This window comes from Serratia sp. LACPHL-BACT-2024-00286 (genome assembly GCF_043109535.1).
GTDB lineage: Bacteria > Pseudomonadota > Gammaproteobacteria > Enterobacterales > Enterobacteriaceae > Serratia > Serratia sarumanii.
This window is the reverse complement of the sequence record NZ_JBICNA010000002.1, coordinates 221,991-449,744: the sequence shown is the minus strand read 5'-3', so window position 1 is coordinate 449,744 and position 227,754 is coordinate 221,991. Positions and strand designations below refer to the sequence as shown.

General features: G+C 60.5%; 210 protein-coding genes, 7 tRNA genes, 1 other RNA gene, 1 pseudogene, 1 riboswitch and 1 other annotated feature (2 of these 221 running past the window's edge). Of the genes and pseudogenes, 115 read left to right on the top strand and 104 right to left on the bottom strand.

Annotated elements, in window-relative coordinates; all coding sequences use genetic code 11:
- Positions 1-63 carry the start of a lipoprotein gene (locus ACF8MC_RS08740; protein ID WP_033634001.1) on the bottom strand. The gene continues 516 nt to the left of window position 1, outside the view, so 63 of the gene's 579 nt are visible here — the first part of the coding sequence; its start codon is at positions 61-63; the stop codon falls past the left edge of the window.
- 314 nt (positions 64-377) lie between these two features.
- On the opposite strand from ACF8MC_RS08740, the gene bolA reads away from it, so the two are divergent.
- The 9 genes from bolA to ACF8MC_RS08695 all read left to right on the top strand — a co-directional run bounded on the left by bolA (position 378) and on the right by ACF8MC_RS08695 (position 11,028).
- On the top strand, positions 378-692 hold the full coding sequence (bolA, locus tag ACF8MC_RS08735; protein ID WP_004940361.1) for a transcriptional regulator BolA: 315 nt from the start codon (positions 378-380) through the stop codon (positions 690-692).
- 367 nt (positions 693-1,059) lie between these two features.
- Positions 1,060-2,364 (top strand): trigger factor, encoded by a 1,305-nt coding sequence (gene tig / locus ACF8MC_RS08730; RefSeq protein ID WP_004940358.1) that lies wholly within the window; start codon positions 1,060-1,062, stop codon positions 2,362-2,364.
- Positions 2,365-2,802: 438 nt separating this feature from the next.
- Complete coding sequence (clpP, locus tag ACF8MC_RS08725; RefSeq protein ID WP_016928858.1) at positions 2,803-3,426, top strand: ATP-dependent Clp endopeptidase proteolytic subunit ClpP; 624 nt, start codon at positions 2,803-2,805, stop codon at positions 3,424-3,426.
- 143 nt (positions 3,427-3,569) lie between these two features.
- The gene (clpX, locus tag ACF8MC_RS08720; RefSeq protein WP_004940354.1) at positions 3,570-4,841 is read left to right on the top strand and encodes an ATP-dependent protease ATP-binding subunit ClpX; all 1,272 of its coding nucleotides are present in this window, start codon (positions 3,570-3,572) and stop codon (positions 4,839-4,841) included.
- Positions 4,842-5,035: 194 nt separating this feature from the next.
- A complete protein-coding gene (gene lon / locus ACF8MC_RS08715) occupies positions 5,036-7,390 on the top strand; it encodes an endopeptidase La (RefSeq protein ID WP_033653263.1) in 2,355 nt (784 codons plus the stop codon).
- A 216-nt stretch (positions 7,391-7,606) separates the two neighbouring features.
- On the top strand, positions 7,607-7,879 hold the full coding sequence (gene hupB / locus ACF8MC_RS08710) for a nucleoid-associated protein HU-beta (RefSeq protein ID WP_004940351.1): 273 nt from the start codon (positions 7,607-7,609) through the stop codon (positions 7,877-7,879).
- Positions 7,880-8,057: 178 nt separating this feature from the next.
- The gene (gene ppiD / locus ACF8MC_RS08705; protein ID WP_049213807.1) at positions 8,058-9,941 is read left to right on the top strand and encodes a peptidylprolyl isomerase; all 1,884 of its coding nucleotides are present in this window, start codon (positions 8,058-8,060) and stop codon (positions 9,939-9,941) included.
- A gap of 138 nt (positions 9,942-10,079) precedes the next feature.
- Entirely contained in the window at positions 10,080-10,460 is a 381-nt protein-coding gene (locus ACF8MC_RS08700; protein ID WP_049196371.1) for a helix-hairpin-helix domain-containing protein, read from the top strand.
- A gap of 154 nt (positions 10,461-10,614) precedes the next feature.
- Positions 10,615-11,028, top strand: coding sequence for a thioesterase family protein (locus ACF8MC_RS08695; RefSeq protein ID WP_033637318.1), 414 nt, complete (start codon positions 10,615-10,617; stop codon positions 11,026-11,028).
- A 42-nt stretch (positions 11,029-11,070) separates the two neighbouring features.
- Here the strand turns inward: ACF8MC_RS08695 and queC are convergent, their stop codons facing one another.
- Positions 11,071-11,769 (bottom strand): 7-cyano-7-deazaguanine synthase QueC, encoded by a 699-nt coding sequence (queC, locus tag ACF8MC_RS08690; protein WP_004940343.1) that lies wholly within the window; start codon positions 11,767-11,769, stop codon positions 11,071-11,073.
- 114 nt (positions 11,770-11,883) lie between these two features.
- A complete protein-coding gene (locus ACF8MC_RS08685; RefSeq protein ID WP_033653261.1) occupies positions 11,884-13,599 on the bottom strand; it encodes an SgrR family transcriptional regulator in 1,716 nt (571 codons plus the stop codon).
- A gap of 104 nt (positions 13,600-13,703) precedes the next feature.
- Between ACF8MC_RS08685 and cof the strand changes: the two genes are divergently transcribed.
- On the top strand, positions 13,704-14,528 hold the full coding sequence (gene cof / locus ACF8MC_RS08680) for an HMP-PP phosphatase (protein WP_033647299.1): 825 nt from the start codon (positions 13,704-13,706) through the stop codon (positions 14,526-14,528).
- 60 nt (positions 14,529-14,588) lie between these two features.
- Here cof and ACF8MC_RS08675 read toward each other — a convergent pair whose 3' ends face one another.
- Positions 14,589-15,629 carry a PLP-dependent cysteine synthase family protein gene (locus ACF8MC_RS08675; protein ID WP_041033654.1) on the bottom strand — a complete coding sequence of 347 codons (1,041 nt, stop codon included), beginning with the start codon at positions 15,627-15,629 and terminating at the stop codon, positions 14,589-14,591.
- Positions 15,630-15,751: 122 nt separating this feature from the next.
- Here ACF8MC_RS08675 and ACF8MC_RS08670 point away from each other — a divergent pair, with 122 nt between their 5' ends.
- The 5 genes from ACF8MC_RS08670 (at position 15,752) to amtB (ending at position 21,791) form a co-directional block, all read left to right on the top strand.
- A complete protein-coding gene (locus ACF8MC_RS08670; protein ID WP_004940330.1) occupies positions 15,752-16,213 on the top strand; it encodes an Lrp/AsnC family transcriptional regulator in 462 nt (153 codons plus the stop codon).
- Between the two features lie 92 nt (positions 16,214-16,305).
- Positions 16,306-18,081 (top strand): multidrug efflux ABC transporter permease/ATP-binding subunit SmdA, encoded by a 1,776-nt coding sequence (gene smdA, locus ACF8MC_RS08665; RefSeq protein WP_033637321.1) that lies wholly within the window; start codon positions 16,306-16,308, stop codon positions 18,079-18,081.
- Complete coding sequence (gene smdB, locus ACF8MC_RS08660; protein ID WP_060451914.1) at positions 18,074-19,852, top strand: multidrug efflux ABC transporter permease/ATP-binding subunit SmdB; 1,779 nt, start codon at positions 18,074-18,076, stop codon at positions 19,850-19,852. Before smdA ends, smdB begins: the two co-directional genes overlap by 8 nt.
- Positions 19,853-20,130: 278 nt before the next feature.
- Entirely contained in the window at positions 20,131-20,469 is a 339-nt protein-coding gene (gene glnK / locus ACF8MC_RS08655) for a P-II family nitrogen regulator (RefSeq protein ID WP_004940327.1), read from the top strand.
- Positions 20,470-20,504: 35 nt separating this feature from the next.
- Positions 20,505-21,791: an ammonium transporter AmtB gene (gene amtB, locus ACF8MC_RS08650; RefSeq protein WP_004940322.1), complete on the top strand. Its 1,287-nt coding sequence runs from the start codon at positions 20,505-20,507 to the stop codon at positions 21,789-21,791.
- 90 nt (positions 21,792-21,881) lie between these two features.
- Here amtB and tesB read toward each other — a convergent pair whose 3' ends face one another.
- The gene (gene tesB, locus ACF8MC_RS08645) at positions 21,882-22,745 is read right to left on the bottom strand and encodes an acyl-CoA thioesterase II (RefSeq protein WP_004940320.1); all 864 of its coding nucleotides are present in this window, start codon (positions 22,743-22,745) and stop codon (positions 21,882-21,884) included.
- A 231-nt stretch (positions 22,746-22,976) separates the two neighbouring features.
- Between tesB and ACF8MC_RS08640 the strand changes: the two genes are divergently transcribed.
- Complete coding sequence (locus ACF8MC_RS08640; RefSeq protein ID WP_016928846.1) at positions 22,977-23,468, top strand: YbaY family lipoprotein; 492 nt, start codon at positions 22,977-22,979, stop codon at positions 23,466-23,468.
- A 64-nt stretch (positions 23,469-23,532) separates the two neighbouring features.
- On the opposite strand, the gene ACF8MC_RS08635 is transcribed toward ACF8MC_RS08640, so the two are convergent.
- Entirely contained in the window at positions 23,533-23,847 is a 315-nt protein-coding gene (locus ACF8MC_RS08635; RefSeq protein WP_033647296.1) for an MGMT family protein, read from the bottom strand.
- Between the two features lie 156 nt (positions 23,848-24,003).
- On the opposite strand from ACF8MC_RS08635, the gene ffs reads away from it, so the two are divergent.
- The 16 genes from ffs (at position 24,004) to ACF8MC_RS08555 (ending at position 37,113) form a co-directional block, all read left to right on the top strand.
- Positions 24,004-24,100: signal recognition particle sRNA small type (ffs, locus tag ACF8MC_RS08630), an RNA gene on the top strand.
- Between the two features lie 368 nt (positions 24,101-24,468).
- Complete coding sequence (locus ACF8MC_RS08625; protein ID WP_033637326.1) at positions 24,469-25,266, top strand: winged helix-turn-helix domain-containing protein; 798 nt, start codon at positions 24,469-24,471, stop codon at positions 25,264-25,266.
- Positions 25,251-25,745, top strand: a complete 495-nt coding sequence (locus tag ACF8MC_RS08620; protein ID WP_033637327.1) for a FidL-like protein — start codon at positions 25,251-25,253, stop codon at positions 25,743-25,745. The genes ACF8MC_RS08625 and ACF8MC_RS08620 overlap by 16 nt, the downstream gene beginning before the upstream one ends.
- A gap of 398 nt (positions 25,746-26,143) precedes the next feature.
- Positions 26,144-26,629, top strand: a complete 486-nt coding sequence (locus ACF8MC_RS08615) for a CadC family transcriptional regulator (protein ID WP_033637328.1) — start codon at positions 26,144-26,146, stop codon at positions 26,627-26,629.
- A gap of 30 nt (positions 26,630-26,659) precedes the next feature.
- Positions 26,660-27,163, top strand: a complete 504-nt coding sequence (locus ACF8MC_RS08610; RefSeq protein ID WP_164105045.1) for a type II secretion system protein N — start codon at positions 26,660-26,662, stop codon at positions 27,161-27,163.
- Between the two features lie 126 nt (positions 27,164-27,289).
- A complete protein-coding gene (gene gspD, locus ACF8MC_RS08605) occupies positions 27,290-29,179 on the top strand; it encodes a type II secretion system secretin GspD (protein WP_164105074.1) in 1,890 nt (629 codons plus the stop codon).
- Complete coding sequence (gspE, locus tag ACF8MC_RS08600; RefSeq protein WP_204350883.1) at positions 29,176-30,672, top strand: type II secretion system ATPase GspE; 1,497 nt, start codon at positions 29,176-29,178, stop codon at positions 30,670-30,672. Before gspD ends, gspE begins: the two co-directional genes overlap by 4 nt.
- The gene (gene gspF / locus ACF8MC_RS08595; RefSeq protein WP_164105044.1) at positions 30,662-31,873 is read left to right on the top strand and encodes a type II secretion system inner membrane protein GspF; all 1,212 of its coding nucleotides are present in this window, start codon (positions 30,662-30,664) and stop codon (positions 31,871-31,873) included. The genes gspE and gspF overlap by 11 nt, the downstream gene beginning before the upstream one ends.
- A gap of 11 nt (positions 31,874-31,884) precedes the next feature.
- A complete protein-coding gene (gene gspG / locus ACF8MC_RS08590; protein ID WP_164105073.1) occupies positions 31,885-32,349 on the top strand; it encodes a type II secretion system major pseudopilin GspG in 465 nt (154 codons plus the stop codon).
- Positions 32,346-32,816 carry a prepilin-type N-terminal cleavage/methylation domain-containing protein gene (locus ACF8MC_RS08585; RefSeq protein ID WP_164105043.1) on the top strand — a complete coding sequence of 157 codons (471 nt, stop codon included), beginning with the start codon at positions 32,346-32,348 and terminating at the stop codon, positions 32,814-32,816. Before gspG ends, ACF8MC_RS08585 begins: the two co-directional genes overlap by 4 nt.
- Entirely contained in the window at positions 32,800-33,177 is a 378-nt protein-coding gene (gene gspI, locus ACF8MC_RS08580; protein WP_223182041.1) for a type II secretion system minor pseudopilin GspI, read from the top strand. The genes ACF8MC_RS08585 and gspI overlap by 17 nt, the downstream gene beginning before the upstream one ends.
- A complete protein-coding gene (gene gspJ / locus ACF8MC_RS08575; RefSeq protein WP_033653252.1) occupies positions 33,174-33,785 on the top strand; it encodes a type II secretion system minor pseudopilin GspJ in 612 nt (203 codons plus the stop codon). Before gspI ends, gspJ begins: the two co-directional genes overlap by 4 nt.
- Positions 33,782-34,684: a type II secretion system minor pseudopilin GspK gene (gspK, locus tag ACF8MC_RS08570; RefSeq protein ID WP_060439016.1), complete on the top strand. Its 903-nt coding sequence runs from the start codon at positions 33,782-33,784 to the stop codon at positions 34,682-34,684. Before gspJ ends, gspK begins: the two co-directional genes overlap by 4 nt.
- 3 nt (positions 34,685-34,687) lie before the next feature.
- Positions 34,688-35,818 carry a type II secretion system protein GspL gene (gspL, locus tag ACF8MC_RS08565; RefSeq protein ID WP_164105042.1) on the top strand — a complete coding sequence of 377 codons (1,131 nt, stop codon included), beginning with the start codon at positions 34,688-34,690 and terminating at the stop codon, positions 35,816-35,818.
- Positions 35,815-36,261 (top strand): type II secretion system protein GspM, encoded by a 447-nt coding sequence (gene gspM, locus ACF8MC_RS08560; protein WP_033637337.1) that lies wholly within the window; start codon positions 35,815-35,817, stop codon positions 36,259-36,261. Before gspL ends, gspM begins: the two co-directional genes overlap by 4 nt.
- A gap of 36 nt (positions 36,262-36,297) precedes the next feature.
- Positions 36,298-37,113 carry an A24 family peptidase gene (locus ACF8MC_RS08555; RefSeq protein ID WP_103772604.1) on the top strand — a complete coding sequence of 272 codons (816 nt, stop codon included), beginning with the start codon at positions 36,298-36,300 and terminating at the stop codon, positions 37,111-37,113.
- On the opposite strand, the gene gspS is transcribed toward ACF8MC_RS08555, so the two are convergent.
- The gene (gene gspS, locus ACF8MC_RS08550; protein WP_033653248.1) at positions 37,110-37,472 is read right to left on the bottom strand and encodes a type II secretion system pilot lipoprotein GspS; all 363 of its coding nucleotides are present in this window, start codon (positions 37,470-37,472) and stop codon (positions 37,110-37,112) included. The genes ACF8MC_RS08555 and gspS overlap by 4 nt on opposite strands.
- A 253-nt stretch (positions 37,473-37,725) precedes the next feature.
- On the opposite strand from gspS, the gene gbpA reads away from it, so the two are divergent.
- Complete coding sequence (gene gbpA, locus ACF8MC_RS08545) at positions 37,726-39,153, top strand: N-acetylglucosamine-binding protein GbpA (RefSeq protein WP_103829786.1); 1,428 nt, start codon at positions 37,726-37,728, stop codon at positions 39,151-39,153.
- A gap of 52 nt (positions 39,154-39,205) precedes the next feature.
- Positions 39,206-39,724: a cytochrome b gene (locus ACF8MC_RS08540; RefSeq protein ID WP_043146740.1), complete on the top strand. Its 519-nt coding sequence runs from the start codon at positions 39,206-39,208 to the stop codon at positions 39,722-39,724.
- Between the two features lie 296 nt (positions 39,725-40,020).
- Here ACF8MC_RS08540 and ACF8MC_RS08535 read toward each other — a convergent pair whose 3' ends face one another.
- From ACF8MC_RS08535 to ACF8MC_RS08525, 3 genes are all read right to left on the bottom strand, one after another.
- Positions 40,021-40,224, bottom strand: a complete 204-nt coding sequence (locus ACF8MC_RS08535) for an HHA domain-containing protein (RefSeq protein ID WP_004940313.1) — start codon at positions 40,222-40,224, stop codon at positions 40,021-40,023.
- A 49-nt stretch (positions 40,225-40,273) separates the two neighbouring features.
- Positions 40,274-40,642, bottom strand: a complete 369-nt coding sequence (tomB, locus tag ACF8MC_RS08530) for an Hha toxicity modulator TomB (RefSeq protein ID WP_004940312.1) — start codon at positions 40,640-40,642, stop codon at positions 40,274-40,276.
- A gap of 158 nt (positions 40,643-40,800) precedes the next feature.
- Positions 40,801-41,154 carry a hypothetical protein gene (locus ACF8MC_RS08525; protein WP_164105041.1) on the bottom strand — a complete coding sequence of 118 codons (354 nt, stop codon included), beginning with the start codon at positions 41,152-41,154 and terminating at the stop codon, positions 40,801-40,803.
- Positions 41,155-41,560: 406 nt separating this feature from the next.
- On the opposite strand from ACF8MC_RS08525, the gene ACF8MC_RS08520 reads away from it, so the two are divergent.
- From ACF8MC_RS08520 to ACF8MC_RS08510, 3 genes are read left to right on the top strand one after another with little or no spacing between them, the layout of a single operon-like run.
- Complete coding sequence (locus ACF8MC_RS08520) at positions 41,561-42,274, top strand: metal ABC transporter ATP-binding protein (RefSeq protein WP_033647273.1); 714 nt, start codon at positions 41,561-41,563, stop codon at positions 42,272-42,274.
- Positions 42,271-43,128, top strand: coding sequence for a metal ABC transporter permease (locus ACF8MC_RS08515; RefSeq protein ID WP_033637343.1), 858 nt, complete (start codon positions 42,271-42,273; stop codon positions 43,126-43,128). The genes ACF8MC_RS08520 and ACF8MC_RS08515 overlap by 4 nt, the downstream gene beginning before the upstream one ends.
- 25 nt (positions 43,129-43,153) lie before the next feature.
- Positions 43,154-44,032, top strand: a complete 879-nt coding sequence (locus ACF8MC_RS08510) for a metal ABC transporter substrate-binding protein (protein ID WP_033653244.1) — start codon at positions 43,154-43,156, stop codon at positions 44,030-44,032.
- Between the two features lie 106 nt (positions 44,033-44,138).
- Here ACF8MC_RS08510 and ykgO read toward each other — a convergent pair whose 3' ends face one another.
- The 4 genes from ykgO to sdeX all read right to left on the bottom strand — a co-directional run bounded on the left by ykgO (position 44,139) and on the right by sdeX (position 49,084).
- Positions 44,139-44,279, bottom strand: coding sequence for a type B 50S ribosomal protein L36 (gene ykgO / locus ACF8MC_RS08505; protein ID WP_004940304.1), 141 nt, complete (start codon positions 44,277-44,279; stop codon positions 44,139-44,141).
- 12 nt (positions 44,280-44,291) lie between these two features.
- Positions 44,292-44,546 (bottom strand): type B 50S ribosomal protein L31, encoded by a 255-nt coding sequence (locus ACF8MC_RS08500; protein ID WP_004940303.1) that lies wholly within the window; start codon positions 44,544-44,546, stop codon positions 44,292-44,294.
- Between the two features lie 186 nt (positions 44,547-44,732).
- On the bottom strand, positions 44,733-47,879 hold the full coding sequence (sdeY, locus tag ACF8MC_RS08495; RefSeq protein WP_033637346.1) for a multidrug efflux RND transporter permease subunit SdeY: 3,147 nt from the start codon (positions 47,877-47,879) through the stop codon (positions 44,733-44,735).
- A 17-nt stretch (positions 47,880-47,896) separates the two neighbouring features.
- Positions 47,897-49,084 carry a multidrug efflux RND transporter periplasmic adaptor subunit SdeX gene (gene sdeX, locus ACF8MC_RS08490; protein WP_033637347.1) on the bottom strand — a complete coding sequence of 396 codons (1,188 nt, stop codon included), beginning with the start codon at positions 49,082-49,084 and terminating at the stop codon, positions 47,897-47,899.
- A gap of 142 nt (positions 49,085-49,226) precedes the next feature.
- Here sdeX and acrR point away from each other — a divergent pair, with 142 nt between their 5' ends.
- Together acrR and ACF8MC_RS08480 are read left to right on the top strand one after the other, a co-directional pair.
- Complete coding sequence (acrR, locus tag ACF8MC_RS08485) at positions 49,227-49,901, top strand: multidrug efflux transporter transcriptional repressor AcrR (RefSeq protein ID WP_033653243.1); 675 nt, start codon at positions 49,227-49,229, stop codon at positions 49,899-49,901.
- Positions 49,902-49,912: 11 nt separating this feature from the next.
- Complete coding sequence (locus tag ACF8MC_RS08480) at positions 49,913-50,266, top strand: DsrE/DsrF/TusD sulfur relay family protein (RefSeq protein ID WP_033647269.1); 354 nt, start codon at positions 49,913-49,915, stop codon at positions 50,264-50,266.
- A 282-nt stretch (positions 50,267-50,548) separates the two neighbouring features.
- Here the strand turns inward: ACF8MC_RS08480 and rsmS are convergent, their stop codons facing one another.
- Together rsmS and priC are read right to left on the bottom strand one after the other, a co-directional pair.
- The gene (gene rsmS / locus ACF8MC_RS08475) at positions 50,549-50,728 is read right to left on the bottom strand and encodes a pleiotropic regulatory protein RsmS (RefSeq protein ID WP_016928837.1); all 180 of its coding nucleotides are present in this window, start codon (positions 50,726-50,728) and stop codon (positions 50,549-50,551) included.
- Between the two features lie 103 nt (positions 50,729-50,831).
- On the bottom strand, positions 50,832-51,368 hold the full coding sequence (priC, locus tag ACF8MC_RS08470; RefSeq protein ID WP_033637350.1) for a primosomal replication protein PriC: 537 nt from the start codon (positions 51,366-51,368) through the stop codon (positions 50,832-50,834).
- 134 nt (positions 51,369-51,502) lie between these two features.
- On the opposite strand from priC, the gene ACF8MC_RS08465 reads away from it, so the two are divergent.
- The 12 genes from ACF8MC_RS08465 to ACF8MC_RS08410 all read left to right on the top strand — a co-directional run bounded on the left by ACF8MC_RS08465 (position 51,503) and on the right by ACF8MC_RS08410 (position 64,931).
- A complete protein-coding gene (locus tag ACF8MC_RS08465) occupies positions 51,503-51,883 on the top strand; it encodes a DUF454 family protein (RefSeq protein WP_004940275.1) in 381 nt (126 codons plus the stop codon).
- A 278-nt stretch (positions 51,884-52,161) separates the two neighbouring features.
- Positions 52,162-52,713, top strand: a complete 552-nt coding sequence (apt, locus tag ACF8MC_RS08460) for an adenine phosphoribosyltransferase (RefSeq protein WP_015376864.1) — start codon at positions 52,162-52,164, stop codon at positions 52,711-52,713.
- A gap of 92 nt (positions 52,714-52,805) precedes the next feature.
- Complete coding sequence (gene dnaX / locus ACF8MC_RS08455) at positions 52,806-54,764, top strand: DNA polymerase III subunit gamma/tau (protein WP_164105040.1); 1,959 nt, start codon at positions 52,806-52,808, stop codon at positions 54,762-54,764.
- Positions 54,097-54,161, top strand: a sequence feature (DnaX frameshifting element). Its footprint overlaps the gene before it by 65 nt.
- Before the next feature lie 41 nt (positions 54,765-54,805).
- Entirely contained in the window at positions 54,806-55,135 is a 330-nt protein-coding gene (locus ACF8MC_RS08450; protein WP_004940264.1) for a YbaB/EbfC family nucleoid-associated protein, read from the top strand.
- Complete coding sequence (gene recR, locus ACF8MC_RS08445; RefSeq protein WP_004940263.1) at positions 55,135-55,740, top strand: recombination mediator RecR; 606 nt, start codon at positions 55,135-55,137, stop codon at positions 55,738-55,740. Before ACF8MC_RS08450 ends, recR begins: the two co-directional genes overlap by 1 nt.
- 144 nt (positions 55,741-55,884) lie before the next feature.
- On the top strand, positions 55,885-57,750 hold the full coding sequence (gene htpG, locus ACF8MC_RS08440) for a molecular chaperone HtpG (RefSeq protein WP_033637352.1): 1,866 nt from the start codon (positions 55,885-55,887) through the stop codon (positions 57,748-57,750).
- Between the two features lie 202 nt (positions 57,751-57,952).
- On the top strand, positions 57,953-58,597 hold the full coding sequence (adk, locus tag ACF8MC_RS08435) for an adenylate kinase (protein WP_004940261.1): 645 nt from the start codon (positions 57,953-57,955) through the stop codon (positions 58,595-58,597).
- 165 nt (positions 58,598-58,762) lie between these two features.
- A complete protein-coding gene (locus ACF8MC_RS08430; RefSeq protein ID WP_047568979.1) occupies positions 58,763-59,896 on the top strand; it encodes a sugar diacid recognition domain-containing protein in 1,134 nt (377 codons plus the stop codon).
- 119 nt (positions 59,897-60,015) lie between these two features.
- Positions 60,016-61,281, top strand: a complete 1,266-nt coding sequence (locus ACF8MC_RS08425; RefSeq protein ID WP_164105039.1) for a GntP family permease — start codon at positions 60,016-60,018, stop codon at positions 61,279-61,281.
- A 9-nt stretch (positions 61,282-61,290) separates the two neighbouring features.
- Positions 61,291-62,454 carry a glycerate kinase gene (locus tag ACF8MC_RS08420; protein ID WP_060445686.1) on the top strand — a complete coding sequence of 388 codons (1,164 nt, stop codon included), beginning with the start codon at positions 61,291-61,293 and terminating at the stop codon, positions 62,452-62,454.
- Positions 62,455-62,573: 119 nt separating this feature from the next.
- Positions 62,574-63,536 (top strand): ferrochelatase, encoded by a 963-nt coding sequence (gene hemH, locus ACF8MC_RS08415; RefSeq protein ID WP_033637355.1) that lies wholly within the window; start codon positions 62,574-62,576, stop codon positions 63,534-63,536.
- 90 nt (positions 63,537-63,626) lie between these two features.
- Positions 63,627-64,931: an inosine/guanosine kinase gene (locus tag ACF8MC_RS08410; protein ID WP_033647265.1), complete on the top strand. Its 1,305-nt coding sequence runs from the start codon at positions 63,627-63,629 to the stop codon at positions 64,929-64,931.
- A gap of 56 nt (positions 64,932-64,987) precedes the next feature.
- Here the strand turns inward: ACF8MC_RS08410 and ybaL are convergent, their stop codons facing one another.
- Together ybaL and ACF8MC_RS08400 are read right to left on the bottom strand one after the other, a co-directional pair.
- Positions 64,988-66,679: a YbaL family putative K(+) efflux transporter gene (ybaL, locus tag ACF8MC_RS08405; RefSeq protein WP_033637356.1), complete on the bottom strand. Its 1,692-nt coding sequence runs from the start codon at positions 66,677-66,679 to the stop codon at positions 64,988-64,990.
- Between the two features lie 245 nt (positions 66,680-66,924).
- A complete protein-coding gene (locus ACF8MC_RS08400; RefSeq protein ID WP_060421979.1) occupies positions 66,925-68,145 on the bottom strand; it encodes an MFS transporter in 1,221 nt (406 codons plus the stop codon).
- 178 nt (positions 68,146-68,323) lie between these two features.
- On the opposite strand from ACF8MC_RS08400, the gene ushA reads away from it, so the two are divergent.
- Positions 68,324-69,976 (top strand): bifunctional UDP-sugar hydrolase/5'-nucleotidase UshA, encoded by a 1,653-nt coding sequence (gene ushA / locus ACF8MC_RS08395; RefSeq protein ID WP_060451904.1) that lies wholly within the window; start codon positions 68,324-68,326, stop codon positions 69,974-69,976.
- A gap of 109 nt (positions 69,977-70,085) precedes the next feature.
- On the opposite strand, the gene ACF8MC_RS08390 is transcribed toward ushA, so the two are convergent.
- Complete coding sequence (locus tag ACF8MC_RS08390; RefSeq protein ID WP_048321321.1) at positions 70,086-70,853, bottom strand: helix-turn-helix domain-containing protein; 768 nt, start codon at positions 70,851-70,853, stop codon at positions 70,086-70,088.
- Between the two features lie 99 nt (positions 70,854-70,952).
- Between ACF8MC_RS08390 and ACF8MC_RS08385 the strand changes: the two genes are divergently transcribed.
- Positions 70,953-72,116 (top strand): multidrug effflux MFS transporter, encoded by a 1,164-nt coding sequence (locus ACF8MC_RS08385; protein ID WP_049213822.1) that lies wholly within the window; start codon positions 70,953-70,955, stop codon positions 72,114-72,116.
- Between the two features lie 3 nt (positions 72,117-72,119).
- Here the strand turns inward: ACF8MC_RS08385 and ACF8MC_RS08380 are convergent, their stop codons facing one another.
- The 6 genes from ACF8MC_RS08380 to ACF8MC_RS08355 all read right to left on the bottom strand — a co-directional run bounded on the left by ACF8MC_RS08380 (position 72,120) and on the right by ACF8MC_RS08355 (position 81,498).
- Complete coding sequence (locus tag ACF8MC_RS08380; protein ID WP_392423250.1) at positions 72,120-72,953, bottom strand: thioesterase II family protein; 834 nt, start codon at positions 72,951-72,953, stop codon at positions 72,120-72,122.
- Complete coding sequence (locus tag ACF8MC_RS08375) at positions 72,954-73,691, bottom strand: tryptophan 2,3-dioxygenase family protein (RefSeq protein WP_033647260.1); 738 nt, start codon at positions 73,689-73,691, stop codon at positions 72,954-72,956.
- Positions 73,688-74,500 carry a cyclase family protein gene (locus ACF8MC_RS08370; RefSeq protein WP_164105038.1) on the bottom strand — a complete coding sequence of 271 codons (813 nt, stop codon included), beginning with the start codon at positions 74,498-74,500 and terminating at the stop codon, positions 73,688-73,690. Before ACF8MC_RS08370 ends, ACF8MC_RS08375 begins: the two co-directional genes overlap by 4 nt.
- On the bottom strand, positions 74,487-80,195 hold the full coding sequence (locus ACF8MC_RS08365; RefSeq protein ID WP_164105037.1) for a non-ribosomal peptide synthetase: 5,709 nt from the start codon (positions 80,193-80,195) through the stop codon (positions 74,487-74,489). Before ACF8MC_RS08365 ends, ACF8MC_RS08370 begins: the two co-directional genes overlap by 14 nt.
- Positions 80,196-80,264: 69 nt before the next feature.
- Positions 80,265-81,200, bottom strand: a complete 936-nt coding sequence (locus tag ACF8MC_RS08360) for a diiron oxygenase (RefSeq protein ID WP_033647255.1) — start codon at positions 81,198-81,200, stop codon at positions 80,265-80,267.
- A gap of 13 nt (positions 81,201-81,213) precedes the next feature.
- Complete coding sequence (locus tag ACF8MC_RS08355) at positions 81,214-81,498, bottom strand: 2Fe-2S iron-sulfur cluster binding domain-containing protein (RefSeq protein WP_071883774.1); 285 nt, start codon at positions 81,496-81,498, stop codon at positions 81,214-81,216.
- A 354-nt stretch (positions 81,499-81,852) separates the two neighbouring features.
- Here ACF8MC_RS08355 and dacB point away from each other — a divergent pair, with 354 nt between their 5' ends.
- Positions 81,853-83,319: a D-alanyl-D-alanine carboxypeptidase/D-alanyl-D-alanine-endopeptidase gene (gene dacB / locus ACF8MC_RS08350; protein ID WP_314235253.1), complete on the top strand. Its 1,467-nt coding sequence runs from the start codon at positions 81,853-81,855 to the stop codon at positions 83,317-83,319.
- Positions 83,320-83,329: 10 nt separating this feature from the next.
- Here the strand turns inward: dacB and ybaK are convergent, their stop codons facing one another.
- From ybaK to copA, 3 genes and pseudogenes are all read right to left on the bottom strand, one after another.
- Positions 83,330-83,809, bottom strand: a complete 480-nt coding sequence (ybaK, locus tag ACF8MC_RS08345) for a Cys-tRNA(Pro)/Cys-tRNA(Cys) deacylase YbaK (RefSeq protein ID WP_164105035.1) — start codon at positions 83,807-83,809, stop codon at positions 83,330-83,332.
- Positions 83,810-84,036: 227 nt separating this feature from the next.
- Positions 84,037-84,843, bottom strand: a complete 807-nt coding sequence (locus ACF8MC_RS08340; RefSeq protein ID WP_060418281.1) for a TraB/GumN family protein — start codon at positions 84,841-84,843, stop codon at positions 84,037-84,039.
- Positions 84,844-84,976: 133 nt separating this feature from the next.
- Positions 84,977-87,688: pseudogene (gene copA / locus ACF8MC_RS08335) on the bottom strand (copper-exporting P-type ATPase CopA).
- 108 nt (positions 87,689-87,796) lie between these two features.
- Here copA and cueR point away from each other — a divergent pair.
- Entirely contained in the window at positions 87,797-88,198 is a 402-nt protein-coding gene (gene cueR, locus ACF8MC_RS08330; RefSeq protein WP_033637368.1) for a Cu(I)-responsive transcriptional regulator, read from the top strand.
- On the opposite strand, the gene ACF8MC_RS08325 is transcribed toward cueR, so the two are convergent.
- From ACF8MC_RS08325 to allS, 3 genes are all read right to left on the bottom strand, one after another.
- Entirely contained in the window at positions 88,195-88,656 is a 462-nt protein-coding gene (locus ACF8MC_RS08325) for an NfeD family protein (protein ID WP_033637369.1), read from the bottom strand. The genes cueR and ACF8MC_RS08325 overlap by 4 nt on opposite strands.
- Before the next feature lie 2 nt (positions 88,657-88,658).
- Complete coding sequence (locus ACF8MC_RS08320) at positions 88,659-89,564, bottom strand: SPFH domain-containing protein (RefSeq protein WP_004940203.1); 906 nt, start codon at positions 89,562-89,564, stop codon at positions 88,659-88,661.
- Between the two features lie 72 nt (positions 89,565-89,636).
- Positions 89,637-90,551, bottom strand: a complete 915-nt coding sequence (allS, locus tag ACF8MC_RS08315; protein WP_033653232.1) for an HTH-type transcriptional activator AllS — start codon at positions 90,549-90,551, stop codon at positions 89,637-89,639.
- 353 nt (positions 90,552-90,904) lie between these two features.
- On the opposite strand from allS, the gene ACF8MC_RS08310 reads away from it, so the two are divergent.
- The 7 genes from ACF8MC_RS08310 to ACF8MC_RS08280 all read left to right on the top strand — a co-directional run bounded on the left by ACF8MC_RS08310 (position 90,905) and on the right by ACF8MC_RS08280 (position 98,640).
- Positions 90,905-91,390 (top strand): ureidoglycolate lyase, encoded by a 486-nt coding sequence (locus ACF8MC_RS08310; protein ID WP_033653231.1) that lies wholly within the window; start codon positions 90,905-90,907, stop codon positions 91,388-91,390.
- A gap of 70 nt (positions 91,391-91,460) precedes the next feature.
- Complete coding sequence (gene allR, locus ACF8MC_RS08305; RefSeq protein ID WP_164105034.1) at positions 91,461-92,276, top strand: HTH-type transcriptional repressor AllR; 816 nt, start codon at positions 91,461-91,463, stop codon at positions 92,274-92,276.
- 119 nt (positions 92,277-92,395) lie between these two features.
- The gene (gene gcl / locus ACF8MC_RS08300; protein ID WP_033637372.1) at positions 92,396-94,177 is read left to right on the top strand and encodes a glyoxylate carboligase; all 1,782 of its coding nucleotides are present in this window, start codon (positions 92,396-92,398) and stop codon (positions 94,175-94,177) included.
- Positions 94,178-94,188: 11 nt separating this feature from the next.
- Complete coding sequence (gene hyi, locus ACF8MC_RS08295; RefSeq protein WP_049196311.1) at positions 94,189-94,968, top strand: hydroxypyruvate isomerase; 780 nt, start codon at positions 94,189-94,191, stop codon at positions 94,966-94,968.
- 10 nt (positions 94,969-94,978) lie between these two features.
- Complete coding sequence (gene glxR, locus ACF8MC_RS08290) at positions 94,979-95,860, top strand: 2-hydroxy-3-oxopropionate reductase (protein WP_126191809.1); 882 nt, start codon at positions 94,979-94,981, stop codon at positions 95,858-95,860.
- A gap of 254 nt (positions 95,861-96,114) precedes the next feature.
- Positions 96,115-97,368 (top strand): MFS transporter, encoded by a 1,254-nt coding sequence (locus ACF8MC_RS08285; protein WP_223307168.1) that lies wholly within the window; start codon positions 96,115-96,117, stop codon positions 97,366-97,368.
- A gap of 129 nt (positions 97,369-97,497) precedes the next feature.
- A complete protein-coding gene (locus ACF8MC_RS08280; protein WP_164105033.1) occupies positions 97,498-98,640 on the top strand; it encodes a glycerate kinase in 1,143 nt (380 codons plus the stop codon).
- 53 nt (positions 98,641-98,693) lie between these two features.
- On the opposite strand, the gene allE is transcribed toward ACF8MC_RS08280, so the two are convergent.
- From allE to allD, 4 genes are all read right to left on the bottom strand, one after another.
- A complete protein-coding gene (gene allE / locus ACF8MC_RS08275) occupies positions 98,694-99,479 on the bottom strand; it encodes a (S)-ureidoglycine aminohydrolase (RefSeq protein ID WP_033637377.1) in 786 nt (261 codons plus the stop codon).
- 57 nt (positions 99,480-99,536) lie between these two features.
- Entirely contained in the window at positions 99,537-100,796 is a 1,260-nt protein-coding gene (locus ACF8MC_RS08270; RefSeq protein WP_047568949.1) for an MFS transporter, read from the bottom strand.
- Positions 100,793-102,040, bottom strand: a complete 1,248-nt coding sequence (gene allC, locus ACF8MC_RS08265) for an allantoate deiminase (protein WP_033653226.1) — start codon at positions 102,038-102,040, stop codon at positions 100,793-100,795. The genes ACF8MC_RS08270 and allC overlap by 4 nt, the downstream gene beginning before the upstream one ends.
- A 172-nt stretch (positions 102,041-102,212) precedes the next feature.
- The gene (allD, locus tag ACF8MC_RS08260; RefSeq protein WP_015376901.1) at positions 102,213-103,262 is read right to left on the bottom strand and encodes an ureidoglycolate dehydrogenase; all 1,050 of its coding nucleotides are present in this window, start codon (positions 103,260-103,262) and stop codon (positions 102,213-102,215) included.
- A 358-nt stretch (positions 103,263-103,620) separates the two neighbouring features.
- On the opposite strand from allD, the gene ACF8MC_RS08255 reads away from it, so the two are divergent.
- The 5 genes from ACF8MC_RS08255 to cfa all read left to right on the top strand — a co-directional run bounded on the left by ACF8MC_RS08255 (position 103,621) and on the right by cfa (position 109,719).
- Complete coding sequence (locus ACF8MC_RS08255; protein ID WP_074026634.1) at positions 103,621-105,288, top strand: acyl-CoA synthetase FdrA; 1,668 nt, start codon at positions 103,621-103,623, stop codon at positions 105,286-105,288.
- A 9-nt stretch (positions 105,289-105,297) separates the two neighbouring features.
- On the top strand, positions 105,298-106,563 hold the full coding sequence (locus ACF8MC_RS08250; RefSeq protein ID WP_041033722.1) for a DUF1116 domain-containing protein: 1,266 nt from the start codon (positions 105,298-105,300) through the stop codon (positions 106,561-106,563).
- A gap of 16 nt (positions 106,564-106,579) precedes the next feature.
- Complete coding sequence (locus tag ACF8MC_RS08245; RefSeq protein ID WP_164105032.1) at positions 106,580-107,449, top strand: DUF2877 domain-containing protein; 870 nt, start codon at positions 106,580-106,582, stop codon at positions 107,447-107,449.
- 21 nt (positions 107,450-107,470) lie between these two features.
- Entirely contained in the window at positions 107,471-108,373 is a 903-nt protein-coding gene (locus ACF8MC_RS08240) for a carbamate kinase (protein WP_033653223.1), read from the top strand.
- 194 nt (positions 108,374-108,567) lie between these two features.
- Positions 108,568-109,719, top strand: coding sequence for a cyclopropane fatty acyl phospholipid synthase (gene cfa, locus ACF8MC_RS08235; protein ID WP_033637384.1), 1,152 nt, complete (start codon positions 108,568-108,570; stop codon positions 109,717-109,719).
- Positions 109,720-109,844: 125 nt separating this feature from the next.
- Here cfa and ACF8MC_RS08230 read toward each other — a convergent pair whose 3' ends face one another.
- The 3 genes from ACF8MC_RS08230 to tesA form a co-directional block, all read right to left on the bottom strand.
- Positions 109,845-110,699 carry a co-chaperone YbbN gene (locus ACF8MC_RS08230; protein WP_033647233.1) on the bottom strand — a complete coding sequence of 285 codons (855 nt, stop codon included), beginning with the start codon at positions 110,697-110,699 and terminating at the stop codon, positions 109,845-109,847.
- Positions 110,700-110,776: 77 nt separating this feature from the next.
- Positions 110,777-111,553 (bottom strand): SDR family oxidoreductase, encoded by a 777-nt coding sequence (locus tag ACF8MC_RS08225; RefSeq protein WP_033637386.1) that lies wholly within the window; start codon positions 111,551-111,553, stop codon positions 110,777-110,779.
- Positions 111,554-111,579: 26 nt separating this feature from the next.
- Entirely contained in the window at positions 111,580-112,218 is a 639-nt protein-coding gene (tesA, locus tag ACF8MC_RS08220; RefSeq protein WP_160866764.1) for a multifunctional acyl-CoA thioesterase I/protease I/lysophospholipase L1, read from the bottom strand.
- On the opposite strand from tesA, the gene ybbA reads away from it, so the two are divergent.
- The 3 genes from ybbA (at position 112,189) to ACF8MC_RS08205 (ending at position 117,082) form a co-directional block, all read left to right on the top strand.
- Positions 112,189-112,875: a putative ABC transporter ATP-binding protein YbbA gene (ybbA, locus tag ACF8MC_RS08215; RefSeq protein ID WP_004940192.1), complete on the top strand. Its 687-nt coding sequence runs from the start codon at positions 112,189-112,191 to the stop codon at positions 112,873-112,875. The two genes, tesA and ybbA, sit on opposite strands and share 30 nt — an antisense overlap.
- The gene (ybbP, locus tag ACF8MC_RS08210; RefSeq protein ID WP_164105031.1) at positions 112,872-115,304 is read left to right on the top strand and encodes a putative ABC transporter permease subunit YbbP; all 2,433 of its coding nucleotides are present in this window, start codon (positions 112,872-112,874) and stop codon (positions 115,302-115,304) included. The genes ybbA and ybbP overlap by 4 nt, the downstream gene beginning before the upstream one ends.
- Positions 115,305-115,675: 371 nt before the next feature.
- Positions 115,676-117,082 carry a sugar porter family MFS transporter gene (locus ACF8MC_RS08205; protein WP_033647230.1) on the top strand — a complete coding sequence of 469 codons (1,407 nt, stop codon included), beginning with the start codon at positions 115,676-115,678 and terminating at the stop codon, positions 117,080-117,082.
- Between the two features lie 64 nt (positions 117,083-117,146).
- Here the strand turns inward: ACF8MC_RS08205 and purK are convergent, their stop codons facing one another.
- From purK to ppiB, 4 genes are all read right to left on the bottom strand, one after another.
- Positions 117,147-118,214, bottom strand: a complete 1,068-nt coding sequence (gene purK / locus ACF8MC_RS08200) for a 5-(carboxyamino)imidazole ribonucleotide synthase (RefSeq protein ID WP_043146773.1) — start codon at positions 118,212-118,214, stop codon at positions 117,147-117,149.
- Positions 118,211-118,735 (bottom strand): 5-(carboxyamino)imidazole ribonucleotide mutase, encoded by a 525-nt coding sequence (gene purE / locus ACF8MC_RS08195; protein WP_164105030.1) that lies wholly within the window; start codon positions 118,733-118,735, stop codon positions 118,211-118,213. The genes purK and purE overlap by 4 nt, the downstream gene beginning before the upstream one ends.
- Before the next feature lie 149 nt (positions 118,736-118,884).
- The gene (locus ACF8MC_RS08190) at positions 118,885-119,607 is read right to left on the bottom strand and encodes a UDP-2,3-diacylglucosamine diphosphatase (protein ID WP_164105029.1); all 723 of its coding nucleotides are present in this window, start codon (positions 119,605-119,607) and stop codon (positions 118,885-118,887) included.
- Between the two features lie 10 nt (positions 119,608-119,617).
- Positions 119,618-120,112 (bottom strand): peptidylprolyl isomerase B, encoded by a 495-nt coding sequence (ppiB, locus tag ACF8MC_RS08185; RefSeq protein ID WP_004940183.1) that lies wholly within the window; start codon positions 120,110-120,112, stop codon positions 119,618-119,620.
- A 308-nt stretch (positions 120,113-120,420) separates the two neighbouring features.
- Between ppiB and cysS the strand changes: the two genes are divergently transcribed.
- Positions 120,421-121,806, top strand: coding sequence for a cysteine--tRNA ligase (gene cysS / locus ACF8MC_RS08180; protein ID WP_041033731.1), 1,386 nt, complete (start codon positions 120,421-120,423; stop codon positions 121,804-121,806).
- A 61-nt stretch (positions 121,807-121,867) separates the two neighbouring features.
- Here the strand turns inward: cysS and ybcJ are convergent, their stop codons facing one another.
- Together ybcJ and folD are read right to left on the bottom strand one after the other, a co-directional pair.
- Positions 121,868-122,080 carry a ribosome-associated protein YbcJ gene (gene ybcJ / locus ACF8MC_RS08175; protein WP_033637394.1) on the bottom strand — a complete coding sequence of 71 codons (213 nt, stop codon included), beginning with the start codon at positions 122,078-122,080 and terminating at the stop codon, positions 121,868-121,870.
- Between the two features lie 10 nt (positions 122,081-122,090).
- Positions 122,091-122,957 carry a bifunctional methylenetetrahydrofolate dehydrogenase/methenyltetrahydrofolate cyclohydrolase FolD gene (gene folD, locus ACF8MC_RS08170; RefSeq protein ID WP_033637396.1) on the bottom strand — a complete coding sequence of 289 codons (867 nt, stop codon included), beginning with the start codon at positions 122,955-122,957 and terminating at the stop codon, positions 122,091-122,093.
- 205 nt (positions 122,958-123,162) lie between these two features.
- Between folD and ACF8MC_RS08165 the strand changes: the two genes are divergently transcribed.
- The 6 genes from ACF8MC_RS08165 to ACF8MC_RS08140 all read left to right on the top strand — a co-directional run bounded on the left by ACF8MC_RS08165 (position 123,163) and on the right by ACF8MC_RS08140 (position 127,650).
- Complete coding sequence (locus tag ACF8MC_RS08165) at positions 123,163-123,372, top strand: hypothetical protein (protein WP_033637398.1); 210 nt, start codon at positions 123,163-123,165, stop codon at positions 123,370-123,372.
- A 413-nt stretch (positions 123,373-123,785) separates the two neighbouring features.
- Positions 123,786-123,862 (top strand) — tRNA-Arg (locus ACF8MC_RS08160).
- A gap of 132 nt (positions 123,863-123,994) precedes the next feature.
- A complete protein-coding gene (locus tag ACF8MC_RS08155; protein WP_164105028.1) occupies positions 123,995-124,321 on the top strand; it encodes a gamma-glutamylcyclotransferase family protein in 327 nt (108 codons plus the stop codon).
- A 109-nt stretch (positions 124,322-124,430) separates the two neighbouring features.
- The gene (locus ACF8MC_RS08150; RefSeq protein WP_162882640.1) at positions 124,431-124,574 is read left to right on the top strand and encodes a hypothetical protein; all 144 of its coding nucleotides are present in this window, start codon (positions 124,431-124,433) and stop codon (positions 124,572-124,574) included.
- A gap of 445 nt (positions 124,575-125,019) precedes the next feature.
- A complete protein-coding gene (locus ACF8MC_RS08145) occupies positions 125,020-125,571 on the top strand; it encodes a flavodoxin family protein (RefSeq protein WP_033637414.1) in 552 nt (183 codons plus the stop codon).
- A gap of 630 nt (positions 125,572-126,201) precedes the next feature.
- Complete coding sequence (locus tag ACF8MC_RS08140; protein WP_130042475.1) at positions 126,202-127,650, top strand: GGDEF domain-containing protein; 1,449 nt, start codon at positions 126,202-126,204, stop codon at positions 127,648-127,650.
- A 24-nt stretch (positions 127,651-127,674) separates the two neighbouring features.
- On the opposite strand, the gene ACF8MC_RS08135 is transcribed toward ACF8MC_RS08140, so the two are convergent.
- The gene (locus ACF8MC_RS08135; protein WP_033647218.1) at positions 127,675-128,154 is read right to left on the bottom strand and encodes a cold-shock protein; all 480 of its coding nucleotides are present in this window, start codon (positions 128,152-128,154) and stop codon (positions 127,675-127,677) included.
- A gap of 165 nt (positions 128,155-128,319) precedes the next feature.
- Between ACF8MC_RS08135 and ACF8MC_RS08130 the strand changes: the two genes are divergently transcribed.
- Positions 128,320-128,829: a VOC family protein gene (locus ACF8MC_RS08130; RefSeq protein WP_033637415.1), complete on the top strand. Its 510-nt coding sequence runs from the start codon at positions 128,320-128,322 to the stop codon at positions 128,827-128,829.
- 36 nt (positions 128,830-128,865) lie between these two features.
- Here the strand turns inward: ACF8MC_RS08130 and ACF8MC_RS08125 are convergent, their stop codons facing one another.
- The 5 genes from ACF8MC_RS08125 to ACF8MC_RS08105 form a co-directional block, all read right to left on the bottom strand.
- The gene (locus ACF8MC_RS08125) at positions 128,866-129,693 is read right to left on the bottom strand and encodes an amino acid ABC transporter ATP-binding protein (RefSeq protein ID WP_041033838.1); all 828 of its coding nucleotides are present in this window, start codon (positions 129,691-129,693) and stop codon (positions 128,866-128,868) included.
- Between the two features lie 9 nt (positions 129,694-129,702).
- Complete coding sequence (locus ACF8MC_RS08120; RefSeq protein ID WP_041033840.1) at positions 129,703-130,590, bottom strand: amino acid ABC transporter permease; 888 nt, start codon at positions 130,588-130,590, stop codon at positions 129,703-129,705.
- A 30-nt stretch (positions 130,591-130,620) separates the two neighbouring features.
- On the bottom strand, positions 130,621-131,148 hold the full coding sequence (locus tag ACF8MC_RS08115) for a GNAT family N-acetyltransferase (protein ID WP_164105027.1): 528 nt from the start codon (positions 131,146-131,148) through the stop codon (positions 130,621-130,623).
- Positions 131,149-131,392: 244 nt separating this feature from the next.
- The gene (locus ACF8MC_RS08110) at positions 131,393-132,718 is read right to left on the bottom strand and encodes an LLM class flavin-dependent oxidoreductase (protein WP_164105026.1); all 1,326 of its coding nucleotides are present in this window, start codon (positions 132,716-132,718) and stop codon (positions 131,393-131,395) included.
- 188 nt (positions 132,719-132,906) lie between these two features.
- Positions 132,907-134,070 (bottom strand): M20 peptidase aminoacylase family protein, encoded by a 1,164-nt coding sequence (locus ACF8MC_RS08105; protein WP_033637419.1) that lies wholly within the window; start codon positions 134,068-134,070, stop codon positions 132,907-132,909.
- A gap of 346 nt (positions 134,071-134,416) precedes the next feature.
- Between ACF8MC_RS08105 and cspE the strand changes: the two genes are divergently transcribed.
- Positions 134,417-134,626 (top strand): transcription antiterminator/RNA stability regulator CspE, encoded by a 210-nt coding sequence (gene cspE, locus ACF8MC_RS08100; protein WP_004940030.1) that lies wholly within the window; start codon positions 134,417-134,419, stop codon positions 134,624-134,626.
- A 57-nt stretch (positions 134,627-134,683) separates the two neighbouring features.
- On the opposite strand, the gene ACF8MC_RS08095 is transcribed toward cspE, so the two are convergent.
- The 4 genes from ACF8MC_RS08095 to ACF8MC_RS08080 all read right to left on the bottom strand — a co-directional run bounded on the left by ACF8MC_RS08095 (position 134,684) and on the right by ACF8MC_RS08080 (position 138,614).
- Positions 134,684-135,874, bottom strand: coding sequence for a multidrug effflux MFS transporter (locus ACF8MC_RS08095; protein ID WP_039566951.1), 1,191 nt, complete (start codon positions 135,872-135,874; stop codon positions 134,684-134,686).
- 6 nt (positions 135,875-135,880) lie between these two features.
- Positions 135,881-136,477 carry a TetR/AcrR family transcriptional regulator gene (locus ACF8MC_RS08090; protein WP_033637421.1) on the bottom strand — a complete coding sequence of 199 codons (597 nt, stop codon included), beginning with the start codon at positions 136,475-136,477 and terminating at the stop codon, positions 135,881-135,883.
- Between the two features lie 288 nt (positions 136,478-136,765).
- A complete protein-coding gene (crcB, locus tag ACF8MC_RS08085) occupies positions 136,766-137,149 on the bottom strand; it encodes a fluoride efflux transporter CrcB (RefSeq protein ID WP_004940022.1) in 384 nt (127 codons plus the stop codon).
- Between the two features lie 79 nt (positions 137,150-137,228).
- Positions 137,229-137,291: riboswitch (Fluoride riboswitch) on the bottom strand.
- Between the two features lie 255 nt (positions 137,292-137,546).
- A complete protein-coding gene (locus tag ACF8MC_RS08080; RefSeq protein ID WP_060438993.1) occupies positions 137,547-138,614 on the bottom strand; it encodes a diguanylate cyclase in 1,068 nt (355 codons plus the stop codon).
- 218 nt (positions 138,615-138,832) lie between these two features.
- Here ACF8MC_RS08080 and tatA point away from each other — a divergent pair, with 218 nt between their 5' ends.
- Positions 138,833-139,048, top strand: coding sequence for a Sec-independent protein translocase subunit TatA (tatA, locus tag ACF8MC_RS08075; RefSeq protein WP_004940019.1), 216 nt, complete (start codon positions 138,833-138,835; stop codon positions 139,046-139,048).
- 94 nt (positions 139,049-139,142) lie between these two features.
- Here the strand turns inward: tatA and lipA are convergent, their stop codons facing one another.
- The 13 genes from lipA to leuS all read right to left on the bottom strand — a co-directional run bounded on the left by lipA (position 139,143) and on the right by leuS (position 152,605).
- Positions 139,143-140,108: a lipoyl synthase gene (lipA, locus tag ACF8MC_RS08070; RefSeq protein ID WP_025301835.1), complete on the bottom strand. Its 966-nt coding sequence runs from the start codon at positions 140,106-140,108 to the stop codon at positions 139,143-139,145.
- Positions 140,101-140,769 carry a lipoyl(octanoyl) transferase LipB gene (gene lipB / locus ACF8MC_RS08065; RefSeq protein ID WP_049199992.1) on the bottom strand — a complete coding sequence of 223 codons (669 nt, stop codon included), beginning with the start codon at positions 140,767-140,769 and terminating at the stop codon, positions 140,101-140,103. Before lipB ends, lipA begins: the two co-directional genes overlap by 8 nt.
- A gap of 134 nt (positions 140,770-140,903) precedes the next feature.
- Positions 140,904-141,170 (bottom strand): DUF493 family protein YbeD, encoded by a 267-nt coding sequence (gene ybeD, locus ACF8MC_RS08060; protein WP_033637425.1) that lies wholly within the window; start codon positions 141,168-141,170, stop codon positions 140,904-140,906.
- A 104-nt stretch (positions 141,171-141,274) separates the two neighbouring features.
- Complete coding sequence (gene dacA, locus ACF8MC_RS08055) at positions 141,275-142,486, bottom strand: D-alanyl-D-alanine carboxypeptidase DacA (protein ID WP_392423237.1); 1,212 nt, start codon at positions 142,484-142,486, stop codon at positions 141,275-141,277.
- Positions 142,487-142,666: 180 nt separating this feature from the next.
- Positions 142,667-143,713 (bottom strand): endolytic peptidoglycan transglycosylase RlpA, encoded by a 1,047-nt coding sequence (rlpA, locus tag ACF8MC_RS08050; protein WP_060456806.1) that lies wholly within the window; start codon positions 143,711-143,713, stop codon positions 142,667-142,669.
- 10 nt (positions 143,714-143,723) lie between these two features.
- A complete protein-coding gene (gene mrdB / locus ACF8MC_RS08045) occupies positions 143,724-144,836 on the bottom strand; it encodes a peptidoglycan glycosyltransferase MrdB (RefSeq protein ID WP_004940006.1) in 1,113 nt (370 codons plus the stop codon).
- Positions 144,837-144,844: 8 nt separating this feature from the next.
- The gene (gene mrdA, locus ACF8MC_RS08040; RefSeq protein ID WP_033637428.1) at positions 144,845-146,740 is read right to left on the bottom strand and encodes a peptidoglycan DD-transpeptidase MrdA; all 1,896 of its coding nucleotides are present in this window, start codon (positions 146,738-146,740) and stop codon (positions 144,845-144,847) included.
- Positions 146,741-146,778: 38 nt separating this feature from the next.
- On the bottom strand, positions 146,779-147,249 hold the full coding sequence (rlmH, locus tag ACF8MC_RS08035) for a 23S rRNA (pseudouridine(1915)-N(3))-methyltransferase RlmH (RefSeq protein WP_004940002.1): 471 nt from the start codon (positions 147,247-147,249) through the stop codon (positions 146,779-146,781).
- Between the two features lie 3 nt (positions 147,250-147,252).
- Positions 147,253-147,570 carry a ribosome silencing factor gene (gene rsfS, locus ACF8MC_RS08030; protein ID WP_016928774.1) on the bottom strand — a complete coding sequence of 106 codons (318 nt, stop codon included), beginning with the start codon at positions 147,568-147,570 and terminating at the stop codon, positions 147,253-147,255.
- A 194-nt stretch (positions 147,571-147,764) separates the two neighbouring features.
- Positions 147,765-148,427: a nicotinate-nucleotide adenylyltransferase gene (nadD, locus tag ACF8MC_RS08025; RefSeq protein ID WP_103772579.1), complete on the bottom strand. Its 663-nt coding sequence runs from the start codon at positions 148,425-148,427 to the stop codon at positions 147,765-147,767.
- Positions 148,417-149,451 carry a DNA polymerase III subunit delta gene (holA, locus tag ACF8MC_RS08020; RefSeq protein WP_164105025.1) on the bottom strand — a complete coding sequence of 345 codons (1,035 nt, stop codon included), beginning with the start codon at positions 149,449-149,451 and terminating at the stop codon, positions 148,417-148,419. Before holA ends, nadD begins: the two co-directional genes overlap by 11 nt.
- A complete protein-coding gene (lptE, locus tag ACF8MC_RS08015; protein ID WP_033637431.1) occupies positions 149,448-150,008 on the bottom strand; it encodes an LPS assembly lipoprotein LptE in 561 nt (186 codons plus the stop codon). The genes holA and lptE overlap by 4 nt, the downstream gene beginning before the upstream one ends.
- 14 nt (positions 150,009-150,022) lie before the next feature.
- Positions 150,023-152,605: a leucine--tRNA ligase gene (leuS, locus tag ACF8MC_RS08010; protein ID WP_164105024.1), complete on the bottom strand. Its 2,583-nt coding sequence runs from the start codon at positions 152,603-152,605 to the stop codon at positions 150,023-150,025.
- Between the two features lie 285 nt (positions 152,606-152,890).
- Between leuS and ACF8MC_RS08005 the strand changes: the two genes are divergently transcribed.
- The gene (locus tag ACF8MC_RS08005; RefSeq protein ID WP_025301844.1) at positions 152,891-153,373 is read left to right on the top strand and encodes a zinc ribbon-containing protein; all 483 of its coding nucleotides are present in this window, start codon (positions 152,891-152,893) and stop codon (positions 153,371-153,373) included.
- A gap of 40 nt (positions 153,374-153,413) precedes the next feature.
- Here the strand turns inward: ACF8MC_RS08005 and ACF8MC_RS08000 are convergent, their stop codons facing one another.
- The 13 genes from ACF8MC_RS08000 to miaB all read right to left on the bottom strand — a co-directional run bounded on the left by ACF8MC_RS08000 (position 153,414) and on the right by miaB (position 165,736).
- Positions 153,414-154,118, bottom strand: a complete 705-nt coding sequence (locus ACF8MC_RS08000; RefSeq protein ID WP_033647198.1) for an FMN-dependent NADH-azoreductase — start codon at positions 154,116-154,118, stop codon at positions 153,414-153,416.
- A 148-nt stretch (positions 154,119-154,266) separates the two neighbouring features.
- Positions 154,267-155,199 (bottom strand): pyrimidine-specific ribonucleoside hydrolase RihA, encoded by a 933-nt coding sequence (gene rihA / locus ACF8MC_RS07995; RefSeq protein WP_103798854.1) that lies wholly within the window; start codon positions 155,197-155,199, stop codon positions 154,267-154,269.
- A 99-nt stretch (positions 155,200-155,298) separates the two neighbouring features.
- Positions 155,299-155,760: a hypothetical protein gene (locus ACF8MC_RS07990; protein WP_033647196.1), complete on the bottom strand. Its 462-nt coding sequence runs from the start codon at positions 155,758-155,760 to the stop codon at positions 155,299-155,301.
- A gap of 194 nt (positions 155,761-155,954) precedes the next feature.
- On the bottom strand, positions 155,955-156,680 hold the full coding sequence (locus ACF8MC_RS07985; RefSeq protein WP_033637437.1) for an amino acid ABC transporter ATP-binding protein: 726 nt from the start codon (positions 156,678-156,680) through the stop codon (positions 155,955-155,957).
- Complete coding sequence (gltK, locus tag ACF8MC_RS07980) at positions 156,680-157,354, bottom strand: glutamate/aspartate ABC transporter permease GltK (RefSeq protein ID WP_033637438.1); 675 nt, start codon at positions 157,352-157,354, stop codon at positions 156,680-156,682. The genes ACF8MC_RS07985 and gltK overlap by 1 nt, the downstream gene beginning before the upstream one ends.
- On the bottom strand, positions 157,354-158,094 hold the full coding sequence (locus ACF8MC_RS07975) for an amino acid ABC transporter permease (protein ID WP_033647195.1): 741 nt from the start codon (positions 158,092-158,094) through the stop codon (positions 157,354-157,356). The genes gltK and ACF8MC_RS07975 overlap by 1 nt, the downstream gene beginning before the upstream one ends.
- A gap of 213 nt (positions 158,095-158,307) precedes the next feature.
- Positions 158,308-159,204: an amino acid ABC transporter substrate-binding protein gene (locus ACF8MC_RS07970; RefSeq protein WP_033637439.1), complete on the bottom strand. Its 897-nt coding sequence runs from the start codon at positions 159,202-159,204 to the stop codon at positions 158,308-158,310.
- 393 nt (positions 159,205-159,597) lie between these two features.
- Positions 159,598-161,127: an apolipoprotein N-acyltransferase gene (lnt, locus tag ACF8MC_RS07965; protein WP_033647194.1), complete on the bottom strand. Its 1,530-nt coding sequence runs from the start codon at positions 161,125-161,127 to the stop codon at positions 159,598-159,600.
- A gap of 7 nt (positions 161,128-161,134) precedes the next feature.
- Complete coding sequence (gene corC / locus ACF8MC_RS07960) at positions 161,135-162,013, bottom strand: CNNM family magnesium/cobalt transport protein CorC (RefSeq protein WP_004939973.1); 879 nt, start codon at positions 162,011-162,013, stop codon at positions 161,135-161,137.
- An 84-nt stretch (positions 162,014-162,097) separates the two neighbouring features.
- Positions 162,098-162,571: an rRNA maturation RNase YbeY gene (gene ybeY / locus ACF8MC_RS07955; protein WP_033637441.1), complete on the bottom strand. Its 474-nt coding sequence runs from the start codon at positions 162,569-162,571 to the stop codon at positions 162,098-162,100.
- Positions 162,568-163,623, bottom strand: coding sequence for a PhoH family protein (locus tag ACF8MC_RS07950; RefSeq protein ID WP_033637443.1), 1,056 nt, complete (start codon positions 163,621-163,623; stop codon positions 162,568-162,570). Before ACF8MC_RS07950 ends, ybeY begins: the two co-directional genes overlap by 4 nt.
- A 234-nt stretch (positions 163,624-163,857) precedes the next feature.
- Entirely contained in the window at positions 163,858-164,193 is a 336-nt protein-coding gene (locus ACF8MC_RS07945; protein WP_049195580.1) for a zinc ribbon domain-containing protein YjdM, read from the bottom strand.
- Between the two features lie 118 nt (positions 164,194-164,311).
- Positions 164,312-165,736, bottom strand: coding sequence for a tRNA (N6-isopentenyl adenosine(37)-C2)-methylthiotransferase MiaB (gene miaB, locus ACF8MC_RS07940; RefSeq protein ID WP_049195581.1), 1,425 nt, complete (start codon positions 165,734-165,736; stop codon positions 164,312-164,314).
- Positions 165,737-165,933: 197 nt separating this feature from the next.
- On the opposite strand from miaB, the gene ubiF reads away from it, so the two are divergent.
- On the top strand, positions 165,934-167,115 hold the full coding sequence (gene ubiF, locus ACF8MC_RS07935) for a 3-demethoxyubiquinol 3-hydroxylase (protein ID WP_164105023.1): 1,182 nt from the start codon (positions 165,934-165,936) through the stop codon (positions 167,113-167,115).
- 87 nt (positions 167,116-167,202) lie between these two features.
- Here ubiF and ACF8MC_RS07930 read toward each other — a convergent pair.
- The 12 genes from ACF8MC_RS07930 to nagB form a co-directional block, all read right to left on the bottom strand.
- A tRNA-Gln gene (locus tag ACF8MC_RS07930) sits at positions 167,203-167,277 on the bottom strand.
- A gap of 4 nt (positions 167,278-167,281) precedes the next feature.
- A tRNA-Met gene (locus tag ACF8MC_RS07925) sits at positions 167,282-167,358 on the bottom strand.
- 41 nt (positions 167,359-167,399) lie between these two features.
- Positions 167,400-167,474: transfer RNA gene (locus ACF8MC_RS07920), tRNA-Gln, on the bottom strand.
- 44 nt (positions 167,475-167,518) lie between these two features.
- Positions 167,519-167,593: transfer RNA gene (locus ACF8MC_RS07915), tRNA-Gln, on the bottom strand.
- Between the two features lie 30 nt (positions 167,594-167,623).
- Positions 167,624-167,708, bottom strand: a tRNA-Leu gene (locus ACF8MC_RS07910).
- A 16-nt stretch (positions 167,709-167,724) separates the two neighbouring features.
- Positions 167,725-167,801 (bottom strand) — tRNA-Met (locus tag ACF8MC_RS07905).
- A gap of 219 nt (positions 167,802-168,020) precedes the next feature.
- On the bottom strand, positions 168,021-169,685 hold the full coding sequence (asnB, locus tag ACF8MC_RS07900; protein WP_033637446.1) for an asparagine synthase B: 1,665 nt from the start codon (positions 169,683-169,685) through the stop codon (positions 168,021-168,023).
- A gap of 284 nt (positions 169,686-169,969) precedes the next feature.
- On the bottom strand, positions 169,970-171,412 hold the full coding sequence (locus tag ACF8MC_RS07895; RefSeq protein WP_164105022.1) for a carbohydrate-binding protein: 1,443 nt from the start codon (positions 171,410-171,412) through the stop codon (positions 169,970-169,972).
- Positions 171,413-171,602: 190 nt separating this feature from the next.
- On the bottom strand, positions 171,603-172,355 hold the full coding sequence (locus ACF8MC_RS07890; protein WP_004939957.1) for an HAD-IIA family hydrolase: 753 nt from the start codon (positions 172,353-172,355) through the stop codon (positions 171,603-171,605).
- A 67-nt stretch (positions 172,356-172,422) separates the two neighbouring features.
- Entirely contained in the window at positions 172,423-173,643 is a 1,221-nt protein-coding gene (locus tag ACF8MC_RS07885) for an N-acetylglucosamine repressor (protein ID WP_033637448.1), read from the bottom strand.
- Positions 173,644-173,670: 27 nt separating this feature from the next.
- The gene (nagA, locus tag ACF8MC_RS07880; protein WP_033647188.1) at positions 173,671-174,810 is read right to left on the bottom strand and encodes an N-acetylglucosamine-6-phosphate deacetylase; all 1,140 of its coding nucleotides are present in this window, start codon (positions 174,808-174,810) and stop codon (positions 173,671-173,673) included.
- 18 nt (positions 174,811-174,828) lie between these two features.
- On the bottom strand, positions 174,829-175,629 hold the full coding sequence (nagB, locus tag ACF8MC_RS07875; protein ID WP_004939952.1) for a glucosamine-6-phosphate deaminase: 801 nt from the start codon (positions 175,627-175,629) through the stop codon (positions 174,829-174,831).
- Between the two features lie 334 nt (positions 175,630-175,963).
- On the opposite strand from nagB, the gene nagE reads away from it, so the two are divergent.
- The 5 genes from nagE to ACF8MC_RS07850 all read left to right on the top strand — a co-directional run bounded on the left by nagE (position 175,964) and on the right by ACF8MC_RS07850 (position 184,932).
- Positions 175,964-178,000, top strand: a complete 2,037-nt coding sequence (gene nagE / locus ACF8MC_RS07870) for an N-acetylglucosamine-specific PTS transporter subunit IIBC (protein WP_033647186.1) — start codon at positions 175,964-175,966, stop codon at positions 177,998-178,000.
- A gap of 240 nt (positions 178,001-178,240) precedes the next feature.
- Positions 178,241-179,905: a glutamine--tRNA ligase gene (glnS, locus tag ACF8MC_RS07865; protein WP_033655303.1), complete on the top strand. Its 1,665-nt coding sequence runs from the start codon at positions 178,241-178,243 to the stop codon at positions 179,903-179,905.
- A gap of 579 nt (positions 179,906-180,484) precedes the next feature.
- On the top strand, positions 180,485-181,888 hold the full coding sequence (locus ACF8MC_RS07860; protein ID WP_033655304.1) for an OprD family outer membrane porin: 1,404 nt from the start codon (positions 180,485-180,487) through the stop codon (positions 181,886-181,888).
- Between the two features lie 46 nt (positions 181,889-181,934).
- Entirely contained in the window at positions 181,935-182,261 is a 327-nt protein-coding gene (gene chiQ, locus ACF8MC_RS07855; protein ID WP_004939944.1) for a ChiQ/YbfN family lipoprotein, read from the top strand.
- A 13-nt stretch (positions 182,262-182,274) separates the two neighbouring features.
- Positions 182,275-184,932 (top strand): beta-N-acetylhexosaminidase, encoded by a 2,658-nt coding sequence (locus ACF8MC_RS07850; RefSeq protein ID WP_041033874.1) that lies wholly within the window; start codon positions 182,275-182,277, stop codon positions 184,930-184,932.
- A 247-nt stretch (positions 184,933-185,179) separates the two neighbouring features.
- Here the strand turns inward: ACF8MC_RS07850 and fur are convergent, their stop codons facing one another.
- From fur to ybfF, 4 genes are all read right to left on the bottom strand, one after another.
- Complete coding sequence (fur, locus tag ACF8MC_RS07845) at positions 185,180-185,626, bottom strand: ferric iron uptake transcriptional regulator (RefSeq protein WP_019454058.1); 447 nt, start codon at positions 185,624-185,626, stop codon at positions 185,180-185,182.
- Positions 185,627-185,954: 328 nt separating this feature from the next.
- Positions 185,955-186,494, bottom strand: a complete 540-nt coding sequence (gene fldA, locus ACF8MC_RS07840; protein WP_004939938.1) for a flavodoxin FldA — start codon at positions 186,492-186,494, stop codon at positions 185,955-185,957.
- A gap of 264 nt (positions 186,495-186,758) precedes the next feature.
- The gene (ybfE, locus tag ACF8MC_RS07835) at positions 186,759-187,046 is read right to left on the bottom strand and encodes a LexA regulated protein (RefSeq protein ID WP_004939936.1); all 288 of its coding nucleotides are present in this window, start codon (positions 187,044-187,046) and stop codon (positions 186,759-186,761) included.
- Positions 187,047-187,302: 256 nt separating this feature from the next.
- Complete coding sequence (gene ybfF, locus ACF8MC_RS07830; protein ID WP_079656284.1) at positions 187,303-188,076, bottom strand: esterase; 774 nt, start codon at positions 188,074-188,076, stop codon at positions 187,303-187,305.
- Between the two features lie 224 nt (positions 188,077-188,300).
- On the opposite strand from ybfF, the gene seqA reads away from it, so the two are divergent.
- The 4 genes from seqA (at position 188,301) to ACF8MC_RS07810 (ending at position 191,707) form a co-directional block, all read left to right on the top strand.
- Entirely contained in the window at positions 188,301-188,843 is a 543-nt protein-coding gene (gene seqA / locus ACF8MC_RS07825) for a replication initiation negative regulator SeqA (RefSeq protein ID WP_033637454.1), read from the top strand.
- A 76-nt stretch (positions 188,844-188,919) separates the two neighbouring features.
- Positions 188,920-190,563, top strand: a complete 1,644-nt coding sequence (pgm, locus tag ACF8MC_RS07820) for a phosphoglucomutase (alpha-D-glucose-1,6-bisphosphate-dependent) (protein ID WP_164105021.1) — start codon at positions 188,920-188,922, stop codon at positions 190,561-190,563.
- A gap of 191 nt (positions 190,564-190,754) precedes the next feature.
- Complete coding sequence (locus tag ACF8MC_RS07815; RefSeq protein WP_164105020.1) at positions 190,755-191,408, top strand: PadR family transcriptional regulator; 654 nt, start codon at positions 190,755-190,757, stop codon at positions 191,406-191,408.
- Positions 191,408-191,707, top strand: coding sequence for a DUF3861 domain-containing protein (locus ACF8MC_RS07810; RefSeq protein ID WP_033637457.1), 300 nt, complete (start codon positions 191,408-191,410; stop codon positions 191,705-191,707). Before ACF8MC_RS07815 ends, ACF8MC_RS07810 begins: the two co-directional genes overlap by 1 nt.
- A 27-nt stretch (positions 191,708-191,734) precedes the next feature.
- Here ACF8MC_RS07810 and kdpE read toward each other — a convergent pair whose 3' ends face one another.
- From kdpE to ACF8MC_RS07780, 6 genes are all read right to left on the bottom strand, one after another.
- Positions 191,735-192,424 carry a two-component system response regulator KdpE gene (gene kdpE / locus ACF8MC_RS07805; RefSeq protein WP_033637458.1) on the bottom strand — a complete coding sequence of 230 codons (690 nt, stop codon included), beginning with the start codon at positions 192,422-192,424 and terminating at the stop codon, positions 191,735-191,737.
- A 16-nt stretch (positions 192,425-192,440) separates the two neighbouring features.
- Positions 192,441-195,137 carry a two-component system sensor histidine kinase KdpD gene (kdpD, locus tag ACF8MC_RS07800; protein WP_033637459.1) on the bottom strand — a complete coding sequence of 899 codons (2,697 nt, stop codon included), beginning with the start codon at positions 195,135-195,137 and terminating at the stop codon, positions 192,441-192,443.
- A 73-nt stretch (positions 195,138-195,210) separates the two neighbouring features.
- Positions 195,211-195,780, bottom strand: a complete 570-nt coding sequence (gene kdpC, locus ACF8MC_RS07795) for a potassium-transporting ATPase subunit KdpC (protein WP_047571678.1) — start codon at positions 195,778-195,780, stop codon at positions 195,211-195,213.
- A gap of 18 nt (positions 195,781-195,798) precedes the next feature.
- A complete protein-coding gene (gene kdpB / locus ACF8MC_RS07790; protein ID WP_033637460.1) occupies positions 195,799-197,868 on the bottom strand; it encodes a potassium-transporting ATPase subunit KdpB in 2,070 nt (689 codons plus the stop codon).
- Between the two features lie 26 nt (positions 197,869-197,894).
- A complete protein-coding gene (gene kdpA / locus ACF8MC_RS07785) occupies positions 197,895-199,583 on the bottom strand; it encodes a potassium-transporting ATPase subunit KdpA (protein WP_033655172.1) in 1,689 nt (562 codons plus the stop codon).
- On the bottom strand, positions 199,583-199,672 hold the full coding sequence (locus ACF8MC_RS07780; RefSeq protein ID WP_016928742.1) for a K(+)-transporting ATPase subunit F: 90 nt from the start codon (positions 199,670-199,672) through the stop codon (positions 199,583-199,585). Before ACF8MC_RS07780 ends, kdpA begins: the two co-directional genes overlap by 1 nt.
- A gap of 441 nt (positions 199,673-200,113) precedes the next feature.
- On the opposite strand from ACF8MC_RS07780, the gene ACF8MC_RS07775 reads away from it, so the two are divergent.
- The 12 genes from ACF8MC_RS07775 to nei all read left to right on the top strand — a co-directional run bounded on the left by ACF8MC_RS07775 (position 200,114) and on the right by nei (position 210,391).
- The gene (locus ACF8MC_RS07775) at positions 200,114-200,323 is read left to right on the top strand and encodes a YbfA family protein (protein ID WP_004939916.1); all 210 of its coding nucleotides are present in this window, start codon (positions 200,114-200,116) and stop codon (positions 200,321-200,323) included.
- 140 nt (positions 200,324-200,463) lie between these two features.
- Positions 200,464-201,420: a DUF523 and DUF1722 domain-containing protein gene (locus tag ACF8MC_RS07770; RefSeq protein WP_049213575.1), complete on the top strand. Its 957-nt coding sequence runs from the start codon at positions 200,464-200,466 to the stop codon at positions 201,418-201,420.
- Positions 201,421-201,435: 15 nt separating this feature from the next.
- On the top strand, positions 201,436-202,866 hold the full coding sequence (phrB, locus tag ACF8MC_RS07765; protein ID WP_164105019.1) for a deoxyribodipyrimidine photo-lyase: 1,431 nt from the start codon (positions 201,436-201,438) through the stop codon (positions 202,864-202,866).
- A gap of 22 nt (positions 202,867-202,888) precedes the next feature.
- Positions 202,889-203,869, top strand: coding sequence for an MBL fold metallo-hydrolase (locus tag ACF8MC_RS07760; RefSeq protein ID WP_049213579.1), 981 nt, complete (start codon positions 202,889-202,891; stop codon positions 203,867-203,869).
- Between the two features lie 18 nt (positions 203,870-203,887).
- On the top strand, positions 203,888-204,631 hold the full coding sequence (locus tag ACF8MC_RS07755; RefSeq protein WP_025301873.1) for a type 2 GTP cyclohydrolase I: 744 nt from the start codon (positions 203,888-203,890) through the stop codon (positions 204,629-204,631).
- A 159-nt stretch (positions 204,632-204,790) separates the two neighbouring features.
- Complete coding sequence (pxpB, locus tag ACF8MC_RS07750; RefSeq protein WP_101427886.1) at positions 204,791-205,447, top strand: 5-oxoprolinase subunit PxpB; 657 nt, start codon at positions 204,791-204,793, stop codon at positions 205,445-205,447.
- Positions 205,441-206,373 carry a 5-oxoprolinase subunit PxpC gene (pxpC, locus tag ACF8MC_RS07745; protein WP_060426417.1) on the top strand — a complete coding sequence of 311 codons (933 nt, stop codon included), beginning with the start codon at positions 205,441-205,443 and terminating at the stop codon, positions 206,371-206,373. The genes pxpB and pxpC overlap by 7 nt, the downstream gene beginning before the upstream one ends.
- Complete coding sequence (pxpA, locus tag ACF8MC_RS07740; protein ID WP_033647161.1) at positions 206,363-207,103, top strand: 5-oxoprolinase subunit PxpA; 741 nt, start codon at positions 206,363-206,365, stop codon at positions 207,101-207,103. The genes pxpC and pxpA overlap by 11 nt, the downstream gene beginning before the upstream one ends.
- A gap of 54 nt (positions 207,104-207,157) precedes the next feature.
- Entirely contained in the window at positions 207,158-207,889 is a 732-nt protein-coding gene (locus ACF8MC_RS07735; protein ID WP_015376970.1) for a DUF969 domain-containing protein, read from the top strand.
- Positions 207,886-208,893 carry a DUF979 domain-containing protein gene (locus tag ACF8MC_RS07730; protein ID WP_164105018.1) on the top strand — a complete coding sequence of 336 codons (1,008 nt, stop codon included), beginning with the start codon at positions 207,886-207,888 and terminating at the stop codon, positions 208,891-208,893. The genes ACF8MC_RS07735 and ACF8MC_RS07730 overlap by 4 nt, the downstream gene beginning before the upstream one ends.
- A gap of 8 nt (positions 208,894-208,901) precedes the next feature.
- Complete coding sequence (gene pcp / locus ACF8MC_RS07725) at positions 208,902-209,546, top strand: pyroglutamyl-peptidase I (protein ID WP_016928732.1); 645 nt, start codon at positions 208,902-208,904, stop codon at positions 209,544-209,546.
- A gap of 53 nt (positions 209,547-209,599) precedes the next feature.
- On the top strand, positions 209,600-210,391 hold the full coding sequence (gene nei / locus ACF8MC_RS07720) for an endonuclease VIII (protein WP_162091430.1): 792 nt from the start codon (positions 209,600-209,602) through the stop codon (positions 210,389-210,391).
- Positions 210,392-210,450: 59 nt separating this feature from the next.
- Here nei and ACF8MC_RS07715 read toward each other — a convergent pair whose 3' ends face one another.
- Positions 210,451-211,743, bottom strand: a complete 1,293-nt coding sequence (locus ACF8MC_RS07715; RefSeq protein ID WP_016928730.1) for a citrate synthase — start codon at positions 211,741-211,743, stop codon at positions 210,451-210,453.
- Positions 211,744-212,473: 730 nt separating this feature from the next.
- Here ACF8MC_RS07715 and sdhC point away from each other — a divergent pair.
- The 8 genes from sdhC (at position 212,474) to sucD (ending at position 222,230) form a co-directional block, all read left to right on the top strand.
- The gene (sdhC, locus tag ACF8MC_RS07710; RefSeq protein ID WP_004939893.1) at positions 212,474-212,863 is read left to right on the top strand and encodes a succinate dehydrogenase cytochrome b556 subunit; all 390 of its coding nucleotides are present in this window, start codon (positions 212,474-212,476) and stop codon (positions 212,861-212,863) included.
- Positions 212,857-213,204, top strand: a complete 348-nt coding sequence (gene sdhD, locus ACF8MC_RS07705; protein WP_004939891.1) for a succinate dehydrogenase membrane anchor subunit — start codon at positions 212,857-212,859, stop codon at positions 213,202-213,204. The genes sdhC and sdhD overlap by 7 nt, the downstream gene beginning before the upstream one ends.
- Positions 213,205-214,971, top strand: a complete 1,767-nt coding sequence (gene sdhA, locus ACF8MC_RS07700) for a succinate dehydrogenase flavoprotein subunit (protein ID WP_015376974.1) — start codon at positions 213,205-213,207, stop codon at positions 214,969-214,971.
- A 16-nt stretch (positions 214,972-214,987) separates the two neighbouring features.
- Entirely contained in the window at positions 214,988-215,704 is a 717-nt protein-coding gene (locus tag ACF8MC_RS07695; protein ID WP_004939885.1) for a succinate dehydrogenase iron-sulfur subunit, read from the top strand.
- Positions 215,705-215,979: 275 nt separating this feature from the next.
- Positions 215,980-218,787 (top strand): 2-oxoglutarate dehydrogenase E1 component, encoded by a 2,808-nt coding sequence (gene sucA, locus ACF8MC_RS07690; protein ID WP_033647497.1) that lies wholly within the window; start codon positions 215,980-215,982, stop codon positions 218,785-218,787.
- 64 nt (positions 218,788-218,851) lie between these two features.
- Positions 218,852-220,069: a 2-oxoglutarate dehydrogenase complex dihydrolipoyllysine-residue succinyltransferase gene (gene odhB, locus ACF8MC_RS07685; protein WP_164105017.1), complete on the top strand. Its 1,218-nt coding sequence runs from the start codon at positions 218,852-218,854 to the stop codon at positions 220,067-220,069.
- Positions 220,070-220,191: 122 nt separating this feature from the next.
- Positions 220,192-221,358 (top strand): ADP-forming succinate--CoA ligase subunit beta, encoded by a 1,167-nt coding sequence (gene sucC / locus ACF8MC_RS07680; protein ID WP_015376978.1) that lies wholly within the window; start codon positions 220,192-220,194, stop codon positions 221,356-221,358.
- Complete coding sequence (gene sucD / locus ACF8MC_RS07675) at positions 221,358-222,230, top strand: succinate--CoA ligase subunit alpha (protein ID WP_004939878.1); 873 nt, start codon at positions 221,358-221,360, stop codon at positions 222,228-222,230. Before sucC ends, sucD begins: the two co-directional genes overlap by 1 nt.
- 72 nt (positions 222,231-222,302) lie before the next feature.
- Here sucD and ACF8MC_RS07670 read toward each other — a convergent pair whose 3' ends face one another.
- Complete coding sequence (locus tag ACF8MC_RS07670) at positions 222,303-224,201, bottom strand: bifunctional UDP-sugar hydrolase/5'-nucleotidase (RefSeq protein ID WP_164105016.1); 1,899 nt, start codon at positions 224,199-224,201, stop codon at positions 222,303-222,305.
- Between the two features lie 683 nt (positions 224,202-224,884).
- Between ACF8MC_RS07670 and cydA the strand changes: the two genes are divergently transcribed.
- The 4 genes in view from cydA to ybgE are tightly spaced (at most 17 nt apart) and all read left to right on the top strand, a layout consistent with a single transcriptional unit that may run on beyond the window.
- Entirely contained in the window at positions 224,885-226,453 is a 1,569-nt protein-coding gene (cydA, locus tag ACF8MC_RS07665; protein ID WP_019454034.1) for a cytochrome ubiquinol oxidase subunit I, read from the top strand.
- Between the two features lie 14 nt (positions 226,454-226,467).
- On the top strand, positions 226,468-227,607 hold the full coding sequence (cydB, locus tag ACF8MC_RS07660) for a cytochrome d ubiquinol oxidase subunit II (protein ID WP_019454033.1): 1,140 nt from the start codon (positions 226,468-226,470) through the stop codon (positions 227,605-227,607).
- A gap of 17 nt (positions 227,608-227,624) precedes the next feature.
- Positions 227,625-227,738, top strand: coding sequence for a cytochrome bd-I oxidase subunit CydX (gene cydX, locus ACF8MC_RS07655; RefSeq protein ID WP_004939868.1), 114 nt, complete (start codon positions 227,625-227,627; stop codon positions 227,736-227,738).
- On the top strand, positions 227,738-227,754 hold the start of the coding sequence (ybgE, locus tag ACF8MC_RS07650; protein WP_033647158.1) for a cyd operon protein YbgE. The gene runs 280 nt beyond the window's last position; only the first 17 of its 297 coding nucleotides appear in the window; its start codon is at positions 227,738-227,740; its stop codon lies off the right edge, out of view. The genes cydX and ybgE overlap by 1 nt, the downstream gene beginning before the upstream one ends.

The window sequence follows — 227,754 nt, the reverse complement described above, 5'->3', positions numbered from 1 at the left end:
GCTGGTCGCGCAGCCGGCCAGCAGCAGGGCGGCCAGCAAAGGAAGACAAAGTTTCTTTAACATGTTTTCTGTCTCATTCTCGATGGATTTAGCAATAATCAGAGCGGGATAGCCGACAACAAATTGCCGACATCATAGCATCGCCGCCGTGCGGTGGAAGCGCGGAAGGCGCCTGAGTGACAAATTTTTACCTGCCGTTGATAAAAACACGCTTTTTTGGCCCGCTCAATCGGATAATCCCCCAAGCGGCGGGGATGACGCTCATCATTTGACCGCAGAAAAGAGAAATTTGTCCCGGCGATGGTCTAAACGGGGGGAAACCGGCTAATATTGAACTAGATGGGCACGGTCCTCTGCCGGTGTTGTAAGGAGATCCTATGATTCGCGAGCAAATAGAAGCAAAGTTAAGGGCGGCGTTTGAGCCCGCGTATCTGGAAGTCGTTGATGAAAGCTATCGTCATAACGTTCCGGCGGGTTCAGAAAGCCATTTCAAAGTGGTATTGGTCAGCGATCGCTTCGTCGGCGAACGTTTTTTGACGCGCCACCGCTCCATCTACGGCGTGCTGTCGGAGGAGCTGGCGGACGGCGTACACGCGCTGGCGCTGCACACCTACACGCTCAAAGAGTGGGAAGGGTTGCAGGATACCGTACCGGCCTCGCCGCCGTGTCGCGGCGCCGGGACGCTGGCCTGAGGGGGAAATTTTCAGGTATCAGTGGAACTTTGCCCTTGAATTAGGGTATTACTACTGACGAATTTTGAAACGGCCTGCGGGCCGTTTCTGTTTTTGACGACGACACGGCCGATGCGCAATGTGGCCAACGTTCGGGCTGTTTTGGCGGCCTTTTGGCGATCGAATCGGCAAAAGTGTGAGTTTTAGCGCGCCTGCGCCGCCTAGCTTTCCTCGACTCGCCATGCATGCGCCGCTATAATGTCGCGTCTTATTTTTCCGGAATGGTTTCGGGACGCTTCTGTCATCAGGGAACTCGGTTCTTATTTGTAGCCGTCCTGGTTCTTGGAACGGAGTTGACCGAGCACTGTGATTTTTTTGAGGTAACAAGATGCAAGTTTCAGTAGAAACCACTCAAGGCCTTGGGCGCCGTCTCTCTATTACTGTACCGGCTGATACTATCAAGCAGGCGGTGAAGAAAGAGCTGATCAACGCAGCGAAAAGCGTGCGTATCGACGGCTTCCGCAAAGGCAAAGTGCCGATGAACATCGTGGAACAGCGTTACGGCGCCTCTGTTCGTCAGGACGTGCTGGGCGAAGCGATGCAGCGCAGCTTCGTTGACGCGATCATCAAAGAAAAGATTAATCCGGCCGGCGCACCAAACTACGTGCCGGGCGAGTACAAAGAAGGTGAAGACTTCACTTTCGCCGTTGAATTCGAAGTGTATCCAGAAGTTGAGCTGAAAGGCCTGGAAAACATCGAAGTTGAAAAACCTGTGGTTGAAGTGAACGACGAAGACGTCGACGCGATGCTGGATACCCTGCGCAAGCAGCAGGCGACTTGGAAAGAAACCGATCGCGCAGCGGAAGCTGAAGATCGCGTGACCGTTGACTTCACCGGTTCTATCGACGGTGAAGAGTTCGAAGGCGGCAAAGCGTCCGACTTCGTACTGGCAATGGGCCAGGGCCGCATGATCCCAGGCTTCGAAGAAGGCCTGGTCGGTCACAAAGCGGGCGAAGAGTTCTCCATCGACGTGAACTTCCCGGAAGATTACCACGCGGAAAATCTGAAGGGCAAAGCGGCCAAATTCGCTATCGTGCTGAAGAAAGTTGAAGAGCGCGAACTGCCGGAGCTGACCGAAGAGTTCATCAAGCGTTTCGGCGTGGCGGACGGTTCCGTTGCCGGCCTGCGCACCGAAGTTCGCAAGAACATGGAGCGCGAGCTGAAAGGCGCCGTGCGTAACCGCATCAAGTCTCAGGCGATCGACGGCCTGGTGAGCGCGAACGAAATCGACGTGCCAGCTGCCCTGATCGACGGCGAAATCGACGTACTGCGTCGTCAGGCTGCACAGCGTTTCGGCGGCAACGAGAAGCAAGCGCTGGAACTGCCACGCGAGCTGTTCGAAGAGCAAGCGAAACGCCGCGTAGTGGTTGGCCTGCTGCTGGGCGAAGTGATCAGCACCAACGACCTGAAAGCTGACGAAGACCGCGTGAAGACGCTGATCGAAGAAATGGCTTCTGCCTACGAAGATCCGAGCGAAGTCATCGAGTTCTACAGCAAAAACAAAGAGCTGATGAACAACATGCGCAACGTGGCTCTGGAAGAGCAAGCGGTTGAAGCCCTGCTGGCAAAAGCGAAAGTGACTGAAAAAGCCACTACCTTCAGCGAGCTGATGAACCAGACTCAACAGGCGTAATGCCGGCGTGCCGGGCGCCATGAACGGCGCCCCCGGTTTCGCCTGGCGAACCGGCGCACGATGAAAAAGCCCGCAACCTCAGGTTGCGGGCTTTTCTTTTTGCCACGTTGCTGATTAATCTCAGGTTAAGCGGGGCAATATGCACTATATTTACCCTGTTGCCTGGGGAACTGGCTGGCATGATAACGGTCAGATTAACGGCATCGTTTTCGGCGCGCGGAGAAAATCGGTCTCTGGGCTTGAAATCGCGCCGGGATCCCCCAATCTGTAAAGAATAATTCTGGGGCTGTTTGCCAAAGTGCGCGGGATGAAATAACCGTCGGGTACGTGCGGCGCGGGTCGAATGCTTGAGCATAGTCATCATGGCCGTTCTCAAGTAGAATCGGCGTATTAGGGTGACACCCTGGCCGCCAAGGCAATTTCTATTAGGAGACGGTAATGTCATACAGTGGCGAACGAGATCAATTTGCACCGAACATGGCGCTGGTGCCGATGGTGGTAGAGCAGACTTCACGCGGGGAGCGTTCTTACGACATCTATTCCCGCCTGCTGAAAGAGCGCATCATTTTCCTGACCGGCCAGGTGGAAGATCACATGGCCAACCTGATCGTGGCGCAAATGCTGTTCCTCGAAGCGGAAAGCCCGGAAAAAGACATTTTCCTCTACATCAACTCGCCGGGCGGGGTGATCACCGCGGGCATGTCGATTTACGACACCATGAAGTTCATCAAGCCGGACGTCAGCACCATCTGTATGGGGCAGGCGTGCTCGATGGGCTCCTTCCTGCTGACCGCGGGCGCCAAAGGCAAACGTTTCTGCCTGCCGAACTCGCGCGTGATGATTCACCAGCCGCTGGGCGGCTACCAGGGCCAGGCGACGGACATCGAAATCCATGCGCGCGAAATCCTCAAGGTGAAAGCGCGCATGAACGAACTGATGGCCGAGCATACCGGCCAGCCGCTGGAGCAGATCGAGCGCGACACCGAGCGCGATCGCTTTATGACCGCGGAAGAAGCCGTGGAATACGGCCTGGTTGACGGCATTCTGACACACCGCAGCTAGAACCACGCGGCGCCGATGGACTATAGTAATCAGAGTGGGCAGGGGCTCGCTCTGCTGTGGCCACTCGGCGTTCCCGATATGAGTTTGGGCGCACTGCCGCCGTGATTTTCCTGCGGGACAAGACTAAAGAAGAGGTTTGACTGATGACAGATAAGCGCAAAGACGGTTCAGGAAAGCTGCTGTACTGCTCTTTTTGCGGCAAAAGCCAGCATGAAGTGCGTAAGCTGATTGCCGGGCCGTCAGTGTATATCTGCGATGAATGTGTCGATCTGTGTAACGACATTATTCGCGAAGAGATTAAAGAAGTTGCCCCGCATCGTGAGCGCAGTGCGCTGCCGACGCCGCACGAGATCCGCCACCACCTGGATGACTACGTCATCGGCCAGGAGCAGGCGAAGAAAGTGCTGGCGGTTGCGGTGTACAACCACTACAAACGCCTGCGCAACGGCGATACCAGCAACGGTATCGAGTTGGGCAAGAGCAACATCTTGCTGATCGGCCCGACCGGCAGCGGCAAAACCCTGCTGGCGGAAACGCTGGCGCGCTTCCTGGACGTGCCGTTCACCATGGCCGACGCCACCACGCTGACCGAAGCCGGTTACGTGGGCGAGGACGTGGAAAATATTATCCAGAAGCTGTTGCAAAAATGTGACTATGACGTGCAGAAAGCGCAGCGCGGCATCGTTTATATCGATGAAATCGATAAGATTTCCCGCAAGTCCGACAACCCGTCGATCACGCGTGACGTCTCGGGTGAGGGCGTGCAGCAGGCGCTGCTGAAGCTGATTGAAGGCACCATCGCCGCGGTTCCGCCGCAGGGTGGGCGCAAGCATCCGCAACAGGAGTTCCTGCAGGTCGATACCTCCAAGATCCTGTTTATCTGCGGCGGCGCATTCGCCGGCCTGGATAAGGTGATCGGCCAGCGCGTCAACACCGGCTCCGGCATCGGCTTCGGCGCGACCGTCAAGGGCGAGTCCGAGAAGGCGACCGAAGGCGAACTGCTGCTGCAGGCCGAACCGGAAGACTTGATCAAGTTCGGCCTGATCCCTGAGTTCATCGGCCGTCTGCCGGTGGTGGCGACCCTGAGCGAGCTGAGCGAAGACGCGCTGATTCAGATCCTGAAAGAGCCGAAGAACGCCCTGACCAAGCAGTATCAGGCGCTGTTCAACCTGGAAGGCGTCGAGCTGGAGTTCCGCGACGAAGCGTTGAACGCCATCGCCAAGAAAGCCATGGCGCGCAAAACCGGCGCCCGCGGCCTGCGTTCCATCGTGGAAGGCGCGCTGCTCGACACCATGTACGATCTGCCGTCGATGGACAGCGTAGACAAAGTGGTGATCGACGAGTCGGTCATCGCCGGCCAATCCAAACCGCTGCTGATTTACGGCAAGCCGGAAGCTCAGGCGTCTGGCGAATAATTAGCCAGTCAAACCAGGGCGTTATCAGCAAAATGGGGGATTTTATCCCCCATTTCTTTTTCCTGCATTCTTGCCGTTGAATGTAAGAGATTCATCCCCATATACTCGTTAACCAGATTTTATGAAACGTTAGATGCTTGCGTCTCATGAGATTCCCCCTCAACCTGGCGGAAATTAAACTAAGAGAGAGCTCTATGAACCCTGAGCGTTCCGAACGCATTGAAATCCCCGTTCTGCCATTGCGCGACGTGGTGGTTTATCCGCACATGGTGATCCCGTTATTTGTTGGCCGGGAAAAATCGATTCGGTGCCTCGAAGCCGCAATGGATCACGATAAGAAGATCATGCTGGTGGCACAGAAAGAGGCCTCAACGGATGAACCTGGCATTAACGACTTGTTCTCGGTTGGCACCGTAGCGTCGATCCTGCAGATGCTGAAGCTGCCGGACGGCACGGTAAAAGTGCTGGTCGAGGGGCTGCAGCGCGCGCGCATCACCACGCTGTCCGACAGCGGTGAGCATTTCGCCGCGCAGGCGGAATACCTTGAGTCGCCGTCGATCGACGAGCGCGAGCAGGAAGTGCTGGTGCGCACCGCGATCAATCAGTTTGAAGGCTATATCAAGCTGAACAAAAAAATCCCGCCGGAGGTGCTGACTTCACTGAACAGCATCGACGACGCCGCGCGCCTGGCGGACACCATCGCCGCCCACATGCCGCTGAAACTCAGCGACAAGCAGTCGGTGCTCGAGATGTCCGACATCACCGAGCGCCTGGAATACCTGATGGCGATGATGGAATCGGAGATCGACCTGCTGCAGGTCGAGAAACGCATCCGCAACCGCGTCAAGAAGCAGATGGAGAAGAGCCAGCGCGAGTACTATCTGAATGAGCAGATGAAGGCGATTCAGAAAGAACTGGGCGAGATGGACGACGCGCCGGACGAGCACGAAGCGCTGAAGCGCAAGATCGATGCGGCGAAAATGCCGAAAGAGGCGCGCGAGAAAACCGAAGCGGAACTGCAAAAGCTGAAGATGATGTCGCCGATGTCGGCGGAAGCGACCGTGGTGCGCGGCTACATCGACTGGATGCTGCAGGTGCCGTGGAATGCGCGCAGCAAGGTGAAAAAAGACCTGAACAAGGCGCAGGAAGTGCTCGATACCGATCACTACGGCCTGGAGCGCGTCAAGGATCGCATTCTCGAGTACCTCGCGGTGCAGAGCCGCGTCAGCAAAATCAAGGGGCCGATCCTGTGTCTGGTGGGGCCGCCGGGCGTGGGTAAAACCTCGCTGGGGCAGTCGATCGCCAAAGCGACCGGCCGCCAGTACGTGCGCATGGCGCTGGGCGGCGTGCGTGACGAAGCGGAAATCCGCGGCCACCGTCGTACCTACATCGGTTCGATGCCGGGCAAACTGATCCAGAAGATGGCCAAGGTCGGGGTGAAGAACCCGCTGTTCCTATTGGATGAGATCGACAAGATGTCTTCCGACATGCGCGGCGATCCGGCCTCCGCTCTGCTGGAGGTGCTGGATCCGGAACAGAACGTGGCGTTCAACGACCACTACCTGGAAGTGGATTACGATCTGTCCGACGTGATGTTCGTCGCCACCTCGAACTCGATGAACATTCCTGCGCCGCTGCTGGACCGTATGGAAGTGATCCGCCTGTCGGGTTACACCGAGGACGAGAAGCTCAACATCGCCAAGCAGCACCTGCTGCCGAAGCAGCTTGAGCGCAACGCGCTGAAAAAAGGCGAGCTGACGGTCGACGACAGCGCCATCATCGGCATCATTCGCTTCTACACCCGCGAAGCCGGGGTGCGCAGCCTGGAGCGTGAAATCTCCAAGCTGTGCCGTAAAGCGGTGAAAACGCTGCTGATGGACAAGAAGCTCAAGCATCTCGAGATCAACGGCGACAACCTGAAGGATTATCTGGGCGTGCAGCGCGTCGATTACGGCCGTGCGGATACCGAAAACCGCGTGGGCGAAGTCACCGGGCTGGCGTGGACGGAAGTGGGCGGCGATCTGCTGACCATCGAAACCGCCTGCGTGCCGGGCAAAGGCAAGCTGACCTACACCGGTTCCCTGGGCGAAGTGATGCAGGAATCGATTCAGGCGGCGCTGACCGTGGTGCGCGCGCGCGCGGAGAAATTGGGCATCAACGCCGATTTCTACGAGAAACGCGACATCCACGTGCACGTGCCGGAAGGGGCGACGCCGAAAGACGGCCCGAGCGCCGGTATCGCGATGTGCACCGCGCTGGTCTCCTGCCTGACCGGCAACCCGGTACGCGCCGATGTGGCGATGACCGGGGAGATCACGCTGCGCGGCCAGGTGTTGCCGATCGGCGGCCTGAAAGAGAAGCTGTTGGCGGCGCATCGCGGCGGCATCAAAACCGTGCTGATCCCTTACGAGAACAAGCGCGATCTGGAAGAGATTCCGGACAATGTTATCGCCGATCTGGAGATTCATCCGGTTCAGCGAATCGATGAAGTTTTGAACATTGCGTTGCAAAACCCGGCCTTCGGCGCACTGCCGGTAGCGGCAAAATAGTGACGAATCGCAAAAACCATTGATAAAACTTATACTGGCAAGCCATTTCGGACTTGCCAGTATTTTTTTGTACCGCTAAGTTAGATCTCTGTCGGCCCGCGTTTTGCCACCCAGTCGGTGGCTTGCCAAGGTTCGATGGGATTGATATAACAGCTGCGCTGTCGCAACCGTAGGGATTTTTCGGTGCGACGATAGAATTCTAGAGGGGATGATAGAGTGAATAAGTCACAACTGATCGACAAGATTGCCGCAGGTGCTGATATTTCCAAAGCGGCAGCGGGACGTGCTTTAGACGCAGTAATCGCTTCCGTTACCGACTCTCTGAAAGCAGGGGATGACGTGGCTCTGGTAGGTTTCGGTTCCTTCACCGTGCGTGAACGTTCGGCTCGTACCGGCCGCAACCCGCAGACCGGTAAAGAGATCAAAATCGCGGCAGCCAAAGTACCGGCCTTCCGTGCAGGGAAAGCGCTGAAAGACGCTGTAAACTGATTTAGCGTCTAACCGTTTAGCGTAACAGGGTTTTGTAATAAACAATCACCTGACGCAGCGGTGCTGGTAAGGTAAGATACAAGGCGCATCGGACTGATGCGCTTTTTTTATTTTTGTCGCAGGGAACGCGCCTGCACAAGGGTTGTTAATCCACATCACAGCGGAGTGTTGTCACACTATGATGGACAATTTACGCGCGGCTGCTAATCACGTCGTGCTCAAAATCATCCTGGCCCTGATCATCCTGTCATTCGTTCTGACCGGGGTGGGTAACTACCTGATCGGCGGCTCCGGCGATTATGCTGCGAAAGTAAATGGTCAGACGATCGAGCGCGCTCAGCTGGAACAGGCTTTCCAAAGCGAGCGTAGCCGCATGCAGCAGCAGCTGGGTGACCAGTTCTCCGCGCTGGCCGGCAACGAAGGCTATATGCAGCAGATGCGCCGTCAGGTGTTGTCCCAGTTGATCGACAACATGCTGCTCGACCAGTACGCCAAGAAGCTGGGCCTGGCGGTCAGCGACGATCAGATCAAGGACGCCATCCGCAAGGCGCCTTACTTCCAGACCAACGGCCAGTTCGATAACGCCAAATACCTCGACCTGATCGGCCGCATGGGCTACACCGCCGACAACTTCGCGCAGTCGATGCGCCAGCAGTTGGTCAATCAGCAGGTGATCCAGGCCTTCGGCGATTCCGGCTTCGTGCTGCCGTCTGAATCGCAAGCCATGGCGGCGTTGGTGCTGCAGGAGCGCGACGTGCGCCTGGCGACCATCGATTTGAAAGCGCTGCAGGCGAAACAGAGCGCCGGCGACGACGAACTGAAGGCGTATTACGATCAGAACAAGAACAGCTTCATCGCACCTGAGCAGGTGAAGGTGAGCTATATCCCGCTGGACGCTGCGTCCATGCAGGACAAGGTGAAAGTGAGCGAAGAAGACATCGGCGCTTACTACGACCAGCACAAGAGCAGCTACGGCCAGCCGGAGCGTAAAAACTACAGCGTGATCCAGCTGAAAACCGAGGCGGAAGCCAACGCGGCGCTGGACGAGCTGAAGAAGGGCGCCGATTTCGCCACGCTGGCGAAAGAGAAATCCACCGATATCATCTCACGCCGCACCGGCGGCGAGCTGGGTTGGCTGGAGCCGGAAACCACCGCCGACGAGCTGAAGCAGGCTAACCTGACCGAGAAAGGGCAGCTGTCCGGCGTGGTGAAGTCTTCCGTCGGCTACCTGATCGTGCGTTTGAACGATATTGAGCCTGAGAAAGTGAAGCCGCTGAGCGAAGTGCATGACGCCATCGCCAAGCAGGTGCAGCAGGAGAAAGCGGTAGACGCGTATTACGCGCTGCAGCAGAAGGTGAGCGAAGCGGCGACCAGCGACAACGAATCTCTGGCCTCGGCTGAAGAAGCGGCCGGCGTGAAAGCGGCGCAAAGCGACTGGTTCACCCGTGACAACATTCCTGCCGCGCTGAACTTCAAGCCGGTCGTGCAGGCGATCTTCGACGGCTCGCTGATCGGCGAGAACGGCGCGCCGGGCAGCAACTCCGACGTGATCACCGTAGACGGCGACCGCGCCTTCGTGGTGCGCGTGAGCGGCCACAAGCCGGAAGGCATCGAACCGTTCGACCAGGTGAAAGACCGCGTGGCGGAACTGGTGAAGCGCAACAAGGCGCTGCAGGCAGCGAAACTGCAGGGCGAGAAGCTGCTGGTTGAGCTGAAGCAGGGCAAGGGCGACGAGGCGATGAAAGCCGCCGGCCTGAGCTTTGGCGCCGTGCAGAAGATGGCGCGCGCGCCGGAAGACAGCCAGCTGGTAGAGAGCGTGTTCGCGCTGCCGCACCCGCAGGACGGTAAACCGGTATACGGCATGTCGCAGGATCGTCAGGACAACGTGGTGCTGATCGCGCTCGATGCGGTGAAGCCAGGCACGTTGCCGGAAGACGAAATGAAAACCTTCGTTGGCAAGATGGAAGAGGGCGCGACCGGCGTCTCCTTCGATTCGCTGCTGGCGAGCCTGCGTAAAGAAGCCGAGATCAAAATGGGCGCCGCTGAGCAACAGCCTCAGTAATCGCCGCATTTTTCTGCAACGCAGTGCAACAAACAAAGGCCGCTTTCGCGGCCTTTTCCACATCTGATATCCGCCGATTGCTGAATATCCGCCGCCGCGGCAAGGTAGCCGTGCTGTCACACACAAGGAGGATACAGCATGCAACATTCAGAGAAAAAAGCGTTTTTCGGTTACCGTCGTCACGTTAACGCCGCGCTGACCGCGCTGTTGTTATGCCTGGCGGGGCCGGCCGCCGCGGTGAATAAAGCCGAGGCGCCGGCCCCCATGCTCTCAGCACCGGCGAGCAATGGCGGGCAACAGACGATGACCAGGGTGGCCGAAGAAACGGCGGTCAGCATCAATCAGGCTACCGCCGAACAGCTGGCCGCCGCCTTGAGCGGCGTCGGCCTGAAGAAGGCGGAAGGCATCGTGCGCTACCGCGAGCAGAATGGGCCATTCACCCAGGTTGAGCAGTTGCAGGAGGTGCCGGGCATCGGGCCGGCGCTGTTTGAGAAGAACCGCGCCCGGCTGAAAATGTGATCCCGGTCGCGGCTGCGTGGCAAAATGCCGCTGAGGCCGAAACTCCTCTGCTACATTTTACAGGTCTTACCAGTTTGGCGCGTTGACCAAACGGGCGAGGGAGCCAGCGCGGCTCCCTCTTTCTGTAATCACCAGGCAGGAGCGATCGTTCCCTATGCAAACCTTTATCAAAGTTCGCGGTTATCATCTTGATGTTTACCAGCACGTTAACAATGCTCGCTATCTGGAGTTTCTGGAAGAGGCGCGTTGGGAGTGGCTGGAGAACGAGGCCGGGTTCCGCTGGATGACGGAAAACAACATCGCTTTCATCGTGGTGAACATCAATATCAATTACCGCAGCCCGGCGGTATTGGGGGATAAGCTGCGTATCGACAGCCAGATGGTGCAGCTCAACGGCAAGAGCGGCGTGCTGAGCCAAAAGGTGACGCAGGATCCGGCGGGGACGCCGGTGGCCGACGCGCTGCTGACTTTCGTGTGCGTCGATCTGAAAACGCAGCGTGCGCTGCCGCTCGAGGGGGAACTGCGTGCGCATCTGGAGGCGCTTGTGCCGCAGGAAAACTCACGGTAAACAGGGGGAGAACGGGCGGCAGAAGCTGCCGCCGTCACTGCCTCAGGCCAGACCGGCCTTTTGTTTCAACGCGGCCATCACTTCCGCCTGATTGGCGCGATACTGCGTCAGGCCATTGGCGCGCAGGTTGCAGGCGGCGCACTCGCCGCAGCCGTCACCCTTGATGCCGTTGTAGCAGGTCAGCGTATCCTGGCGCACGCGATCCAGCTGGTGGTAATAGTCCGCCAGCGCCCAGGTCTCGGCCTTGTTCAGCCACATCAGCGGCGTTTCGAAGCGGATATCGCGGGCGATGCCCAGCGTCACCGCCTTGTTCAACGCTTTAACGAACTCGTCGCGGCAATCGGGGTAGCCGGAGAAATCGGTTTCACACACGCCGGTGATCACCGCTTCCGCTTCCACCTGGTAGGCGTAGATCGCCGCCAGCGTCAGGAACAGGATGTTGCGGCCCGGCACGAAGGTGCTCGGCAGCGCATTTTTCTGATTGGGATCGTAGGCGGGAACGGGGATATTGTCGCGCGTCAGGCTGCTGACGGCCAGCTCGTTGAGCAGCGTTACGTCCAGCACCTTGTGCGCCTTGGCGCCGAGGGCCACCGACAGCTCCTGAGCCACTTCAATCTCGGCGCGATGGCGCTGGCCGTAATCGAACGTGACGCAGTGAACTTCGTCATACTGTTGCAATGCCTGGATCAAGCAGGTCGTGGAGTCTTGTCCACCGCTGAAAACGACAACCGCGCGCTTCATAAAATCACCTTTTTGGGCTTTGGCCTCTCCCGATACACATTCGGGCGGCAGGATAAAATTGCGTTGCGGCGACAATAGTAGCAGAAAGGGCCGCCAGGCGCAGGGCGGTTCGGCTCAGGCCGGGGCGTCGTCCACCGGCGGCGGCAGCCACGCCTGGCAAAAATCGAACCAGCCGTGAGCGGTCAGCGTGACGCCATGCATGCGCGGCGGCGCGCTGATCTGATACTGGTAGTGAAACAGCGGCGTGATGATGGCGGCGGCCATCAGCCGTTGATAATAAGCCTGCAGTTGTGCGAAGCGCGGTTGCTGCGCTTGCAGCTGCTGGATCTGCCGCAGCGTGTCCTGTTGCTGTTGCCAGCGGCTTTCCGTCAGGATGCCGCGCCACAGCGTATCCTGCCGCAGCCAGCTCTCCAGCGTCGCCTCCGGCGCTTCGCCGATCAGGTTGTCCGCCAGCAGCAGGTCGGCCTGGGCGATCTGTTCCTCGCTTTGCCAGCGCTTGCCGGCGTAGTAGCGCACTTCCAGCTCGCAGCCGTGCTGCGCGAGCAGCCGCTGTAGCGCGGCCGTCACCGTTTCCAGCTCGACCGGCGGCCGATACAGCAGCGTCAGCCGGGCGGGCAGGGCGACGTCCTCTTCGACCTGTTGGCGGGGGATGCGCCAGCCGGGCAGCATTTCATGGCTGGGGGTGATCACGCTGTTGGGGATCGGCAGATGGCTCAGCAGGCCGGACTGCTGGATCAGCATCAGCAGCTTTTGCCCCTGGGCTTCGCTCAGCACGCCGTGGCGCAGGTTCAGCGCCAGATAACACCAGCCCAGGCTCATGCTGCGCTGCACCGGCCGGGCCTGCGCCAAATCGTCTTGTTGACCGATGGTGATGCGCACCGGATGCTGGCAGCTGGTGTAGGGGGCGGCGGTGGGCAGATCGGGAGTGATCCAGTATTCGATGGTGTCCAGATACGGATGCTGCAGGTGGTAACCGGCGTGCTGTTCCAGCCGCACCAGCTGCGGTTCATTCAGCGTCAGCTTGAACGGGCCGGCACCGATGGCCGGCAGCTCCGGGTGGGTCATCAGGCAAGGCAGTTCCGCCAGCCGGTGGGCCAGCCAGTAATCCGGCAGATGCAGATCGAACTGAACGCACAGCGGATGCGGCAGGCTGATGCGCGCGACGTTGGCCAGGCTCGGTTGGCTGCGCGGGTGGTGTTGCAGTTTTTCCAGCGTTTGCAGCAGCTGGTGGCCGGTCAACGGTTCGCCGTTGTGCCAGCGCAGCTGGCTGCGCAGAAAGAAGCGCCAGCGCAGGCCGCGATCGCTAATCTGCCAATGGTGCGCCAGATCGGGCTGCGGTTCCGGGTTACCGGTCATCAGGCGCGTTAGCCCGGCGTGCAGGGTCGACACCAGGTGTTGCTCGGCGCGGCCGGTCAGCGTGAGCGGGTCGAGCGTTTCCAGCGTGCGGTAATAGGGAATGCGCAGCGTCGGGCTGCCGGCCTGCCATTGCCCGCCGAGGTGCGGGCTGAGCAGATCCTGCAGGTGCTGCGGATCGAGCTGCGCCATCTCCAGCGCCCCCTGATGGTTGCCCTGTTGCAGCAGCTGTTGCAACAGCTGCGCGCGTAGCTCATCCGGGGTTTTCAGGCAGTGCAGGCGAGCGCGTTTGCCCCGGCCGGGCTGCGAATGCCAGCTCAGCCAGCCCTGATCCTGCAGCTGTTGCACCAGCGTGCGGGCGTGCCGCTCGCTGCAGTAGAACATCGCCGCCAGTTCGCCGATGGTCACGGCGACCGGCGCGCTGCCGAGCTGATGGTACAGGCGTTGATATTGGCTGAGGCGGTGAACCAGGCGCATGGGCAGAAATCCGGAACGGTTTTTTCAAATTGTTCACTATTACTTCCGCAAATACCATTCCATACTGCACGGATTGTAATCGCGTTCACATTCAAGAGGTCTTTATGTATCGCCTGGCAGCTTTCGATATGGACGGCACGCTGTTGATGCCGGATCACCGGGTTGGCCCGGAAACGCTGGCGGTGCTGAACCAGCTGGTGGAACGGGAGATGGTGGTGACGTTCGCCACCGGGCGGCACTACCTCGACGCGCAGCCGATCATGGCGCAGCTGGGGCTGCAGGGCTACCTGATCACCGGCAACGGCACGCGGGTGTATGACAACCGCGGCCAACAGCTGCACGCTACCGATCTGCCGGCGGCGGTCGCCGAAGAGGTGCTGCATCATCATTGGCGCACCCGCGCCAGCATGCATGTGTTCCGCGACGAAGGCTGGCTGACCGAGTTTCCCGTGCCGGAAGAGATGCTGCGGGCGCACCACCTGAGCGGCTTTCGTTTTCAGCTGGCCGACGTGCGCCGCCTGCCGGCGTTCGGCAACAGCAAGGTGTGCTTTGTCGCGCCGCACGAGGAGCTGCTGGCGTTGCAGGTGCAGCTGCGGGCGCAGCTGGGTGACGAGGCAGACCTGTGCTTTTCCGCCTACGATTGCCTGGAGGTGCTGCCGCTCGGTTGCAATAAGGGCACGGCGCTGGACCGGCTGAGCCGCCATCTGGGGTTGACGATGGCCGACTGCATGGCGTTCGGCGACGCGATGAACGACAAAGAGATGCTGGGGGCGGTGGGGCACGGCGTGGTGATGGGCAACGCCTTGCCGCAGCTGAAATCCCTGCTGCCGCAGCTACCGGTTATCGGCCATTGCCAACAGCAGGCGGTGGCCCACTATTTACAACATTGGCTGCGTTCACCTTGCCTCACCTATTCCCCCGAAGAATGAGGTTCTCCTTACAGCCGGCCGGGTATGACTACCCGGCTTTTTTTTATCCGGAGCCTGGCGTTACAAATCTGCCAGCTGCGCCAGATACGGCTGTAAATCGCCGATGTTATTGCTGACCCATTCCGGGTTGTAATAGGTATCCAGATAACGCTCGCCGCTGTCGCACAGCAGAGTGACGATCGACCCTTGCTCGCCGTTTTCCCGCATCTGTTTCGCCAACTGCAGCGCACCCCAGACGTTGGTGCCGGTGGAGGCGCCAACCTTGCGGCCGAGCACGCCTTCCAGCCAGTGAATGGTGGCGACGCTGGCGGCATCCGGCACCCGCAGCATGTTGTCGACCACCGACGGGATGAACGACGGCTCGGCGCGCGGGCGGCCAATGCCTTCGATACGGCTGCCGCAGCTGCCGATCAGGGTGCGATCGCCGTGGTGGAAGCAGTCATAGAACACTGAGTTTTCCGGATCGACCACCGTCAATTGGGTGTCGTGCCCCTGATAGCGGATGTAGCGCCCCAGCGTGGCGGAGGTGCCGCCGGTGCCGGCGCTCATCACGATGTGTTTCGGCACCGGGAAGGGTTCGCGCGCCATCTGGCGGAAGATGCTGTCGGCGATGTTGTTGTTGCCGCGCCAGTCGGTGGCGCGCTCGGCGTAGGTGAACTGATCCATATAGTGGCCGTTCAGCTCTTTGGCCAGCTGTTCGGAGGCGGCATAGATCTGGGCAGCGTGATCGACGAAGTGACAGCGGCCGCCGTAAAAGGCGATCTGTTCCACCTTGCGGCGCGCGGTGCAGGACGGCATCACCGCGATGAACGGCAGGCCGATCAGACGGGCGAAGTAGGCTTCGGACACCGCGGTGCTGCCCGAAGAGGCCTCGATGATGGTGGTGTTTTCGGTGATCCAGCCGTTGCACAGGCCATAAAGGAACAGCGAGCGCGCCAGACGGTGTTTCAGGCTACCGGTCGGGTGGGTGCTCTCATCTTTCAGATACAGGCAGATGCCGGGAAACGCCGGCATGTTCAGGCGAATCAGGTGCGTATCGGCGGAGCGCTGAAAATCCGCTTCTATTTCACCGATAGCATATTTTACCCAAGAGTTTGTCATGATTTGGCCTCAGAATAGGGGGCTGGTTTATGGCGTAGCATAGCCTGTCGGCAGGAAAAAAGGATTGCCATTTTCCCTGTTTAATCGCCTAATGGGAGAAAATTTTTCTCCTGGTAGCCGCTATGTTAGATAAAACAGACCGTAAGCTGCTGTGCATGCTGCAGCAAGATTGCACCCAGTCGCTGCAGGCGCTGGCCGATGCGGTCAATTTGACCTCGACGCCGTGCTGGAAACGGCTGAAGCGCCTGGAAGACGAGGGCTATATCCGCGGCCGGGTGGCCTTGCTGGATAACGAAAAGCTCGGCCTGGGGCTGACGGCGTTCGTGCTGATCAAGACCCAGCAGCACAGCAGCGAGTGGTATCAGGCGTTTGTGCAACTGACCAGCCAGATGCCCGAGGTGCTGGCGTTCTACCGCATGGCGGGGGAGTACGACTATCTGATGCAGGTCGAAGTGGCGGACATGAAAAGCTACGACGGCTTCTATAAGCGCCTGGTGAACGGCGTACCGGGCCTCATCGACGTCACCTCGAGCTTTGCCATGGAAAAAATCAAATACACCACTGCGCTGCCGGTGCCGGAGTGAAAAGTTCACCGGACGGGCGGCTCAACGGTGGTATCCTGCTCTGTTGAAGCAGAAAAAGAGACAAATCCCATAAAACCCTGGAATCAAACTGCGTGAGATTATTTGCTCAAATCGGCTGGTACTTCCGCCGGGAGTGGCGCCGCTACCTCGGGGCGGTGGTGCTGCTGATCGTCATCGCCATCCTGCAACTGCTGCCGCCTAAGCTGGTCGGCATCATCGTGGACGGCGTCACCGAAAAACAAATGTCTACCGGCGTGCTGATGGCCTGGCTCGGGCTGATGATCGGCACCGCGATCGTCGTTTACCTGCTGCGCTATGTGTGGCGGGTGCTGCTGTTCGGCGCCTCCTATCAGCTGGCGGTCGAGCTGCGCGAAAACTTTTACCGCCAGCTCAGCCGGCAAAACCCGGCGTTCTACCTGCGCCACCGCACCGGCGATCTGATGGCGCGCGCCACCAACGACGTGGACCGTGTGGTGTTCGCCGCCGGCGAAGGCGTGCTGACGCTGGTAGATTCGCTGGTGATGGGGCTGGTGGTGCTGGTGGTGATGAGCACCCAAATCAGCTGGCAACTGACGGTGCTGGCGTTGATCCCGATGCCGCTGATGGCGATCGCCATCAAATATTACGGCGACCAGCTGCACCAGCGCTTTAAATCGGCGCAGGCGGCGTTTTCCAGCCTGAACGATCAGGCGCAGGAAAGCATGACCAGCATCCGTATGATCAAGGCCTTTGGGCTGGAAGATCACCAATCCAACCGCTTTGCCGAAGTCGCGGCGCAGACCGGCGCCAAGAACATGCACGTGGCGCGGGTGGATGCGCGCTTCGATCCGACCATTTATATCGCCATCGGCGCCTCCAACCTGCTGGCCATCGGCGGCGGCAGCTGGATGGTGGTGAACGGGTCGCTGACGCTCGGGCAGCTGACCAGCTTTGTGATGTACCTCGGCCTGATGATCTGGCCAATGCTGGCGCTGGCCTGGATGTTCAACATCGTCGAGCGCGGCAGCGCGGCCTACAGCCGCATCCGCAGCCTGCTCGACGAGGCGCCGGCGGTGCAGGACGGCCCGCAGGCGCTGCCGGCCGGGCGCGGCGTGCTGGACGTGGATATCCGCGCGTTCCACTACCCGGAAAACCCGCACCCGGCGCTGCATGATGTGGCGCTGACGCTGAAACCGGGGCAGATGCTGGGGCTGTGCGGGCCGACCGGCGCCGGCAAATCGACGCTGCTGTCGCTGATCCAGCGCCAGTTCGACGTCGATCAAGGGCAGATCCGCTATCATGGCCTACCGCTGCCGCAGGTCAAACTCGACGACTGGCGTTCGCGGCTGTCGGTGGTGAGCCAAACGCCGTTCCTGTTCTCCGATACCGTGGCGAACAACATCGCGCTGGGTCATCCGGGCGCGACGCAGGCGCAGATCGAACAAGCGGCGCGGTTGGCCAGCGTCCATGAGGACATTCTGCGGTTGCCGCAGGGCTATGACACCGAGGTGGGCGAACGCGGCGTGATGCTGTCGGGCGGGCAGAAACAGCGAATCTCCATTGCGCGCGCGCTGCTGCTGGATGCGGAGATCCTGATCCTCGACGACGCGCTGTCGGCGGTGGACGGCCGCACCGAACACCAGATCCTGCACAACCTGCGCAGCTGGGGGCAAGATCGCACGGTGATCATCAGCGCGCACCGGCTGTCGGCGTTGACCGAAGCCGGCGAGATCCTGGTGATGCAGCACGGTGGCGTGGCGCAGCGCGGCGATCATGCGGCGCTGGCGGCGCAGCCGGGCTGGTATCGCGATATGTACCGTTATCAGCAGCTGGAAGCGGCGCTGGACGAAGCGCCGGAAAACGGCGAGGAGGCGTTGGCCGATGAATAAAGTGCAAAAGCTGTGGCCGACGCTGAAGCGGCTGCTGGCCTACGGTTCGCCGTACCGCAAACCGCTGGGACTGGCGGTGCTGATGCTGTGGATCGCGGCGGCGGCGGAAGTCGCCGGGCCGATCCTGGTGAGCTATTTCATCGATAACTACGTCGCCAAAGGGCAGCTGCCGCTGATGATCGTCGGCGGGCTGGCGGCGGCTTACATTCTGCTGGAGCTGCTGGCGGCAGCGCTGCACTACTTCCAGGCGCTGCTGTTCAACCAGGCTGCGGTGGGCGTGGTCCAGCGGCTGCGCACCGACGTGATGGACGCCGCGCTGCGCCAGCCGCTCAGCGCCTTCGACACCCAGCCGGTCGGGCAATTGATCTCGCGCGTCACCAACGACACCGAGGTGATCAAGGATCTGTACGTGATGGTGGTTTCCACGGTGCTGAAAAGCGCCGCGCTGATCGGCGCCATGCTGGTGGCGATGTTCAGCCTCGACTGGCGCATGGCGCTGGTGGCGGTCTGCATCTTCCCGGCGGTGTTCGTGGTGATGGGCATCTATCAATACTACAGCACGCCGATCGTGCGCCGGGTGCGTAGCTATCTGGCGGACATCAACGACGGCTTCAACGAAGTGATCAACGGCATGGGCGTGATTCAGCAGTTCCGCCAGCAGGTGCGCTTCGGCGAGCGCATGAGCGCCGCCAGCCAGTCGCACTATCTGGCGCGTATGCAGACCCTGCGGCTCGACGGTTTTCTGCTGCGGCCGCTGCTCAGCCTGTTTTCGGCGCTGGTGCTGTGCGGCCTGCTGATGCTGTTCGGCTTCAGCGGCGAAGGCGTGATTGGCGTCGGCGTGCTCTACGCCTTCATCAATTACCTGGGGCGCCTGAACGAACCGCTGATCGAGCTGACGTCACAGCAGTCGATCCTGCAGCAGGCGGTGGTGGCCGGCGAACGCATCTTCGAGCTGATGGATCGCAGCCAGCAGAGTTACGGCGCCGACGATCGTCCGTTGGCCGGTGGCCGCATCGACATCACCGATCTGAGCTTCGCCTACCGCGCGGACAAAAAGGTGCTGCAGCATATTTCGCTGGCGGTGCCGTCGCGCGGCTTCGTGGCGCTGGTCGGGCATACCGGCAGCGGCAAGAGCACCTTGGCCAACCTGCTGATGGGCTATTACCCGGTCAGCGAAGGGGAAGTGCGCCTCGATGGCCGCCCGATCTCCAGCCTGTCGCACCGCACGCTGCGCCAGGGCGTGGCGATGGTGCAGCAGGATCCGGTGGTGATCGCCGATTCGGTGCTGGCCAACGTCACGCTGGGGCGCAACATCGAGGAAGACGCCGTGTGGCGGGCGCTGGAAACGGTGCAGCTGGCGGATCTGGTGCGCGGCTTCCCGCAGGGCATTCACACCCGGCTGGGAGAGCAGGGCAATAACCTGTCGGTCGGGCAGAAACAGCTGCTGGCGATGGCGCGGGTGTTGGTGCAGGCGCCGCAGATCCTGATCCTCGACGAGGCGACCGCCAATATCGACTCGGGCACCGAACAGGCGATCCAGCGCGCGCTGCGTGCGATCCGCGAGCACACCACGCTGGTGGTGATCGCCCACCGGCTGTCGACCATCGTCGATGCCGACTCCATTCTGGTGCTGCATCGCGGCCAGGCGGTGGAGCAGGGCAACCATCAGCAGCTGCTGGCGCAGCAGGGGCGCTACTACCAGATGTATCAGCTGCAGCTGGCGGGCGAGCAGCTGGCGGAAGCGGTGCGCGAAGAGAGCCAACCCGCCTGAGCATGGGCCGCGATCGCGGCCCTTGTTTCTTTCCCTCGCACCACAAGCAGGCAACCCGCCTGCGTCACGCCCCCTTTCTGCACTTTTTCGACGCGATGCGCACCAAATCAGTGCGCATTATTTAACCCATTCAAGGTATCGGTGCTGCGCTGCGTCGCGGGGGCGCCCGCGCGCCCGCTAATCCGCTGAATCGCCATGAAAAATTAAATTTGGCACAGCCCTTGCTACATAAGAGGCGTACCAGGGGTGAGTTTGGGCTTAATTCGTGGAGGGGCAATATGAAGCTGGTGACCGTGGTAATCAAACCGTTCAAGCTGGAGGACGTGCGCGAGGCCCTGTCCTCCGTGGGCATTCAGGGGTTGACCGTAACCGAAGTGAAGGGCTTTGGCCGCCAGAAGGGGCACGCCGAGCTGTATCGCGGCGCCGAGTATAACGTCAACTTCCTGCCCAAGGTCAAAATCGATATCGCCATTGCCGACGATCAGTTGGATGAAGTGGTTGATGTGATTAGCAAAGCCGCCTACACCGGCAAAATCGGCGACGGCAAAATTTTCGTTGCCGAGTTGCAACGCGTGATCCGCATTCGCACCGGCGAAACCGACGAATCGGCACTGTAACCGCGAACTCAGTTAAGTGATGGGGATGATTGATAATGAAAAGACTGTTATCCATGTTGGGCCTGAGTTCGGTAACCCTGGTTCCTTCTTTGGCCCTGGCCGCTCCGGCGGTCGCTGATAAGGCCGACAACGCCTTTATGATGATCTGCACCGCGTTGGTGCTGTTCATGACGCTGCCCGGCATCGCGCTGTTTTACGGCGGCCTGCTGCGCGGCAAAAACGTGCTGTCGATGCTGACGCAGGTCACCGTCACCTTCGCGCTGGTTTGCGTGCTGTGGGTGCTGTATGGCTACAGCCTGGCGTTCAGCGAGGGCAATGCGGTGTTCGGCGGGTTCGAAACGGCGATGCTGAAAGGCATCGGCATCGACAGCGTCACCGGCAGCATCAGCCAGATGATCCACGTCGCCTTCCAGGCCTCCTTCGCCTGTATCACCGTGGCGCTGGTGGTGGGCGGCTTCGCCGAACGCATTCGCTTCTCGGCGGTGCTGATCTTCGCGATCCTGTGGTTCACGTTGTCTTACCTGCCGATCGCGCACATGGTGTGGGGCGGCGGCTACCTGGCCGCCGACGGCGCATTGGACTTCGCCGGCGGCACCGTGGTGCACATCAACGCCGCCAGCGCCGGGTTGATCGGCGCCTACCTGATCGGCAAGCGCGCCGGCTTCGGTAAAGAGGCCTTCAAACCGCACAACCTGCCGATGGTGTTTACCGGGGCGTCGATCCTGTATATCGGCTGGTTCGGCTTTAACGCCGGCTCCGCCAGCGCGGCCAACGGCATTGCGGCCCTGGCATTCCTCAACACCGTGGTTGCCACCGCGGGCGCCATTCTCTCCTGGACCTTCGCCGAATGGGTGCTGCGTGGCAAGCCTTCGCTGCTGGGCGCCTGCTCCGGCATGATCGCCGGGTTGGTTGCGGTGACGCCGGCGGCGGGCACCGTGGGCGTGGGCGGGGCGTTGATCATCGGCCTGGTGGGCGGCGTCGCCGGTCTGTGGGGCGTCGTAACGCTGAAAAAATGGCTGAAAGTGGACGACACCTGCGACGTATTCGGCGTGCACGGGGTGTGCGGCATCGTCGGCTGCCTGCTGACGGGCGTGTTCACCGCCTCTTCACTGGGCGGCACCGGCTACGCCGAAGGCGTGACGATGGGCCACCAGGTCTGGATCCAGCTGGTGAGCGTGCTGATCACGCTGGTGTGGTCGAGCGTCGCCGCCTTTATCGCCTTCAAGATCGCGGGCGCCATGGTGGGGCTGAGAGTGCCGGAAGAGCAGGAACGCGAGGGGCTGGATGTCAACAGCCACGGCGAGAGCGCCTACAACCAATAAGACTCGAAGCAGGGCAGTGCGCTAAAGACTAAAATAATGATGAAGCCAAAAGGGGCGATGGAAACATCGCCCCTTTCTTTATATTGCGGATCAGGCGTCGCGCTGGCGAATCACCCCTTCCTGCACGGTGGTGGCGACCAGTACGCCGTCGCGGGTGTAGATCTGGCCGCGCACAAAGCCCCGTGCGCCGGAGGCGGAGGAGCTCTCCACCGCGTACAGCAGCCAGTCATCCATGCGGAACGGACGGTGGAACCACATCGAGTGGTCAATGGTGGCCACCTGCATGCCCGGCTCGAGGAAGCCGACGCCGTGCGGCTGCAGCGCCGTCGGCAGGAAGTTAAAGTCCGACGCGTAGCCCAGCAGATATTGGTGGATGCGCTGATCGTCCGGCATGCTGCCGTTGGCGCGGAACCACACGTAGCGATGCGGTTCTTCCACGCTGCCTTTCAGCGGGTTGTGGAATTTCACCGGGCGCATTTCGATCGGCTTCTGGCCGATAAATTTTTCGCGCACTTTTTCCGGCAGCATATGCGCCAGTTTCTGGGCGATCTCTGACTCGGACAGCAGCCCTTCCGGCGGCGGCACGTCCGGCATCAGGTTCTGATGCTCGAAACCCGCTTCCGGGCTCTGGAAGGAGGCGGTCATATAGAAGATAGGTTTGCCGTGCTGGATGGCGCTGACGCGGCGCGCACTGAAACTGTTGCCGTCGCGCAGGGTTTCCACGTCGTAAACGATAGGCTTGCTGCTGTCGCCTGGGCGCAGGAAGTAGCTGTGGAACGAATGCACGCTGCGTTCGTCCGGCACCGTCTGTTTGGCGGCGTACAGCGCCTGGCCGACCACTTGCCCACCGAACACCTGGCGCAGCCCCAGATCTTCACTCTGGCCGCGGAACAGCCCTTCTTCGATTTTCTCCAGATCCAGCAGATCGAGGAGGTTTTGCAATGCCTGGCTCATAAAGTTATTACCTTTCTAATAATCATTTTGCGCAGTGTGCGGAATATCACGGCGCGGCGTCAACATTTTGCGTTAAAGGGCCGATGAGAATGCTCTTAATCGTGGACGCCTTGGGTTGTTTAAGTGATTAATAGGCAGGGTAAAGTGGATTTATCAGTGTTTTGTGCTAGGTTTAATAGGTGAGGTGGTGAAAGCCACCAACATGTTGATAATAAAAAAGGAGACCGATCCATGAAACTCTGGCAAATCGTAGGCGGTGCCGCGGCACTGACGATCACGCTGGCGGGATGCGCGCAAAAGAGTGCTGATGTGCCTACCCAGGCGGCCGGTAATCCGGCGGCTGCGCAAACGCAGATTCAGGGCCCGGCGGTGACAGGTTCGGTTAATATACGTCAGCGCATTGCGCTGCCGCCGGACGCCGTACTGACGGTCACCCTCTCTGATGCCTCGCTGGCAGATGCGCCGTCCAAAGTGATTGCACAGCGCGCGGTACGTACTGAAGGGCAGCAGGCGCCATTCAGCTTTACGCTGCCGTACAACCCGTCCGACATCCAACCGAATGCGCGTATCATTCTGAGCGCGGCGGTGACGGTCAACGGGCGACTGATGTTTATTACCGACACCATCCAGGAAGTGGTTAACCGCAACGGCACCCGTGCCGATCTGCTGCTGGTTCCGGTTCAGGGTGTGCCGATTCAGGCTGCGCCAACCGCCATGCAGTAAGCTTACTGCGGTACAGCAAGATGAAATCAGCAGCCTTTGCGCTTCGGCCAAAGGCTGTTTTGTTTTACCAGCGCCAGCCGTAGCGATCGAAATCGACCGTGCTGTGCGGGCCGAAAATAATCCCCTCCGCCAGCAATGCCTGCCGTTGCCGTTGAAAATCCTCCCCCTGCTGCGAGATCTGTCCGTGCCGGTTGATCACCCGGTGCCAGGGCAGCGTGCTGCCTTCCGGCAAACGCCGCAGCACGCCCCCGACCTGACGCGCGGCGCGCGGCGAGCCGGCCAGCCGGGCGACTTCGCCGTAGGTGGTGACTTTGCCGAACGGGATGGCGGCCACGATATGGAAAACCCGCTGGCTGAAAGAGGCGTCTTCTGGTTGCATATTGCTGTTCCTGCGTGACTCAAAACCCAGGCGAAGAGTGTGCCACAGCGCAGGTGGGTAAGAAAACAGCGGTTAACCCCGGTTGGCTTGCTATTTGATGGGGCATCGCCGATAATGCCCACCGCTTCGGAGTACAGAAGCCGTCAATGGGGGCCCTGTTGGTTCTCCCGCAACACTAACTTGTGAACTCGGTCAGGTCCGGAAGGAAGCAGCCGCAGCAGGTGACGTGTGTGCCGGGATGTAGCTGGCAGGGTCCCCACCCATTTTGCGGCCCGCAAAATGTTTATCCCCGTTATTCCTCATGTCGACAAGCTGCGCAAGCGTCATTTCGCACGCCGCGAGCGTGAATCTTTTCCTCTGCGCCGTTTTTGCCCTTCTCCTCCCGTGACCAAATGTATTGTTGCCAACAGATCCGATGACGGTGAAAAAATAGCGTTTATATCGTTATTTGTGGGACAAATAATGACGCAGGGATAGGGAAAATTCTTAAAGTTGCACGCCTGTTGGGATGGCGTTAGTATGGTTTATTCTCGTTGCGAAAAAACTATCCGCGCTTCGCGGCGGTCGACGAACTGGCTGAATAAGTTTAAATAATAACCCGTGTGCGCTGTCAGGCTGAACATGATTTATATCATTGATAAAGATATTACATTTAACACTGAAAACGGTTCATTGAAGAGTATAAAGAAGGGACGGGAAGTTTTCTTATCCAGCGTCAATTCGAGAGTATTCAAATGCTTGCTCGAGCATGGCCACGAGGCGGTAAGCCGGGAAACGCTGTTGCAACAGGTTTGGAGCGATCACGGCTTGAGCGCTTCTTCCGCGACGTTAAATCAATATATCAGCCTGACGCGGCGGGCCTTGACGTCTGTCGGTTTCAACGAGCGCCTGATCGTTACCCTCTCTAAAAAGGGGTATAGACTCAATAGAATAATATCGATAGAGCGGCTGCGGATTGATTTGCCTGAGCCTCCCCACGCCGCGGACGTTCCCGCTACATCGCCCGCATCCGCCGCGGCGTCAAAAAATACCCACCATTATTTTTTTATTCTGCTGCGCAGCTTATCGATCGTCGTGCCATTATCTTTTCTGGCGCTGTGCTTCATCTATTACAAACATCATCGCGACAGTGAAAAGAAGCAGGTATTGTCTTACGTCGGTACGGTGAACGGCTGCCCGATCTACTATGCCGGCCATTTTTTGGAGAATCATCAGGACGACTATTTGCAGTTCTTGATCCGTAAGGATCTTTATGGCCAGCGTTGCCGCCCCGGTGAGATTATCATCACCAAGGTTAACCGTTCTCATAATGCCAGTGAAGACAGCGGACGCCAGTTTATCGCCAAATGCACGAAGGACAGTGCGGCCGTTTTGCATAATTGTGAGAGCGAGTACATCCGGGCATGGAAAAAAAGTTAAATATCTTGTCAGCCACGCTGGTCGGCCTGTGCGTGTTGACCGGCAGCGTGGTGTATTCCCTGGTGCGCAGCCATCATGGCTTCGGCGATTTGTCCTGCGAAGCGAACGCCACGTTTAATTATTTCAATTCGCTGGACGCGCAGGCGGCGCACGATGATATCCAGCTGTCGCTAAAAATAAACTACATCTTTTTGTCCGGCGATAAGGGCGTGATGATGCTGTCGGGCCTGGCCAACGATGGCGAAGAGAAGTATTTCGTCAACCGACGGGTTAACTTCAGCTACGTCTCGCAAGGCAGTTTTTATCGCTTCCACTATGGCGAGGTGAATTATTCGCCGCGTGATACCTTGCCGGACGAGGTGTATACTTACTTTTTCAGCACTGAATCGACGTTTTATCATATTCGCAGCGTGGATAAGAATACGTTGATGTTTAGCGATGCCTACTCGCCGATGTTTTTATGCAATATTGAATCCTGATGTGCATGTTATTTTATATGGGTTAAGGTGTATTCTGGTTACCTTTTATATCCTCATGTCCTGCCTTTTTCGCACGCAGCTAATAACATGGGTTATTATGCGTGAATGCCTATTTTTTCATTGTTAATCAAATTTAATGGTGATTTAGCTATTTTACAAAAACGGCTATCATCATGTTTTTAAATGATTTAATGAATCTAAGGCGATGCGGTGTAGCCATATTAATTTTATATTGTTTATATTAAAGAAATAAGTTGCATGAATGTTTTTCGCATGATTAATTGAGGCCGCTCTTGAAACGGCGAACTATTAATTTTCATTGAAAATGCATCTCGCCGCATGCGTGCAAAGGTGATGGCACAAGAGCCTTTGGACTTCATTAAACTGATAGGCGAGAGATGGACATACATAACATTGCCCTGAACGAGACTCTGTTGGAAAATGAGTTGGTGATATTAAACAACAATGAAAAAACGCTGTTGTTTAAAAAAGAGAATGTGCTCATTGAAATGACCGAATTACAGCGGCGCTTCATGCTGTGCCTGTTGAGCGGTATTTATAAGAAGAACGACATTATTCGCGCGGTCTGGTTTTGCAATCATGAGACCATCAGCGACAACAATTATTATCAGATGATATTCCAATGCCGTTCTTTGCTCTCACGCCACGGTATTCCCGGCGAGGTGATCAAGACCATTCCCCGATTTGGCGTGATGCTGAGCTTTCAGGCCTGCGAGCGCGCGGCCGCTAATTTGCAGGGGGACTGCCCGTCGCCATCGGCTAATAAGCGCCGGCGAACGTGGTTGGACGCCGTGAATTATAAAGTGGCCCTGATCATCACGCTGCTGTTTTCTGTCGCGATGGTGGTCGGTATTTCCGCTTAGCGTTGACACCGTTGAATAACCGGGGGGCACGTGAGCAAGCGGTTGACAGACCTTCTTATTCTACTTTTCTGCCTGATAAATCTGGCATTCATGCTCCAGCTGGGATGGCGAATGGTGGCCGGGGATGGCGCGCCCGTTGAGCCGAGCCGTGAAAACGCGCGCGGGCCGGTGCGTCATAGTGTCTTTCCTCAGGAAGATGGCATCGGAAAAATTAATGACGCGCACTGGTTTGGCCGCTATCAAGCGGCGAAAAACGGCGAAAAGGCGCACGGGTATAAAGTCGGCGAATGGGCGATCGGTGCCGAGCTGCTGGCTAACGCGCCGGAAGCCGCAGCGCTCGGCAAGATAGCCGGCTTGCTGTTCAGCGACAACGCCAAAAAAAGCCTGGTCATCGTCGAGCATGGCGGCAAGCAAACCGGTTATGGCGTTGGCGACCGTCTGGCCGGCAGCAATGCCGTTATCGTGCGGATAGTGAAAAATAAAATACTGCTCGATGAAAACGGCTATTACGCCACGCTGACGTTTAAAGAGTAGCCGGCGCGTCGTTTCGGCGCGGGGTGTTTCATAGCATAAGGCGACATTGTGATTACGCATTTCATTTATCGTTCTGGCCCAGGCTGGAGCGCCGGCTTATGGCGCGCATTAGCGGCGGCGGCCGTCATGATCGCGCTGGGCGGCGCGGCGCGCGCGGAGCAATTCTCTGCCAATTTCAAAGGCACGGACATTCAGGAATTTATCAATACGGTCAGTAAAAACCTGGGCAAAACCATCATTATCGATCCGGCGGTGAAAGGTAAGGTCACGGTGCGCAGCTACGAACAGCTCGACGAGAAACAGTATTACCAGTTCTTTCTCAACGTGCTGGACGTCTATGGCTATACGGTCATCGGCATGCCCAACAACGTCCTGAAGGTGATCGCCGCCAAAGAGGGGAAAAGAGCCGCGCTGGCGCAAAACGGCGCAGAGGCGATCGCCGAAGGGGATGAGGTGGTGATGCGCGTGGTGCCGCTGCGCAATATCGCGGCCAAGGACGTTTCGCCGATATTGCGCCAGCTTAACGACAGCATCGGCGTGGGCAGCGTGGCGCATTACGAGCAGGGCAACGCGCTGTTGATCACCGGGCGGGCCAGCGTGGTCAACGGCCTGCTAGAGCTGGTCAGGGAGATGGATCAGGACGACGGCAATCGGGTCGAGACCCTCGCGCTGAAGCATGCGGCGGCGCCGGAGATCGCGCGCATGGTGAATGAACTGTTTCGCGAAGAGGGCAAGCGGCGTACGGCCGGCGCGAGCTCGCTGCGGCTGGTGGCGGATGAGCGAACCAACAGCGTGATGATCGCCGGGGACGATCGGGCCCGCGAACACGCCAAAGAACTGATTGATCAGCTGGATAACAAGAGCGTCACCCAGGGCAATACCCAGGTTATTCCGCTCAAATACGCCAAGGCGCAGAGCCTGGTCGAGGTATTGACCGGCGTGAGTGCGGGCCTGCAAAACGAGAAAGAGAGCGCCGCCGCCAACGTGGCGCTGCTGAAAAACGTGGTGATCAAGGCCGATGAGCAGACCAATGCGCTGATCATCACCGCCGCGCCGGACGTGATGCGCGATCTGGAGGCGGTGGTCGCCAAGCTCGACGTGCGCCGCGCGCAGGTGCTGGTCGAAGCGGTGATCGTCGAAGTGCAGGATGGGCAGGGGCTGAACATCGGCGTGCAGTGGGCCAACAAATACGGCGGCGGCACGCAGTTTGCCGGCTCGGCGCCCGGGGTGTCGGCGGGGTTCGAAAACGGCATGAGCGACGTGTTCGGCAAGGCCAACGGCCTGATGACCGGTTTCTACAGCGGTAACTGGGGCGTATTGCTGTCCGCCATCGCCAGCAACAACCAAAACAATATCCTGGCCACGCCGAGCATCGTCACGCTGGATAACGCCGAGGCGGAGTTCAGCGTCGGGCAGGATGTGCCGATCCTGACCGGTTCGCAAACCACCAACAGCGATAACGTCTTCAATACCGTGTCGCGCAAGACGGTGGGGATCAAACTCAAGGTCAAACCGCAGATCAACCAGGGCCAGTCCGTGCTGCTGCAGATCGAACAGGAGGTCTCCAGCGTTGCCGACAGCGCCGGCGCCACGCCGGATTCGCTGGGGGCGACCTTCAATATCCGCACGGTCAACAACACGGTGCTGGTGGACAGCGGCGAAACTGTGGTGGTGGGCGGCCTGTTGGACAAGTCCAACTCGGAGCTGGAGAGCAGCGTGCCGATCCTCGGCAAGATCCCGCTGGTGGGGGCGTTGTTTCGCTCGACCGCCACCAAAGCGAGCAAGCGCAATTTGATGCTGTTTATCCGCCCGACCATCATTCGCAGCACCGAGGGGTATGCCCGGCAGAGCCAACGCAAGTTAGGCAAGTTCGACGCCGAGCAGCAGGACGATCCTGAGCTGAATGACGCGCTGCGCGGCGAGATCGCCGGCGATAAGAAGGCGCTCGACAATCGGGCGTTTCTCGCCACCGTTGCCAGTATCGACGCGTTTTATCCGCGGGGAGCCCGCCCGTGAAGCGCCGTTCCGCGGGGCCGCTGCTGCCTTTCGCCTGGGCGCGCCAGCATGGCGTGCTGGCCGTCGATGGGCAGAGCGGAATCCAAATGTATTGCCATCCTGAAACGAGCCACGCCGGGTTGATGGAGGCCTACCGCTGCCTGCCCGGCGAGCCGGCGCTGGCCCGGCTGGAGGTGGCGGCTTTTGATCAACGGCTGGTGGCGCACTACCAGCAGGAGAGCGGCCAGGCGCAGAAAATGATCGACGACCTGGGCGGCGAACTGGATTTTTACGCGCTGGCCGAGGAGCTGCCGCAGCAGCAAGACCTGTTGGACGAACAGGACGATGCGCCGATTATCCGCCTGATCAACGCCTTGCTGAGCGAGGCGATCAAAGAGCGCGCCTCCGATATCCACATCGAAACCTACGAGAGCGAGCTGGTGATCCGCTTTCGCATCGACGGCGCGCTGCGGCGGATTCTGGCGCCGCAGCGCAAGCTGGCGGCGCTGCTGGTGTCGCGCATCAAGGTGATGTCGAAGCTGGATATCGCCGAGAAGCGCGTGCCGCAGGACGGGCGCATGGCGCTGAAGGTCGGCGGGCGGGCGATCGACGTGCGGGTGTCGGTGATGCCGGCCAGCCACGGCGAGCGCGTGGTCATGCGCCTGTTGGACAAACAGGGCGTGCGGCTCGAACTGCCCAGCCTGGGTATGGCGCCGGCGCACCAGCAGGCGTTGCTGCGCCTGATCCGCCAGCCGCACGGCATCATTTTGGTCACCGGGCCGACCGGCTCCGGCAAGAGCACCACGCTCTATACCCTGCTGAGCCAGATCAACGATGAACAGCGCAACATCATGACGATCGAAGATCCCGTCGAGTATGAGTTGGCCGGCATCGCGCAGACGCAGGTGAATCCCAAGGTGGACATGACCTTCGCGCGCGGCCTGCGCGCGCTGCTGCGGCAGGATCCCGACGTGGTGCTGATCGGCGAGATCCGCGACGGCGAAACGGCGCAGATCGCGGTGCAGGCCTCATTGACCGGGCATTTGGTGCTGTCGACCCTGCATACCAACACGGCGATCGGCGCCGTGACCCGGCTGCGGGACATGGGGGTCGAACCGTTTCTGCTTTCGAGTTCGCTCAGCGGCGTGTTGGCGCAGCGCCTGGTGCGTCGGCTTTGTCCGCAGTGCCGCGAGCCCTATGCGCTGTCTGACGCGCAGCGGCGCCTGCTGGGGCTGCCACCGACGCAGGCGGTGACCTGCTGGCGTCCGTTGGGGTGCGAGGCCTGCGGCGGGCAGGGATATCACGGTCGAATCGGCTTGCACGAACTGTTGGTGCTGGATGAACCGATGCGCATGGCGATCCATCGCGGTGACGGCGAGCTGGACATCGCGAAACTGGCCGCCGAACGCTACCTGCCGCTGCGCCAGGATGGGATCGCCAAAATGCGCGCCGGGGAGACCAGCCTGGAGGAAGTGCTGCGGGTGACGCGCGAAGGGGACGGCGATGAAGTTTGATTATCGCGCCTGCGATCGTGAGGGGCGCGCCCAGCGCGGCGTGTTGGAGGCGGATTCTCTGCGCCACGCCCGCGATCGCCTGCGTGAAAAGGGGTGGCAGGTGCTGGCGGTGCAAGCGCGCGGGCGGCCCGTTTTCGCCGGCATGTTGGCCGGCCGCTGGATGAGCGGCGTGAGCAGCGGCGATGTGGCGCTGTTGACCCGGCAGCTGGCGACGCTGCTCTCCGCTGCGCTGCCGCTCGAGGAAGCGTTGATGGCGGTGGCGCGGCAAACGGAGAAAAAAGGCCTGCAGGCGGCGTTGGCTCAGGTGCGGCAGCGCATTCTGGAGGGCTTCCCGCTGGCGCAGGCTCTAGGGCAGCATCCGCGGATTTTTGACCGTCTCTACTGTGCCATGGTGGCGGCCGGTGAGATTTCCGGCCATCTGGCGCCGGTGCTGGAGCGGCTGGCCGACTACGTCGAACAGCGCCAGCAAATGAAGAACAAGATCGTGCAGGCGCTGGTGTACCCGATGGTGCTGACGGCGGTGGCGATCGGCGTGGTGGCGATCCTGTTGACGGCGGTGGTGCCGAAGGTGATCGAACAGTTTGTGCATATGAAGCAGACCTTGCCGCTGTCGACCCGGATGCTGCTCGGCGCCAGCGACGGGCTGCGCCAATGGGGGGTGTTGGCGCTGATGTTGGCGCTGGTGAGTCTCGGCGCTTTCCGCTATCGCCTGCGGGATCCGGCGCGGCGCGTGCGCTGGCATGCGTTCATCCTGCGGTTGCCGGTGGTCGGCAAACTGTCGCTGGCGGTGAATACGGCGCGCTACGCCAAAACGCTGAGCATTTTGAACGCCAGCGCGGTGCCGTTGCTGGAGGCGATGCGCATCAGCGCCGGCGTGTTGGGCAACGACGCCGCCCGCGAACGGCTGCTGGCGGCGATGGAGCGGGTGCGGGAGGGCGAAGGGTTATCGCCGTCGCTCGAGGGCACCGCGCTGTTCTCGCCGATGATGCGGCACATGATCATGTCCGGCGAGCGCAGCGGTGAGCTGGACATGATGCTCGAGCGGGCGGCGGCTATGCAGCAGGAGGCCTTCAGCCGGCAAATCACGCTGGCGCTGGGGCTGTTCGAGCCTTTATTGGTGATCGCGATGGCCGGTTCGGTGCTGTTCATCATTTTGGCCATCCTGCAGCCGATATTGCAGCTCAATAATATGGTCGGCTAATCATGCCGTTAATGGAGAGTAAAGTGAGTCATATCAGCAAGATACGCAGATCGCGGCAGCGAGGGTTTACGCTGCTGGAAATCATGGTGGTGATCGTCATTCTGGGGCTGTTGGCCAGCCTGACCATTCCAAGCCTAATGGGAAACAAGGAGAAGGCCGATCGGCAAAAGGCCGCCAGCGATATCGTGGCGCTGGAGAACGCGCTGGATATGTACAAGCTGGATAACGGGCGTTATCCCAGCGCGGAGCAGGGGCTGGCGGCGCTGGTGACCCGGCCGGTGCTGGCGCCGATCCCGAGTAATTATCCCGAAGACGGCTATATTCGCCGGTTGCCGCAAGATCCCTGGGGGCAGGAGTACCGTCTGCGCAACCCGGGTCGCCACGGCAAGCTGGACGTGTTTTCTCTGGGCCAGGACGGCGTTGCCGACACCGATGACGACATCGGCAACTGGGTGGCCGACGCCAAGGCGCCATGAGGCGTATACGCGGCTTTACGCTGCTGGAGATCATGCTGGTATTGCTGCTGCTGGGGGTGACCAGCGGCCTGGTGATGCTGAGCTTTCCTGCGGATGAGAAGCCGCTGGCGCGGCAGGGGGAGCGGCTGAGCCATTGGCTGTATGCCCTCGCCGAGCGGGCCGAACGTGAAGGGGGGAGTTATGGCGTGGCGTTCGGCAGCGGCGGTTGGCGCAGCGTCGCCGCCGAAGAGGGGCGGGATGAATACGTTTTGCCGGAGGGCATCGCGCTGCGGCTGAGCGTTGAAGGGCAAACCGTCACGCTTGACGACGCGGCGGCACAGATGCCGCAGGTTTGGCTGTATCCGGGGGGCGAAACCACCGCGTTCAGCGTGGTGTTGTCGCAGGGCAAGTGCCAGTGGCGATTGCAGGCACCCGGTTACTTCGTATTTGAAACGACGGATATTCGTTGCGATGACGCGGAAAATTAAACGCCAGCGGGGTATGACGCTGCTGGAGGTAATGGTGGCCTTGATGATCTTCGCCATCGGCTGCCTGGCGTTGATCAACAGCACCGGCGGCCAGGTGCGCAGCCTGAGCGCGATCGAAGCCAAGACCGTCGCGCTGTGGGTGGCGGACAACCAGTTGACGCTGCTGCAGCTCGACCCGCATCCGCCGACGCTGGCCTGGCATTCGGGCACTGCGGCGATGGCCGGTGAAACCTGGCACTGGCGCTATCGCGGGCAGGAGACCAGCGACGCCGGAATGCGGGCGATCGCGATTGAAGTCCGGCGCGATCCGCAGGATCGCAACGCGCTGGTGGAGATGCTGGCCTACAGGGCACTGCCATGAAACGCGGTTCGCAATGCGGTTTTACGCTGGTGGAAATGCTGCTGGCCATCGCCCTGTTCGCCATGCTGTCGCTCACCGCGCTGGCGGTCTTTAGGGGCGTGCTGAAAAGCGATGAAATCACCCGGCGCAAATCGACGCAGCTGACCCAGCTGCAACGGGCGCTGGCGATCGTCGAACGCGATTTCACTCATGCGCAGGCGCGGGCGCCGATTGGCGATAAGCGCTTGCCGGCGGTGCCGGAGTTCGCGGTGCGGCAGACGGTGGGCGAGGACGCGGATATACAGCTGCTGCTGATCCGAAACGGCTGGCCGAATCCACACGCTCGGCTGCCGCGCGCCACGCTGGAGCGGGTGGTGTATCGCTACCGGCAGGGGCGGCTCGAGCGTCTCAGCTATCCGAGTTTGGACAGCCCGCAGGCGGCGGCGCGCAGCGTGCTGCTGCTGCCGGAGGTGACGCGGTTCCGCCTGCGTTTTTACCTGCAGGGCGAATGGTTGACGGCCTGGCGCGCCGGCGGGCTGCTGCCGCAGGCGGTGGAGATCGTCGTCGAAACCCCCGCGCTGGGGGAGGTGCGCCGCATCGTCACGGTGCCCGCCGCGAGGCCATCATGAAAAAACAACGCGGTATGGCGCTGTTGATGGTGCTGCTGCTGATGTCGCTGATGGCGATCGTGGCGATCAATATCAACGACAACTGGCAGCGTTCGCTGGCGCGCACCCAGTCTCAACAGGATCGGCTGAAGGCCAAATGGCTGCTGCTGGGCGGGGAGATCTACGCCCAACAGCGATTGCGTCAGGCGGGAGAGAAGCGCAAGGCCTGGGGAGCATCAGGAGCGGCGTTCAGTATGCGTACCGAAGAGGGGGAGGTGGCGATACGCCTGCGCCGCGTCGATGCCTGTTTCAACCTAAATGCCCTGATCCGCGCCGCCGGCCCAACGGAGGCCGGGGATAGCGAGGGGGTTCCCCCCAATAAGGAGAGGCGGATATTCATGCTGTTACTGAACAACCTGGGGATCGCCGACGCGCAGGCGGGCGCGATTGCCGAGGCCATCGTCGCCAGGGGCGATGACGAGGGGTATCTGATGGGGAATGTCAGCGAACTGCGGGAGCTGGCCGGCATCGATCGTGAGCTTTACCTGCGCCTGGCACCGCAGCTTTGTGCGGCGCCGGATGCCGAACTGCGCATCAACCCGGATGCCGTGAGCGAGGCGCAATTACCGCTGCTGCGGGCGATGCTGATGAACGCCCTGAGCGATGAACGGCTGCGGGCGCTGCTGGCGGCCCGTCCGCCGCAGGGCTGGCAGACGCTGGCGTTTTTGTCGCAGGAAAAAGCGCTGCAAGACTTGGGTGACGACGATCTCGGCGAGCGATTGACGTTCGACGATAGCCGCTGGATTGCGCAGCTGCAGCTGACGCTGAACGACGGGCGCTATCGGCTCGTCAGCGCGTTGCAACCGGGCCAGTCAGGCGTCACGGTCAGCGGACGCCTGTTCGACAGAGGGGAGGGGTAAAGGGTGGCGAATACAATCCTGCTTATCGCGCTGAGCGAGGACTTGATGGCCGATGTGCGCTGGGGCCGCGTCGGCGAGACGAGTTGCCGTTTCGCCGCCCACCTCGATCTGACCGAAGGCGGCGGCGAGTTGGCGGCTATGGCGCAGGGCAGCCGCGTCGTGGTGTTGGTGCCTGCCCGTCATGTGGCGCTGAGGCAAACGACATTCCAGGGCAAGGCCCGGCAGGCGACGCCGTTGGCGCTGGCCTACGCCCATGAGGCCGGGTTGTTGGCCGATGCCGAGCAGATGCACTGGGCGGTGCTGGACAAGGCGCAGCGCGATTTCACCCTCGCCGGCGTCGCGCTGACGCAGATGCAGGAATGGGTCGAGCGCCTGAGCGCCAGCGGCATTCGCGCCGATAAAATGCTGCCCGACGTGCTGGCATTGCCGCTGCCGGGCCAATGCAGCGCGCTGCATTGGCGCAACCACTGGTTGATCCGAACGGGAAACGGGCAGGGAATGCAGCTGCCCGACGCCTGGCTGGGCTGCGCTTCACTGCCGACGCCGGACTGGTGCCTGCACCGCGGCGGGGAGGTTCCGGCGGGCTGGGAAGCGGCGCGCATTGACGAGGATCCGCTCTGGCGACTGGCGGAAGAGGCCTGGAACAGTACATTCACGCTGCTGCAGGGACGTTTCAAACCGAGCGTACGCTGGCCGCGCCGCCTGCCCGACAAGACCGCCTGCGCGCTGCTGTTGCTCAGCGGTTCGCTGCTGGTGGGCGGTTTGCATCACCAACAGATGGCCCGGCAGAACGAGAGCCAGATTGCGGTGCTCTCACGGCACCTGCTGCCGGGCCAGGCCGCGTCGGCGTTTGCCGAGCAGGCGGCGAAAGCGCGGGTGCGGCGTATGCAGGATGCCCTGAATGCGCCGCAGCTGTTCAGGCTGTTGCCCTACGCGGCCGGGGCGCTCGCGTTATGGGCGCCCCCGCAGCTGCAGGCGCTGGCTTTCGACGCTGCCGACGATCGTCTGGTGGTGACGGTGAACAGAAACGACGTGCCGCTGCCGGCGCCGGTTAACGACGGCGAGGTCAGCATGGCGTTCAGCGAAGGCGGTGCGTCCAACCAGGCGATCCTGACGGTGAGAGGTGAGCGATGAATATCGGGTGGCGCGATAAGGCGTTGCGGCGGGCGGTGCTGTTAAGCCTGTTGCTGCTGGCAGCCTGCGGCTACTGCCTGTATCAGTTTTCACAGGCGCAGAAAAGCGCACAGCGCCTGGCCGCGCTGCAGGGGCAGGCACGCGTCATCCAGCAACTGCAGGCGCGCTTGCCGCCGGATGCCGCTGCGCGCGAGCAACTGCCGGAGCGGCTGCGGCAGAGCGCGCAGGCGTTCCGCATCCCCATCGTCGCCCTGACGGAAAGTGATGCGCAGATGCAGGTGGGGCTGCCGCCCGTGCCGTTTGAAAGCCTGCTGTCGTGGCTGGCCGCCCTGCAGCGTGAGCATGGCATCCGCGTGCTGGCGCTCGCCGTGGAACGCGCGGAGCAGGCGCCGGGCGTAGTGCAGGTCAGCCTGCTGCGGGTAACGACGCAGCCGTCGATGTAACCAACGCGAAAGAATCATCAGGGATCAGAAAAAATCATGCTATTTGCTATAAATGCGGCGGCAGATGAACACTGGCTGTTATTTAGCGCCGTGTTGAGTCTGTGCGTCGGCAGTTTTATTAACGTAGTTGTTTATCGGCTGCCCATTATGCTTGAGCGCGAAATGGAAACGGCGCAGGCCGAGCGGTTCGATCTCTTTTGGCCGCGTTCATTCTGTCCGTCATGCACAAAAAAATTATCGGTGTTCGACAATATTCCTTTATTAAGTTGGCTGCTGTTGCGTGGCCGCTGTCGTTATTGCCGCCGTCCTATTGCCGTGCGTTATCCACTGCTGGAATTATTTCTGATGCTGATGGGGATAACGCTGGCCTGGCGGCTCGGCATCGGGGTGGATTGGTTTTTCATGCTGGCGTTGGTTGCGCTGTTGCTGGCGTTGGCGGCGATCGACAGCCAATGTCAGCTGCTGCCGGATTGCCTGACGCTGTCGCTGCTGTGGATCGGCTTACTGTGGCATTGCCTGGCGCACCCGGCCTTTTTGCCGGCGGCGGTCATTGGCGCGATGGCGGGCTATCTGGCGCTCTGGCTATTGTATTGGGGATTTCGTTTGGCGACCGGCCGCGAGGGGCTGGGATACGGCGATTTCAAACTGTTGGCGGCGCTTGGCGCCTGGGGCGGCTATGCCGCTTTGCCGTCGATCCTGCTGTTCGCCTCCGCCGGCAGCCTGCTGTGGCTGTTGCTGTGCGCGTGGCGCGGCGGCGATGCGGCCCAACCCCTGCCTTTCGGGCCGGGGCTGGCGACGGCGGGCGCCGGCGCGGTGGCCTGTCAGTGGCTTGCGCTGCCGATAGGGGGCTAACGCAGCTGGGCTAAAAAAGGCGCCAGCGAGCGGTTGAGTCCACGGCACTTTTCCTGCAGCGGCGTGGCGTCGGCCTCCAGCTGCGCGGCGACGTGTTTACCCGCCGCAAGCAGTTGGGCGCGATTGAGCGCCGGCGTCCAATCTTTTTCCTTCGCTTCCTGCAGCGCCGCCGCCGCGAGCTTATCGCCGGCCGGAATATCGGCGCGGTTGCACCTGTCTCTTAGAAATTGACCGGCGCCGACCAGCGACGACAGCTGGTCGCGTTGGGTGGCGGCGTCAGGAGCCGATTTGGCGGCGTGCTGGCAGCCGGATAACAGCAGGGATGCCACGATCGCTGCGGCAATATTTTTCAATGTCACGTTATTTTCTCTGCGGTGTTGGTACGGTGTATTTATTTTCTTGCTCGGTGCTACGGTATTTCACGCTTTCCGGATTATTTTAAACGTTTGTCATGCCATTTAATATCATGACGATATTAGGTTTTATTATTTTAATGCATTCTAAGTGCCGGGCATTCAGGGCTTCTACTTATTATTCCTCTCGCGGTATCGCCGCATCTCTTTGAGTTTCTTCTCACTCAGTTGGAATCCAATAAATTTAACTGGAGTCGTAATGAAATTATCCAAAATCGCCCTGATGATGGCAACGCTCGCGGCCTCTTCGGCCGCCTGGTCGCACGGTTATATCGAAGTGCCCGAGAGCCGCGCCTACAAGTGCAAGCTGGGCAGCAACACCGACTGCGGCCGGGCGCAGTGGGAACCGCAGAGCGTCGAGCAGGTTTCCGGCTTCCCTGGCGGCGCGACGCCGCTCGACGGCCAGCTGGCCAGCGGCGGGGTGAACGGCTTCGAGTCGTTGGATCGCCAGGGCGTCAACGTCTGGGCGTTGAACACCATGAAGCCGGGGCCACAGACGTTCACCTGGTACCACACCGCCAAGCACAAAACCAATAACTGGCGTTACTACATCACCAAACAGGACTGGGATGTGAACAAGCCGCTGTCGCGCGAGGCCTTCGAAAAAGAGCCGTTCTGCGAGATTGATGGCCATGCCAAGCCGCCAAAAGATCGCGAAGTGCACCAGTGCGTGGTGCCGGAGAGAACCGGCTATCAGGTGATTTACGGCGTGTGGGAAATCAATGACACGGTAAACAGTTTCTATCAGGTGGTTGACGTTAACTTCGAAGACGACGGCGTCGTGTCGGAATGGCGCAAGCAGCTGCAAGGTTCCCTCACCGGTAAAAACCTGCAGGTTGGCGACAAGGTGATCGCCCGCTTCTTCGATGCGGACGGTGAAGTGCTGACGATGAAAACCGAACTGGCGATCGACAGTGAGACGCTGACCGACAAAAACCGCTGGGGTCACGCGCTGGCCAGCAAGATCAACGCCGAACAGAAAGCGGTGCGTGCCGGGGTGAAAGACGGCAAAGGCAACGTCAATCCGGTGTTTGGCAACAACGCGGTCTACGCCAAGCAGGGCAGCACGATGAAGAGCGTGGTGATTTCCTATGAGGAAGAAACCCCGGCTATCACCGAAGAGATCCGCATCGGCAACCTGTCCAGCACCAAAATCAAGGACGGCAAAGCTCAGCTGACTTTCAATGCCGAGGTCAAAGGCAAACTGACGGTTGAAGCGCGCGTTTACGACCACGGCCAGACGGAAAAAGGCTATGTGAAAGCGACGCTGGAAGACGCCAGCCAGCCGCTGACTATGGCGCTGAGCAACGTCAGCGAAGGCCACCACATGCTGAAAGTGATCGCCAGCAACGACAACGGGCAGAGCATTCAGCCAGATATCGAAAACTTCAACCTGGAAGCGGAATCCACCGGCGGTGGCGGCAACGGCGACTATAACTTCGTCTTCCCGAACGCGCTGAGTAAATACACTGCCGGCACCACGGTGCTGCAACCGAAAGACGGCAAGGTATATCAGTGCAAACCTTTCCCTTACAGCGGTTACTGCATGCAGTGGAACAGCGGCGCGACTCACTTTGAGCCGGGCGTGGGTTCCAACTGGCAGGATGCCTGGGTCGTGAAAAAGTAAGCGTAAATCGGATAGCCAAGCGGCCAGCGATGGCCGCTTTTAAAGGAGTTTTATGTCACACGAACCTGCCCGTTACGATCTTTTCAGTCGGTTACTGCATTGGGGCATTGCCGCCGTGATGATCTACGTAATGATCGTTGGTTATTCACTGCATTTTATGACGGATGCACGCATCTTCGCCTTTTTCTCCGTGACCAATATGTCGCTGGCCTTGGTGCTGACACCGCTGATGGCGGCGCGCTTTATCTGGCGTTTTTTCCGGCCTAAGGTGCCCTATGGCGATATGCTGCAAGGGCACGAGAAGGGATTGGTGCATTTGCTGCACGAAATATTCTACCTGCTGATTTTCGTGGTGCTGCTCAGTGGATTCCTTATGCTGGAGCACGGCTTTGCCGTTTTCGGCGCGATCGACTTCCCTCGCCCGATAGCAAATCTCGACGTTAACCGCTTCTTTTTCGCCGTGCACCGTTATTCGTGCATCGCGCTGTCGGCCATGATCGTGCTGCACATAGCGGCGGTGATTAAACACCACTGCTTCGCCGGGCAGGCGATTTTGCGCCGCATGCTCTGATTTTACGGGGCGATCGCGCCGCCCGGCGAGGCAGTGCGGCGGCGTGGCCGCGAAGGTAATAGGGAAGAGCGACGGCATGACCGTGACGCGTGTGGCCGATAAGCAGGGAGTGCGAGAGACAGCACGCGTTAATCGCGTTAAGGCGTAATACCCCGGACAGGAACAGAGAATTGTTTCTATTTATTATTAACGATAAAAATGAACGTAATTAACATTTCATTGTCAATAGGAAAAATACGTATTCAGTTTGAACATTGAAGCCGATAAAAGCATCGGCTCAACGCGTTGGGGGATGATTATCTGACATATTTCCAAACGGAGGTGGGGATTTTGTCATACAGTTTGTTCATGGTGAGCTCAGCCAGACGGTGATCGGCCGCTGAGTAAAACAGCTCCAGTTCATCATCGGAAAGCTCGTACTTATTTTTCTCAATAACACGTTCGAGAGTATCAATCGTGGTGCATTTACGTAAACGCATCAGATAGTCGGTTTTAGTCATGGTGGCCTTTAGTTTAATAACCGTAAAATAGCTCGGGAATAATTATCCCCTAAGTTTTCATTGTCGTACAGATGTCCTCTCCTGAGAACATTCTGAATAATCTCGCCTTGGTTTTTTGCCAGCGGCGCAGGTCGGAATCATTGATACCGTAGCTGCTGAACAGCGTATAGGTATCGTCGAGATATTCTTCGACTAACTCCGACAGGTCTGATTCGTCCATGTATTTAATTTTATAACTCATCACAAACGAAGCGATATGTTCGATCAACTCATTAAGCTGCAGGTTGACGGAGGACGTCGGATCGTTGACCCACCCATGGTGACTGTCTCCCAGGGTAGCGATACCTTCATCATACAAATTTTCGCACAAGAATTTGAGCTGAGCAATGTCGTGTCGCTTAGGCGAATACTCATCCATATCATCCCCTCCGTAAGTCTTAATTGCGGTGTGATAACACTATGTGAGTAAGCTGATTTACATCATGGACGGAGGCAGCTTAACGGTGGTTAAATAAACTTCCCGTAAAATGAATATAAATCATTTTTTCGCGTTTGGCCTGCAGTTATTACGTAAACTTACAATTCATCCGCAGTTGATGGCCGTGAGTTATCAATGATGTCGAAGATTAAACCCCGCTCCGTCACTCGGAACCGTACGCTGTCGTTGATGATATCTTCGCTGTTGATATCCTGACAGGCATTAAAAATGCCCCACTTATAGCGATAACTCATTGAATAATCGCCGTCACCTTGTCGTACTATATCAAGTATTTCTAATGAATCTTCGGCATAGCGTGCGCTTTCAGAATAAAAACTCAGTCCGCTGGTCAGCGCCGGCACTAACTCCGCTATATTGTCATTAATCACTTTCTTTAATTTTTTAACAGAAAGTGCGTTGACGTCCAGGTTACAGGCAAGGGTAACAAGCATTAATCTCGGCCAACAGCAATGTTATCTGCTTATCTTACTCCTTTTTCACTCACGCCGGTAAATTTTTCGATTTACCGCTGTTCTTTACCTTATGCCAACATTTCAACCGAATGGGAATATCCCTGAATTTGATAAGGAGGCTGCGGGGGAAGCGCCGCTGCGCGAAGGACTGTTACGTTCCGTTGCATTATTGTCGCGCCATAGCTTGAGATGTGGTAGTGGGTGTGATGTTATATTATAACTACTAACCCATCATTTTGGTCACCACATTGACTCCCTCTTCACAACATGACGCCGCGCCGTCACTGAATTCGTTGTTTACCACCTCCGCCGCCGCGCGCTGTGCGGGGGCCGTTGCGCTGCTGGCCCTGCTGTGGCTCGGCATCTTCTGGGCGGTATCGCTGCCATGATCTCCTTGCGCCAACTGGCGATAGGCTATGGCGTCACGCCGCTTTTCCCGCCGCTGAGCGGGCAGTTCAGCGCCGGTTCGTTAACCGCGGTGGTGGGCGTCAACGGGGCCGGGAAATCGACGTTGCTGAAAACGCTCGCCGGATTGTTGCCGCCGCTGGGCGGCAGTCTGAGTTTTAGCGGCGGCAAGCCACCGCGCAGGGCTTATCTACCGCAGCAGGCCGAGCTGGATCGGCAATTCCCGATCGCGGTAAGCGATCTGGTGGCGATGGGCTGTTGGCCGCAAAGCGGCATGTTCGGCGGTATGAACAGGCGTGCGGCAAGCCAGGTCAATGAGGCGCTGGCGAACGTTGGCATGAGCGCGCTGGCGCGCAGCCCGGTGGGCGAACTGTCCGGCGGCCAGCTGCAGCGGGTGCTGTTTGCGCGCCTGCTGGTTCAACCGGCGCCGCTGATTTTGCTGGATGAACCTTTTACCGGCATCGACAGCGCCACCACGCAGATCCTGCTGCAGGCGATCGCGCAACTGCATCGGCAGGGGAAAACGGTGATCGCCGTGTTGCACGATATGTCGATGGTCGCCGAGCATTTTCCACAGGTGCTGTTGCTGACGCCGCAGGCTTGCCACTGGGGCGCGGCCGAGCGGGTACTGGAACAGGTGCCGAGGTATCACGCCGCCGAACGGCAGCCGGATCTGCGGGCGGTGGCGCCATGATGCTGTGGCATGGGCTTATCGATCCTTTCCTCTCTTTCGGTTTTATGCGCCGCGCGCTCATGGCGTGCCTGGCGTTGTCGCTCAGCGCCGCCCCGCTGGGCGTGTTTTTGCTACTGCGCCGCATGAGCCTGGTGGGGGATGCCTTGTCCCACGCAGTGTTGCCGGGCGCGGCGATCGGCTATCTGATCTCCGGCATGTCGCTGGTGGCGATGGGGGTGGGCGGCTTTATCGCCGGGCTGGCGGTGGCGATGCTGTCCGGCCTGGTGAGCCGCCGCACGCCGCTGAAAGAGGATGCCAGCTTCGCCGGGTTCTATCTGGGCTCACTGGCGCTGGGGGTCACGCTGGTCTCGCTGCGCGGTTCCAGCGTGGATCTGCTGCACGTGCTGTTCGGTTCGATCCTGGCGGTGGATGCGCAGGCGATGCTGATGGTCGGAGCGATCGCCTCGGTTTCGCTGCTGGCGCTGGCGGCGCTGTACCGTGCATTGGTGATCGAGTCCTTCGACGTCACGTTCCTGCGCGTCAACGCGCCGCGCCGGTTGGCGCTGATCCACGGCCTGTTTCTGGCGCTGGTGGTGGTCAATCTGGTGGCGGGATTCCAGATCCTCGGCACTCTGATGTCGGTGGGGCTGATGATGCTGCCCGCCGCCAGCGCGCGCTTCTGGGCGCGCAATCTGCCGCAGACGCTGGCGACGGCGATGGGCATCGGCGCGCTTTCCAGCCTGATTGGGTTGGTGTGGTCCTATTACGCTTCGCTGCCCGCCGGCCCGGCGATCGTGCTCAGCGCCAGCGTCATCTTTTTCGTCTCGATCCTGTTTGGAACGCGCGGAGGCATTTACGCCTTCGCGCGCCGTTGAGAAGTGCCATTTGCAAGGAGAAAGTATGAAACGTTTACCTATATCGCTGGCGGTCGCTGCGCTGCTGGCCAGCCCATTGGCGATGGCGAAGACCGTCGACGCCGTCGCCAGCTTTTCCATTCTGGGCGATATCGTCAAACAGGTGGGGGGCGATCACGTCAAGGTCAGCACGCTGGTGGGGCCGGATGGCGATCCGCACAGTTTCGAGCCTTCGCCGCAGGACGGCAAAAAGTTGGCTCAGGCTGATGTGGTATTCGTCAGCGGACTGGGGCTGGAAGGGTGGATCGATCGCCTGGTCAGCGCTTCGGGTTATAAAGGGCAGGTGATCACCGCTTCACAGGGCATCAGCACCCGCCAGATGGAGGAGGACGGCAAAGCGATTACCGATCCTCACGCCTGGAACAGCATGAAAAACGGCGTGCAGTACGCCACCAACGTGATGAACGCCCTGATTGCCGCCGATCCCGAGGATGCCAACTATTTTCGCCAGCGCGGGGCCGAATACATTCAGCAACTGCAAAAGCTGGACCTGTGGGCCAAAACCCAGTTCGCCGCAGTGCCGCCACAGAAACGTAAAGTGCTGACCAGCCATGATGCTTTTGGTTACTTTGGGCAAGAGTATGGCGTCACTTTCCTTGCCCCGGTCGGATTTTCCACCGAGGCCGAAGCCAGTGCCAGCGACGTGGCCGGCCTGATCAAGCAGATCAAACAGGAAAAGGTCAACGCTTACTTTATCGAGAATCAGACCGATCCGCGGTTGGTGAAACAGATTGCCGCCGCCACCGGCGCCAAGGCGGGCGGCGAGCTGTACCCTGAAGCGCTCTCCCGTGCGGGCGGCCCGGCGGCCACCTATGAACAGGCGTTCAAACACAATGTCGACGCGCTGCTGAGCAGCATGAAGTAACCTCTGCCCCCGCCTGCCGGCGGGGGACAGCTTGCAGGCACTTTCTCGCCATAAAAAAAGCCCCGTTGAGCAGCAACGGGGCTTTGCGACAGATGACACTGGGGAGTTAACGCTTTTTCTTACGTCCCTGTACCGCTTTGAATCGCGGATTGCTTTTACAGATCACATAGATGCGGCCACGACGACGCACGACTTTGCAATCCGGGTGGCGATTTTTCGCCGAACGCAATGAACTCAATACCTGCATGGGATTTCCTTGTTACTTATTGCCGATAAAGCGGCCAAAGCGCTGCTGGAAGCGCGCCGTGCTGCCTTCTTTGGAATAGTCTTTCTGCTTGCCGGTGTAGTACGGATGCGAAGCGGAAGAGACGTCGAGGGTGACATACGGCCAGCTTTCGCCGTCCAGCTCGATGGTGCGATCGGTTTTGATGGTCGATCCCACTTTAAAGTAGGCGTTGGCGCTGACGTCGTGGAAGACCACGGTGCGGTAATCGGGATGGATGCCGGGTTTCATAATGGCTCTCTCGTGTAATGTTATACTATAACAATAATTATGCGCCGACCCGGCGTCGCGATCAAGCGTAAATTGCGCCCACGAGTGAATTAATGAGAACGGTTTGCATTAAGCAACTGAAGCAAAAGAAAAAGGCCGCATGCGCGGCCTTTTCGATTATCGGGTGGAGCTCATATCACTGAGCGATCAGTGGTGCTCTACCGGATGGCTGTGTTCCAGGTCCTCGTTCTTCTTGCTGAAGCGGCGGCGAACCACCACGAAGAACACCGGTACGAAGAAGATCGCCAAGACGGTGGCGGTGATCATCCCGCCCATTACGCCGGTACCTACCGCGTTCTGTGCGCCGGAGCCCGCACCGCTGCTGATAACCAGCGGCAGAACCCCGAGGATGAAGGCCAGAGACGTCATCAGGATTGGACGCAGACGCATACGCACCGCTTCCAACGTCGCTTCGATCAGGCCTTTGCCTTCTTTTTCCATCAGATCCTTGGCGAATTCCACGATCAGGATGGCGTTCTTCGCCGATAGACCGATGGTGGTCAGCAGCCCCACCTGGAAGTACACGTCGTTGTTCATGCCGCGCATCGTCGCGGCCAGCAACGCACCGATAACCCCCAGCGGCAATACCAGCATGACCGAGAACGGCACGGACCAGCTTTCATACAGCGCCGCCAGACACAGGAACACCACCAGAATCGAGATGGCGTACAGCGCCGGCGCCTGGTTGCCCGACAGACGTTCCTGATAGGACATGCCGGTCCAGTCGTAACCGATGCCGCTTGGCAGTTTGGACGCCAACTGTTCCATCAGGTTCATCGCTTCACCGGTACTCTTGCCCGGTGCGGCCTGGCCCAGAATTTCCATCGACGGCAAGCCGTTATAGCGTTCCAGGCGCGGTGAGCCGTATTCCCATTTCGCCGAAGAGAAGGCGGAGAATGGCACCATCTGGCCGCTCGTGCCGCGCACGTACCACTTGTTGATGTCTTCCGGCAGCATACGGAACGGCGCGTCGGCCTGTACGTATACCTTCTTCACACGACCGCGGTCGATGAAGTCGTTGACGTACGAGCCGCCCAGCGCGGTGCTCAGCGTGCTGTTGATGGTGGTGATGCTGACGCCCAGCGCCTTGGCTTTCTCCTGATCGACGATCAGTTTGAACTGCGGCGTATCTTCCAGGCCGTTCGGGCGCACGCCCACCAGCACGTCCGGATGTTGAGCAACCATGCCCAACAGCTGGTTACGCGCTTCGGTCAATTTCTCGTGCCCCAGGCCGCCCTGGTCAATCAGCTCGAAGTCGAAGCCGGTTGCGGTACCGAGTTCGATGATCGCCGGCAGGTTGAACGGGAATACCAGGCCTTCTTTAATCTGCGAGAATGCGCCCATGGCGCGACCCGCGATCGCTTCGACCTTGTTCTCGCTCCCTGGACGCTCGCCCCAGTCTTTCAGGCTGACGAATGCCAGGCCGTTGTTCTGGCCGTTACCGTTGAAGCCGAAGCCCGCGACGGTAAACACCGAAACCACGTTGTCCTTTTCCTTGTTCAGGAAGTAGTCGGAGACTTCTTCCAGCACTTTGTTGGTGCGGGACTCGGTGGCGCCGGCAGGCAGCTGCACCATGGTCAACAGGATGCCCTGATCTTCGTCCGGCAGGAACGAGGAAGGCAGGCGCAGGAACAGCAGGCCCATGCCAACCACGATCAGCAGGTAGATGATCAGATAGCGGCCGGTGCTGCGCAGGATGTTGCCCACGCTGTCGGTATAGTGATGCGTGCTTTTCTCGAACATGCGGTTAAACCAGCCGAAGAAGCCTGTTTTAACCCCGTGATCGCCTTTCGGGATCGGTTTGAGCATGGTGGCGCACAGCGCCGGCGTCAGGATCAAGGCCACCAGCACCGACAGCGCCATCGCGGACACGATGGTGATCGAGAACTGGCGATAGATGGCGCCGGTTGAACCGCCGAAGAACGCCATCGGCACGAATACCGCCGACAGCACCATGGCGATACCCACCAGCGCGCCCTGAATCTGGCCCATCGATTTACGGGTAGCTTCTTTCGGCGGCAGCCCCTCTTCGGCCATGACGCGCTCGACGTTTTCCACCACCACGATGGCGTCATCCACCAGCAGGCCGATCGCCAACACCATGCCGAACATCGTCAGGGTGTTTATCGAGAAGCCGAACGCCGCGAGTATCGCAAAGGTCCCCAGCAGCACCACCGGCACCGCGATGGTTGGGATCAGCGTCGCGCGGAAGTTCTGCAGGAACAAATACATCACCAGGAATACCAGGATGATGGCTTCGATCAGCGTTTTCACCACTTCGTTGATGGAGATCTTAACGAACGGGGTGGTGTCGTACGGATAAACCACTTTCATCCCTTGCGGGAAGAATGGCGTCATCTTGGCCAGCTCGTCTTTCACACCTTTGGCGGTGTTCAAGGCGTTGGCGCCGGTTGCCAGTTTGATACCCAGACCGGCGGCAGGCTTACCGTTATAGCGAGCGGTAACGGCATAGCTTTCCGCGCCGCGCTCGATGTGAGCGACGTCGCGCAGGCGTACCTGGGAACCGTCGGTATTCACCTTCAGCAGGATCTTGCCGAACTCTTCCGGCGAAGTCAGACGGGTCTGCGCGATGATCGAGGCGTTCAACTGCTGCCCCGGCACCGGCGGCAGGCCGCCCAGCTGGCCTGCGGCGATCTGGTTGTTCTGCTCGGTGATGGCGGAGGTCACGTCCGTGGTCGTCAGCTGGTAGTTGTTCAGCTTGTTCGGATCCAGCCAGATACGCATCGCGTACTGGGCACCGAACAGCTGCACTTCACCCACGCCGGACGAACGGCTGATCGGATCCTTGATGTTGGACGCCACGTAGTCCGCAATATCGTCCTGAGTCATGTTCGGATCGTCGGAAACGAAGCCGGCCACCATCAGGAAGCTGCTGCTGGATTTTTCTACTTTCAGGCCCTGTTGCTGAACTTCTTGCGGCAGCAACGGGGTGGCCAACGACAGTTTGTTCTGGACCTGAACCTGCGCGATGTCAGGATCGGTGCCGGATTCAAACGTCAGGGTAATGGTGACGCTACCAGAGGAATCACTGGTGGAGGACATGTACATCAGGTTATCGATACCGTTCATGTTCTGTTCGATAATCTGCGTGACGGTATCCTGCACCGTTTTGGCATCTGCGCCCGGGTAGTTGGCGGAAATACTCACCGCCGGCGGTGCAATAGTGGGATACTGCGCGATCGGCAGTTTCATTATTGCAAGCACCCCCGCCAACATGACGATGATGGCGATTACCCAGGCGAAAATTGGGCGGTCTATAAAGAACTTAGCCATGTATTACAGGCTCCTTTTTATGACTTCTGCGCTTCAGACTGCGGCTGTTTTTGCGCCTGAGTGTCAACTTCCTGCACTTTTACCTGCGCGCCCGGATGCACTTTCATCAGGCCGGAGACGATCACGCGATCGCCGGCTTTCAGGCCATCGGTAACCAGCCATTTGTCGCCAATCGCCTGATCCGCCTTCAGCGTGCGCAGCTCAACTTTGTCGTCTGCCCCTACCACCAACGCCGTCGCTTCGCCGCGCGGGTTGCGGGTGACGCCTTGCTGAGGCACCAGCAGCGCATCGCTGCGCACGCCTTCGTCCAGACGGGCGCGCACGAACATGCCCGGCAGCAGCGTATCGTTCGGGTTAGGGAACAGGGCGCGAATGGTGATGGAGCCGGTGGTCTCGTCGACGGTGACGTCGGAGAATTCCAGCGTGCCTTCCTGCGCGTATTCGGTGCCGTTTTCCAACAGCAGTTTCACTTTAGCCTTGCCGTTTTCCTGCTTCAGCGCGCCGCTGGCCAACTCTTGCTTCAGGCGCAGGAAGTCGGTGCTCGACTGGGTGACGTCGACATACATCGGATCCAGCTGCTGCACGGTGGACAGGGCGGTCGCCTGGCCGTTGCTGACCAGCGCGCCTTCGGTCACGGCGGACTTGCCGATGCGGCCGGAGATCGGGGAGGTCACCTTGGTGTACGCCAGGTTGATGCGCGCGGTTTCCACGGCGGCCTTGGCGGCCACCACGGCGGCATCCGCCTGCTGCAGGGTGGAGACGGCGTTGTCGTAGTCCTGCTTGCTGATGTAGCTGGTACCCAGCAATGGCTTGTAGCGGTTTACCGTCACGCGTGCGATGGAAGCGCTGGCCTGTGCTTTGGCCAAATCGCCTTTCGCGCTGTCGTAGCTGGCTTGATAGGTGGCGGGATCGATTTGGTACAGAGACGTCCCGGCCTTGATATCGCTGCCTTCAACGAAGTTGCGCTTCAGGATGATGCCGCTGACCTGAGGGCGAACTTCGGCGATACGATACGCAGCGGTGCGGCCAGGAAGATCGGTAGTGATGTTGAGAGGCTCGGCCTTCAAGGTGACTACGCCCACTTCAGGCGCCTGTTGTTGGGCGCCTTGCTGTTGGGTTTCTTTATCGTTACATCCTGTTAGCACTAAGCTGCCTGAAAGCATCAGAACGGCCGCCAGAGGCGTTAACCCTCTGTTTTTGTTCATAGAAAAACCTCAAGTGTCCGATTTCAAAATGATCAATGGATCACAAGCTTTAAAACCCATTGCTGCGTTAATTATATGTGCGTGCTATGGTACATACATTCGCGAATGTATGTAAATCACACTCCCCCTAAATAACAATGCCATGGCACGAAAAACCAAACAGCAGGCGCAAGAAACCCGACAGCAAATCCTTGATGCTGCGGTGAGAGAGTTCTCTGAACGTGGCGTTGCTGCAACGTCACTGACAGATATTGCCACCGCTGCCGGGGTTACGCGTGGAGCCATTTACTGGCACTTCAAGAATAAGGTAGACCTGTTTAATGAAGTTTGGGAATCTACCGAGCCGAAAATTGACCAGCTCGAAACAGAGTATCAGGCAAAGTTTCCCGATAATCCACTGCGGGTTATCCGAGAAATTCTGATTTACATTCTGACGTCTACGGTTGAAGACGGCCGTAGGCGGGCGTTGATGGAAATTATATTCCACAAATGCGAGTTTGTCGGTGAAATGATGCCGCTGCTGGATTCGCGCAAGGTGCTGTATCTCGCCGGCTACGAACGCATCGAAGCGGTGCTGTATAACTGCATTCACCACGGGCAATTACCCGCCGATTTACATACCCGCCGCGCGGCGATCATCCTGCGCGGTTATATCACCGGCCTGATGGAAAACTGGCTGTTTATGCCGGAAAGTTTCGATCTGCGGGCCGAAGCCGAAGCGCTGGTGGACGCGTTTTTGGAAATGCTGCAGTTTTGCCCCACCTTGCGCCTCAAACCCGACGCGGCGACGCCTGACGCCGACCGCCTTCCTTTATAAGGAGAGATTTCATGTCATCCATCGTTCTCATCGCCAATGGCGCCGCCTATGGCCATGAATCCTTGTTCAATGCGCTGCGGCTGGCCATCGCCATGAAAGAGCAGCAGAGCAGTCTCGACCTGCGGCTGTTTCTGATGTCCGATGCGGTGGTGGCCGGGCTGGCCGGGCAGCAGCCGCACGAGGGATACCACCTGCAGCAGATGCTGGAGATCCTCACCGCGCAGCAGGTGCCGGTCAAGCTGTGCAAGACCTGTGCCGACGCGCGCGGCGTCAGCCGCTTGCCGCTGGCGGACGGCGTGGCGATCGGTACGTTGGTCGAGCTGGCGCAGTGGACGCTGGCGGCGGAAAAAGTGCTGACTTTCTGATTCCGCTGCAACGGGCCATCAGCTGCAACGCTTTTGTTGTTCGTTGTTCGTTGCCCGCCGGCAGCCGTGACACTCTTCAGGCTTCTTAACCGATCCGAAGCTAAATCATGCAGCGCTGATTGATTCTGCCTTCTCTGGCGCCGCTCACGTTTGTCGGCGCATCGCCGCCGCGATACGCTTTTTTTCCTTGTTTATTTGCGCGCTCAGCTCGCCGGACGAAGGCGGCCAGACGGCGGGCTGATGAGCGTTGAAAGACGAAAGGGACAGCGGCGCTGTCCCTGATTACTGTCCGGCAGGCAGATAGGGAGAGGTGACGCCGGCGCGCTGCAGTTTTTCCTGATAATCCCGTTTGACGATATCCAGCGCCGCCAGCGCGGTGGCCGGATCGATCTCGTTGCATTCCAGCAGGTAAATCAAGTCTACCGCCAGCTGCAGTTCGGGTGAGGCGTTTTCCAGAGACATAGCACCTGCGCTTAATTAATGGAATGAATAACTCGCGTACCGGCAGAGTATAGTGAACCCGGCGCGCAACCGGGAATAATCATTAAAATATTGTGATAAATCTTCAAAAACCGTTTTCTTTGCGCTCGATATTGCGCTCGATGCGCGCCAGCGCCTGGCGGCAGCGCATCAGGCGCCCCTCCAGCGCCGCCAGCTCGTGCTGCAGCTTTTGCTGCGCCGCCAGCGTGGTCTGGCGGCCAAGCAGGCTTTCCCGATCCTGAATCATGGCGATCAGCCGGCGTTCGTAGTCCTGATGCTCGGCCAGCTTGTGGTACAGATCGGCCTCAGGGGCTTCTTTCGGCTGGTTCTTGCGCCGCAGCGCCTGGGTGGCCAGCTCGCGCTGCAGGGCGGCGATCTGAGCCACCAGTTTTTCGGCCAGAAAGGCCACCTGGCTGGTGCGGCTGTCGTTGGCGGCGCTTTGCAACTGGGCGAAATTCTTCTCCACCTCGGCCAGGTAGTCGCGCAGCCGCGTGCCGCGGTTGGCGAACAGGGCGGCGTCGAAGCGCGCCTGCGGGATCGGGGCGTCGCCGCGCGGGGTCACTTCGGCCGCCAGCGCCGCAATCTGCTGTGCCAACACCTGTAATAGACGCTGAGTGCTCACATAAGCTCCCTCTTGATTTCAACAGGCGTAAGCTTGCCCGCGATCCTGCCGTGAAACAAGCGCCGCACGCATATTCCGCCGGCGCGGCGCCGATGCTACAGTAGGCGGCAACCGATTGAGGAGCGAAGAGCCGCATGACGCGTGGGTTATTGATCATTTTGGGCTGGCTGGCGGTGGTGCTGGCGACGTTGGGCGTGGTGCTGCCGCTGTTGCCGACCACGCCGTTTCTGCTGTTGGCCGCCTGGTGTTTCGCCCGCTCTTCGCCGCGCTTTCATCACTGGCTGCTGCACCGCTCCTGGTTCGGCCCCTACCTGCGCCACTGGCAACAGCATCGCGCGCTGCCGCCGGGAGCGAAGTGGAAGGCGGTGCTGGTGATCGTGCTCACCTTCGCCTGTTCGCTGTGGCTGGTGAAAATCTGGTGGGTGCGCGGGCTGTTGCTGCTGATGCTGGCCATTTTGCTGACCTTTATGCTGCGCCTGCCGGTTATTGACCTGCCGCAACAAAAACAGCGCTGATTGTCCCTTAAACTCCCCAATAGCTTTCAAGCCGCAGCTAGACGACAAACGCAGGCATCCCCGGGAGCTTACTTAGGTAAGTGACCGGGGGGAATGCGTGCAGTCAACAACGCTGCGGGTTGAAAGATGCAGGGGAGAGTTGCATTTGTCCGCCAGTTTGCATAGATTTGGGCGTTTTCGTGCGCGGATCGCCTGCCATTTCATCTCCGGTGTGTTTCACCCGGTGGCGGCGGGTGAGCGGCGCGCCGGTTTTCAGGCAGTTTTATCAGGCAACAATTATGACCGCTACTGCGCAGCAGCTTCAGTTTATTAAAGACAGTATCAAAACCATCCCGGATTATCCGAAGCCGGGCATCCTGTTCCGCGACGTGACCAGCCTGCTGGAAAACCCGTTGGCCTACGCCGCCAGCATCGAGCTGTTGGTTGAGCGCTATCGCGAAGCGGGCGTGACCAAGGTGGTGGGTACCGAAGCGCGTGGTTTCCTGTTCGGCGCGCCCGTCGCGCTGGCGTTGGGCGTCGGTTTCGTGCCGGTGCGCAAACCGGGCAAACTGCCGCGCGCCACGCTCAGCGAAAGCTATGAGCTGGAGTACGGCACCGACAAGCTGGAGATCCACACCGACGCCATCACCGCGGGTGACAAAGTGCTGGTGGTGGACGATCTGCTGGCGACCGGCGGCACCATCGAAGCGACCACCAAACTGATCCGCCGCCTGGGCGGTGAAGTGAACGACGCCGCATTCATCATCAACCTGCCGGATCTGGGCGGGGAAGCGCGTCTGAACAAGCTGGGCATCGACTGCTACTGCCTGGTGGACTTCGCCGGCCATTGATGCGGCATCGCCCCTTGGGCACAACGGCCTCGCGGATCGCCGCGGGGCTGTGTTAGCATGACCCTCCAGATTCCTCGACTTCTCCGGTATTAATGAGCTATCAGGTTCTCGCCCGTAAGTGGCGCCCTCAAACGTTCGCAGACGTGGTCGGCCAGGAACATGTCCTGACCGCGCTGGCCAACGGCCTCTCGCTGGGGCGGATCCATCACGCCTATCTGTTCTCGGGCACGCGCGGCGTGGGGAAAACCACCATCGCGCGCCTGCTGGCCAAAGGCCTGAACTGTGAAACCGGCATCACCGCCACGCCGTGCGGCCAATGCGACAACTGCCGCGAGATCGAGCAGGGGCGCTTCGTCGATCTGATCGAGATCGACGCCGCTTCCCGAACCAAGGTGGAAGATACCCGCGATCTGCTGGACAACGTTCAGTACGCGCCGGCGCGCGGCCGCTTCAAGGTCTACCTGATCGATGAAGTGCACATGCTCTCGCGCCACAGCTTCAACGCGTTGCTCAAGACGCTGGAAGAGCCGCCGCCGCACGTCAAATTCCTGTTGGCCACCACCGATCCGCAAAAGCTGCCGGTGACCATTCTCTCGCGCTGTCTGCAATTCCACCTCAAGGCGCTGGACGTCGATCAGATCCGCCAGCAGCTGGAAACGGTGCTGACGGCGGAGCAGATCACCAGCGACGCCCGCGCGCTGCAGCTGCTGGCGCGCGCCGCCGACGGCAGCATGCGCGATGCGCTGAGCCTGACCGATCAGGCGATCGCCATGGGGCAGGGGCAGGTGACCGCCGCCACCGTCAGCCAGATGCTCGGCACGCTCGATGACGAACAGCCGCTGGCGATCCTCGAAGCGCTGGTCAGCGCCGACGGCGAAAAGGTGATGGCGCAGGTCGCACAGGCCGCTTCGCGCGGCGTGGACTGGGAAAACCTGCTGGTGGAGACGCTGGCGCTGCTGCACCGCATTGCGATGGTGCAGCTGCTGCCTTCGATGCTCGACAATCAGTACGCCGCCGTGGAACAACGGCTGCGCGAGCTGGCGCGCACCCTGCCGCCGGCCGATGTGCAACTTTACTACCAGACGCTGTTGGTCGGCCGCAAAGAGCTGGCCTATGCGCCGGATCGCCGCATGGGGGTTGAGATGACCCTGCTGCGCGCGCTGGCGTTTCACCCGAAAGCGGTGATCCCGGAGCCGGTGGCGTTGGTGCAGACCGCGCCGGCGCCGATGGCGCAGCCGCAGGCCGCCGCATCGCAACAGCCGCCGCAGTTTCAGGACGCGCCGCCGCCGCTAGGGCAGCCGGCCGCGCCGTCGCGGCAATCATCGACCCCATTACCGGATGCCACCGCCCAGCTGTTGAAAGCGCGGTCCCAGCTGCAGCGGCAGCAGGGAGCATCCACACCAAAAAAGAATGAGCCGGCGGCGCCAGGAATAGCGCGGCCGGCAAACTCGGCGCTGGGGCGTTTGGCTTCCGTGACCGAGCGTAGCCAGCAGCGTCTGGCGGAGAAGAAGGTGCCGGAAAAACCGGCCAAGCCGGAAGCCTATCGCTGGCGCGCGCAGACCGAGCCGGAAGCGGCGCCGGAACCGCTGGCGACGCCGAAAGCGTTGCGCACGGCGTTGGAGCACGAGAAAACGCTGGAGCTGGCCGCCAAGCTGGTGGTGGAGTCGCTGGAGCGCGACGCCTGGGCGGCGGAAATCGACAGGCTGAAGATCCCGAAACTGGTGCAGCAGCTGGCGTTGAACGCCTTCAAGCAGCAGCCGGAAGCGGGCAAGATTTGCCTCCATCTGCGGTCTTCGCAGCGTCATCTGAATTCGCCTTCGGCGCAGAAGACGCTGGCCGAAGCGCTCGGCGAGCTGTACGGCAGCCCGATCGAGCTGACCGTGATAGAGGACGATAATCCGGCGGAGCGCACCCCGCTGGAATGGCGACAAGCCATCTATGAAGAAAAGCTGGCGCAGGCGCGCCAGTCCATCGTTGCGGATACCCATATTCAGACGCTGTGCCGGTTCTTCGACGCGGATCTGGATGAAGAGAGTATCCGCCCCCTTTAAACGCCGCGCGAGGTGCGCGGCCCTAGCGACGAGAGACGACTATGTTTGGTAAAGGCGGTCTGGGCAACCTGATGAAGCAAGCCCAGCAAATGCAAGAAAAAATGCAGCAGATGCAGGAAGAAGTCGCCAAATTGGAAGTGACCGGCGAGTCTGGCGCGGGCCTGGTGAAGGTCACCATCAACGGCGCGCACAACTGCCGCCGCGTGGAGATCGATCCTAGCCTGATGGAAGACGACAAAGAGATGCTGGAAGATCTGATCGCCGCCGCGTTCAACGACGCCGCGCGCCGCATCGAAGAGACCCAGAAAGAGAAGATGGCCTCCGTCTCCAGCGGCATGCAGTTGCCGCCTGGCTTCAAGATGCCGTTCTGATGCAAACCAGCCCGCTCCTTGAATCCCTGATGGAGGCGCTGCGCTGCCTGCCGGGCGTCGGCCCGAAATCGGCGCAGCGCATGGCGTTTCAGCTGCTGCAGCGCGATCGCAGCGGCGGCATGCGCCTGGCGCAGGCGTTGACGCGCGCGATGTCGGAAATCGGCCACTGCGCCGACTGCCGCACCTTCACCGAGCAGGACGTCTGCACCATCTGCGCCAATCCGCGCCGTCAGCAAAACGGCCAGATTTGCGTGGTGGAAAGCCCGGCGGATATCCATGCCATCGAGCAGACCGGCCAGTTCGCCGGGCGCTACTTTGTGCTAATGGGGCATCTGTCGCCGCTGGACGGCATCGGGCCGGGCGATATCGGTCTGGATCGCCTGGAGCAACGGCTGGAAAAGGAGAGCATCACCGAAGTGATCCTCGCCACCAACCCGACGGTGGAAGGGGAAGCGACCGCCAACTACATCGCCGAGATGTGCGGCCAGTATGGCGTGCTCGCCAGCCGCATCGCCCACGGCGTGCCGGTGGGCGGCGAGCTGGAGATGGTCGACGGCACTACGCTGTCGCATTCGCTGGCCGGGCGTCACGCCATCAAGTTCTGATGTTTTCCCGGATGGGGCCGTTCGGCCCCGTCATTTTTTTGCCAAAAATCTCCCGCCGTCCGCTTGAAAAACAAGACCCTGACCCTCATCTGATCCTCATTGTTCGATTTTGGTAGCCATTGTCTTTTGAGGTAATCAATGAGTATGAAAGGTCAAGAAACCCGCGGGTTCCAGTCTGAAGTAAAACAGCTGCTTCATTTGATGATCCATTCGCTGTACTCCAACAAAGAAATTTTCCTGCGCGAGCTGATTTCCAACGCCTCTGACGCCGCCGACAAGCTGCGTTTCCGCGCCCTGTCCGCGCCAGAGCTGTACGCCGGCGACGGCGAGCTGCGCGTCCGCTTGTCCTTCGATAAAGAGCAGCGCACCCTGACCATCGCCGACAACGGCATCGGCATGCGCCGCGAAGAAGTGATCGAAAACCTCGGCACCATCGCCAAGTCCGGCACCAAAGCGTTCCTGGAATCCATCGGTTCCGACCAGGCGAAAGACAGCCAGCTGATCGGCCAGTTCGGCGTCGGTTTCTACTCGGCGTTCATCGTGGCGGACAAAGTGACCGTGCGCACCCGCGCCGCCGGCGCCGCCGATGACGAAGGCGTGTTCTGGGAGTCTGCCGGCGAAGGCGACTACACCATCGCCGACATCACCAAAGAGACGCGCGGCACCGAAATCACCCTGCATCTGCGCGAAGGCGAAGATGAGTACCTCGACGCCTGGCGCCTGCGCTCGGTGATCGGCAAATATTCCGATCACATCGCCTTGCCGGTTGAGATCGAAAGCAAAAATGAAGAAGACGACACCGTCACCTGGGAGAAGATCAACAAGGCGCAGGCCCTGTGGACCCGCAGCAAGGCTGACGTGACCGACGAAGAGTACAAAGAATTCTACAAGCACATCGCCCACGACTTCACCGATCCGCTGAGCTGGAGCCACAACCGGGTAGAAGGCAAGCAGGAGTACACCAGCCTGCTGTATATCCCGGCGCAGGCGCCGTGGGACATGTGGAACCGCGATCACAAGCATGGTCTGAAGCTGTACGTGCAGCGCGTGTTCATCATGGACGACGCCGAGCAGTTCATGCCGAACTACCTGCGCTTCGTGCGCGGCCTGATCGACTCCAACGATCTGCCGCTGAACGTGTCGCGCGAGATCCTGCAAGACAGCCGCGTGACGCAAAACCTGCGCGGCGCGTTGACCAAGCGCGTGCTGCAGATGCTGGATAAGCTGGCCAAAGATGACGCCGAAGGCTACCAGAAATTCTGGCAGCAGTTCGGTCTGGTGCTGAAAGAGGGCCCGGCGGAAGACCACGGCAACCAGGAAGCGATCGCCAAGCTGCTGCGCTTTGCCTCCACCCACGGCGACAGCTCGGCGCAGACCGTGTCGCTGGAAGAGTACGTCGGCCGCATGGCGGAAGGGCAGGAGAAGATTTACTACATCACCGCCGACAGCTACGCCGCCGCCAAGAGCAGCCCGCACCTGGAGCTGTTCCGCAAGAAAGGCATCGAAGTGCTGTTGCTGTCCGATCGCATCGACGAGTGGATGATGAGCTATCTGACCGAATTCGACGGCAAGCCGTTCCAGTCGGTTAGCAAAGCGGATGAAACGCTGGATAAACTGGCGGATGAAACCGAAGAGCAGAAGGCCGCCGAGAAGCAGCTGGAGCCGTTCATCGAACGCGTGAAAACCCTGCTGGGCGAGCGGGTGAAGGATGTGCGCCTGACGCACCGCCTGACCGATACGCCGGCGATCGTGGTGACCGACGCCGACGAAATGAGCACCCAGATGGCCAAGCTGTTCGCCGCCGCCGGCCAGCAGGCGCCGGAAGTGAAGTACATTTTCGAGCTTAATCCGGAGCATGCTCTGGTCAAACGCGCATCCGATGTGGGCGATAACGAACATTTCGCCGAATGGATCGACCTGTTATTGGATCAGGCGCTGCTGGCTGAACGCGGCACGCTGGAAGATCCGAACCTGTTCATCCGTCGCATGAACAAGTTGCTGTCCGCCTGAAACTGAAAATATGCGCCCTTAACGGCACCGTTAGGGGCGCATTGCCGATTTTTCCCCGCTTTTTCTCGCCTTTTGCTTGCCCGCTTTTTTGCACATTCCGCAATCGATTTCCTTCGCGCGCCTTGAGCCTGCCCCCCCTGAAATGGTATCGTTGAGCGTTTTCGCAATTTTATAAAAACTACATAGCAAGGGGATTTACGCAATGCGTATCATTCTGCTGGGCGCTCCGGGCGCTGGTAAAGGTACTCAGGCTCAATTCATCATGGAGAAATACGGCATTCCGCAAATCTCCACCGGTGATATGTTGCGCGCAGCCGTGAAGGCCGGCAGTGAACTGGGCAAGCAGGCGAAAGAGATCATGGACGCCGGCAAGCTGGTGACCGATGAGCTGGTGATCGCGCTGGTCAAAGAGCGCATCGCTCAGGAAGATTGCCGCAAGGGCTTCCTGCTGGACGGTTTCCCACGCACCATTCCGCAGGCTGACGCGATGAAAGAAGCCGGCATCAACGTGGACTTCGTGCTGGAGTTCGACGTGCCGGACGAGCTGATCGTTGACCGCATCGTTGGCCGCCGCGTGCACGCGCCGTCCGGCCGCGTATACCACGTGAAGTTCAACCCGCCGCAGGTGGAAGGTAAAGACGACGTGACCGGCGAAGAGCTGACCACGCGCAAGGACGATCAGGAAGAGACCGTGCGCAAGCGCCTGGTGGAATATCATCAGATGACCGCGCCGCTGATCTCTTACTACAGCAAAGAAGCGGCGGCGGGCAACACCCAATACCGCAAAATCGACGGCACCCGCAAGGTGGCCGAAGTGAGCGCAGAGCTGGCGACCATCCTCGGTTGATCGCAAGCACGTTGTGCATGACGCCGGGCCTGTGGCCCGGCGTTTTTTTTTGCCGTTTTCCCGCCAAATTGTGATCGCGGCGGCTTGTTGCGGCCGTGCCCGTTAATCGCCCGCGCCAAATAGCGTATAACAAGCCTGCGTTTTCACCCTCAGCAGGGAGCGGGCATGCTCAGACAAACCAATCTTCTGGCGGAAGCCACCGCGCGCCAGATCGTCCAGCGGGCGATGGGCATCATCAGCCATTCCGTCAACGTGATGGACAGCAACGGCGTGATCATCGCCTCCGGCAACCCGCAGCGCCTGTTCCAGCGCCATGAAGGCGCCGTGCTGGCGCTGGCGGAAAATCGGGTGGTGGAAATCGACCGCGCCACCGCCGAACATCTGAAGGGCGTGCGGCCCGGCATCAACCTGCCGTTCAGCTTTCGCAACCAGCGGGTGGGGGTGATCGGCATCTCCGGCGAACCGGCCGAGGTGCGCGCCTACGCCGAGCTGGTGAAGATGGCGGCGGAGATGATGGTGGAGCAGGCGGCGCTGCTGGATCAGCACCAGTGGGAAAAACGCTACCGGGAAGAGCTGGCGAACCAGCTGCTGCAGCCCCAGCCGAACACCGCGTCGCTGGCGGCGATGGCGGCGTATTTGGGATTGGATCTGCGCCAGGCGCGCATCGTGTGGATCGTCGAGCTGCAAGAGGCGCAGCCGCACCTGCTGCGCGAGCTGCTGGCGGAGCTGGAGGCCACCCAGCGCGACGCGTTGATCGCCATTACCGGCTTCAATGAAATGACCCTGCTGCGACCGGCCTGCATGGTGCAGGGCGAATGGAGCCTGAAGCTGGAGCGCCAACAGGCCCAGCGTGTGCAAAACCAACTCAAACACCGCTTTCGGGTGCGCTTGATCGTCGGCGGTTTTTATGACGATCCGCAAAGCGCCTACCGTTCCAGCCTGACGGCGCGCGCCACTCAGGCGATGGCGCAGCGCCTGAAACTGCGTCACGCCACGCTGTTCTACCACGACTACCCGCTGCCGTCGCTGTTGTGCGATCTGGGGGAGGATTGGCGCGCGCAGGAGCTGGGTCGCCCCTGGCGGACGCTGGGCGAACAGGACGAAAAAGGCGTGCTGCGCGGCACGCTGCGCCACTATTTTTCGCAGAATTGTGATCAGACGCAGACCGCCGCACAGCTGCATATCCACGTCAATACCCTGCGCTATCGCCTGCAGCGTATCGAAGCGATAACTGGCATGAAAATCAACCAATTAACCGACGCTCTGCGGTTATATATCGGCATGCTGATGCACGACTGAGTTGTGCCAACCCACAAATTCCACGCCGTTCCCCCGGCGATTTTTTGTTGTTTCCCCTCAGGCCAACGCCGGGCGCGCGGGATATGTTGGCCTGCACATCAACCACGGAGAAAACAACAATGACAACCGTATCCACTCTGGGGGCGCTGGTGGCGTTAGCCGTCGCCATCGTCCTGATTCTACGCAAGGTGCCGCCGGCTTACGGCATGATCGCCGGCGCGCTGGCGGGCGGGCTGTGCGGCGGCGGCGACCTGGTGCAGACCGTAACGCTGATGATCGGCGGGGCGCAGGGCATCACCAACGCCGTGATGCGCATCCTGGCGGCGGGGGTGCTGGCCGGGGTGCTGATCGAATCCGGCGCGGCGCATACCATCGCCGAAACTATCGTGCGCAAGGTGGGCGAAACCCGCGCGCTGCTGGCGCTGGCGGTGGCTACACTGATCCTGACGGCGGTGGGGGTATTTATCGACGTGGCGGTGATCACCGTCGCACCGATCGCGCTGTCGATAGCCCAAAAGGCCGGCATTTCGCGCGCGGCGATCCTGCTGGCGATGATCGGCGGCGGCAAGGCCGGCAACGTGATGTCGCCCAACCCGAACACCATCGCGGCGGCGGACAATTTCCACGTGCCGCTCACCTCGGTAATGATGGCCGGCATCGTGCCGGGGCTGTGCGGCCTGGTGGTGGCCTATCTGCTGGCGCGTCGCCTGAGCGATAAAGGCAGCAAAGTGATGGCCGAAGAGCTGACTCAGCATGCCGAAGGGGCGCGGCCGGGCTTCGCTGCGGCGATCAGCGCGCCGCTGGTGGCGATCCTGCTGCTGTCGCTGCGGCCGATCGCCGGCATCGCCGTCGATCCGCTGATCGCGCTGCCGGCCGGCGGCTTGGCGGGCGCGCTGCTGATGGGGCGCATCCGCCAGTGCAATCAGTTTATGGTCTCCGGCCTGTCGCGCATGGCGCCGGTGGCGATCATGCTGCTCGGCACCGGCACGCTGGCGGGCATTATCGCCAACTCGGCGCTGAAGGATGTCTTGATTAACGGCTTAACGCACACCGGGCTGCCGGCCTGGCTGCTGGCGCCGCTGTCCGGCGCGCTGATGTCGATGGCGACCGCGTCGACCACCGCTGGCACCGCCGTGGCTTCCGGGGTGTTCAGCTCCACGCTGCTTGAGCTGGGCGTGAGCGGGCTGGCCGGCGCAGCGATGATCCATGCGGGCGCCACGGTGCTGGATCATCTGCCGCACGGCAGCTTCTTCCACGCCACCGGCGGCAGCGTCAATATGGCGGTGCACGAGCGGCTGAAGCTGCTGCCGTACGAAACGCTGGTGGGGTTCACCATTGCGGCAATCTCGGCGCTGATGTTTGGCGTATTTAACCTGGCGGGATAAGGAACAGTGATGAAAACGCTGAAAAAAGTGGTTATTGCCCCGGATTCTTTCAAAGAGAGCCTGAGCGCGCTCGGCGTCGCCGACGCCATCGAGCGGGGGTTCCGCCAAATTTACCCGCAGGCGCACTACGTGAAGCTGCCGATGGCGGACGGCGGCGAAGGCACGGTGGAGTCGATGGTGGCGGCCACCGGCGGTGAAATCGTCCAGGTGACGGTCACCGGGCCGCTGGGGGAGCCGGTGCAGGGGTTCTATGGCCTGCTGGGCGACGGCGAAACCGCGGTGATTGAAATGGCCGCCGCCTCAGGGCTGCACCTGGCGCCGCCCGGCCGGCGCGATCCGCGCATCACCACCAGTTACGGCACCGGCGAACTGATGCTGGCGGCGCTGGAACGCGGCGTGAAGGCGATCATTCTCGGCATCGGCGGCAGCGCCACCAACGACGGCGGCGCCGGGATGATGCAGGCGCTGGGCGTGAAGTTGCTGGATAAGGCACGCCGGCCGCTGCCGGCGGGCGGAGCGGCGCTGGCGCAGCTGGCGCATCTCGATCTCGCCGGGCTGGATGCGCGTTGGCAATGGGTGAGCGTGACCGCCGCCTGCGACGTCGATAACCCGCTGTGCGGCGAAAAGGGCGCCTCGGCGGTGTTCGGGCCGCAGAAGGGAGCGACGCCGGAGATGGTGGCGCAGCTCGATGCGGCGCTGCATCACTATGGCGAGCTGCTGGAACGGGAAACCGGCCGCGCGGTGCTCACCCAGCCAGGGGCGGGCGCGGCGGGCGGCATGGGGGCGGCGCTGCTCGGCATGCTCAACGCGCGCTTGCGGCCGGGCATCGAGATCGTCACCGAAACCCTGCGCCTGGATGAGGCGGTGCGCGATGCCGATCTGGTGATCACCGGGGAAGGCCGGCTGGACAGCCAGTCGATCCACGGCAAAACGCCGATCGGCGTGGCGCGGGTGGCCAAGCGCCACGGCGTGCCGGTGATCGCCATCGCCGGCAGCCTGACGTCGGATTACCAGGTGGTGCATCAACACGGCATCGACGCGGCGTTTTCGGTGCTCGATGGCATCGTGACGCTGGAAGAAGCGCTGGCGGGGGCCGATCGCAATCTGCAGGTGACGGCGCGCAACGTGGCGGCGGTGTGGCGACTGGCGCAAGGTGGAGGCCCGCAGGCATAGCCTGTTGCTGTTATCGGTTTCGATGCACGACTTTTCCGTTACAATAGCCGGCATTAATGGCTGCTGACATCCCGACCCAGAACGGAATGCCGGCCGGAAAGGAAATGAGGGGAACTGAGATGAAGCAAGAGAAACACGGCGTATTGCTGGTGAACCTGGGCACGCCAGATGCGCCGACCTCGTCGGCGGTCAAACGCTATCTGAAGGAATTCCTCAGTGACGATCGCGTGGTCGACACGGCGCCGCTGATCTGGTGGCCGATCCTCAACGGTGCGATCTTGCCGATCCGTTCGCCGCGCGTGGCGAAGCTCTATCAGTCGGTGTGGATGGAAGAAGGCTCGCCGCTGCTGGTGTACAGCCGCCGCCAACAGCGGGCGCTGGCGGCGCGCATGCCGAATACGCCGGTGGAGCTGGGCATGAGCTACGGCTCGCCGAGCCTGGCGGAAGCCATCGACAAGCTGCTGGCGCAGGGCGTGACCAACCTGGTGGTGCTGCCGCTCTATCCGCAATATTCCTGTTCCACCAGCGCGGCGGTATGGGATGGCGTAGCGCGGGTGCTTAAAGGCTATCGCCGCTTGCCTTCTGTGGCCTTCATCCGCGATTACGCCGAACACCCGGCCTACATCGCCGCGCTGCAGCAAAGCGTGGAACGCTCGTTCGCCGAGCATGGCCAGCCGGATCGGTTGGTGCTGTCGTTCCACGGCATCCCCAAACGCTATGCGCGCCTGGGCGACGACTACCCGCAGCGCTGCGAGGATACGCTGCGAGCGCTGAGCGCCACGCTGCCGCTGGCGCCGGAGCGAGTGATGATGACGTACCAATCGCGCTTCGGCCGCGAGCCGTGGCTGACGCCGTACACCGATGAGACCCTGAAGGGGCTGCCGGCGCAGGGCGTGAAGCACATTCAGCTGATTTGCCCGGGTTTCTCGGCGGACTGCCTGGAAACGCTGGAAGAGATCAAGGAGCAGAACCGCGAGATCTTCCTCGAGGCCGGCGGCGAGAAGTTTGAGTATATCTCTGCGTTGAACGACGAGCCGGCGCATATCGATATGATGCAGCAGCTGGTGGCGCAGCGCCTCTAATCATCAATAATCTGTATATTAGAATCATCGTGATCGGGCGGGAATGTGTTAACATTCTCCGCTTGTTAAACCGCCACCACCGCCAATCACATGAAATTTCCTGGTAAACGCAAGTCCAAACACTATTTCCCGGTGAGCGCCCGCGATCCGCTTCTGCAGCAGGCCCAGCCCGAAAGTGAAATCAGCACCTCGTATATCGTCGGCATCGACCAGACGCTGGTGGATATCGAGGCGAAGGTGGACGACGCTTTTGTCCAGCGCTACGGCCTGAGCCTGGGCCACTCTCTGGTGATCGAAGACGACGTCGCCGAGGCGCTGTATCAGGAACTGAATGAAAACAACCTGGTTACCCATCAGTTCGCCGGCGGCACCATCGGCAATACCATGCACAACTATTCGGTGCTGGCGGACGATCGCTCGGTGCTGCTCGGCGTGATGTGCAGCAACGTGAAAATCGGCAGCTACGCCTACCGTTACCTATGCAATACCTCCAGCCGTACCGATCTCAACTATCTGCAGGGCGTAGACGGCGCCATCGGCCGCTGTTTCACGCTGATTGGCGAAAGCGGCGAGCGCACCTTCGCCATCAACCCGGGCCAAATGAACCAGCTGCGCCCGGAAAGCATTCCTGAAGAGGTGATCGCCGGCGCGTCGGCGCTGGTGCTGAGCTCTTATCTGGTGCGCTGCAAGGAAGGGGAGCCGATGAAGGCCGCCACCCTGCAGGCGATCGAATACGCCAAAAAGCACGACGTGCCGGTGGTGTTGACGCTGGGCACCAAGTACGTCATTGCCGACAACCCACAGTGGTGGCGCGACTTCCTGAAGGAAAACGTGACGATTCTGGCGATGAACGAAGACGAAGCGCTGGAGCTGACCGGGCTGAGCGATCCGCTGACCGCCTCGGACATGGCGCTGGAGTGGGTGGATCTGGTGCTGTGCACCGCCGGGCCGAACGGCCTGTATATGGCGGGCTACACCGAAGAGGCCAACAAGCGCCAGACCCAGCACCCGCTGCTGCCGGGGCATATCGCCGAGTTCAACCGCTACGAATTCAGCCGCGCCATGCGCCGCGAACACTGTGAAAATCCGCTGCGCGTTTATTCGCACATCGCGCCGTATATGGGCGGGCCGGAGAAGATCATGAACACCAACGGCGCCGGCGACGGCGCGCTGTCGGCGTTGCTGCACGATATCGCCGCCAACGGCTATCACCGCCACAACGTGCCGAACTCCAGCAAGCACGTGCGCAGCTACCTGACTTACTCCTCCCTGGCGCAGGTGTGCAAATACGCCAACCGCGTCAGCTACCAGGTGTTGAACCAGCATTCGCCGCGCCTCACTCGCGGCCTGCCGGAGCGGGAAGACAGCCTGGAAGAGTCTTACTGGGAGCGTTAACCCGCTGAAAAAGAAAAGGTCCGGCATGCCGGACCTTTTTTTGCGCGCGTGGCGCTTCAGATCGGGCAGCCGCCCATTTTTTCTTCTTCGCTCAGGGTGTCCAGCTGCAGGATGTTCAGCATGCTGTTGGCGATCTCCCGTTCGCCCATCACCACCTGGTTGGCGCCGCGATCGGTGATGTAGGCCACCTCGTCGTCGTAGTGGGCGCGGGCAATGATCTCGATATTCGGCCGCTTGGCGCGCGCCGAGGCGACGATCTCGCCGGCCTCATAGCCGTTGGGGATGGTCAGCAGCAGCCAGCGCGCGCAGTCGAGCCGCGCCAGATCCATCACTTCCGGATTGGCGGCGTTGCCCAGCACCGTCTTGATGCCCTGTTCGCGCAGCGCTTCCACCCGCGGGCGGGAGTTCTCGATCACCACCAGCGGGATGCCCGCTTCGGCCAGTTTGCCGCCCAGCAGGCTGCCGACGCGGCCATAGCCGACCACCAGCGCGTGATTGCACATATCCACCGGGATTTGCTTCTCTTCTTCCACCGCCTCTTCGAGGATTTGGTCTTCGATGGTTTCGGTCTTGGCCAGATAGCGTTCCAGCAGGGTGAACAACAGCGGATTGAGCATGATGGACAGAATGGCGCCGGCCAGCACCAGATTGCGGCCGTGTTCCGACATCATGCCGAGCGCAATGCCGAGGCCCGCCAGAATAAAGGCGAACTCGCCGATTTGCGCCAGGCTGGCGGAAATGGTCAGCGCGGTGCGCTTGGAGTGACCGAACATTTTCACCAGCAGGAACGCGGCGGCGGATTTGCCGAACACGATGATAGCCAGCGTCGCCAGCACCGCCAGCGGTTCGTTAATCACGATCATCGGATCGAACAGCATGCCGACCGAGACGAAGAACAGCACTGCGAATGCGTCGCGCAGCGGCAGGGTGTCGTGCGCCGCGCGGTGGCTCAGTTCGGACTCGTTCAGCACCATGCCGGCGAAGAAAGCGCCCAGCGCGAAGGAGACGTCGAACAGCTTCACCGCGCCGTAGGCGATGCCGAGCGCCAGCGCCAATACCGCCAGGGTGAACAGCTCGCGCGAGCCGGTGCTGGCGGTTTTTGACAGGATCCACGGCACCAGCCGGCGGCCGACCACGATCATCAGCGCGATAAAGGCGATGACCTTACCGATGGTTAGCGCCAGCTCCATCAGCAGCTGGCTGCTGCTGGCGTTGTCGTTGCCCAGCATGTTGCCGAAGGCCGGCAGCAATACCAGCGTCAGCACCATCGCCAAATCTTCGACGATCAGCCAGCCGATGGCGATTTGCCCGCGCTGGCTGTCGATCAGCTGCCGCTCCTCCAGCGCGCGCAGCAGCACCACGGTGCTGGCGGTGGAGAGGCAGAGGCCGAACACCAGGCCGGAGATCAGATCCCAGCCGAGCAGCTTGGACAGCCCCATGCCGAGCAGGGTGGCGACGGCTATTTGCGCTACGGCGCCGGGAATGGCGATAGATTTTACTGCGAGGAGGTCTTTCAAAGAGAAGTGCAGGCCAACACCGAACATCAACAGGATAACGCCGATTTCCGCCAGTTCCGGCGCCAATGAGGTATCGGCGACGAAACCGGGGGTGAACGGGCCGGCGAGCACGCCTGCGGCCAGATACCCCACCAGAGGGGAGATGCGCAGGCGGTTCGCCAGCATGCCGAGGAGGAAGGCGAGTACTAACCCTCCGACGATGGTGGTAATGAGCGGTGTTGAATTATGCATCCATACTCCTTCTGGCTATGCATCGCGGCACGGGAGAAACGCAACAAAGTTACGAAAAGATACATTTAGTTTATTGCATTTGTGCGCGACTTGCTTGGCTAATTTGGCCTTTTTTGTAAAAAGGCAGAGGATTTCACTTGAGGCGCGGCAATGAGGGGGTTTTGTGCCAGATATGGAAAATAACATTGATTTATCCGTAAGATAACCCGGACGAATAAGTAATTTCATCCGGGCTAGTCGCGGGGTTATTGCGGTTTATGCTCCATATTGGGCAGCAGTGCGGTGATAATGCCGATCAGCGGCAGGAAAGCACAGATTTGGTAGACCAGTTCGATACTGGTCAAATCCGCGACATAACCAAGAACTGCCGCGCCTAATCCGCCCATACCGAAAGCAAAACCGAAGAATAAGCCGGAAACCATGCCCACCTTGCCGGGGATCAGCTCCTGGGCGTAGACCAAAATGGCGGAGAACGCCGAGGCGAGAATAACCCCGATAATCACCGTTAAAATGCCGGTCCAATAGAGCGATGCATAAGGTAAAACAAGGGTAAACGGCGCAGCGCCGAGAATAGAGCCCCAAATAACGTATTTTCGCCCTATCTTGTCGCCGAGAGGCCCGCCGATAATAGTGCCTGCCGCCACCGCGAACAGGAAGGCGAACAGGTGAATTTGCGCATTCTGCACCGAAACGCCGAATTTATGTATCAGATAAAAGGTGTAATAGCTGCTGATGCTGGCCAGATAGAAGTATTTAGAGAAAATCAGCACCAGCAGGATGCCCAGCGAGTAGACTACGGTACGTTTTGGCAGCGCTTTCAGCGTTGATGGGCTTTTCGGCTGCCCTTTAGTTGCCCGGTGCTGATGTTGATACCACTTGCTGACCTGCAGCAACACCACGATCGCCAGCAGCGCCGCCAGCGTGAACCAGGCGACGTTACCCTTGCCGTAAGGCGCGATGATCAGCGCCGCCAGCAGCGGGCCGAGCGAGCTGCCGAAGTTGCCGCCGACCTGGAACAGCGACTGCGCCAGGCCGTGCCGCCCGCCGGAGGCCATGCGCGCCACGCGCGAGGATTCCGGGTGGAACACCGATGAGCCGGTGCCCACCAGCGCCGCCGCCAGCAGCACCAGCGGGAAGGTGCTCGCCACCGACAGCAGCAGCAGGCCGGACAGGGTAAAGCCCATGCCGATCGGCAACGAATAAGGCTGCGGGTGTTTATCGGTGTAATAACCAATCAGCGGCTGCAGCAGCGAGGCCGTCAGCTGATAGGTCAGGGTGATCATACCGATCTGCACGAAGCTGAGGTGAAAATCGGCTTGCAGGATCGGGTAAATCGCCAGGATCAGCGATTGGATCATATCGTTGAGCAGGTGGGACACGCTGATGGCGCCGAGGATCGAGAAGGCGGTGCCTTTCACCGCACTGCCCTTGGCGGGCGGCATCGCGCTTTGGCTACTGTCGGTCATATTATTATTAGCCTGATAAGTTGTTGAGCACAGAGAAGACATCTTAGGCAGGGTGCGCAATTTTTACCATATCTGAAATAATCAGACTCACATCGCAAAAATTTGAAATCAGCTGTCATTGATTCGCGCTACAATTTCGCCCTCATCATAAAAGCCATTTAATACACGGAGATCCGCCATGCGTTTTTCGCTGAAAACCACCGCATGTGCGTTGGCCGTTTCCCTGACGTTGCTGTCGGGGGCCGCCAGTGCCTGGGAAAAGGATAAGACCTACGCCATCACCATTCTGCATACCAACGACCATCACGGTCACTTCTGGCAGAACGATCATGGCGAATACGGCCTGGGCGCGCAGAAAACGTTGGTGGACGGCATTCGTCAGGAAGTGGCGGCGCAGGGCGGCAGCCTGCTGTTGCTGTCCGGCGGCGATATCAACACCGGCGTGCCGGAATCGGATTTGCAGGACGCCGAGCCGGACTTCCGCGGCATGAACCTGGTGGGTTACGACGCGATGGCGATCGGCAACCACGAATTCGACAACCCGCTGAGCGTGCTGCGGCAGCAGGAAAAATGGGCGACCTTCCCGCTGCTGTCCGCCAATATCTATCAGAAAAGCACCGGCCAGCGCCTGTTCAAGCCTTACGCCTTGTTCGACAAGCAGGGCATCAAGATTGCCGTGATCGGCCTGACGACCGACGACACCGCCAAGATAGGCAACCCGGAGTACTTCACCGACATGGAGTTCCGCGTGCCGGCGCAGGAGGCGAAGCAGGTGGTGGAGCAACTGCGTAAGGACGAGAAGCCGGACGTGATTATCGCCGCCACCCATATGGGGCACTACGACAACGGCGAACACGGCTCGAACGCGCCGGGCGACGTGGAAATGGCGCGCAGCCTGCCGGCCGGGTATCTCGACATGATTGTCGGCGGCCACTCGCAGGATCCGGTGTGCATGGCCGGCGACAACCGCAAACAGGCAGATTACGTGCCGGGCACGCCGTGCTCGCCGGATCGCCAGAACGGCACCTGGATCGTGCAGGCGCACGAGTGGGGCAAATACGTGGGCCGCGCCGACTTCGAATTCCGCAACGGCGAGCTGAAACTGGTGCATTATCAGCTGATCCCGGTAAACCTGAAGAAGAAGGTGGAGAAGGCGGACGGCACCAGCGAGCGGGTGTTCTACACCAAGCAGATCGCGGAAGACCCGACCATGATGAAACTGCTGACGCCGTTCCAGGAGAAGGGCAAGGCGCAGTTGGGCGTGAAGATCGGCAGCGTTAACGGCAAGCTGGAGGGCGATCGCAGCAAGGTGCGCTTCGTGCAGACCAACCTGGCGCGGGTGATGCTGGCGGCGCAGAGGGAGCGCGCCGATGCCGACTTCGCGGTGATGAGCGGCGGCGGGGTGCGCGATTCGATTGAAAGCGGCGATATCACCTATAAGAACGTGCTCAAGGTACAGCCGTTCGGCAACACCCTGGTGCATGTCGATATGAAAGGCAGCGAGGTTGAGCAGTACCTGGCGGTGGTGGCCAACATGAAGCCGGATTCCGGCGCCTACGCCCAGTTCGCCAACGTCAGCCTGGTGGCGGACGGCAAGGGCGTCAGCGAGGTGAAGATCAACGGCCAGCCGCTGCAGGCGGATAAAACCTACCGCATGGCGACGCTGAACTTCAACGCGCTGGGCGGCGACGGCTATCCGAAGCTGGACGGGCTGCCGAGCTACGTCAACACCGGCTTTATCGACGCCGAGGTGTTGAAGCAGTACATCGAGAAACATTCACCGCTGGATGCGGCGGCCTACGAGCCGAAGGGCGAGATCGTCTATCGATAAGGGCGTAGCGGAACGGCGTTTCTCGCTTGTCGCGGGGGCGCCGTTCCCGCCGTCGCTTTTTTCCTCCCCATCAACGCATTCTGTCGGCGTTGCCGTTTTAGACGGCCTCTTACTTTCTTCTCTCCATATACGCCCTCGGCGGGCAGCCCACCATATTCTTGAAAAAAGTGGCGAAGGCGCTGTCGCTGGAAAACGCCAGCCGACCGGCGACGTCGGATTGGCTCAGCCCTGCGGCCAGCATCTCTATTGCTTTGATCAGGCGCCATTGCTGACGCCACTGTTGATAACTGAGGCCGGTTTCACGGCGGAAAATCCGGCTGATGGTTTTCTCGGAAGCGCCGCTGTAGCGCGATAGCTCGTGCAGCGGCGGAAGCATGTCCAGATTGGCCAGATGGCGCAGGCGCCGGTCGCTGGGCAGCGGCAGCAACGTCAGTTCGCGCGGCGCGGCGGCGATCTCGTCCAGGCAGACCGCCAGAATATTGGCGTGAGGCCCATGCTGCCAGTCGGTGTCGAATGCGGCGAACGCGATGCGTTCCAACACCTCGCGCAGCAGCGGCGAGGCTGTCAGTACGGCAAGCTGCGTAGGCAGACAGGCATAGCGATCGGCGTCGAGATAAAGCGAACGGTAACCGACTACGCCGTTGACCTGAACGCGGTGAGCCACTTGCGGCGGGATCCAGGCAACTCTGCCCGGCGGTAGCATACAGATGCTTTGGTTGAGCGTGATACGCATGCTGCCTTGCTGACAGAACAGCAACTGGCCTCTGTCATGCCAATGCGTGCCAGAGTCGTGCTGCGCCAGTTCGGCGGCGATCCCGAGCACGCCGTTGTCGAGCGTATCCGGATTAAAACTGTCCTGCGCCTGAAGCCACGCCATAGTATGTCCGATTTTGTAAATTTATTGTCTTTTATATTGTAATCGGCGCCGTGAGCAGATGCTACCTTGTGCAGCTTATTCTTGGCTACAGGATCTGTTATGCAACGTAAGCTGACTCTGACATTGGCGACGTCGATGATGATGTTTCCCCAGGTGGTGGAGACCATCTACAGCCCGGCATTGACGCACATTGCGCATGGTTTCCGGGTAAGTGCGGAAATGGCGGCGCAAACGCTCTCTTGCTACTTTTTCGCCTTTGCGCTGGGCGTGGTGGTTTGGGGGCGGATGTGCGACGTCATCGGACGCCGTCCCACCATTTTGGCCGGGCTGACGCTCTATCTGCTGGCTTCTATCGTCGCGCTGTTCAGCGGCAGCTTCAGCGTGCTGCTGGCGGCGCGGGTGCTGGCCGCCTTTGGCGCGGCGGTCGGTTCGGTCGGGACGCAAACGGCGATTCGCGATCGCTTCGACGGTTATGAGTTGGCGCGGGTGTTCTCGGTGATGGGGATCGCCATGGCGATCAGCCCGGCGGTTGGCGTATTGAGCGGCGCAGTGCTGACTCACTATTGGGGCTATCAGGGGGTGTTTGGCGGTTTGGCGCTGCTGGCGGCGCTGTTGCTGGGCTATGCCGGTTGGCAACTGCCGGAGACGCGTCCGCAACAGGTGGTGAGGCATTCATTTTTCGGCACGCTGGGGCGGATGATCAAGGACGGGGATATTTGGCTCAGTGCGCTGCTGGTGGCGTTGTTCAATATTTGCATGTTCAGCTATTACCAGCTGGCGCCATTCCACTTCGCGGCGTTGGAACTGCCGGCGCAGTGGTTCGGTTATACCGGTTTGGTGTTGGCGGCCGGGGTCGGTATCGGCGCGGCGATCAACAAGTTTTTGATCGGCAAACACTGGCTGTTCCCCGCGTTGCTGATGCTGGCCTGCGTTTTGTCACTGGCCGGCGGCCTGCTGGTACTGCTGCTGGAAGGGAGCTTGTGGTTCGTTCTGCCGATGATGCTGGTGGTGATGGCGTACGGCATCGCCATTCCCAATATTCTGGCGCGCGCGCTGCGGCATTATAAAGACTGCATGGGCACCGCCGGCGCGATCCTTGGCCTGATGTATTACCTGATGCTAGGCGGTGGCTTGGTGCTGGCCGGGCTGTCGCAGCACCTGGGCGCCGTGCTGTCGCTCTGCAGCCTGTGCGTGCTGCTGTTGGCGTGGCGGGTGGTGCACAACGAGCGCCGTTTGGCGTTGCCTGAGAGTGAAAACGCCTGAGTGTTACCGGCTGGCCGGTTCGCTCAGGCGGCCCGCCAGCAACTGGTGAACGCCGGCTATCACCGCCTCGCGCTGCGTGGTGATATACATATGTCCGCCGGCAAAAGTGCGCTGCTGAAAATCGCCTTGCGCGATCCGGCGCCAGTCGAGCAAATCCTGCCGATCGATCAACTCGTCGTTTTCACCATAGAACATCGCCAGCGGGGCGTGGTAACCCGGTTGCGCAGGGAAAAGCAATTGGCTGGACAGCAACAGATCGGCACGGATCAGCGGCAGATAGTAATCGACCAGCGCGCTGTCGCCGATGAGAGACTCATCCAGGCCCTCGCCGGCACAAAGCGCATTCAGCAAAGCGGCACGAGGCATCCTCAGCAACTGGCTGTGGCGCGCAAGAAAGGGCGATGAACTGGCGGAAATGATCAACTGCAGCGGCGGTTGGGGCAGCGCCATCGCTAACGCCAGCGCAACCCGTCCGCCAAGACTGTGGCCGAAAAAGATCAGCGGTTTATCCTGCAGTGGCTGCAGTGCCGGTATCAGTTGATTGATGAGCGATTGGGGTTGGCAGAGCGGCGCTTCGTGCGCCCGCTCCTCTCGACCGGGGTATTGCACGGCATAGAGTTCGATGTCCTGATGCAACGTGGGGCTCCATCGCTGAAAGGCAGTGGCTCCGGCGCCGGCGTGGGGAAAAGCGATCAGCCGCAGGCTGCCCTGGCGACCCGGCGTCAGCGGTTTCAGGCCGAGGGGGGCGTTGGGGAAGTGGGTGCAATGCATGGCGAAAATCCGTATTTTCAGGGGTGCCAAGGAAGCCTGAGCTTCCTTGGCGTTAAGGGAATGCACTCAGTTGATGGCGTTCCACAATTCATCGAAGATCGGCGTGAACAGCGTAGATTTAAGATAGTCCGAACCCGATGAACCGCCGGTACCTTTCCGCTGCCCGATCGTACGCTCCACCAGTTTCACATGGCGGTAACGCCACTCTTGCAGCAGTGAATCCAAATCAAGCAGTTGGTTGAGCAGCAGCGATTCGCAGCCTGAACGCGTCAGCGATTGCCTGATGATGTCGTCGAAGCCTTGCGCCGCCTGATTGGGCTGGTCATTGAGACGCATCAGGTGGCCGCGTATCGCCTGCCATAGGGAAACCGGTTGGATAATAGCCGCCAATCGGCGCTGTGCCTCTTCATCACCTTGATACTGTTGTAGTTTCTTTGGGTTTTCCTTGCCGAGCAGCGCTTCTATGCCGGCAAACTGGTAGGATTGGAAACCGCTGGCGGTGCCGAGATAGCTGCGAAAACGCTGGAATTCATGAAACTTCAGCGTGCAAATCACGGCGATCTGATTCACCACGGTTTGGGTAATGGCATTGACGCGCGTCATCGTTTCGATCGCCGCCGGTATATCTCCTTCTTCGATCAGCGCAATCGCCAGATGAAGCTCATCGATCAACTGCTTGAACCAGAGCTCGTAGGTTTGATGAGTGATGATAAACAAGTTTTCATTGCGGTGTTCCGCAGACGGCGAGGCTGGCTGTTGCAGTGACAGCAGCTGGTTTAGCTGCAGATAGCTGGCGTAATTCATGATGTCACTTTCCCTGTAGAAAACGAAAATAGGACGGGCCGACTGGGAAGGGCATCCCCGCTCAGATCCGGCAGTTGAATGGTCAGAAAATAGTGTCCCGCCGCGGCGTGCGCGGGAACCTGAATCAGCTCGGTCACGGAGGCGTATTTGCGCCCGGAGTGCGGCCTGTCGGGGGCATCAAGCCCCCAAAAACGGCGATGGTTGTCCATGCGTCCGCCGTCGTATAGCCGGTCGATCGACGGAATATCCACCAACAGATGCTGGACGCCGAGTTCGACGATGCGCGCCAGAGCTTGATGGCTGAAGTAGGGCGCATAGGCTGCGGCGCGGAAATCGCTCGGCGTCTCGACCGCTATCACCAAAGCCTGCAGGTAGTCGCCCGACAACGGCGCCAGCGCGTCATCGAGCGCCGCCTGGGTAATCAGCCAATCTTCAGAGGCAGCGCTGGCGTTATAGCTCTCCGTGGTCCCGTCCGCGCGTTGCGGCCTGACGCGAATCAGGGTGGCGGCGATGAACGGTTCAAGCGGCAAATCCGCCACGTTGTGCGTTTCAGCAAGAATATGGCCGATGCATTCGGTGTGCGTGCCGTGGCAGTGTGGCACCAGGCTGATACGCTCGGCGTTGCAGACCCCGCCATGACGCACGCTGGCGACGGTATCGCCGTAACTCAGCGGCGCCGAATCGGCGGGGGCCACGCCATAAAGGTTGGTCGGGTTATCGGTGAAGTCCAGCCTGGCCGAGAGCCGCAGCGGCTCTCGGTAGTCAAGGTGATGACAACGTCCATGGTGGTACACCTCAATGCGTTTCATCGGCGACCCCGGCAGTTTTGCTCAAGGCCAGCGCGGTGAGTTCGCGGATCTGGCTGTGCATGATGAATTCGCGGATAGTCAGCGAGACGCCCATCTGTTGACGAATGGCGTGCAGCAGTTGCGGGATCTGCAGTGAATTTCCACCCAGGCTGAAGAAGCTGTCGCAGACGCTGATCTGCGTCTGCGACAAGACTTGTTGCCAGATATGCTGCATGGCGCTTTCCGCCTCGTTGGCCGCAGGCGTGTAGTCCGCTTCGGAAGCCGAGTAGCGGGTTTCCGGCGCCGGTAGCCGACGAATGTCGATTTTATTGTTGTTGGTGAGCGGGAAGGCCGACAGCACCACAAAACCGGACGGGATCATGATATTCGGCAAGCGAGCTTTCAGCGCCGTGCGCACCGCTTTTTCATTCAGCTCCTCTCCCGGCGTTAACTGCAGGTAGCTGACGATGCGGGCCTGCTGGCCTTCATCGACAATTAAGCTGAGCGACCGCTCGATATTGTCGAGAGAGGATAAACTGAGATCGATTTCGCTCAATTCGATGCGGTGGCCGCGAATTTTGACCTGGTGATCGTTCCGGCCGAGGTATTCCAGCTGCCCCTGACGATTAAACCGCACAATGTCGCCGGTGCGGTACATATAGCGCTCGGTGCCGAACGCCTGGCGCCGTAGAAAGACCTTATCGCTCAGCGTCGGGTTGCGCCAATACCCCGGTGATACCCCTGCGCCGCCCAGCCATAGCTCACCAAATGCGCCGCTTGGCATCGGGTTGCCGGCCTGATCCATGACCAGAACGTCAGTCGACTGTATCGGCGTGCCGATACAGTCGCTCGCGCCTTCGTGAGTCAGATCGGCGCAGGTCGACCAGATGGTGGTTTCCGTCGGGCCATACACCTGCAGCACCCGTGTCGCGATGCGTCGCAATTGCGTCAACAAGGCCGCCGGCATCTTCTCGCCGCCGCACAGCACGGTCAGGGGGCGCTGGCCCGCCGCCGGCAGATGGTGGACGATGGTGCTCCAGACGGTAGGTGTCGCTTGAATCACGCTGGGCTGCTGTCGCTCGATAAAGTGATACAACTTGACCGGATCCATGGCGGTTTCTCGTGGACACAGCGTGACGTGCGCGCCGCCGGCCAGCGAGCAGAACAGTTCCAACCCAAAAATATCGAAACTGATGCTGGTCAGGCTGAGCACCTTATCGCTCGCGCTCAGCGCCAGCCGCCCGACGAAGTCGTGGGTGAAATTGTTCAGGTTGCCGTGGGTGATCATCACGCCTTTGGGGTTACCGGTTGAGCCTGAGGTGTACATGATGTAGGCCAGCGTATCGTCGGCTGGGATCGGCAATGTGTCGGCCGCTGCAGGTTGAGAAACCAGCGAGTCGAAACCGACGGCGGGACTGGCCCAACGTTGTTCTGGCTCACCATCGGTCACCAGCAACCGGGCTTGCGCGTTCTCGATCATGTAGCTCACGCGGTCGGCCGGGTAGTGTACGTCAATCGGCACGTAGTGTTTGCCGGCTCTCAGCACGCCGAGCAGGAGTACGGCGACGTGGCAACTTTTCTCCATCATGACGCCGACCGAAAAAGGCTTGCTGTCGATGCGCTGCAATGCATGCGCGATGCGTTCAGACTGTGCCCACAGCTGACGGTAGCTGTACTGTTGCCGTTCGCAGCTGACGGCGAGGCTGTCAGGCTGGGTTTGTGCCAAGCGATCAATTTGCACCAGCAGCGAGTCACCTGAACCTGCGTCCGAGCTGACGGCCAACTGTTGCAGCCAATGTTGTTCCCGTTCGCATAGCGGGTTGAGGGCACGCTGCGCCGTGTTGGCCGGCAGGGTGAGCAGTTGCCGCAGCGTTTGCTGATAGTTGTCCAACAGCATCTGCATGCTGGCGGGATAAAACAGTTCGCTGGCGTAATCGAGTTCGATGGCGACGGCGTCCTGTTCCACACTAAAGTTCCAGGTCATATCGAACATCGAGAAGCCGGACGAAAGCGGCAAGCGATGCAGCGTGCAATCGTGCAGGTTTTGTTGGCATACGTCGCCGGCGTTCTGCAGGATCGCCATGATTTGGAATAACGGATTTTTGTTCGACATCCGCTCGTATTCGATCTGGTGCAAGATCCGGTCGAACGAGAGCTGCTGATGCTGATAGGCGCCGATACAGGTTTCCATCATGTTACCGATCAGCTCGGCCAGGGTGTCCTGTTCGCTCAGTTGGATACGCAGCGGTACGGTATTGACATGGAAGCCGCTGACCTGCGCCTGATCCAGGTTGTCCCGCGCTGCAATGGCGGTGCCGATGACGATATCCTGCTGCTGGGTATAACGGCTGAGCAGTAAACTTAATGCCGCGCAGAGCAAGGCGAAAGGCGTGGCGCCCAGCGCTTTGCCCCGTGACGCCAGCAGACCGGCCACGTCGGGCTGCAGCTGATAATGGATGCGTTCTCCGGCATGTGTCGGCATTAGCGGGCGTGGTTTATCCAGCGGGAAGTCCAGTTCGCGGCAGCCTTGCAGTTGCTGTTGCCAGTAAGCGACATCCGCCGGCGCAGGTGGTGCGATGCCGCTGTTGACGATGTCAATGGTTTGGATCTGCGGTTGCGGCGCGTCAAACCCATTGTGATCGTCGAGCTCGTTATAGCGCTGCCACAGATCGTTAAGGATCAGCTGTTCGCTCCAGGCGTCGGTAATTATGTTGTGTTTTACCCAAATCAAAACATGGTGCTGCTGATGATACTGTACCAGCCGAAGCACCAGCGGCGGCCGAGCGGTGATGTCGAAAGGCGTGGCACACAGTTGGCGCACCCACTTCTCTGCCGACAGCGTTTGGCCTTCCACCCAGTGGTCGGCAAGACGAATCGGGGTATGCGGTTCTGCCAACTGATAGGCGACACCGTCGGTTTCGGCGAAGCGAGTGCGCAGGCTTTCATGTTTTTCATAGATAAAATTGATCGCCTGTTCAAAGCGCGCCAGATCGAGCGAGCCCTGGATGTCTATCGCCAGCGGCAGGTTGTAACTGCAGTCGTCAGGATTCAATGCGCTCAGGTACCAGAGCAGGTTCTGCTGAGGGCTGAGCGGCGCGCGGCGTTCGTCGCAGATCGCGATGGCGCGCTCCGCGGCAACGGCCTTATTCTCGATATATTCGGCCAGTTTGCGTACCGTATTATGGCGGAACAGATCGGCGATGCTCAGGTGGCAGCAAAGATCGCGTGCGACGAGCGCGACGATTTTGCTCATTGTCAGCGAGTGTGCGCCCAGGTTGATGAACTCCTGTGTGACGTCGGCTTGCGGACAGCCGATGGCGTTGGCCACGATGCGCTCGAGAATGGCCTCAGTTTCTGTTTCCGGTGGCGTCAGGCGCTCATTTCGTTCATCCAGCGGCCAGTTTTCCAACTGTTGACGGGCGATCTTGCCATTGATGGTCAGCGGCAGCGCCGGCAAGAAAATAAAGACGCTGGGGATCGCGGCGGGGTGGAGCTGTGTGACCAACGCGTGACGCAGCGCGTCGATCGTCAGCTCAGGCGAAGCGGGTTGTACGAAGGCGGCGAGAATTTTGCCCGAGGGCTGGCTGCGAGCCACCACGCAGGCGCTTTCAACCAGGGGGTGACTGCGGACGGCGCTTTCCACTTCACCCATTTCGATGCGTACACCGCGTATCTTCACCTGGTGATCACGGCGGCCGACGAAAATAATGTTGCCCTGTTCGTCCCATTTGGCGATGTCACCGGTTTGATAAAGGCGCTCTTCGGCCGCCATATACGGTAGCCGACAGGTAATGAACTTCTCTGCGCTCAGCGCCTCTTGATGCAGGTAACCGTGCGCCAGGCCGCTGCCGGCGATGCACAGTTCGCCCTCAAAACCGACCGGCAGTGGATTGTGGTGGGGATCAAGGATGTGACAACGGTAGTTTTTCAGCGGTTTGCCAATGCAGTTCCAGGGAACGCCTGGACGATACTCGCACAGCGAAGTGGCAATGGAAGCCTCGGTCGGCCCGTAACCGTTGCACAATCGGGTGCGCTCGGCCCACCAGGTGACGACGTCCGCTGGCGGTGCGTCTCCCATGACGATCATTGTCCGCAGTCCCGGCCACATCTTGCGGGGCAACAATTCCAGAATTGCCGGTGTAATAGTGATATGGCCGATATCGTGTCGAGTCAGATAATCGTGCAGCGCGCCGACATCGGTATGCAGCTCCGAGGGCGCCAGATAAAGCGTCGCACCGCTGACCAACGCGCCATAGACGTCCCAGCCGAAGGCGTCGAAACCCAGCGAGGCGATGGCCAGCACGCGACTGCCTTGCGCCAGGCCAATGAAATCGCGGTGGTTTTGCGCCACGTTGCTCAGGCCCTCACGCCCTATCATGACGCCTTTGGGCTTGCCGGTCGTCCCGGAGGTATAGCAGACGTAGGCCAGTGCGTCTCGCGATTGAGGGAGTTGCTCCGCATGGATGTTCAGCGAACGGTAGTCAATGCTTGATGGCGCAATGCACGGCGCGTCGCCGGAGTGCAACGGCGAGTCGGCCAAAATCAGCGCAGGCTGCACGTCGTCAAGAATGCTTTGATTGCGCGCCGCTGGCGCCTGCGGATCGAGCAGTACATAGGTTTTATTGCTTTTCAGTATCCCCAACAGCACGATCAGCAGCGTCGCTGACTTGTCCATCGAGACGGCGACGACCGAGCTGGCGGCCCCGCTGTGTTCAAGCAGCCAACAGGCAAACTGATCCGAGGCGCGATCGATCTCGCCATAGCTGTATATCTGGCCATCGGCATGCAGCGCGGCCTGTTGCGGATGAGCGGCGGCGGCGTGGCGGAACAAAGCGATGACGTCGTGCGCCAGCAGCTTGGCATCGTCGGTTGCGTTGAATTGGCTCAGGCGATGCAACGTTTGAGGTTGAGTAACAATGGGCGCGGCGACGGGATCGGCCGGATCTGCCAATAGCGCGTCAAGATAGTCGGTGAACGCGTTGAAACGCATGTCGTCGCCATACAGGGTAAGCTGAGTGCCGTCACCGCAAGCCGCTACGTCGACCATCGCTCGTGGCTGGGCATAGCGCCCCTGTTTGAGCGCGCCGGTTTCATTAAAGAAGAAATGTTGCAGCTGTGCGGGGGACGTGATGTCCGCCACCGGCAGCGTATGGAAGTCGGCGCCGGGTTGCCAGGTGAGATGGCAGAGATCGCTGCCGCAACGCCCCTGCATCTGATCGCCAAGGCGTTCCATCAGCAATGCGGTCAACTCGCGCATGCGCGTCGGTGATTCGGCATAGTATTTACGCGCCAAACGGTAGGGAGTGTCTTGCGCGTGCGGTAAGCCGCCACGCGAAAGCTCGACCACAATGTCGACAAGCTTTTCCTGCAGCAGGGGAAGTTGGGCGCCTGCGGCCATATCGGACAGCGCGTCGCACAGATAAGCGGTTTGGCCGGCGGAGCTAAAGTACAGAGAAAAGTGTTCTTGGTTTTGCAGGGTATCAATGTCGCTAATATTTTTTTTATTGGTTACGATCGTCAGCAGATTTTTTCCCTGCTGTTGCAGCCGTCGTATTGTTTCAGCGTTATTTTCAGTGGTGATAATAAGATCGAATTTTTCGATTGGACGGCGTTCGAGACTGATAAAACTAACCTGATGGCCGTATTCCTGGATTTCGTCTGTTAATAATTTACCGCAGGCACTGTCGCCGAAATAGCCAATATGAAGTAATTCCATTTTTGCTTCCTGAGAATAATGATTTCCCTTGCGGAATATCAAAGGGTGCTGACTTTTTATGCCGGTTAATTAGATTTTTGCATGCAGCGCATCGGCGATAGGCAAATCGGCCAGAATGCCTGATTTATTCAGTGCCACCAGCATTTGTTCCGTGACGATATTATTGGTTTCCCACGGTTTAACATGCGTTGCTGGATAAGTATCTGCGATGATGTCGATAATTTCCGCTTCGGCCAGACCGAGTTGGCGCAACATGCAGGCGCTGAAATCTTTGGCGATAGCGTCGGTTGCGTAGCCTTCCAGGAAAGCCAAAATCGGTTGTTGCAACGCTTGCTTGGTCGCCGCGTCGCTGTGGCGCCAGATATGGCTTAGCACCTGCTGTGAGAAGCGGGCATGGCGGCCTTCATCCGCAACGTGATCTTTCATCACCAGATAGAAGGTCGGGAAAATATCTTCGTTGTTGATCACATCGATAAGATCGGTCGTCAGCGCCTGCTCCGACAGAGACACGCACACCAGTCGCAGCAGTTCGCGCAGCCGTTCGTCCCCCATTGCCAACGATTGCGCCAGGGCATAGGAAGCCTCGGTGTCTTTTGGCATCGGCAGCGGCGCAATGGACGTCATCTGCTCTACCTGATTGATCAGATCCAGCGCCACCAGGGCGTGATAGGACTCATCCACGACCACGGTCAGCGCGTCTAAGCGCATTTCAAGCGGAAAGTCTACGCCGACCGCGTTTTTGTAGAGCTTGTAACTGGAATCATTGATGATATCCAACTCGATGTTGGCGATGCCATTCAGGTAGTGGTAGAGGGTTTGCACCTGAATATAGCGCAATGCTTGTTCACCGAGCGCGGCAACGCGCGGATGGAGGCACAGCGGCAGACGTTCCAAGGGGAAGAAAAGGGTTGATTGGCTGTCCTGTTCGTTGAGAAGGCGACGAGGACGGGAGCGGACAATCGCGGCGCGATCCCATTTTTTCAACGTGGTTTCAATGAGGCTCATCGGTTAATCCTTATTAATAGAGTTCTATTTCAATATCCGATTGTGAATAGGCACAGCAGGCTAGAATAATATTCTCTTCTAACTCCTCTTCGCATAAGGCACTCTGTTTTTCATGGCGTATATTTCCGCTGATTAGAAGTAATTTGCAACAGCCGCACCTCCCCTTTCGGCATAGGTTGGGGATGTCGATATTTAATCTTTCAAAGTTTTCAAGCAGCGACGTTTCAGGACAAAAGTCACCGATGCCCGCGCCATCAAAAATAACATGATGACCATCGGGCCCTGTTTTTGCAGACATGGCGTGTTATTCCCTATGGAAGTCAGTGAGTGAGATCACATTTTAAAATTCATATAAGTAAATTGTTATTAATAATAGGTTGTGGGTTTTAATGGGGAGTAACGATAGCTTTGGCTTTGTATATTGTCAACACGACACATTAAAAACATTAACATTATATTAAAGGTTGTTTCACATAATATAGTTCATATTCAAACTTTATTGCCTGGATTGTTTAGCAATTCTTATTATTGTTTGTTTTATAATATCAACAGGCAAAAATCTTTGTTCAGCGAATGGAAAACAGGACGTCGCCGCCTTCTAATGATAGCCTGAGCGGCAATTTGGTTTTGATAACGCAAGCAGGAAGATGACATGTTGAAAACCGCAGGCTGGCTGCTGCCCGCCATCCTGGCGCTGGCGGGGTGTTCGTCATCCGGCCAACGTCATGAGCAAACGCTTAGCCAGGCGCTGACGGCCCTCGGCCAGGACAAGGCGCTGATTGGGGCGTCGAGCGGCGTGATGGTGCGCGACGCCGAGAGCGGCACCGTGCTGTATCAGGCGCAGGCGGAGCAGCGTTTGGCGCCGGCTTCCAACATGAAGATGTTCACGTCTCTGGCGGCGTTCGGCGTGCTGGGGGCGGATTACCGGTTTGAAACCCGGCTGCTGACCACCGGCGAGCAGCGCGGCGACACCTTGCGGGGGGATCTCTATCTGCAGGGCAGCGGCGATCCGACGCTGCACCCGGACGATCTCGACACCTTTGCCGCCACGCTGGCGCAGCGCGGCATTCGCCATATCCATGGGCGGCTGATCCTGGACGCCAGCGCGTTCGATCAAACGCCATTCGGCTCCGGCTGGAGCTGGGACGATGAACCCTTCGCCTTCGCCGCGCCGATCTCGGCGCTGAACTACGCCTTTACCCCCGGCGGCGATATCAACGTGGTGCAGGTGGACGTGCAGCCGGGCGCCCGCGCCGGTGCGCCAGGGCGGGTGAGTTTCTATCCCGCCAATGACGCGGTGACGCTGGTCAACCGCACCACCACCGGCGGTGACACCGCACTGACGTTCGATCGCCAGCCGGGCAGCAACCGAATCGTGGTCAGCGGCACCGTCGCCGCGCAGGCGGAGGCCAGCTCACGCTTGATTACCGTCGATCAGCCCGCCCGTGTGGTTGGCGCCTTATTGCAAAATGCCCTGCGCGCGCACGGCATCACGCTGCGCGGCAATGCTGAAGAAGGCGTGACCCCTGCGGGTGCCCGGCTGCTGGCGGAAAAAACCTCGCCGCCGCTCTCCCGATTGGCCGTCACCTTCCTGAAAGTGTCCAACAATGGTTACGGCGAGGTATTGACCAAAGCGATGGGCCGCAAGACGCAGGGCAAGGGGGACTGGGCCGCCGGCCTGCAGGCGATCGGCCGGTTTGTGCAAAGCCAGGGCATCGAGGCCGGCGCGTACCGCCAGGTGGACGGTTCCGGGCTGTCGCGCATGAACCAGATCACGCCGCAGCAGCTGACGACGCTGCTGCTGGCGGCCAGAAAACAGCCGTGGTTCGCCGACTGGTATAACGCCTTGCCCATCGCGGGCCAGCCGGGGCTGCTGGTGGGCGGCACGCTGCGGAGCCGCATGGTGAAAAGCGCGGCTGCCGGCCGCGCCCACGCCAAGAGCGGTTCCATGACCGGGGTATCGTCGCTCAGCGGCTATGTCGACTCGGCGACCGGGCGGCCGCTGGCGTTCGCTATCATCAGCAACAACTACCTGGTGCCCGGCGCAGAGGTGAAAGCGCTGGAGGATCGCCTGGTCGAGACGCTGGCGGCCTGTGACGCCACGGTGGTGTGCCGCTGAGAAGGCGGCGTCAGTCGCGCTTGGCGATGTCGGCGAAGCTGCCGGCCAGCAGGCGGCACAGATCGGCGGCGGCCAGTTCGATGTCCAGCCCGCGTTTGCCGCCGGAAACGTAGATGGTGGCGAACGCTTGCGCCGGGCTGTCGATCACCGTCGGCAGCCGTTTTTTCTGCCCCAGCGGGCTGATGCCGCCCACCAGATACCCGGTGACGCGCTGGGCCAGCTGCGGATCGGCCATCTCGGCCTTTTTGGCGCCGAGCGCGCGGGCGACCTTTTTCAGATCCAACTGGGTGGCGACCGGCGTGACCGCCACCGCCAGATGTTTGGCGTCGCCGTTCAGCGCCACCAGCAGCGTTTTGTAAACCCGATCGGCATCCAGCCCCAGCTTTCTCACCGCTTCGTGGCCGAAGTTGGTTTCGTCGCTGTCGTGGTGATACGGATGAAGGGTAAAGGCGACCTTTTGTTTCTCAAGCAGAACGACTGCGGGCGTCATGATGTGTTGTCCAGAATGTCCCTGTAGGGGAAGGGTGATAACCAGTCTTAAAAATACAAAAATCCAACCTGTACGGCAACCTGAGCGGCTGTTACATAAAGCGGGTTGCCAAGATATTCACCGGGTTGCTACCCTGTTTGCTGTAACCGTTAACACGGTTGCTATGCGTATAACTAGAATACAAGAAATTCCTCTTTGACTGGCCAATAGCGATATTGGCCTCTTTTTTAGCCCTGTGGCTGCAGCATCGCCGGCAGGTTATCCTCGCCGTACAGGTGCAATGCGCCAACCGCCACCACATAGTCACCCGCCGGCAGCGCCTCCAACTGATGCCGCCAGTCGCGATTGCGCTGATGCATCAGCACATCGTACAGCCCGGCGCTGAAGGTGGCGGGCAGGGTGTCCAGCGTGCCGCGCGGCTTGGCGTCCAGCCACCAGCTCACCATGGTTTGCAGCAGCCGCGCGTTGGTGTGCCAGTGCTCCAGCGTATCGCGCAGCAGCGCGATGCCGCCTTCCGGCAGCTGTTCCAGCATCGCCAACTGCTGCTGTGCCCCTTCCAGCTCGATCACCGGTTTGTCATGCGCGCGGGCGGCCTGCAGCAGCTGATAGTCCACGCCGTACTCCGCCCGTAGCCCCAGACGCTGAGCCTGGCGCGCCTGCATCATCAGCGCCACCTGCCAGCCGGGCAGGGTGGCGAAGGCGTGCGGATCGGCGCCCAGCTCGTGGCAAAGCGCCAGCAGCCGTTGATATTCTTCGGCGGACAGGCGCTGTTCCAGCGCCGGCTGCTGTTCTGCGTGGTCAAAAGGGGAGGCGGAATCGGTGATATCGGCCTCGACGATCAGCGCGTCGGCCTGCTGCAGCCGGGCGGCCAGCCGCGCCGGCAGCGGCGACATATCGACGGTGCCCATATGGATGCTGCCCACCAGATGCAGCCGACGATCGCCCGGCAGAGTGATGTCCAGCGCCGGATAAGCGTATCGTTTGGGCGAGATCAGGCCGAGGAAGGCGGCGAGGCGGCGTAACAGTTGACCCATACGGCGTGGCTCCTGAATAACGGGTGCGCGTTTCAGCATGAAAGGCGAGGAAAAATCGTCATTCATGCTAAACGCTATCCGCCGCGCAGGAAAGCCCGGAAAACGGCGGGGCGCCATGACGGCGCCCCTGAGATCACTTCCTGGGTTTAAAACGCAGCAGCCGGTTGGCGTTGCTGACCACGGTAATCGACGACAGCGCCATCGCCGCGCCCGCCACCACCGGGCTGAGCAGCGCGCCGGTCAGCGGGTAGAGCACGCCGGCGGCGATCGGGATGCCCAGCGTATTGTAGATAAAGGCGCCGAACAGGTTCTGCTTCATGTTGCGCAGCGTGGCCTTCGACAGTTCCACCGCATCCGCCACGCCGTGCAGGCTGTGGCGCATCAGGGTGATGGCGGCGGTCTCGATGGCGATGTCGCTGCCGCCGCCCATCGCGATGCCCACGTCGGCCTGCGCCAGCGCCGGGGCGTCGTTGATGCCGTCGCCGACCATCGCCACACGTTGGCCCTGCGCCTGCAGCTGCTTGATCGCCGCCGCTTTGCCGTCCGGCAGCACCCCGGCAATCACCCGATCGATACCGGCCTCTTTGGCGATGGCGTTGGCGGTCACCGGATTGTCGCCGGTCAGCATCACCAGCTGATACCCCTGCTGGTGCAGGCGCTGCAGCGCCGCGACGCTGTCCTCGCGCAGCGGATCGCGAATGGCGAACAGCGCGGCCGGTTTACCGTCAACGGCCAGCAGCACCGGCGTCACGCCGCGTTCGGCCTGGTCGCGCATCGGCGCTTCCAGTTCGGCGGTCGCGACCTGATGCTGCTCCAGCAGCGCGGCGTTGCCCAGCAGCAACTGCACGCCGTCGATCTCCCCGCTGACGCCGGCGCCTCGCAGGGTGCGGAACTGCGCTACCTGCGGCAGCGTTTGCCCGGCGGCGCGTTCCATGATGGCGCGCGCCAGCGGGTGATTGGAGCCTTGCTCCAGCGCGGCGGCCCAGCCGATCGCCTGCCGTTCGCTGACCTGATTGAAGGTCAGGATCTCCACCACCTGCGGCTTCCCTTCGGTCAGGGTGCCGGTTTTGTCGAACACCAGGGTGTCCAGCTGGCTGGCCTGCTGCAGGGCGTCGGCGTCGCGTACCAGCACGCCAAACTCCGCCGCGCGGCCCACGCCGGAGATGATCGACATCGGCGTCGCCAATCCCAATGCGCACGGGCAGGCGATGATCAGCACCGTGGTGGCGATCACCAGCGTGTAGACCAGCTGCGGCTGCGGGCCGAAGAAGTACCATATCGCCGCGCTGAACAGGGCGATCGCCACCACCGCCGGCACGAACACCGCCGAGACGCGATCGGCCAGTTAGCCAATCGCCGGTTTACTGCTCTGCGCCTGGCGCACCAGTTTGATGATGCGCGCCAGCGTAGTTTGGCTGCCGATGGCGGCGGCGCGGAACAGCACGCTGCCGTCGTCGACCACCGTCCCGGCATGCACCGTATCGCCGGGGCCTTTCTGCTGCGGCACCGCTTCGCCGGTCAGCATCGCTTCATCGAGCCAGACTTCGCCCTGCACGATTTCACCGTCGACCGGCACGCGATCGCCGGTGGTCAGCCGCAGCGTCATGCCGAGCTGCACCTCCGCCAGCGGGATATCGCGCTCGCCGTCGTCGGTCACCAGCCGTGCGGTAGGCGGCGTCAGATCCAGCAGCCGCTCCAGCGCCTGCGAAGAACGCTGGCGAGCACGCTGCTCCAGCGCATGGCCGAGGTTGATCAAACCGATGATCATCGCGCTGGCCTCGTAATAGAGGTGGCGCGCCTCCATCGGGAAGAAATCGGGCCAGATGTTGACGGCGATCGAATAGAGCCAGGCGGCGCCGGTGCCGAGCGCCACCAGGGTATCCATGGTGGCGCTGCCGTTCATCAGCGCGCGCCAGGCGTTGCGGTAGAAGTGCCCGCCGGCGAACACCATCACCGCCAGGGTGATGACGCCGACCAGCAGCCAGGGGCGCTGGGTTTCCGGCGTCAGCGTCATGCTGCCGCCGAACAGCCCCCAGGCCATCAGCGGGATACCCAACGCCAGACCCAGCGCCGCCTGCCAGCTAAAGCGCTTCATGTTGGCGCGTGCGGTCTGCTGTTGGCGCTCGCGGCGTTCGGTCTCGTCCTGAATCATTTCGGCGCCGTAGCCGGCTTTTTCCACCGCCGCCACCAGCGCCTGCGCATCGGCGGCGCCGGTCACCAGCGCGCTGCGCTCCGCCAGGTTGACGCGCGCGTGTTCTACGCCGGGAACGCTTTGCAGCGCCTGCTGCACTTTATTGACGCAGCTGGCGCAGGTCATGCCGCTGAGCAGCAGCTGTACGCTGTCGTCCGCGCCGTCGGTTGCCGGAAGGGGAGATTGCGCCGCTGGCTGAACGTCCGGCAACGAAGGTGTTGCGTCAGTCAACGGCTCAGTTTTTGGGGCGGCGGCGCCCGCTACGCCGGCGTGATAACCGGCATCTTCCACCGCGGCGATCAGCGCCTGCGGATCGGCATCGCCGTACACTTTCGCGCTGTTGATAGCGACGTCGGCGGCGAACACGCCCGGCACCGCTTCCAGCGCTTTGCGGGTAGTGCCGACGCAGTGCATGCAGCTCAGGCCGCTCAGCTGCAGTTCGGTATCGGCGCGCGGCGCGACTTCGGCCTGATAACCGGCGGCGATCACGCTGTCGATCAGCGCGCTGTCCGGTGCGTCGCCGGTCACTTTGGCGTAATGCACGTTAACGTCCGCCTGTTCGACATCGCTGCGGCTTTCCAGGGCTTTTTTCACCCGCTGCGCGCAGTTCATGCAGGACAGCCCCTGCAATGCCAGCATAGTGGTGTGTGACATGATTGAACTCCTTGCTTAAAAGGCGGTGTTTAAAGGTTGACCGCCGGACCTGTTTTCACTAAGAATGGAGCTTAAACCTTCCAGCAAGGGTAAGGTCAAGGAGGGAAAATGAATATTAGCGACGTCGCGAAAAAAACCGGGTTAACCAGCAAAACGATTCGTTTTTACGAAGAGAAAGCGCTGATTACCGCCCCGATCCGCAGCGATAACGGTTACCGCCATTATTCCGCCAGGCACGTTGAAGAGCTGACGCTGCTGCGCCAGGCGCGGCAGGTAGGCTTCAACCTGGACGAGTGCCGCGAGCTGGTGGCGTTGTTCAACGATCCGGCCCGCCACAGCGCCGACGTGAAGGCGCGCACGCTGCAGAAGGTGGCGGAGATCGACAGGCACATCAGCGAACTGGGCGAAATGCGCCAGCGCCTGGTGACGCTGGCCGACCAATGCCCGGGCGACGAGGGGGCGGAGTGCCCCATCATCAACAACCTGGCAGGATGCTGTCGTTCAAATTAGCGGCCGATGGCGCGGATCACCAGCGTGACGCCTTCCACCGCCACCACTTCCACTTCGGTGCCGGCGGGCAGATCTTCTGCCGCCTGCGCGCGCCAGCTGCTGTCGCCGATATTGATGCGCCCCATACCGTTGTGCATCGGCTCCGTCAGCGTGGCGCGGGTGCCGATCAACTGGCGGTTGCGCTGGTTGAGCACCGGCGAACCGCCGGATGCGGCCGCCGGGCGCCGGCGCAGCCAGTACCACCACAGATAGGCGACGACGACGGTCAGGACGGCGAAGATCATGCCCTGCCACGCCCAGGAAAGCGGCGGCAGCAGCCAGATCAGCACGCCGACCAACAGCGCCGCCACGCCGCTCCACAGCAGGTAGCCGCCGGCGCCGAGCATTTCCGCCGCCAGCAACACGCCCCCGAGGGAAAGCCAAAACCACAGCGGATTCGCCGCGATCAGTTCGAGCATGATTATTTGCCTTTGCTTTCTTTCAGCAGTTCGGTAATGCCGCCGATCGAGCCGAGCAGGCTGCTGGCGTCCAGCGGCATCATCACCACTTTGCTGTTGTTGGAGGAACCGATCTTCTGCAGCGCGTCGGTGTATTTCTGCGCCACGAAGTAGTTCACCGCCTGAATGTTGCCGCTGGCGATGGCGTCGGACACCAGCTGGGTAGCGCGCGCCTCGGCCTCAGCGGCGCGTTCACGCGCTTCCGCCTGCAGGAATGCCGACTGGCGTTCGCCCTCGGCCTTCAGGATCTGCGACTGTTTCTCCCCTTCGGCGCGCAGAATGGCCGCCTGACGCACCCCTTCCGCCTCCAGGATGTCGGCGCGTTTGGTCCGTTCGGCCTTCATCTGGGCGTTCATCGAGGCGATCAGTTCCGCCGGCGGCCGCACGTCGCGGATCTCGATACGGGTGATTTTCACCCCCCACGGATTGGTCGCTTCATCGACGATGTGCAGCAGGCGGCTGTTGATGCTGTCGCGCTGCGACAGCATTTCGTCCAGCTCCATCGAGCCGAGCACGGTGCGGAAGTTGGTCATGGTCAGGTTGACGATCGCCTGTTCGAGGTTGCTGACCTCGTAGGCGGCGCGGGCCGGATCGACCACCTGGATAAAGCACACCGCGTCGATGGCGACGTTGGCGTTATCGCGGGAAATCACCTCCTGCGAGGGAATGTCCAGTACCTGTTCCATCATGTTGATTTTACGGCCGATGCGGTCCATGAACGGCACCACCAGGTTCAGGCCCGGCATCAGCGTTTTGGTGTAGCGGCCGAAGCGTTCTACCGTCCATTGGAACCCCTGCGGCACAATTTTGACGCCGGCGAACACCACAATCAGCGCGACGACGATCACGATGGGGATAAAAGTAAGCATGCAAACCTCCTGTCAGACATATGTAAACAGATATTACGTCAGCGCCGGAAAAATGCCTACCGATACCGCGACTTAATCCAGAGCGCCGATCAAACCCGCGATCAGCGGATCCCGCGTCTGGAACAGGTTGATAAGGGTGCGCACTGCTTCGCCGCCGCGAGCATCGGACCAGGCCAGCGACAGGGGAGAAGACTGGCGCGGGTATTTGAGCTGTTTGGCCACCAACTCGCCGCTCTCCAGATAAGTTTGGCACAGCCGGCGCGGAAGGAAACCGATCCCGAGACCGCGCAGATGGCACTCCAGCTTGGTGCGCAGATCCGGCACCTTGATTTCCTGCTGGCCCGACAGCAGCCAGGCGGTGCGCTTGGCCAAATGGCGTGCGGTATCTTCGACGTTGATCGCGGCGTAAGGGCGCAGCTGCGTTTCGTTCAGCGGATCGGCGGCGGCGGCCAGCGGGTGCGTCGGCGCGATAGCGAACACCCACTCTATTTTGCCCAGCGGCAGCACCTTGATGCTGTTTTCCAGCGATTCGTTGCCCGCCGCGCCGATCGCCAGATGGCAATCCTCATTCAGCAACGCGTCCCACACGCCCATGTACACCTGGCGGGAAATGTGGAATTGGGTGAACGGGTATTTGTCGTGCAGGTGAGTTAACAGCCCGGCTACGGCGGCGGCGTCGTACAGCAGGTTGTTGATCACGATGTTCACCTGATGCTCTACGCCGTCGTTGATTTGCCGCAGCTCGCCCGGCATGGCGTCCAGCCAGGTGTGCCACTGGCGGCAGCGTTCCAGCAAATACTCTCCGGCCGGCGTCAGGTTGACGGTGCGGGTGGTGCGGATAAACAGCTGCGTGCCGATGCTCTCTTCCAGCGTTTTGATGCGGTAGCTGATGGTGGCGGTGGTTTTGTGCAGCAGCTCCGCCGCGCGGGAGAAACTTTGGCACTCGGCAACCTTGATAAACGAACGAATGGTTTCGTGATCCAGCATGAGGGGTCCTTGGCTGACACCGCCTTTTCGGTTATCGGTGAGAAGAATCTACTGATGTTGCGGCGCGATAGGCAGCGGCAAAGCGCAACCCCACGATCCCGGTCACAGAATCACCCGATAGCGATGGATATGCGCCGCTCCATTTTGCCCGATGATGAATCAGGTGGTTTTTTAATTCATTGATTTAAGGCAACTAATATTACTCTTCGATCATAAAGTGTGCTGGCGATCTTGTTGTGGAAAAATTTTCCAAAAAAATACTGTCAAATTCACCACGCGCTGTCTAGAGTGAAGGCGTTGGGTGAAATATCGCCGTTCAATCGTCGTCTGGGTCATGCGCTTGGGAGAATCACATGGATTTAGTCATCGAAGAATTAACGCCGGCGGCCTTTGCGCCTTATGGCGATGTATTGCAGATAGAGGGCTCGCGTTTCTTTCATATCAATGACGGAAAAACCGAGCGTTATCACGATCTCGCCAGGATAGAGGTGTCCGACGGCAACCGGGTGCTGGCCAGCATCAACCGGGCGGAACCCTGCGATCTGCCGATGACCTTTTCCCTGTTGGAAAAGCATCCGCTCTCGTCGCAGGCCTTTGTGCCGATGAACGGCGAACGCTTCGTGGTGATCGTCGCCGAACCAGGCGAAACCATCCCCGTCGGCACCCTGCGCGCCTTTATCACCAACGGCAAACAGGGGATCAACTATCATCGCAATGTCTGGCACCACCCGCTGTTCGCCTATGCGAAGGTCACCGACTTTTTCACCATCGACCGCGCGGGCGCCGACAACTGCGTGGTCAGCCGCTTGCCGGAGCCGTATCGCATAGTTTTGGCATAGCGCTGGCCGCACGCCGCGCTGGGCGTTTATCATAGCGTCACCCATGCCGTCACTGACAAAGGAAGCTTGAATGACCGAATTACGCAGGAAAGGACGACCCGCCACCGAAGCCGGCACCACCAAAGGAGCGCAGGCGTTGGATCGCGGGCTGGAGATCCTCCAGTACCTGGCCAACGCCGGGGGGAGTTCGTCGGTTTCCGTGCTGTCCGAAAAGCTGGAGCTGCCGCTTTCCACCACCTTCAGATTGTTGAAAGTGCTGGAGAAATCGGAATTCGTCTTTCAGGATCCACAGCTGGGCTGGTGGCATATCGGCATTCAGTCGTTCACCGTCGGTTCCGCTTACATGAACGATCGCGACGTGGTATCGGTGGCCGGGCCGTTCATGCGCCGGCTGATGCTGCTGTCCGGCGAGACCGCCAACCTGGCGATCCGCAACAATTTCGACGCGGTGCTGATTCGCCAATGCGAGTGCCAGGCGATGGTGCGCATGTGCGCGCCGCTGGGCAGCCGTTTGCCGCTGCACGCCTCGGGCGCCGGCAAGGCGCTGCTGTACCCGCTGGCGGAAGAGGAGATGCTGGATTTGATCGTGCGTTCGGGGCTGCAATCCTATACGCCGAAGACGCTGACCAGCGTGAACCTGCTGCGCAAGGATCTGCATCAGTCGCTGGAACAGGGCTACACCATCGACGATGAAGAGCACGCGCTCGGCCTGAACTGCCTGGCTTCGGCGATTTTCGATCGCAACAACAACGTGATCGCCGCCATCTCCATCTCCGGGCCCAGTTCGCGGGTCGGCAAGGAGCGGTTCAAGGAGCTGGGCGAACTGGTGGGTGAAGTGGCCAGAGACATCAGCGCCGCGCTGGGCGAATCGCGCAGCAAGGCGTAAACGTCGCGCGCCGGGCTGAACCGGCGCGGAGCAAGACTCCCCGTTTGATGAGCAAACGGGTTTTTTTGAGCGTAATTTTAAGTTGGAAAAATTTTCCAATAAATTGAGGAGAGCATCACATGGCAATTATGCGAGCGGTAGACGCGGCAATGCACGTGCTGGAAAAAGAAGGGATCACCACCGCGTTCGGCGTGCCCGGCGCGGCGATCAACCCGTTCTACGATGCGATGCGGCGGCACGGCGGCATCAAACACTACCTGGCGCGGCACGTGGAAGGAGCCTCGCACATGGCGGAAGGCTACACCCGCGCCGCCGCCGGCAACATCGGCGTGTGCATCGGCACCTCCGGCCCGGCGGGCACCGACATGATCACCGGCCTTTACTCCGCCTCCGCCGACTCGATCCCGATCCTGTGCATCACCGGCCAGGCGCCGCGTGCGCGTTTGCACAAAGAAGATTTTCAGGCGGTAGACATCGAATCGATCGCCAAGCCGGTGACCAAGATGGCGGTCACCGTGCAGGAACCCGCGCTGGTGCCGCGCGTGCTGCAGCAGGCGTTCCACTTGATGCGATCCGGCCGGCCGGGCCCGGTGCTGATCGACCTGCCTTTCGACGTGCAGATGGCGGAGATCGAGTTCGATCCGGACACCTACTCTTCGCTGCCCGCCTATAAGCCGGCGGCCACCCAGGCGCAGATCGACAAAGCGCTGGATCTGCTGTGCGCGGCGAAAAAGCCGCTGATCATCGCCGGCGGCGGCATTCACAACGCCGACGCGGCGGATCTGCTGCAGCAGCTGGCGGAGATCTGCAACGTGCCGGTGATCCCGACGCTGATGGGCTGGGGCGCCATTCCGGACGATCACCCGCTGATGGCGGGCATGGCGGGCCTGCAAACCTCGCATCGCTACGGCAACGCCAACCTGCTGGATTCGGATCTGGTGTTCGGCATCGGCAACCGCTGGGCCAACCGCCACACCGGCTCGGTGGACAAGTACACCGCCGGGCGCAAGGTGGTGCACATCGATATCGAGCCGACGCAGATTGGCCGGGTGATCTGCCCGGATCTGGGCATCGTTTCCGACGCGCGCATCGCGCTGCAAATGCTGGTGGACACGGCAAAGCGCCGCTTCGAGCGCGGCGAGTTGCCGAATCGCGACGCCTGGTGCGCCGCCTGTCTGCAGCGCAAGCAAACGCTGCTGCGCAAGACCCACTTCGACAACGTGCCGGTCAAGCCGCAGCGGGTGTATGAAGAGATGAACCGTGCCTTCGGCCGCGACGCCTGCTACGTCACCACCATCGGGCTGTCGCAGATCGCCGCCGCGCAAATGCTGCACGTTTTCGAGCCGCGTCACTGGATCAACGCCGGCCAGGCCGGCCCGCTGGGCTGGACGTTGCCTGCGGCGCTGGGCGTGTGCGCCGCCGATCCGCAGCGCAAGGTGGTCGCGCTGTCGGGCGACTATGATTTCCAATTTATGATTGAAGAGCTGGCGGTCGGCGCACAGTTCAAGCTGCCCTATATCCACGTGCTGGTGAACAACGCCTACCTGGGGCTGATCCGCCAGGCGCAGCGCGGGTTCGATATGGATTACTGCGTGCAGCTGTCGTTTGAAAACATCAACAATGCGGAGATTGGCGAGTACGGCGTCGATCACGTCAAGGTGGCGGAAGGGCTGGGCTGCAAGGCGCTGCGGGTGTTCAAACCGGAAGAGATCGCGCCGGCGTTCCGTCAGGCCCAGGAACTGATGCAGCAGCACCGGGTGCCGGTGGTGGTGGAAATCATCCTGGAGCGCGTCACCAATATTTCCATGGGCACCGAGCTGGATAACGTCAACGAGTTCGAACCGGTGGCGGCAACGCCGGAAGACGCGCCGACCTCGGTCAACTTCTTTGATTACCGTTGAGGAGCCTTACCATGCCGAAATTTTCAGCCAACCTGTCCATGCTGTTCACCGAAGTCGATTTTATGCAGCGCTTCCGCCGGGCGAAGGAGCAGGGCTTCAGCGCGGTGGAATACATGTTCCCCTATGACTACCCGATCGCCGCGCTGCGCAGCGAACTGGAGGCGCATCGCCTGAGCCAGGTGCTGTTCAACCTGCCGGCCGGCGACTGGGCGGCGGGCGAACGGGGCATCGCCTGCTTGCCGGGGCGCGAAGCGGAGTTCCGCGACGGCGTCGGGCGCGCGATCGAGTATGCGCAGGCGCTGGGCTGCGATCGCATCAACTGCCTGATCGGCAATCCGGATCCCGCCGTCGGCCGCCATACCACCGACGAACGGGTGAAGGAGAACCTGAGCTACGCCGCCGACACCCTGGCGCGGCAGAATATCCGCCTGCTGATCGAACCGATCAACCGCTACGACATGCCGCAGTTCTACCTGCAAACCTCCCGGCAGGCGATCGAACTGATCGAAGCGATCGGCAGCCCCAACCTGTATCTGCAGTACGACCTTTACCACATGCAGCGCATGGAGGGAGAGCTGACGCAGACCCTTGAGCGCCTGCTGGCGAAGATCGACCACGTTCAGGTCGCCGACAACCCGGGGCGGCACGAGCCGGGCACCGGCGAAATCAACTGCGAGTTTATTTTCGCGCAGCTGGATCGCATGGGTTACCGCGGCTGGATCGGCTGTGAATACAAACCGCTCACCACCACGGAAAGCGGCCTGTCATGGATTAAAAAATACCTGTCTTGAGGAGATGAAAATGAAAGTGGGATTTATCGGTCTGGGCATCATGGGCGCGCCGATGGCGGAAAAGCTGATGGCGGGCGGGCACACGCTTTACGCCCATACCCGGCATCAGGTGCCGGCGGCGCTGTTGCAGCAAGGGGCCATTGCCTGCGGCGATCCGCAGCAGGTGGCGGATGAGGCGGACGTGATCTTCATCATGGTGCCGGACACGCCGCAGGTGGAGGAGGTGCTGTTCGGTGAACGCGGCTGCGCCGCCGGCAAGCTGAACGGCAAAGTGGTGGTGGATATGAGCTCCATTTCACCGCTGGAGACCAAGCGGTTCGCGCAGCGCATCAACCAGCTGGGCGCCCAGTACCTGGACGCGCCGGTTTCCGGCGGCGAAGTGGGCGCCAAACAGGGCACGCTGACCATCATGGTGGGCGGCGAGGAAGCGACCTTCGAACGGGTGCAGCCGCTGCTGGCGCTGATGGGCAAGAACATCACGCTGATCGGCGGCAACGGCGACGGGCAAACCTGCAAGGTCGCCAACCAGATCATCGTGGCGCTGACCATCGAAGCGGTCTCCGAGGCGCTGGTCTTCGCCTCGCGCGCCGGCGCCGATCCGGCCCGGGTGCGCGAAGCCCTGATGGGCGGTTTCGCCTCGTCGCGCATTCTGGAGGTGCACGGCGAGCGGATGATTAAGCGGGCGTTCGCGCCGGGGTTCCGCATCTCGCTGCACCAGAAGGATCTTAATCTGGCGCTGCAGGGCGCGAAGGCGCTGGCGCTCAGCCTGCCGAATACCGCCACTTGCCAGGAGTTGTTCAACGTCTGCGCCGCCAATGGCGACGGCGAACTGGATCACTCCGCGCTGGTGCGGGCGCTGGAGATCATGGGCAACCACCGGGTGGCCGGCTAAGAGTACCCCTGGCATTTAATTCGCCGGCTTATCGTTAGAATCAGAGATGTTCGACATTAATAACGCCCTCTTTATGATAAATAAAGAGGGTCCCCGCCAATCCAATAAAAAATGATTCAGCACAATAAAAAGTAAAAAGCAGGATGCCAACCGAGGAGACACTGAATATGGCAACCGATAATGCTGTTATTGATAAAGATATTCTTACCGCCCCTGACAAAAACCGTTTATATCGAAAAATCGCCTGGCGCATTATGCCCATTTTATTAGTGAGCTATATCGTCGGTTATCTCGATCGGGTTGGCATTTCGTTTTCGAAATTTCAAATGATGCCCGACATTCTGAACGGCAATGTCTCGATGGCCGAAGCCGTTTACGGGCTGGGCGCCGGGGTGTTTTTCATCGGCTATATCATCGCCGGGGTACCCAGTAATATTCTGCTGAGCCGCTACGGCGCCAGAAAGATCATCGCGCTGCTGATGGTGGTGTGGGGGGCGATTTCGATGCTGAGCATCTTTATCACCAACCCCTGGCAATTCTACCTGGCGCGTTTCCTGCTGGGGCTGGCGGAGGCCGGCTTCTACCCCGGCGTGATCCTCTATCTGACGCTGTGGTTCCCGTCCAGCCAGCGCGCCAAGATGACCGCGCTGTTCGTGTGCGGCATCCCGGTCAGCAACATCATCGGCGGCCCGCTGTGCGGGTGGATCATCGAGCACATGAACGGCCTGATGAATCTCTCCGGCTGGCAGTGGCTGTTCTTTATCAGCGGCCCGCGCGCGCTGCTGATCGCCATCGTTATCTTCTGTTTCCTGGATAACACCTATCAGAGCGCCAAGTGGCTCAGCCCGCAGGAGAAGGCGCTGATCAAAGAGGATATGGCGCAGAGCGCGCCGCGCCAGGGCGCCGCCGGCGGGCAGGAGTGGACGATGAAAAGCATGCTGAGATCGTCCGCGTTCACCAAAATGTGGCTGATTTGCTTCTGCACCGTGATGGGCCAGGGCGGGCTGGCGTTTTGGGTGCCGACCATCATTCGCGACACCGGCGTGACCTCGGTGATGGATATCGGCCTGCTGACCATGCTGCCGTACATGCTGGCGGTGGTGGCGATGCTGGTGGCCGCGCGCAGTTCGGACAAGCATCGCGAGCGGCGCTGGCACATCATCGTGCCGTTCTGCATCGCCGCGGTGTCGCTGATCTTCATCGGCCTGTTCCCGGACAACAAGCACGTGGTGATGGCGGCGCTGTGCGTGGCGGTGGCGTCGAGCCTGGTGCCGTCGCCGCTGTTCTGGAGCCTGCCAAACGCCATTTTTACCGGCACCTGCGCTGCGGCGGGCATTGCGCTCATCAATTCCATCGCCAATATCGGCGGTTTTATTTCACCTTATATCATCGGCTATTTCAAACAGCTGACTCACAGCAATTTGGCGGCGATGTGCGTCTTGTCGACAATGATGATACTGGGGGCGATATTAACCTACAGCGTGCCGGCGAAATGGGTCAATAAATAACAATTTCCTTCATCTTAATTAAATAGTCGGCAACAGTTCTATTTTATTTCGCCATGCATTTCTCATCTGATTATTTCAGCGGGGGAAGGCATGGCCATTTTTTATTTCGTCTCGAATAAAGGAGGCAGCATGAAAATTGTTATTGCACCGGATTCATTTAAAGAAAGCGTCAGCGCGGAGCGGGCGGCGCGGGCGATCGCGCGCGGCTTTCACGAGGTTTATCCCGATGCCGAGTGCGTCTGCCTGCCGATCGCCGACGGCGGCGAAGGCACGGTGGACGCGCTGGTGGCCGCCACCGGCGGGCGCAAAGTGAGCGTGGCCGCAACGGGGCCGCTGGGGGAACGGGTGGCGGCGTTTTACGGCGTCAGCGGCGACGGCAAGACGGCGGTGATCGAAATGGCGGCGGCCAGTGGATTGATGCTGACGCCGGCGGCGCGCCGTAACCCGCTGCTGGCGACCAGCTACGGCACCGGCGAACTGATCCGGCATGCGCTGGATCAGGGCATTCGCCACCTGATCCTCGGCATCGGCGGCAGCGCCACGGTGGATGGCGGCGTCGGCATGGTGCAGGCGCTGGGCGGGCGCTTCTACCGCCCGGACGGCAAGGCGCTGCCGTGGGGCGGCGGCGAGCTGGCGACGCTGAGCGGCGTCGATCTCGGCACGCTGGACGCACGCCTGCGGCAGTGCCGAATAGAGGTCGCCTGCGACGTAGACAATCCGCTGGTGGGGCCGCGCGGCGCGGCGGCGGTGTTCGGGCCGCAGAAGGGCGCGACAGCGGCGATGGTGGCGCAGTTGGAACAGGGCCTGACGCAGTATGCCGAGGTGATCCGCCAGAGTACCGGTCACGACGTGCGGCACGTCGCCGGCGGCGGGGCGGCGGGTGGCATGGGGATCGCCTGCCAGGTGTTTCTCGGCGCAACGCTGAAGCCGGGCATCGAGATCGTGATGGCGGCGCTGGGCCTGGAGCAGGCGCTGGCGGAGGCCGATCTGCTGATCACCGGCGAAGGGCGCATCGACAGCCAAACGCTGGGCGGCAAGGCGCTGTCCGGCGTCGCCCGTCTGGCGCGGGCGCGCGGTTTGCCGGTCATCGCGCTGGCCGGCGTGGTGGAGGAAGGGGCGGAGGCGCTGCACGCGCAGGGAATCGACGCGATGTTCAGCATTCTGCCGCGCCTGAGTGCGCTGGAGGCCGCGCTGTCGCAAGGGGAGCTCAACCTGCAGCGCAGCGCCGCCAACGTCGCCCGCGCGATGCGCATCGGCCGGCGATTGGGATAAAAAAGAAGGCCACGCTGCGCGAGCAGGTGGCCTTGGTTTTGGCGGCGAAGCGCTTACGGCTCGACGTCGCGGTTGCAGTCCTTGGAGTAGATGTAGCTGAAGGTTTCCTGGCCCACCGCATAGCCTGCCTGCTGCACATAGGCACCCATGAAGATATAGTCGCCTTGCTTCACCGGCATCCATTCATTGTCCAGGTTGTACACACCGGCGCCGCTGAGAATGTAGGCGCCATGCTCCTGCACGTGGGTCTCGATGTAGCCGTGGCTGGCGCCGGGGGCGAAGGAGAGGATGTGCATATTCATGTCGAAGCCCAGATCTTTCGGCAGCAGATCCTGCAGGATCACCTCGCTCATGCCTTCGTAGTGGATCTTTTCCAGGTTGGCGACGTTGTTGCTGACCACGTGCGCCTCGTAACCCTTGATGCGCTGGTAGCGGCGCTTGTAGAGGAACAGGCGGCTGGATTGGCCGCCGTTGGCGTTTTCCAGCCGCAGGGTGACGCCCGCCGGGCAGTAAAGATAGCCGCCGGCGGTCAGCGGGTAGTCGGTGGCGTCGGCGGAAGCGGTGATGGCGCCGTCGATGACGTACACGAAGGTTTCGATCTCTTCGCCGCCAAAGCCTTTAGTGTTGCGGCCGCAGTCGTGCAGCGTCACCAGATAATCGACGAAGGTGGCGCCCAGTTTCGGCGTCGACAAGATGGTGACGTCGCAGTTTTCAAAACCGGGAATGACGTTGCGCACCAGGCCGTTCGGCGGGATCAGCGCATAGTTGCCGCGTTTGATGATGGCGCGCGTTGACAGAATGTCGGTTGGATATCCGGTTTGATTGTTGAAGTAACCCACGTTGATTCTCCTGATCGTTGAAAGGGCGCCGCGGCGGCGCCCGGTAAAAAAGCGCCGTCAGGCCTCGGTGGCCGTTCGGGTTGGCGTAGTGCGTTTCATCAAGACGTTGACGGTGAAGAAAATGGCGGTGCCCACCAGCAGGATGGCGGCGGAGATGTAAAACCCCATCACCTTGGAGCCGGTGCTGTCGGAGATCACGCCGGTGAGGAAGGGGGCGATCACCGACGAGGACATGCCGAAGAAGTTGAACACGCCGAAGCTGGTGCCATAGCCTTTCTTCGGCGCGTTGTCGGCGACGAAGGAGATCATGATCGGATCGACCGCCAGCTTGCCCAGCAACCCGTACAGGATCAGGCTGATCAGCAGCATGGTGGAGTCCGGCGAAATGACGGTGCAAACCAGCATCACCGCCGCGCACAGCTCGAGGAAAATGATCAGCTGCACCTTCTTGTTGCGGAAACGGTCGGACATGCGGCTGAAGAACAGCGCGCCCGGCACCGAGGCGAACGCCACCAGGGCGGAGGAGAAGCCGATGGCCACCCCTTCAAAGCCGCGCTCTTGCTGCAGGAACGAGGGCAGCCAGGTGACTATCATGTAGTAGCCGTAGCAGGTGGCGAAGTACATCGCGTAGGCGGAGATCATGCGCAGGCTGAACAGGCCGCTGGGCTGGCCGTCCTCCTCGGGCTCGGCAGCCGTCGGCGCAACGGTCTGGCTGACGGCCGCCGCGGCGTGAGGCTGCGAGCCTTTGATGACCACGGCGAACACCAGCGTCATCACTACCAGCAGGCCGGTGATGATGAACAGCATGATCTGCCAGTTCATGTTGAAGCTTTTCACCAGCAGGCTGGAGGCGATCAGGCCGATGGCCATGCCGAGCGCCGAGCCGCTGTTGATCACCGCGGTCGCCAGGCCACGGCGTTCCAGCGGGATATTCTCCGACGACAGAGAGTAGGCCGAGCCGTAATAAGAGCCGCAGCCCATGCCCGCCAGCAGGCTGCCGGCATAGACCATGGTCAGGCTGGTGGCGTTGCCGATCAGCAGCGTGGCGATGATGAACAGGCAGAAGCCCGGGATCAGCACCACCTTCTTGCCGAATTTGTCCACCAGGATGCCCGCCGGGATCTGCATCCCGGTGTAGGCGAAGAAGTAGAAGCTGGCGATCAGCCCCATTTCCGCATTGGAGTGCGCGCCGATGGTTTGTTGGATCTCGGGGAAGATCGGCGTCAGGACGGTGCGATAGATCCAGATCACCGCCCAGCCCAGACAGAGCACGACGACGATCTTTTTCCAGTAGCGCGGGTCGATGTCGTTGCTCATGCCTCGGCCCCCTGTTCGGTGTAGGCCAGCTGATACAGCGTCTGCGCCAGGATTTTCACCCCTTCGTTCAAATCGGCGACGGCGGTTTTTTCCGCCGGGTTATGGCTGATGCCGGCGATGCTCGGCACGAACATCATCACCGTCGGCACGCGCGGGGCGAAGATTTGCGAGTCGTGTCCGGCGCCGCTGTGCATCATGCGGTAATTCAGCCGCTGCGTTTCGCACAGGCGGCTGACGCAGGCCACCAGCTGTTCGTTCATCGGGATCGGCGCTTCGTCCATCCACAGATCGATCTCGGCCTCGATGCCCATCTCGGCGCAGATGCGCTGGATATCCTGCTCGATCTCCTGCGTGAAGCGCAGCAGCGCGGCCTGATCGGTGTGGCGGCAGTCGAGGGTGAAGTGGGTGAAGCCCGGCACCACGTTGACGGTGTTCGGCTTCGGCTCCACCTTGCCGAAGGTCAGCACCAGCGGATCGCCCTCGGCGCGCGCCTTGGCGATCGATTCGCAGCAGATGCGGCTGAAGGCGTGCACGGTATCCCGGCGGTAGCTCATCGGGGTGGTGCCGGCGTGGTTGGCTTCGCCCTGCAGCCGCACGTCATAACGCCGTTGGCCGACGATGCTGGTCACCACGCCGATGGTTTTGCCTTCGGTTTCCAGCACCTTGCCCTGTTCGATATGGATCTCGACGAAGGCCGCGATGTCGCTGCGCAGCGGCTGATGCGGCGGGGGGAAATCGAAACCGGCGTCGTGCATGGCGTTGACGAAGCCGACGCCCTTGGCGTCCGTAATGTGCTGCACGTCTTCCCGCCGGGCCAGGCCGACGATGTTCTTGCTGCCCCAGAACACATAAGGGAAGCGGCTGCCTTCTTCTTCCGCCAGCGCGATGACTTCCAGGCTGCGCAGCGGCGGACCGTAGGTGTCTTTGAGGTGTTTGATCGCCATGAAGGCGGCTTCGATACCGAACTGGCCGTCGAGGTTGCCGCCGTTGACCACCGTGTCGATGTGCGAACCGGAGAGAATCACCTGGTCGGGGTATTTGCTGCCCTCCAGTCGGCCGAACAGGTTGCCGACCGCATCAAAATGGGTGCTCAGCCCGGCGGCCTCGAAGGTGGTTTTCAGCGCGTGCTGCGCTTCGATCCATTCCGGGGTATAAAGCAGACGCGTCATGCCGCCGCTGGGGTCGGCGCCGATTTTCGATAACCAGCCGGAAATATCACGGATTTCTTGTTGGAAGTCTTTCATGTTTACCTGCCCGCATGTTGTGTCTCAGCGGCGATGCGGCCAGGGCGGAGGCTATTCGCCGCCGGCCGACCTATTGCGCTGAGCGCGCTGATGAAGGTTTTCTTTTTTCTCCCCGGCTCAGAAATATCAACCGCGAGCCGCGGCGTAAAAAACCCACGATAATAAGAGAGCGTTAACTGGCGAAGGGATCTTTATGGTCGTAAGAACGCTGGTAAATAGCATTTGAAATTAAGTATTGATAAATATCATCGACGATTTCGATGCCGTTTTTCTCGCTTTCCATTTCACGCGCATGGCTGTTCTGCCCTGGATAAAGCACTTTGCTGACGCCCGGCGCCGGCTTAACGGCATTCAACTCTTTCATGACCTGGCTGATATTTTTACGGAACGCCGATTCGTTGGTGAAATAACCCGGATTCAGGACGATATGCAATTGCCCCAATTCCCGGCCGGCGCTGAGATCGTGATACATCGAGCTGACGTGTTTGCCGAACGGCAGGCCGAGCAAAATGCCCGACAGCACGTCGACCATCATCATCAGGCCGTAGCCTTTCGGCCCGGCGATCGGCAGCAGCCCGCTGACGGCGAACGGATCGGTGGTGTGCTTGCCCTCGGCGTCCACCGCCCAGGTGTCGGGGATGGCGGCGTTGCGCGAGCGGGCGTCCAGCACTTTGCCCCAGGCCTGCACGGTGGTGGCCATATCGAAGGTGATCAGCTCGTCGCCTTCGCCCGGCGCGGAGAAGGCGATGGGGTTGGTGCCGTAGTAGACCTCGGCGCCGCCGTACGGCACCACCATCGGATCGGACTGGCACAGCGAAATGCCGACCATGCCGGCGCGCGCCGCCTGCTGCACGAAGTAGGACAGCGCTCCACTGTGGCCGATGCGGCGCACGCCCACCACCGCCACGCCGTTCTCTTTCGCCATTTCAATGGCGCGATCCATGCTCAGCTTGGCCGCCACGTGCCCGGCGCCGTTGTCGCCGTCGAAAATGGCGCTGCAGGGGCCGGTTTTCTCAAAGGTGAAATGCGGGTGATTATTGGTGCCGCCTTTGCTGATGCGTTCGGAATAGTATTCGACCCTGACCGCACCGTGAGAATGAATGCCGCGCGCATCGGCATGAACCAGCACGTCGGCGACGATGCCGGCGTGTTCCTGGCTCAGGCCGGCGGCGTGAATTTTTTGCTGGATAAGCTGATGTAATTGTTGTTTAGAGACCTTCATATATAGTCCTTTTATCACTACGGTTTATTTAATTCGCCTCTGCGTTGTAATGTATAAATACCGGGGGGGAATAATGTGATCCAGATGCGTTTTATCCGATTGGATTAAAAATTCGTTGAATTAAATCGCCATTGTTAGAAGTTTTTTTATAAATACTTTTTCCCTTCTGGATTAACTAATATTCAGGTGATTAAGTTATTTTTTCTAACAATGGATAAAGTGTGACCGTACTCACCTCGGGGCACGATTTTAATTTGTAGCTTGATAATTAACCTTTTCGCTGAATTCAATGCGTCGCCGTGCCGCCGGTGCGGGAAATATTGCCGATATTATTAAATGCTGTCTTAAGGATATCACCATGATCCATGCTTTTATTAAAAAGGGGAGCTTTCAGGATTCCGTCAGCCTGATGTTGATCTCCCGCAAACTCAGTGAATCTCCCAAGGTCGAGGAAATATCCGTCATGATGGGGACACCGGCCAATAAATCCTTATTGGAGGTGACCGGTTTCTGGCACCCGCAGTTTAGCGAAGCGACGCCGAACGATATTTGCGTGGCGATCAAGGCGGAGTCCGCCGACGAGACGATCGCCGAGGAGATCGGCGCGGCGTTGGAGACGGCGCTCAAGGCGATTGCGCAGGGCAGCCAGGGCGGCAAAAAACTGCTGCGGGCACGCAGCTGGCGCACCGCCAGGCAGAAGCTGCCCGCCGCCAATCTGGCGCTGATCTCGATCGCCGGCGAATACGCGGCGGAGCTGGCGGATAGCGCGCTGGAAGACGGCTGCAACGTGATGATGTTCTCCGACAACGTCAGCGTGGCGCAGGAAGTGGCGCTGAAAACCAAGGCGCGCGAACGCGGGCTGATCGTGATGGGGCCGGACTGCGGCACCGCCTGCATCGCCGGCGCGCCGCTGGCGTTCGCCAACGTGGCGCCCGCCGGATCTATCGGCGTGGTGGGCGCCTCCGGCACCGGCATTCAGGAACTGATTTCGCAAATTACCCTGGCAGGCCAGGGCATCTCGCACGCCATTGGCCTCGGCGGGCGGGATTTGACGGCGGAGATCGGCGGCATCAGCGCCATCAGCGCGCTGCGCATGCTGGCGGCGGATCCGCAGAGTCTGGTGCTGGCGTTCGTGTCCAAACCGCCGGCGCCCGAGGTGCGCCAGCGGGTGATCGACGAGATGAAAGCGCTCGGTAAGCCGGTAGTGGCGCTGTTCCTCGGCGCGCAGTCCGCCGTGCGTCAGGAGGGCAACATCACGTTCGCCGCCACGCTGGATGAAGCGGCGCGGCTGGCGGCGGTGCTGGGCTACGTGCAGCAACAGGCGGCACAACAGCCCGCGGTGCCCGGCGGCAAAATCGCCGGGCTGTACGCCGGCGGCACGCTGGCGGCCGAATGCGCGATGCTGCTGGCGGAAAAACTGTCCCTGCCGGTGGATAGCGAGCACCCGCGCGGCGCCATGCTGGTGGCCGACGGCCATCGCATCATCGACATGGGCGATGACTTTTATACCCAGGGGCGCCCGCACCCGATGATTGACCCGACCGCCCGCAATCAAGAAATCGCCCGCCTGGCACAGCAGCCGCAGACCGGCGTGTTGCTGCTGGATGTGGTGATCGGCTTCGGCGCTCAGGACGATCCGGCGGCGTCGCTGGCGGCCGAGGTGGCCAACGTGCGCGCGGCGCGCGGCGCGGCCCACCCGCTGGCGGCGATCGCCACCGTCACCGGCACCGAACAGGATCCGCAGCAGCGCTCGCGGCAAATCGCCACCCTGCAGGAAGCCGGCATCGCAGTGATGCCGTCGCTGCCGGCGGCGGTCGCGCTGGCGCACCAGCTGATTACCCCCGTCTTACCCGCACCTGAACGCGAACGGCCGGCCTTGCTGGACGGCGTCGCGGTGATCAACGCCGGGCTGCGCAGCTTCGCCGATGACCTGCAAACCAGCGACATCCCGGTGGTGCACTACCAGTGGGCGCCGGTGGCCGGTGGCGATCAACGATTAGCCAACATCTTGAAAAAATTAAAGTAAGGAACCGCTATGTACGCAACGATTGAGCAAGCAAACGCCGCCGTTATCGCCCGTATCCGCGAGGCGCGCCCGCACTGGCAGGATGTGGATCTGGCGCACCGTTTGATCCCGCAGCTGGCCGAAGGACGCAAGCTGCTGCACGCCGGCCCGCCGGTCACCTGGCAAGAGATGAGCGGCCCGGTGCGCGGCGCCTGCATCGGCGCCTGCCTGTTCGAAGGCTGGGCGCAGGATGAGCAGCAGGCGCTGGCGCTGCTGGAGCAGGGGGAGATCGAGTTCATCCCGTGCCACAGCGTGAGCGCGGTGGGGCCGATGGGCGGCATCACCTCGGCCCACATGCCGATGGTAGTGGTCAGGAACACCGTTCACGGCAACTACGCCTACTGCAACATGAACGAAGGCATCGGCAAGGTGATGCGCTTCGGCGCCTACGGCGAGGACGTGCAGCATCGCCTGCGCTGGATGCGCGACTCGCTGGCCCCGGTGTTGAAAGCGGTACTGGCGACGCTGGAGGAGGGGATCGATCTGACCGCGCTGATGGCGCAGGCGATCAGCATGGGGGACGAATTCCACCAGCGCAATATCGCGGCCTCGGCGCTGCTGATGCGCAGGCTGGCGCCGGAGATTAGCCTGCTGCCGCGCGATAAGGCGGAGCTGGCGCAGGTGATGCAGTTCCTCAGCATCACCGATCAGTTCTTCCTCAATCTGGCGATGGCCTACTGCAAGGCGGCGATGGACGCCGGGGCCGAGATTGAGCAGGGCACCATCGTCACGGTAATGACCCGCAACGGCAAGAACTTCGGTATCAAGATCAGCGGGATGGGCGATCGTTGGTTCACCGCCCCCGTCAATACGCCGGAAGGGCTGTTCTTCTCCGGCTTCAGCCAGGCGGACGCCAACCCGGACATCGGCGACAGCGCGATCACCGAAACCTTCGGCATTGGCGGCGCGGCGATGGTCGCGGCACCGGGCGTGACGCGCTTCGTCGGGGCTTCCGGCGGCATGAGCGCCGCCACCGACATCTCCGAGGAAATGGCGGAGATCTACCTCGAGCGCAACATGATGCTGCAGATCCCGACCTGGGACTTCCAGGGCGCCTGCCTGGGGCTGGATGCGCGCCGGGTGGTGGAAACCGGCATCACGCCACTGATCAACACCGGCATCGCCCACCGCGAAGCCGGGGTCGGGCAAATTGGCGCCGGCACGGTGCGCGCGCCGCTCGGCTGCTTCGAGAAAGCGATCGAAGCGCTGGCCGATAAGCTCGGCATCACGGCGTAAGCGAACGGAGGGGCGTATGGACATTATCGCGTTGGCCGGCAGCCGCCATGCGACGCAAGACTACGGCGCGCTGCGCTGCGTCGGCAGCTTCAACAACGCGATCAATTTCCTGACGGAACGCGCGCGGCTGCTGACGCTGCACCGCGCCGGCAGCGGCCTGAGCCCGATGGGGTGGCAGCTCAGCGCGCGGGATTTCGATCGCGTGCGGCGTGCGGTGCCGTCTGTACGACGCTGCGCCTTCTCCGCCGCAGGCATCACGTTGGATGCGCTCCTGGTGCGGCCCGCCGCCGCGGCGCGGGATCTGGCGCTGACATCGCGCGCGGCCATTGCCGATCGGCCGCTGACGGCGGTATTGCAGCGCTGCACGGCGCAGTGCGGGTTACACGGCGAGCTGGGCCGATTGGTGAAGCGGCCGTTAACGCCGGAGCCGGCCGCGCTGGCGCGGGATTTTTCCCGTTGGCTGCGGGGCGACACGGTCGACTGGCGCCAGGCGCTGGGCAAGGGGCCGGGGCTGACGCCGAGCAACGACGACACCTTGCTCGGCCTGCTGCTGAGCGCCTACCTCGACAGCCGCATCCCGGTTACCGGGCTGGCGCCGTTTTTCGCCCAGACGCCACCGCTGGACGCGCTGACCACGCTGGTGAGTGCGCACTACCTGCGTTACGCCGAACAGGGCGTGTTCGCCACGCCGCTGCATGCGCTGGCGCGGGGGCTGCGGGCGCCTGAAGAGGTATCGGCGGCGGTGGCGGCGGTGCTGAGCCTGGGGCACTTTTCGGGAGCGGACACGCTGCTGGGCGTGTGGCTGGGGGTGACGACGATTAACGCACTGTGCGGCGCGCGGTGTGAACACGAGGGCCGGATCGCGGATCCGGCCGGAACGGTATGATTTCAACTACGGGTGCAAACCATGAAAACTTTGGTCATTGCGTTGGGCGGCAACGCCCTGTTGCAGCGCGGAGCCGTGCTCTCTGCGGAAAATCAGTATAAGAGCATCGCCCTCATCGCCGACGCCATCGGCAAGCTGGCGCAGAAATACCGCATTGCCATCGTACACGGCAACGGGCCGCAGGTGGGGCTGCTGGCGTTGCAGAACCTGGCGTACCGCGACGTGCCGCCCTATCCGCTGGATATTCTGGTGGCCGAAAGCCAGGGCATGATCGGCTATATGCTGGCGCAGCAGTTGAGCGCCAGCCATCCGCAGCAACCGGTGTCCACGTTGCTGACGCGGGTGCTGGTGGATGCGCAGGATGCGGATTATCTGGCGCCGAGCAAGTTCATCGGGCCGGTGTATGCGCCGGAACAGCGGCAGGCGCTGGAGGCCAAATACGGCTGGACGCTGAAGGCGGACGGCAACTACATCCGCCGGGTGGTGCCTTCGCCGGCGCCGCAAAAGATCCTCGACATCGAGGCGATCACGCTGCTGCTGGCGCAGCGGCACATCGTGATCTGCAACGGCGGTGGCGGCATCCCGATGATCGCCGGCGAGCGTGGGCTGACGGGCAGCGAAGCGGTGATCGACAAAGATCTGGCGGCGGCGCTGTTGGCGGAGCAGGTGGGAGCCGATCATCTGGTGATCCTCACCGACGCCGACGCGGTGTATCAGGAGTGGGGCACGCCGCGCCAGCGCGCCATTCGGCGCGCCACCACGCAGGAGCTGGCGCCGATGGCGGTGGCGGACGGCGCCATGGGGCCGAAGATCATGGCGGTCAGCCGCTTCGTCGATCGCACCGGGCGCACGGCCCATATCGGTGGCCTGCAGGATATCGACGCGGTGCTGGCGGGCCAGGCCGGCACCTCTATTTTGCCTTAGCCGCCGTCGGTTTATCCGCGCCCGCGCTGGCGCGGATAAGTATGCCTAAATGGCATGATTTCAATAATTTTTATTCATTTCATGATGTTGCTCGCCTTGGCTAGAGTAAATACACCCCGGTATTTACCGTCAAAAATTTGTCATTTTTATTTGCGACTATGCTTTTTGAAATGACATTTCGGCCAAGGATTGTTATGGATTCGCTCAGTGTTGATGAACTCGCCCAGAAGAAGGATCGCTGGTATCGCATTGTGGAGGAGATGTTGGCGGAAGCCGGCGTCGCCATCAACGGCCCGCGCGCCTGGGATATTCGGGTGCACAACCCGGCGCTGTTCAAACGCATTTTGCAGGAAGGCTCGCTCGGTTTCGGCGAAGGCTATATGGACGGCTGGTGGGAGTGCGAACGGCTGGATATGCTGTTCACCCGCATTCTGCAGGCCGGCGTCGATGAGCGGCTGCCGAAAAGCCTGAGCGACATCGCGCGCATCGCCTATGCCCGGCTGTTCAACCGCCAATCGCGCAAGCGCGCCTGGCAGGTGGGCAAAGAGCACTACGACATCGGCAACGACCTGTTCCGGGCGATGCTCGATCCCTACATGCAATACTCCTGCGGTTACTGGAAAGAGGCGCAGACGCTGGAGCAGGCGCAGCAGGCCAAGCTGCGGATGATCTGCGAGAAACTGCAGCTGAAACCGGGCATGACGCTGCTGGATATCGGCTGCGGCTGGGGCGGGCTGGCGCAGTTTGCGGCGCAAAACTACGGCGTCTCGGTGCACGGCGTGACCATTTCCGCCGAGCAGCAGAAGCTGGCGCAGGCACGCTGCGCCGGGCTGGATGTCGAGATCTTGCTGCAGGATTACCGCGATCTGGATCGCCAGTTCGATCGCATCGTGTCGGTCGGCATGTTCGAGCACGTCGGGCCGAAAAACTACGAGACCTATTTCAGCGTCGCGGCGCGCAACCTGAAGCCCGACGGCCTGTTCCTGCTGCACACCATCGGTTCCAATCAGACCGATCTCAACGTCGACGCCTGGATAGACAAATACATCTTCCCCAACGGCTGCCTGCCTTCGGTGCGGCATATCGCCGAGGCCAGCGAAGGGCGTTTCGTGATGGAGGATTGGCACAACTTTGGCGCCGATTACGATCGCACGCTGATGGCCTGGCTGGAGAACTTCAAACGGGCGTGGCCAGAGTTGGCCGGCGGCTATTCCGAGCGCTTCGAACGCATGTTCACTTATTACCTGAACGCCTGCGCCGGCGCGTTCCGTTCGCGCAACATTCAGCTGTGGCAGGTGTTGTTCAGCCCGGCGGGCGTGGAAGGCGGGGTGCGGGTCTATCGCTGATATCCCTTCGTCTTTCCCGCTGCACCGTTGTTGGCTGCACGTTCGAACCCCTGGTCACTTAGTTATCTAAGCTCCCAGGGCTCCTCACGTTTGCCGCCTGGATGCAGCTTCAGGTATGACGGGTATCAGTACAGCAGGGAGTACAGCTGGCGGCGATACTTAGCGGCCAGCGCGTCGCCGGTGCCGAGCGCGGCCAGAATGTCCATCAGGGTCTTGCGCGCGTTGCCGTTGGCGGCGGCCAGATCTTTCTTCAGATGCCCCATCAGCAGTTCCAGCGCTTCTTCGTTACGCCCGACCTGATGCAGCTGCAGCGCCAGCTGCACCGCCAGCTCGACGTTGCCCGGCTGCTGCTGTACCTGCTGTTGCAGCTGTTGGATTTCCGGCGTGTCCGCCGCCTGCTTCAACAGTTCAATCTGCGCCACCAGGCCCTGATAGCGGGTATCGCGATCCTGCAGCGGGATGGTCGCCAGCACCGCTTCGGCGTCTTCGCTGCGGCTGAGCGCGATCTGAGTTTCGGCCAGGGTCAGGCCGATGTCGCTGCGCTGTTGGCTGCTCTGCCAGGCGTCTTTCAGCAGCGGCAGCGCTTCGGCAGCGTTGCCGGCGGCCAGCAGTTCCTGCGCCTGCGCCAGTTTCAGATCTTCTTCCTTCGGCAGGAAACGCTGCAGCAAGTCGCGGATCGCTTCTTCCGGCTGCGGGCCCTGGAAGCCGTCGACCGGCTGACCGTCTTTGAACAGATAGACGGTCGGAATGGAGCGCAGCCCGAATTGGGAGGCGATCATCTGTTCGGCGTCGCAGTCCACCTTGGCCAGAATGAACTGGCCGGCGTATTCCGCCGCCAGTTTGTCGAGCACCGGCGTGAGCTGCAGGCAGTGTTGGCTGCGCTCGGACCAGAAGTAGAACAGCACCGGAATGGACATCGACTGTTCCAGCGTCTGGTGCAGGTTAGTTTCGTTAATATCAACAACAGCTTGAGCTAGCATCTTTTTTCTCTCTGATCGTGCGGAGCCATGGGGTGTAGATGGGGGCGCGCCGCCATTCTTCAACCCCGGCGGGCGAATTAAGCGTTGCTGCGCAGCAGCCAATCCAGACAGCGGCCCGGCAGAATGCGGCGCAGCACGCTCATCGCGTGCGCCAGCAGGGTCACCGGGTAGCGCAGTTTGGCGCGCGGGCTTTCCAGCGCGTGGCGCAGCTTGGGCAGAATGGCCTCCGGCGGCAGCGTCAGGCGCTTGGCGATGCCGGGGTTATGCACCGGTTTGTCGCTCTGCGTCTGATTGACGTTCTGGCTAAAGTGGGTGGAAATCGGCCCCGGTTCGATCAGGCTGACCTGAATGCCGCTGCCGTGCAGCTCCATGCGCAGCGCGTCCGACCAGGCTTCCAGCGCGAATTTGCTGGCGGCGTAGGCGCCGCGCCCGGCGCTGGAGACCAGGCCCATCACCGAGCTGGTCTGGATAATGCGCCCTTCGCCGTGCGGCAACATCGCCGGCAGCAGCAACTGGGTCAACTGGTGGGTGCCGAACAGATTGGTGGCGAACTGCCGCTCCAGCTGGCTGCGCGAGATGCCGCTGAGCGGGCCGTAAACGCCGAAGCCGCCGTTGTTGAACAGGCCGTACAGACGGCCGCCGGTCAGCGCGATCACCTCGGCGGCGGCGCGCTCGACGCTGGCGCTGTCGTCCAGATCCAGCTCGATGCCTTCCAGCCCGAGCTGGCGCATGTTTTCCACGTCCTGCGGCTTGCGGCAGGCGGCCAGCACCCGGTAGCCGCGGTTGCGCAGATCCTGCGCCGCAATCAATCCAATTCCGCTGGAGCAGCCGGTTATCAATACTGCTTTTTGCATAACTTTACCTAGTGTACGACCCTAATTTAGTTAGACTCATGTTTTACTAGCGGTTCCAGGCGCTCCGCCATCCAGGTGGCGATAAACGGCTGGGCGTCCCCATTGGGGTGCAATCCGTCATCCTGCATCCATTCCGGCTTCACCACCACCTGTTCCATATAGAACGGCAGCAGCGGAATGTTGAACTGCCTGGCCAGCGCCGGGTAGACGGCGCTGAACGCTTCGGTATAGCGGCGGCCGTAGTTCGGCGGGATGCGAATTTGCATCAGCAGCGGCTGTGCGCCGGCCTGCTGCACCCGCGTGATGATCTGGCCGAGATCGCGCTGCATGTCCGGCGCCGGGAAACCGCGCAGGCCGTCGTTGGCGCCCAGCTCGATCAGCACCCAGCGTGGCTGATGCTGTTTCAGCAGCGCGGGCAGACGCGCCAGCCCCTGTGCGGCGGTGTCGCCGCTGATGCTGGCGTTGACCAGCTGCGGCGCGCCCGGTTTTTTCTGCCACTGTTCGGCCAACAGCGTCGGCCAGGCCCGCTCGATCGGCAGGCGGTAGCCGGCGCTTAAACTGTCGCCCAAAATCAACAAGGTATCGGCGGCGACAGCGCGTAAACTGAATAATCCCAACAGCAAAAGGAAGGGAAGATGCCAGCGGAAAACGTTCTTGAAGTTCATCATCTTAGTAAACACGTTGGTCAGGGTGAGCATCAGCTCACCATCCTTACCGGAGTCGAGCTGCTTGTCAAACCCGCGCAGACGATCGCCCTGATCGGCGAATCCGGATCGGGAAAATCGACCCTGCTGGGCATTTTGGCCGGGCTGGATGACGGCAGCGAGGGCGAGGTGCGCCTGCTCGGCGAGTCGCTGACCGCGCTGGACGAAGAAGGCCGCGCCGCGCTGCGCGCCAGGAACGTCGGCTTCGTGTTTCAGTCGTTCATGCTGGTGCCGACGCTGAACGCGCTGGAAAACGTGCAACTGCCGGCGCTGCTGCGCGGCGAGAGCGACAGGCAGAGCCGCGAGCAGGCGGTGCAGCTGCTGGAACAGCTGGGATTGGGCAAACGGCTCGATCACCTGCCGGCGCAGCTGTCCGGCGGCGAGCAGCAGCGTGTGGCGCTGGCGCGCGCCTTCAGCGGCCGGCCGCGGGTGCTGTTCGCCGATGAACCGACCGGCAACCTCGATCGCCAGACCGGCGATCGCATCGCCGACCTGTTGTTCTCTCTCAACCGCGATTTTGACACCACCCTGATCCTGGTGACCCATGACGAAACCCTGGCGGCGCGCTGCCAGCGGCGGCTGCGGCTGCGTGAAGGCAAGCTGTGGGAGGAAGCATGATCTGGCGCTGGTTCTGGCGCGAATGGCGCTCGCCGTCGCTGCTGATCGTTTGGCTGGCGTTGACGCTCTCCGTGGCCTGCGTGCTGGCGCTGGGCAGCATCAGCGATCGCATGGACAAAGGGCTCAGCCAGCAGAGCCGCGATTTTATCGCCGGCGATCGGGTGCTGCGCAGCGCGCATCCGGTGCCGGAAGGCTGGCTGCTGGACGCGCAGCAGCAGGGGCTGACGCTGAGCCGCCAGCTGTCGTTCACCACCATGACCTATGCCGGCGACCGGCCGCAGCTGGCGGACGTGAAAGCCACCGATTTGGCCTATCCGCTGTATGGCAAGCTGGAAACGCGCCCGGCCAACATCAAGCCCGAACCGGGCAGCGTGCTGGTGGCGCCGCGTCTGCTGGCGCTGCTGAACGTGAAAGTGGGGGATTCGCTCGAGGTGGGCGACACCACGCTGCGCATCGCCGGTGAAATCATTCAGGAACCGGACGCCGGCTTCAACCCGTTCCAGACCGCGCCGCGCATCATGATCAACCTGGCGGACGTCGATAAGACCGGCGCGGTGCAGCCGGGCAGTCGCCTGACCTACCGCTACATGTTCGCCGGCGCCGAGCCGGATATTCAGCGTTACGAGGAGCGGCTGACGCCGCAGTTGACGCCGGATCAGCGCTGGTTCGGGCTGCAGGAGTCCGGCAGCGCGCTCGGCAAGTCGCTGCAGCGATCCCAACAGTTCCTGCTGCTGTCGGCCCTGCTGACGCTGCTGTTGTCGATCGCCGCCGTGGCGGTGGCGATGAGCCACTATTGCCGCAGCCGCTACGATCTGATCGCGGTGCTGAAAACCCTCGGCGCCGGGCGCGGCGCGCTGCGTAAACTGATCGTCGGCCAGTGGCTGGCGGTGATGGCGCTGGCGGCGGTGTGCGGCGGGGCGATCGGGCTGGCGTTCGAAGCGCTGTTGATTCGCCTGCTGAAGCCGGTGTTGCCGGCCGCGTTGCCCGCCGCCGGCGCCTGGCCGTGGCTGTGGGCGCTCGGCGCGCTGGTGCTGATTTCGCTGCTGGTCGGGCTGCGGCCGTACCGTCAGCTGCTGGCTACCCAACCGCTGCGGGTGCTGCGCCGCGACGTAGTGGCCAACGTCTGGCCGCTGCGCTACTTCCTGCCGGTGACGGCGGCGATCGTGGTGGCGCTGCTGGTGACGCTGATGGGGGCCAGCACGCTGCTGTGGGCGATCTTGGCGGGCATGGCGGTGCTGGCGCTGCTGCTGGGCGGCATCGGCTGGGGCAGCCTGCAGCTGCTGCGCCGCATCACGCTCAAGAGCCTGGCGCTGCGGCTGGCGGTCAACCGCCTGCTGCATCAGCCGTGGGTGACCATCAGCCAGCTGGCGGCGTTCTCGCTGTCGTTTATGCTGCTGGCGCTGTTGCTGGTGCTGCGCGGCGATTTGCTCGACCGCTGGCAGCAACAGCTGCCGCCGGACAGCCCGAACTATTTCCTGCTCAACATGACCGAGGCGCAGGTGCCGCAGGTTAAAACCTTCCTGCAGCAGCACCAGATCAAGCCGGAAACCTATTATCCGATCGTCCGGGTGCGCCTGACCGAGATTAACCAGCAGGTGGCGACCGAGCGGGTGCATGAAGACGATCCGGGCGGCGAGGCGGTGAACCGCGAGCTGAACCTGACCTGGTTGGCCGATCTGCCGGATCACAATCCGCTGGTGGCGGGCAATTGGCCGCCGAAAGCCGGCGAGGTTTCGATGGATGAAGGCATTGCCGGGCGGCTGAAGATCACGTTGGGCGACACGCTGACCTTCAGCGGCGATACCCAGGCGTTCAGCGCCAAGGTCACCAGCCTGCGCCAGGTGGATTGGGAAAGCCTGAAGCCGAACTTTTACTTTATCTTCCCGCCGGGCGCGCTGGACGGCCAGCCGCAGACCTGGCTTACCAGCTTCCGCTACGACGGCGACGGTCAGATGCTGACCCAGCTCAACCGCCAGTTCCCGACGCTCAGCCTGATGGACATCGGCGCGATCCTGAAACAGGTCGGCGGCGTGCTGCAGCAGGTCAGCCGCGCGCTGGAGGTGATGGTGGTGCTGGTGGTGCTATGCGGCGGCCTGCTGCTGCTGGCGCAGGTGCAGGTTGGCATGCGTCAGCGCCGCCAGGAGCTGGTGGTGTATCGCACGCTGGGCGCCGGCAAACGGCTGCTGCGCCGCACGCTGTGGTGCGAGTTCGCCCTGCTGGGGCTGGTGGCGGGCATCGCGGCGGCGGTGGGCGCCGAGGCGGCGCTGTGGCTGCTGCAGAGCCGGGTGTTCGACTTCCCGTGGACGCCGACGCCGGTGCTGTGGTGGGCGTTGCCGCTGGCCAGCGCGCTGCTGCTGTCGCTGTGCGGCGGCTGGCTGGGCGTGCGCCTGCTGCGCGGCCGGGCGCTGTTCCGCAGTTATGATGGCTGATCTTGCTATCGCAGGTCCGTTGCTGCCAAGCGCGGCCGGGCCTGCCGATTTTCCGCCGCGCGTTACCGTGGCTTTTCTCCTTGTGCCCTTCCGCACGTCACGCTGATTTTTGTGAAATCGATTACATTTGTACTCTATCGATACAATGCGTATTGGCAATGCTCTTACCAAACTCAGGCCTTCGCTTACTTTTTTATGCATATAAATAATGAGTTACACAGTAACCAAACGAGTTTGTCGTCTGTTGACGCGTAGAATTAAGGTTTAAAATTATGTAACCGCTTCCACTAATGTGATCGTACTCACTTATCTGCGACGCATTGCCTCCTATCATGTCGCACAACTGATGACCGTTTTCTCCTGGAGGCTGTATGAGCGCTACCGTTAAAGTTGCACCGGCGGAGAAAAGCCCGACCCATGTCGGCATGACTTTTTTCGTCTGTTTTTTGGCCGCCTTGGCCGGCCTGTTGTTTGGCTTGGATATTGGCGTAATCGCCGGCGCTCTGCCGTTTATTACCGACACTTTTCATATCACCAGCTCTCAGCAGGAGTGGGTGGTCAGCTCGATGATGTTTGGCGCCGCCGTCGGCGCCATCGGCAGTGGCTGGATGAACTTCCGGCTGGGGCGCAAATACAGTTTGATGATCGGCGCCATTCTGTTCGTCGCGGGATCGCTGTGTTCAGCGTTTGCCCCCAACGTGGAGGTGCTGATCGTTTCACGCATTCTGCTGGGATTGGCGGTGGGTATCGCTTCTTATACCGCGCCGATTTATCTTTCTGAAATCGCGCCGGAGAAAATCCGCGGCAGCATGATCTCGATGTATCAATTGATGATCACCATCGGTATTTTGGCGGCTTACCTGTCTGATACGGCATTCAGCTATACCGGCGCCTGGCGCTGGATGTTGGGCGTCATCACCATCCCGGCCGGGCTGTTGTTGGTTGGCGTGTTCTTTTTACCTGACAGCCCGCGCTGGCTGGCCTCGCGCAATCGTCATGAGCAGGCGCGCCAGGTGTTGGAGAAGCTGCGCGACAGCAGTGCCCAGGCGCAGCATGAGCTGAATGAAATTCGTGAAAGCCTCAAACTGAAGCAAAGCGGTTGGGCGTTGTTCAAAGGCAATAAAAATTTCCGCCGCGCGGTTTTCCTTGGCGTTCTTCTCCAGGTGATGCAGCAGTTCACCGGGATGAACGTCACCATGTATTACGCGCCGAAGATTTTCGGTCTGGCGGGCTTCGCCAGCACGGAACAGCAGATGTGGGGCACGGTGATCGTCGGTCTGGTCAACGTGCTGGCCACCTTTATCGCTATTGGGCTGGTCGATCGCTGGGGCCGCAAACCCACCCTGATCCTTGGGTTTATCGTGATGGCCGTCGGCATGGGGGCGCTGGGAACCATGATGAATATCGGCATGAACTCGGCGGTGGCGCAATATTTCGCCATCGTCATGCTGCTGATGTTTATCGTCGGCTTTGCCATGAGCGCCGGCCCGCTGATTTGGGTGCTGTGTTCAGAGATCCAGCCATTGAAAGGCCGCGATTTCGGCATCACCTGCTCCACCGCCACTAACTGGATCGCCAATATGATTGTGGGAGCGACGTTCCTGACCATGCTGAATTCGTTGGGTAGCGCGCACACCTTTTGGGTCTATGCAGGGCTTAACGTGCTGTTTGTTTTCATCACGTTGGCGCTGATCCCGGAAACCAAAAATATTTCTCTGGAACATATTGAACGCAATCTGATGGCCGGCAAACCGTTGCGTAATATCGGCTCGCGTTGATCTTTGCGGCAAAAAAAAGGTTCAGCCTGGGCTGAACCTTCTTCTTTTTCGGCGACTTAAACCGTTAAGCCAGCTTCTGCTGCGCCCAGGCCAGCCCGCTTTGGTATTCGCCCGGCAGCAGCGGCGCCAGCGCCTGCAGCGCCTGGCGCAGATCGGCGGCGCTCGGGTCGTTCAGATTGAGATGGCCGACCTTGCGGCCCGGGCGCACCTCTTTCTCATACCAGTGCAGATGCACCAGCGGCAGCGACAGCCACTGTTCGTTGACGGCGGTGCCGATCAGGTTGACCATCACCGACGGCGTGCTCACCACCGGCTGCGGCAGCGGCAGGCCGAGAATGGCGCGCAGGTGCAGCTCGAACTGGCTGATGGACGCGCCGTTTTGCGTCCAGTGGCCGCTGTTGTGCACGCGCGGCGCCAGCTCGTTGATCAGCAGCCGATCGCCGACGATAAAGCACTCCATCGCCATCACGCCGACGTAGTTCAGCTCGTTCAGGATCGCCGCCAGCATCTGCTCGGCCTGTTGCTGCAGCGCCGGGTTGGGCTGCGGCAGCGCCACGCTGGTGCGCAGGATGCCGTCTTCATGCAGGTTGTGGGTCAGCGGGTAGAATACCGAACGGCCGTCGTGGCCGCGCGCGCCCACCAGCGACACTTCGCCGGAGAAATTGATGCCTTGCTCGACGATGCACTCGCCATAGGCGTCGGCCGGCAGTTCGGCTTCCTGGCCCGGGCGCAAGCGCCACTGGCCGCGGCCGTCATAGCCGCCGACCCGGCGTTTGACGATCGCCAGCTCGCCCAGCGAAGCGAATACCTGCGGCCATTCGGCGGCGCTCGCCAGCAGCTGCCACGGCGCGGTCGCCAGGCCGAGCTGATCGAGCAGCTGTTTTTGCGTCAGGCGATCCGCCAGGCGCGGGAAAATGTCGCGGTTGACGAAGGCGCTGTGGGTCGCCAGCTCGCGCGTCAGCGCGGTTTCCGGCCAGCGTTCGATCTCGGCGGTAATGACGCTATTCTGATACGGCACCGCTTCGGGCTCGGCATCGATGCCGACAGGGTAAACGGCGATGCCCAGCGGTTCGCCTGCCTGGCGCAGCATGCGCCCCAGCTGGCCATTGCCCAGTACGCAAACCGGCTTCATGCATCCTCCCGCGGATCGGGGTGGTTCAAGACGTCTTCGGTCTGCGCCTGACGCCAGTCCGCCAAACGCTGCGCCAGCGCGGCGTCGTGCAGCGCCAGGATCTGCATCGCCAGCAGCCCGGCGTTGGCGGCGCCGGCTTTGCCGATCGCCAGCGTGCCCACCGGAATGCCGCGCGGCATCTGCACGATGGAGTACAGGCTGTCTACGCCGCTCAGCGCGGCGCTTTGCACCGGCACACCCAGCACCGGCACCAGGGTTTTCGCCGCCAGCATGCCCGGCAGGTGCGCCGCACCGCCGGCGCCGGCGATGATCACGTCAAAACCGTTGGCGGTAGCCTGCTCGGCGAAGCTGAACAGCTTGTCCGGCGTGCGGTGGGCGGAAACGACTTCGACATGGAAGGGGACATCGAGCTGGATCAGGACTTCGGCGGCGAACTGCATGGTGGCCCAGTCACTTTTCGATCCCATTACAATTGCGATTTTCGCCCCGGTAGTGGCGGCTGAAGCGGCGTTGGCTCCCATGGGTGTAAGGCTCCTGTGATTTGTCTGGCGTCGGCTGAGGGCCGAATGAGGGCGTAGAGCATACCATGAGCGCACGGCGAGGAAAACGGTTGCGTCGCCGGTTTTCACCGTCGAAAGCGCGAATTTTCACTCGCGCGCCAGTCCGGAATTCAGAATGGGAATTGGATCAGCTCGACGGCGTCGGCGCTGACTTTGATCATCGATCCTTCGACGTGCCAGGCGCCCAGCACCGCGCGATGGGCTTCGCCGTTGCTCAACGCTAGCCGGTGCACCGCCGGGCGATGGGTATGGCCGTGGATCATCCAGTGCACGTCGTGGCGCAGCATGGTTTGCTCGACCGTCTGCGGGTTGACGTCCATGATGGCTTCCGACTTGTCCTGGTTGGATTGCTGGCTGCGGGCGCGCATTTTTGCGGCGATCTTCAATCGCCAGCGCAGCGGCAGCGCCAGGAACAATTTTTGAATCAGCGGGTTGTGCACTTTACGGCGGAATTGCTGATAGGCGTGATCGTCGGTGCACAGGGTGTCGCCGTGCAGGATCAGGATCCTGCGGCCGTACAGCTCCAGCACTTTCTCTTCCGGCAGCAGCTGCATGCCGCTGGCGCGGGCGAAGCGTTTGCCGAGCAGAAAATCGCGGTTGCCGTGGATGAAGTAGCAGGGCACGCCGGCCTGTTGCAGCGCTTTCAGCGCCGCGGCGATCTCCGCGTGCAGCGGCTCGGGATCGTCGTCGCCGATCCAGGCTTCAAACAGGTCGCCGAGGATGTACAGCGCGTCGGCGTGCACCGCTTCCCGCCGTAAAAAACGCAGAAAACCGGCAGTGATTGCCGGTTCCTGTGCGCACAAGTGCAGATCTGCGATGAACAGCGTACTCATGCAGCCGCGATTACTCGCTGACGGTCACGCTGTTGATCACCACGTCTTCTACCGGTACGTCCTGGTGCATGCCGCTGCGGCCGGTTTTCACGCCTTTGATCTTGTTGACCACGTCCATGCCTTCAACCACTTCAGCAAACACGCAGTAGCCCCAGCCCTGCACGTTTTCGCCACGGAAGTTCAGGAAGTCGTTGTCAGCCACGTTGATGAAGAACTGTGCGGTGGCGGAGTGCGGATCGTTGGTGCGCGCCATTGCCAGGGTGCCGATGGTGTTTTTCAGACCGTTGTTGGCTTCGTTCTTGATGGTCGCGTTGGTCGCTTTCTGGTTCATGCCCGGCTCGAAACCGCCACCCTGGATCATGAAGCCGTTGATCACACGGTGGAAGATGGTGTTGTCGTAGAAACCGGCGCGGCAGTAGTTCAGGAAGTTTTCAACGGTAACCGGCGCTTTGTCAGCAAAGGTCTTGATAACGATATCGCCGTGATTGGTGTGGAAAGTAACCATAGTTTTAATCCTAACAAGGTGAAGTGAGACGTCACGTAAAGCGAGTGAACATTCAGACCGCCCTTATAACATATCCGCCCCAGCGAGTCAGCAGCGGCTCAACCGCGCACTGTCTGTGGTAATCGCATTTGTGTTATATTATAACAATTACGCCGGCCGCCGAATTTCGCGCATTTTATTCGCGTGAAATCAGCAAAGCATGGCCTTAACCTTGCAATAGATCAGGCTTCAGGTTTCAATACGCTACCGGGCGGAAACCTGAAGCCCGGTTATCTTTTTTGTTATCACGCACACCACGGAATCTCCCGATGCTAAAGATTTTTAATACCCTGAGTCGTCAAAAAGAGGAATTCAAACCCATTCATGCCGGGAAAGTGGGCATGTACGTGTGCGGGGTAACCATCTATGACCTGTGTCACATCGGGCACGGTCGTACCTTTGTCGCTTTCGACGTGGTGGCGCGTTACCTGCGCTACCTCGGCTATTCGCTGAACTACGTGCGCAACGTCACCGACGTGGACGACAAAATCATCCGCCGCGCGGCGGAAAATCATGAGACCTGCGACCAGCTGACCGAACGCATGCTGGCGGAAATGCACGCCGACTTCGACGCGCTGCTGATCGATCGCCCGGATCAAGAACCGCGCGCGACTCAGCACATCGCCGAGATCATCGAGATCACCCAGCGCCTTATCGATCGCGATCACGCCTACGTGGCCAGCAACGGCGACGTGATGTTCTCCATCGACAGCGATCCGCAATACGGGCTGCTGTCGCGTCAGGATCTGGATCAGCTGCAGGCCGGCGCACGCGTGGAGATCGACGACGTGAAGCGCAACCCGATGGACTTCGTGCTGTGGAAGATGTCCAAGCCGGGCGAGCCGAGCTGGCAGTCGCCGTGGGGGCCGGGCCGTCCGGGCTGGCACATCGAATGCTCCGCCATGAACTGCAAACAGCTGGGCACCCACTTCGACATTCACGGCGGCGGTTCCGATCTGATGTTCCCGCACCACGAGAACGAGATCGCACAGTCGAGCTGCGCCCACGACGGCCCGTACGTCAATTACTGGATGCACTCCGGCATGGTGATGATAGACAAAGAGAAGATGTCCAAATCGTTGGATAACTTCTTCACCATCCGCGACGTGCTCGGCCATTACGATGCGGAGACGGTGCGTTACTTCCTGATGTCCGGCCACTATCGCAGCCAGCTGAACTACAGCGAAGAGAACCTCAAGCAGGCGCGCACCGCGCTGGAGCGCCTCTATACCGCGCTGCGCGGCACCGACGCCGACGCCGTGCCGGCCGGCGGCGAAGCGTTCGAAGCCCGCTTCCGCGAAGCGATGGACGACGACTTCAACACCCCGGAAGCCTACTCGGCGCTGTTCGATCTGGCGCGCGAGGTTAACCGCCTCAAGGGTGAAGACATGGCGGCGGCCAACGGCATGGCGGCGGAACTGCGCAAGCTGGCGAAGGTGCTCGGCCTGCTGCAGCAGGAGCCGGAGCAGTTCCTGCAAGGGGGCGCTCAGGTTGACGACGGCGAAGTGGCGGAGATCGAAGCGCTGATCAAACAGCGTAACGAAGCGCGCGCCGCGAAGGATTGGGCGCTGGCGGATGCCGCCCGCGATCGGTTGAACGAGATGAACATCGTGCTGGAAGACGGCCCGCAGGGCACCACCTGGCGCCGTAAGTAATCCAGCCGCAGGGAAAAACAAAAAAGGCGCTGAATTCAGCGCCTTTTTCTATGGCTGCGGGTCAGGGTTTAACCATGACCTTGCCGCCGTTGAACTCCACCACCTGATCGGCGACGATCTTGCAGCGCTTGCGGGTTTCGACCTTGCCGTCGACTTTCACCTGCCCTTCAGCGATGACTTCTTTGGCGGCGCCGCCGCTTTCACACCAGCCCTGGAACTTCAGCAGATCGCACAGTTCGACGTGGGGATGATTGTCCAGATTGAAAATTTCCATACTGCCTTACTTATTTAGGTTGAACGTCGTGATATTCCTCGCAGGCCTGCAAGGTATTTTGGATCAGTGTAGCAACGGTCATCGGGCCAACGCCACCCGGCACCGGGGTGATGTAGGCGGCGCGCTCGCTGGCGGCGTCGAAATCGACGTCGCCCACCACTTTACCGCTTTCCAAGCGGTTGATGCCGACGTCCACCACGATGGCGCCCGGTTTGATCCAGTCGCCCGGGATGAAGCCCGGCTTGCCGACCGCCACCACCAGCAGATCGGCGTTCTCGACGTGGTGACGCAGATTCTTGGTGAAGCGGTGGGTGACGGTGGTGGTGCAGCCGGCCAGCAGCAGCTCCATGCTCATCGGGCGGCCGACGATGTTGGACGCGCCGACCACCACGGCGTTCAGGCCGTAGGTATCGATGTTATAACGCTCCAGCAGGGTGACGATGCCGCGCGGCGTGCACGGGCGCAGTTTGGGGGCGCGTTGGCACAGGCGGCCGACGTTGTACGGGTGGAAGCCGTCGACGTCTTTGTCCGGGTGGATGCGTTCCAGCACCTTGACGTTATCGATGCCGGCCGGCAGCGGCAGCTGCACCAGAATGCCGTCGATTTCCTGATCGGCATTCAGCTGGTCGATCAACGCCAGCAGCTCGGCTTCACTGGTGGCAGCGGGCAGGTCGTAGGAGCGGGAAAGGAAGCCGACTTCATCGCAGGCGCGGCGCTTGCTGGCGACGTAAATTTGCGAAGCCGGGTTCTCGCCGACCAGCACAACCGCCAGCCCTGGGGCGCGTTTGCCGGCCGCCAGACGTTGTTTCACTTGCTCAGCCACTTCGTTTCTAACCTGCTGCGCAATCGTTTTACCATCAATAATCTTTGCTGACATCAGTGTGGAAATCCATCAATTAAGAAAAGCGGGGATGCCGCTATTCTGGCAGAAGCTGAGCGCGCTGTCAGGCGCAGAATCACCCTCGCGGCCGTTGCCGACGCCGATTTACGCTTTTTTTATGCCGGCCTCAGGATCCTCTACGCCATTTTTACCGGCACTTGGATACGCTGGGGCCGTTCACAGGGCGAAAGAGGGCAGGATCATGAGGGCGATAACCCGGCTTTACCCGTTGCATCATCAGCCTGACGAGCAACCGGCGGAGCCTAAACGCATAGGGGAAACGGTGTTCGATTCTTCGCTGCATCCGGCGGACAGCGCGCAACTCACCGCGCTGCATCGGCTCGGCAAGCATGAAGGAGCGCCGTCGTGGCGGGCGCGCCTGAGCGCGCTGTGGCGGAAGCTGTGCGCATGAAAGGCTGTGCCTGGGCAGGCTGCGCGCTGTTGCTGGTTTGGGCATCGGGGAGCCAGGCTTCTTTAAACAGCGCACGTCCCGACGCAACACTGGGGGAAAGGGGGGAGATGACCTGCAACGCGCGGGTGGTTGAGCATGCCGATTGGGGGGACATCGCCGCAGTGGTGCAGTCCGCCCGCCTTTGCCTGCGGCGGGGCGGTGGGCGGCAAGGGGCTGAGCGCGCGCCGATTTACATAGGCTTTGGTCTGGCTCAGCATGGCGGCGCCCGGTTGACGGGAACCCTCGCCGCGCGGGCGCTGGCGGAAAAAACGCCATAAAGCACGGCCGCCGCCGTAACGCCATGAAAAGGCATTGACTCGCTAACCTCTGACCGTATAATCCCAACCCGCAGCCGCAGGTTGCCGCATCTCAATGCGCCCTTAGCTCAGTTGGATAGAGCAACGGCCTTCTAAGCCGTAGGTCATAGGTTCGAATCCTATAGGGCGTGCCATTACTCCCTTGATTTTCTTCCCCCTACTTGTTCCCTTGAAAACTCGACTGCGCTACCCGTACTCCCGTTGGCTCGCCGCTGAACGTCATGCTATGTTCATGCGTTAACTTTCAGTGAGTAGTAGAGAGAAAAATGCAAAGCTTATTCGTTTACGGCACCCTGGGGCCGGGCAGGCCCAACGCGCACATTATGGAAGCCATCGGCGGCAGCTGGGAAGAGGGTAGCGTCGGCGGCTCGCTGCTTAACGAAGGCTGGGGCGCCGAGATGGGCTACCCGGGCATCGTGCTGGATAACAGTGGCAATCGGGTGAACGGGTTTCTGTTCCGTTCAGCTAACCTCGTCAACCAATGGCCGACTCTCGATGCGTTTGAAGGTGAGGGTTATGAACGAGTGGCGGTCAGCGTCACCACCGCCGGCGGCGAAACCGTCGATTCGTTTATCTACATGCTGAAGAAATGATATGAAGCCGCCTCGCCGAATGAGTGCGAGGCGCTTGACCCGCCGGCAATTGAACCTTCGTTTATTTTGCCGCGCTACAATAGGCGAAAATTTCTCCACGGAGCCTATCGTGCGCAAATCCAGATTCCTGCTTGTGACCTTGCTGTGCCTGTGCGCCGCCGCCGTGCTGTACGTTATGGCTTACCGGGCGTTGGGGCATTACCTCAGCGACGGCGAGCAAGCTTACCCGGATATCACTGTTGAAATCCGCTGAGGGCCGTGCGGCGCCGCGCTGATTGCGCCGATTTTCGAACTTCGGCCGTTCGCCGCCGGGGGGGCAATACCGGCATCTTCAAGAGCGGCGGTTTGAGTCGCGCCTGTTCGTGGTGCGTTGAGAAAAATGTCATATTTCCCATTCGGCGTTACATCTGGCCGAGCAAACTTACGCGGGGATGACAGTTCTATACATTGGGATTGGTACTGTAGCTCTACCCGATGATGTTGTGTGTTATCCATTCCCTGTAGTGTATTACCCCATCCCTGTTAAGTTTATCCCGCCTTGCGCGGGATTTTTTTTATCTGTGCATGCCTGGCAGAGGAACGCGATTTTTTTGAATAACACCGTCAGTTTTATTCGGTATTCAGCCGCTGCGCGCTTGATTAGATTGAACGCGAGAGGGGCGCCGTCGGCGCCTTTGTGCAATGAGTGGAGAATTTCTATGGCGAAGACAGTAGTGGTGTTTCATTCCGGCTACGGCCATACCGAGCGTTTGGCGAAAGTCGTGGCGGAAGGAGCCGGGGCGGAACTGATCGCCATCGATCAGAACGGCGATATCAGCGACGAAGCCTGGCGGACGCTGGATGAGGCGGACGCCATCATCTTTGGTTCGCCGACCTATATGGGCGGCCCGTCGTGGCAGTTCAAGAAATTCGCCGACGCCAGCTCCAAGGCCTGGTTCGGCCGCAAGTGGCAAGACAAAGTGTTCGGCGGCTTTACCAACAGCGCCAGCCTGAACGGCGACAAGCAGGTAACGCTGATCGCGCTGCAGACGCTGGCTTCACAACATGGCGGCCTGTGGGTCAGCCTGGGGCTGATGCCGGCCAACACCAAATCGGCGCAGCGCACCGACGTCAATAACCTGGGCGGTTCGGTGGGGCTGCTGGTGCAGACCCCGGCGGATGCCGGTGTGGATGAGATGCTGTCGGGCGATCTGGCGACCGCCAAGCTCTATGGCCAGCGCGTAGCGGGCTTTGCCGCCAAACTGGCGTAAGGCCTTCCGTGCAGAGAGGGCGGCGGTGCGGTTGAACGGACGCCGCGTTCATTTTCTCTGCACAATTGGCGTGTAAGCTGCGAAATGTTATTAGCCTGCTTGGGCTAACACTGCATTTCGTACAAATATTCCCGGTTCCTAGGCCGGGTTTTTTGTTGCTAAGGTCTGCTTAAGCTTGCACCGCTATACTGCGCGGCAGCACGGGCATGCAAGGCATGGCCGTGTTGTAACTGTCGATTTGCTGTTGTTCAGGCAAGCCCGCGCTATGCGGGCTTTTTTGGGGTTGTTATTGCACGGGCGGCCCAGTTGCAGGAAAATAATCGCGCAGTTATTCAAACAGCATTCAACGACCAATAACCATAAACTTATTAATGTAATTAACGCCCTCGGCGGCCTATTACGCTATGCGCTATGCTGACAGCAGAGTGGGCATTATTTGCTGACGCTATGCGGGGGGAGTTCGCCGCAGGCGCATCAGGCTAAGAAAAGTCTGTTAATTAAATGTTAATGCTTTTTATTATTGATTTGTCTGGCTTTTTTGGTTGAAATTCGGATTGACTATCCCTCACTGGCCGGGCGAGAGAGTATGCACATTATTATTCTGGTTATTAGCAAAATATGGGCGAGGCGATGAACGCCAGAATAAACGCCAGGCATGGCCTGCCGCTAACGGTTCAGCTGATCAATCTTTTCATGCTGGCCTTTTTACTTTCCCTGGTGGGTATTCTTAGCCGGCCGATTGGCTCGCTTTCCTTATTTTGGCCGGTGAATGCGATTCTGCTCGGCCTGCTGCTGCGAAAACCCGTTTACGCCACGCCGCTCGGCTGGCTTACCACCTATCTGGGCATGGTCGCCGCCGATCTCAGCACCGGCGAAGGCTGGTCTCTGGCGCTGTGGCTGAACGCCTGCAACATGTCGCTGATCGCCGTCGGTTACGGCATCATGCTGATGCTGCCCCAATCTCAACGGCGCATGGGCAAACCCCAGGCGATACTCTATATGTTCAGCGCCAGCCTGGCCGGCGCGGCGGTGGCGTCGACGCTGTCGGTGCTGCGCAACGACAGCCTGTACAACAACACGGTGGTGGTCGCCTGGCTAGCCTGGTTCAGCGAGCAGTTCTCGACGACCTTGCTGCTGTTGCCGGTGCTGATGGCGGCGCCGCGGCTGAAGCAACTGCTGCGCATGCAGGTGCGTTGGCGCCTGAAGGGCTGTCTGCCGCTGCTGGCGCTGCTGCTGTCGCTGATATTCAGCGTCTATATCGGCGGGCCGGGCGCTATCGCCTTCCCGATCCCGGCGCTGCTGTGGTGCGCGGTGCGCTACCCGCTGTTCCCCGTGACGTTGCTGACGCTGTTGACCGGCATGACCGAGATCAGCAGCATTTCCGCCAACCTGATGCTGTACGAAACGCCGAACAACCACAACGCCTTCCTCGATACCCTGATGTCCGCCCGCTTGGGCATCGCCATGCTGGTGATGGGGCCGCTGATCCTCGCCAGCTCCATCGCCGCCAACCGCAAGCTGATGCGGCGTCTGGAGCACAGCGCCAACCACGATTTTCTGACCGGGGTGCTGGCGCGCAGCGCGATGACGCGCAAAGCGGGCGAGCTGCTGGAGCATAAACACCGCTCCAAAGAGGCGGTGTCGCTACTGCTGATCGACATCGACCATTTTAAGCAGATCAACGATACGCACGGCCACAGCGCCGGCGATCAGGTTTTGGCGTCGTTCGCGCACATCGTGCGGCGCGAACTGCGGCACGATCAGCTGTTCGGCCGCCTGGGCGGGGAAGAGTTCGCCATCATGCTGCCGCGCGCGCTGGCGGCGCAGGGTGTGGCGCTGGGGGAACATCTGCGCCGGCTGGTGGAGCAGACGGCGCTGCAGGTGGAAGGCAAGCAGACGTTGAAAATCACCATCAGCGTCGGCGTCGCCAGCCTGGCGATGAATGAGGTGAAATCGCTGGAGCAACTGATGAATATGGCGGATATCGCGCTGTATCGCGCCAAATCGCAGGGGCGTAATCGGGTGGAGTCGTTCAACGTGGTGAACGGCAACAGCGTCGAGCATATCCTGTTCCGCTAGGGCTCGACGCTGGGCAGCCGGCGCTTACAGGCTTTTCAGCGCCTTAATGGTCTCATCCATATCGATCTCGTGCTCGGAGAAAGTATGGGTGGTGTTCTGGAAGGTGGTAATGGTCAGCATGCGCAGCGTTTGCATGGTCTGCGCCTGATCTTCTGACTGCGGGCGAATGCGGTTCATCAGCAGGCCGACCGACAGCACGGTGTTCTCTTTATCCACGTCGGCTTTGGCCGGCACTTCCTTGGTGAAGGTATTGAAAGACTTGATGCTGGCGATCTTGATTCTTTCATTGGCGATGATGATGTATTTGCTGGGCGCCAACACTTTGACCGCATAAGCCGACGGGCCTTTGGTGTTGTTGGTCGGTTCGAAGGTCACCGCCGCGTTTTTCTTAATCAGCTCCGGGTTTTGCACTTTAATCACGTGAAAATAACGATTTTCTCCGTTCTCGTCGGTAATAAAGCCGAAGCCTTTGTCTTCAAAAAAAGTCGTTATCTTGCCGTTCATCGCTATTCTCACAAAAGGGTTCAATACAGCGCTTATGATAGCGCGGAATGCCTTGCAGCGACAGATTGCGCGGGCGGCATTTCGTCATGCGATAACGGCATTTAGCGGCTTTCCCCCCACATGCTATGTTCATGCTGACTTCATTCAATGCGTAAAGGAATAGCGATGGGCATCAAACGTCTCAATCACGCCGTGCTGTATGTCAGCGACGTGCGGCAGAGCGCCGACTTCTATCATCAGGTGTTGGGGTTCAAGCTCAAGCCGTCCGACAGCCCCGATCGGGCGGTGTTTACCCAGGCCGCCGATTCGGACAACGATCACGATTTGGCGCTGTTCAGCAAGAACCTGGGCCAGCAGCGCGCCGGGGTGTTTCGCGCCAACAACGAGCCGCCGGCGGAGCATGAGCCAGCGGCCGGGCTGTACCATCTGGCCTGGGAAGTGGACAGCCTGGAGGAGCTGGAGCGCATTCGTCACCAGCTGGCCGAACGCGGCATTCTCGGGCTGGAAGAGGATCACGGCGTGCACAAAAGCATTTATGGCCACGATCCGGACGGGCTGCTGTTCGAGGTAACCTGGTTTATTCCGCCGGCGTTGCTGACCGAAGAGGACAAAAACCAGCAGGGGATCCGGCCGCTGGATTTCGCCGCCGAGAAGCGGCGCTTCGCCGGCCGGTAAGCAGCTCGGGTACGGGGCGCCGCGGCGCCCCGACGATCACAGCACTTTGTTGAGGAAGTTGACGGTGCGCGGATGCTGCGGCTGGGCCAGCACTTGCCTGGCGTCGCCCTGCTCGACGATCTGCCCATCGACCATAAACACCACCCGATCCGCCGCTTCGCGCGCAAAGCCGATTTCATGCGTGACCACCACCAGCGTGACGCCCAGATCCGCCAACCCCTTTATCACGTCCAGCACTTCGCCGACCAGCTCGGGATCGAGCGCGGAGGTCGGTTCATCGAACAGGATCACCTTCGGGTTCAGCGCCAGCGCGCGCGCGATGGCGATGCGCTGCTGTTGGCCGCCGGAGAGGTGGCGCGGGTAGGCGTCCGCCTTGTGGCGTAGCCCGACGGTATCCAGCAGTTCATAGGCCACCGCTTTCGCCCGTTCGCGAGAGTGGATCTTGTGCACCACCGGCGCTTCGATGATGTTTTCCAGCACCGTCAGGTGCGGGAACAGGTTGAAATTCTGGAATACGTAGCCGACGTTGATGCGTTGCCGAAGGATGGCCTTTTCCTTCAGCTCATACAGCCGGTTGCCTTTGCGGCGGTAGCCGACGTAGTCGCCGTCGATGCGGATAAAGCCTTGGTCCACGCGTTCCAGGTGGTTGATCGCCCGCAGCAGCGTCGATTTACCGGAGCCGGAAGGGCCGAGGATCACGGTGACGGTGCCCGGCTGCAGCGTCAGGCTGACGTCGTCCAGCGCCTTGTGCTTGCCGAAGAACTTGCTGACGTTGCTGATTTCGATCAGGCCGCGTGCCGGCACCGGGGTGAGATTGCGCGCCGGCTGTTCGGGCAAGGCATAATAATCAATGGCTTCAGACATGCGGGTCTCCTAACGTTTTAGCCAGCCGGCCAGTTTATGCCAGGGCGTCGGCGGCAGTTCGCGCACCGCCCCCCGGGCGAAATAGCGCTCGATGTAGTATTGGATCACCGACAGCGCGGTGGTGATAAACAGATACCAGACGGTGGCGACCATCAGCAGCGGTATCACCTGCTGGGTGCGGTTATAGATAACCTGAATGGTGTAAAACAGCTCCGGCAGCGCCAGTACGTAAACGATCGAGGTGCCTTTCGCCAGGCTGATGATCTCGTTGAAGCCGGTCGGAATAATGGAGCGCAGCGCCTGCGGCAGAATGATGCGGAAGGTGCGGCGATAGCCCGGCAACCCCAGCGCCGCCGCCGCTTCGTGCTGGCCGTAATCCACGCCCAGGATGCCGCCGCGGATGATCTCGGCGGTGTAGGCGGACTGCACCAGCGTCAGGCCCAGCACCGCCACGGCGAACTGGCCGAGAATGTCGATGGTCGGGTAGCTGGCGAACACCACGGAGGTGAAGGGAATGCCCAGCGAGATGGCGTCATACAGATAGGAAAAGTTGTACAGGATGATCAGCACCAGGATCAGCGGCAGCGAGCGAAACAGCCAGATATAACCCCAGGCCAGCGACGCCAGCAGGTAAGAGCGCGACAGCCGCGCCAGCGCCAGCAGGGTGCCGAACAGGATGCTGAACAGCGTGCCGAGCAGCGTCAGCAGCAGGGTTTGCCCCAGCCCTGCCAGCACCGCCGGCGCGAAGAACCACTCGGCGAACACGCCCCATTCCCAGCGCGCGTTGCCCGCCACCGATTGCACGATGGCGGCCAGAATAAACAGCGAAAACAGCGCGCCGATCAGCCGCAGCGGATAGCGGGCGGGCACCACTTTCAAGACTTCTTGTTTGGACATGTCATGTCTCCTGATACAGATTAAGGGGCCTTAGGCGATTTTCCTTTCCGACGCGCAACAACACGCGTCCTCTGCAATCAGGCTTTTGCGGAACGGCAGGCGGCCATCGTAGGGTGGGCGACTGTATATCTCGCTGTCGACGGTGGGATCGAACTGCGGCTGATACCCGTTGCTCAGATACAGGCCCACCGCTTCGGGCTGGCGAAAACCGGTGGTCAGATAGAGCCGGCGATATCCCTGCGCCAGCGCCAGCGTTTCGAGCTGCTGCAACACCCGCTGCGCCAGGCCCTGGCGCCGCAGATCGCCCCGCGTCCAGATGCGCTTCAGCTCGGCGGTTTGTGCGTCATAGCGTTTGAAGGCGCCCATGGCGATCGGTGCACCGGCGCGCAGCAGCACGATGAAGGCCCCCTGCGGCGGCGCGTACAGATCCAGCGGTTCCGGTTCCTGGTCACCAAAATAGTCGCCGTAACGCTGGCGATATTCGCCGAACAGCCCCTCGATTACCGGGGCGATCAGCGGGTCGGTCGGCAGCGTCTGAATGAAGGTGTCTTGCGTCATCGCGCGCTCCTAATCGCCCTGGCCGGGCGGGTTGATTTCCGGCTGCGCAAGGCGTTCGGCGCTCTCGCCCCAGCGGTTGACCATGGCGATCGCCTACGGGGTCTTCGGCGCGTGAATAGGGGGGCATAGGCCTGCAAATCGATGCCGGTGCCCGCCTGCGCGGCGCCGGTCAGGCTCGGCAAGGCCGCCACGAGGGCGGCGGTAACGGTTTTCTGCATAGCGGGTATCCCTGAAAGCGATCTTATTATTGGGTGAATCTGTTCAACGGGCGCTTCAGGCCCAGGTGCTCGCGCAGCGTGTCGCCGTGGTACGCCTGGCGGAACAGGCCGCGTTGCTGCAGGACGGGCACCACCCGATCGACGAAGTGGCCGAAGGCGTTGGGCGTACCGCCGCTGATGATGAAACCGTCGGCGGCCTCGCCGTCGAACCAGCGTTGCAGGCCATCCGCCACCGCTTCCGGCGTGCCGCTGAACACCGGGCGCGGCGAGGCGGCTTCCAGCGCCACCTGGCGCAGCGTGAGGTTGCGCTCGCGGGCGCTGCGCTTGATGGTGTCGGTGGTGCTGCGGAAGCTGTTTTGCCCCAGATCGCCGATGTCGGGGAAGGGGGCGTCCAGCGGATGGCGGGCGAAGTCGTAATGCTCGAAGTAGCGGCCGAGGTAGTTGAGGGCATTCTCGATGCTGACCAGGCGGGCGGTCTCCTGGTACTGGCGCTCGACGTCCGCGTCGTCGTCGCCGACGATCACGCTGACGCCCTGGAAGATGCGCAGATCGTCCGGTTCGCGCCCCTGTTCCACCAGTTGCCGCTTCACGTCCTGGTAGAAATCCTGCGCCTGCTCCAGCGTGTCGTGATGGGTGAAGATCGCATCGGCGTGTTGGACCGCCAGCCGTTTGCCGTCTTCGGAGGCGCCGGCCTGGAACAGGATCGGGCGCCCTTGCGGCGTGCGGCCGATGTTCAGCGGCCCCTGCACCGAGAAGAACTCCCCCTGGTGATTGAGAGTGTGCAGTTTGCCGGCGCGGAAGAATTCGCCGCTGGCCTTATTACGCACGAAAGCGTCGTCTTCCCAGGAATCCCACAGCCCTTTGGCGACGTCGAGAAACTCGCCGGCGATGCGATAACGCAGGCTGTGCTCCGGGTGTTCTTTGCGCGAGAAATTTTTGGCCGAGCCTTCCAGCGGCGAGGTCACCACGTTCCAGCCGGCGCGGCCGTTGCTCAGGTGATCGAGGCTGGCGAACTGGCGGGCGACGGTGAACGGATCGCTGTAGGAGGTGGAGAGGGTGCCCACCAGGCCGATTTTATCGGTGGCGGCGGACAGTGCGGCCAGCAGGGTGAGCGGTTCGAAACGATTAAGAAAATGCGGAATGGATTTTTCGTTGATATATAACCCATCGGCGACGAAGACGAAATCGAATTTCCCCTGTTCGGCTTTTTTCGCCGTGGCGATATTAAATTCGAGGTTGATGCTGGCGTCGGCGGTGGCGTCCGGGTGGCGCCAGGCGGACATATTTCCCGATGCGCCATGCAGAATGGCGCCCAGCCGCAATTGCCGTTGATTAGTCGCGTTGTCGCTCATCGTGATTATCCTGTCATGCGCCGCAGAGGCGCGCGGTGTCTGATGTGCCCACTATTGATGAGCGGCGGCGGGATGTAAAACAACAAAACAGCATATTCAAATGTTGAAAATCGCAAATATCACGGCGAGCGAAAAAATAATCCCCGACGTGGCATCCGCGGCGTCGGGGAAATACGCGTTACCGTTATTCAGGCGTTGCTGAGGGCTTTTTCCGGCGCGGTGGTTAATTGTTGCAGCGTGCGTTCCGCCAGCAGCGTGAAATATTGCGCGGCGGGGAACAGGGCGCGTTCATCGGGATTGAAACGCGGATGATGCAGGCCGAACTCGCTGGCGGAGCCGATGCTGACGAATACGCCCGGCACGTGATGCAGATACAGCGCGAAATCTTCACCGCCCATCTGCAGTTCCGCCTCTTCGACCCGGTAGCCGGCCTCGGCGGCGACGGTTTTGCTGAACGCCGCCCAATGCGGATCATTGATCACCGCCGGCGGCCCCGGCTGCCAGCGGAGTTCGGCCTGCGCGCCCAGCGCGGCGGCAACGCCGTCGATCACCTGGCGAATCTTGTCCGGCACCTGGCGGCGCACCGCGTCGCTGTGGGTGCGCACCGTGCCTTCCAGCTCCACGGTTTGCGGCAGCACGTTCCAGGTATTGCCGCCTTCGATGCGCGTTACGCTCACCACCAGCGACTCCAGCGAGCTGAAGCTGCGGCTGGGCAGCGTCTGCAGTGCGCCGACGATCTGGCTGGCGGTGACGATGGTGTCGACGCCCTGTTCCGGTTTGGCGGCGTGGGCGCCTTTGCCGGTGATGAGGATCTGGAAGCGATCGACGTTGGCGTAGAACGGCCCGGCGCGGGTGGCGAAGGTGCCGGTGGGCAGCTCCGGCGCGTTATGCAGGCCAAATACCGCCGCAACGTTATCCAGCGCGCCAGCGTCGATCAGATGCCGGGCACCGTTGAAGGTCTCTTCCGCCGGCTGGAAGAAGATGCGCACCGTGCCGGGCAGGTCGGCCTCACGCGCTTTGAGCAGGTGTGCGGCGCCGAGCATCACCGAGGTGTGAAAGTCGTGGCCGCAGGCATGCATCACGCCGCGGTTTTGCGAGCTGAAGGGCACGTCGGCGATTTCGTCGATCGGCAGGGCGTCAATGTCGCCGCGCAGCGCGATGATCGGCCCCTTGCCGCTGCCAATCTCCGCCACGACGCCGGTTTTCAGCGCCAGCGGCAGCAGGCGAATGCCCGCCTCTTGCAGCCAGCGGGTCAGCCGGGCGGTGGTGGCGAATTCGTGATTGGAAAGCTCCGGGTTTTGGTGCAGCTCACGCCGATAGGCGATGATTTTGTCTGCCAACTGGCTGGTCATAGGCTTGGCTCACAGTGGGAAATAAACCCTAACCCTAGTGCAGCGGCCGCCGAAGCAAAAAGACCATCTGGTTATATTTCATAGCGATTGCGTCTGCATGGGGGCGTCAACGCTGGGGTAAGCGGGCGGGTTTGGCCGTTCGCGCATTGTTCGCCGGCGCGTGGAGAGGATTGACCTGGAACGGGAGCTTATCGCAACCGGTGCAATCCATTTACACCGGGCTACACGGATTTTTTCACTCTTTATCGGATTTCTGTGATCGCGGTGGTGGACAAAATCCTGCCTGCTTGCTGTACTGTAATCGACACAGGTTTTGTGTCTTTCATTCACGTTAAAGGTAAGTTTGATGTCTAAGATTAAAGGTAGCGTTAAGTGGTTTAATGAATCCAAAGGCTTCGGTTTCATTACTCCGGAAGATGGTAGCAAGGACGTTTTCGTTCACTTCTCTGCCATCGTTAGCAACGGTTTCAAAACGCTTGCTGAAGGCCAGCGTGTAGAGTTTGAAATCACGAACGGTGCCAAAGGCCCATCTGCCGCTAACGTTACTGCTATCTAAGCTGCGTAGCTGAATTTCTTAAAACCCGCTCATTGAGCGGGTTTTTTATTGGGCGCGTTATGCCTCGCTGCGGCGGCTTAATAGGCTGAACAGCAGGATAGCGATGGCGTAACAGCCGACGATGGTCAGCGCCATCGACAGGCCCGAGGTGCCGCCCAGCCCGGTGAGCGGCACGGCGCAGGCGCCGAGGGCGAACATGCACACGCCGATCAAGGCCGAGGCGCTGCCCGCTTTGTCTCCCTGGCTTTGCATCGCCAGCGAAGAGGCGGTCGGGCCGACGATGCCGATCACCGCCACCGAGAAGAACAGCGGCACCAGCAATACGACCAGCGGCGCATGCAGCGCGGCGGCCAACAGCAGCAACAGCGACGCGACGGCCGCCAGCGTTAACCCGCCCCTCAACACCCGGCGCTCCCCCCAACGCGAACTGAGGCGGCTGGCCAGCTGCGCCGCAATGATCAGCCCGACGCCGTTAATGGCGAAGCACAGGCTGAACATCTGCGGGCTGAGGCCGTAAATCTGCTGCAAGACGAAAGGCGAGGCGCCGATATAGGCGAACATGCCGGCCATCACGAAGCCTTGCGTCAGGCACAGGCCCATGAAATAGCGCTGGGTCAGCAACCCGCCCAGCGACATCAGCATCGCCAGGATACCGCCCTGGCTGCGGCGTTCTACCGGCAGGGATTCGCGCAGCTTCAGCGCCGACAGGCTGAACAGCAGCACGGCGATGGCCGCCAGCACGCCGAAGATGCCGCGCCAGTTCATCACCTGCAGCATCACGCCGCCCAGCACCGGCGCGACGATCGGCGCCAGGCCGTTGACCAGCATCAGCAGGGCGAAGAAGCGGGTCAGCTCATGGCCGGCGTACAGATCGCGGGCAATGGCGCGGGAAATCACCGCGCCACCGGCGCCGGCGATGCCCTGCAGCAGACGGGCGATCAGCAACTGGTCGATGGTGGGTGCGAGGGCGCACCACAGCGAAGCGCCCAGCAGCAGGATCAGCGACAGCAACAGCGGGCGCATGCGGCCCAGTTTGTCGCTGTAAGGGCCGAAAATCAGCTGGCCGACGCCCAGGCCGAGCAGCCCGGCGGTCAGGCTGAGCTGTGCGGCGGCGGTGGAGGTATTCAGTTCGCCCGCCATTTCCGGCAGGGCGGGCAGATAGAGATCGGTGCACAGCGGCCCCAGCGCGGCCAACAGGCCAAGCACGACGGCGTACACCAGACGTTGTCTGGCTAAGTGTTTGGTCATGGGAGATTAGCGTTTCCTGAACAGGTGAGAAATGGCCTGCTGATACAGCTCGCGCAGCAGGGACGCATCGGCTTTTTGCGTGGTAAGGATGCGGTAACCGGTGCCTTCGCTCATGACGGCGATAAACTCCACCCGGGCGGCGATCTCTTCCGCGCTGAAATCGGGATACAGCCGCTGCAGGTTGTGGCACACGTGGCGAAACAGCCGCGCTTCCGCATCGCTGAGCATTTTGGCTACCACCGGGTTGCGCGTGGCCTCGGCGGTCACTTCCAGCATCAGCATGTGATCGGTTTCGCTCTCGCCCGGCTGCTGAAACAGCGTGCGCGCCGCCAGCGTGCCGGCGATCAGGTTGATGTGATCGCCAAGGTTTTCCAGCCGCTGCATCTTGCTGGCGATGATGCGGTTGACGATCTCTTCGATAATCGCGTCTTTATTGGCGAAATAGCGATAGATTTGCCCGACGCTGAGCTGCGAGCCCTGGGCGATCTCCGCCATGCTGGCGGCGTGGAAGCCGTGGCGGCGGAAGCTGGTTTTCGCCGCTTCGACGATCTGATCGCGGCGGGCCTGCACCTTGGCCTGTTTACTGTCGTTGGGGGAGAGCATCTGCCCGATCCTTTGCTACGCGTGAGCCAGGTTCACATTTCTGGGTGTGAACGTTCATTCTCAATTGTAGTGTAACCGGCGGGAAAGACGCAACATGAACGCGTGCTGCGGGAAAAAGCGCTTAAGCGAACAGGTAGGATTTGATAAAGGCGGCGACGATCAGCACGCACAGCGCAACGGCAATCGCTTCGGCGGCGGTTTTCGGCAGGCTAAACATAGCGGTTTCTCATCCAGTCAGGAGTACTGGATGAGATTATGCGCATGCAAGATTAAGGAAACATTAAGGGCTTAGCGCCCGTTGACCCACATCACCAGCATGAAAGCCAGCAGCGTCATCGCCAGCGAGCCGGCCAGGTTGAGCAGCATGTTGGCCAGCGCCCAGCCGAAGCGGCCATCCTGCATCAGGTATACCACCTCCAGCGAAAAGGTGGAGAAGGTGGTCAGGCCGCCGCAGAAGCCGGTGGTGATCAGCAATTTCCAGGTGGGATCCAGATGCGTCATGCGGGTGAAAATCGCCATCGCCAGGCCGATGATAAAACCGCCGATCAGATTGACCATCAGCGTACCGAGCGGAATGTGGGCGTTCAGCGGGTTCATTTTCATGCTTACCGCCCAGCGCAAAACGCTGCCGACGCCGCCGCCGATAAATACGGCCAGTAAAGAGCTCAACATGGGGCAACTCCCTTTCAATCAGAGAAATTCACGGGGTTCGGAAAGGGACAGGCGTAACGCTACGCGCCTCTCTCCGAGAGGTTACGTAGACATCATCAGCCTGTGAAGGCGGTTAGGGAGGAATGTCATCTCCAGCGTGCCGCACGGCCTTTTTCGCCGCACCGGATGGATGTTACACCTAACGCCGCCTATTTTGTAGTATCGACAATCTGCGAGGTCACCCCATGAAAATCAGAACGGCGCGCCTGAGCGATCGCCGAATTAATGACGGCGCTGGATTATCCCGGCACCGAGGCGCTGCTGGTGGCGGTGGAAAGCGAGCGGGCGCATGCGTTTTAGCGGCGTGAAGGCTTTGTCGAAGCGCCGAAGTATTTTGCCAAGTTATTAAACCAGTAAGTTAGTCGCCCGTCGGCGGCGCCGTTTCCAGGCGGTTACGGCCATTTTGCTTCGCCCGGTAAAGCGCGCCGTCGGCCGCTTTCAGCCAGTCCAGATAACCGCCCAGCGCGGGGTGGTAGTTGGCGATGCCGGCGCTGATCTGCAGCCGCAGCTGTGGCGCCTCTTTGAAGATGACGGCGTCCAGCCGCTGCTGGATGCGCCGCAGGACGGTTACCGCCTGTTCGGCGCTGGTGTTCGGCAGTACTGCGCCAAACTCGTCGCCGCCGTAGCGCCCGACGATATCCACGTTGCGCAAGCCGATCAGCAGCTCTTCCGCCAGCGCCGCCAGGGCCTCATCCCCTAAAGCGTGGCCGAAGGTGTCGTTGATGGTTTTGAAGCGATCGATATCCATCAGGATCAGCGTGGCGTTGTCCTGGTAGCGGCGGCAGCTGTCAAACTGGCGATGCAACAGGTGCTCCCAGTGGCGGCGGTTGTACAAGCCGGTCAGCCCATCGCGAGTGCTGATGCGTTGCAGCTCCTGTTTCTTTTCCGCCAGCCGCTTGGCGGTGCGGTAGGTCACCAGCCCGAGCAGCGTCGGGTACAGGTAGATCATCGGCAGGCACAGATAGATTTGCAGCGGCGTGCTGTGCGGTTGAAACGGGAAGCCGAGCAGCGCGCCGGTCAGCGCCGCCGTGGCCAATTGAATCGCCAACCCTTTGACAAACAGCGCTTTGCCGGCGGAAGCGATGTTGTTCATGCTCATCATCGACAGGATGACGATCGCCGGCAGCGCATTGAACGCCATCATCGCGGCCCAGAAGCCACCGAAGGCGGAGTCGATCAGCAGGTTGCGGATCTCGGCTTTGAACGGATCTTTGGCGCGGCGGGCCAGGCGGTAGGCAAGATGCGGCCAGAGAAAGCCGTGAAAGGCCAGCAATAGCCAGACCGCCGTGGGCGGAGCCAAGGGGTAGAGCGCGGCGCAGACGCAGATAAAGCCGAGTCCCAGGCCGGCGACGCGGGGCAGATAGGTGCGTTTGGCGAAGCTGAGGCCGGATTTTCGGGCATCGAAAATGGGTGGAGCAATATACATCCGGCATCTCCCTGATAAGTATCACGGCAGCGTATCATGCGGGCGATAAACTAAGAATAGTCTGGAATCCGTGCCGTGCGGCCGCGTGGCATTCCTGCGACGGATCTCACTCTGTTACATGTTGCGGTTGTGCGAGCCGAAGGAAAGTCGCTAAATATTCGCAGGCAAGGTCAGTTTTTCTCGCTGTTCACGCAGCGCTCTATGATAAGAAGGTGAGTATGGAAGGTATCAGCATTACCAAACTTCTGGTGATTGCGGTGTTGGTGATTTTACTGTTCGGCACCAGCAAACTGCGTACGCTCGGCGCCGATCTTGGCGCGGCGCTGAAAGGCTTTAAAAAAGCCGTGGGCGACGACAGCACGCCGCCGGCCGCCGGCAACAACGCCGCCGAAAGCCAGTCCGCTCAGCAGAGCGTCGAAAAGAAAGACGTTTAACCCCGCCTGGTGGCGCGCAATAAAAAACGGATGCCTTGCGGACATCCGTTTTTTTGGCGTTTCCGCCGTCTTTAGCGTAACAAACTATTACGCGTTATTTCACTTCCATCCCTTTGGCCTGCAGATCGGCGTGGTAAGACGAACGCACGAACGGGCCGCAGGCGGCGTGGGTGAAGCCCATCGCCATCGCTTCTTCTTTCATCTCGTCGAACTCGGCCGGGCTGACGTAGCGCTGCACCGGCAGGTGGTGACGGCTCGGCTGCAGGTATTGCCCCAGCGTCAGCATGGTCACGCCGTGGCGGCGCAGATCGCGCATCACTTCGACGATTTCCGCGTTGGTTTCGCCCAGGCCGACCATCAGGCCTGATTTGGTCGGGATATCCGGGTGCGCTTCTTTAAAGCGCTCCAGCAGCTTCAGCGACCACTCGTAGTTGGCGCCTGGGCGCACCTGGCGATATACGCGCGGCACGTTTTCCAGGTTGTGGTTGAATACGTCCGGCGGCGTGGCGGTGAGGATTTCCAGCGCGCGATCCATACGGCCGCGGAAGTCCGGCACCAGCGTTTCAATTTTGATGTTCGGGCTCTTGGCGCGGATGGCCGAGATGCAGTCGGCAAAGTGTTGAGCGCCGCCGTCGCGCAGATCGTCGCGGTCAACCGAGGTGATCACCACATAACGCAGCGCCATGTCGGCGATGGTTTGCGCCAGCTTTTCCGGCTCGTTGGCGTCCGGCGCGATCGGGCGGCCGTGGGCCACGTCGCAGAACGGGCAGCGGCGGGTACAGATGGCGCCGAGGATCATGAAGGTGGCAGTGCCGTGGTTGAAACACTCGGACAGGTTAGGGCACGAAGCTTCCTCACAGACGGAGTGCAGGCCGTTTTTACGCATCGCGGCTTTGATGCCCTGAATACGCGTTGAGTCGGCAGGCAGTTTGATCTTCATCCACTCGGGTTTACGCAACAGCTCCTGCCGTTCGGTGACCACCGTTTTGACCGGGATCAGCGCCATTTTGTCAGCATCGCGGTATTTGACGCCGCGTTCCATCTGAATTGGTTTACTCATAATCGTGCAGGTTCCAGTTACGAAGCTCGACCGTCTGGTAGCCGAGTAAATGAACAAATTCCTGTACCAGGATTGGGTGTATGTCTTCAATGCCAACGCCGGGCGCCAGCGCGCTGACCTGCGTCATCTGCATGCCGGCGTAACCGCAAGGGTTGATGCGTTGGAAGGGGCTGAGATCCATCGCCACATTCAGGGCCAGGCCGTGGAATGAGCTGCCTTTGCGGATCCGTAAACCCAACGAACAGATTTTCTGCTCCCCCACGTACACGCCCGGCGCATCCGGACGGGCGCGCGATTCGAGGCGGAAGTGGGCGAGGGTGTTGATAACCGTATCTTCTATCGCCGTGACCAATTGGCGTACGCCGACCTTGTTGCGTTTCAGATCGACCATCACGTACATCACCTGCTGGCCCGGCCCGTGGTAGGTCACCTGGCCGCCGCGATCGCTCTGGACCACCGGGATATCGCCGGGCATCAGCACGTGCTCGGCTTTACCTGCCTGGCCCTGGGTGAACACCGGGTGATGCTGCACCAGCCACAGTTCGTCCGGCGTGGTCTCGGTACGACTGTCGGTGAAGTTATGCATGGCTTGGGATACAGGCGCGTAGGGCTGCAACCCCAGCTGACGCAAAATGATCTTGTCTGGTTGCAAAAGAGTCATCGTCAGGTTACAGAAGTGGTAAAGCCATTATACCGGGCGCTCCGGTCTGCGGCCAGCCTTTCGCTGACCAAAAATGCGCAACCCGGGAAGACGCTGCGCCATCCCGGATTGATAAGCAGGGGTTTATGCTGGAATTACAGCACCATGCGAACAATTTCAATGTTGCCCAACTCTTCGTACAGGGTTTCGACCTGCTCGATGTGAGTGGCGTTGATGGTGATGGAGACCGAGTGGTAGTTGCCTTTGCTGCTCGGCTTGACCTGCGGGTTGTAGTCGCCCGGCGCATGGCGCTGCACCACTTCAACTACCTGGTCAACCAGCTCAGGCTGCGCCAGGCCCATCACCTTGTAGGTAAACGGGCAAGGGAATTCGAGCAGTTCGTTCAGTTTAGTTTTTTGCATGTGCGTGCGCTCCAGAGTGCTAGCTAATCTATAAAGTATAACTCCCGCCGGGGCGGGAGTTAGTGTTATTCACTATATGGGGGCAATTTCGCCCGTTTCAACCGTTAACCGAACCAGTGGTGGAACATCAGTTTGATGTAGTCCACGATGCGGCTGAAGAAACCGCCTTCTTTCACTTCGTTCATCACCACCAGCGGACGCTGGTCGATGGTTTTGCCGTCCAGCTGGAAGTTGATGCTGCCGACTACCTGGTTTTTCGCCAGCGGCGCGTGAATTTCCGGCGTGTTCAGCACGTAGCTGGCCTTCAGATCTTTCATGCGGCCGCGCGGGATGGTCAGGTAGACGTCTTTGTCCACGCCCAGCTCAACGCGGTCGGCATCGCCGAACCAGACCGGCTCGGAAGCAAACTCTTTACCGACCTTCAGCGGCGCCACGGTTTCGAAGAAGCGGAAGCCCCAGGTCAGCAGTTTCTTGCTCTCGGCTTCGCGGCCTTTGTAGGTGCGGCCGCCCATCACGGCGGAGATCAGGCGCATCTGGCCTTCGGTCGCCGAAGCCACCAGGTTGTAACCCGCCGCGTCGGTGTGGCCGGTTTTGATGCCGTCGACGTTCAGGCTGTTATCCCACAGCAGACCGTTGCGGTTCATCTGGCGGATATTGTTGAAGGTGAACTCTTTTTCTTTGTAAATCGCGTACTCGTCCGGCACGTCGCGGATCAGCGCCTGGCCGATCAGCGCCATGTCACGCGCCGAGCTGTACTGGCCCTGGGCATCCAGGCCGTGTACCGTCTGGAAGTGGGTGTTCTGCAGGCCCAGCTTGCTGACGTAGGTGTTCATCAGGTTAACGAACGCGTCCTGGCTGCCGGCGACGTAGTCGGCCATCGCCACGCAGGCGTCGTTACCGGATTGCAGGTTGATGCCGCGGGTCAGCTTGGAGACCGGCACGCGATCGCCCGGCTTCAGGAACATCAGCGAGGAGCCTTTGAACACCGGGTTGCCGGTCGCCCAGGCGTCCTGACCGACGGTCACCAGATCGTCCTGGCCGATTTTACCCGCTTTCAGCGCCTGGCCGATGACGTAGCTGGTCATCATTTGGGTCAGGCTGGCCGGATCGCGACGCGCGTCGGCGTTCATCTCGGCCAGCACCTTGCCGGAGTTGTAATCAATCAGGATGTACGCTTCCGCATCGATCTGCGGGACACCTGGGATCATGGTTTTGATGTTAACGTCATCGGCATGTGCAACGGAGGCTGCGCTCATTGCGATAACGGTGCCGAGTGCGATGCTTTTGATTAAGCGAAAAGAAGTTACTTGTTTCATGATCGGGACTACAACATCCGTGAAAGTAAAGTTAAAAAACGAGCCACACTATAGCAGATGCGATCCCGGCAGGCATTATCCATTCATCTGACTAATCGCGGTTAAAGACCTTTTAGCTGCAAGAAAATGTTTCAGCTAAATAACCGCTTATCAGCCGCGAATGCCCGCCGGGCATAACGCTTAGGGTGCAGCAGTAACGAAAGACTGTTGTTGCGCTTCGCTGGCCAGGCGTTGCTGCAGCTGGGCCGCCTGCTGACGGCTGCTGAACGGGCCGAGCTGGACGCGATAAACGTTGCCGTTGGCCGCCACTTTGCCCGGCACGCCAAACTGTTGGCTCAGGCTTTGCTGCCAGCTCTGGGCGCGCTCGGCGCTGCTCAGCGCACCGACCTGCACCACGTAACCGCCGGAGGAAGAAGCGGCCGCAACCGGAGCGGCCACGGCGGCGGCTTCCGGTTCGGAACCTTCCAGCACGCCGGCCGGTACTGCGCTTGGAGCGCCGAGGAAACCGCTGCGGCCGTTGCCGGCGTTTGCCGGAGCGCCATCGTCGGTGCGCAGGGTGCTGTTATCGATCGGGCGCACCGCCGCGCCGCCGGCGACCGGCACGTCCTGCTGGATCGGGGTGCCCATGCCGCTGGCGCCGAGATCCGGGCGTGCCGGCAGGGCGTAACTCTGTTTCGCCACGATGGTGCCGATGGTGCCCGGGCCGCTCAGCGTGCCGTCCGGCGCCACGTTGATGAAATCGACTTTGACCTTGGTGTTGTTGGACAGGTTGAGGCGGTCGGCGGCGGCTTTCGACAGATCGATGATGCGGCCCTTGGTGTATGGCCCGCGATCGTTGACGCGCACCACCAGCTGACGGCCGTTGGCCAGGTTGGTGACGCGCACATAGCTTGGGATTGGCAGCGTTGGGTGCGCCGCGGTCAGGCCGTTGGGATCGAACTGCTCACCCAGCGCCGTGGTGTTGCCGTTAGCCTCTTCGCCATACCAGGACGCCAGGCCGGTCTGCGAGAAGTTCTGCGGATCTTTTACGATGCGGTAAGTATCGCCATTAACCTTATAATCCTGCATGTTGTTAGGGTTATAGGGTTCATATTGAGGCTCGACGCCACCGATTTCCACCACCGGGCCGTTGTACGGCTGCTGTGGCGCCTGCTGTTCCGTGGTCGGGGCGGTACAGGCGGAGAGCAACACCGCCGCGACGCCGATCCAAAGCCATTCCTTACGCATTACTCACCTCTTATAAACTTTTAGACAGCATTTTCCGATGCGTGTGGATCGACATGATGATGCCGAAACCGGCCATCAACACTATCAGCGCCGAACCCCCGTAACTGACCAGAGGCAAAGGTACGCCAACTACCGGCAAAATGCCACTGACCATACCGATGTTAACAAAGACATAAACGAACAAAATCAGCATCAAGCCGCCAACCATCACGCGGCCGAAGGTGGTTTGCGCCTTGGCGGCGATCATCAGCCCGCGAATGATCACCAGCAGGTAGAGCGCCAGCAGCACCAATACCCCGATCAGCCCCAGCTCTTCGGCCAACACGGCGAAGATAAAGTCGGTATGGCGCTCCGGCAGGAACTCCAGCTGCGACTGGGTGCCGTGCAGCCAGCCCTTGCCGGACAGGCCACCGGAGCCGATGGCGATCTTCGACTGAATGATGTGGTAGCCGGCGCCGAGCGGGTCGCTTTCCGGATCGAGCAGCATCATGACGCGGTCGCGTTGATAACCGTGCATCAGGAAGAACCACAGCACCGGGATAAAGGCCGCCAGCGCGACGGCGGCGACGGCGATCAGTTTCCAGCTCATGCCCGACAGGAACAGCACGAACAACCCGGAGGCGGCGATCAGGATCGAGGTGCCCAGATCCGGCTGTGCGGCCACCAGCAGCGTCGGCAGGAAGATCAGCACCAGCGCGATGGCGGTGTTTTTCAGCGAAGGCGGGCAGACGTCGCGGTTCATAAAGCGCGCCACCATCAGCGGCACGGCGATCTTGGCGATTTCCGACGGCTGGAAGCGCACCACGCCCAGATCCAGCCAGCGCTGCGCGCCTTTACTGATCTGCCCGAAGGCGTCTACCAGGATCAGCAAAATCACGCAGAAAATATACAGATAGGGCGCCCAGCTTTCGTACACGCGCGGCGGGATTTGCGCCATGACGGCCATCACGATCAGCCCCATGACGATCTGCCCGATCTTGCGCTCCATCATGCCGATGTCCTGGCCGCTGGCGCTCCACATCACGAAGGCGCTGTAGACCAGCAGGGCCAGGATCAGCAGCAGGAACGTCGGGTCGATGTGGATTTTGGTCCAGATCGAGCCTTTTTGTTGGCTTTCAGTCATGTTCTACCTTAGTCACCTTCTACGCCAGGCGGCAGCGGGGCCTCGCTTGGCAATTGCGTATTGTTGTCGCCCAGCATGATATGGTCGAGGATCTGGCGGGTGATGGTGCCCACCGCCGGACCGGAGCCGCCGTTTTCCAGAATGATGGCGACCGACACCGTCGGGTTGTTGAACGGCGCGAAGGCGGTCATCAGCTTGTGATCGCGCAGGTGCTCCGCCAGTTTGTGGGCGTTGTAGGTTTCGTAGCCGAATACCTGTGCGGTACCCGATTTCGCCGCGGCTTTATAAGGTGCGTCCGCAAAGTACTTGCGCGCCGTCCCGTTCGGACGGTTGGCCACCCCGTACATGCCGTCTTTGGCGATTTCCCAGAAGCCGGAGTGAATATCGCCGATCTGCGTGCTCTCTTCCTGTTTGAACGGCACCAGCGCGCCGTTGACGCGGGTGCTCTGCAGCAGGTGCGGCGTTTTGACGGTGCCGTCGTTGATCAGGGTGTTCAGCGCTTTGGCCATCTGGATCGGCGTGGCGGTCCAGTAGCCCTGGCCGATGCCCACCGGAATGGTGTCGCCCTGATACCACGGTTTTTTATAGCGTTTCAGCTTCCATTCGCGCGTCGGCATCAGGCCGGAACGCTCTTCGGCCAGATCGATGCCGGTGTACTGGCCGTAACCGAATTTGGTCAGCCAGCTCGACAGCCGATCGATCCCCATGTCATAGGCGACCTGATAGAAGTAGGTATCCGCGGACTCTTCCAGCGCCTTGGTGACGTTCAGGCGGCCGTGGCCCCATTTTTTCCAGTCGCGGAAGCGTTTTTCCGAGCCGGGCAGTTGCCACCAGCCGGGATCGAACACCACGGTGTTCTTGGTGATCACGCCGGCGCTGAGTGCCGACACTGCGATATAAGGTTTCACCGTCGACGCGGGCGGGTAAACCCCTTGCGTGGCGCGGTTGATCAGCGGGCGATTCGGATCGTTCAGCAACCCCTGATAATCCTTGCTGGAAATGCCGTCCACGAACAGGTTCGGATCGTAGCTCGGGTTGGACACCATCGCCAGGATGGCGCCGGTGCGCGGATCGCTCACCACCACCGCGGCGCGGCTGCCCACCAGCAACTGCTCGATGTAGCGCTGCAGCTCAAGATCGAGCGTCAGGTAGACGTCCTGACCGGCGGAAGGCGGCTGCTCGTGCAATTGGCGGATCACCCGGCCGCGGTTGTTGACCTCGACCTCTTCGTAGCCGGTTTTGCCGTGCAGCGTGTCTTCGTAATAGCGTTCGATGCCCAGTTTGCCGATATCGTGGGTGGCGGCGTAGTTGGCCAGTTTGCCGTCTTTGTCCAGGCGTTCGACGTCGCGGTCGTTGATCTTCGACACGTAGCCGGTGACGTGGGTGAGGGCGGAGCCGTAAGGATAGTAGCGGCGCTGGTAACCTTTCACTTCCACGCCGGGGAAGCGGAACTGATTGACCGCAAAGCGGGCGACCTGCACCTCGGTCAGCGCGGTTTTCACCGGAATGGAGACGAAGCGGCGCGAACGCTTGCGCTCTTTTTCGAAATTGGTGATGTCGTCGTCGGTCAGATCGACCACCGTGCGCAGCGCCTGCAGCGTGGCTTTGAGATCGTCAACCTTCTCCGGCATCAGCTCCAGCTGATAAATGGTGCGGTTGAGCGCCAGCGGGGTGCCGTTGCGATCGTAGATAATGCCGCGGCTGGGCGCGATGGGCACCAGCTTAATGCGGTTTTCGTTGGAGCGGGTGCGGTAATCCTCGACGCGGAGCACTTGCAGATTATACAGGTTGGCGATCAGGATGCCGGACAGCACCAGGATGCCCAGAAACGCCACCAGGGCGCGGCGTACAAACAGGGCGGATTCAGCCGTATAGTCGCGAAAAGGGTTACGTTCTATTTTCATCCCGCTGCTTTATTTCACTCTGTCACGGTCACCACCGGCTATTCCCGGTGGTAAGGATGATTTGTAGTAATACTCCAGGCGCGGTAGAGGCTTTCGGCCACCAGGACGCGCACCAAAGGATGCGGCAGCGTCAGCGGAGACAGTGACCAGCTCTGCTCGGCAGCGGCTTTGCAGGCGGGCGCCAGCCCTTCCGGGCCGCCGATCAGCAAGCTGACGTTGCGGCCATCCTGCTTCCAGCGTTCAAGCTGCTGCGCCAGCTGCGGCGTTTCCCACGGCGTGCCTGGGATGTCCAGCGTAACGATGCGGTTGCCTTTGCCCACCGCCGCCAGCATCTGTTCGCCTTCCTTGTCCAGAATGCGCTTGATGTCGGCGTTTTTGCCGCGTTTGCCCGCCGGGATCTCGGTCAGCTCAAACGGCATATCTTTGGGAAAGCGGTGCAGGTAATCCATAAAGCCGGTTTGCACCCAGTCTGGCATTTTGGTGCCGACCGCCACCAATTGCAGTTTCACCGCTTAACTCCAGAGTTTTTCCAGCTCGTACAGGCGACGGCTCTCTTCCTGCATCACGTGTACGATCACTTCGCCCAGATCGACCACGATCCAGTCGGAGGCTTCCTGGCCTTTCATGCCGTACAGCTCCATGCCCGCGGCACGGGATTCCTGCACCACGTGGCTGGCGATCGACATCACGTGGCGAGTCGAGGTGCCGGTGCAGATGATCATGCAATCGGTGATGCTGGATTTGCCCTGGACGTCCAGAGCGATAATGTCTTGGCCTTTCAGATCATCGATTTTATCGATGACGAAATCTTGGAGCGCTTTACCTTGCAAAGGTTCCCCCTCGGGTGTGTTCTGTTCAGTCGGCTGCGGCGGGCAAAATGCGCGCGCCGCGGCGTAACCGGATAATGGTTTCGGCAGGCTGCCGCTGAAAGCCAGCTAACTGGTGACTGCCCGGCCAGCTAAGGTTTCCGGGGTTTTCAGCGGATACCTGAAAAATAGCGGCGCAGTATATCACGCACCTTTCGCTAGCGATATAAACCCTGCAACTCGATATAGCGCTGCACCGGGCGTGGCAGCAGGTCGTCGCAGTTGAGGCCCTGATGGCGGCGCTGACGGATCTCGGTGGCGGAAATTTCCAGCTCCGGCGTATCGGCCAAATAGATATGGCCGTGCGGGCGACGGCTGAGCAGCACCGGGTCGGCGGTGCGATGGCGTTCCAGCCACTGCTGCAGTTCCGGCGTGTCCATGCGATCGTTATAGCCCGGGCGCGCCAGCACCAGCAGATGACACACGTCCAGCAGCGCCTGCCAGCGGTGCCACTTATGCAGCGTCAGCAGTGAGTCCTGACCAATGATAAACGCCAGCGGCTGGGCGGCGCCACGCTCTTTACGAATCGTTTCCAACGTCTCGATGGTGTAGGAGGGGGTGGTGCGGTGCAGTTCGCGATCGTCGACGGCAAACAGTGGATTGCCGGCGATCGCCAGCTCGACCATCTTCAGGCGCTGCTGCGCATTGGCCTCCGGCTGCGGGCGGTGCGGCGGCACGTGGTTAGGCAGCAGCGTGACGCGATTCAGGCCCACTTCGGCGGCCAACGCTTCCACCGGCCGCAGGTGGCCGTAGTGGATCGGGTCAAAGGTGCCGCCGAACAGCGCGTGCAAAACGGTGGGGTGTTCCGGGTTAGTGGGCATCGGTAAAACTCGTGGCCAAGGGTTTGCCGCACAGCAGCATCGACAGGGTTTCCAGTTCCGGCCAGACCGACTGGCCATAGTCCTGCTTGAGGGTCAGCTCGATTTGCGTCAGCAGCTGTACCGCCTGCTGCAGCTGGGGGCTGGACAAGCGTTGCAGCGCCTGGGTCACCAGCGGGCGGCGGTTCTGCCAGACCTTGTGCTGATCGAACAGCGTGCGCAGCGGCGCGGAAGCCATGCGGCGCTGCAGCGTCAGCAACAGCAGCAGTTCGCGCTGCAGGGTGCGCAGCAGGATCACCGGCTCCACGTCTTCTTGCTGCAGCTGCTGCAAAATATGCCAGGCGCGCTTGCTCTTGCCGGCCAGCAGGGCGTCCAGCCAGTGGAACGGCGTGAAGTGGGCGGCGTCGTTCACCGCCTGTTCGACGCGCGGCAGCGTGAGCTTGCCGTCCGGGTGCAGCAGCGACAGCCGCTCCAGCGCCTGCGACAGCGCCAGCAGGTTGCCTTCGTAGCAGTAGCACAGCAGCTGATTGGCGGCGTCGTCCAACTCCAGCTTCATCGCCTTGGCGCGCGTGGCGACCCAGCGCGGCAGCTGCGCCTGTTCCGGCGTCTGGCAACTGACGAGGGCGCCGTGCGGGCTGAGCGCCTTGAACCAGGCGCTGTTTTCCTGCGCTTTGGTGAGGCGCGGGCCGCGCAGGATCAGCAGGATATCCTCGTGCAGCAGCGTGGCGAGCTTGGTCAGCTGTTCGCCGATCGGCGCCGTCGGGCCGTTTTCGGGGAAGATCAGCAGCAGCGTCTGGCGGCTGGCGAAAAGGCTCATCGCCTGGCAGATGCCGAAGATGGCGTCCCAGTCGGTATGGGCGTCGAGGGAAATGCTGTAGTGCTCGCTGAACTGCTGCTGTTGCGCGGCCTGCCGGAGCAAATCCTGGCTCTCCTGCAGCAGCAGCGGTTCATTGCCGCTCAATAAATAACAAGCGCGCAGCCCCTCTCGGAGCTGCGCGGCAAGTTGTTCCGGATAAATGCGGATCATTGTGCGGTTTGGCTTGCCGCTCGTTCACCGGCGGCAGCGGCTTTCTGCCGGTTATCTTCTTCCGCCGCATGCACGGCCAGCAGTTTGCGCACCAGCTGTTGCGCCGCCTGCTCACGCATTTCCTGGCGAATGATCTCCTGTTCGGAGTCCTTGGCCAGCGCGGTCAGCGGGTTGTCGAAGAAGGAACGGAACACTTTCACCGACAGCGGATACAGGTCATGGCCCGGGATCAGCACCTGCGCCTGCACGGTCAGCACCATCTGGTACTCGGCGGTTTTACCGTCCTGGAAGATCGAAGCGGTATCCTGGCTTTCCGTCGCGCCGACGATGCGCAGGGAAGGCACGTCTTTACGCTTCGGATCGCTGACGATAGTCACGTCGTTCAGACGCAGCTGTTCGCGCACCGAGCGCGTCAACGGGCCGTAAGGGTCAGCGCTGTCCAGGATCAGCGTTTTCATTTCATTAGGCACCTGCGTGGTGCCGCGCAGGTGAAAACCGCAGCCGGCGGTGACCAGCACCGCCAACCCCAGCAACAGCGTCAGAATGCGTTGTCGCACAATTCCTCCTTGTGTTAACCCACAACCAGGTTAAGCAGTTTGCCCGGAACGTAGATCACTTTGCGAATCGTGACGCCGTCCAGATATTTAGCCACCAGATGCTCTTCGGCAGCGCGCGCGCGCACCTGCTCTTCGGTCGCATCGGCGGATACGGTGATTTTAGCGCGAACCTTGCCGTTCACCTGCACCACCACCAGTTTGGAGTCTTCGACCATCGCCTGCTCGTCGGCAACCGGCCATGGCGCAGTGTCCACGTCGCCTTCGCCGCCCAGCGCCTGCCACAGCGTGAAGCATACGTGCGGGGTGAACGGATACAGCATGCGAACCACGGCCAGCAGCGCTTCCTGCAGCAGCGCGCGATCCTGCTCGCTCTCCTGCGGCGCGCGGGCCAGCTTGTTCATCAGCTCCATCACGGCGGCGATCGCGGTGTTGAAGGTCTGACGGCGGCCGATGTCATCGGTCACCTTGGCGATGGTTTTGTGCAGATCGCGGCGCAGCGCTTTCTGATCTTCGTTCAGCGCCGCCACGTCCAGCGGCTGCACCGCGCCTTTTTCCACGTGATCGTAGGCCAGTTTCCACACGCGTTTCAGGAAGCGGTTAGCCCCTTCCACGCCGGATTCCTGCCACTCCAGCGTCATTTCTGCCGGTGAAGCGAACATCATGAACAGACGCACGGTGTCCGCGCCGTATTTTTCCACCATCTCCTGCGGGTCGATGCCGTTGTTTTTCGACTTCGACATTTTGCTCATGCCAGCATAGACCAGTTCACGGCCTTGCGGATCGGTGGCCTTGATGATGCGGCCCTTGTCGTCGCGCTCGACGGTGGCGTCAACCGGGGACACCCAGACGCGCTCGCCGCTGTTGCCGGTGTAGTAGAAGGCGTCGGCCAACACCATGCCCTGACACAGCAGGCGCTTGGCCGGCTCGTCGGAATCCACCAGGCCCGCATCGCGCATCAGCTTGTGGAAGAAGCGGAAGTACATCAGGTGCATGATGGCGTGTTCGATGCCGCCGATATATTGATCGACCGGCAGCCAGTAGTTGGCGGCGGCCGGATCCAGCATGCCTTGGTCATACTGCGGGCAGGTGTAGCGCGCGTAGTACCAGGAAGACTCCATAAAGGTGTCGAAAGTATCGGTTTCACGCAGCGCCGGCTGGCCGTCGACGGTGGTCTTCGCCCACTCAGGATCGGCCTTGATCGGGCTGGTGATGCCGTCCATGACCACGTCTTCCGGCAGGATCACCGGCAACTGGTCTTCCGGCGTCGGCATCACGGTGCCGTCTTCCAGCGTCACCATCGGGATTGGCGCGCCCCAGTAACGCTGACGGGAAACGCCCCAGTCGCGCAGACGGTAGTTGACCTTGCGCTGGCCTACGCCCTTGGCGACCAGTTTGTCGGCGATGGCGTTGAAGCCCGCTTCATTGTCCAGGCCGTCGAACTCGCCGGAGTTGAACAGCGCGCCTTTGTCGGTCATCGCTTCGGCGCTCACGTCAGGCTGGCTGCCGTCGAGGTTCAGGATCACCGGTTTGATCGGCAAATCGTATTTGGTGGCGAATTCCCAGTCGCGCTGGTCGTGCGCCGGTACCGCCATCACGGCGCCGGTGCCGTATTCCATCAGCACGAAGTTGGCGACCCACACCGGCAGCTTCTCGCCGCTCAGCGGGTGGACAACGAACAGGCCGGTCGGCATGCCTTTCTTCTCCATCGTCGCCATTTCGGCTTCGGCAACTTTGGTGTTGCGGCATTCGTCGATGAAGTCGGTCAGCGTCGGGTTGTTGCGCGCGCCCTGTTGCGCCAGCGGGTGGCCCGCGGCGACCGCCACGTAGGTGGCGCCCATGAAGGTGTCGGGACGGGTGGTGTAAACCGTCAGCTTCTCTTCGCTGTCCGCCACGTCGAAGGTGATTTCCACGCCTTCGGAGCGGCCAATCCAGTTACGCTGCATGGTTTTCACCTGCTCCGGCCAGCTTTCAAGCGTGTCCAGATCGTTCAGCAGCTGATCGGCGTAGGCGGTGATTTTGATGAACCACTGCGGGATCTCTTTACGCTCGACCTTGGTGTCGCAGCGCCAGCAGCAGCCGTCGATAACCTGTTCGTTGGCCAGCACGGTCAGATCGTGCGGGCACCAGTTCACCGCCGAGGTCTTCTTGTAGACCAGGCCTTTTTCATACAGCTTGGTGAAGAACCACTGTTCCCAGCGGTAGTATTCCGGCTGGCAGGTGGCGATTTCGCGATCCCAGTCGTAGCCGAAGCCCAGCAGTTTCAGCTGGTTCTTCATGTATTCGATGTTGTCGTAGGTCCACGGGGCCGGTGCGGTGTTGTTTTTCACCGCCGCGCCTTCCGCCGGCAGGCCGAACGCATCCCAGCCGATCGGCTGCAGCACGTTTTTGCCCAGCATGCGCTGATAGCGCGAGATCACGTCGCCGATAGTGTAGTTACGAACGTGGCCCATGTGCAGTCGGCCGGATGGGTAAGGCAGCATGGATAGGCAGTAGTACTTTTCCTTGCTGTCGTCTTCGGTAACTTTGAAAGTCTGCTTCTCTTGCCAGTGAAGCTGTACGTTCGATTCTATGTCTTCTGGACGGTATTGCTCTTGCATGGCGGCCGGTGGTCCTGTAGGTGTAAACCGTTGCCCCGGTCAGAGGCAACGCAATGAACATTTAGTATTCGTAGATCCGCATAGCATAGCTGATAAGACCTCCCGGCAACAACTCCAAGCGCCTGACTCGGCGCATTTAAAAAAAGCGTCGTCATGACGCGGCTCACAACCTGCGGATCCCGCGTCTTGCCAAGTGACATCAGTCATTTACGGCTAAAATAAGAACAAGTAGCTTAGGGGTATCCCTACAGCCAAGTCCGGCGCAGCGTTTATCGAGGAGAGTCTATGAACAAGGTTGCTCAGTATTACCGCGAATTGGTGGCATCGCTGACCGAACGCCTGAAAAACGGTGAACGCGATATCGACGAACTGGTGGCCAGCGCGGAGCGGCGGTTGAACGAGGCCGAGGATCTGACCCGTGATGAGGTGCGGCAGGTGACGCAGGCGGTGCGGCGCGATCTGGAAGAGTTCGCCCGCAGCTATCAGGAGAGCCGGGACGAGTTTACCGACAGCGTGTTTATGCGGGTGATCAAAGAGAGCCTATGGCAGGAACTGGCGGATATCACCGACAAAACCCAGCTGGAGTGGCGCGAGGTGTTCAAGGATGTCAGCCACCACGGCGTTTACCACAGCGGTGAAGTAGTGGGGCTGGGCAATCTGGTGTGCGAGCAGTGTCACTACCACCTGGCGTTCTACACGCCGGAGGTGCTGCCGCTGTGCCCGAAATGCGGCCACGACCAGTTCCAGCGGCGGCCGTTTGAACCTTGATGGCGTTCCCCGGCAGGGCGGGGAACGCTAAGGCCGGCGTTTAGCGGAACAGTTTCTTCAGCAGGTTGCTGAGGAAACCGCCGCTGACGGTAGCCGGGGCGGCTTGCGCCTGCGCCGGTGCGCTGGCCGGTACGGCGACGCCGGCCGGGATTTTCTGCGCGACCGCGATGCGGCTGTCCTGGGCGGCTTTCTCCGCCGCTTCCGGGCCGTAGGCGAAGCCTTCCGCCAGCACGAATTCAACGTCGGTGATGCCGATAAAGCCCAGGAACAGCTTCACGTACGGCGTGATCAGATCCGTCGGCGTGTCGGCGTGGATGCCGCCGCGGCTGGAGATGACGATCGCTTTCTTGCCTGTCACCAGCCCTTCGGCGCCGGCGGAGGTATAGCGGAACGTCTGACCGGCGCGGGCAATCAGATCGAAGTAGATCTTCAGCTGCGTAGGGATGTTGAAGTTGTACATCGGGGCGCTGATGATCAGCGTGTCGTGCGACTTCAGCTCGGCAATCAGCTCATCGGACAGCGCCAGGGTGCTTTGCTGGTGCGGCGTCAGCGGTTTATCGCCGGCGGTAAAACCGGCCATCACTTCACCATCCAGCTCCGGCAGCGTCGGGTTGGCCAAATCGCGCACGGTGAACCTGTCTTCAGGGTGAGTTTCACGCCATTGTTCAACAAAAAAATCGACTAATTTTCCAGACTGGGAATATTCACCCAGAATACTTGATTTCAGGACCAGTACGCGGCTCATTGGCTTATCTCCAGGCGAAGTCTAATCGGTAACGATGTCAGTCGGTGTAAACGCATGGTAGAGGCAAGCCAGGAACAGTGATAGCGCAAAAATTCGCTGAGTTAAATCAAAAAAATTGAACTAGGGGCGCGAATGCGCCCCGATGGGATCAATAACGCGCTACGCGCTCGGCCAGCAGATCGATAAAGCCTTCGCGGTTGATGCCGGTCAGCACTTCCACGTTGGCCGCGTTGCCGGTTTGCTGGAAATAGTCCACCACCGTCATGCCGGCGGTGTATTCCCCCTTGGTTTCCACCCCCACCCAGCGCTCTACGCCGGTAAACAGCTGCGGCGCCAGCAGCCAGGCGATGGTGCAGGGATCGTGCATCGCCGCGCCGGGCAGGCCGCGCGGGTGGCTGAGATACAGCGGCAGGTAAAAATCGAGCATCTCCGCGACCGCCTGCGCGACCGGATTGGCTATCTGACGAATGCGTTCGATATCCTGCGGCAACACCAGCGCCTGATGGGTGACGTTCAGCCCGGCCATGGTCAGCGGCACGCCGGATTTCAGCACCATTTCGGCGGCTTCGGGATCGACGAAGATGTTGAACTCCGCGACCGGCGTGGTATTGCCGGCGTTCATGCCGCCGCCCATGAATACGATGCGCTCGATGCGGCTTTTCAGCTCGGCATGCTGGGCCAACAGCAGGGCGATGTTGGTCATCGGGCCGGTCACCACCAGGGTTATCGGCTGCGGGCTGGTGCGCAGCAGGTCGGCGATCAGTTCGACGGCGCCGCGGGGATCGGGTTTGAGGGTCGGCGTCGGCAGGTGGGTGTTGCCCATGCCGGTTTTGCCGTGGACATAGTCGGCGATCACCAGCTCGCGCATCAGCGGGCCGCCGGCGCCGGCGGCGACCGGTATGTCCTCGCGCCCCATCAGGGTCAACAGGCCCAGCGCGTTATGCAGGGTTTTCTCCGGCGTCTGGTTGCCGGCGGAGGTGGTGATGGCTTTGACGTCCAGCTCCGGCGAACGCAGCGCCATGGCCAGCGCGATGGCGTCGTCGAGGCCGGGATCGCAATCGATGATAATAGGGCGGGGCATGTTCTTTCTCCTCTGTTTGTTATCCAGCGAGCATCGGATCAAAACCGGGGAGAAACAAGCGCTTTTAGTGCCGGGCGTTAGCGCGACCGGATAAGGCGTTCAGACACCGCAGAGTTCATGAGCGCTGCGTTTCCATTCTTCCACCTCGGTTGGGTGCAAGAAGGAGTAATAGACGGTAGTGCCGTCGGGCAAGATATTTTGCAGTGCCTGCATGCAGTTGGCCTCGCAGGGGCGCAGCTCGATATACACGTTGGTGATCGGCACCTGCTCCTTATCGGCGTCAAAGCGTTCGATACGTCTTATCGCCGCAACCAGCGCGGCCATTTCGGCATGAAGCTTGACCCAGTTATGGGTGTAGATATCCGGCGGCATCTCCATTTTCATCTGGCTATTGCCAAAGGCATAGCGAGTGCTGCCGCGCAGCTGGTATTCGATGGTGGCGCAACAGGACTCAGGCCCGTAACCCGGTTTTTCAATCAGTTTCTTCTTGTCTTCCAACGTGCGTCGAACAATCGGATAACCGGATTTGATGTTGTACTCCGCTTGTACCAGTTGAATCATGCCAGCCTCTCTGATGGGTGAGTTAATCATCAAAGGTAGGACAGCCTGCAGGATCGCGCGTTGTTTACGGTCATCGCGACGGGGGGTTTAAGATAAATCCTAACTTTGTTGAGGCGGCAATGAGGGGCATTCAGGCGCATGGGCGCCGAAAAACTAGCGCCCCTAGGGGCGCTTGGGTTTAGGGGACTGCGCGATCAGTGCAGGATCTTGGCCAGGAAGTCCTTGGCGCGATCGGATTCAGGGTTGTTGAAGAAATCGTCTTTGTTGCGGTCTTCGACGATTTTGCCTTCGTCCATAAAGATCACGCGATTCGCCACCTTGCGGGCGAAGCCCATTTCGTGGGTCACCACCATCATGGTCATGCCTTCGTTCGCCAGTTCGACCATCACGTCCAGCACTTCGTTGATCATTTCCGGATCGAGCGCCGAGGTCGGCTCATCGAACAGCATGGCGATCGGATCCATGCACAGCGCGCGGGCGATGGCGACGCGCTGCTGCTGGCCGCCGGACAGCTGACCGGGGAACTTGTTGGCATGGGCGGTGAGGCCGACGCGCTCCAGCAGCTTCAGGCCCTTCTCGCGCGAGGCGGTCTTATCGCGCTTGAGCACTTTGACCTGCGCCAGCGTCAGGTTGTCGATGATGGACAGGTGCGGGAACAGTTCAAAGTGTTGGAACACCATGCCGACCTTGGCGCGCAGCTGCGCCAGGTTGGTTTTCTTGTCGTTGACCGGCGTGCCGTTCACCAGGATGCTTCCCTGCTGGATCGGCTCCAGGCCGTTGACGGTTTTGATCAGGGTGGACTTGCCGGAACCTGAAGGACCGCAGACGACGACCACTTCGCCTTTTTTCACTTCGGTGGTGCAATCGGTCAACACTTGAAAGTGACCGTACCACTTGGAAACATTTTTCAGGGATATCATCAAACAGTCCTTTTCTTCAAATAGCTTACCAGCGCCGAGGCGGCGAGGCTGATAACAAAATAGACAAAGCCGGCGAACAGGATCATTTCAACCTGGGTGCCGTCGCGTTCGCCGATGGTCGACGCGGTGCGGAAGAAGTCGGCCAGGCTCAGTACGTAAACCAGCGAGGTATCCTGGAACAGCACGATGCCCTGGGTCAGCAGCAGCGGCACCATGGCGCGGAACGCCTGCGGCAGGATCACCAGCCGCATGGATTGCCAGTGGGTCATGCCCAGCGCCAGCGCGGCGGAAGATTGGCCGCGCGAGATGCTGATAATGCCGGCGCGGATGATTTCCGAATAATAAGCCGCTTCAAACAGGGAAAAGGCTACCATAGCCGAGATCAGGCGAATATCGGTTTTCGGCGACAGCCCTAGAACCTGTTGTAATAAGCTTGGAACCACCAGATAGAACCACAGCAGCACCATCACCAGCGGCACCGAACGGAACAGGTTGACGTACAGGGTGGCGAACCAGCTGATCGGTTTGAACGGCGACAGGCGCATCACCGCCAGCACGGTGCCCCACAGGATGCCGACCACGACGGCGGTCACGGTGATCTTCAGCGTGATCACCATGCCCTGCAGCAGATAAGGGAAGCTTGGGACGATCGACGCCCAGTCAAATTCGTACATTATTTACTCCCCAGGTTGCCAGGCAACTGCACTTTCTTTTCGACCAGACGCATAAACAGCATGATAACGGCGTTGATGCCGATATAAGCCAGCGTGATGGCGGTAAAGGATTCATAGGCGTGTGCGGAGTAATCCAACAGCTTGCCGGCCTGCGCGGCCATGTCCACCAGCCCGATGGTGGAGGCGATGGCGGAGTTTTTGACCAGGTTGAGCATCTCCGAGGTCATCGGCGGCACGATCACCCGGTAGGCGTTCGGCAACAGCACGTAGCGGTAGGTTTGCGGCAGCGTCAGGCCCATCGCCAGCCCGGCGGCTTTCTGGCCGCGCGGCAGGGATTGAATGGCGGCGCGCACCTGCTCGCAAACGCGGGCGGCGGTAAACAGCCCCAGACAAAGCATGGAAGAGACGAAGAACTGCACGTTGGGATCCAGCTCGGTCTTGAACCAGGTGCCGATATTGACCGGCAGCAGCTCGGGGATCACCAGATACCAGGTAAAGAATTGCACGATCAGCGGCACGTTGCGGAACAGCTCGACGTAACAGGTGCCGAGGGTGGAAAGAAAGCGGTTGGGCACGGTACGCAAGATACCGAACAGCGAACCGACGAAGAAAGCGATAATCCATGCACAGACGGAGAGGGCCACCGTGACCTGAAAGCCGGACCAGATCCAGCCGAGGTAAGTGGTGTTCCCAAACGGGGCCTGCTGCAGGAAGATACCCCAGTTCCAATCTATTGACATAACAAACTCCGATAAACGGGCGCAGGGCGCCGAAGATTGATGACTTGATGAGCGCCGATCGCCGCGCGGCCAGTCTGGCTGGCTTGTTGTGTACGGATGTCGGTGGCGCGCCTTGGGGAAAATGAGGGAGGGGAACGGCCCCCCTCATTCCTGTCTGTCCCAGTCATCAACTGGGCCGGTTTGGCCTGGCGGCCGCCCCGGCTTTTGTTCTATTTAGTTCAACGCTTTGTCGTTAGGCTCTTTGAACAGTTGCTTCATGTCGTCCGACAGTTCGAAGTTCATGTTGAGCTGTTTTGGTGGGATAGGCTGTTTGAACCATTTGTCAAACCACTTGGCCGCTTCACCGGAAGTTTGCGCCTGGGCGATGGTGTCATCGACCAGTTTTTTGAACTCAGGGTCGTCTTTACGCAGCATGCAGCCGTAGGCCTCTTTCGACTGCGGCGTGCCGATGATTTCCCACTGATCCGGTTTCTTGGCCTTGGCGCGCTCGCCCGCCAGCAGGGCGTCATCCATCATGAAGGCCACGGCGCGGCCGCTTTCCAGAGTGCGGAAGGAATCGCCGTGATCTTTGGCGCTGATGATGCGCATGTTCATCTTGCCGCTGTCGTTCAGCTTGTTCAGCAGCACTTCGGAGGTGGTGCCGGAGGTGACCACCACCGGTTTGCCTGCCAGGTCTTTAAAGTCTTTGATGTCGGAGCCTTTTTTCACCAGCAAGCGGGTGCCGACCACGAAAATGGTGTCGGAGAAGGCGGCCTGTTTCTGGCGCTCGAGGTTATTGGTGGTGGAGCCGCACTCGAAATCATAGGTGCCGTTTTGCAGCAGCGGGATGCGGTTCTGCGAGGTAATCGGCAGCATTTTCACCTGCAGATTCGGTGCATTCAGCTTTTTCTTAACGGCTTCAACGATTTGGTTGGAGTAGTCCTGAGAGTAGCCCACAACTTTTTGTTGGTTGTCGTAGTAGGAGAACGGCACTGACGATTCGCGGTGGCCGACAACGATCACGCCATTGTCTTTGATTTTCTTCAGCGTACCGGTCAGGTCTTCCGCATGCGCCACGCTACCTGCCATACCGAGCAGCAGTAACGATAACGCCAATTTACGCATTTGCATGGTCCAACTCCTTTGCTGTTGTGGTGGCTCTGACTAAAGAGCGTCAGGTTAAACCGACTATTTATTGCTCAAGTTATAAAGATAGTCTTAGAACGGATAGCCGTTAAAAAATAACCGATTGTGAATATCTTGAAACTAAAATGTTTCATTTTTTGAGACGCCGCGCGCACCAAATCAATGCAACAAAACGCTGACGCACTCGTGCGGTGCGCTCGACGCACCCAAAATGTGCGCAGGTGCGACAAAACGTCAGCAAAAGTAAACCGGCGCGCGAGGTCGCCATAGATAAAAGCAAGGAGTGTGCCAGCCGCGTTGATTTAACGGCATTTTCTGACTGAGGTGGGGATATTGACGGGAAAGTGGGGCGCGGCGGGCGCGCCCCGACGGAGAGGATTATTTGCGGCGCAGGCCCAACATCAGCGCCCAGCCGCCCAGCAGCAGGGTAATCACCCACAGCGGCGTGGCGCCGAAGCGCGCATAAGGCGTGACGCCGGTGGTCGGCGTGACCTTCACTTCGAGCACCTGACGGGTGAACTGCGGGATTTCGGCGATCACCTCGCCGTTCGCGTCCACCGCGGCGGTGACGCCGTTATTGGTGCTGCGCAGCAGCGGCCGGCCGAGCTCCAGCGCCCGCATGCGCGCCATCTGGAAGTGTTGCCACGGGCCGATGGAGTGGCCGAACCAGGCATCGTTGGAGATGGTCAGCAGGAAGTTGGTGTCCGGGCGGAAGTTATCGCGCACCTGCTGGCCCAGCACGATTTCGTAGCAGATGGCCGCCGTCAGGTTGTACCCGCGCACGCTGAGCTGCGGCTGCACATAGTCGCCGCGGCTGAAGGAAGACATCGGCAGATCGAAGAACGGCGCCAGCGGCCGCAGCAGCGTCTCCAGCGGCACGAATTCGCCGAACGGCACCAGGTGGTGCTTGTTGTAGCGATTTTTGTCCGGGTAGCTGTACGGCGTCGGCTCGCCGAGCACGATGGCGCTGTTGTAGATCTGCTGGCCCTGTGGCGTGGCGCGCACGTCGACGATGCCGGTGATCAGGCTGCTGTTCTTCGCCCGCATCAGGTCGTCCATCATGGTCAGGAAGCCGTTCTGGTTGGCTTCATAATCCGGGATGGCGGACTCCGGCCAGATGACGATCGGCGCCTTGCCCACGTACGGACGGGTTTCGTCCAGATAGGTTTGCAGCGTGCTGACCAGCGCTTTCGGATCCCATTTCATCGACTGGGCGATGTTGCCTTGCACCATGGCGACGTTCACCGCTTTCTCCGGCTGCGGGGTAAACCACTGCAGCTGGCGCAGCGGCCACGGCAACAGCAGCAGCGCGGCGGCGATGACCGCAGCCGACAGGCGGCGCTGATTGACGGCGTACACCAGCAGGCCGGCGATGGCCATCAGCACAAAGGTGATGGCGTCGACGCCCAGCAGCGGCGCGATGCCCTTCAGCGGGCCGTTGATCTGGCTGTAGCCGAACTGCAGCCAGGGGAAGCCGGTCAGCACCCAGCCGCGCAGGAATTCGGTCACCTGCCACAGCGCCGGCGCGGCGATGGCCAGCCGCCACCAGCGGGTGGCCGGGCACAGGCGCGTCAACAGCCCGGCGAACAGCCCGGTATACAGCGACAGGTAAGCGGCGAGCAGCACCACCAGGAAGACGTTGACGGCGAAAGGCATGCCGCCGAAATCGGCGATGCTGACATACACCCAGTTGATGCCGCTGCCGAACAGCCCGAAGCCCCAGACAAAGCCGAGCAGGGCGGACTGTTTGGCGGTGCGATTGAGGGTGACGGCCAGCAGGCCGAACAGGGAGACGATGGCCGCGGGCCAGAAGTCGTAGGGTGAGAACGCCAGCGTCCCGCCGGCACCTGACAACAGCGCCAGCAGGGCGCGAACCCGCTGGCGTTCAAGTAATGAGGCTTTAGCCATGTTGGATTTAATCTTCCAGTTTCGGTGGTGGAGAATCGTCCGGAATTTTTACATGAACCTGGATAATACGTCGACTGTCGGCCATGGCAACTTTAAATAGGTAACCTTCGATTTCAATGGTTTCCCCGCGCGCCGGCAGGTGGCCGAAGGCCTGCATCACCAGACCGCCGATGGTATCGACCTCGTCGTCGCTGAAATGGGTGCCGAAGGCTTCGTTGAAGTCTTCGATTGGGGCCAGCGCGCGCACGGTGTACATGTGGCGGCTGAGCTGGCGGATATCCAGATCGTCTTCGTCGTCGTATTCGTCTTCGATCTCGCCGACGATCAGTTCCAGAATGTCTTCGATGGTGACCAGGCCGGACACGCCGCCGAATTCGTCAATGACAATCGCCATGTGATAGCGCTGGGAGCGGAACTCTTTCAGCATCCGGTCGACGCGCTTGCTTTCCGGCACCACCACCGCGGTGCGCAGCACCTTGTCGATGCTGAACGGCTCGGAGTCTGCGCGCATGAACGGCAGCAGATCCTTGGCCATCAGGATACCTTCGATGTGATCTTTGTCTTCGCTGATCACCGGGAAGCGCGAGTGGGCGGAGTCGATAATCACGTCCAGGCACTCTTCCAGCGTCTGGTTGCGCTTGAGCGTCACCATCTGGGAGCGGGGAATCATGATGTCGCGCACGCGCTGCTCGGCGATATCCATCACGCCTTCCAGCATGTCGCGAGTATCGGGATCGATCAGGTCGTTTTGTTCGGAATCACGGATCAGCTCGACCAGATCGCCACGGTTTTTGGGCTCGCCGTGGAACAGCTGGTTAAGGATAAGAGTAAAGAACCCCTTCTTGGGACTGGGGCTGTCATTGCTTTGTGAATGGTCGTCGCTCATGGCGTTTTCGTTACTGTCACTCATGTCAGAGTTAAGGGGCGTCAGCGACAGCCCCGCAGGGGGCTGTAGGGTAAACGGCTGACGTCAGACGGGGTCTTTTTCCGCCAGGTACGGATCAGGATAGCCCAGTCCGTGCATGATTTCGGTTTCCAAAGACTCCATTTCTTCGGCTTCATCGTCTTCGATGTGGTCATACCCTAGCAGATGAAGACTGCCGTGGACAACCATATGCGCCCAGTGGGCCTCCAGCGCCTTGCCTTGCTCAATCGCTTCCTGTTCAACCACCTGGCGGCAGATGATCAGATCGCCGAGCAGCGGCAGCTCGATGCCCGGCGGGGCCTCGAACGGGAAAGAGAGCACGTTGGTCGGCTTGTCTTTGCCGCGGTAGGTCAGGTTCAGCTCGTGGCTTTCCGCTTCGTCCACCAGACGCACGGTCACCTCGGCCTCTTCCTGAAATTGCGGCAGCACGCCTTCCAGCCAGCGCTGGAAGGTGGCCTCATCCGGCAGGCCGTCGCCGCTTTCACAGGCAATCTGCAGATCCAAAATCACCTGGCTCATGGTGTCTCCTGCTCGGAGGCGGCGAGCGCCTCGCGCTTACGTTGTTCGGCAATCGCGTCTTTGCGTTTCTGTTCGGCCGCTTCCCAGGCCTCATAGGCGATGACCACGCGGGCCACCACCGGGTGGCGCACCACGTCTTCGCTGTGGAAGAAGTTGAAGCTCAGTTCTTCCACGTCCGACAGCACTTCCACCGCGTGGCGCAGGCCGGATTTCTGGTTGCGCGGCAGGTCGATCTGGGTGACGTCGCCGGTGATGACCGCCTTCGAGTTGAAGCCGATGCGCGTCAGGAACATCTTCATCTGTTCGATGGTGGTGTTCTGGCTCTCATCCAGAATGATAAAGGCGTCGTTCAGCGTGCGGCCGCGCATATAGGCCAGCGGCGCGACTTCGATCACGTTGCGCTCGATGAGCTTCTCCACGCGCTCGAAGCCCAACATTTCGAACAGGGCGTCGTACAGCGGGCGCAGATAGGGATCGACCTTCTGGCTCAGATCACCCGGCAGGAAGCCCAGCTTTTCGCCGGCTTCGACCGCGGGGCGGGTCAGCAGAATGCGGCGAATTTCCTGGCGCTCCAGCGCATCTACCGCGGCGGCGACCGCCAGGTAGGTCTTGCCGGTGCCCGCCGGGCCGATGCCGAAGGTGATGTCGTGATCGAGAATGTTGGCGATGTACTGCGCCTGGTTGGGCGTGCGCGGTTTCACCATGCCGCGCTTGGTTTTGATGGTGACCGCCTTGCCGTAATCCGGCACGCTGTCGGCTACCTGTTCCAGCACCCGGCTCTCTTTGATGGCCAGGTGGATTTGCTCCGGATCGATATCCGGGATCACGCCGCGAATCGGCGCGGTATCCACGTACAGATGGCGCAGGATATCGGCGGCGGCGGCCACGCACAGGTTTTTGCCGACCAGCTTGAAACGGTTGTCGCGGCGATTGATTTCGATGCCCAATCGGCGCTCGAGTTGTTTGATGTTGTCATCAAACGGGCCGCACAGGCTGAGCAAACGCTTGTTGTCTGCGGGCTCTAACAAAATTTCTTGTGTTGCGACGTTCAAACTATTCCTCTAGGTCACATCGGGCCTGGTTGATGTCACATAGCGCGTCCGGGACGCGCGCGTTCAGGGCGAGCCTGAATACTCTCTTTCTTGAATTATTCATGGTGCGCCGCAACGGCGCAAGTTTACCGCTGATCTATCTGTGCGCCGTCGGCGAAATTCAAGGGAAGAAAAGGAAAAAACGCGGCGGGGCGCAAAGCCCGCCGCGTCATCACAGAACAAGGCCGCTGGGAATCAGTTCTTTTTCACGAACTCGGATTTCAGCTTCATCGGGCCGAAGCCATCGATTTTGCAGTCGATGTTGTGATCGCCTTCGACCAGGCGAATGTTTTTCACCTTGGTGCCGATCTTGAGCATCGAGGAGCTGCCTTTGACCTTCAGGTCTTTGATCACGGTGACCGCGTCGCCGTCCGCCAGCAGGTTGCCGTTGGCGTCTTTGACGATCAGCGTGTCCTGATCTTCCGCCGGGGCGCTGTCGCTCCACTCGTGGGCGCACTCAGGGCAGATGAACAGGGCATTGTCCTGGTAGGTGTATTCGGAGTTGCACTTCGGGCAGTGTGGGAGTTGCATGTTATGTCGCCTCTTCAACAATAAAAAAATAAAAAAGCAAATCACCGGGCGCGGACGCCCGGCGGAGAAACGGTAAGGAGTAGCGCGAATGGGCGGCGATAAGGCGGCCGCCGCGGCGTCAGGGCTGGTAAATGCCGACGCCCAGCGCGTTTTCTTTGCGGGTACGGGCGATCACCGACTGCGGGGATTCATGTACGCGCAGATCCATCTGCTGTTCGGTGCGCACCACTGCGCCACGCAGGGTGTTGGTCAGCACCTCGGTAATTTCCACGTCGACGAACTGGCCGATCATGTCGGGCGTGCCCTCGAAGTTTACCACACGGTTGCACTCCGTGCGCCCGGCCAGCTCCATCACGCTTTTGCGCGAGGTGCCCTCCACCAGAATGCGCTGGACGGTGCCGAGCATGCGGCGGCTGAACTGCAGCGCCTGCTGGTTGATGCGGTCCTGCAGAATATACAGCCGCTGTTTTTTCTCTTCTTCGCTGACGTCGTCGACCATGTCCGCCGCCGGGGTGCCCGGGCGCGACGAATAGATGAAGCTGAAGCTGACGTCGAAATTGACGTCGGCGATCAGGTTCATGGTCTGTTCGAAATCGGCCTGGCTTTCGCCCGGGAAACCGACGATGAAATCGGAGCTGAGCTGAATGGCCGGCCGCGCCTTGCGCAGCTTGCGGATAATCGCCTTATACTCCAGCGCGGTGTGCGCACGTTTCATCATGGTCAGGATGCGATCCGAACCGCTCTGCACCGGCAGATGCAGGAAGCTGACCAGCTCCGGCGTGTCTTCATACACCGCGATGATGTCATCGGTGAACTCGATAGGGTGGCTGGTGGTGAAGCGAATGCGATCGATGCCGTCGATGGCCGCCACCAGGCGCAGCAGTTCGGCGAACGAGCAGATATCGCCGTCATGCGTGGCGCCGCGGTAAGCGTTGACGTTTTGGCCGAGCAGGTTGACCTCGCGTACGCCCTGCGCCGCCAGTTGGGCGATTTCGAACAGCACGTCGTCGCTCGGGCGGCTCACTTCCTCGCCGCGGGTGTAAGGCACCACGCAGAAGGTGCAGTATTTGTTGCAGCCTTCCATGATCGACACGAATGCGGTCGGGCCTTCGGCGCGCGGTTCCGGCAGACGGTCGAACTTTTCGATCTCCGGGAAGCTGATGTCGACCACCGGGCTGCGGGTGCCCTGAACGTGATTGATCATTTCCGGCAGGCGGTGCAGGGTCTGCGGGCCGAATACCACGTCAACGCAGGGCGCGCGGCTGCGGATCAGTTCACCTTCTTGCGAGGCCACGCAACCACCGACGCCGATGATCACCGACGGGTTCTTTTCTTTCAGCAAGCGCCAGCGCCCCAGCATGGCGAAAACTTTCTCCTGCGCCTTTTCACGGATCGAGCAGGTGTTCAGCAGCAGCACGTCCGCCTCTTCGGCGTTTTCGGTCCACTCGAAGCCGTGCGTGCTGTTCAACAGGTCGGCCATTTTCGATGAATCGTACTCATTCATCTGGCAGCCCCAGGTTTTGATATGTAGTTTTTTCGTCATTGACTTGCCATTACTCAGTGCGGAGCGAAAGTTGCGTTACGCGACATGCAGGGCGCGTATTGTAATCATTTGCCGCCGTTGTGACCAGCGCGGGGGAAAATGGCACGCAACCTGAAGCCGGAGCGAAAATCCGGTACACTGCGCAAAACGCCATACCGGGTGGGATGGCGAGCATTCACACAGAAAACATAGCCAATATGAAGACATCTCAAAATCGGTATGACGCGGTGGTGGTCGGCGGCGGCATGGTCGGCGCGGCGGCGGCCCTGGGGCTGGCGCAGGCGGGCTGGTCGGTGGCGTTGCTGGAACATCAGGCGCCGCAGGCGTTCGAGGCGCAAAGCCCGCCGGATCTGCGCATTTCCGCTATCGGCTGCACCTCGGTGGGGCTGCTGAAACAGCTCGGCGCCTGGCAGGCCGTGACGGCGATGCGCACGGCGCCGTATCGCCGGCTGGAGACCTGGGAGTGGGCGTCGTCGCGCGTGGCGTTCGACGCGGTGTCCCTGGGGCTGCCGGAGCTGGGCTTTATGGTGGAAAACCGCATTCTGCAGCTGGCGCTGTGGCAGCAGTTCGCGCAGTGCGCCAATTTGACGCTGCTGTGCCCCACCAGGCTGCAATCGCTGCAGCGGGCGGACAATGCCTGGCAACTTACGCTGGACGGCGGTGAGACGCTGCAGACGCGCATGGTTGTCGGCGCCGACGGCGCCAACTCGCAGGTGCGCAAGCTGGCGGCGATCGGCACCAACGGCTGGCAGTATCGTCAGGCGTGCATGTTGATCACCGTCGATACCGGCGCGCCGCAGCAGGATGTGACCTGGCAGCGCTTCTTCCCATCCGGGCCGCGTGCCTTCCTGCCGTTGTACGACAGCTGGGCGTCGCTGGTGTGGTATGACAGCCCGCAGCGCATTCGCCAGCTGCAGGCGATGCCGCCGGCGCAACTGGAGCGCGAGATCGCCGCCGCTTTCCCGGCGCGACTGGGCCCGGTTAAGGTGCACGCCGCCGGTTCGTTCCCGCTGACGCGGCGTCATGCGCAGCGCTACGTGTTGCCGGGGCTGGCGCTATTGGGTGATGCGGCGCATACCATCAATCCGCTGGCCGGGCAGGGCGTCAATCTGGGGTATCGCGACGTGGATGCCTTGCTGAACGTATTAAGCGATGCGCGGGAGCAGGGAGAGGACTGGAGCAGCGAGGCGGTACTGCTGCGCTATCAGCGCCGCCGCCGTACCGACAATCTGCTGATGCAGAGCGGCATGGATCTGTTCTATACCGCTTTCAGCAATAACCTGGCGCCGCTGAACGTGGCGCGCAATCTGGCGCTGATGGCCGCGCAGCGGGCGGGCAAGCTGAAAGAGCATGCGTTGAAGTACGCGTTGGGATTGTAACCGACAGGGCTCGGCTGCGGCTGGGCTCGTTAGGATTGGCCGAGCGCCGGAAAGCAAAAAGCCCGCCGAAGCGGGCTTTTCTAAATATGGCTGGGGTGCCAGGATTCGAACCTGGGTATGCTGGTATCAGAAACCAGAGCCTTACCGCTTGGCGACACCCCAATTATGGTGGCTACGACGGGATTTGAACCTGTGACCCCATCATTATGAGTGATGTGCTCTAACCAGCTGAGCTACGTAGCCGATGGTACTTTTTACTTCTTTGATTTGCAAGCAGTTTGTTATGGCTGGGGTACCTGGATTCGAACCAGGGAATGCCGGTATCAAAAACCGGTGCCTTACCGCTTGGCGATACCCCACCTGCAAACAAATCTTATGTTGAAACCCCATTCCCGAAGGAATATGGCTGGGGTACCTGGATTCGAACCAGGGAATGCCGGTATCAAAAACCGGTGCCTTACCGCTTGGCGATACCCCATCAACATACTGCGCCGACGATGAAGAGAAATGGTGCGGGAGGCGAGACTTGAACTCGCACACCTTGCGGCGCCAGAACCTAAATCTGGTGCGTCTACCAATTTCGCCACTCCCGCAAATGCAAAAAAGAGATGGTGGCTACGACGGGATTCGAACCTGTGACCCCATCATTATGAGTGATGTGCTCTAACCAGCTGAGCTACGTAGCCCTCTTTTTTTGCTTTGCCTTCATCGGCGTTGCGGGGCGCATTATGCGTATATGACCGATTTGCGTCAACAAGTTTTTTCCCGAAAAAGTGCCCGGAAGCGCCGTTTGTCTGGGTTGTGAACATTATGGCGATAAAATCGGCAATTCAGGCAGTTGGCGGGGGGAAAAGGCAACAAAAAGGCGGGCCAAAAGGCCCGCCCTGAGGGAAAGCGCCGCGCGATTATTTATAGGCGGCCTGGTGTACGCCGACGGCGCGGCCGGAAGGATCGTCCATCTTCTTGAACGATTCGTCCCATTCGATGGCCTTGGCGGACGAGCAGGCGACGGACGGGCCGCCCGGCACGCATTCGGCGGCGCTCGGCAGCGGGAACAGCTCCTCGAAGATTTCGCGGTACAGGTAGCCTTCTTTCGAAGTCGGCGTGTTGTACGGGAAGCGGAAACGCGCGGTTTCGAGCTGTTGATCGCTGATTTGCTGCGCAGCGACCTCTTTTAGCGTGTCGATCCAGCTGTAGCCGACGCCGTCGGAGAACTGCTCTTTCTGGCGCCAGGCCACGCTGGCCGGCAAATAGGACTCGAAACATTCGCGGACGATGTGTTTTTCCATTTTGCCGTTGCCGCACATTTTATCTTTCGGGTTGATGCGCATCGCCACGTCGAGGAATTTCTTGTCCAGGAACGGCACGCGGGCTTCGACGCCCCAGGCGGACATCGCCTTGTTGGCGCGCGCGCAGTCGAACATATGCAGCGCCAGCAGCTTGCGTACGGTCTCTTCGTGGAATTCGCGGGCGTCCGGCGCCTTATGGAAGTAGAGGTAGCCGCCGAACACTTCGTCCGCGCCTTCGCCGGATAGCACCATCTTGATGCCCATCGCCTTGATTTTGCGCGACATCAGGTACATCGGCGTCGAGGCGCGGATGGTGGTGACGTCGTAGGTTTCGATGTGGTAAATCACGTCGCGGATGGCGTCCAGGCCTTCCTGCACGGTGAAGTGGATTTCATGGTGCACGGTGCCCAGATGGTTGGCCACCTCCTGCGCGGCGCGCAGATCCGGCGAGCCTTCCAGGCCGACGGCGAAGGAGTGCAGCTGCGGCCACCAGGCTTCGCTGCGTTCCTGATCTTCCACGCGGCGCGCGGCGTACTTCTTGGTGATCGCCGAGATGACCGAGGAATCCAGCCCGCCCGACAGCAGCACGCCGTAAGGCACGTCGGACATCAGGTGGCTTTTCACCGACTCTTCCAGCGCGGTTCGCAGGGCGGTGGCGTCGGTCACGTTGTCTTTGACGCTGTCGTAATCGAACCAGTCGCGGCGATAGTATTCGCGGATCTCACCGTCCTGGCTCCACAGGTAGCTGCCGGCCGGAAATTCCTTGATGGTGCGGCACACCGGCACCAGCGCTTTCATTTCCGAGGCGACGTACAGGTTGCCGTGCTCGTCGTGGCCCATGTACAGCGGGATGATGCCCAGATGATCGCGGCCGATCAGGTAGGCGTCTTTTTCGGTGTCGTACAGGGCGAAGGCGAACATGCCTTGCAGATCGTCGAGGAAGTCCGGGCCTTTCTCCTGATACAGCGCCAGGATCACTTCACAGTCGGAACCGGTCTGGAACGCGTAGCGGTCGCTCAGCTGTTGGCGCAGCGCCTGGTGGTTGTAAATTTCGCCGTTGACCGCCAAAACGTGGGTGTGCGCAGCGTTGTACAGCGGTTGAGCGCCGTTGTTGACGTCGACGATCGACAGGCGTTCGTGGGCCAAAATGGCTTTGTCGCTGGCGTAAACGCCGGACCAATCCGGGCCGCGATGGCGCATCAGGCGCGACAGCTCCAGCGCTTTCTTACGCAGTTCAACGGGATCGGACTTCAGATCGAGCACACCGAAAATAGAACACATACAACTCTCCTAACGGGCTTTTATGACTGTGATGTTGTTTTTTACTGTTATGGGCAGCATTGCCGATTCATCAGCGATAACGCGGTTTTGCTGCGCTGTGGTTATGAAAATGCGCCTAAAGCTGCATGAGATGCAAGCGTTTTAGCCATACGCTGAGAAATAGTTGTTTGCCTGGGCGCGGTTTTTGACGGATTTTCAGTTATCGGCGGGGAAAATTAGCGATTATGCAATTTTTAGCGTAATGACGGGATTGCCGGCCGGTTTGACCGGCAATCGATTAGCGATTAGGCGATGAGCTGCCACAAGGTGAAGGCGGCGTCCGGCGTCCAGGCGGCGTTGGAGGTGTGCGCCTGAATACAGGTGTATTTCTTGCCTTTATAACTCACCACGTCGCCGGCTTGGTAGCTGTGGTTGTTCTGCCACTCGGGCGCGCCCGGATCGGGCGGCGTACCGTCATTGGCGGTTTTGACCGCCAGCGCGCTGCTCGGCAGGGAGGTATTGCCCAGGGTGTCGGTCGCGGTAACGAAGTAGCTGTACTGGGTTGCCGGCGTCAGACCGCTGTCGGCCAGCGACAGACCGGCGGTTTGGCCGATCGGGTTGCCGTTGCGGTAGACGGTGTAGCTGGCGATCGGTGAGGCGCCGGTGGCGGCGGCCCAGCTCAGTTTCAGCGAGGTGGCGCCCAGCTCGGCGACCGTCAGCGCCGTCGGCGCATTAGGCTTTCCCGGCGGCGGGGTGACGCCGCCCTGAATCAGCGGTGCATAGCGGGTTTTGAACTCCCAATTGTAGGCGACGCCGGCTTTGCTCTTGCCGTTGTCCCAGTTGATTGACCAGGTCATCAGGCCCTTGATCGACAGGTTTTTGGCGTCGAGACGCGAGAAAGCGTTATACACCGCCTGTTTGTCGATCACGTAGCCGGTGGCGGCGGCATCGTTGTTGCTCGGCAGGCCGATGACGAATTTCGCCGCCGGGATCTTCGCATAGCCGCGGGTGCCGGTAACCAGGCTTTCCGTCAGGTAGTAGAGGAAGTCCTCTTTCATGGCGTCGTTATTCTGCGTGATCCAGGCATTGAGTTCATCCACCCAAATACCGTCGCCGCCCTGGTTATAATATTGCGGCGCGATAAAGTCGTAATAGCCTTCGAGGGCGTTAATATAATCCAGGTAGGTGCCGTTGGTGCGTAAATACGGGAATTCCGGCGCCATGCTGATAATAAAGTTTTTCCCCTGGGCGGCGTAATGGTCTTTTACTTTTTTCAGCGCCGCAGGCAAGACGGTTTTATTATTGGCGGCGCCGATCGCCGCCTGTTCCAGATCGATATCCAGGCCGTCGAAGCCATAGACTTCCACCAGGCGAATAATCTCGTCTTTCAGCTTGTCTTCGTCGCCGGTTTTCAGCTCGATATGCGCGTCTGCGCCGCCGAGGGAGATCAGCACCGCGCGGCCCTGGCTGTTCAGCACGCCCACCTGGCGGCGGAACTCGGCATCGGACAGGTTGTAAGGCTTGAAGGTCGGGATGCCCTGGCCTTTCATAAAGGCGACGGCCACCACGTTGTACTCGGCGGGAATGTCGGTCAGGTTCATATTGGTGAACTGGCCCTGCTGATAGCCGTCACTGGCGCCGGCGGCCCAGTTGTGCCAGAAACCCATCAGGATCTTTTTATTGGCGATAGACGGCATAATGGCCGCGTCATCGGCGGCGACGGCATTAATCGTGTTATTTGTGCTCATGGTAGCCTCATTAATTAGGGGTAAGGGTTTTCCGCTCGCCGGCAATATCAGCTATTGGCGGGGCGTAACGTTATAATGAGGATTTTTAACGCAGGCAGGCTGAAACCTTTTACGGCCATGAACGAATTAAATTCAAACTGACACTGAGGGAGAAGGAAATAATGGCGGCCGGGCGGCCGCCATGGCCGCATCAGAAGATGGTGATATCGGCGACGGAAGGGTAGACGTAGCTCGGGCGGAACGGCATGGTTTCGATGTCGCTCAGCGTGGAGACGCCGGACAGCACCAGCACGGTTTCCAGGCCGGCCTGGAAGCCCGCCAGAATGTCGGTGCGCAGGTTATCGCCGACGATCACCGTCTCTTCCGAGTGCGCCTGCATTTTGTTCAGTGCGGCGCGAATGATCCACGGGCTGGGCTTGCCGACGTAAAACGGCTTGCGGCCGGTGATCTTCTCGATGGGGGCGCACAGCGCGCCACAGGCCGGCGAGAAGCCGTGGCCGTGACTATCCGGGTTGGTGGCGATAAAGCGCGCGCCGTTGCTCACGAAGTAGGCGGCTTTATGCATCATGTCCCAGTTGTAAGAGCGGGTTTCTCCGACGATCACGAAGTCCGGGTTGATGTCGGTGATGGTGAAACCGGCTTTGTACAGCTCATGGATCAGGGCGCCTTCGCCGACCACATAGGCTTTTTTGCCTTCCTGACGGCGCAGGAAATCGGCGGTGGCCATCGCCGAGGTGTAGAACGCGCTCTCCGGCACTTCCAGCCCGGCGGCGGCGAAGCGGTTCGCCAGATCCTGCGCGGTCTGTGACGGGTAGTTGGTCAGCACCACCAGCGGCATGCCTTGTTCCTGGATGCGCGCCAGGAACAGATCGGCGCCGGGCACCGGCGTATTGTCATGCAGCAGCACGCCGTCGATATCGCATATAACGTTTTTGATTTTCATTTGTCGCTGTTTCTCATGATTACGGCAGGCAAGGGGTGACGATAACACACCTGCCAGAAGCGGCGGATCAGCTTTCCAGCAATCGCTGCAAGAGCACGCCGTTGAGCATCGCGCGTTTGGCCAGGGCGAAAGCGCCGATCGCCGAGCGATGATTGAGTTCGGAGGTCACCACCGGCAGATTCTTGCGGAAGTCCTTCAGCACCTGGGTATTGATGCAGCTCTGGATCGCCGGCAGCAGCACTTTGTCCGCTTCGGTGATCTCACCGGCGATCACCACCTTCTGCGGATTGAACAGGTTGATGGCGATGGCCACCGCCTTGCCCAGATAGCGGCCGACGTGTTCGATCACTTCGCTGGCCAGCAGATCGCCGCGGTTGGCGGCCTTGCAGATGGCGTTGATGCCGCAGTCTTCCAGCGTCAGTTTGCTCGGGTAGCCCTGGCTCAGCAGCTGGCGCACGCGCTGTTCGATCGCCGCGTTGGCGGCCACCGTTTCCAGGCAGCCGAAGTTGCCGCAGTGGCAGCGTTCGCCGAGCGGATCGATCTGGATATGGCCGATCTCGCCGACGTTGCCGTTGTTGCCGAGAAAAATCTGCCCGTTGACGATGATGCCGGCGCCGGTGCCGCGGTGCAGGCGCACCAGAATCGAGTCTTCGCAGTCGCGGGTGGCGCCGAAGTAGTGCTCCGCCAGCGCCAGGCTGCGGATGTCGTGGCCGACGAAGCTGGTGACGTTGAAACGTTGCTGCAGGTTGTCCACCAGCGCCCAGTTGCTGACGCTGATGTGCGGCATGTAGCGCACCACGCCCAGCGCCGGATCCACCAGGCCGGGCAGGATCACCGCGATGGCGATCAGCTCGCGCAGGCGGCGCTGATTCGCTTCGATGAATTGGGCGATGGCGGCGAACAGCGCATTCTCCAGCGTTTCCTGGGTGCGTTCCGGCAGCGGATAGTGTTCTTCGCCGAGCGATTTGCCGCTCATGTCATACAGGGTGATGGTGGCGTCGTGGCGGCCGAGACGCACCGCGACGGTATGGAAATGACGGGTTTCCGACACGATGGAGATCGCGCGGCGGCCGCCGGTGGAGGCTTGCTGATCGACTTCTTTGATCAGCCCGCGCTCCAGCAGCTGGCGAGTAATTTTGGTGACGCTGGCGGGGGCAAGCTGGCTGAGTTCGGCAATTTGAATGCGCGAGATCGGGCCCTGCTGGTCGATCAGGCGGTAAACTGCCGCGCCGTTAAGTTGTTTGACTAAGTCAACGTTCCCTATTTGTGCTTGTCCGCCGGTGCTCATCAATAATGTTACTCGCTGTTCATTGAATTAAACCTCGTTACCGTTAACGAGCGTTTTGGTGATTTTAAAATCACGGGTGAAGGCGGTCAGGTTAGCCACCTTGCCGGCTTCGATGGTGCCCAGACGGTGCTCGACGCCGATGGCGCGCGCCGGGTACAGCGTCGCCATGCGCAGCGCTTCGTCCAGCGCGATGCCGATATGCTCGACGCTGTTTTGCACCGCTTCGATCATGGTCAGCGCGGAACCGCTCAGGGTGCCGTTCTCATCCACGCACAGCCCATCCCGATAGTATATTGTTTTACCGGCGAAAATAAATTGGTCAATATCTGCACCTGCCGGTGCGGTCGCGTCGGTGACCAATACCAATTTATCACCTTTCAGGCGTTTGGCGTTACGGATACTCGCCCAGGCCACGTGATGGCCGTCGGCGATGATGCCGGTATAGACCTCCGGCGTGTCGAAGATCGCCCCCATCAGCCCCGGTTCGCGGCCGGTGATATACGGCATGGCGTTGTACAGGTGGGTGGCGAAGCTGATGCCGGCGGCGAAGCCGGTGCGCGCCTGATCGTAGGTGGCGTTCGAGTGGCCGGCGGAGACCACGATGCCGGCCTCGGTCAGCTGCTTGATAACGTGCGGCTCAACCATCTCCGGCGCCAGCGTCACCTTGGTGATCACGTCGGCGTTGGCGCACAGGTAATCGATCATGTCCTGCGTTGGCTTGCGAATGAACGCCGGGTTATGGGTGCCTTTTTTCACCGGGCTGAGGTACGGCCCTTCCAGGTGCAGGCCCAGCGCCTGGTTTTGGTGCTTTTTCAGATAGGCGCGCATCACCTCGACGCTGTGCTTCATGAATTCGTCGCTGCTGGTGATCAGCGTCGGCAGATAGCTGGTGCAGCCGGATTTCTCGTTGGCGCGCTGCATGATCTCCAGCGTTTCTTCCGAAATCGCTTCCAGCGAATCGTTGAACTGTACGCCGCCGCAGCCGTTCAGCTGCACGTCGATAAGCCCGGGGGCCAGGATGGCGCCACCCAGGTCGCGCGTTTCGATGCCGGCGGGCAATTCAGCCGCCGGGCAGACTCTCTCGATCAGCCCATCAGCGATAATGACTGCATGGTCATCAAGTACGTCGTGGCCGGTATAGATTCGGCCGTGGGTTAAAGCGAACATCGTAGCCCCCTGCAAAGATTAAAGACTTTTCACGCTTTCCGCTTCTAACTCGCGGAAATATTTGACGGTTTTGACTTTCAGTTCCATGGTGGCCGGCTCGTCGCACACCACCACCGCTTTGGCGTGCAGCTGCAGGCAGCTGATGGTCCACATGTGGTTGATGTTGCCTTCCACCGCGGCCTCCAGCGCCTGCGCCTTGGCGTGGCCGGTCACCAGGATCATTACTTCTTCCGCGTCCAGCAGCGTACCCACGCCGACGGTCAGCGCATATTTCGGCACCAGGCTGACGTCGCCGCCGAAGAAGCGCGAGTTGGCGATGCGGGTGTCTTCGGTCAGCGTTTTGATGCGGGTGCGCGAAGCCAGGGACGAAGCCGGTTCGTTGAACGCGATATGGCCGTCGATGCCCACGCCGCCCATGAACAGGTTAATTTTGCCGTAAGACTTGATCTTCTCTTCGTACTGGCGGCACTCGGCGTCGACATCCGCGGCGTTGCCGTTCAGCAGGTTGATATTTTCACGAGGGATATCAACGTGATCAAAGAAGTTGCGGTACATGAAGGTGTGGTAGCTTTCCGGGTGTTCCTGCGGCAGGCCAACGTACTCGTCCATGTTGAAAGTCACAACATGCTTAAAGCTTACTTCACCTGCTTTGTGCATCGCAATCAGATGTTTGTAGGCTTCCAGCGGCGTGCCGCCGGTAGGCAGGCCGAGGACAAACGGGCGCTCTGCGGTTGGCTTGAATGCGTTGATGCGTTGAACGATATGACGCGCGGCCCATTTGCCGACTTGTGCGGTATCTTTCAGTGGGATAAGTCTCATCTAACACCTCTTGGGATAAGTAAACTAAAGCTATACTGTACGGGCCTGCGGGAGTCCTAAGCGTAACCCAGCTTTATGATTCTCGCGTGAATCGTCCGTCCGGTTGATTTTTTGAATGATAAAATAAGTTTTGTGTGATGGCCAGCAATCCGGGAGGGAAAGACTACTTTTTGGTGATATTTATCACAAAAAGGGAGGTTTTAATTTGCGATACAAAATAAATTTTTTACACTCGGCATGAGTGATACGTGCCATGCGTTGTTTCTAAAAAGGTAGTGAGAGCTCCAAATAAACTACTAATAGGGTCCGTCCGCGGACAACATAGGGGGAAAAGGTGAACATTCTTAGTTATTTGCAAAAGGTGGGACGGGCGCTGATGGTGCCGGTCGCCACGCTGCCCGCCGCCGCCATCTTGATGGGCGTCGGGTACTGGATTGACCCTGTTGGTTGGGGCGGCGACAACGCGCTCGCCGCTTTCTTCATTAAATCCGGCTCCGCTATCATCGACAACATGTCGGTGTTGTTCGCTATCGGCGTGGCCTACGGCATGTCCAAAGACAAGGACGGCGCCGCCGCGTTGACCGGCTTCGTCGGCTTCCTGGTGCTGACCACCCTCTGTTCACCGGCCGCCGTGTCGATGATTCAGAAGATCCCGCTCGATCAGGTGCCTGCCGCGTTCGGCAAGATCCAGAACCAGTTCGTCGGTATTCTGGTGGGTATCATCTCCGCCGAAGTGTACAACCGCTTCAGCGGCGTCGAGCTGCCTAAGGCGCTGTCGTTCTTCAGCGGCCGCCGCCTGGTGCCGATCCTCATTTCCTTCCTGATGATCCTGGTCGCTTTCATTCTGATGTACATCTGGCCGGTGATCTTCAACGGTCTGGTGAACTTCGGTGAACACATTCAGAAAATGGGTTCGGTCGGCGCCGGCATTTACGCCTTCTTCAACCGTCTGCTGATCCCGGTCGGCCTGCACCACGCGCTGAACTCGGTGTTCTGGTTCGACGTGGCCGGCATCAACGATATTCCTAACTTCCTCGGCGGCCAGCAGTCAATCGAAGCCGGTAAAGCGGTTGTTGGCATCACCGGCCGCTATCAGGCGGGCTTCTTCCCGATCATGATGTTCGGTCTGCCGGGTGCAGCGCTGGCCATCTATCACTGCGCGCGTCCTGAAAACAAAGCCAAAGTGGCGGGCATCATGCTGGCGGCCGCGTTCGCCGCCTTCTTTACCGGCATCACCGAACCGCTGGAGTTCTCCTTCATGTTCGTGGCGCCGGTGCTGTACGTGATCCACGCCGTGCTGACCGGTATCTCGGTGTTCATCGCCGCCAGCATGCACTGGATCGCCGGTTTCGGCTTCAGCGCCGGGCTGGTGGATATGGTGCTGTCGTCCCGCAACCCGCTGGCGACCCACTGGTACATGCTGATCCCGCAGGGCCTGGTGTTCTTCGTGATCTACTACGTGGTGTTCCGCTTCACCATCAAGAAATTCAACCTGATGACCCCGGGCCGCGAACTGGCGGTTGCCGGTGACGAAACCGACGGTTATGACGTCAACGTCGACAGCAACGCCGGTAAAGACGAAAACGAAACCACCACGCTGGCCCGTCGCTACGTCGGCGCGATCGGCGGTTCCGACAACCTGACCGGCATCGATGCCTGCATCACCCGCCTGCGTCTGAACGTGAAAGACTCCGCGCTGGTGAACGACGCCTTGGCGAAACGCCTCGGCGCATCCGGCGTTATCCGCCTGAACAAGCAGAGCGTGCAAGTGATCGTCGGCACCCGTGCTGAACTTATCGCCAGCGCAATGCGCAACGTGATTGCAGCCGGCCCGGTAGCGGCAGCGGCGGCCCCGGCGGCGGCCCCTGCCGCGGAAGCCAAACCGCAGGCGGTGCCGAACGCGCCGAAAGCCGCGTTTGAAACGCTGGTAGCGCCGGTGACCGGTGAAGTCGTGGCGCTCGATCAGGTGCCGGACGAAGCTTTCGCCAGCAAGGCGGTAGGCGACGGGCTGGCGATTCGCCCGACCGACAACATCGTCGTGGCGCCGGCGGACGGCACCGTGGTGAAAATCTTCAATACCAACCACGCGTTCTGCCTGGAAACCGACAAGGGCGCCGAGATCGTGGTGCACATGGGGATCGACACCGTCGCGCTGGAAGGCCAGGGCTTCAAACGCCTGGTGGAAGAGGGCGCGGAAGTGAAAGCCGGTCAACCGATCCTGGAACTGGATCTGGATTATCTCAACGCCAACGCGCGTTCGATGATAAGCCCGGTGGTGGTCAGCAACGCTGACGACTACGCCGGCCTGGCGGCGCTGGCCAGCGGCTCGGTGGTCGCCGGTCAGACCAAGCTGTACGAGATCCAAAAGTAAGGCCGTTTTTACCTGAGTAGTACCGGGGGCCGGCCACGCATCATGGCGGAGTTTGCCCCGATTTGGCGGGAAGAGAGCGATCTCTTCCCGCTTTTTTTATCCCGTTTCGCCCCACGGCGGTGCGCTGCGCGCCGAGGGGGCAACGCGCCGCATTTTTCGTGCAACAAACGGTTGTTTCCAGACGTGGCTTGTTGGATCATAGGCGGTTATGTGTAGCGCTTTGCATTGAGGAACAGTGAAATGAGTGAGGCTGAAGCCCGCCCAACCAATTTTATCCGTCAGATCGTCGATGAAGATCTGGCGTCGGGGAAACACACGTCGGTACATACCCGCTTCCCGCCGGAGCCTAACGGCTATCTGCATATCGGCCACGCCAAGTCCATCTGCCTGAACTTCGGCATCGCCAAGGACTATCAGGGCCAGTGCAACCTGCGTTTCGATGACACCAACCCGGTGAAAGAAGACATCGAGTTCGTGGAGTCAATCAAGCACGACGTGGAGTGGCTGGGCTTTGAGTGGAGCGGCAACGTTCGTTACTCCTCAGACTATTTCGATCAGCTGCACCAGTATGCGGTCGAGCTGATCACCAAGGGGCTGGCCTACGTCGATGAGCTGTCGCCGGAGCAGATCCGTGAATATCGCGGCACCCTGACCGCGCCGGGCAAAGACAGCCCGTACCGCGATCGCAGCGTGGAAGAGAACCTGGCGCTGTTCGAGAAGATGCGCAACGGCGAGTTCGCCGAAGGCGCCGCCTGCCTGCGCGCCAAGATCGATATGGCTTCGCCGTTTATCGTGATGCGCGATCCGGTGCTGTACCGCATCAAGTTCGCCGAACACCACCAGACCGGCAATAAATGGTGCATCTACCCGATGTACGATTTCACCCACTGCATCTCCGATGCGCTGGAAGGGATCACCCATTCGCTGTGTACCCTGGAATTCCAGGATAACCGCCGTCTGTATGACTGGGTGTTGGATAACATCACCATTCCTTGCCACCCGCGTCAGTACGAGTTTTCGCGCCTCAACCTCGAATACGCCATCATGTCGAAGCGCAAGCTGAACCAGCTGGTGACCGAGAAGATCGTCGAAGGCTGGGACGACCCGCGGATGCCAACCGTCTCCGGTCTGCGCCGCCGCGGTTATACCGCCGCCTCGATTCGCGAGTTCTGCCTGCGCATCGGCGTGACCAAGCAAGACAACAACGTCGAGATGGTGGCGCTGGAATCCTGCATCCGCGACGATCTGAACGAGAACGCCCCGCGCGCCATGGCGGTGCTGGATCCGGTGAAAATCGTCATCGAGAACATGGGCGATGCGGTGGAAATGGTCACCATGCCTAACCACCCGAACAAGCCGGAAATGGGCAGCCGCGATGTGCCGTTCAGCCGCGAGATCTATATCGATCGCGCCGACTTCCGCGAAGAAGCCAACAAGCAGTACAAGCGTCTGGTGCTGGGCAAGGAAGTGCGTCTGCGCAATGCCTACGTGATCAAGGCCGAGCGCGTCGAGAAGGACGAAGCGGGCGAGATCGTTACCATCTTCTGCAGCTACGATGCGGAAACGCTGAGCAAAGATCCTGCCGACGGCCGCAAGGTGAAGGGCGTGATCCACTGGGTGTCCGCGGCGCACGCGCTGCCGGCGGAAATTCGCCTGTACGATCGCCTGTTCAGCGTGCCTAACCCGGGCGCGGCGGAAGATTTCCTCTCCACCATCAACCCGGAATCGCTGGTGATCAAGCACGGCTTCGTCGAGCCGAGCCTGGCGGCCGCACAGCCGGAGAAAGCCTATCAGTTCGAGCGTGAAGGTTACTTCTGCGCCGACAGTCGCTATTCGTCGGCCGAGCATCTGGTGTTTAACCGCACCGTCGGCCTGCGCGACACCTGGGCGAAAATCGAAGGCTAATCTTATTCGCCTCGAAAATTAATGAATCAGCGCGGCTTAGGCCGCGCTTTTTTTTTGCCTGTGGTTTCACCTGCGATCTATTCCTCTCTGATTTTAACCGGAGCGCGTTTAATTAATCACGGCGCATTAACCCATAAGCTTTCTGATATTGGCCTTGTTAGTCTTAATATTTGCTTATATATTTGTGATGCGAATTAATTTCATTTAGAGAGCGCTTTCAATTTTTATCGCCTGACTGACGGATTTAGTCAGGCTGAAACCATTAATCGTCTCTGGTTGACCTGGTATCTCAATTTATTCTGATTTAATTGAATTTTTTATTCGACACCTTCCATGATCACCGGCGTAACAAAATCTCACTGATATGTGCTCCTTGTCATACTTTGACAAATCTCCCGCATTTTTCATTTGATAATTCGCGTCGCGAAAAATAGTCTGTCTGTAGCAATTAGTGCTGTGGGAATAACATCTCGTCGGCAATATTTTTTACCCGTTCGGGTTTTTTATTGGCAGTCGTGCAGGGCAGTGGTGAACACAGGCGGCTGCAACTTTTAAGTTAAGTCAAAGAGGAATTTCAATATGGGTACGCACGGTGCTCAGCGTAAAACGCTGGCGCTCGCAGTCGCGGGCGCGCTGTTGGGAACAGGGTTTGCCATGGCGCCTGAGGCGAAAGCCGCAGGGTTTATCGATGATTCCACGCTGACCGGCGGCATCTATTACTGGCAACGTGAGCGCGACCGTAAAGATCTCAATCCGGACAGCAAGGATTACAACCAATACACCACCAACCTGTCGCACTCCACCGCCAACCTGAGCCTGGATTTCGCTTCGGGCTACGCCTGGGATATGTTCGGTCTGGACGTCGGTGCCTTCACCGCCATCGAGCTGGCGGAATCCAGCGCCAGCGGCCACCCGAACGAGATCGCGTTTTCCTCGAAAAACCGGACCTACGACGAAGACTATTCCGGTGACAAGGGCGGCATCAGCCTGTACAAAGCCGCCGCCAAATTCAAATACGGCCCGGTCTGGGCGCGCGCCGGCTATATTCAGCCGAGCGGCCAAACCCTGCTGGCGCCACACTGGAGCTTTATGCCGGGCACCTATCAGGGGGCCGAAGCCGGCGCCAAGTTCGACTACGGCGATGCCGGTGCGTTGAGCTTCTCCTACATGTGGGCCGACAAATACAAGGCACCGTGGCATATCGAGGTGGACGACTTCCGCCAGAACGACAGGAAAACCCGCGTCTCCTACCTGCACTCGCTGGGCGCCAAATACGATTTCAAAAACGATCTGGTGCTGGAAGCCGCCTTCGGCCAGGCGCAGGGATACGTGAATCAATACTTCACTAAAGCGTCTTACAAATTCGATCTGCTGGGCAACCCGCTGACCACCAGTTACCAGTTCTACGGTGCGGAAGACCGCATCAGCGACAAGAACGATCCGAACAGCATCTACGACGGCCTGGCCTGGCTGCAGGCGCTGACCTTCGGTTACACCACCGGGCAGTTCAACTGGCGTCTGGAAGGCACCATGGTCAAGGCGGAAGGCAACCAGGGCTTCTTCCTGCAGCGCATGACCCCAACCTACGCCTCGTCCAACGGCCGCCTGGACGTGTGGTGGGACAACCGCTCCGACTTTAACGCCAACGGCGAGAAAGCGGTGTACGCCGGCGTGATGTATGACCTCAGCAACTGGAACCTGCCGGGCATGGCGGTCGGCGGCTCCTACGTTTACGCCTGGGACGCCAAGCCGAGCACCAACCCGATCTACGATCAAAGCCAGCGCCTGAAAGAGAGCGCCTGGAGCCTGGACGCGATGTACACCATCCAGGAAGGGCGCGCCAAGGGCACGCTGATCAAGCTGCACTACACCCAGTATGACAACCACACCAACATCCCGAGCTGGGGCGGCGGTTACGGCAACATCTTCCAGGACGAGAAAGACGTCAAGTTCATGGTCATCGCGCCATTCACCATCTTCTGATGCGTTCCCCGGCCTCGCCGCCGGGGGCAGTTAAGGGAATTCAACGATGAAAAAAATCATGCTGATGTTGGCGGCCGCCGCGGCCTTGAGCGCCTGTGCGCAACCCGCCGCGCCGCCGGAAGACGCCAAATTGAAGCAGGCTTACAGCGCCTGCATCAACACCGCCGAAGGTTCGCCGGAGCGTCTGCAGCCCTGCAAGGCGGTGCTGAACGTGCTGAAGCAAGAGAAGCAGCACCAGCAGTTCGCCGCGCAGGAAACGGTGCGGGTGATGGATTATCAGAACTGCATTATGGCGGTTCACAGCGGCAACGGTCAGGCTTACGACGCCAAGTGCGGCAAGCTGTGGCAAGAAATTCGCGATAACAATAATTAAGAAGGACAAGAACATGAACGCATTCAAACTGAGCGCATTAGCCGCTTTGACGGCAACGATGGGATTCCTGGGCGGCATGGGAAACGCCATGGCCGATCAACAGCTGGTGGATCAACTGAGTCAGCTGAAGCTGAACGTGAAAATGCTGGATAACCGCGCCGGCGAAAACGGCGTGGATTGCGCGGCGCTGGGCGCCGACTGGGCCTCATGCAACCGGGTGTTGTTCACCCTCAGCAACGACGGCCAGGCGATCGACGGCAAAGACTGGGTCATCTATTTCCACAGCCCGCGCCAGACCCTGCGGGTAGACAACGACCAGTTCAAGATCGCTCACCTCACCGGCGATCTGTACAAGCTGGAGCCGACCGCCAAATTCAGCGGTTTCCCGGCCGGTAAGGCGGTGGAAATTCCAGTGGTGGCCGAATACTGGCAGCTGTTCAGAAACGACTTCCTGCCGCGCTGGTATGCCACGTCCGGCGACGCCAAGCCGAAAATGCTGGCGAATACCGATACCGAAAATCTGGATCAGTTCGTGGCGCCGTTCACCGGCGACCAGTGGAAGCGCACCAAGGACGACAAAAACATTCTGATGACGCCGGCTTCGCGCTTTGTCAGCAATGCCGATCTGCAGACGCTGCCTGCCGGCGCGCTGCGCGGCCAGATCGTGCCGACGCCGATGCAGGTGAAAGTGCACGCGCAGGACGCCGATCTACGTAACGGCGTGGCACCGGATCTGAGCACGCTGGTCAAGCCGGCGGCGGACGCCGTCAACCAGCGCTTTGCGCTGCTGGGCGTGCCGGTTCAGGCCAACGGCTATCCGATCAAGACCGACATTCAGCCGGGCAAGTTTAAAGGCGCGATGGCGGTGTCAGGCGCCTATGAGTTGAAAATCGGCAAGAAAGAGGCGCGAGTGATCGGTTTCGATCAGGCCGGGGTGTTCTACGGGCTGCAGTCGATCCTGTCGTTAGTGCCGAGCGACGGCAGCGGCAAGATCGCCACGCTGGACGCCAGCGATGCGCCGCGCTTCGAGTATCGCGGCATTTTCCTCGACGTGGCGCGCAACTTCCATAAGAAGGACGCGGTGCTGCGCCTGCTGGATCAGATGGCGGCCTACAAGCTCAACAAATTCCACTTCCACCTGAGCGATGACGAAGGCTGGCGCATCGAGATCCCCGGTTTGCCTGAGCTGACGGAAGTCGGCGGCCAGCGCTGCCACGATCTGAGCGAAACCACCTGCCTGCTGCCGCAGTACGGCCAGGGGCCGGACGTCTACGGCGGCTTCTTCAGCCGTCAGGACTATATCGACATCATCAAATACGCCCAGGCGCGCCAGATTGAAGTGATCCCGGAGATCGACATGCCGGCGCACGCCCGCGCCGCGGTGGTCTCGATGGAAGCGCGCTATAAAAAGCTGCATGCCGCCGGGAAAGAGCAGGAGGCCAACGAATTCCGCCTGGTGGATCCGACCGATACCTCCAACACCACCTCCGTGCAGTTCTTTAACCGCCAGAGCTACCTGAACCCGTGCCTGGACTCTTCCCAGCGCTTTGTCGACAAGGTGATCGGCGAGATCGCCCAGATGCATAAAGAAGCCGGCCAGCCGATCAAGACCTGGCACTTCGGCGGCGACGAAGCGAAAAACATTCGCCTGGGCGCCGGCTACACCGACAAGGCGAAACCGGAGCCGGGCAAAGGCATCATCGATCAGAGCAACGAAGACAAGCCGTGGGCCAAGTCGCAGGTGTGCCAGACGATGATCAAAGAAGGCAAGGTGGCCGACATGGAGCACCTGCCGAGCTACTTCGGCCAAGAGGTCAGCAAGCTGGTGAAGGCGCACGGCATCGACAGAATGCAGGCCTGGCAGGACGGCCTGAAAGACGCCGAGAGCGCGAAGGCGTTCGCCACCTCGCGCGTGGGCGTCAACTTCTGGGATACCCTGTACTGGGGCGGTTTCGATAGCGTCAACGACTGGGCCAACAAAGGGTATGAAGTGGTGGTTTCCAACCCGGACTACGTCTATATGGACTTCCCTTACGAGGTGAACCCGGACGAGCGCGGTTACTACTGGGGCACCCGCTTCAGCGACGAGCGCAAGGTGTTCAGCTTTGCGCCGGACAACATGCCGCAGAACGCGGAAACTTCGGTCGACCGCGACGGCAACCCCTTCAGCGCCAAGAGCGACAAGCCGTGGCCGGGTGCCTACGGGCTGTCCGCTCAGCTGTGGAGCGAAACCCAGCGCACCGATCCGCAGATGGAATACATGATCTTCCCACGCGCGCTGTCGGTGGCGGAACGCGCCTGGCACCGCGCCGGTTGGGAGCAGGACTATCGCGCCGGCCGCGAATACAAAGGCGGGGAAACCCACTTTGTCGATACCAAGGCGCTGGAGAAAGACTGGCTGCGCTTCGCTAATATTCTGGGCCAGCGTGAACTGGCCAAGCTGGACAAAGGCGGCGTCGCTTACCGTCTGCCGGTGCCGGGCGCGCGCGTAGCGGGCGGCAAGCTGGAGGCGAATATCGCGCTGCCGGGATTGGGCATCGAGTATTCCACCGACGGCGGCAAGCAGTGGCAGCGCTATGACGCCAAGGCCAAACCGGCGGTTTCCGGTGACGTTCAGGTGCGTTCGGTCAGCCCGGACGGTAAACGCTACAGCCGCGCCGAGAAGGTTTAAGCCCGGTGCAACGGCCTGCTGCCCCGGCGGCAGGCCGTATAACGAAGGGGGAATGCGTCTGCCTTCGCGCGTGTCGGCGCGGGGCGGACGTTGAAGTGAGAGTAGTACGTGGAGTCGCAGTGCCGCTGCAATTGTGATATTTCATGACATGATTTTCCCCGGCTGGTCCGGGGATTTTTTTGCCCGTTGCACGGCGGGCATAAAAAAACCGCCTCGGTGTGAGGCGGTTTTTCATAGCCGGTCAGGCTTATTTCTTGTCGTGCAGCGTTTCGTCTTCACGACAGTCACCGGTTTCGCAGTGGCCGTACAGGTACAGGCTGTGGTTGGTGAGCTTGATGCCGTGCTGCTTGGCGATATCACGCTGGCGAACTTCGATGGATTCGTCGCTGAATTCAATCACTTTGCCGCAGTCCAGGCAAATCAGGTGATCGTGGTGATGCTGTTGGGTCAGCTCGAACACGGACTTGCCGCCTTCGAAATTGTGACGTGTCACAATGCCCGCATCGTCAAACTGGTTCAGTACGCGATAAACCGTTGCCAGCCCGATCTCTTCGCCCATATCAATCAGTTTTTTGTACAAATCTTCCGCACTGACGTGATGGCATTCCGGATTTTGCAGTACTTCCAGGATTTTGAGTCGCGGAAGCGTGACTTTTAAGCCGGCCTTCTTCAGTGCGATGTTGTTGTCGGTCATGCGAATTCAGTCCTGTTACTATGCTAATCAAGTTGAGGCGTACTCGCCTGTGGCATCGGTCGGCACAAAGAGTTAATGCGTCTCATTATAGAACCGGTTGTACTAAATAGAAACCGCCGGTTGTTAACAAAGATATAATTGCACTATTGCATGTTTTGCATGCAACGCCTTGATGGATGGGATAAACCGATATCTCAGTCTACCGTGACGGGGTGGGAAGTTACAAATCTGTAGCTTCTATCGCAGCAATCCCTGCTGCCGATGACGGCCCTGTGGGCACACTATGCACTTTACAGGGCCTTTGTTCAACCTTTCGCCAGTGCCGGGCTTAGCCGACGATATCGGCCAGGCTCAGCTCTTCGACGATCTGTTTGACCCAGGCGTCCACGCGCTCGTTGGTCAGCTCCGGCTGGCGGTCTTCGTCGATCGCCAGACCGATGAAGTGGTTGTCGTCCGCCAGGCCTTTGGAGGCCTCGAAGTGGTAGCCCTTGGTCGGCCAGTGGCCCACGATGGCCGCGCCGCGCGGTTCGATGATGTCGCGGATGGTGCCCATCGCGTCACAGAAGTATTCCGCGTAGTCTTCCTGGTCGCCGCAGCCGAACAGCGCCACCAGTTTGCCGTTGAAGTCGACTTCTTCCAGCGTCGGGAAGAAATCATCCCAGTCACACTGTGCTTCACCGTAGTACCAGGTCGGGATACCCAGCAGCAGGATATCGAACCCTTCCAGGTCTTCTTTGCTGCTTTTAGCGATGTCATGCACTTCAGAGACGTCGTCGCCAAACTGTTTCTGGAGAATTTTCTGGATCATTTTGGCAATGTTTTCGGTATTGCCAGTGTCGCTGCCAAAGAAAATGCCTACAGTAGCCATATCGCGTATAACCTTTAAATTCAAGTAATTGCATTACTCGACGCCGGCACTGCCGCCGCTGACGCCGATTAAAATGATGCCATGGCAAGAGCCTTTCGCCTCCGGGGCGGGCGCCGACAGGCGCAGTCTCTAGCCGGTAAATGCGTATCATGCCAGAAAGTGGCGCCGGGGTTTTATCGCATTTATGCGATGCCGGAGAATGAAGAAAAGCGTGGTCGATCCGGCGTTGTCCTTAACGCCGCGCCGCGCGTGCGGCCGAAGAGATCAATGTTCCGGCTGTTCTTCCGCCAGTTGCGCCAACAGCATCTGCTCGATGAGTTCGCTGCGGCTGATGTTGCGCTGTTCCGCCAGTTTGTTCAGGGCGTCCACCGCATCCGCGTTGATTTTCAGCTCTACGCGCCGCAATCCACGCACTTTATCGCGCCGTAACTGATTGCGCTTATTGATTCTAAGCTGTTCATCGCGGGAGAGCGGGTTGGTTTTCGGGCGCCCCGGACGGCGTTCATCTGCGAACAGATCCAGCGTCGTGCGATCCGTTTGTTCTTTTGCCATAGGTAGCGGTACTGCAAGGGAGTTTGCATCAAAAAGCGCTCGCACGCTTCCGGAGGCATCGGTTAACACACTTCGGGCCAATAAACCCTAACCCAAATTCACCCCCGAACCGGCGTTCGTGAACGCGCTGGCGCGGCGGCAAAATTATAGCGCGCCATATTACCCCAGCAGATGGAGCGGCGACAATGCCTAACTGCGGGCTAAACGCGCTAAGCCGTTATCTTTAGCGCGTTTTTTCGCCAGGGGAGCGTGTTTTTCAGGCTTCGTCGAGGAAACGGTGGATGGCGCGCAGCACCGCTTCCGGTTTTTCGGCGTGCACCCAATGGCCGGTACCGGCGACGACGTGCGCGCGGGCCTGCGGGAACTGGCGGGCGATGTCCGCACGGTAACTGTCCTGCACGTACGGCGACAGGCCGCCGCGAATGAACAGGGTCGGGTGCGGCCAGGCCGGGACTTCCTGCCAGCCGGTGATGTCTTCGTAGCGTGCGATCAGCACCGGCAGGTTGAAGCGCCATTCGCCGTTGTGGAATGACTTCAGCAGGAACTGGATCACGCCTTCTTCCTGCAGGTAGTCGCGCATCAGCTCGGCGGCCGCCTGGCGCTGGGTGATGCCGGCGGCGCTGACGGCCTTCAGCGCGGCGAAAATCTCGTCGTGGCGGCGGGTCTGGTAATCCACCGGCGCGACGTCGATAACGATCAGCTTGGCGACGCGCTCGGGCGCGATGGCGGTCAGCGCCATCGCCGCTTTGCCGCCCATCGAATGGCCGATGACGATCGCTTTCTCCAGCTGCAGTTCGTCGAGCAGCGCCAGCAGATCCTGCGCCATGGCGGGGTAGTTCATGTCGTCGGCGCGCGGGGAGAGGCCGTGATTGCGCAGATCGACCTTGATCACCGTGTGCTGTTTATGCAGATCGCGCGCCAGCACGCCCAGGTTGTCCAGATTGCCGAACAGCCCGTGGATCAGCAGCACCGGCAGCGCGTCTGACTCGGCGGCCAGCAGTTGATAATGTAATTTCATGGCGAAGTTCATACTGAGAGAGATTCAGATTAGGGTATCATGATTGAATCGCACGATGAATCATGCGGAATTTTCGCGGCGCGGGCTTGGCAGTGCCGGCTATAGGTATTAGTCTGCATTTGCCGTCCGGAGGCACATTGTTGTGTTCGCCCCAGCGCTTTTAACCTTATAATCCCATGGCTTGAATGCAGGATCTGGCTTCAGGTTCTAAGTAGAAAAAACAGTATTGGATAAAGATGAAAACTATTGAAGTCGACGAAGAGCTTTACCGTTATATTGCCAGCCACACGCAACACATCGGTGAAAGCGCGTCCGATATTTTACGCCGCATGTTGAAATTCACCGCCGGGCAGCCGGTGCGCGCGTTGCCTGCCGCCAGTGCCCCGCAGTCCGTCGAGCTGGAAAAAGCGGCGCCGGCGCAGCGTCCGCGCGATCGCGTGCGCGCCATGCGTGAGCTGCTGTTATCGGATGAATACGCCGAGCAGAACAAAGCGGTCAACCGTTTCATGCTGGTGCTGTCCACGCTGTACACCCTCGATGCCGCCGGTTTCGCCGCCGCCACAGAGGCGTTGACCGGCCGTACCCGCACCTATTTCGCCGGCGATCAGCAGACCCTGCTGGCCAACGGCACGCACACCAAGCCGAAGCATGTACCGGGCACCCCTTACTGGGTGATCACCAATACCAATACCGGCCGCAAACGCAGCATGATCGAACACATCATGCAGGCCATGCAGTTCCCGGCGGAACTGATCGAGAAAGTTTGCGGTACCGTCTAATTTAGCGAACAGCCCGTCATGCTGGCCGTGCGCGACGTATTGCCCGGTCACCGACAGGGATGAGGGAGATATGTCGATGGCGAATAATCCACGTGCCGGGCAGCCCGCCCGCCAAAGCGATCTGATCAACGTAGCCCAGCTGACGTCGCAGTACTATGTGCTGCAACCTGAAGCCGGCAATGCCGCACACGCGGTGAAGTTTGGCACCTCCGGCCACCGCGGCAGCGCGCAGCGCCACAGCTTCAACGAAGCGCACATCCTCGCCATCGCTCAGGCGATCGCCGAAGTTCGTCATCAGCAGGGCACCACCGGCCCGTGCTACGTGGGCAAAGACACCCATGCGCTGTCTGAGCCGGCCTTCATTTCCGTGCTGGAAGTGCTGACCGCCAACGGCGTCGATGTGATCGTGCAGGAAAATAACGGTTTCACGCCAACGCCGGCGGTATCGCACGCCATTCTGTGCCACAACCGCCGCGGCGGCGTGCAGGCCGACGGCATCGTCATTACGCCGTCCCACAACCCGCCGGAAGACGGCGGCATCAAATACAATCCGCCGAACGGCGGCCCGGCTGACACCAACCTGACGTCGGTGATCGAGAAGCGCGCCAACGAACTGCTGGCGCAGCAGCTGAAAGGCGTTCAGCGCCAGTCGCTGGACAAGGCCTGGAACAGTGGCCACCTGCACGCCAAAGACCTGGTGCAGCCTTATGTCGAAGGCCTGGTTGAGGTGGTCGACATGCCGGCCATTCAACGCGCCGGCCTGAAGCTGGGCGTGGATCCGCTCGGCGGCTCCGGCATCGCCTATTGGCAGCGCGTGGCGGAACACTACAAGCTGGATCTGACGCTGGTGAACGATTCCATCGATCAGACCTTCCGCTTTATGCACCTGGATCACGACGGCATCATCCGCATGGACTGCTCGTCCGAGTCGGCGATGGCCGGCCTGCTGGCGCTGCGCGACAAATTCGATCTGGCGTTCGCCAACGATCCGGATTACGACCGCCACGGCATTGTCACGCCGAAAGGCCTGATGAACCCGAACCACTATCTGGCGGTAGCCATCAACTACCTGTTCCAACATCGCCCGCAGTGGGGCGCCGATGTCGCAGTCGGTAAAACGCTGGTGTCCAGCGCGATGATCGACCGCGTGGTGGCCGACCTGGGCCGCAAGCTGGTGGAAGTGCCGGTCGGTTTCAAATGGTTTGTGGACGGCCTGTTCGACGGCAGCCTGGGCTTCGGCGGCGAAGAGAGCGCCGGGGCTTCGTTCCTGCACTTCAACGGCCAGCCGTGGTCGACGGACAAAGACGGCATCATCATGTGCCTGCTGGCGGCTGAAATCACCGCGGTAACCGGTGAGAACCCGCAGCATCACTATGACGATCTGGCCAAGCGTTTCGGTGCGCCGAGCTATAACCGCATCCAGGCGCCGGCAACCCATGCGCAGAAAGCGGCGCTGTCCAAGCTGTCGCCGGAGATGGTCAAGGCCAGTACGCTGGGCGGGGATCCTATCACCGCACGTTTGACCGCGGCGCCGGGTAACGGCGCCTCGATCGGCGGGCTGAAAGTGATGACCGACAACGGCTGGTTCGCGGCCCGTCCTTCCGGTACCGAAGAGGCTTACAAGATCTATTGCGAGAGCTTCCTCGGCGCGGAACACCGCGAGAAGATTGAGCATGAAGCGGTCGAAATCGTCAGCGAAGTGCTGGCTTCCGCCAAGTAATCACTTTCCCTGATTGATAAAAAGCGCTGTTTTTACAGCGCTTTTTTTATGTCTTCAATTTAGATATATCTTTTTATCGGTGCGCGCTTGCGCATTTAGATATATCGATCTAGATTAGCGTTATCGACGCTGTTTAGATATATCTAAACAACCTCGTATTGATGTTCACTGTTAAAGCGAGGTATCACCCTATGTTTCATCGATTAGGTTTACACCGGCATCACCATCACCATCACCATCACCATCATGAATGTGAAGAGGGCCGCCGTCATCGCGGCGGGCGCCATCATTTCGGCGGCGACGGCGAAGAGCACGGCCGGGGGGGGCGCGGCGGCCGGGGCGGGCGTCATCGTCTGTTCGAACACGGCGATCTGCGCCTGGTGCTGCTGGCGCTGGTGGCGCGCAAGCCCAGCCACGGCTATGAGCTGATCAAGGCGATCGAGGAAGCCTCTTCCGGCCTGTACGTGCCGAGCCCGGGGGTGATTTACCCCACGCTGACGCTGCTGGAAGAGCAGGATTTCCTTGAGCCGCTCACCACCGGCAACGGCCGCAAAAGCTACCGCATCACCGCGGCGGGCGAGGGCGAGCTGCAAAAGCATCAACAGGCGGTTGACGTCATTCTGGCGCGCCTGGCGGGTGCCGGCCGCGAGCATCATCGGCACGGCAACCTGGCGGAAGGCATCTACGACGCCATGAACCGCCTGCGCAGCCTGCTGCGCGGCAACGTGATGCGCGCCGATCTTACGCCGCAGCAGGTGGAGCGCATCAACGCCGCGTTGCTGACCGCCGTGGCGGCGATCGAAAGCGAAATGCATATTCAACCCACGCAGCAGGAGAAGAACTGATGCCCGGCCACCGTTTTACTATTACCGTTGAAGCCCTGAGCGATCGCCAGGGCAATCCCGTCGCGAAAGCGCCGCTGAGTTTTGAAGTGACCAACCACGACGATATTCTCGAGATCGTCGAGCGCATCCGGGCGCGTGACGATCTGAACTTCGGCCCCGAGCAGAGCGCGGCCTTCGCCGTAGGCTTGAAGCTGTTCTCCGAAGTGATGATCGAAAACCGCAAACACCCGGTGTTCGCTCCGCTGCGCGATGCGTTTAAGGAATTTATGGTCGGATTGAAGAAAGGCCCGGCGGCGTAAAGGCGCGGCACACCGCGCCCGCCGGGGTTAAGGCATGAAGCGGTAGCCGACGCCGGTTTCGGTCAGCAGGTGTTTGGGCCGGGCCGGATCGGCTTCCAGCTTCTGCCGCAGATGGCCCATGTAGATGCGCAGGTAGTGGCTGTGCTCCACGTAGTTCGGCCCCCAGACGTGGCTCAACAGCTGACGTTGGGTGATCACCTTGCCGGCGTTGGCCAGCAGTTCCGCCAGCAGGCGAAACTCGATCGGCGTCAGGTGCAAATCTTCGTCGTTGCGCAGCACCCGGCGATTCACCAGATCGACGGTGATCGCTGAAAAACTCACCAGCGGGCTTTCCTGCTGGCTGGCGGAGTGGCGGCGCAGCGCGACCCGCACCCGCGCCAGCAGCTCGCCGATGCCGAACGGCTTGCTGAGGTAGTCGTCGGCGCCGGCGTCCAGTGCGGCGATCTTGTCCTCCTCGGCGTTGCGTGCCGACAGCACGATCACCGGAATGGCGCTCCACTGCCGCAGATCGCGGATGTAACTCAGCCCGTCGCCATCCGGCAACCCCAAATCAAGGATGATCAGATCCGGTTTGCGCGTGCCGGCTTCAATCAGCCCGCGCTGCAGCGTTTCACTTTCAAACACCCGCAGGCCTTCGCTCTCCAGCGCGGTGCGCACGAAGCGGCGGATCTCTTTTTCATCTTCAACAATCAGAATGTTGGTTGGCGTTATGCTCACGTTTCCCCTGCGTTGATTACAGATCGAAGGCGTCACCGTCGATCTCGGGCGGTTTTTCCAGCGGCAGCACGAAGCGGAAGCTGGCGCCGCCGTTGGCGCCGTTTTCCGCCCAGATGCGGCCATCATGCACTTCAATAATGGCACGGCAAATCGCTAACCCCAAGCCGACGCCGGGGATCGCCGACTCTTTATTGCCGCGTGAAAACTTGTCGAAAATCAGCTGCAGCTGATCGGCGGGGATGCCGGGGCCGTTATCCCAGACCTCGACTTCCAGCCACTCGGGCAGCGTGCGGGCGCGAATGCCGATGGTGGCCTCGGCGCCGGCGTATTTATTGGCGTTTTCCAACAGGTTGGTGAACACCCGTTCCAGCAGGCTGCCGTCGCAGTTGACCAGGATCTGTTCCGGCGGCAGCTCGACCACGATCGGATGCTGGCTGAGCAGCGGCTCCAGCATGTGCAGCGAGGCGCCGACGATCTCTTCCAGCGACTGCCATTCTTTCCGCAGGCTGAAACCGCCGGACTGGATGCGCGCCATATCCAGCAGGTTGTTCACCAGCCGGGTGGTGCTCAGCACCTGCTGGCGGATCTGGCTGGCCTGGGTGGCGTGATTGGAGCCTTCGGCCGCCAGGTCCAGCGTGAGGATTTCCGCCTGGCCGAACAGCACGGTCAGCGGCGTGCGCAGATCGTGCGACAGCGCCGCCAGCAGCGAGTTGCGCAGCTGTTCGCGCTCGGCGTCCAGCTTGGCTTCTTCGGCGCTGCGCGCCAGGTGCAGCCGCTCCAGTGCGCTGGCGATAAGCACCGCGAAGGTCTGCAGCAGCCGCTGCTGTTCCGGCACCATCAGCTGGCGCAGGTTGTTGGGCTCGATCGCCAGCAGGCCGAAGGTCTGCTTGGGGGTATTGAGCGGCAGCAGCTGGTAAGGCACGCCGGGCAGGGTGTCGGTGCCGGCGCCGGCCGGCAGGCCTTTGTCGAAGCTCCAGCGCGCGATGGCTTCATCTACCGACAGCAGCCCGCCTTCCTCGCCGACCATCTGTTGCAGGCGGCCGTCTTCCTGCGGCAGCAGCAGCACGGTTTTCGCCTGGAAACTGCTGGAGAGGAAGTGGCGGCTGGTGTTGGCGATGTCGGCCACGGTCAGCGCGCGGCTCAGCCCGCGCGACATTTCGTACAGGTGACGCGCCCGCTGCTCGCGGTAGCGCGCCACCCGGGCCTGATAACGCACCCCGGCGGTCAGGTTGCCGATGATGATGCCGACGGCGAGCATTACGCCGAAGGTCAGCAGATACTGCATATCGCTGACGGCGAACGACCATTCGGGTTGGACGAAGAACAGATCGAAGCTGGCGACGTTGATCACCGCCGCCAGCACCGACGGCCAGCGGCCGAAGAACAGCGCGACGATCGCCACGCCGAGCAGATAGATCATCACCAGGTTGGCCTGATCGAAGCCCGGCAGCAGCCACTGCGAGAGCAGGGTGATCAGCGCGCACAGCGCCACCGCCACCGCGCAGCCGCGCAGCTGCATGCGCCATTTCTCATTGAAGCTGCGGCCGTCGTGCTCCTTGCCCGGCGGCGGCTGCGCGGCGTCGTTCTCCAGCGCCACGATCACCAGATCGAGATCCGGGCCCAGCCGGCCGAGGCGATCGGCGAAGCTGCCGCGCAGCTTCCAGCGCTGTTCGCTGCGGCGGCCGATGATGATTTTGCCGAGGTTATGCTCGCGGGCGTAGCGCAGCACCGCGCGCTCTTCGGACGGATCGGCCAGGGTGGCGGTTTCTGCCCCCAGCTCCTGCGCCAGCCGCAGCGCGCGCAGAATGGCGCGGCGCTGGTTTTCCGGCAGCCGGTGCAGCTTGGGGGTTTCCACATAGACCGCATGCCAGTGGCAGCCGAGCCGCGCCGCCAGCCGGGCGGCGATGCGCACCAGCTTTTCGTTGCCGCTGTTGTGGCCGACGCACAGCAGAATGCTGTCGCGGGTGTGCCACACTTTCTCGCGCCCCTGGGTATCGCGAAACTCGCGCATCTGATCATCGACCCGATCGGCGGTGCGGCGCAGCGCCAGCTCGCGCAGGGCGATCAGGTTGCCTTTGCGAAAGAAGTGCTCGATGGCGCGCTCGGCCTGACCGGGAATATACACTTTGCCTTCGTGCAGCCGCCGGCGCAGATCGTCCGGCGGCAGATCGACCAGCACCACTTCGGCGGCTTCGTCAAACACGTGGTCGGGCACCGTTTCGCGCACCCGCACGCCGGTCACGCCGCCCACGACGTCGTTCAGGCTTTCCAGATGCTGCACGTTGACGGTAGTCAGCACGTCGATGCCGGCGTCCAGCAGCTCTTCCACATCCTGCCAGCGTTTGGGGTGGCGCGAACCCTGGGCGTTGCTGTGCGCCAGTTCGTCCATCAGCACCAGCGCCGGGTGGCGCGCTAGCGCGGCGTCGAGATCGAATTCATGCACCAGCCGGCCGCGATGCTGGATGCGTTTTTGCGGCAGCAGCGACAGGCCGTCGAGCAGGGCGGCGGTCTCGCTGCGGCCGTGGGTTTCCACCACGCCGACCAGCACGTCCAGCCCCTGAGCGCGCAAACGCTGGGCCTCCTGCAGCATGGCGTAGGTTTTGCCCACGCCGGCGCAGGCGCCGAAGAATACCTTCAACCGGCCGCGCGGCTTTTCATTGGCCAGCGCCAGCAGGCTATCGGGATCGGGGCGCTGCTGCTCTTCTTCGACCATGACAATTCCTTGTGTTACCAAGCAAAAAGGGGTTCGGCATGCCGAACCCTATCACTATGCTGAATACGGCGCGTTACTTCAACGCATCCAGCGCCAGGTTCAGCTTCAGCACGTTGACCACCGATTCCCCCATGAAGTTGGGCGTGGCCCGATCGGTGTTGTCGTCGATCAGTTTGGCGACCTGTTCCGGCGGCAGATGACGCGCCGCCGCGACCCGCGCCAGCTGATATTGCGCGGCGGCGATCGAGATCTGCGGATCCAACCCGCTGCCGGAGGCGGTCAGCAGATCGACCGGGATCGGGCCGCTCATTGCCGGGTTGGCCTGGCGCAGCTGCGCTGCGCGTTCGGCGATAGCCTTATCCAGCGCCGGGTTGGTGGCCGCCAGGTTGCTGCCGGCGGAGGCCTGTGGATTATAGGCCGAATCGCCGGTGGCCGACGGGCGGCCCCAGAAATAGTCGGCGCGCGTAAAGTTCTGGCCGATCAGCGCGGAGCCGACCGCCTTGTCGCCTTGGTACAGCAGCGAGCCGTTGGCCGCGGCCGGAAACAGCAGCTGCGCCAGCCCGGTGGTCAGCAGCGGATAGGCGATGCCGGTGATCAGCGTCAGCAAAATCAGCATCACCAGCGCAGGTCGTAAATAAGTCATGTTCATTTCCCTCAATGGTTAACCGGCGACGTGCAGCGCGACCAGGATCAGGTCGATCAATTTGATGCCGACGAACGGCACCAGCAGACCGCCGACCCCGTACAGCCACAGGTTGCGGCGCAGCAGGGCCGCGGCGCTCATCGGTTTATAGCTCACCCCTTTCAGCGCCAGCGGGATCAGGAACACGATCACCAGGGCGTTGAAGATCACCGCCGACATGATGGCGGAGGCGGGAGAGTGCAGGTGCATCACGTTCAGCGCGTTCAGCTGCGGGTAGGTGGCCGCGAACGCCGCCGGAATGATGGCGAAGTATTTGGCCACGTCGTTGGCGATGCTGAAGGTGGTCAGCGAGCCGCGCGTCATCAGCATCTGTTTGCCGATGTGCACCACTTCGATCAACTTGGTCGGGTTGGAATCCAGATCGACCATGTTGCCCGCCTCTTTGGCAGCCTGGGTGCCGGAGTTCATCGCCACCGCCACATCGGCCTGCGCCAGCGCCGGGGCGTCGTTGGTGCCGTCGCCGGTCATCGCCACCAAACGGCCTTCTCCCTGATACTGGCGGATCAGCGCCAGCTTGGCTTCCGGCGTGGCTTCCGACAGGAAATCGTCCACCCCGGCTTCGGCGGCGATCGCCGCCGCGGTCAGCGGGTTATCGCCGGTGATCATCACCGTTTTGATGCCCATCTTGCGCAGCTCATTGAAGCGTTCCTTGATGCCGCCCTTGACGATATCCTTCAGCGCCACCACGCCCAGCACCCGGGCGCCTTCCGCCACCACCAGCGGCGTGCCGCCGGTGCGCGCCACGCTTTCCACCAGATCGTCCACCGCCCGCGGGAAGTGGCCCTGATTGGTTTCGACGTGGCGGCGAATGGCGTCCACCGCGCCTTTGCGGATCATGCGCTCCTGCACGTTGACGCCGCTCATGCGGGTCTGGGCGGAGAAGGGCACGAAGGTGGCGTTCAGCGCCTGCAGATCGCGTTCGCGCAGGTTGAAGCGCTGTTTGGCCAGCACCACGATGCTGCGGCCTTCCGGCGTTTCGTCCGCCAGCGAGGCCAGCTGCGCGGCGTCCGCCAGCTCTTGCTCTTTCACGCCCGGCGCCGGCAGGAACTCCGAAGCCTGGCGGTTGCCCAGCGTGATGGTGCCGGTTTTATCCAGCAGCAGCACGTCCACGTCGCCGGCGGCTTCCACCGCGCGGCCGCTGGTGGCGATCACGTTGGCGCCGAGCATGCGGCTCATCCCGGCCACGCCGATGGCGGACAGCAGGCCGCCGATAGTGGTGGGGATCAGGCAGACCAGCAGCGCGACCAGCACGGTGATGGTGACCACGCTGCCGCTGCCGGCCGCTTCCACGCTGTATTGCGAGAACGGGAACAGGGTGGCGGTGGCCAGGACGAACACGATGGTCAGCGCCACCAGCAGGATAGTCAGTGCGATCTCGTTCGGCGTTTTGCGGCGTTTGGCGCCTTCCACCATGGCGATCATGCGATCGAGGAAGGTTTCCCCCGGGTTGACGCTGCACTGCACCACCAGCCAGTCGGATAGCACGCGGGTGCCGCCGGTGACCGAGGAGAAGTCGCCGCCGGACTCGCGGATCACCGGCGCGGATTCGCCGGTGATGGCGCTTTCATCCACCGAGGCGCCGCCTTCCAGCACTTCGCCGTCGCACGGGATGGTATCGCCGGCTTCCACCAGCACGATATCGCCTTTGCGCAGGCTCTCGGCGGCCACTTTCTCCGTGGCGCCGTCGCGGCGCGGGCCGGCCAGCTTTTTCGCCCAGCTGGTTTTCTTGGTGCCCTTCAGGCTTTCCGCCTGGGCCTTGCTGCGCCCTTCGGCCAGCGCCTCGGCGAAGTTGGCGAACAGCACGGTGAACCACAGCCACAGGGCGACGCTGCCGGTGAAGGCGGCGGCGCCGTCGGTTTGGCCGGTGAGGATCGCCAGCCAGATGGCGGTGGTCAGAATGCTGCCGATATACACCACGAACATCACCGGGTTGCGCCATTGAACGCGAGGGTCCAGTTTTTTCACCGCATCGATCAGCGCGGTGCGCACCAGAGCCGGTTCAAACAGCGCGCGTTGTTTGCGAGTCATCTCTTATTCTCTCTCTGTGACGTCGATTAGTTTGCCAACCAAAGCTGCAAATGCTCGGCCACCGGGCCCAGCGCCAGCGCCGGCACGAAGGTCAGCGCGCCCACCAGCAGCACGGTGCCGATCAGCAGGCCGATAAACAGCGGCCCATAGGTCGGCAGGGTGCCGTTGCCCGCCGGCTGGCGTTGCTTGGCGCTCAGCGAGCCGGCGATCGCCAGCACCGGCAGGATCACCCCGAAGCGGCCGACGAACATGGCGAAGGCCAGCAGCAGGTTGTAGAACGGCGTATTGACGCTCAATCCGGCGAAGGCGCTGCCGTTGTTGTTGGCGGCGGAGGACAGGGCGTACAGCACTTCGCTGAAGCCGTGGGCGCCCGGGTTGAGGATGCCGGCGCGGCCCGCGTCGGTGCCGATGGCCAGCGCGCTGCCCAGCAGCACCAGCGTCGGCGTGACCAGGATCGCCAGCGCGGTCATCTTCATGTCGTAAACGTCGATCTTCTTGCCCAGATATTCCGGGGTGCGGCCGATCATCAGACCGGCGATAAACACCGTCAGCAGCACGAACAGCAGCATGCCGTACAGGCCGGAGCCGACGCCGCCGAACACCACTTCGCCGATCTGCATCAGCCACATCGGCACCATGCCGCCCAGCGCGGTGAAGGAGTCGTGCATGGCGTTGACTGCCCCGCAGGACGCGGCGGTGGTGACTACCGAGAACAGGCTGGTGGCGAGAATGCCGAAGCGCGACTCTTTGCCTTCCATATTGATGTTGCTGTCGGCGCCCAGCGCGCTCAGGTGCGGGTTGCCTGCCAGCTCGGCGACCATCACCGCCACCACCGCCGCCACGAAGATCAGCGCCATCGCCCAGATCAGCGCATGGCCCTGGCGGTTTTCACCGGCCAACTGGCCGAAGGAGAAGCACAGCGCGCAGGGGATCAGGAAGATGGCCAGCATCTGCACGAAGTTGGTCAGCACGGTTGGGTTCTCGAACGGGTGCGCCGAGTTGGCGCCGAAGAAGCCGCCGCCGTTGGTGCCGAGCATCTTGATCGCTTCCTGCGAGGCCACCGGCCCCATCGGCAGCGTCTGCTGCGCGCCTTCGAGCGTGGTGACGTGCAGGTAAGGCAGGAAGTTTTGCAGCGTGCCCTGGCTGACGAAGAACAGGGCGATCAGCAGCGCGATCGGCAGCAGCACATACAGCGTGATGCGGAACAGATCGGCCCAGGCGTTGCCGACGGTCTTGCCGGCGCGGCGGGTAAAGGCGCGGATCAGCGCAAAGGCCACGGCGATGCCGGTAGAGGCGGAGACGAAGTTCTGCACCGCCAGCCCGGCCATCTGGCTTAAATAGCTGAGGGCGCTTTCGCCGCTGTAGGCCTGCCAGTTGGTGTTGGTGACGAAGCTGACGGCGGTGTTGAGCGCCAGATCCCAGGAGAGGCCCGGGAAGCCTTGCGGGTTGAGCGGCAGCGAGCCCTGCGTCATCAGCAGGGCAAACAGCAGCGCCAGGCCGAGCAGGTTGAACGCCAGGATCGCCAGCGCGTACTGCCACCAGTTCATCTCGGTGACGCGGATGCCGCAGGCGCGCCAGACGCCGGCTTCCACCCCGCGTAGCGCAGGCAGCGGCTCACCTTCGATCAGGCGCGCCATAAAGCCGCCCAGCGGCCGGGCCAGCAGCAGAAGCACCAGCAGGAAGCTGGCGATCAGTAAAAAGGCTGAAGCCGCCATCAGAAATCCTCCGCGTTAAACAGGGCGTAGACCAGATAGGCCAACAGCAGCAGAACCAACAGCGCACCACCAATAACGCTGAAACTCACGGGACACCTCCAGAGGTGTTGTTTTTGATAGAGGCAGTGTAGGGAGAGGGGTAGAAAGAAGATGAAAAAATCGCGCGGGCGGGTGTAAAAAAAGTATAAAAATGGCTGAAATTTCAGCGAAAATTTAGCATTTCAATCATCAGGCCGGTGGCGAAAGGGGGCTTGATGGGGGAATGAGAACGGGCGTAAGCAGGAAATGACGAACCGAATAATAACCACAATGTAACCCATGTTTAGTTAAAAATTAACCTGGGTGTAACAAAATTACGAATCGCGGCGGAGATTAGCGATTTTTTGTGCGATTTAGTGGTCGGATGAGTAGTAAACTTTCATCAAGTGCGCTAAAATTTTGTCCAGTTACCAAATTACCGATTGTTCATTTGATACGCCGACGCCGTTTTCCCTGACAAATCAACGGCAGGCGTTTTTAAGGAGGTTCGCATGTCTACGACCTATCACGCTTATTCACTGCATCGGATTCTCCTGCGCCGCAGCGCAGTGGTTATCGCGGGCATTTTGGCCCTGCCGGTGATGCTGTTCCGCAGCGATCGCGGGCGTTTTTACAGCTACCTGCACCGCGTCTGGTCAAAAACCAGCGATAAGCCGGTCTGGCTGCAGCAGGCGGAACTGGCGTCCTGCGATTTCTACTGAGCCACTGCCGATTCACGAAAACCCTCGCCCTGCGGCGAGGGTTTTTTTATGCCTATAGCCGGCTCTATCAAGCGCAAGGTCGTATTCGGCAAGCCATTCTTCTACACTTTCCTCATCGGTCAACAACACGGGAGAGCGGTATGAGCGACAAGATCCCTATCGGCATCAGCGCCTGTTTACTGGGCGACGCGGTGCGTTTCGACGGCGGCCACAAACGGCTGGCCTTTGCGGTGGAACAGTTGGCGCCCTATGTGCGCTTTGAGCCCATTTGCCCGGAAATGGCGATCGGCCTGCCTACACCACGCCCGGCGCTGCGCCTGGTGAAGCAGGCGCAGCCGTGGCCGGCGATGCGCTACAGCAACGACGCCGGCGTGGATCTGACCGAGGAGATGCGCGGCTTCTCCGCGCAGCGCGTGGCGGCCTTGCAGCATCTGTGCGGCTATATCGTCTGCGCCAAGTCACCGAGCTGCGGCCTGGAGCGGGTGCGGGTCTACAGCGAAAACGGCAAGGACTCACGTAAAAACGGCGTCGGGCTGTTTACCGCGGAACTGCTGCGCCAGATGCCGTGGCTGCCGGTGGAAGAAGACGGACGATTGCAGGATGCGGCACTGCGGGAAAACTTTATCGAGCGGGTGTACGCGCTGTACGAGTTGAACATGCTGTGGCGCCAGGGGCTGACCCGCGGCGGGCTGATCGCGTTTCACAGCCGCTACAAGCTGTCGCTGCTGGCGCATTCGCAGCCGGCGTATCGCGAATTGGGGCGCTTCGTCGCCGATATTCACCGCTGGGATTCGCTGGAGGCCTTCGCCGTGGAATACCGCAGCCGCCTGATGGCGCTGTTGGCGCACAAAGCAACGCGGCGCAACCACACCAACGTGTTGATGCACGTGCAGGGCTACTTCCGCCGTCAGCTCAGTACGGCGCAGCGCCAGGAGCTGGCGCACCTGATCGACCGCTACCGGCAGGGCATGCAGCCGCTGTTGGCGCCGATCGCGCTGCTCAAGCATTACATGGCGGAATACCCCGATCGCTATCTGGCGGAACAACGCTATTTCGAACCTTATCCGGAGGCGCTGCGTTTGCGTTACGGCCATTGATTGACAAGGAGTTTTATGACCACGCATCTGGTCTGGTTGCGTAACGATCTGCGTATCACCGACAACAAAGCCCTGCACGCCGCCTGCAGCGATCCCGAAGCCCGGGTGCTGGCGGTGTTTATCGCCACACCGCAGCAGTGGCGGCAACATGAGATGGCGCCGCGGCAGGCGGCGCTGATCCACGCCAGCCTGCAGGCGGTGCAGCAGGCGCTGGCGCACAAGGGCATTGCGCTGCATTGCCATTCCTGTGCGGACTTTGCCGCGTCGATCGACTGGCTGGCGGACTATTGCGAGCGAGAGCAGGTGGATGCGCTGTTTTACAATCGCCAGTACGAACTGAACGAACGGCGGCGCGATGCGCGGCTGGAACAGCGGTTGAGTGGCCGGGTGAGGTGTCACGGTTTCGATGACAGCCTGCTGTTGCCGCCAGGCAGCGTACTCACCGGCGGCGGCGAGATGTACAAGGTCTATACGCCGTTTCGCAACGCTTTTCTTCAACGCCTGACCGAGTCCGACGTGAGCTGCCTGCCGGCGCCGAAGACCCGCGCCGGTGGCGCGTTGCCTGCGCCTGAGGCGCCGGCGGCATTCGATTACCCTACGGCGGAGACTGGGGATGGCTATCCCGTTGGTGAGGAGGCCGCGTTGCAGCGGCTGCGCGCTTTTTGCCGCGAGCAGGTGCAGGATTACCTCCGGCAGCGCGATCTGCCGGCCCTCGCCGGCACCAGTAGCCTGTCGCCCTATCTGGCGATCGGCGTGCTGTCGCCGCGCCAGTGCTTCAACCGCCTGCGCACCGAATGCCCGCAGCTGCTGGAAGATCGCGAAAGCGGTGCCTTCGCCTGGCTCAACGAGCTGATTTGGCGTGAGTTCTATCGCCATCTGCTGGTGGCCTATCCCGATCTGTGCCGCCATCGGCCGTTTATTGCCTGGACGGACAAGGTGCGCTGGTGCGATGACGCGGCGAAGCTGCACGCCTGGCAGCGGGGCGAAACAGGCTACCCGATCGTCGATGCCGCCATGCGCCAGCTGAACGCCACCGGCTGGATGCACAACCGGCTGCGCATGATCAGCGCCAGTTTTCTGGTGAAGGATCTGTTGATCGACTGGCGCGCCGGGGAGCGCTATTTCATGTCGCAACTGCTGGATGGGGATCTGGCGGCCAATAACGGCGGCTGGCAGTGGGCGGCATCCACCGGCACCGACGCCGCGCCGTATTTCCGCATCTTCAACCCGACGACTCAGGGTGAACGTTTTGATCCACAAGGCACTTTTATCCGTAAATGGTTGCCGGAACTGGCGGATGTGCCCGACAATGACATCCATCATCCCCATCGCTGGGCGGAAAAGCAGCGATGCACGCTGAACTACCCGCTGCCGATCGTCGATCATAAGCAAGCCCGGCTGGAGACGCTGGCGGCGTTCGAGGCGGCAAAACGGGGAGAGTCTTGAGGCAACTGCAAGGAGCGACGCAATGATGAAAAAGGTGCTGGCCCTGTGCCTGAGCGGCTATTCCGCGCTGGCGATCGCCGGCTTTGACGTGGTGGCGCTCGGCGTCGACGGCGGCGTCAGCGACGGCAATCTGACCTCCTACCTGATCCGCAGCGACAATCAGCCGCGGTATGTGGCGCTGGACGCCGGTTCGCTGCTGCCGGGCATCGCCAAAGGGCTGGAGAAGGGCAGCTTCCCGCAGGTGACGCCCGAGCTGGCCGCGCCTTACACGCCGCAGGGCTATGTGTTCCGGCAGTTGATCGGCAGCTACTTTATCAGCCACGGCCACCTGGACCACGTGGCGGGGCTGATCCTCGGCTCACCCGAGGACAATAAAAAAACCGTTTACGCCCAGGCGGACACGGTACTGACCCTGCGTAATCACTACTTCAACTGGAAGGCGTGGCCGAACTTTACCGACGCCGGCAACGGCTCGCGGCTGGGCACCTACCGGCTGCAAACGGTGCGGCCGCAGCAGCGGTTTACCCTCGGCCTGACCGGATTGACCGGCGTGATGTACCCGCTCAGCCACGATCGCTATCCGTCGTCGATGCTGCTGATTTCCAACGGCAGCGAGTTCTTCGCCTACTTCGGCGATACCGGGCCGGATAAGGTCGAGCAGTCGCGCGATCTCGATACCGTCTGGCGCGCGCTGGGGCCGCTTGTCGAGCAGAAGAAGCTCAAGGGCATGATTATCGAAACCTCTTACCCTAACGGGGTGGAGGATAAACATCTGTACGGCCATTTGACGCCGGCCTGGCTGCTGAAGGAGCTGAAGAACCTGACGCAGTACAGCGGCGGCGAAGGCTCGCTGAACGGTTTGCCGGTGGTGATCAGCCACATCAAGCCCAGCCTGAAGCAGGGCGAAGATGCGCGCGCCGCCATTGCGCAACAGCTGGCGCAGGGCAACGATCTGGGGGTGAAATTCATCCTGATGGCGCAGGGCGACCGGCAGACATTTTGACTATGAAGAGAGAAGAGAATGCGTAACCTCGATCTGGAACAACTGATCAACACGGAACTGAACGCCGCGGCGTTTCAGGACTACGCCCCCAACGGATTGCAGGTAGAAGGCCGCCCGCACGTGCAGCGCATCGTGACCGGCGTCACCGCCTGTCAGGCGCTGCTGGACGCCGCGGTGGCGCATCAGGCCGATGCGATTATCGTGCACCACGGCTATTTCTGGAAAAACGAGGCGCCGGCGGTGCGCGGCATGAAGCGCAACCGCCTGAAAACGCTGCTGACCCACGATATCAACCTGTACGGCTACCACCTGCCGCTGGACGCGCATCCGGTGCTAGGCAACAACGCGCAGCTGGCGCAGGCGCTGGGCATTCGGGTGATTGGCGACGTCGAGCCGCTGGTGCCGCACGGCGAATTTGAACAGCCGCTGACCGGCGAAGCGCTGCAGCAGCGTATCGAAAGCCGGCTGGGGCGCGCGGTGCTGCACTGCGGCGATAACGCGCCTGAGCACATTCGCCGGGTGGCCTGGTGCACCGGCGGCGGCCAGGGCTTTATCGACAGCGCGGCGCGCTTCGGCGTCGATGCGTTCATTAGCGGTGAAGTGTCTGAGCAGACCATTCACAGCGCGCGCGAAATGGGCGTGCATTTCTTCGCCGCCGGCCACCACGCCACCGAGCGCGGCGGCGTGAAGGCGCTGGGCGACTGGCTGGCGCAGCACCACGGCTTTGATGTGACCTTTATCGACATCCCGAATCCCGCCTGATTTTTTTCTTCCCCGGATCCAGCCCGGCCTGTGCGCCGGCTGAATCCTTCTATCGTGCTATTTCCTTATTTTCCCTATGGTTGCGTTCTATTGACAGCCGGGGCCGCGTCACGCATAACTGGTGTGTTTTTCATCGCGATAATAATAAGGAGAATAAGGGTGCAACAAGCACGTTATTACCTGTTGGGTGAAAGAGCGGTAGTGCTTGAACTGTCGCCGCCGGTGACCTTACCGAGCCAGCAGCGCATCTGGGCGCTGGCGGAAAAGCTGAATCACCATCCCGACGTGCGGGAAGTGGTGCCGGGGATGAATAACCTGACGCTGTTGCTGCATACGCCGCAGGCCGACGCCGAAGCGATGCTCGTGCTGCTGCAGCAAGGTTGGGAAAGCAAAGAGAGCCTGACGCCGGAATCGCGCCAGGTGGATATTCCGGTGGTCTACGGCGGGGAGCAAGGCCCCGATCTGGATGAAGTGGCGCGCCATACCGGCATGACGCCGCGGCAGGTGGTGGAATGCCACGCGGCGGCGGCCTACGTGGTCTATTTCCTCGGCTTTCAGCCGGGCTTCTCCTATTTGGGCGGCATGCCGGAACAGCTGGCGACGCCGCGCCGCGCGGAACCGCGTCTGGCGGTGGCGGCCGGTTCCGTTGGCATTGGCGGCGGCCAGACCGGTATCTATCCGCTGGTGACGCCCGGCGGCTGGCAGCTGATCGGCCGCACGCCGCTGGCGCTGTTCAATCCGCATGAAATGCCGCCGACGCTGCTGCGCCCGGGCGATAACGTGCGCTTCGTGCCGCAGAAGGAGGGCGTATGCTGATTATTCTGCGTGCCGGCATCTATACCACGGTGCAGGATTTGGGCCGCGAGGGATTCCGCCGCCTGGGCATCAGCACCGGCGGGGCGCTGGATCAACCGGCGCTGAAGATCGCCAACCTGCTGGTGGGCAATGCGCCGGAGGCCGCCGGGCTGGAGATCACCCTCGGCCAGTTCAGCGCCGAGTTTACCCGCCCTGGCTGGATCGCCTTGACCGGTGCCGGCTGCGACGCGCAGCTGGACGGCAAGCCGCTGTGGACCGGCTGGCGCTACCCGGTGAAAAAGGGGCAGCGGCTGGCGCTGGGCACGCCGAAACGCGGCATGCGCAGCTACCTGGCGATCTCGGGCGGCATCGCCGTGCCGGAAATGCTGGGCTCGTGCAGCACCGACATGAAAGCCGCCTTTGGCGGCCACGAAGGCCGTAATCTGAAGGACGGCGATCGGTTGCCGCTGGGCAAATCCACCGTGCTGCCGCAACACCGCTGCGGCGTGAAGCAACTGCTGTTCACCAACCGCATTCGCGCGCTGCCGGGGCCGGAGTACGCTGAGTTCAGCGAAGAGGCGCAGGACACGTTCTGGCGCACCGCCTGGCAGCTCAGCCCGCAGAGCAACCGCATGGGCTACCGCCTGCACGGCGGTACGCCGCTGGAGCGCACCACCGACCGCGAGATGCTGTCGCACGGCCTGCTGCCCGGCGTGGTGCAGGTGCCGCACAACGGCCAGCCGATCGTGCTGATGGCCGATGCGCAAACCACCGGCGGTTACCCGCGTATCGCCTGTGTGATAGAGGCCGATCTCTACCACTTGGCGCAGATCCGTCTCGGCGAACCGATCCACTTCGTTCTCTGCTCACTGGCCGAGGCGCAGCGCGCCAAAGCCGAGCAGGATCTCTTCCTTCGACAGATTGCCTGGGGGTTACATGATCGTTGATTTGAACGCCGATCTCGGCGAAGGCTGCGCCAACGACCAGGCGCTGTTGCAACTGGTGAGCTCGGCCAACATCGCCTGCGGCTTCCACGCCGGCGATGCGCAGACCATGCGTCAGTCGGTGCGCTGGGCATTGCAGTACGGCGTGGCGATCGGCGCCCACCCGAGTTTTCCCGATCGGGAGAACTTCGGCCGCACCCGCATGCAGCTGCCGCCGGAAACGGTGTACGCGCAGGTGGTGTATCAGCTCGGGGCGCTGGCGGCGATCGCCCGCGCCGAGGGCGGGGTGATGGTGCACGTTAAGCCGCACGGCATGCTGTACAACCAGGCGGCGGTTGAGCCGGCGCTGGCGGAAGCGATCGCCCGGGCGGTGCAGGCGGTCGATCCGGCGCTGCGGCTGGTGGGGCTGGCCGGCAGCGAACTGATCCGCGCCGGGGAACAACTCGGTCTGACCACCCGGCAAGAGGTGTTCGCCGATCGCGGCTATCAGGCCGACGGCACGCTGGTGCCGCGCGGTTTGCCGGGGGCGCTGATTGAGGATGACGAACAGGCGCTGGCGCAAACGCTGGAGATGGTGCGCCATCACCGGGTGCGCAGCGTGGATGGCGTCTGGACCGCCGTTCAGGCGGAAACCGTCTGCCTGCACGGGGACGGCGAGCATGCGCTGGCGTATGCGCGCAAGCTGCGGGACAGTTTTGTTCAGCAGGGCATCCGCGTTAGCGCGGAGCAGTAAAGCAAGACACAACATCACAAGCAAAAAACTATTAGAAAATATCGAGGGAAGACTATGGAACAGGCCGTGAATCTCTGGCCACTGATTGGCATCGCCGCCATCGTGGTCGGGTTTGTATTGCGTTTCAACCCGGTGCTGGTGGTGATCGCCGCCGGTATCATCACCGGTCTGGCGGCGCTGATGCCGCTGGACGTCATTCTGGAAAAGCTCGGCGAGGGCTTTCTCAATACCCGCAACCTGCCGCTGATCCTGCTGCTGCCGCTGGCGGTGATCGGCCTGCTGGAGCGCCACGGGCTGAAAGAACGGGCGCAGGCGTGGATCGCCAGGATCAAAAGCGCCACCGCCGGCCGTCTGCTGATCGTCTACCTGTTCGTGCGCGAGATTACCGCGGCGATGGGGCTGACCAGCCTGGGCGGGCATCCGCAGATGGTGCGGCCGCTGCTGGCGCCGATGGCAGAAGGGGCAACGGAAAACCGCTACGGCGAGCTGCCGGAGCGCACGCGCCACCGTCTGCGCGCCATGTCGGCCGCGACCGACAACGTCGGGCTGTTCTTCGGCGAAGATATCTTCGTCGCCTTCGGCGCGATCATCTTCATGCACAACTTTATGCTGGAGTCCGGCGGCATTCAGACCGAGCCGCTGCATATCGCGCTGTGGGGCATTCCGACCGCGATTTTCGCTTTCCTGATCCACGCGTTCCGGCTGTATCGGATGGATAAACAGCTGAGCGCCGAGCTGGCGCAGCTGAATCAGGCGGCGCTGCAGGCGAAGGGGGAGGCACGATGAACTTCCAGCAACAATATCTCTACTGGCTGGCCGGCGCGGTGCTGCTGATTGTGGCGGTGATGTCCTTCCGCGATCGCGCCAACCCGCGCCGCATCACCACCGGGCTGTTTTGGGGGCTGTACGGCCTGGTGTTCCTGGTCGGCGACTGGACTTACCGCCTGCTGGGCGAGGGCAGCAACGAAAAACGCATGCTGCATATCATCGTTGGCGTGGTGGTGGTGGTGATGGCCTTGATCGCCGGCTTTGGCGGTGTGCGCCTCGGCAGCTATCACCAGCGGGCGCCGCAGGAGCGCGAGGCCAGCGCCAAGCGCCTGGGCAACAAGCTGTTTATTCCCGCTCTGGCAATCCCGGTGGTGACGGTGATCGGCGTGTTGTTGTTCAACAACGTGCCGGCGTTGCAAAGCGCGGTATTCGGCAGCGGCAACCATGCGACGCTGATCACCCTGTTCTCGATGACCGTCGGCTGCCTGATCGGTCTGGCGATCGCGGTGAAAATGACCCATGAGAAGGCCCTGCAGCCGATACAGGAAGCGCGGCGCCTGCTGGATTCGATCGGCTGGGCGTTCATTCTGCCGCAGATCCTCGCCACGCTGGGGCTGCTGTTTACCGTCGCCGGCGTCGGCACCGCGATCTCGCATTTGACCCAAGAGTATCTGGCGGTCGATAACCGCTTTATCGCCGTGGCGGTCTACGCTATCGGTATGTCTGTGCTGACCATGGTGATGGGCAACGCCTTCGCCGCCTTCCCGATCGTTACCGCCGGCATCGGCATTCCGATCCTGGTGTTGCAGCACGGCGGCAACCCGGCGGTGATGGCGGCGATCGGCATGTTCTCCGGCTATTGCGGCACCCTGATGACGCCGATGGCGGCGAACTTCAACATCGTGCCGGCGGCGCTGCTGGAGCTGCCGGACAAGAATGCGGTGATCAAGGCGCAGGTGCCGACCGGCGTGCTGCTGCTGTTGGTTAACGTGTTCCTGCTGTATTTCCTGATGTTCCTGTAGGAGTAAGGATGCAAAAAGTATTGATTACCGGCTTTGAGCCGTTTGGCGGCGAGCGCCTCAACCCCTCCTGGGAAGTGGTGAAGCAGCTCAATGATATGGAGCTGGTCGGCACGCGCATCGTGGCGCGCCAGCTGCCGTGCGTGTTCGGCGCGGCGCTGGAGGCGCTCAATGCGGCGATCGACGAGGTGCAGCCGGTGATGGTGCTGGCTATCGGCCAGGCCGGCGGCCGCACCGACATCACGATTGAACGGGTGGCGATCAACGTCGACGATGCGCGTATCCCCGACAATCAGGGGCAACAGCCGGTGGACGAGCCGATCGTCGCCGGCGGCCCGGCGGCCTATTTCAGCACCTTGCCGATCAAGGCGATGGTCAGTTCGATGCGTGAGGCCGGCATTCCGGCCGCCGTTTCGCAGACCGCCGGCACCTACGTGTGCAACCATGTCATGTATGGCTTGCTGCACCGTTTGAGCGGCCAGCGCGAGGTGAAGGGCGGCTTTATCCATATCCCGTATCTGCCGGAGCAGGCGGCGGCGCACCCCGGCGCGCCGAGCATGGCGGCTTCGACGGTGCTGTTTGCATTGGAGCTGGCCGTTTCCATCGCTTTGCAGGTGGAGCACGATCTGAAAGTGGTGGGCGGCGCGACGCATTAATCATGTCATCCCCGGCGCATCGGGCTGCGCCGGGTCTACGCAAGGAGTGGTCTATGCCGGAAGGACCGGAGATTCGCCGGGCGGCGGACAAACTGGCGGCGGCGGTGATCGATCAGCCGTTGACCGCCGTCGATTTCGCTTTTCCCCAGCTGAAACACTATCGCCAGCGTCTGCTCGGTGAGCGCATCGTCGCCATCGAGCCGCGCGGCAAGGCGCTGCTGACCCATTTCTCCAATGGGTTGACGATGTACAGCCACAACCAGCTGTATGGCGTGTGGAAAGTGGCGGCGGCCGGGGAGACGCCGGAGACCAGGCGCGATCTGCGGGTGCGGCTGGAAACCGCCCGCAGCGCGATATTGCTCTACAGCGCTTCCGACATTACCGTCGGGCCGCGCGAGGAGATAGAGCAACACCCGTTTTTGCAACGCATCGGCCCCGACGTGTTGGACATGTCGCTGACGGTAGACGATGTGGAGGAGCGGTTGCTGACGCCGCGTTTTCGCCGCCGGCAGCTGGGCGGCATGCTGCTCGACCAGGCGTTTCTCGCCGGATTGGGCAATTATCTGCGCGCCGAAATCTTGTGGCAGGCCGAACTGGCACCGCAGCACAAACCGCAGGATCTGCCGCCGGAAGCGCTGCGCCGCCTGGCGGAAGCATTGCTGGCAGTGCCGCGCCTTTCCTACCAGACGCGCGGGCAGGCGGATGACAACCGGCATCACGGCGCGCTGTTTCGCTTCAAGGTGTTTCATCGCAGCGGCGAGCCCTGCGAACGCTGCGGTGAGATGATCGTGCGTACCGAGCTATCGTCGCGGCCGTTTTATTGGTGCCCGGGCTGCCAGAAATAACCAAAACAAAAACGCCGCCCGAAGGGGCGGCGCTGTGCGGTTTCAGCCGGGAAAGCGGCTTACTTGTTTTTCAGCTGGGATTTGAAATCGCGTTCGGCATAGCCGGTGTACAGCTGACGCGGACGGGCAATTTTGATGCCTTCGTCGTGCATTTCGTTCCAGTGGGCGATCCAGCCGATGGTGCGCGCGATGGCGAAGATCACGGTGAACATGGAAGAAGGAATGCCCATCGCCTTCAGGATGATGCCGGAGTAGAAGTCGACGTTCGGGTACAGTTTCTTCTCGATGAAGTACGGGTCGTTCAGCGCGATGTGTTCCAGCTCCATCGCGACCTGCAGCAGGTTGTCGTCTTTCTTGTTCAGCTCTTTCAGCACTTCGTGACAGGTCTCGCGCATCACGGTAGCGCGCGGATCGTAGTTCTTGTACACGCGGTGGCCGAAGCCCATCAGGCGGAAGGAGTCGTTCTTGTCCTTGGCGCGCTTGATGAATTCCGGAATGTGCTCGACGGTCTTGATCTCTTCCAGCATTTTCAGCGCCGCTTCGTTGGCGCCGCCGTGTGCCGGCCCCCACAGGGAAGCGATGCCGGCCGCGATGCAGGCGAACGGGTTGGCGCCGGAAGAGCCGGCGGTGCGCACGGTAGAGGTAGAGGCGTTCTGCTCATGGTCGGCGTGCAGGATCAGGATGCGGTCCATGGCGCGTTCCAACACCGGGTTCACCACGTACTCTTCGCACGGGGTGGCGAACATCATGTGCAGGAAGTTGCCGGCATAGGACAGATCGTTGCGCGGGTAAACGAACGGCTGGCCCAGGGAGTATTTGTAGCACATCGCCGCCACGGTCGGCATTTTGGACAGCAGGCGGAACGCGGTGATTTCACGGTGACGCTCGTTGTTGACGTCCAGCGCATCGTGGTAGAACGCCGCCAGCGCGCCGGTCACGCCGCACAGCACCGCCATCGGGTGCGAGTCGCGACGGAAGCCACGGAACAGATGGGTGATCTGGTCGTGGATCATGGTGTGGCGGGTGACGGTGGTCTTGAAGGTCTCGAACTCTTCCGGCGTTGGGGTCTCGCCGTACAGCAGGATGTAGCACACTTCCAGGTAGGAAGATTCTTTCGCCAGCTGCTCGATAGGGAAGCCGCGGTGCAGCAGCACGCCTTTGTCGCCGTCGATGAAGGTAATCTTGGATTCGCAAGAAGCGGTGGAGGTAAAGCCGGGATCAAATGTGAAATAACCTTTGGAACCCAGAGCGCGGACATCGAGGACATCAGGGCCCAGTGTCGGTGTCAATACGCCCAGTTCGATCGGAGCTTCGCTGTCGTTAATGGTTAGCGTCGCTTTCTTATCAGTCATTTACTGTCTCCTTAGCGCCTTATTTTAAAAACCACTAACAACTGAAATACCTTAAATCTCTGCAGGTTGCCCGCAAAAAAATGGTGCGGACGCTAACTCTGTGAGCGACTGCGCAACTATGCGCGGGTAGGGTACAGAGTGCTGACCAGGCGAACGAGACGGGTGACCAGTTGTTAACGATTCATAGTAATTCGTTATAGTCTGTTAATCTTACCTATGAGCTGTTCGAAGAGATGTGAACCTATCCCAATAATCTGTTTTTATTTGCTTTATTTGCTTTTTGACGCCGGCAAAATCGAGCGGGAAACAACGGCTATTGGGATAGGTTCGTCAAATACACTGTTGCACAACTCGAACCCGGGGGGAAGTGTATCTGCTGACCCATAGCGCATCATAGGACCGTTTGTGCCCCTATATGTAATGGAAATGTTGATCTCTTGTCAAATCAGATAATTAATTTTGCACTAATTGTGAAATCCGTGATCTGAATCACTGTTCGGGGGAAATGTTATCAAAGCGGTTGTATGAGAATTGTAATCAGAATGTGATCCTCCTATACTGCCGCCAGGTCTCCGGATTACCCTGAAGTAGGAGCACCCAGCGTTATAAATGCGCGCCGTTTGAGCACAGAGGATGTTGATGTTTGAGCGCGTGACGTGTAAGGGTTTTAGGCTCTTAACGCTGTCTGATCCCCGCCCAGGCCCGGAGGAAGGAAAATAATAAGAGCTGTGTGGGCAAATACGTGAAAAAACAACGACCTGTCAACTTGGATCTGCAAACGATCCGGTTCCCCGTAACTGCGATAGCGTCTATCTTACACCGAGTCTCTGGCGTAATTACCTTCGTTGCCGTGGGTATCCTCCTCTGGCTGCTGGGCCTGTCACTCTCTTCCCAAGAGGGGTTCCTGCAGGCGGCCGCCATCATGAATAGCTTCATCGTCAAATTCATATTCTGGGGCATCCTCACGGCGCTGGCCTATCACATTTGCGGTGGCATCCGTCACTTGTTAATGGATTTTGGCTACATCGAAGAGAGTTTGGCCGCCGGTACCCGTTCCGCCCAGGTGGCGATCGGCCTGACCGTCGTGCTGTCAGTTCTGGCTGGAGTCCTCGTATGGTAAACAACGTTTCTGCATTAGGGCGCAACGGCGTGCACGATTGGCTGCTGCTGCGCGCTTCCGCTATCATCATCACCCTGTACGTCCTGTATATCCTGGGCTTCTTCGTCACGGCTCCGGAACTCACTTATGACATCTGGCGCGGTTTCTTCGCCACTTCCATTACGAAAGTGTTCACTCTGCTGACCTTGCTGTCGATTCTGGTGCATGCCTGGATCGGGCTGTGGCAGGTGCTGACGGACTACGTCAAGCCGCTGGCGGTTCGCCTGGTGTTGCAGCTGGCTGTCGTGGTCGCGTTGCTGGTCTATTTACTGTACGGAACAATCGTAGTGTGGGGTGCTTAAATGAAACTGCCAGTCAGAGAGTTTGATGCCGTCGTAATCGGCGCCGGCGGTGCGGGCATGCGTGCCGCGCTGCAAATTTCCCAAGCGGGCTCGACCTGTGCCCTGCTGTCCAAAGTTTTCCCGACCCGTTCCCATACCGTGTCCGCACAGGGCGGCATCACCGTCGCGCTGGGCAACAGCCACGAGGACAACTGGGAATGGCATATGTACGACACGGTGAAAGGTTCCGACTATATCGGTGACCAGGACGCCATCGAATATATGTGTAAAACCGGCCCGGAAGCGATTCTGGAACTGGAACACATGGGCCTGCCGTTCTCTCGTCTGGACGACGGCCGCATCTATCAGCGCCCGTTCGGCGGCCAGTCGCTGAACTTCGGCGGCGAGCAGGCGGCGCGTACCGCAGCCGCAGCCGACCGTACCGGCCACGCGCTGCTGCACACCCTGTACCAACAGAACCTGAAAAACCACACCACCATCTTCTCCGAGTGGTATGCGCTCGATCTGGTGAAAAACCAGGACGGCGCGGTGGTTGGCACCACGGCTATCTGCATCGAAACCGGTGAAGTGGTTTACTTCAAAGCCAAGGCCACCGTGCTGGCGACCGGCGGCGCAGGCCGTATTTACCAGTCCACCACCAACGCCCACATCAACACCGGCGACGGTGTCGGCATGGCGCTGCGCGCCGGCGTGCCGGTGCAGGACATGGAAATGTGGCAGTTCCACCCGACCGGCATCGCCGGCGCGGGCGTGCTGGTGACCGAAGGCTGCCGCGGCGAAGGCGGTTACCTGCTGAACAAACACGGCGAGCGCTTCATGGAGCGTTATGCGCCGAACGCCAAAGATCTGGCGGGCCGCGACGTGGTTGCCCGTTCGATCATGATCGAAATCCGCGAAGGCCGCGGCTGCGACGGTCCTTGGGGCCCGCACGCCAAGCTGAAGCTGGATCACCTGGGCAAAGAGGTGCTGGAATCCCGTCTGCCGGGCATTCTGGAACTGTCCCGCACCTTCGCGCACGTCGATCCGGTGAAAGAGCCGATCCCGGTTATCCCGACCTGTCACTATATGATGGGCGGCATTCCGACCAAGGTGACCGGCCAGGCGCTGACCGTGAACGAGAAAGGCGAAGACGTGGTGATCCCGGGGCTGTTCGCGGTGGGCGAAATCGCCTGCGTATCGGTGCACGGCGCCAACCGCTTGGGCGGCAACTCGCTGCTCGACCTGGTGGTGTTCGGCCGTTCCGCCGGCATGCACCTGCAGGAATCGCTGGAAGAGCAGGGCGTGAGCCGTGACGCCAGCGACTCCGACGTGGAAGCCTCGCTGGATCGTCTGAACCGTTGGAACAACACCCGTTCCGGCGAAGACCCGGTCGAAATTCGCAAAGCGCTGCAGTCTTGCATGCAGCACAACTTCTCGGTATTCCGCGAAGGCGATGCGATGGCCAAGGGCCTGGAAGAACTGAAAGTGATCCGTGAACGTCTGAAGAACGCACGCCTGGACGATACCTCCAGCGAGTTCAACACCCAGCGCATCGAGTGCCTGGAGTTGGATAACCTGATGGAGACCGCGTATTCCACCGCCGTGTCGGCCAACTTCCGTACCGAGAGCCGTGGCGCACACAGCCGCTTCGACTACCCGGAACGCGATGACGCCAACTGGCTGTGCCATTCGCTGTATCTGCCGCAATCGGAAAGCATGACGCGTCGTGAAGTGAACATGCAACCGAAGCTGCGCCCGGCATTCCCGCCGAAAGTGCGTTCTTACTAATTGCGGAGATCGACAGATGAAACTCGAATTTTCCATTTATCGCTACAACCCGGATGTCGATGACGCGCCGCACATGCAGGATTACACCCTGGAAGCGGAAGAAGGTCGCGACATGATGCTGCTGGATGCGTTGATCCAGCTGAAAGAAAAAGACCCGACCCTGTCGTTCCGTCGCTCATGCCGCGAAGGCGTGTGCGGTTCCGACGGCCTGAACATGAACGGTAAAAACGGCCTGGCGTGCATCACCCCGATTTCGTCGCTGCGCAAAGGCAACGGCAAGATCGTGATCCGTCCGCTGCCGGGCCTGCCGGTGGTGCGCGATCTGGTGGTGGATATGGGCCAGTTCTATACCCAGTATGAAAAGATCAAGCCATACCTGCTGAACGACGGCAAGAACCCGCCGGCGCGCGAGCACCTGCAGTCGCCGGAGCAGCGCGCCAAGCTGGACGGTCTGTACGAGTGCATTCTGTGCGCCTGCTGCTCGACCTCTTGCCCATCGTTCTGGTGGAACCCGGACAAGTTCATCGGGCCTGCCGGTCTGCTGGCGGCGTATCGCTTCCTGATCGACAGCCGTGACACGGAAACGCAAGAACGTTTAGATGATCTGGACGACGCTTTTAGTGTTTTCCGCTGCCATAGCATTATGAATTGTGTCAGTGTATGTCCTAAAGGCTTGAACCCGACGCGTGCTATCGGGCATATCAAGTCCATGCTGCTGCAACGCGGCGCATAAACGGAATGAGATGCTGCGCCGGGCTCTTTTCCGGCGCACATCCCATAGGGGAGGGAACCTCTAAAAACTGACCCGCGGCTGCGGCGCTATGCAGCCTGGTTCTTCCGCCGGTTTTTAGAGGTTCCTTGTAAGGGACCGCAAGGTCCATAACAGAACGTATCGGGCCGTCATGGCCGCAAGTACGTCGAGTGAACCGTTTTACGGCAAACCGTATTCATCACGGTAATTATGTTAACCACGGCGAAAACTAAAGCTTCAAAGCTTAAGGGATCATGATGCAGAACGGCGCAATGAAGGCCTGGCTGGATTCCTCCTATCTGGCGGGCGCGAACCAGTCTTACATAGAGCAGCTCTATGAAGACTTCTTAACCGATCCGGGTTCCGTTGAAGATAGCTGGCGTTCCATTTTTCAACAGCTACCAACCGCGGGTGTCAAACCCGATCAGCTTCACTCTCAAACGCGCGATTACTTCCGCCGCCTGGCGAAAGACTCCGCGCGCTACAATACCACCATCACCGATCCGGAAACCGACGCCAAACAGGTCAAGGTACTGCAGCTGATCAACGCCTTCCGCTTCCGCGGGCATCAGCATGCCAACCTCGATCCGCTCGGCCTGTGGCAGCGCGAGCAAGTTCCTGACCTTGATCCCGCTTACCACAACCTGACCGAAGCCGATTTCCAGGAAACCTTCAACGTGGGCTCTTTCGCCATCGGCAAAGAAACCATGAAGCTGGGCGATCTGTACGCCGCGCTGAAGCAGACCTATTGCGGCTCGATCGGCGCTGAGTACATGCACATCACCAACACCGAAGAGAAACGCTGGATTCAACAGCGCATCGAGTCGGTGGTGGGGCGCGCCAGCTTTACCGCCGACGAAAAACGCCGTTTCCTGAACGAGCTGACCGCGGCGGAAGGCCTGGAACGTTACCTGGGCGCCAAATTCCCGGGCGCCAAACGCTTCTCGCTGGAAGGCGGCGACGCGCTGGTGCCGATGCTGAAAGAGATGGTGCGTCACGCCGGCAAGAACGGCACGCGCGAAGTGGTGCTGGGCATGGCCCACCGCGGCCGTCTGAACGTGCTGATCAACGTGCTGGGCAAAAAGCCGGCCGACCTGTTCGACGAATTTGCCGGCAAGCATAAAGAACACCTCGGCACCGGTGACGTGAAATATCACCAGGGCTTCTCTTCCGACGTGGAAACCGAAGGCGGCATGGTTCACCTGGCGCTGGCGTTCAACCCGTCGCACCTGGAGATCGTCAGCCCGGTGGTCATGGGCTCGGTTCGCGCCCGTCGCGATCGCTTGGACGAAGCGCGCAGCAACATGGTGCTGCCGATCACCATCCACGGCGACGCCGCCATTACCGGCCAGGGCGTGGTTCAGGAAACCCTGAACATGTCTCAGGCTCGCGGCTACGAAGTGGGCGGCACCGTGCGCATCGTCATCAACAACCAGGTTGGTTTCACCACCTCCAACCCGCTGGATGCGCGCTCTACCGAATACTGCACCGACATCGCCAAAATGGTTCAGGCACCGATCTTCCACGTCAACGCGGACGATCCGGAGGCCGTGGCCTTCGTCACCCGCCTGGCGTTGGATTTCCGTAACACCTTTAAGCGTGACGTGATGATCGATCTGGTTTGCTACCGTCGCCATGGGCACAACGAGGCCGACGAGCCGAGCGCCACCCAGCCGGTGATGTATCAGAAGATCAAGAAACACCCTACGCCGCGCAAAATCTACGCTGACGTTCTGACCGAACAGAACGTGGCCAGCCTGGAAGATGCCACGGAAATGGTCAACCTGTACCGCGACGCGCTCGACCGCGGCGATTGCGTGGTTGAAGAATGGCGTCCGATGAACCTGCACTCCTTCACCTGGTCACCGTACCTGAACCACGAGTGGGACGAAGAGTACCCGAGCAAGGTTGAGATGAAGCGCCTGCAGGAGCTGGGCCGCCGCATCAGCACGGTGCCGGAAGCGATCGAAATGCAGTCGCGCGTGGCGAAAATCTACGCGGACCGCGCCGAGATGGCAGCGGGCAACAAGCCGTTCGACTGGGGCGCCGCCGAAACGCTGGCCTACGCCACCATGGCGGATGAAGGCATTCCAATCCGCATCTCCGGCGAAGACGCCGGCCGCGGTACCTTCTTCCACCGTCACGCGGTGGTGCACAACCAGAAAAACGGTTCGGTCTACGTTCCGCTGGCGAACATCCACAGCGGCCAGGGCGAATTCAAGGTCTGGGACTCCGTGCTGTCCGAAGAGGCGGTGCTGGCGTTCGAATACGGCTACGCCACGGCGGAACCGCGCACGCTGACCATCTGGGAAGCGCAGTTCGGTGACTTCGCCAACGGCGCGCAGGTCGTTATCGACCAGTTCATCAGCTCCGGCGAGCAAAAATGGGGCCGTATGTGCGGCCTGGTGATGCTGCTGCCGCACGGCTATGAAGGCCAGGGCCCAGAGCACTCTTCCGCACGTCTGGAACGCTATCTGCAGCTGTGCGCAGAGCAGAACATGCAGGTGTGCGTCCCGTCCACGCCGGCGCAGGTTTACCATATGCTGCGTCGTCAGGCGCTGCGCGGTATGCGCCGTCCGCTGGTGGTGATGTCGCCGAAGTCGCTGCTGCGTCACCCGCTGGCGATTTCTTCGCTGGACGAATTGGCCAACGGCACCTTCCTGCCGGCGATCGGCGAGATCGACGACTTGGATCCGAAAGCGGTCAAGCGCGTCGTGCTGTGCTCCGGCAAGGTCTACTACGACCTGCTGGAACAGCGTCGCAAGAACGAGCAGAAAGACGTGGCTATCGTGCGTATCGAGCAGCTGTATCCGTTCCCGCATCAGGCCGTGCAGGCCGTGCTGGAGCAATACTCGCACGTGCATGATTTCGTCTGGTGTCAGGAAGAGCCGCTGAACCAGGGCGCCTGGTACTGCAGCCAACACAACTTCCGTGAAGTGGTGCCGTTCGGGGCTTCTTTACGTTACGCAGGACGTCCGGCCTCCGCTTCTCCGGCGGTGGGCTATATGTCCGTGCACCAGAAGCAGCAGCAGGCTCTGGTGAACGACGCGCTGAATATTGACTAATGTTCGCTCGCTTGCCGGCCGAGGGGCCGGCAAGCAGATGATAAAAAACTTAAGGGAAAGCTAAATGAGTAGCGTAGATATTCTGGTTCCTGACCTTCCTGAATCGGTTGCCGATGCGACCGTAGCCACCTGGCACAAAAAACCGGGCGACAGCGTGCAGCGTGATGAAGTCCTGGTTGAAATCGAAACCGACAAAGTGGTGTTGGAAGTGCCGGCCAGTGAAGCGGGCATTCTCGATGCTATCGTGGAAGAAGAGGGCGCGACCGTACTGTCTCGCCAGCTGCTCGGCCGCATCCGTCCGGGCGACAGCTCCGGCAAGCCGACCGCTGAAAAGAGCCAGGAGAAAGAAGCCACGCCTGCCCAGCGCGCTACCGCGAGCCTGGAAGAAGAAAGCAATGACGCGCTCAGCCCGGCGATTCGCCGCCTGATCGCCGAACACGATCTCGATGCCAGCGCCATCAAAGGCACCGGTGTGGGTGGCCGCATCACGCGTGAAGACGTGGAAGCGCACCTGGCCAAAGGCGGCGGCGCCGCCAAACCGGCCGCCGCCGCTGAAGCCGCGCCGCAGCCTGCTCTGGCCGGCCGCAGCGAAAAACGCGTGCCGATGACTCGCCTGCGCAAACGCGTCGCCGAGCGTCTGCTGGAAGCGAAGAACAGCACCGCGATGCTGACCACCTTCAACGAAATCAACATGCAGCCGATCATGGATCTGCGCAAGCAGTACGGCGAAGCCTTCGAGAAGCGCCACGGCGTGCGTCTGGGCTTCATGTCCTTCTACATCAAGGCGGTGGTTGAAGCGCTGAAGCGCTTCCCGGAAGTGAACGCGTCGATCGACGGTTCTGACGTGGTTTACCACAACTACTTCGACATCAGCATCGCGGTTTCGACTCCGCGCGGCCTGGTGACGCCGGTACTGCGCGATGTGGACGCCATGAGCATGGCTGACATCGAGAAGAAAATCAAAGAGCTGGCCGTTAAGGGCCGCGACGGCAAACTGACCGTGGAAGAGCTGACCGGCGGTAACTTCACCATTACCAACGGCGGCGTATTCGGCTCCCTGATGTCTACCCCGATCATCAACCCGCCGCAGAGCGCCATCCTGGGCATGCACGCCATTAAAGATCGCCCAATGGCGGTCAATGGTCAGGTGGTGATCCAGCCGATGATGTATCTGGCGCTGTCTTATGACCACCGCCTGATCGACGGTAAAGAATCCGTCGGTTATCTGGTGACGGTCAAAGAGATGCTGGAAGATCCGGCTCGTCTGCTGCTGGACGTCTAGTAACCCTTGCCGGGCGCGGCATGCCGCGCCCGCACTCTGTGCTATGTGGCCGGAAAACCATGCGGTTTACCGCGTAATAATGGTCCGGCTAAAAACCTTCAGAACTGAATGGATAGAACATCATGAATTTACACGAATATCAGGCAAAACAGCTGTTTGCTCGGTATGGCATGCCGGCACCAACCGGTTACGCCTGTACCACTCCGCGTGAAGCAGAAGAAGCCGCATCCAAAATCGGCTCCGGCCCGTGGGTGGTGAAATGTCAGGTTCATGCTGGCGGCCGCGGTAAAGCGGGCGGCGTAAAAGTCGTCAACAGCAAAGAAGATATCCGTGCTTTCGCGGAAGCCTGGTTGGGCAAGCGTCTGGTGACTTACCAGACTGACGCGCTGGGCCAGCCGGTTAACCAGATCCTGGTTGAAGCGGCGACCGACATCGATAAAGAACTGTACCTGGGCGCCGTCGTAGACCGTGCGACCCGTCGCATCGTGTTCATGGCGTCTACCGAAGGCGGCGTGGAAATCGAGAAGGTGGCGGAAGAAACCCCAGAACTGATCCACAAAATGACCATCGATCCGCTGGCGGGTCCACAGCCTTATCAGGGCCGTGAGCTGGCCTTCAAACTGGGCCTGACCGGTAAGCAAGTCAGCCAGTTCGCCAAGATCTTCATGGGCCTGGCGACGTTGTTCCTGGAGCGCGATCTGGCGATGGTTGAGATCAACCCGCTGGTGATCACCAAGCAGGGCGATCTGGTGTGTCTGGACGGCAAACTGGGCGCCGACGGCAACGCCCTGTTCCGCCAGCCGGAACTGCGTGAAATGCGTGACCCTTCCCAGGAAGACGAGCGCGAATCCCGTGCGGCTCAGTGGGAGCTGAACTACGTTGCCCTCGACGGCAACATCGGCTGCATGGTTAACGGCGCCGGTCTGGCGATGGGCACCATGGACATCGTTAAACTGCACGGCGGCGAACCGGCCAACTTCCTGGACGTTGGCGGCGGCGCGACCAAAGAGCGCGTGACCGAAGCGTTCAAAATCATCCTGTCCGACGACAAGGTGAAAGCGGTTCTGGTTAACATCTTCGGTGGTATCGTACGTTGCGATCTGATCGCCGACGGCATCATCGGCGCAGTGGCCGAAGTGGGCGTTAACGTCCCGGTGGTGGTGCGCTTGGAAGGGAACAACGCCGAACTGGGCGCCAAGAAACTGGCGGACAGCGGCCTGAATATCATTGCTGCGACCAGCCTGACTGATGCGGCTCAGCAAGTTGTTGCAGCAGTGGAGGGTAAATAATGTCCATTTTAATCGATAAGAACACCAAAGTAATTTGCCAGGGCTTCACCGGTAGCCAGGGGACTTTCCACTCCGAACAAGCTATCGCTTACGGCACCAAAATGGTTGGCGGCGTAACCCCGGGCAAAGGCGGCACTCAGCACCTGGGCCTGCCGGTGTTCAACACCGTGCGCGAAGCGGTTGAAGCGACCGGCGCCACTGCCTCGGTGATCTACGTTCCAGCGCCGTTCTGCAAAGACTCCATCCTGGAAGCGATCGATGCCGGTATCAAACTGATCATCACCATCACCGAAGGCATCCCGACCCTGGACATGCTGACCGTGAAAGTGAAGCTGGACGAAGCCGGCGTGCGCATGATCGGGCCGAACTGCCCAGGCGTGATCACCCCAGGCGAGTGCAAAATCGGCATCATGCCTGGCCACATCCACCTGCCGGGCAAAGTGGGCATCGTTTCCCGCTCCGGTACCCTGACCTATGAAGCGGTGAAACAAACCACCGATGCCGGTCTGGGCCAGTCCACCTGCGTGGGTATCGGCGGCGACCCGATCCCGGGCTCCAACTTCATCGATATCCTGAAGATGTTCCAGCAGGATCCGCAGACCGAAGCGATCGTGATGATCGGTGAGATCGGCGGCAGCGCTGAAGAAGAAGCGGCAGCTTACATCAAAGAACACGTCACCAAACCGGTTGTCGGCTACATCGCCGGCGTAACCGCGCCGAAAGGCAAGCGCATGGGCCACGCGGGCGCCATCATCGCAGGCGGCAAAGGCACGGCGGACGAGAAGTTTGCTGCGCTGGAAGCGGCGGGCGTGAAAACCGTTCGCAGCCTGGCGGACATCGGCGACGCGGTAAAAGCGGTGCTGAAGCGCTAAGCATTTAGTACGAAATAACACTATCTCGACATGTTTGGCCACCCATTGGGTGGCCTTTTTTATGGGCGACGATCAGAAGTCGTTGAGCGCCTTGATCAGCGCGATCCGATCCTGCAGGCGGCGCTGTTGCACCGGATCCACGGCGGCTTGGCGCTGTTGCTCCAGCGAGGTGAGGGCGGCGCGGTAATCGTCGGCGTTGCGGAACAGCGCGTTTTTGACGTTGATCGACGCGACGTTGGTGTAGCGGCCGTCGTCGGTGGTCGGTACCTGGATAACGCCCTCATTGAGCAGCCGTTTGACGATCGCCCGCTGCGGTTCGTATCCCTCCATGCCGATCAGCTTCCAGCGCTGCGGCGGCACGCCCTGATACTGGCCGTGTTTCACTTCCGTCAGGTAGCGCAGGGTCAGGTGGCGAATGGTGCCTTCTTCTTCACCGTATTGCGCTTTGCTGTCGAACAGCACCGGGAAGGATTGCCCCTCCAGCGCGCCACCCTTTTGCGTCAGGTGGCCCATGCGGTAACTGTTCATGCCCAGACGGATCGGCATATCGTCGGTGACCGGCGTGCCGTCCGTCAGGCGCAGATCGACGATGCGCGAGCCGGCGGGTTGGCGCAGGTCGATGGTGTAAGTGACGCCGTCGAAGAAATCGTTGGTGGAATATTTGGACGATCGCCGCGCCGGGTTAAAGCTGTAGGTGACGTCGCCCGGCTGCAGCTGATTGAAATAGTCGGCGGACCACTCCATGTAGCGTTTAAGCGCTTTGCCGTTGAGCTGATACACGGTGATCTCGCCGCCGGCGTATTGGTAGTTAAAGGCGATATCCTTGGCCTTGATGTCGCCGACGTCCAGTTTGGCGCGATCGTTGTCGATCTGCAGGGCGATCACCTGCGCCAGCGGCGCATAGTGGCGGGCGGCCTGCTGGAACAGCGCGCTGATGCCGGTATCCTGCACGTGCACCTGGGGAATGCCGCGGAATTCGTCGGCGGGCACCAGATCGCTGCCGCTCAGCTTCGCCACGACCCGGTTGGCATTGGCGCGCAAAATGTCATGGTACGGCTGGTAGAGCGCCTGCATGGCGCTGTCCGGCGTCATCCCCTTGATGGGATAGGTGTAGCTGTTTTTGTCGATCAGCGTGAATTTGCCGTCGCGGCGTACAAACTGCAGATCGATACGCGACAGCGCGCGGCCGTATTTATCCGGCTCGGTGATGATGACGCCGTTAACCACCGCTTTGTCGATCTTCACATGCATATGGCCGGCGACGATCGCCGCCAGCTCCGGGTTGGCGTTGGCGATGTCGGCCACGCCGGTGCCGGGGCGCTGGTTCTCATTGTCGATGCCCATATGCGCCACCAGCACGATGGCGTCGACCTGGCCGTCGATTTGCCTGATGACCTGCTTCACCGCCTGCACCGGATCGGTGAAGTTCAGCCCTTTGATGCGATCGGTGCCCTTGGCGAATTCCGCGGTCATCGGCGTGTCCATGCCGATAATGCCGATCTTCACGCCCTGGCGTTCGACGATGGTGTAGGCCGGCAGATAGGGCTTGCCGTTGTCCCAGACGATATTGCCCGCCAGCGCCGCGCCCTTGAACTGCCTGAGCGGCGTAGCCAGCACCGGCAGGCCGAAGTCGAACTCGTGGTTGCCCATCACCCAGACGTCATAATTGAGCGCGTTGAGGCCAAGCATCATCGGGCTGACGGCCTCATGCTTGAAGGTTTCGACGAAGTTGCCCTGAATGGTGTCGCCGGCGTCCACCAGGATCAGGTTGGGCTGCTCGGCGCGCACCTTTTTCACCTGGGTGGCTATCTGGCTCAGGCTGCCCGCCAGATTTTCCGTGTCGCTGGCGTAGTCCCAGGGCACGAAGGTGCCGTGCAGATCGGAGGTGCCCAGCAGGGTGATATTTACCGTTTCGGCGGCCATGGCGTTTCCCGAGAGTCCCAAGACAGAGGCAAAGATGATTTTTTTCATAAGTTATTGTCACTCAATGCAATTTTAACATAAGTGGTCATTCTGCTACAAAATCGCAACCTTTACGATCCCATCGCGAGAAATAGACTAATATTGGAGAGAGATTTGTTGTTTTGTGACTGCTATCACTGTCACGGCTTATTGGAAATAAAAGGTTAATTATGTCGCATAATAAGCGCGTAATAATACAATGGCGGCTCTTTTAAATTACATTTATTTAACACAAAAATATCATTAAAAAACAATTAAACCATTGCGCAACATGACCCTAAGAAAATTATGCGAAATGTGCTGATGAATATGGAAATAAGATGCGGATAGGCTTAAATTGTCTCAGATCAAATTAGCCCGAAGTACCTCTTTCGGCTAAGATTTGACCTGTAACCAAAAGTCTAACCCACGTCACGTAAAAACCTATTTATTGTGTGGGATTGGGCGAGTATCATCCATGTTGTGATTATGGATGGTTGATCTTGTTGCATTTGTTACCCGTTGTCGGTTTTCAGTGGCGTGCTTGTCGAGGGCCCGAGGGGCTATTGGCCGAGTGTGCGGTTGAAAGCGGAGAAGCTGGATCAAATTTGTTGTGTTTAAGGGCATTCACTGCGGGGCGTTACTGGCGGCTTTGAAAGAGGCGTGCCGATAACCGCGTGTCGGAGTCTTCCTGCGAGGAGCAAGGAGTCAAGATGTTTGATATTGTCGAACTGTCGCGCTTACAGTTTGCTTTAACGGCGATGTACCATTTCTTATTTGTCCCATTAACGCTCGGTATGGCGTTCTTGCTGGCAATTATGGAAACGGTATATGTCCTGTCTGGCAAACAAATCTATAAAGACATGACCAAATTCTGGGGAAAGTTATTTGCGATTAACTTTGCTCTGGGTGTGGCCACCGGTTTGACCATGGAGTTCCAGTTCGGGACCAACTGGTCGTATTTCTCTCATTACGTCGGCGATATCTTCGGGGCCCCACTGGCTATCGAAGGTCTGATGGCGTTCTTCCTTGAATCGACGCTGGTCGGCCTGTTCTTCTTCGGCTGGGATCGTCTGAGCAAGGTGCAGCACATGGCGGTAACCTGGTTTGTGGCCCTCGGCTCCAACCTGTCCGCGCTGTGGATCCTGGTCGCCAACGGCTGGATGCAGAACCCGATCGCGTCGGATTTCAACTTCGAAACCATGCGCATGGAGATGGTCAGCTTCTCCGAACTGGTGCTTAACCCGGTTGCGCAGGTGAAATTCGTTCACACCGTGGCTTCCGGCTACACCTGCGGCGCGATGTTCGTTTTGGGCATCAGCTCCTACTACCTGCTGAAAGGCCGCGACATCGCCTTCGCCAAGCGCTCCTTCGCCATCGCCGCCAGCTTCGGTATGGCTGCCATTCTGTCCGTTATCGTTCTGGGTGATGAATCCGGCTACGAAATGGGCGACGTGCAGAAAACCAAACTGGCCGCTATCGAAGCGGAATGGGACACCCAGCCGGCGCCGGCGTCCTTCACCCTGTTCGGCATTCCCGATCAGGACAAGATGGAAAACTCCTTCTCTATTCAGATCCCGTATGCGCTTGGCCTGATCGCCACCCGCTCCACGGACACTCAGGTCACCGGCCTGAAAGATCTGATGGCGCAGCATGAAGTGCGCATCCGCAACGGGATGAAAGCCTACCAGCTGCTGGAAGAGCTGCGCGGCGGCAACACCGACCCTGCGGTGCGCGCCGAATTCAACAAAACCAAGCAAGACCTGGGCTACGGCATGCTGCTGAAGCGCTATACCCCGAACGTCACCGACGCGACGGAAGCGCAGATCCAGCTGGCGACCAAGGACTCCATTCCGCGCGTGGCGCCGCTGTACTTCGCCTTCCGCATCATGGTGGCCTGTGGCGTGATCATGCTGTTGATCATCGGCCTGTCGTTCTGGAACGTGATCCGCGGCCGCATCGGCCAGAAAAAATGGCTGCACCGCGCGGCGCTGTACGGTTTGCCGCTGCCTTGGATCGCGATCGAGTCCGGCTGGTTCGTGGCGGAATACGGCCGTCAACCGTGGGCGATTGGTGAGGTGCTGCCGACGGCGGTCGCCAACTCTTCGCTGACCGCGGGCGACATTCTGTTCTCGATGGGGCTGATCTGCGGCTTGTACACCCTGTTCCTGGTGGCTGAATTGTACCTGATGTTCAAGTTTGCGCGTCTGGGTCCAAGCAGCCTGAAAACCGGCCGCTATCACTTTGAACAACCGACTGCCGCCGTGCAGGAAGCGCGCTAAACAGGAGTCCACGTATGTTTGACTATGAAGTACTGCGATTTATTTGGTGGGTCCTGGTTGGCGTACTGCTGATCGGCTTCGCCGTCACCGACGGTTTCGACATGGGCGTCGGCATTCTGGTGCGCATCATCGGGAAAACCGATACCGAGCGCCGGGTGATGATCAACTCCATCGCCCCGCACTGGGACGGTAACCAGGTGTGGCTGATCACCGCCGGCGGCGCGCTGTTCGCCGCCTGGCCGATGGTCTACGCAGCGGCCTTCTCCGGCTTCTACGTCGCCATGATCCTGGTGCTGGCCGCCTTGTTCTTCCGCCCGGTCGGTTTCGATTACCGTTCCAAGCTGGAGAGCAGCCGCTGGCGCAACATGTGGGACTGGGGCATCTTCATCGGCTCCTTCGTGCCTGCCGTGGTCTTCGGCGTGGCGTTCGGCAACCTGCTGCAGGGCGTGCCGTTCCACATGGACGAGTACATGCGCCTGTTCTACACCGGCAACTTCTTCCAACTGCTGAATCCGTTCGGTCTGTTGGCGGGCGTGGTCAGCCTGACCATGCTGGTCACCCAGGGGGCGACCTACCTGCAAATGCGCACCACCGGCGAGATCCACCTGCGTTCACGCGCTGCGGCGCAGATCGCGACGCTGATCATGGCGGTGTGCTTCCTGCTGGCGGGCGTATGGCTGGTGAAAGGCATCGACGGCTTCGTCGTGACGTCGGCGCTGGACACCCTGGCGGAATCCAACCCGATGCGTAAAGAAGTGGCGCATCAGGCCGGCGCCTGGCTGATCAACTTCAACAAGTATCCGCTGCTGTGGGCGTTGCCTGCGCTGGGCGTGGTGCTGCCGTTGTTCACCATCCTGTTCTCGCGTCTGGAGAAAGGCGCGCTGGCGTTCGTCACCTCGTCGCTGACCATCGCCTGCGTCATCCTCACCGCCGGGGTCACCATGTTCCCGTTCGTGATGCCGTCCAGCACCGTGCCTAACGTCAGCCTGACCATGTGGGACGCGACGTCGAGCCTGTTGACGCTGAAAGTGATGACCGTCGTGGCGGCGATCTTCGTGCCTATCGTTTTGGCGTACACCAGCTGGTCGTACTACAAAATGTTCGGTCGCCTCGACAAGAACTACATCGAAAACAACAAGCATTCGCTGTACTAAGGATAAGGAGCTAAACCATGTGGTATTTTGCCTGGATTCTCGGAACGCTTCTTGCCTGCGCCTTCGGCATCATCACGGCGCTGGCGCTTGAGCAGAGCGAAGCGACTAAAGCTCAGCAAGACGGTAAGTGATGAGCTCGTCCGTGAT

Excerpts from the sequence above, each read along its gene's own strand:
- bolA (WP_004940361.1), top strand. The coding sequence starts at position 378 with ATGATTCGCGAGCAAATAGAAGCAAAGTTAAGGGCGGCGTTTGAGCCC.
- tig (WP_004940358.1), top strand. The coding sequence starts at position 1,060 with ATGCAAGTTTCAGTAGAAACCACTCAAGGCCTTGGGCGCCGTCTCTCT.
- clpP (WP_016928858.1), top strand. The coding sequence starts at position 2,803 with ATGTCATACAGTGGCGAACGAGATCAATTTGCACCGAACATGGCGCTG.
- clpX (WP_004940354.1), top strand. The coding sequence starts at position 3,570 with ATGACAGATAAGCGCAAAGACGGTTCAGGAAAGCTGCTGTACTGCTCT.
- lon (WP_033653263.1), top strand. The coding sequence starts at position 5,036 with ATGAACCCTGAGCGTTCCGAACGCATTGAAATCCCCGTTCTGCCATTG.
- ppiD (WP_049213807.1), top strand. The coding sequence starts at position 8,058 with ATGATGGACAATTTACGCGCGGCTGCTAATCACGTCGTGCTCAAAATC.
- ACF8MC_RS08700 (WP_049196371.1), top strand. The coding sequence starts at position 10,080 with ATGCAACATTCAGAGAAAAAAGCGTTTTTCGGTTACCGTCGTCACGTT.
- ACF8MC_RS08695 (WP_033637318.1), top strand. The coding sequence starts at position 10,615 with ATGCAAACCTTTATCAAAGTTCGCGGTTATCATCTTGATGTTTACCAG.
- queC (WP_004940343.1), bottom strand. The coding sequence starts at position 11,769 with ATGAAGCGCGCGGTTGTCGTTTTCAGCGGTGGACAAGACTCCACGACC.
- ACF8MC_RS08685 (WP_033653261.1), bottom strand. The coding sequence starts at position 13,599 with ATGCGCCTGGTTCACCGCCTCAGCCAATATCAACGCCTGTACCATCAG.
- cof (WP_033647299.1), top strand. The coding sequence starts at position 13,704 with ATGTATCGCCTGGCAGCTTTCGATATGGACGGCACGCTGTTGATGCCG.
- ACF8MC_RS08675 (WP_041033654.1), bottom strand. The coding sequence starts at position 15,629 with ATGACAAACTCTTGGGTAAAATATGCTATCGGTGAAATAGAAGCGGAT.
- ACF8MC_RS08670 (WP_004940330.1), top strand. The coding sequence starts at position 15,752 with ATGTTAGATAAAACAGACCGTAAGCTGCTGTGCATGCTGCAGCAAGAT.
- smdB (WP_060451914.1), top strand. The coding sequence starts at position 18,074 with ATGAATAAAGTGCAAAAGCTGTGGCCGACGCTGAAGCGGCTGCTGGCC.
- glnK (WP_004940327.1), top strand. The coding sequence starts at position 20,131 with ATGAAGCTGGTGACCGTGGTAATCAAACCGTTCAAGCTGGAGGACGTG.
- amtB (WP_004940322.1), top strand. The coding sequence starts at position 20,505 with ATGAAAAGACTGTTATCCATGTTGGGCCTGAGTTCGGTAACCCTGGTT.
- tesB (WP_004940320.1), bottom strand. The coding sequence starts at position 22,745 with ATGAGCCAGGCATTGCAAAACCTCCTCGATCTGCTGGATCTGGAGAAA.
- ACF8MC_RS08640 (WP_016928846.1), top strand. The coding sequence starts at position 22,977 with ATGAAACTCTGGCAAATCGTAGGCGGTGCCGCGGCACTGACGATCACG.
- ACF8MC_RS08635 (WP_033647296.1), bottom strand. The coding sequence starts at position 23,847 with ATGCAACCAGAAGACGCCTCTTTCAGCCAGCGGGTTTTCCATATCGTG.
- ACF8MC_RS08625 (WP_033637326.1), top strand. The coding sequence starts at position 24,469 with ATGATTTATATCATTGATAAAGATATTACATTTAACACTGAAAACGGT.
- ACF8MC_RS08620 (WP_033637327.1), top strand. The coding sequence starts at position 25,251 with ATGGAAAAAAAGTTAAATATCTTGTCAGCCACGCTGGTCGGCCTGTGC.
- ACF8MC_RS08615 (WP_033637328.1), top strand. The coding sequence starts at position 26,144 with ATGGACATACATAACATTGCCCTGAACGAGACTCTGTTGGAAAATGAG.
- gspD (WP_164105074.1), top strand. The coding sequence starts at position 27,290 with ATGATCGCGCTGGGCGGCGCGGCGCGCGCGGAGCAATTCTCTGCCAAT.
- gspF (WP_164105044.1), top strand. The coding sequence starts at position 30,662 with ATGAAGTTTGATTATCGCGCCTGCGATCGTGAGGGGCGCGCCCAGCGC.
- gspG (WP_164105073.1), top strand. The coding sequence starts at position 31,885 with ATGGAGAGTAAAGTGAGTCATATCAGCAAGATACGCAGATCGCGGCAG.
- ACF8MC_RS08585 (WP_164105043.1), top strand. The coding sequence starts at position 32,346 with ATGAGGCGTATACGCGGCTTTACGCTGCTGGAGATCATGCTGGTATTG.
- gspI (WP_223182041.1), top strand. The coding sequence starts at position 32,800 with ATGACGCGGAAAATTAAACGCCAGCGGGGTATGACGCTGCTGGAGGTA.
- gspJ (WP_033653252.1), top strand. The coding sequence starts at position 33,174 with ATGAAACGCGGTTCGCAATGCGGTTTTACGCTGGTGGAAATGCTGCTG.
- gspK (WP_060439016.1), top strand. The coding sequence starts at position 33,782 with ATGAAAAAACAACGCGGTATGGCGCTGTTGATGGTGCTGCTGCTGATG.
- gspM (WP_033637337.1), top strand. The coding sequence starts at position 35,815 with ATGAATATCGGGTGGCGCGATAAGGCGTTGCGGCGGGCGGTGCTGTTA.
- ACF8MC_RS08555 (WP_103772604.1), top strand. The coding sequence starts at position 36,298 with ATGCTATTTGCTATAAATGCGGCGGCAGATGAACACTGGCTGTTATTT.
- gbpA (WP_103829786.1), top strand. The coding sequence starts at position 37,726 with ATGAAATTATCCAAAATCGCCCTGATGATGGCAACGCTCGCGGCCTCT.
- ACF8MC_RS08540 (WP_043146740.1), top strand. The coding sequence starts at position 39,206 with ATGTCACACGAACCTGCCCGTTACGATCTTTTCAGTCGGTTACTGCAT.
- ACF8MC_RS08535 (WP_004940313.1), bottom strand. The coding sequence starts at position 40,224 with ATGACTAAAACCGACTATCTGATGCGTTTACGTAAATGCACCACGATT.
- tomB (WP_004940312.1), bottom strand. The coding sequence starts at position 40,642 with ATGGATGAGTATTCGCCTAAGCGACACGACATTGCTCAGCTCAAATTC.
- ACF8MC_RS08525 (WP_164105041.1), bottom strand. The coding sequence starts at position 41,154 with ATGCTTGTTACCCTTGCCTGTAACCTGGACGTCAACGCACTTTCTGTT.
- ACF8MC_RS08520 (WP_033647273.1), top strand. The coding sequence starts at position 41,561 with ATGATCTCCTTGCGCCAACTGGCGATAGGCTATGGCGTCACGCCGCTT.
- ACF8MC_RS08515 (WP_033637343.1), top strand. The coding sequence starts at position 42,271 with ATGATGCTGTGGCATGGGCTTATCGATCCTTTCCTCTCTTTCGGTTTT.
- ACF8MC_RS08510 (WP_033653244.1), top strand. The coding sequence starts at position 43,154 with ATGAAACGTTTACCTATATCGCTGGCGGTCGCTGCGCTGCTGGCCAGC.
- ykgO (WP_004940304.1), bottom strand. The coding sequence starts at position 44,279 with ATGCAGGTATTGAGTTCATTGCGTTCGGCGAAAAATCGCCACCCGGAT.
- ACF8MC_RS08500 (WP_004940303.1), bottom strand. The coding sequence starts at position 44,546 with ATGAAACCCGGCATCCATCCCGATTACCGCACCGTGGTCTTCCACGAC.
- sdeY (WP_033637346.1), bottom strand. The coding sequence starts at position 47,879 with ATGGCTAAGTTCTTTATAGACCGCCCAATTTTCGCCTGGGTAATCGCC.
- sdeX (WP_033637347.1), bottom strand. The coding sequence starts at position 49,084 with ATGAACAAAAACAGAGGGTTAACGCCTCTGGCGGCCGTTCTGATGCTT.
- acrR (WP_033653243.1), top strand. The coding sequence starts at position 49,227 with ATGGCACGAAAAACCAAACAGCAGGCGCAAGAAACCCGACAGCAAATC.
- ACF8MC_RS08480 (WP_033647269.1), top strand. The coding sequence starts at position 49,913 with ATGTCATCCATCGTTCTCATCGCCAATGGCGCCGCCTATGGCCATGAA.
- rsmS (WP_016928837.1), bottom strand. The coding sequence starts at position 50,728 with ATGTCTCTGGAAAACGCCTCACCCGAACTGCAGCTGGCGGTAGACTTG.
- ACF8MC_RS08465 (WP_004940275.1), top strand. The coding sequence starts at position 51,503 with ATGACGCGTGGGTTATTGATCATTTTGGGCTGGCTGGCGGTGGTGCTG.
- apt (WP_015376864.1), top strand. The coding sequence starts at position 52,162 with ATGACCGCTACTGCGCAGCAGCTTCAGTTTATTAAAGACAGTATCAAA.
- dnaX (WP_164105040.1), top strand. The coding sequence starts at position 52,806 with ATGAGCTATCAGGTTCTCGCCCGTAAGTGGCGCCCTCAAACGTTCGCA.
- ACF8MC_RS08450 (WP_004940264.1), top strand. The coding sequence starts at position 54,806 with ATGTTTGGTAAAGGCGGTCTGGGCAACCTGATGAAGCAAGCCCAGCAA.
- recR (WP_004940263.1), top strand. The coding sequence starts at position 55,135 with ATGCAAACCAGCCCGCTCCTTGAATCCCTGATGGAGGCGCTGCGCTGC.
- htpG (WP_033637352.1), top strand. The coding sequence starts at position 55,885 with ATGAAAGGTCAAGAAACCCGCGGGTTCCAGTCTGAAGTAAAACAGCTG.
- adk (WP_004940261.1), top strand. The coding sequence starts at position 57,953 with ATGCGTATCATTCTGCTGGGCGCTCCGGGCGCTGGTAAAGGTACTCAG.
- ACF8MC_RS08430 (WP_047568979.1), top strand. The coding sequence starts at position 58,763 with ATGCTCAGACAAACCAATCTTCTGGCGGAAGCCACCGCGCGCCAGATC.
- ACF8MC_RS08425 (WP_164105039.1), top strand. The coding sequence starts at position 60,016 with ATGACAACCGTATCCACTCTGGGGGCGCTGGTGGCGTTAGCCGTCGCC.
- ACF8MC_RS08420 (WP_060445686.1), top strand. The coding sequence starts at position 61,291 with ATGAAAACGCTGAAAAAAGTGGTTATTGCCCCGGATTCTTTCAAAGAG.
- hemH (WP_033637355.1), top strand. The coding sequence starts at position 62,574 with ATGAAGCAAGAGAAACACGGCGTATTGCTGGTGAACCTGGGCACGCCA.
- ACF8MC_RS08410 (WP_033647265.1), top strand. The coding sequence starts at position 63,627 with ATGAAATTTCCTGGTAAACGCAAGTCCAAACACTATTTCCCGGTGAGC.
- ybaL (WP_033637356.1), bottom strand. The coding sequence starts at position 66,679 with ATGCATAATTCAACACCGCTCATTACCACCATCGTCGGAGGGTTAGTA.
- ACF8MC_RS08400 (WP_060421979.1), bottom strand. The coding sequence starts at position 68,145 with ATGACCGACAGTAGCCAAAGCGCGATGCCGCCCGCCAAGGGCAGTGCG.
- ushA (WP_060451904.1), top strand. The coding sequence starts at position 68,324 with ATGCGTTTTTCGCTGAAAACCACCGCATGTGCGTTGGCCGTTTCCCTG.
- ACF8MC_RS08390 (WP_048321321.1), bottom strand. The coding sequence starts at position 70,853 with ATGGCGTGGCTTCAGGCGCAGGACAGTTTTAATCCGGATACGCTCGAC.
- ACF8MC_RS08385 (WP_049213822.1), top strand. The coding sequence starts at position 70,953 with ATGCAACGTAAGCTGACTCTGACATTGGCGACGTCGATGATGATGTTT.
- ACF8MC_RS08375 (WP_033647260.1), bottom strand. The coding sequence starts at position 73,691 with ATGAATTACGCCAGCTATCTGCAGCTAAACCAGCTGCTGTCACTGCAA.
- ACF8MC_RS08370 (WP_164105038.1), bottom strand. The coding sequence starts at position 74,500 with ATGAAACGCATTGAGGTGTACCACCATGGACGTTGTCATCACCTTGAC.
- ACF8MC_RS08365 (WP_164105037.1), bottom strand. The coding sequence starts at position 80,195 with ATGGAATTACTTCATATTGGCTATTTCGGCGACAGTGCCTGCGGTAAA.
- ACF8MC_RS08360 (WP_033647255.1), bottom strand. The coding sequence starts at position 81,200 with ATGAGCCTCATTGAAACCACGTTGAAAAAATGGGATCGCGCCGCGATT.
- ACF8MC_RS08355 (WP_071883774.1), bottom strand. The coding sequence starts at position 81,498 with ATGTCTGCAAAAACAGGGCCCGATGGTCATCATGTTATTTTTGATGGC.
- dacB (WP_314235253.1), top strand. The coding sequence starts at position 81,853 with ATGTTGAAAACCGCAGGCTGGCTGCTGCCCGCCATCCTGGCGCTGGCG.
- ybaK (WP_164105035.1), bottom strand. The coding sequence starts at position 83,809 with ATGACGCCCGCAGTCGTTCTGCTTGAGAAACAAAAGGTCGCCTTTACC.
- ACF8MC_RS08340 (WP_060418281.1), bottom strand. The coding sequence starts at position 84,843 with ATGGGTCAACTGTTACGCCGCCTCGCCGCCTTCCTCGGCCTGATCTCG.
- cueR (WP_033637368.1), top strand. The coding sequence starts at position 87,797 with ATGAATATTAGCGACGTCGCGAAAAAAACCGGGTTAACCAGCAAAACG.
- ACF8MC_RS08325 (WP_033637369.1), bottom strand. The coding sequence starts at position 88,656 with ATGCTCGAACTGATCGCGGCGAATCCGCTGTGGTTTTGGCTTTCCCTC.
- ACF8MC_RS08320 (WP_004940203.1), bottom strand. The coding sequence starts at position 89,564 with ATGCTTACTTTTATCCCCATCGTGATCGTCGTCGCGCTGATTGTGGTG.
- allS (WP_033653232.1), bottom strand. The coding sequence starts at position 90,551 with ATGCTGGATCACGAAACCATTCGTTCGTTTATCAAGGTTGCCGAGTGC.
- ACF8MC_RS08310 (WP_033653231.1), top strand. The coding sequence starts at position 90,905 with ATGGATTTAGTCATCGAAGAATTAACGCCGGCGGCCTTTGCGCCTTAT.
- allR (WP_164105034.1), top strand. The coding sequence starts at position 91,461 with ATGACCGAATTACGCAGGAAAGGACGACCCGCCACCGAAGCCGGCACC.
- gcl (WP_033637372.1), top strand. The coding sequence starts at position 92,396 with ATGGCAATTATGCGAGCGGTAGACGCGGCAATGCACGTGCTGGAAAAA.
- hyi (WP_049196311.1), top strand. The coding sequence starts at position 94,189 with ATGCCGAAATTTTCAGCCAACCTGTCCATGCTGTTCACCGAAGTCGAT.
- glxR (WP_126191809.1), top strand. The coding sequence starts at position 94,979 with ATGAAAGTGGGATTTATCGGTCTGGGCATCATGGGCGCGCCGATGGCG.
- ACF8MC_RS08285 (WP_223307168.1), top strand. The coding sequence starts at position 96,115 with ATGCCCATTTTATTAGTGAGCTATATCGTCGGTTATCTCGATCGGGTT.
- ACF8MC_RS08280 (WP_164105033.1), top strand. The coding sequence starts at position 97,498 with ATGAAAATTGTTATTGCACCGGATTCATTTAAAGAAAGCGTCAGCGCG.
- ACF8MC_RS08270 (WP_047568949.1), bottom strand. The coding sequence starts at position 100,796 with ATGAGCAACGACATCGACCCGCGCTACTGGAAAAAGATCGTCGTCGTG.
- allC (WP_033653226.1), bottom strand. The coding sequence starts at position 102,040 with ATGAAAGACTTCCAACAAGAAATCCGTGATATTTCCGGCTGGTTATCG.
- allD (WP_015376901.1), bottom strand. The coding sequence starts at position 103,262 with ATGAAGGTCTCTAAACAACAATTACATCAGCTTATCCAGCAAAAAATT.
- ACF8MC_RS08255 (WP_074026634.1), top strand. The coding sequence starts at position 103,621 with ATGATCCATGCTTTTATTAAAAAGGGGAGCTTTCAGGATTCCGTCAGC.
- ACF8MC_RS08250 (WP_041033722.1), top strand. The coding sequence starts at position 105,298 with ATGTACGCAACGATTGAGCAAGCAAACGCCGCCGTTATCGCCCGTATC.
- ACF8MC_RS08245 (WP_164105032.1), top strand. The coding sequence starts at position 106,580 with ATGGACATTATCGCGTTGGCCGGCAGCCGCCATGCGACGCAAGACTAC.
- ACF8MC_RS08240 (WP_033653223.1), top strand. The coding sequence starts at position 107,471 with ATGAAAACTTTGGTCATTGCGTTGGGCGGCAACGCCCTGTTGCAGCGC.
- cfa (WP_033637384.1), top strand. The coding sequence starts at position 108,568 with ATGGATTCGCTCAGTGTTGATGAACTCGCCCAGAAGAAGGATCGCTGG.
- ACF8MC_RS08230 (WP_033647233.1), bottom strand. The coding sequence starts at position 110,699 with ATGCTAGCTCAAGCTGTTGTTGATATTAACGAAACTAACCTGCACCAG.
- ACF8MC_RS08225 (WP_033637386.1), bottom strand. The coding sequence starts at position 111,553 with ATGCAAAAAGCAGTATTGATAACCGGCTGCTCCAGCGGAATTGGATTG.
- ybbA (WP_004940192.1), top strand. The coding sequence starts at position 112,189 with ATGCCAGCGGAAAACGTTCTTGAAGTTCATCATCTTAGTAAACACGTT.
- tesA (WP_160866764.1), bottom strand. The coding sequence starts at position 112,218 with ATGAACTTCAAGAACGTTTTCCGCTGGCATCTTCCCTTCCTTTTGCTG.
- ybbP (WP_164105031.1), top strand. The coding sequence starts at position 112,872 with ATGATCTGGCGCTGGTTCTGGCGCGAATGGCGCTCGCCGTCGCTGCTG.
- ACF8MC_RS08205 (WP_033647230.1), top strand. The coding sequence starts at position 115,676 with ATGAGCGCTACCGTTAAAGTTGCACCGGCGGAGAAAAGCCCGACCCAT.
- purK (WP_043146773.1), bottom strand. The coding sequence starts at position 118,214 with ATGAAGCCGGTTTGCGTACTGGGCAATGGCCAGCTGGGGCGCATGCTG.
- purE (WP_164105030.1), bottom strand. The coding sequence starts at position 118,735 with ATGGGAGCCAACGCCGCTTCAGCCGCCACTACCGGGGCGAAAATCGCA.
- ACF8MC_RS08190 (WP_164105029.1), bottom strand. The coding sequence starts at position 119,607 with ATGAGTACGCTGTTCATCGCAGATCTGCACTTGTGCGCACAGGAACCG.
- ppiB (WP_004940183.1), bottom strand. The coding sequence starts at position 120,112 with ATGGTTACTTTCCACACCAATCACGGCGATATCGTTATCAAGACCTTT.
- cysS (WP_041033731.1), top strand. The coding sequence starts at position 120,421 with ATGCTAAAGATTTTTAATACCCTGAGTCGTCAAAAAGAGGAATTCAAA.
- ybcJ (WP_033637394.1), bottom strand. The coding sequence starts at position 122,080 with ATGGAAATTTTCAATCTGGACAATCATCCCCACGTCGAACTGTGCGAT.
- folD (WP_033637396.1), bottom strand. The coding sequence starts at position 122,957 with ATGTCAGCAAAGATTATTGATGGTAAAACGATTGCGCAGCAGGTTAGA.
- ACF8MC_RS08165 (WP_033637398.1), top strand. The coding sequence starts at position 123,163 with ATGAGGGCGATAACCCGGCTTTACCCGTTGCATCATCAGCCTGACGAG.
- ACF8MC_RS08155 (WP_164105028.1), top strand. The coding sequence starts at position 123,995 with ATGCAAAGCTTATTCGTTTACGGCACCCTGGGGCCGGGCAGGCCCAAC.
- ACF8MC_RS08145 (WP_033637414.1), top strand. The coding sequence starts at position 125,020 with ATGGCGAAGACAGTAGTGGTGTTTCATTCCGGCTACGGCCATACCGAG.
- ACF8MC_RS08140 (WP_130042475.1), top strand. The coding sequence starts at position 126,202 with ATGAACGCCAGAATAAACGCCAGGCATGGCCTGCCGCTAACGGTTCAG.
- ACF8MC_RS08135 (WP_033647218.1), bottom strand. The coding sequence starts at position 128,154 with ATGAACGGCAAGATAACGACTTTTTTTGAAGACAAAGGCTTCGGCTTT.
- ACF8MC_RS08130 (WP_033637415.1), top strand. The coding sequence starts at position 128,320 with ATGGGCATCAAACGTCTCAATCACGCCGTGCTGTATGTCAGCGACGTG.
- ACF8MC_RS08125 (WP_041033838.1), bottom strand. The coding sequence starts at position 129,693 with ATGTCTGAAGCCATTGATTATTATGCCTTGCCCGAACAGCCGGCGCGC.
- ACF8MC_RS08120 (WP_041033840.1), bottom strand. The coding sequence starts at position 130,590 with ATGTCCAAACAAGAAGTCTTGAAAGTGGTGCCCGCCCGCTATCCGCTG.
- ACF8MC_RS08115 (WP_164105027.1), bottom strand. The coding sequence starts at position 131,148 with ATGACGCAAGACACCTTCATTCAGACGCTGCCGACCGACCCGCTGATC.
- ACF8MC_RS08110 (WP_164105026.1), bottom strand. The coding sequence starts at position 132,718 with ATGAGCGACAACGCGACTAATCAACGGCAATTGCGGCTGGGCGCCATT.
- ACF8MC_RS08105 (WP_033637419.1), bottom strand. The coding sequence starts at position 134,070 with ATGACCAGCCAGTTGGCAGACAAAATCATCGCCTATCGGCGTGAGCTG.
- cspE (WP_004940030.1), top strand. The coding sequence starts at position 134,417 with ATGTCTAAGATTAAAGGTAGCGTTAAGTGGTTTAATGAATCCAAAGGC.
- ACF8MC_RS08095 (WP_039566951.1), bottom strand. The coding sequence starts at position 135,874 with ATGACCAAACACTTAGCCAGACAACGTCTGGTGTACGCCGTCGTGCTT.
- ACF8MC_RS08090 (WP_033637421.1), bottom strand. The coding sequence starts at position 136,477 with ATGCTCTCCCCCAACGACAGTAAACAGGCCAAGGTGCAGGCCCGCCGC.
- crcB (WP_004940022.1), bottom strand. The coding sequence starts at position 137,149 with ATGTTGAGCTCTTTACTGGCCGTATTTATCGGCGGCGGCGTCGGCAGC.
- ACF8MC_RS08080 (WP_060438993.1), bottom strand. The coding sequence starts at position 138,614 with ATGTATATTGCTCCACCCATTTTCGATGCCCGAAAATCCGGCCTCAGC.
- tatA (WP_004940019.1), top strand. The coding sequence starts at position 138,833 with ATGGAAGGTATCAGCATTACCAAACTTCTGGTGATTGCGGTGTTGGTG.
- lipA (WP_025301835.1), bottom strand. The coding sequence starts at position 140,108 with ATGAGTAAACCAATTCAGATGGAACGCGGCGTCAAATACCGCGATGCT.
- lipB (WP_049199992.1), bottom strand. The coding sequence starts at position 140,769 with ATGACTCTTTTGCAACCAGACAAGATCATTTTGCGTCAGCTGGGGTTG.
- ybeD (WP_033637425.1), bottom strand. The coding sequence starts at position 141,170 with ATGCAAAAAACTAAACTGAACGAACTGCTCGAATTCCCTTGCCCGTTT.
- dacA (WP_392423237.1), bottom strand. The coding sequence starts at position 142,486 with ATGAAACAAGTAACTTCTTTTCGCTTAATCAAAAGCATCGCACTCGGC.
- rlpA (WP_060456806.1), bottom strand. The coding sequence starts at position 143,713 with ATGCGTAAGGAATGGCTTTGGATCGGCGTCGCGGCGGTGTTGCTCTCC.
- mrdB (WP_004940006.1), bottom strand. The coding sequence starts at position 144,836 with ATGACTGAAAGCCAACAAAAAGGCTCGATCTGGACCAAAATCCACATC.
- mrdA (WP_033637428.1), bottom strand. The coding sequence starts at position 146,740 with ATGAAAATAGAACGTAACCCTTTTCGCGACTATACGGCTGAATCCGCC.
- nadD (WP_103772579.1), bottom strand. The coding sequence starts at position 148,427 with ATGCCCACTAACCCGGAACACCCCACCGTTTTGCACGCGCTGTTCGGC.
- holA (WP_164105025.1), bottom strand. The coding sequence starts at position 149,451 with ATGATCCGCATTTATCCGGAACAACTTGCCGCGCAGCTCCGAGAGGGG.
- leuS (WP_164105024.1), bottom strand. The coding sequence starts at position 152,605 with ATGCAAGAGCAATACCGTCCAGAAGACATAGAATCGAACGTACAGCTT.
- ACF8MC_RS08005 (WP_025301844.1), top strand. The coding sequence starts at position 152,891 with ATGAACAAGGTTGCTCAGTATTACCGCGAATTGGTGGCATCGCTGACC.
- ACF8MC_RS08000 (WP_033647198.1), bottom strand. The coding sequence starts at position 154,118 with ATGAGCCGCGTACTGGTCCTGAAATCAAGTATTCTGGGTGAATATTCC.
- rihA (WP_103798854.1), bottom strand. The coding sequence starts at position 155,199 with ATGCCCCGCCCTATTATCATCGATTGCGATCCCGGCCTCGACGACGCC.
- ACF8MC_RS07990 (WP_033647196.1), bottom strand. The coding sequence starts at position 155,760 with ATGATTCAACTGGTACAAGCGGAGTACAACATCAAATCCGGTTATCCG.
- ACF8MC_RS07985 (WP_033637437.1), bottom strand. The coding sequence starts at position 156,680 with ATGATATCCCTGAAAAATGTTTCCAAGTGGTACGGTCACTTTCAAGTG.
- gltK (WP_033637438.1), bottom strand. The coding sequence starts at position 157,354 with ATGTACGAATTTGACTGGGCGTCGATCGTCCCAAGCTTCCCTTATCTG.
- ACF8MC_RS07975 (WP_033647195.1), bottom strand. The coding sequence starts at position 158,094 with ATGTCAATAGATTGGAACTGGGGTATCTTCCTGCAGCAGGCCCCGTTT.
- ACF8MC_RS07970 (WP_033637439.1), bottom strand. The coding sequence starts at position 159,204 with ATGCAAATGCGTAAATTGGCGTTATCGTTACTGCTGCTCGGTATGGCA.
- lnt (WP_033647194.1), bottom strand. The coding sequence starts at position 161,127 with ATGGCTAAAGCCTCATTACTTGAACGCCAGCGGGTTCGCGCCCTGCTG.
- corC (WP_004939973.1), bottom strand. The coding sequence starts at position 162,013 with ATGAGCGACGACCATTCACAAAGCAATGACAGCCCCAGTCCCAAGAAG.
- ybeY (WP_033637441.1), bottom strand. The coding sequence starts at position 162,571 with ATGAGCCAGGTGATTTTGGATCTGCAGATTGCCTGTGAAAGCGGCGAC.
- ACF8MC_RS07945 (WP_049195580.1), bottom strand. The coding sequence starts at position 164,193 with ATGCAACTCCCACACTGCCCGAAGTGCAACTCCGAATACACCTACCAG.
- miaB (WP_049195581.1), bottom strand. The coding sequence starts at position 165,736 with ATGACGAAAAAACTACATATCAAAACCTGGGGCTGCCAGATGAATGAG.
- ubiF (WP_164105023.1), top strand. The coding sequence starts at position 165,934 with ATGAAGACATCTCAAAATCGGTATGACGCGGTGGTGGTCGGCGGCGGC.
- asnB (WP_033637446.1), bottom strand. The coding sequence starts at position 169,685 with ATGTGTTCTATTTTCGGTGTGCTCGATCTGAAGTCCGATCCCGTTGAA.
- ACF8MC_RS07895 (WP_164105022.1), bottom strand. The coding sequence starts at position 171,412 with ATGAGCACAAATAACACGATTAATGCCGTCGCCGCCGATGACGCGGCC.
- ACF8MC_RS07890 (WP_004939957.1), bottom strand. The coding sequence starts at position 172,355 with ATGAAAATCAAAAACGTTATATGCGATATCGACGGCGTGCTGCTGCAT.
- ACF8MC_RS07885 (WP_033637448.1), bottom strand. The coding sequence starts at position 173,643 with ATGAGCACCGGCGGACAAGCACAAATAGGGAACGTTGACTTAGTCAAA.
- nagA (WP_033647188.1), bottom strand. The coding sequence starts at position 174,810 with ATGTTCGCTTTAACCCACGGCCGAATCTATACCGGCCACGACGTACTT.
- nagB (WP_004939952.1), bottom strand. The coding sequence starts at position 175,629 with ATGAGACTTATCCCACTGAAAGATACCGCACAAGTCGGCAAATGGGCC.
- glnS (WP_033655303.1), top strand. The coding sequence starts at position 178,241 with ATGAGTGAGGCTGAAGCCCGCCCAACCAATTTTATCCGTCAGATCGTC.
- ACF8MC_RS07860 (WP_033655304.1), top strand. The coding sequence starts at position 180,485 with ATGGGTACGCACGGTGCTCAGCGTAAAACGCTGGCGCTCGCAGTCGCG.
- chiQ (WP_004939944.1), top strand. The coding sequence starts at position 181,935 with ATGAAAAAAATCATGCTGATGTTGGCGGCCGCCGCGGCCTTGAGCGCC.
- ACF8MC_RS07850 (WP_041033874.1), top strand. The coding sequence starts at position 182,275 with ATGAACGCATTCAAACTGAGCGCATTAGCCGCTTTGACGGCAACGATG.
- fur (WP_019454058.1), bottom strand. The coding sequence starts at position 185,626 with ATGACCGACAACAACATCGCACTGAAGAAGGCCGGCTTAAAAGTCACG.
- fldA (WP_004939938.1), bottom strand. The coding sequence starts at position 186,494 with ATGGCTACTGTAGGCATTTTCTTTGGCAGCGACACTGGCAATACCGAA.
- ybfE (WP_004939936.1), bottom strand. The coding sequence starts at position 187,046 with ATGGCAAAAGAACAAACGGATCGCACGACGCTGGATCTGTTCGCAGAT.
- ybfF (WP_079656284.1), bottom strand. The coding sequence starts at position 188,076 with ATGAACTTCGCCATGAAATTACATTATCAACTGCTGGCCGCCGAGTCA.
- seqA (WP_033637454.1), top strand. The coding sequence starts at position 188,301 with ATGAAAACTATTGAAGTCGACGAAGAGCTTTACCGTTATATTGCCAGC.
- pgm (WP_164105021.1), top strand. The coding sequence starts at position 188,920 with ATGGCGAATAATCCACGTGCCGGGCAGCCCGCCCGCCAAAGCGATCTG.
- ACF8MC_RS07815 (WP_164105020.1), top strand. The coding sequence starts at position 190,755 with ATGTTTCATCGATTAGGTTTACACCGGCATCACCATCACCATCACCAT.
- ACF8MC_RS07810 (WP_033637457.1), top strand. The coding sequence starts at position 191,408 with ATGCCCGGCCACCGTTTTACTATTACCGTTGAAGCCCTGAGCGATCGC.
- kdpD (WP_033637459.1), bottom strand. The coding sequence starts at position 195,137 with ATGGTCGAAGAAGAGCAGCAGCGCCCCGATCCCGATAGCCTGCTGGCG.
- kdpC (WP_047571678.1), bottom strand. The coding sequence starts at position 195,780 with ATGACTTATTTACGACCTGCGCTGGTGATGCTGATTTTGCTGACGCTG.
- kdpB (WP_033637460.1), bottom strand. The coding sequence starts at position 197,868 with ATGACTCGCAAACAACGCGCGCTGTTTGAACCGGCTCTGGTGCGCACC.
- kdpA (WP_033655172.1), bottom strand. The coding sequence starts at position 199,583 with ATGGCGGCTTCAGCCTTTTTACTGATCGCCAGCTTCCTGCTGGTGCTT.
- ACF8MC_RS07775 (WP_004939916.1), top strand. The coding sequence starts at position 200,114 with ATGTCTACGACCTATCACGCTTATTCACTGCATCGGATTCTCCTGCGC.
- ACF8MC_RS07770 (WP_049213575.1), top strand. The coding sequence starts at position 200,464 with ATGAGCGACAAGATCCCTATCGGCATCAGCGCCTGTTTACTGGGCGAC.
- phrB (WP_164105019.1), top strand. The coding sequence starts at position 201,436 with ATGACCACGCATCTGGTCTGGTTGCGTAACGATCTGCGTATCACCGAC.
- ACF8MC_RS07760 (WP_049213579.1), top strand. The coding sequence starts at position 202,889 with ATGATGAAAAAGGTGCTGGCCCTGTGCCTGAGCGGCTATTCCGCGCTG.
- ACF8MC_RS07755 (WP_025301873.1), top strand. The coding sequence starts at position 203,888 with ATGCGTAACCTCGATCTGGAACAACTGATCAACACGGAACTGAACGCC.
- pxpC (WP_060426417.1), top strand. The coding sequence starts at position 205,441 with ATGCTGATTATTCTGCGTGCCGGCATCTATACCACGGTGCAGGATTTG.
- pxpA (WP_033647161.1), top strand. The coding sequence starts at position 206,363 with ATGATCGTTGATTTGAACGCCGATCTCGGCGAAGGCTGCGCCAACGAC.
- ACF8MC_RS07735 (WP_015376970.1), top strand. The coding sequence starts at position 207,158 with ATGGAACAGGCCGTGAATCTCTGGCCACTGATTGGCATCGCCGCCATC.
- ACF8MC_RS07730 (WP_164105018.1), top strand. The coding sequence starts at position 207,886 with ATGAACTTCCAGCAACAATATCTCTACTGGCTGGCCGGCGCGGTGCTG.
- pcp (WP_016928732.1), top strand. The coding sequence starts at position 208,902 with ATGCAAAAAGTATTGATTACCGGCTTTGAGCCGTTTGGCGGCGAGCGC.
- nei (WP_162091430.1), top strand. The coding sequence starts at position 209,600 with ATGCCGGAAGGACCGGAGATTCGCCGGGCGGCGGACAAACTGGCGGCG.
- ACF8MC_RS07715 (WP_016928730.1), bottom strand. The coding sequence starts at position 211,743 with ATGACTGATAAGAAAGCGACGCTAACCATTAACGACAGCGAAGCTCCG.
- sdhD (WP_004939891.1), top strand. The coding sequence starts at position 212,857 with ATGGTAAACAACGTTTCTGCATTAGGGCGCAACGGCGTGCACGATTGG.
- sdhA (WP_015376974.1), top strand. The coding sequence starts at position 213,205 with ATGAAACTGCCAGTCAGAGAGTTTGATGCCGTCGTAATCGGCGCCGGC.
- ACF8MC_RS07695 (WP_004939885.1), top strand. The coding sequence starts at position 214,988 with ATGAAACTCGAATTTTCCATTTATCGCTACAACCCGGATGTCGATGAC.
- sucA (WP_033647497.1), top strand. The coding sequence starts at position 215,980 with ATGCAGAACGGCGCAATGAAGGCCTGGCTGGATTCCTCCTATCTGGCG.
- odhB (WP_164105017.1), top strand. The coding sequence starts at position 218,852 with ATGAGTAGCGTAGATATTCTGGTTCCTGACCTTCCTGAATCGGTTGCC.
- sucC (WP_015376978.1), top strand. The coding sequence starts at position 220,192 with ATGAATTTACACGAATATCAGGCAAAACAGCTGTTTGCTCGGTATGGC.
- sucD (WP_004939878.1), top strand. The coding sequence starts at position 221,358 with ATGTCCATTTTAATCGATAAGAACACCAAAGTAATTTGCCAGGGCTTC.
- ACF8MC_RS07670 (WP_164105016.1), bottom strand. The coding sequence starts at position 224,201 with ATGAAAAAAATCATCTTTGCCTCTGTCTTGGGACTCTCGGGAAACGCC.
- cydA (WP_019454034.1), top strand. The coding sequence starts at position 224,885 with ATGTTTGATATTGTCGAACTGTCGCGCTTACAGTTTGCTTTAACGGCG.
- cydB (WP_019454033.1), top strand. The coding sequence starts at position 226,468 with ATGTTTGACTATGAAGTACTGCGATTTATTTGGTGGGTCCTGGTTGGC.
- cydX (WP_004939868.1), top strand. The coding sequence starts at position 227,625 with ATGTGGTATTTTGCCTGGATTCTCGGAACGCTTCTTGCCTGCGCCTTC.